The organism is Pseudomonas fluorescens (assembly GCF_902498195.1).
In the GTDB taxonomy this organism is placed as follows: Bacteria; Pseudomonadota; Gammaproteobacteria; order Pseudomonadales; family Pseudomonadaceae; genus Aquipseudomonas; species Aquipseudomonas fluorescens_BU.
This window is the reverse complement of record NZ_CABVIY010000004.1, coordinates 171380-397904: the sequence shown is the minus strand read 5'-3', so window position 1 is coordinate 397904 and position 226525 is coordinate 171380. Positions and strand designations below refer to the sequence as shown.

Sequence of the window (226525 nt, the reverse complement as noted above, 5' to 3'; positions counted from 1 at the left end):
GCCACGGCGACCACTTCGGCGTCGCTGTCGTCGGCCTGCTTGAAGTACTCGGGGAACCAGGTCAGCGCCGCGGCCACGCCGAGGAACGCCACCCAACCCACTGCGCGTTTGTTGTTCATCATGACCTCGACAGGTAAAGGGTCATGCGGATCCGCCCGGTCAGGTCGGTGTCGGCGATCTTCTTGCGCTGGAACTCCACGTCCTCCACCACCACCGCCGGCAACTGGCCGAGCAAGGCGTGCAGGAAACGCCGCAGTTGCGGGTAGCTGCCGCGCACCGGCAACAGAATCTGGTAGCGCGCCAGGTGCGTCTTCGGATCGATGCCCAGCGAGTACTCGCCCCGTGCCAGGGTGATGCGTTCCTGGGCGGCCAGCGCGTAGATCTTGTCGATGGCCACGGTGGCCTGGGGCTGGGACGGCAACTTGCTGCGGAAATCGTCGAGCTGACGCTGCGGCACCACCGGCGCCGCCACCGTGCCGTCTTCCACCTTGGCCAGGTACTCGCTGGCTTCGCGGGTCTGCTGGTGGAGGTTTTGCAGCGACTGCCAGTCGGGCAACAACCCGACCAGGCCCCAGCCCAGCGCCAGCACCAGCAGGGCCAACCCCGCCAGGCCAGGCACGCCCAGGCGTTGCAGGTATTCGTGGACGATCAATCTAGGGATTTGCATCGCCGATCTCCCAGGTAGCCGACAGGTTGAAGCGCACCGGTTGCTCCGGCACATTGGCGACGATTTCGTGGCTCAGCAGCGACACATCGGACAGCTCGTCGCTGGCTTCGAGGCGCCGGTGGAAGTCGAGCATGGCGTCCAGGTCCCGTGCCTCGGCGCTGATCCGCACCTGGCCCTTGCGGGCATCCGGCGTCAGGGTCAGCAAGGCAACGTTGTCGCGGGGCATGGCTTCGAGCGTGGCGAACAGGCGTTCCCAGGGGCGGCGCAGTTGCTGCGACACCTTGCGCATTTCGGCCAGGTTCTGTGCCTGCTCGCGGGTTTCCGCCGGGGTCAGGCTGACCTTGGTGCCGGTGTCGCCACTGAGCACGCGTTGGGTGGTTTGCAGATGACCTTGCTGTTGTTCGGCCTCCCCGTTGAAGTGCTGTTGAATCAGGGTGCAGCTCAGCGCCAGCACCACGCCCCCGGCCAGCAGGCTCCAGCCCAACGGGGTCGAGCGGCGGCGCGGTTGAAAGTCGAGCGTCAGGGCGCGCATGTCAGGCCACCGCCCGGGACATGACGTACAGGCAATCGTGTACGGCTGTCCGGTCCTCTTCGAGGGTCCGCAGGTGCACACCCGGTACGTCGGGGTGCGAGTCCATGCGCGCCGGGGCGTGCAGGTATACGTTCAGCGGCCGTTCACTGGTGGAAGCCTGCAATTGGCTTTCGCGGCCGATCAGTGCGGTCAGTGCGGCATCGCTGTCGCTGCTGCCCACCGAGCGCACTGAGGTCCAGCGCCCTTCACGGGCTACCAGCAGCACGCTGCGCACCGGCTCGGCGACCACGAACAGGAAGTCCCCGGCGTCGAAGCTTTTGTCGAAATGATTGAACGCCGCCATCAGGTACGGCTGCACCGAACGCAGGCGCAGGCCGCGACCGCTGACCAGGCTGCGCAGACGCTCCAGCAAGTCCTGGGGCAACGCGGTGGCGACCCGGTCGTAGCCGGCCGGTTCCGCCGACAGCACCAGGTTCCAGGGTTGGCTCGGCACCCCGTAGAGGTCTTCGAAGCACAGCTGGGCAAAACCTTGCAGTTCGTCGGGGCTGTTGATCTGGTCGCTCCAGGGCACCAGGCAAAAGCGGCTGAAGTGGCCCGAGACCACCACGGTCAACTCGGCACCAGCCCGGGCATGTTCGCCCAGCAGGCAGTCGAGGGTTTCCAGGGCCACGGCCCAGGCATGAAACCCTTCATCGATGAAGCCGACGCTGCCCAGCCACAGGGTTTGACTGCCCTGGCGCTGACCGAGGCCGACACCACTGGCGCCGATGACGGCGACATAACGCTCACGAGATAAAAGTGACACGATTGATCTCCTCGAGAGTGGTCCGGCCCTGTTGCACCAGCTCCAGCGCGGATTCGCGCAGCAGGCGCAAGCCACGTTTGCAGGCGTGGGCCTTGATTTTCGAAATCGGTTGGCGCTCGACGATCATCTGCCGCAGTTCGTCGTCCAGGTGCAGCAGCTCGGCAATCGCGCTGCGACCGCGGTAGCCGGTGCCACGGCAATGGCCACAGCCCTTGCCATGGACGAAGTGGTAGTGCGCGACCTGTTGCGGATCGAGGCCGGAAGCTTCCAGCTCTTCCTGGTCCGGGGTGTAGGCGGCGCTGCAGCTGGCGCACACCAGGCGGATCAGGCGCTGGGCCAGCACGGCGTTGAGCGCGCTGACCAGGCTGTAGGGGTCGATTTCCATCTGGGTGAAACGGCCGATCACGTCGAACACGTTGTTGGCGTGGATGGTGGTGAACACCAGGTGACCGGTGAGCGCCGACTGCACGGCGATCTGTGCGGTGTCCGGGTCGCGGATTTCACCGACCATGATTTTGTCCGGGTCGTGACGCAGGATCGAGCGCAGGCCACGGGCGAAGGTCAGGCCCTTTTTCTCGTTGACCGGGATTTGCAGCACGCCCGGCAGTTGATATTCCACCGGGTCTTCGATGGTGATGATCTTGTCCACGCCGTGGTTGATCTCGGTGATCATCGCGTACAGCGTGGTGGTCTTGCCGCTGCCGGTCGGGCCGGTGACCAGCACCATGCCGTAGGGTTCGGCGGCCAGGCGGCGCAGTTGGCGCAGGATTTCCTCTTCGAAGCCCAGGGCTTGCAGCTGCACGCCGCAGACCTTGTCGGCCAGGTCCTGTTTGTCCAGTACCCGCAGCACCGCGTCTTCACCGAAAATGCTCGGCATGATCGACACCCGGAAGTCGATCTGCCGGCCATTGATGCCGATCTTGAAGCGACCGTCCTGGGGCACGCGTTTTTCGCCGATGTCCAGTTCGGCCATGACCTTGACCCGGGAAATCACCTGTTCGGCGAACTCGCTGCCCTGGATCTTGCTGATGTTGTTGAGCACGCCATCGATCCGGTACTTGATCACCAGGCCGCTGCCGGTGGTGCCCAGGTGGATGTCGCTGGCGTGCATTTTCAAGGCGTCGTAGAGGGTCGAGTTGACCAGCTTTACCACCACGCTCGAATCTTCGCTGATGCTGGTCAGCGACAGGCTTTGCAGGGTATCGATTTCGGTATTGCCGTCGGCCTGGGCATTGAGCGATTCCACGGCGTGGAAGCTCTCTTCGTGGCGCGCCAGGTAGGCCTTGAGGTCGTCGGCGTGCACCAGGTACAGCGGCGCGCCGTGCAGGCAATCGTCGATCCAGGCCAGGCGCGCGGTGTCGAAGGGGTCGGCGAACACGCCGATGACCTGTTCGTTGTGACGCAGCAGGGTGAATTCGCGCTTGAGGCATTGGGCCAGGGTGACCCGGTCGAACACCGGGGTGGCTTGAAACAGGCTGTCGGTGTCGAGCACCGGGTAATGCAGGGTAGCGCCAAGGCATTGGATGAACGGCATGGGGGCCAGTTCGCACAGCTCGCCGAGGGCATTGAGGACACGTTCACCAGAACTGGTGGCCAGGGCTCGCGCCTGGGCCAATTGCTCACTGGAAAAGCGGGTGGGTACACACTCCAGCGGCACTGCATCGACGACAAGTGACAGACGGTCCATGGCTTGCTCTCCAACGCCCGGGGCTTTGAGCCCTGTCGGCGCGGCGAGCCATTGCGGCAGTTGCCGGAACGTCTTGTCGCGCCATTACTCCCCGGTGAGCAGTTGTTCGTCGTCTGGCGCTTTGGAGGCCGTACTTCGTCGGCGATCCGCCAGCACCCAACTACCGTCGTACAACTGCAGCGGGAAACTTTCGGTCCTGCTCTGGCGTCGTTCGACAAAGCCTTCGGAACTGCTCACGCCCGTGTTGGGTTCGCGCTGCATCCCCAGAAGATCAAGCACTGCACGGGCCAATTCCGCCAACGGAAAGGGTTTGAACAGGATGTGGCTGACTCCCAGTTGCCGGGCCCTTTCGCAAACTTCTGCGGTGGGGTGCCCTGTGATCAGCACAAAATGGCAATTCCTGTTCTGGCGGACGGCATCGAGCACCTCAAAACCTTCCATATCAGGCAAGCGGTAATCGAACACCATCACATCGGGTGAAAAACGTTCGGCTTCGCCGATGGCTGTTTCACCGTTGTGAGCTATCCGGACTTCCAGCGCTTGCGCCTGCAGGTAACCCTGGAGGTTTTCCGCTAGCAGCTGTTCGTCTTCAACAACCAGTACTTTGTTTAACAAGGTGGACTCCTTGAAACCGCAGGTCCGAATACCGAGCCTGGCGGAGTGCGCGCCTTGATAGGTCTAACGCACACTTCATGCCAGGCTGAGCGCCGGTCATTTTATGTCTTCATGTCCTTGAATTTACTGACAATGCCTTTTCGTCCACGTACCCCACCCCCCAATTGCGGGGAAAACCGGACGGGTGCGCCTTGAAGCTTTTCCCCACTTCTGGGGGACCGCTCAATCGTCGTCGATCCGTTCGATCCGATTGCTGGAACGCAGTTGTGCCAGCACCTGTAGACGGGCTTGAACCTGTTTCTGTCGGGCAAGATAAGCCCGAACCATGTCAAGTCCTTGCTCCTGTGTGACATCGCTGGCCTCCATTCGGTTCTCTAAATAAATCAGGTGCCATCCCACCGCCGTGCGCACCGGCTCGCCGATTTGCCCCGGTGACAGGGCGAACGCGGCCGCTTCGAATTCAGGCAGCATGCGCCCGCGCGGGAAAAAGCCCAGATCGCCGCCCTTGCTGGCAGATTCGTCCTCTGAACCGCTGCGGGCAACGCTGGCGAAATCCGTGCCCGGGCGACCCGCACCCTGATTGATAGTCGTACGCATTGCCTCCAAGCGTAGTCTCGCTGACGTTACAGTGGAAGCCTCCGCACCCTGAGGCACTTTGATCAGGATATGCCTGACCTGGATTTCCTCGGGCCGGCCCATCTCGGCGCGATGTTCTTCGAAAAACGCCCGCACCTGTTTTTCGTCCGGCGCGCCGACCTTCGTCAGTTCGGCGAACACCTGCTGGGCCGCCATATCGCGGCGGGTGTACTCGATATACGCAGCCTCATCGAAGCCGGCGTCTTCCAGGCGCCGGGCGAACACCTGCGCGCCGCCCATGCCCTGGCGCGTCTGTTCCACCTGGCTCTGCACCGTGGCATCGCTGATCACCACCCCGCGCTTGACGGCTTCCTGCCAGAGCAGTTCCTTGTCGATCAAGGCGTCCAGGGCGGCCTTGCGCAGCTGTTTGTACGCCGTGGGGTTGCGGATGCTGGCGACCGCCCGGCCCTGATCCTCCAGGTACTCGGCAAAATACCGCTCCAGGCGCATCTGGGAAATTTCCTCGCCATTGACCCGGGCCGCGACCGGACCATTGCTGCAGAACGCCGCAGGCACCCAGAAGGTCAACAGGATCAGCACAGTCTTGAGTTTCATCTTCGGCCTCCGGTCAGGGCATGGCGGTGATGGGTTTATAGGGGGCAACCAGGTAGAAGCGCTGGTCGGGCAGGTCCACGGTGACGACATGGGCGCCATTGAGGCCCAGCCGGCGGCCCGGTCCGAAGCTGATCAGCGGCGTCAGGCCGGTATCGAAGTCATGCAGGCCCTCCAGGGCGCTGACCAGTTTTTCGCGGCTGGCGTCGCGGCCGGCCTGCTTCATGCCCTCGCTGAGCAACATCATCGAACTCAGCGCGCCGACTTGCAGCACCGCATGTTCGCCGCCCAGGCGCTGGCGTTCGCGCAACTGGGTCAGGGCCAGGCGCCCGGCCAGCGTCCAGTCGCTGGGCACGAACGGGTACGCCAGGAACACCCGCCGGGAGAAACCGCTGGGCATTTGCAGCAAGTCACCGGCGACCTGATTCGACGCGGCGAACAGGTAAGGCACCTGCCCCGCCGTCTGCAAGCGCGCGGCCAGGCGACTGAAACCGCCGCCGTTGCCCAGGTAGAACACCGAGCGCGAACCCAGTGGCAATTCGTCCTGCGTCGACTGGTAGCTTTGCAGGCGCACTTTCTGCCACGCGTTGTCTTGCAGGTACTGGGCAAGTTTCTCCGCGGCCAAGCGTTGCCCGGGCTCGTCCGGGTAGGCGATCAGCGTCGGCCCTTGCAGCACCCGCAGGCTGGCGGCGGCGTAATTGGCCAGGGCAATCATCTGCTCGCGCAGCCCCGGCAGCGGTTCGAAGATTTGCCGGCTGGCCTGTGCTGTGCCTTGCAACGACAGCGTTCCGATCAGCGGCACGCCGGCCTTGTCCAGGCGCGGTGCCAACTCGGCATCCAGTGCCGGCGCCAGCGGGGCGACCAGGGCGAATACCTGTTCCTGCTCGATCAGTCGATTCAGCGCCCGTTCGGCGCTGGCACGGTCCGGGCCCGGGTCGAGGATGGTCAGGCGCAACTGCCGCCCGTGAATCCCGCCCGCTTCATTGATGCGCGCCACGCTGCCCTTGAGCACCGCCGCCACCGTGGCGCCCTCCTCGCCCAGCGCCCCGGTGCTTGGCAACAACGTGCCCAGGTGCAGGCTGTCGGGGCTCAAGCCCGGGTCGCGGTCATCGGCCAGGCGTTTGAGGTACGCCGTGAGGTTACGTTGATCGCCCATCGACAGCACGAAACGCGGCATCGCCGGGTCGAGCCGATTGTTGCCCGGGTCGCGCCCCTCCTGGATCGCCCGGGCCAGCGTGCGTTCGGAATACCCCGGGTAGGTGCGCCCGTTGATCTGCTGCTGGCCATAGCTGCTGCTGAGCCGCGTCCAGGTCAGTTCCGGCGGGCGTACCCCGCCCTCCGGGCGCCCCAGGCCGTCGGCACCGTGGCAGTTGGCGCACGGCAGGCTGGTGGCCGGCAGCAACATGCCCGACGCCCCGACCCGAGCCATGATCGGCTCACCGCTCGCCGACACCCCCTCGCGGTACAGCCGCTTGCCAGCGCTTTCGCTGGGGGTCAGCGGCAACGCCTGGGCATACATGCCAACGTTTGCGAGGAGGAGCAGACCGAGGATGAGGGCGCTTTTCATGGCGCAGACTCAACGACCGGCCACGGGCATTGCCAGCAACTGCAAGCGCTGGGCAATGGCGGCGGCCGGGGCATCGGGACGGATCTTGCTCCAGCGTTTGTTGGCCACATCACCCACGATCAACTGGGTTGAATGTTGCTCGGGCGTCGGCACGATCTGGCCGATACGGCTCAGCACCAGGTCCATTTGTGCCTTGTCGCCGGTAAGAAAAAGCCAGTGGGGCCCATCGACGCCCTGCTTCAAGGTGTAAGCCTTGAGCACCGCTGGCGTGTCCCGCAGCGGATCACTGGTAAGGGAAATAAAGGTGATGCCGTCGGCCTTGTCACCCAGCACTTCACGCACTTGCTTGAGCTTTTGGGTGATCAACGGGCAGGCATCGTTGCAACTGGTGAAAATCACATTGAGCAGCACCACGCGGTTCTGCAACGCATCGCTGTAGAAACGCAGGGTATTGCCGTTCTGGTCCAGCAGCGGCGTGTCGGTGAACCAGGTCTTGGCGTCACGGGTGCCGCCTGCCGGTTGCGCCGCGACCGCTTCGGGCGCCGCCGTTGCCGGTGCCGCCGCCGGTTGCCCATGCCCTTCGTGGGCCAGCGCCAGGAAGCTGATCACACAAGAACCCATCGTCAGGAGGATCGAAGCGAGCGCTTTCATGGCTGATGCTCCATGGCAATGGCTGTGTGCTTGGCGTGGGCGTTGCGCTGGCCGCTGAGCTTCTCGACCTCACGGGTGAGCACCGCCGGATCGGTGAAGCCGTAGTAACGCATCCAGTGGCGGCTGTTGCCGTCGCCCACCAGGATCAGGGGTTGATGATTCTTGAAGTCGCCGCTGAAGCTGCCCAGCCCCTTGAGGGTTTCGTTGACCGACTGCGGGGAACCGGTGATCCAGCTCCAGCCCGGACCGTTCTGGAATGTGCGGGCGTAGTCGTTCAGGCGTTTGGCGTCGTCGCGCTGCGGGTCAATGCTGATCGACACCAGTTGCACTTCGGTGCCCACCCGTGCGCCCAGCTGTTTCTGCACCTTGCCCATGATCGACGACACCACCGGGCAGACCGTGGTGCAACTGGTGTAGATGAAACTCATGACCACGATCTTGTTGCTGACCAGGTCTTTCTCCAGGCGCACGGTCTTGCCGTTCTGGTCCACCAGCGCCACGTCGGCGAATTTGACCTGGGCGCTTTCGGCGCTGGCGCTCTTGGGCGGCGTGTGACCGGCGTGTTCATCGGCCGAATGCGCCAGCGCCTGGCCGATTCCCACGGCCAACAGGCAGAGCGTCAGCAGTCCACGATGTGCAAATCGATTCATGTCCATGTCCTCTCAATGAGTTTCGCCGGGCAGCACCCGAACGCTGGCAAACGTCTGGTCGTCAAAGGTCGCGCCCAGGGAGGCCGCACGCACGTGCAGGTACCAGGCGCCTTTCTGGTCAAGCGTCACCGGGGCTTCATACACACCGTTGCCGACGTCCCGTGCCGCGACGAGTTGAGGCCGTGAGCTGGGCGCCAGGAAGTAGCGCACCTGAACGTCCTTGACGCCGCTGCGCTGGGCCTTCTGCTTGCCTTGCACGATGCGGAAACGCACCACGTAAGGGCTGCCCAGGGCCGCGGTGGATTGGTCGAGCATGAACTCCACTTTCGGCACGCCCGCGTGTTGCGCGATGCCCGGGTTCGCCTCCACCACGGTGCTGAAGCAATGGATGATGTTCGGTTGATTGAGCAGGAACGCCACGTCGAAACGCCCGGCGGCGGGCAGCTTGATCCGCGCGCTGTACAGCCCCGGCTCGACTTCGCGCAGGCTGCGGTCGATTACCATGGCCGCCCGCGCCACTTGCCCGCGGTTGGGGTAACCGGACATCGGCGCGTTCATGCCTTCGGCGTAGAAGTAAGTGGTGTTGTCCGACGGGTTGACCACGAACACCGAGTTTTCGTCCCGCGACACCGCCAGGCTCGACGCCAGCGGCAGGTCTCCGGCCAGGCGTGGCGGCTGGGTGCCCGCCTCGAAGCCCTGGCTGATCGGCTTGCGGCTTTCACCCAGCGACGACAGGTTGATCATCGTCACCTTGGGCGAGGCCAGTCCGCGCACGTAGGCATAGGCCTTGGTGAACACCACCTGATAGGGTTCGGCGGACACGTCCAGGTCATGGATCAGCGAATCGGTGGCGGCGTCGATCACCGAGGCCTGGTTCTCCAGGGTGTTGAGCACAATGCCGAAACGGCCGTCGGCGCTGAAGCCCATCGGGCCCAGGCCCTGCTTGAGCTTGATCACCCGCCGCACCGACTGGCTCGCGGCGTCGACCACGGTGACGGTGCCGTCCTTGCCGTCGGCCACATACGCGGCGCCGGACAGCGGCGAGTACACCACCGACAACGGGTGCGAACCGGTCTTGAGTTGTTTGACCAGGGTCAGGCTGGCGATATCGATGATGCTCAGGGTGCCGTCGTCGCGGTTGGTGACGAAGGCAAAACGGCTGTCCTTGCTGAAGGCGATTTCATGGTGCCCGCCGCCGGTGGCCAGGTGCTTGAGGGTTTTGTGGCTGGCGGTGTCGATCACCGTGACCCCGGATTGTTCGGCGGTCCTGGCATTGTTGCCCACCCACAGCAGGCGCTCGTCCGGTTGCAGGGCCACGCGCACCGGGTTGCTGCCGGCCGCCACCGAGTCGACGACCTTGAATTGTTCGCTGTCGATCACCGCGACCTCATTGGCGGTCGGCATCGACACGAAGACGCGTTTATTGTCCCGTGGCGTGACCCAGTCCATCGGTGGCTGCTTGATGTCGATCCGCGCCATGGTGCTGGTGATGCCGCCCACCGACACCGACGGATCGACCACCGAGACGCTGGCATCGCGGTTCATCACCAGCAGGAAGTAGCTGTTGAGGTCGAGCAGCGGCCGCGCGCCGATGCTTGATTTGAGGAACACCCCGACCCGGGCCTTGCAGCTTTTCTCGCGGCCCTGGGCCTGGTCGGCGGCCGTGGCTTCCGGGTCCAGCCAGGCGCCGGGCGCGACGCCGGCCAGCGGTTGGCCCGAGGCCTTGTCGGTGACGCGGAACTGCACGTCGGCAAACTCGCCTTCGCGCAGCACGCCGTCCTCGGCCAATGGCCGCACGTTGAGCGCCACCGACACGCCGTCACGCTCAAGGGTCTGTCCGGTCCAGGTGTTGGGCAGCGCGACATCGCTGAGCATGACCGGGGGCGACGTCCTCGCCACACCCATCCAGATCAGCGCGACCCCGATAACCAAGGCACCACTGGCGAATTTGATGGTCCTGTTCATTACAAAACTCCCCTTCAGATCTGTGTCTGCTTCACCACGACCCTGTGGGAGCGGCGGTGCGACGATTCGACTTGCTCGCGAAGAGGCCAGCACATACAACATTCATGTGTCTGACACTCCGCCTTCGCGAGCAAGCCCGCTCCCACAGGGATGGTGGTGTGTCCACCAACTCATCCCTACACCCACTACGGCACCGGCGCCGGTTCCGGCTCGTTGGTCACCCGCAGCAAGCCCCACAACCCGGCGGTATTGCCGAAGGAGGCGTTGTCGCGGTACAGGTAGTCCCCGGCGATCGCGTTGCTGCCCCCGGCGCTCGGGTGCATGAAGCTGAAGTGCGCCGCCGGCAGTACGCTTTCGCGGGCACCGATGTACATCGACATCGGGTTAAGCCCGAACTTCACCGACCCCACCCCCGGGGTGCCCATCGGATAGCCGCCGACATCGCTCTTCTCCGACTGGAACGGGTTGACCGACCAGACGTGGCCATCGAGCTGGAAGGTCGAACCGCGACTGCCACCGGACGGCATCAGGATGTGCGTACGGAACGGTTGCCCTGGCTTGACGTAGAACACCGGGGTTTGCGGATCGCCGTTCACCAGCGCGTTGCTGTACGCCATGTGCGCGTTCGGCACGTTGCCGTAGGTGCCAGGGCTGCCGGCGTGGCCGAACGGCGCATCCGGGGCCAGGCCGAAGCGGAACCACATCGGTTCGACCTTGTAGTTGATGGCCATGCTGGCGTTGTCCTTCGGATCGTTCGGCACACCGTTGCCTTCCGAGGCAATGCCTTCTACCGGCCGCCCATTGGCCCATCGGGTGTTCAGCGCGCGCTGCCAGACCATCGCGAAATCGCGGTAGGTGGTCTGCCCCGTGGCGGTGACCGTGGCCGAGGCGCGCTTGGCATCCTCGACCCAGGTCGAACCGATCGGCAGCACGCTCATCGCACCGCCCAGGCCTTTCTGCGGTTGCTTGATGACGTCCGCCGGGGTGAAGTTCAACCCGCCGAACTCCACCGCCGTGGCGTTGATGTTGTCGACATTGCGGCCCAGCTGGGTGATCGGTTTGCCTTCACGCTCCAGGTGCCCGGCGTAGTACTGGTAGGTACGGGTCGGGTACGCGCCGGTGTTGCCGACACGCGGTGGCACGGTCTGGATCGGGTTGGCGCCGACGTTGGCACCGTCCGACTTGGTGATGTCGTAGGACAGCAATTGCGCGTGCAGGCCGACATGGCTCGATGGCCGCAACAGGTTGTTGTTGAAGGTGGTCGAGCCCATGCCGTCGTTGCGGTCGCGCTTGGCGAGGCCTTGCAGGATCGCGGTCTGGGCCAGGTCCGGCATCACGCTTGGCAGACGGTTTTCCAGGGTGATGTTGATGCAGTCACCGGCCGCCGCGCGCAGGATCAGCGGTTCGACAGGCACACCGGGTTTGAGCTTGCCGGTAGTCGGGTCGAGGTCGCCCTTGCGCACATACAGGATCGCGGTCGGATCGTGCAGCGGCCCGCTTTGCCCGCCGATGGTGAAGGTCTCGCCATCTTCAGGGTCGGTGATGGTCACCTGCGGAATGCTCACGGTCCGCGAGTTCAGCACCAGGGTGCCCCCCGTCGGTTTCAGCGGCCCGCCGACATGTTGCCCGACACCCGCCGGGTCGCTGATGGACAGGCCCAATGGGTTGCTGAGGATGTCGTTGGCCAGTGCCGCGACCACTTCGTAATTGCGTTGCACGGTCGGCCGGGTGCCGATGCCATTGGGGTTGGCGCCGATCCGTGGGCAAATGCCGTCGAACGCCACGGTGTTGCGCATGCCGGTCGGCTTCGCGTTGTTCGGCAGCGGGAACAGATCGGTGCGCTGCGCGGTGTAGTTACGCATCACGCCCCAGATGCCGTTCCAGTAACCCTCGATGGAGGCGTCCATGGTGTACAGGTAGTCACCGGTGGTCGCCGCCGCGCTGGAGATCATCGACACCGGCGCATTGAAGCCCATCTGCTCGGAGATCCCGACCATCTGCGATGCGCGCCAGCCGGAGTTGGAGCTGTTGCCGAAGCCGGAGCCGCTTTGCAGCCATTTCACGCCGTGCAGGGTGACGTTGTGCTCCTCTTCGTGACCGCCGGCATGCACCCGCAGCCGCACGTTGTCACCGGTGTAGGTGCGCAGCATCGGGGTGAACGGGTCGCCCGGTTCCGCGCCGCCCTTGTTGATGTGAGGCGGGAAGCGGGTAGTACCGCCGGTGGGGCCGGTGGCCGAGGTGATCTGGTTCGGCGCCAGGTTCATCGCCGGGATCGCACGGTCGGTACGGCTTTGCATGGCATACGCCAGGTCGCCGCCGAGGCCGTCGGCCTGCATGCCGCGCTTGCCGTCCGGGCCGACCTTGTTCGGGTCGTACACCCGCAGGGCCAGCGGTTCGTTGCGGTAGTTGACGACGAACATGCCCGGGTCATCCACCGAGATCGCTTGCGGGCAAGGCCTGCTCGGGCAGCCCGGTTTCACGCCGCCGCGCAGTTCCACCACGGCTTCTAGCAACTGGCTGGTGTTGTCACGCACCGGCGGGTTGATCGCGTAGCGGAAGCTGTCGGCCGTGGCCGGGTACGCTTGCGGGTCAGGGATGCCATTGGGACCGGCGCCCACGTAGACACCAGCTTCATAGGCGTGCTGGAAGTCGCTGTATTCGAGGAAGAACTCACGGAAGCTGTCGTTCTTGCCGTCGTTGTCCAGGTCACCGGTGGAAATCACCGCCTGCCACGAGGTCGGCCCACCGTCCTGCCGCGCGCCGTTGTACAACAGCTCGCCGGTTTCGGCGTGGAACCAGGTGGAACCGGCAGGCTCGGCCAGCACGGTGGCATACAGGCCAATCTGTTGGTGAGTCGATGGGCCGAGGTGGTCGTGGGTGAAGATGGTGCCCAGGCCACGGTCGACGCCATAGGTGTTGACCACCGGATCGACGAACCAGCGTTGCATGGCCGTTCGCGCCCCGACCCAGTCGGACCGGCCGAACTGGCCGAAGTACGGGTGGTTCTTGGCTTTCGGACAGGCCGCGGTGCCGTCGCGCGAATCGGTGCCTTCGCACTGGTTGTACTCGCGGATGGCGTGGATGCGTTCTTGCACGGCACCCGGGGAGAGCACGCCGTCTTCATAGTTCCAGCCGTTGGACGAACCGTCCGCCGCGGTCAGGTCCCATTTCGGCAGGTGGATGTGCTGGCCGATCACGTCGGTCGGCGTGCGCACCTGATAGTCGTCCATCTCATAGGTGGCCGGCACCAGGTTGGTTTGCTGGTACTGCACGCAGTCGAAGGTGTTCATGCGCATCACCAGCGGCTCTGGCGGACGCTGCTTGGTGATCACCGGCCAGGCGTCTTCCCACAGGGCCAGGATGCGCGCTTGCGGGAAGTGGTAGCCGACCTTGTTGTATACCGCATCGAACTGGATATTCGCCGCCTTGTAGATCCGTGGACGGTCGGCGGTGAAGATCGAGGAACCGCTGAACGACATGCCGTCGAGGCGATCGCCGCTGGCAAATTCGCCGATACCGGCGCTGCTGGTCAGGCGTTTTTGCCGGTCATCCATGCAGGGTTCGTAGTACGGCGCACCGGCCACCGGCAAGGCGCCGTTGGTGCGGAAGTTGCGCGCCACGACCTGGCTGCCAGGCAGCACGGCGAAGCTGGGGTGATCCTTTTTCGCGTGGAAGGCCATGGCCGCCTGTTCGACTTCGGTGCCTTCTTCCGGCAGGTAGATCGGTTTGGCCCGGGTCACGGACTTGGAGAAGTCCAGCGAGGTGGTGATGGTCTCGGCTTCGCCGCCCTCGGAGACGCCGCCCAGGGCATGGCGCGGCAAGCCGCCGTCCCAGCCGCCCGACGAGGTCGGGTCGAGGTTGGCCCACAGGGCGTTGCCGCTGGCCTTCAGGGCTTGCGCGGTGGCCGCGTCGAGCATGTCCAGCGGTGGGGTCGGCGGGCGTTGGCCAACCGAGCTTTCCATGCCGCCGATCCAGAATGGATAGCCAGGGTTTTTCAGGGTGCCGTCGGCATTGCGGTTGGCATCACTGCGATCGATCAGCGCCAGGGAACCGATGGCCTTGGCACCACCGCCACCATGGTGCTCGCCGTCGTCGTCGCCTTCTTCCTGCTCCTCATCGTCATCGTCGTTGGCAGCCACCAGGGTTTCACCGACTTTCGGTACGACCGCGACTTTGCCCGGCATCGGTGCCATGGCTTTGCCAGGCAGTGGCACCACGGCGGGGATCGGTGTGCCGGCAACGATTTCGCCATCGGGCAAGGCCCGGGCGCCGGCCGCCGGTTTACCGTTGCGCAGGGCATAGGGTTCGGTGTGGAAGCCGTCGCTGCCTTGCTGCGAAACCTCCAGCTTGGTGCCTTCTTCAAACACATCGTGCACCCGCCACATGGCCCACATGCCTTGGGCGAAGTGCGGGTAGAAGTGGCAGTGATAGATCGCGTCGCCCGCTACCCGGTTACGGTTGCCCGAGCCGCCGTTGGCGATTTCGTAGGTGTAGCCGGCGCCCGGTCCAATGCCCTGGGCGTCCACGTAGTCGGAGTTGTCATCGTTGGGGTTGAACAGCCACTGATGGCCGTGCAAGTGGAAGATATGGTGCTCGTAGCCGTTGTGGGTGTTGCGGAATTTGACGAAGTCGCCGATGTAGCTGTGGGCAACGTTCGACGGCTCGGACGGAAACAGCGCCGCGGTCGCCTTGACGCCCACCTGGTCGGCGCGCGGTGCCTGGCCGGGGGCGATGCCCTCCAGGCCTGAGTTGGCCGGCACGTCCACCAGCATCGCCACGTCACCGACGGTGTGCGCACTGAGGAAAAACTCTTCGTAGGCGCAGGACAGGCAATCGTGCATCGGTCCCACGCCCAGGCGGTTGGCGACCACTTCGGCGCCCATGCCGCCAGAGCCGTAGTTGATCATGAACGAGTCGCGGGTCGGCTCCAGCACGTGGGCCATGACCGGGTCGGCAAAATACGCCGGGAAGGCCTGGGTCACTGCGGTTTCGTCCTGGAACTGCGCGGAGAAATCGCGGAACGGCTCCAGCCGGTTGGGGATCGCCGGGTTGCGTTTACCGACGCTTTCCAGTGGATAGGTCGAGGCCGGGAAACTGCCGTCGGCGTTGCTGCCCATGACGATCGCGTCGGCTTCGCTGGAGACGATTTCATTGCCGTCGACCATGTTGATGATCGGCTTGCCGGCCTTGCCTTCGCGAATCCACGGTTGGCGCTGCGGGTAACGGGCCTGGTAATCGACAATGGGGTGACCGGCGGGGGTGCGGCCGGTGCTGGCCAGGCGCATTTCTTCTTCGGTGATGGTGTTGCGGTAGCTGCGGCCACCCTTGGGCATGACCGCCACCTGGCCGAACAGGCCGTTGGCATTGTTGCCGGCCGCGCCCTCGCCACCAAACGTCGCGCCACGGCTGCTCACCGTGAACGCCCCTTCGCGTTCGGCGTACAGGGTGTAGGAGCGACTGGCGCCGGGGGCGACCAGGGTGTTGGCGTTGCGCCCGGTGTAGGACGCGATGTCATCGATGCTGTTGACCGCCTGCATGCCGTTGACCTGGAAACCGACATGCCGGTCAGCCACCTGCTCGTTGGCCTTGAACGCTTCACCACCGGCACCGATTTCGATGCCTTCTTCCTCCTCGCCCTCTTCACCTTCCTCCTCTTCACCGTCGCTGCCGGAGCCGGGGTTGGCCTGGTACGCCAGCAGGTTTTGCAGGTTGACGGTCAGGCAGTCACCGGCGGCGACCCGCAGCACCAGCGGACGCGGACGCTTGTCGGCACGCAACGACACCTTGCCCGGCACCGCGGCGCCGCCTTCGGCCAGGGAAATCTGATGGTCGTCGACCACGTCGCGGCGCAAGGCGAACATCATGCCGTTGATGTTCTGCGCCCCCAGGCGGTTGAACATCAGCGGCTGGTCCAGCGCCACGACGTTGGCCACCAGATTGCGCTCACATCGCGCAGCGGCCTCGGCGATTTCGATGCCCAGCATCGATACGGCCAACAATAGCCAGGGGAGAATGGATGGAGCGTGGTGTATGCCAGTCATGATCACGGGCCTCGCTGTGGGTAGCTCACAGGGAATAATTCTCGACAAGAGTCTTTCAGCAATCTGCATGCCATAAAAAATCTGTTTTATTTTCAATCAGTTGTGATTACCACTTCATTCATCGGGGGAAATTCCCCACTTATTCCCCAATTTTTCGCCGGGGCCACCCTCCCCCAATGTTGGGGAAAACCACCCCGACGTTTTCGCTCAGAGCGGGGCGTCCGCGGCCAGACCCTGCAAACGCCGGTACTGGTTCAACACGTTGGGCACATAGCGCTGGGTTTCGGCGAACGGCGGGATCACGCCGCCACGGCTGAGCACCGCCTGGGGACCGGCGTTGTAGGCGGCCACGGCGAGGGCGATGTCGTTGTCGAACATCGTCATCAGGCGTTTGAGGTAGCGGGCGCCCCCCTGGATGTTGGCCTTGGGGTCATAGACGTTGGTCACGCCCAGCTCGCGGGCGGTGTCGGGCATCAATTGCATCAACCCGCCCGCGCCCCTGGGCGACACCGCGCTGGCGTCATAACGGGACTCGGCCTGGATCACCGCGTGCAGCAACGCCGCGGGCAATTGATTGTCCGTGGCCGCCTTGGAGACCAGCTCGGCGTAGGGCCGCGCGGCAATCATTTGCGGCTGCTGGTCGAGGCTGACGGCCGCCACTTCGGCCTCGCGAATGACCCGATCGTAGTGGCGACCGGGGCGGTGGACGTTGGACAAAACGAAGTTGCCTTTGGCGTCCACCGAGACGAACACATCGGCCTGGGCGACGCCCGCCAATAGCGTCAAGCCGAGCAGTCCCGTGGTGAGAGTTTTCATTGTTCTACCTCCCCTGCCCGGCCCCGAAAAATGGGGGTAATGCCCCAATGGCCGGTCGTTTATCAGCCATACGCAAGCACTGTGCCGAAACCTGGGAGGGCCGTAGTACGGGGGGTTCAGAAGGTAGAAGAAAGCTTTGCCAGTCCTGTGCATGGCAATTGCATATGTCCCTGTCGCGACCCTTCTGCCGACTGTGTGAGGTCATCATGAAACAGCGACTGTATTGCGCCCCGCGTCATTCTTCCCCGAGCGCCCAGCGCGGGTTCACCCTGCTTGAACTGTTGGTGGTGCTGGTGGTGCTGGGGCTGTTGGCCGGCATCGTCGCGCCGAAATATTTCGCGCAACTGGGCCGATCCGAAGTGAAGGTGGCCAAGGCGCAGATAGAAGGCCTGGGCAAGGCCCTGGACTTGTACCGGCTGGAAGTCGGCCATTACCCGTCGACCGAACAGGGCTTGCAGGCACTGGTCACCGCGCCCAGCGATGAAACCCGCTGGACCGGTCCGTACCTGCAGAAAAAACTGCCGCAAGACCCATGGGGCCGGAACTACACCTACCGCTACCCCGGCGAAAACGGCGAGTACGACCTGCTGTCCATGGGCAAGGATGGCCAACCCGGTGGCGAAGGCGAAAACGCCGAAGTCACCAGCTGGCAATGACGGGAATGGCGACCATGCGTTTTCACCTCAAAGCAGTGGGCAAGGCCGGCGTGGTGTCGATGACCGTCGAGGCGCCGGGCCATAGCGAAGCCCGGCGCATCGCCGAGGACCAGGGCCTGCGGGTGGTCAGCCTGCACGCCGAGCGACACTGGCGGGCGCTGCGCCTCAAGCAACGGGAAACCTTCAACCTGGTGCTGTTCAGCCAGGAGCTGACCACGCTGCTCAATGCCGGCCTGCCGTTGATCGACGCGCTGGAAAGCCTGGCGGAAAAGGAAAACGCGCCCCAGGCCCGCAAAACCCTGAGCGAACTGGTGCGCCTGCTGTATGAAGGCAAATCGTTCTCCCAGGCCTTGGGCCAGTTGTCGGCGGTGTTCCCGCCCTTGTACGTGGCGTTGGTCCAGTCCAGTGAAAAGACCGGTGCCGTGGGCGACGCCCTGGGCCGCTACGTCAGCTATCGCCAGCGCATGGACGAGGTTCGGCAGAAGATCGTCAGCGCCTCGATCTACCCCATGCTGTTGCTGGTGGTAGGGGGTGGCGTGGTGCTGTTCCTGATGGGTTATGTCGTGCCGCGCTTCAGCCTGGTGTTCGAAGGGCTGGGGTCGAGCCTGCCGTGGCTGTCGCAGATCCTGATGAGCAGCGGCATGTTCCTGCATGCCCACCAGGGCGAGTTCTTCGGCGCCTTCGCGACCGTCGTGGTCGCCCTCGCCTTCCTTCAGCGCCAGCCCTCCTTTCGCCGGGGCCTGGACCGCCTGATCGAAAAACTCCCGGCCGTGCACCAGCGCATCTTCATGTACGAACTGGCGCGGTTCTACCGGTCCCTGGGCATTCTGCTACAGGGCGGCATTCCCCTCGTCACCGCCATGGGCATGGTGCGCAACCTGCTGACCGTGGCCTCCCGCGCGCGCCTGGACCAGGCCTGCGAACGGGTGCGCGAGGGGCAATCCCTGTCCACCGCGCTGGAACTCAACCACCTGGTGACCCCGGTGTCCCTGCGCCTGCTGCGTGCCGGCGAACAGTCCGGCAACCTGGGGCAAATGATGGAGCGCAGCGCCGACTTCTACGACGAAGAAATCAGCCGCTGGATCGAATGGTTCGTACGGCTGTTCGAACCCTTGCTCATGACTTTTATCGGCCTGTTGATCGGCGTGATCGTGATCCTGATGTACATCCCGATTTTCGAACTGGCCTCGAGCATTCACTGAGCCCTCTGGAATGGGCCTTGGCGGCCAATTGCAGAATTCATCAACGTTGTAACCGAATAAATCCGTACGCGCAGGTGTTTACCAACGTCCCTGCCGAATAAATGATCCCGGCAGTGCGTTGCAGTGTTCATCAACGTTCCAACCCGAAGAAGAAAACGGAGAACGACATGCACATCAACAAGCTTTTACTTGCAGTAGCTATTGGCGCGGTTTTGTCGGCGTCTACCGTATTGATTCCGGACAGCGTGTCCGATATGTCGAGTGCCCAGGCGAAAGAAGGCGGTAGTGGTGGGGGCGGCGGCGGAAACGGCGGTGGGGGCGGCGGCAATGGCGGTGGTCACGGCGGCGGTAATGGCGGTGGCAGTAGCGGCAGCGGTCACGGAGGCAGTAGCGCAGGCAACAGTGGCAGCGGCCATAGCGGAAGCGACCATGCTGGCAGCACAGCCTCGAACTCGGGACGCAGCAGCACCCATTCCGAACCGGGTGACGACCATGGGGTTCATCGTTCGGGCGATGACAATGGTGTCCACCGTTCGGGCGACGACAATGGCGTCCATCGTTCGGGCGACGACAACGGCGTGCACCGCTCCGGCGATGACAACGGCGTCCATCGTTCAGGCGAAATCGGTGATGACCACGGTATTCATCGGGCCGGCGAAATCGGCGATGACCGCGGTCTGCACGCCGCTGGCGAGCCAGGCGATGATAAACGCGTGAACTGACTTGCACTCACCCCTGTGGGAGCGAGCCTGCTCGCGAAAGCGGAGTGTCAGACAACAGATGTGTTGCCTGACACTCCGCTTTCGCGAGCAAGCCCGCTCCCACATTGGATGGGGTGAATTGACGATCTACAACCCACCCTCACACCGGTCCAACCGCTCACGCAAGAACTCGATCAACGCCTGCACCGGTCGCGATGATTGCCGGTGTTGCGGGTAGACCGCCGACAGCGTCAGCGGCTCGGGCCGAAATCCATCCAGCACCGCCACCAGCCTTCCCTCCTTCAATGCCGAACCGACGATGAACGTCGGCAGGTAGGTAATCCCCATTCCGGCAATCGCCGCGTCCTTGAGCAACTCGCCATTGTTGACCCGCATCCGCCCGGTGACGTTGACGGCCAGCGGCTTGCCCTGCCCCGCGAACCGCCATTGCACCTGGCGACCGTGGCCGTAAGGCAGGCAGTCATGGGCCAGTAGATCTTCCGGCTTGAGCGGCGTGCCCCGGTCGGCCAGGTACGCGGGGCTCGCGCAGTACACGCGCTCGATGGAAGCGATGCGCCGGGCAATCAACGTCGAGTCTTCGAGAACGCCGATGCGCAAGGCCAGGTCGTAGCCCTCACCGAGCAGGTCCACCGGGCGATCGCTCAAGTCCACTTCCACCGTGACGTCACGGTAGCGTTGCAGGAACAACGGCAGCAGACAGCCCAGGTGCGCCAGCGCAAACGACAGCGGCGCGCTGATGCGCACCGTGCCGCGTGGCTCGGTGGTTTGCCCGGCGATGCCCTGTTCCACTTGTTCGACCTCACCCAGCAGGCGCAGCGCCGATTCGTAGTAACTCTGGCCCAGGGGCGTGACGTCCAGGCGCCGCGTCGAGCGATTGAGCAGGCGCACCCCGAGGCGCTCTTCAAGCTGCATCAGGCGCCGGCTGACGAATTGCTTGGACAGGCCCAATTGATCGGCGGCGGCGGTGAAGCTGCCGGACTCCATGACCTGGCAAAAAATACGCATGTCTTCGAACGGGTTCATTGTCACTTCCTGGTTGACAGTTAAACGCTTTATAGCGGCTTTTTCCCTTTCCAGCACCCTATTAATCTGTGTCCACGGTGCAAATGAACTCCACCGACATCAAACCCGATATCTGTAGGAGCTGCCGAAGGCTGCGATCTTTTGCAGTTGATCCTTTCAAGATCGCTGAAGATCAAAAGATCGCAGCCTTCGGCAGCTCCTACGGGGACGGTAACCTCAAATTTAAAAGGAATTACCCCATGAACATCGTCCAGAAAACCCTGACCACCACCCTGCTCGCCCTCGCGGTCGGCAACGCTTTTGCCGCCGGCAGCCCTGGTGTCGAACACACCACCCAGGCCTTTCTCGAAGCCCTCGCCGCCGGCGGTGGCAAGCCCCTTGAACAACTGAGCCCGAAAGATGCCCGTGCGGTGCTGACCGGTGCCCAGGCGTCGGTGAAGGTGGACCTGTCCGGGGTCGAGGTGAGCGACCGGGCGATCAAGGTCGACGGCCAGGTGATCCAGCTGAAAATCGTCCGCCCGGCCAAGGTCAAGGGCGAGCTGCCAGTGTTCATGTTCTTCCACGGCGGCGGCTGGGTGCTGGGCGACTTCCCGACGCACCAACGGCTGATTCGCGACCTGGTGGTGGGCTCCGGTGCCGTCGCGGTGTACGTCGATTACACGCCGTCGCCGGAAGCGCAGTACCCGACCGCGATCAACCAGGCCTACGCCGCGACCCGCTGGGTGGCCGAGCATGGCCAGGACATCGGCGTCGATGGCAAGCGACTGGCGGTGGCCGGCAACAGCGTCGGCGGCAACATGGCGGCGGTCGTGGCGTTGATGGCCAAGGAACAGAAAACCCCGGCACTGCGCTTCCAGTTGCTGATGTGGCCGGTGACCCACGCCGGGTTCGACAATGGCTCGTACCAGCAATTTGCCGAGGGCCATTTCCTCACCAAGGGCATGATGCAGTGGTTCTGGGACAACTACACCACCGTCCCGGCCGAACGCGCTCAGATCCACGCCTCGCCGCTGAACGCCAGCGCCGAACAGCTCAAGGGCCTGCCCGCCGCGCTGGTGCAGACCGCCGAGTTCGACGTGCTGCGCGATGAAGGCGAAAGCTATGCCCGCCACCTGGATGCGGCCGGCGTCGCGGTGACCTCGGTGCGCTACAACGGGATGATCCATGACTTCGGCTTGCTCAATCCGCTGAGCGCAATTCCTGAGGTGCAAGCGGCGGTGCGTCAGGCGGCGCTGGAGCTCAAGGCTCACTTGAACTGAGCAAAGCCCTTCGCCACACAACCCTGTGTGGCGAAGGGCTTTTCTGTGGGAGCGGGCTTGCTCGCGAAGGTGGCATCACATTCAACATCACAGTGAGCTGATCCACCGCTTTCGCGAGCAAGCCCGCTCCCACAGAAAAGCCCCCCTCAGAAAAACCCATCAGTCAGCCCCTCCCGCCTTTCACCGGAGTTCTTCCATGTCCTTTGTCCTCGCCCACCTGCTGTCCTGGAGCGCCCTGTTGCTGGTGATCGACGCGCTGCTCTGGCACCTCGCGCCCGTCCAGCATCGCGTGGTGCGCATTGGTTTGCGCACGGGCCTGTTCCTGGTCTTCAGCACCCTGGTCATCAATGCCGGCATCAGTCCGTTGCAGGCGCCGTCGTTTGCCGATGACCGCGTGGCGCAACTCGGCGCCACCGCTTTGGGGATTGTCTGGTGGCTGTACGCCGCGCGCGTACTCACCGAAATCATCGGCCTGGTGTTGATGCGCCGCATCGGCCACAGCGGACGGCTGTTGCAGGACGTGATCGGCGCGCTGGTGTTCCTGGCCGCCATCGTCGCGGCGGCCGGTTATGTGCTGGAGTTGCCGGTCAAAGGGCTGCTGGCGACGTCCGGGGTGGTGGCGATCGTGGTCGGCCTGGCCTTGCAAAGTACCTTGAGCGACGTGTTCTCCGGCATCGTGCTCAACACCACCAAGCCCTATCAGGTGGATGACCTGGTGATGATCGACGGCGTCGAAGGCAAGGTGCTGGACATCAACTGGCGCGCCACCCACTTGCTCACCAGCGCCGGCACCACGGCGGTGGTGCCCAACTCGGTGGCAGCCAAGGCGAAGATCATCAACCTCAGTCGTCCGACCCACATGCACGGAGTCTCGATCAGCATCAAGGTGCCCAACCACATCCGCCCACGCCGGGTCCTCGACGCCCTCGATCGCACGCTGCGCGGCAGCAGCAGCCTGTTGCTGTCGCCAGCCCCCAAGGCCGTGCTCAAGGAAGCCGGGGACACCCTGTCCGAGTACGTGGCCAGCGGCTTCATCGCTGAACTGGGGAAAAAAAGCGAAGTGCGCAATCAACTGTTCGACCTCGCGCACCGTCATCTGGAAGCCGCCGGCATTTCCCGGCAACCGGACGGCGTGATCGAACCCTCGACCCGCGCCCGCGCCTTGCTTGACGAGGTGAAAGTCTTCCGCACGCTGAGCAACGAAGAACGCGATCGCCTCGCCGAGTCGATGGTGGCGCAGCAGTACGCGGCCGGTCAGGTGGTACTGGAGCTCGATGAAGTGCCGGACAGCCTGTACGTGATCGCCACCGGCGTGGTCAGCGCCGCCGTGCCCGACGGCACCGGCCGTACCGAAGCCGGACGCATGGGGCCTGGCGAAGTCATGGGCGAGCAAAGCATCCTCACCGACTCACCGTCCCATGCCTGCTTCACCGCCCTCACCTCGTGCATCATTTATCGGCTCGACAAAAACCTCACCCGCGCATGCATGGAGCAACGCAGCGAAGTCGGTCGGGCCTTGAACAAATTGCAAGCGGTGCGCCAGCAGAACAGCCGGTTGGCGTTGATGGCCAAGCCCGCGCCGATCAGGAAAGGGGGATTTCTGGGGTGGTTGCAAAACCGATGACCCCCTGTGGGAGCGGGCTTGCTCGCGAAAGCGGCGTGTCAGTCAGCGTTGATGTCGCCTGACACTCCGGTTTCGCGAGCAAGCCCGCTCCCACATTGGGTTATGTGTGTTGCCAAAGCACTGTTACTTGGCCGTAAACGTGGTGTAGCTGTTGATCAGGTTGCGGTAGTTCGGCAGGCGTTCGGACAGCAGGTTGGCCAGGCCTTCCATGTCGTTGCGCCAGTCGCCTTGCAGCTCGCACGCCACCGAGAACCAGTTCAGCAGGTGTGCACCGGCGGCCGACATGCGCGCCCAGGCGGCTTGTTGCACGGTGGTGTTGAAGGTGCCGGAAGCGTCGGTCACCACGAACACTTCAAACCCTTCGGCAATGGCCGAGAGGGTCGGGAACGCCACGCACACGTCGGTCACTACACCGGCGATGATCAGTTGCTTGCGACCGGTGGCCTTCACGGCCTTGACGAAGTCTTCGTTGTCCCAGGCGTTGATCTGGCCCGGGCGCGCAATGAACGGCGCGTCGGGGAATTGCGCCTTGAGTTCCGGCACGATCGGACCGTTCGGACCTTTGTCGAAACTGGTGGTGAGGATGGTCGGCAGCTTGAAGAACTTGGCGATGTCGCCCAGGGCCAGCACGTTGTTCTTGAATTCGTTGGGCGAGAAATCCTGCACCAGCGAGATCAGGCCGGTCTGGTGATCGACCAGCAGCACAACAGCGTCGTCTTTGTTCAGGCGAGAGTACGGAACGTTGCTCATGGAAAACTCCTTGGTGGATGGTTGTCGCTTGCGTGCCGGACCCGTAGGCCCGGCGCTGTTTAACGGGTATCAGAAGGCAAAGCACGAACAGCCGAAGGCGCCCCAGAAACCGGCGAAATCGCTGACCGGCGCATTCGACAGACGCGCCCGCTCATGGCTGTGGGAATGCACCTGGCACGGCCCGCTGCACACATGAACCTGCGCCTGCAACGGCGAGTCCGGCCGCCAGTGGCCCGGGACTTTCACCACCGGCGACCAGTCCGGCAGCACCGGCACGCTGGCAGGTCCGAGCTTCTCGAAATCGCCAGCGGCGTACACCACCTTGCCGCCGACCACGGTCAGTACCGACTCGATCCACTTGATCGCTTCTTCGTCGACACTGAAAAAATCCGCGCTCAACGCCGCCACGTCCGCCAGTTGCCCGACCTTGATCTGGCCTTTCTTGCCCTGCTCGGACGAGAACCAGGCGCTGCCGTGGGTGAACAGTTCCAGCGCGGTCTGGCGCGACAGGCCTTCGGCGTGCAGCGCCAGGCCGCCCACGGTGCGACCGCTGACCATCCAGTACAGCGAGGTCCAGGGGTTGTAGCTGGAGACCCGCGTCGCGTCGGTGCCGGCGCCAACGGGCACGCCTTCGGCGAGCATGCGCTGGATCGGCGGCGTGGCTTCGGCGGCCTTGGCGCCATAGCGCTCGACAAAATATTCGCCCTGGAACGCCATGCGGTCCTGAATCGCGATACCGCCACCCAGCGCCCGCACCCGCTCAATGTTCTGCGGGGTGATGGTTTCGGCATGGTCGAAGAACCACGGCAAACCGTTGAACGGGATATCACGGTTGACCTTCTCGAACACGTCGAGCATGCGGCTGATGGATTCGTTGTAGGTGGCGTGCAAACGGAACGGCCAGCGCTGCTCGACCAGGTGGCGCACCACCGGCTCCAGTTCGTCTTCCATGCTTTGCGGCAGGTCCGGGCGCGGTTCGAGGAAGTCCTCGAAGTCCGCCGCCGAGAACACCAGCATTTCCCCGGCGCCGTTGTGCCGCAGGTAATCGTCGCCCTGGTGCAACTTGACGCTGCCGGTCCAGTTCTGGAAGTCCGTCAGCTCTTCCTTGGGCTTCTGAGTGAAGAGGTTATAGGCGATGCGAATGGTCAGTTGCTGGTCCTTGGCCAACTGCTCGATCACTTGGTAGTCGTCCGGATAATTCTGGAAACCACCGCCGGCATCGATGGCGCTGGTCAGGCCCAGGCGATTGAGTTCGCGCATGAACTGGCGGGTCGAGTTGACCTGATACTCCAGCGGCAGCTTCGGCCCCTTGGCCAGGGTCGAGTAGAGAATCATCGCGTTGGGACGCGCCACCAGCATGCCGGTGGGGTTGCCGTTGGCATCGCGGACAATCTCGCCACCCGGCGGGTTAGGCGTATCGCGGGTGTAACCGGCCACGCGCAAGGCCGCGCGATTGAGCAAGGCGCGGTCGTACAGGTGCAGGACAAACACCGGGGTGTCCGGCGCCGCCTGGTTGAGTTCTTCCAGGGTCGGCATGCGCTTTTCGGCGAACTGGAATTCGTTCCAGCCGCCCACCACCCGCACCCACTGCGGTGTCGGCGTGCGGTCGGCCTGCTCCTTGAGCATGCGCAGCGCGTCGGCCAGCGACGGCACGCCTTCCCAGCGCAATTCAAGGTTGTAGTTCAAGCCGCCACGGATCAGGTGCAGGTGCGAATCGTTGAGACCGGGAATCACGCAACGGCCCTTGAGATCGATGACCTGTGTGCCCGAGCCGCGCAGCGCCATGGCCTCGGCATCGGTGCCGACCGCGACGAAGCGGCCCTCGCGGATGGCCACGGCGCTGGCGCGCGGGTTTTCCCGGTCAACGGTATGAAACTGGCCATTGAACAAAATCAGATCGGCGTTCATCGCGTTTCCTTAAGGCATGTTTGTAGAGGGCTAAGCGGAATGGGACTGGCCGGCTTCGAGCCACCGGGCGAACAGGCGCGTGGCCAGCGGCATGAAGACGTACACCACCGACAGCACGATGGTCAGGGTGATCAGGAACGTGGCGACCACGTAGCTGGACAGGAAGGCATTGAGTTGCAACAACGGCCCCCAGATCAGCGGCACCAGCAAGGTGTGCGGCAGGATCACCAGCAACGTCACCACGGCCTGCTTCCAGCGCGGCGGTGGCGAGGCGGCATCGGCCAGCGGGGCGAACCAGAATTCGTTGACCGGGTTGACTTCGGTCTGGTCGCCGTCGGCCAGCATCGGCGCGGCTTCGTCGACCAGCGCCTGGCGTTGCGGCGAATCGAGCCAGCGCTGCATGGCCTCGGTGGAACAGAAGCGCAGCACGCAGGTGAACATCTGCAAGCCGGCGTGCTTGCCACGGACCACGTCCACCCCCAGGTGCCCTTCGCTCTGTCCGGCCACCTTGACGATGTTGCGCAGCCAGGCCTCATAAGGCGCTTCAAAACCGGCCTTGATCCGGTGTTTGACGATCAGGGTCACGACTTCATCGAACCCCGGGGCTGGCGTGCTCTGGGAATGGGCTTGAGGCATGACAAAAGGCTCCGGCGAAACAGGTTGAGGGAAATAGTGCCGGTGCGGGGAAGGAAAAAATTGGATGTACGTGCTCTTTTTCGCCGGGCACGCGGATCTGAAACCGATCCGGTTTCCTGTAGGAGCGAGCCTGCTCGCGATGGAGGTTAAAGATGACGAGTGCTGTCTGGATGATCGCGGTGCCTGGACGCCCATCGCGAGCAGGCTCGCTCCTACAGGGGATCGAGTTCATCCGTGAAGACAGGTCGGCTGTCAGGCCGCCTTCGCGAGCAAGCCCGCTCCCACAAAAGCGGTGTGATGTACACCCGCGCTCACCACTCATCAGGCCGAGCGTTAGCTCGCCTGCAGCTTTTGATCTTGATCCACCCGCCCCTCGGGAGGCCTCGTTCCGGCGTTTATCCGGGGGGCAGGCGCGTAGCGCCGTGCGGCGAAACCGCCAGTGGCCGTTACCGCAGGAAATGGATATGTACACCACCAAGAAAATGGTCGGCTGTCAGGCCGCCATCGCAAGCAGGGGCATCCGTGACAATCAGGCAGTGACCGGAATATCCAGAGGCGCTGACATGAACTGACTGATCCGCGAACGCAACCACCGCTCCGCCGGGTCGTTGTCATGCACCCCGCTCCAGGCCATCGACAATTGCGCCGCCTCGATCGCAAACGGCGGATCCTCGGCCCGCAAGCCGCAACCCTCGACCAGCGCGCAAGCCGCATAGTCCGGCACGGTGGCAATCATCTCGGTCCCGGCCAGCAAGGCGCGCAGGCCACTGAACTGCGGCACGCCCAACACCACCTTGCGACAGCGGCCGATCTTCGCCAGGTCCAGGTCGATGTTGCCGCTCAAATCGCCGGAAAACGACACCATGGCGTGGGGCCGCGCGCAGTATTCATCCAGCGTCAACGTCCCCGGCCGGGTGTCGCCACGCAGCACCTTGCAGGGAATGTCGCGCAGTGTCTTGCGCTTGGCATTGGCCGGCAGATCGGTGGTGTAGCTCACGCCCACGGAGATTTCACCGGAGGCCAGCAACGCCGGCATCAACAGGTAATTGGCTCGGCGCACCACGACCACAATCCCCGGCGCCTCTTCCTGCAATTGGCGCAACAACGGCGGGAACAGGCCAAACTCGGCATCGTCCGACAGCCCGATGCGAAACACATCGCAACTGGTGGCCGGATCGAACTCCTTGGCCCGGCTGACCGCGCCGGAAATGGTGTCCATCGCCGGTTGCAGTTCCTTGAGAATCGCCAGCGCGCGGCCCGTCGGCTCCATGCCGCGACCGTTGCGCAACAGCAACGGGTCGTCGAACAGATCGCGCAACCGGCCAAGGGCGGCGCTCACCGCCGGCTGGCCCATGAACAGTTTTTCCGCGACGCGGGTCAGGTTCTTTTCGAACATCAGCGCTTCGAAGATCACCAGCAGGTTCATGTCGACGCGACGCAGATCGTTTCGGTTCATAGGCACGGGTTCCTTGTGTTCAGCCAGGCGCGAGGCAGTGATTGTGTCTGAATTTGCCCGGGACTGCCCGAAATCAACAAGGAATTAACAACGTTTAACTCGCAAGCCAGAGCCCTCGGGTTCAAGAATGAAGCCTACCGACACGGACATTCGCCATGGCTTACTCACAGCAAAACGCCGCCCGCGCGACAGTCACGCCAACGCCAAAGAAAAACGCCGGTGGCCTCAGCCCGCAACGCGAACGGTTAGTGAAACAACTGATCCTCGAACGCCTTGGCGAAACCCTGGAAGTGACCGAGCTGGCCAACGCCTGTTCGTTGTCGCGCAGTCATTTTTCCCGCGCTTTCAAATGCAGCACCGGCCTCTCGCCCCAGGAATGGATCCGCGAACAACGCATCAATCGAGCCAAGCTGTTGATCCAGCACACGGACCTGAGCCTCACGCAGATCAGCCTGGAATGCGGCTTCTGCGACCAGGCACATTTCTGCCACATGTTCACCCGCAGTGAAGGCATCAACCCGTTTGCGTGGCGTTGCCGGACGGTGCGTGCAATAAGCCACGCAACCCGGTAGGCCGGACAAAAAATCCCTCCTGTGAGCGAGCCTGCTCGCGAAGGCGGACTGGCGGGCAACATCGGTGTTGAATGTGCCGGCCTCTTCGCGAGCAGGCTCGCTCCCACAGGGGATCATGATGTCCTGTGGATTTGTATTAGCCCAACGGAACCAGCCGCTCCAATGCTTCGGCCACACCACGTCCATAGGCCGGATCAGCCTTGGTGCAGTTGTCGATATGCCGCTGGCAGATCAATTGCGGAACACCGTTCATGGCCCGCGCCGTGTTGTCGAACAACAGCTGCTGGCGTGCCGGGTCGAGCAGGCGGAACAGGTTGCCCGGCTGCTCGTAGTGGTCTTCTTCAAGCCGGTGATCATAGTGCTGGGCAAAGCCTTCCAGCGGCAGCGGCGGCTCGGACAATTCCTTGGAATCCTCCCACTCCCCCACGCTGTTCGGGAAATAACTGGCGGTGCCGCCCAGGTTGCCGTCAGTGCGCATGGCGCCGTCGCGGTGGTAGCTGTGATGCGGGCAGCGCGGGGCGTTGACCGGGATGTGGTTGAAGTTGACCCCGAGGCGATAGCGCTGGGCATCGCCGTAGGAAAACAGCCGCGCCTGGAGCATGCGATCCGGCGAGAAGCTGACGCCAGGCACCACGTTGGCCGGGGAAAACGCCGCCTGTTCGATTTCGGCGAAGTGGTTTTCGGCGTTGCGGTTGAGCTCCATGGTGCCGACCTCGATCAGCGGAAACTCGCCATGCGGCCAGACCTTGGTCAGGTCGAACGGGTTGTGCCGATAGGTGTTGGCCTGTTCCGGTGTCATCACCTGGATGCACAGTTTCCAGCGCGGAAAATGGCCCGCCTCGATGGTCTCGTACAAATCCCGCAGGTTGCTTTCGCGGTCCTTGCCGACCACTTCGGCCGCCTCGGCATCCGACAGGTTATCGATGCCTTGCTGGCAGACAAAGTGAAACTTCACCCACACCCGCTGGTTGTCGCGGTCGATCAGGCTGAAGGTGTGGCTGCCGAAACCGTGCATGTGGCGGAAGCTGGTGGGAATGCCGCGATCGCTCATGACGATCGTCACCTGGTGCAGCGCCTCGGGCAGCAGGGTCCAGAAATCCCAGTTGCTGGTGGCGTTGCGCAGGCCCGTGCGCGGGTCGCGCTTGACCACGTGGTTGAGGTCGGAAAAACGCAGCGGGTCGCGGAAGAAAAACACCGGGGTGTTGTTGCCGACGATGTCCCAGTTGCCTTCGTCGGTGTAGAACTTGACCGCGAAACCACGGATATCGCGCTCGGCATCGGCAGCGCCGCGCTCGCCGGCCACCGAGGAAAAACGCACGAACAGCGGTGTCTGCTTGCCCACCGAGCTGAAGATATCGGCTTTTGTGTAACGAGTAATGTCATTGGTCACGGTGAAGGTGCCGTAGGCGCCCGACCCCTTGGCGTGCATGCGGCGTTCGGGGATCAGTTCACGGTCGAAATGGGCGAGTTTTTCCAGCAACCAGATGTCTTGCAGGAGCGCCGGGCCACGTGGGCCGGCGGTCTGGATATTGAGGTTATCGGCTACCGGGGCGCCGGTGGCGTTGGTCAGCTTTTTCATGGACGGATTCTCAATGGACTGCTGCTCATCAGGAGCGAAAGCCGGCGCGGATCTACGCCCGCACCGGGGCAGACATTCAGCGTAGAAGCTTTCACCGATCCTGCCGCCTCGATGCCCGCGGCCTTGATCCCGGTCAATCGGCGGCGCGGCCCATCCGCTCGGCCAGCCGCGCCACCCGCTCGCCCAGATGGGCCGCGGTGCAGCGGTCTTCGGCGGGTGGTGCGTCGTTGGGCGACTGTTCGACATTCGACTGGGCCATGGCGCCCAGGGAACTGCCGAGCCGGTTCATTTGTCCGTCGAACACCCCGCTGGCGGAGCGCGCCGGCAGCAGGTCGAGACCGACCCAGAGCATCGAATGCTGGGCAGCGAACACCGCCATCTGCAGCAGGGTGTTGAGCTTGTCGCCGCACAGGCAACCGGAATTGGTGAAACCCGCCGCCAGTTTGTCGCGCCACGGTTGCGCCAGGTAGAACGCCGCCGTGGCTTCCATGAAGCCCTTGAAGGCCGCCGACGCGCTGCCCATGTAGGTCGGGGCGCCGAAGATGATGGCGTCGGCACGGTGCAGGTGGTCCCAGTGTTCGGCCACCTCCTCGACCGCGATCAGCCGGCAGGTGCTGCCCGGGTGACGCTCCACCCCCTGGGCCACGGCTTCGGCCATGACGCGGGTATGCCCGTAGCCACTGTGATAAACCACCACTACGTTGCTCATCCCGGTGTCCTTGTGAAGTGTCAAATCCCTGTAGGCGCTGGCGAAGGCTGCGATCTTTTGATCTTGCCGCTTCAAAAGATCGCAGCCTTCGCCAGCGCCTACAGTTTTGGGCGTGGAGCAGACGGTGGACGAGTTAAACGTTGTTAATTTTCCATAACGCCCCGCACGCCCCGCCACGGCTGCGGCGCCCAATAAAAACGCAGCTGCCTTGCGTACCTGGCAACCGGCGGTCGAAGCGAACACCCGACAGTCCGTCTGATCACCGATTGCGCTGATGAACAAACCTGCGGAATATGCTCCAAAACCGCGAATTAGACGGATGCAGCCAGGAGTGACCCGTTGACCCTTTCCCTCGAACAGGCTGTGCATTTCGGCCCCTACAGGATCTATCCCGGACAACGCCTGGTGCTGGAGGCCGACCAACCCCTGCGCCTGGGCCGACGGGCCATGGACATTCTGTTGATCCTGCTGGAGCACGCCGGGAACGTGGTCAGCAAACAACAGCTGATCGCCAGAGTCTGGCCCGACACGGTGGTGGAAGAGATCAACCTGCGGGTGCACATGGCGGCGCTGCGCAAGGCCCTCGGCGACGGGCAGGCCGGCCAGCGCTACATCATCACCGTGGCCCAGCGCGGCTACAGTTTCGTCGCACCCTACGCCGTGGAGCACATCGAGCCACGCCCGCCACGCGATGCGGCTGAGTCGATCGGGCACAACCTGCCCCTGCGCCGCACCCGCTTGATCGGTCGCCAGACCCTGGTCGACCACCTGGTGACCCAACTGCCGCGCCAGCGCTTCATCACCCTGGTCGGCCCCGGCGGCATCGGCAAGACCACCGTGGCCCTGCGCGTCGCCGAGCATCTGATCGGCCGCTATCGCGACGGTATTCGCCTGCTGGACCTGGCGCCGATCAATGACCCTTTGATGATCACCGGCCATCTGGCCGCGTTGCTCGACCTGTCCCTGCACGATGACGAACCGCTGAACAGCCTCGCCCTGTTCCTGCGCGAACGTCAGATGCTGCTGGTCATCGATAACTGCGAGCACCTGCTCGACCACGTCGCCCTGCTGTGTGAAAGCCTGCTGCGTGGCGCGCCGCTGGTGCATATCCTGGCCACCAGCCGCGAGAGCCTGCGGGCCGAGGGCGAGTTCGTCCAGCGCCTCGAATCCCTGGACTGCCCGCCGCCCATTGCCGTGCTCGACCGCGCCCAGGCCCTGAGTTTTTCCGCATTGCAGTTGTTCGTCGAGCGGGCCACGACCAGCCACGACAGCTTCGAACTGAGCGATGCCGAGTTACCGCTGTTGATCGACATCTGCCGACGCCTCGACGGCATTCCACTGGCCCTGGAACTGGCCGCCGCACAAGTCGCCAGCCTCGGCCTCGGCGGTTTGCTCGCGCAACTGCAAGACAGTTTTCGCCTGCTCCCCCACGGCAGCCACACGAACATGGGCCGGCACCAGACCCTGCGCGCCACGCTGGACTGGAGCTTCGAACTGCTCAGTGCCTGCGAACAGACCTGCCTGCGCCGACTCGGCGTGTTCCGCGGCGGTTTCACCCTGGCGTCGGCCGCGGCGGTGATCGTCGGCGAACACATCGAACCTCGCGAGGTGTTTGGCTCGATCACGCAACTGGTGGCCAAATCCCTGCTCAGCGTGGACGTCGGCGACGAAGAAGTGTTCTACCGTTTGCTCGACACCACCCGCTGCTATGCCCTGGAAAAACTCGACCAGGCCGCTGAATTGCCCGGCACCCGGGAACGCCATGCCGAGCGCTGCCTGGCCTTGATGCAACAGGCACAAAACGAGTGGGAGCAAACGCCGACCGCGTTATGGATCGAGCGTTATGCGCGCAGCCTGGAGGACATCCGCGCGGCCCTCGATTGGGGATTGAATGCCCAGGGCCCGCAGACGCTGGCGATCCGCTTGACGGCGGCGTCCGCGCCGCTTTGGCAGGAACTGTCGCTGCCCAGGGAGCACGGCGGTCATGTGCGCAAGGCCCTGGCCCTGCTCGATGCCACCGCCGAACCCTGCCCGCATTTGAAAATGACCCTGAAGCTCGCCCTCGGCAGCGCCTGCTACCACGCCCAGGGCGGAACGGCCGAGGCCATCGGCGCTTTCGTCACCGCCCGGACCCTGGCCAGGCAGTGCAATGACGTGGTGGGAGAACTGCGCGCCGTTTCCGGGTATCTGGCGGTCAACCTCCTCTGCGGCAAATATCAGATGGCGCTGGAACAAAGCCAGCAATTCGATCGGCTGGGCATGCGAGGCGACCCGGTGCTGTCCCTGAGCATGCATCGCTTGCGTGTGCTGGCGCTGCACTTTGCCGGCGACCAGTCACGGGCGCGAATCAATGCCGAAGAAGTGATCCAGCGCATGGCCCACAGCGGCCACCTCAATCGCTTCACCCATGGTTTTGGCGTGCAGTACGACCAGAGCGTCGCCGCCCTGACCATCCTGGCGCGCGTCCTCTGGATACAGGGTCAACCGGAGCAGGCCTGGCGCACCGCCCGACAAGCCCTGGACATTGGCCTGCAGATCAACCATGGCACGTCCATCTGCTACACCCTGGCGCTCGCGGGTATCCCGATCGCCCACTACAACGGCGATACCCATACCGCTCGCGAGCTGCTGCGCCTGCTGCTGGAACAGGCACAGAAAAACTCGGTACTGCTGTTCTACACCTGGGCCCGGCACTACGCGCAGGTCATCGACGCTGCGGATGCTCAGGTATCGCGGCGTTCGAGCATTGGCTTGATCAAGGAGATCATGGTCACCCTGGACACGGCGCTGGTCGATGACGACCTGCTGGCGCGCGCCGACAGCGGTGCGGCGGGCTGGAGCACGGCGGAGATTCTGCGAGCCCGCGCCGATGCGCTGCTGGCGGCCGATTGCCCGGTCAAAAATTGCACCGCCGAAACCGTGCTGCTCAAGGCGCTCAACGTGGCCAGATCCCAGGGGGCACTGGCCTGGGAACTGCGCAGTGCCACGACCCTGGCGCGACTTTGGCAGCGTCAGGGTCGCTACCTGCAAGCCCACGAACTGCTGACGCCGATCTTCCAGCGCTTCACCGAAGGGCATGCCACGCCCGACCTCGTCGCCGTGCAGCGCCTACTCGGCGAGTTGCAGGACCACCTGCCGCTCTGAGGGCCGATGCGCCTGGCTGATGTAACCGGCGTAGCGCCTTTCGAAAGTGCGCAAGGCGCCGCTGTGTTCGAGTTTTTCCAGCGCGTAACGGCGGGTGGTGTTGAGGAAGCGGTAGCGTTTCACGCCGTTGGCTTGTTCCTGCGACAGCAGCGACTTGAGCGCCAGGCTTTGCAGGACTTTGCTCAGGCTGGCGGGCAACAGCGTGGCGCAACTGACCACGCCCATCGCCGCGTCCAGGGTGAACGCCGACTTGAACACCGCCAGGCGCTGCAACACGGTCTGCTCCACCGGGCTCAGCCGTTCATAACTCCAGTCCAGCGCCGCCTTGAGGGTCTGGTGCCGGGGGACAGCAGTGCGCCGACCCTGGGTCAGCAGCTGGAAGCAGTTATCCAGTTGTGCCTGCAGGCCCACCAGCGCAAGCGCATCGATCTGCGCCGCCGCCAGTTCGATCGCCAGGGGCAAGCCATCGAGCCGCCGACAGATTTCGCGCACGGCCTTGAGGTCCTGTTCACGCAAGGCAAATCCTTGCTGACGGGCGCGGGCACGGCTGACGAACAACTGCACCGCCGAATACCCCATGACTTCATCGACACTGCGCAACGCCGAAGTCGGCGGCACCACCAGCGGTGGCAGCGGCAGCAGGGTTTCGCCGACGGCCAGCAGCGGTTCGCGGCTGGTGACCAGAATCGACAGGCGTGGCGCCGACGCCAGCAGCGTTTCGACCAGGGTGCGGCAGCGTTCCAGCAGGTGTTCGCCGTTATCGAGGATCAGCAACGCATGCCGTTGGCCGAGCGCCTCCAGGGTGGTGCCGATGTCCAGCGCCAGGGCCCGGGTCAGGTGATCGACCACCTGCGCCGGGTCATCGATCATCGCCAGGTCCACCCGCCACACGCCGTCGCGATAATGCTGCAACAGCAATTCGGCGACCCGCAGGGCCACGGTGGTCTTGCCGATACCGCAGGGGCCGACCAGTGTCATAAAGCGCCGCACCGGCAACAGCCGCACCAGGTTGCCCACCACCGCATCGCGGCCGATGACCGGCGTCAACCGTGCTGGCAGGTTGTGTTGGGGCTTGTGCAGGTTTTCGAAGGGGACCGGCGTGTGCTCCGATGCCTGATGCACCGGCGCGACAAAGCTGTAGCCGCGCTGGGGAATATTGACGATGTAGCACTGCCCGTCCTGCCCGTCACGAAAGGCCCGGCGCAGCGCGGCAATGTGCACCCGCAGGTTGATTTCCTCGACCACCGAGCGCGGCCACACCTGAGCGATGAGTGCCGCCTTGCTGACCACCGAACCCGCGTGTTCGAGCAGCACCTGCAGAATATCCAGGGCCCGCCCGCCCAGACGCAACGGCTGATCGCCTTCAAGGACCAGGCGCTGACCCAGGTGGAAGCTGTAGGCACCGAAGCGCAGCACCGTGTCGCTGGGTAAATCTCTAAGGCTATTCATGCACTTTCACCCGCCGGGAGCCTGCTCGGTACGCGAGTCCATCCAGGCCCCGTACCTTCCTTGCAATGAGTTCACGGCTATCTTGGCAGGACTCGGTGACGACACAACCGCCACGGGGGGAGCTTCACGGCCATTACGGTGCGCAAAACGGCCAACCAGATCCGCTAAACCGCAGGCTTGATGGCGCGACTGACGTTGAATCGGACCCATGCCGCGATCACCAGCAACACGATAATCGCCGCCGCCAGCACCGAAAAAACAGAGTTTTCAAAAGCCTGGTGTGCATTCATGACCAGTGAATCGCCAACCGCCCCTGGAAACTGTTCGGCCATCAATATCGCGCTGTCGATGCCGTCCCGGGCCGACTCGGCATTCAAGGTGTCCTCAGGGATGGACAATGTGCGGCTGTAAACGATCGACATCAAGCTGCCCATGATTGCAATTCCCAGTGCTCCACCCAGTTGAACGGTGAGGTCGTCGAAAGAGGCAGCCATCCCCTCACGCTCGGGCCCGGCTGCAGACATCATGGTATGGGACGCAGCGGTCATGCAGGCGCCAAAACAAACACCGAGCAGCAAGAGACAAACCATCTGCAGGAAAATGGGATAGGAGAAGCTCAACAGGAACATGGCGATACCCGCCGCATACAGGGTCAGTACAAAGGCCAGCAACCCTTCGTTCTTGAAACGCAGCAGGAACCAGCCACTCAACGGGCCGCCAACAAGGGCGCCTAATGACAACGGCAGGAAATAGAGCCCCGCCTGCAAAGGCGATAATCCCACTACCAGTTGCAGTCGCTGGCTGAGGACCAGGTTAATGGCCACCAGGCACCCGGCGCCCATCAACCCGGCCAGAAAAGCAGAGCAAAAGACGGGATTGCGAAAGAGCTGCCTATCGATCAGTGGGCTTTCGCTACGCTGGCGACGAGCGAACAGCAAGGCAACGGAAATACAGATCACCAGTGCCACGGCGACAGCTTCATAAGAAGGTACCTGTCGGGCAATTTCATTGATCGCAAACACCAGACTGATTAACGCCACCATGATCTGAAGTGAAGCGATCAGGTCCCAGGGTTGAGCCGAATCGTTCTTGATATTTTTGATCAGTCTTCCCGAGAGCCAGCACGCGATCAAAACGATTGGAACGTTGATCACAAACATCGCCCCCCACCAGAAATACTCAAGTAACAGTCCACCGATCAACGGGCCAACTGCCGCCCCGCCCGAAACAACAACTGCCCAGATAGCAACGGCGATCGATCGTTCGTTGTGATCTTCGAAGGTTGAACTGATGATCGCCAGTGTCGTGGGCATCATGGCGGCCGCCCCGACGCCCAGCAGCGCGCGGGCAAAAATCAACATGGGCGAAGAGGAAGAAAACGCCGCCAGTAACGACGCCACGCCGAAGATGAACAGGCCACTGATAAAAAGGCGCTTATGCCCGATTCGATTGCCTAAAGTGCCAGCCCCTAGCAGTAATCCAGCGATGACCAGTGGATACATGTTCACGATCCAGAGCTTTTCGGAGCTGGAGGCCTGTAACTCGCGGGTTAAAGCAGGTAAAGCGATATAGAGAACCGTCATGTCAATGGCAACTAACAAACACGCCATTGAAACAATGACCAACACCAGCCACCTGTGCCTTGTTGTATTCATGAACTGCTCATCCCCTGTGGCCAGCAACTGTCCAGTTTCGTGTGACATGGCGCTGAAGCGCGCCACGCCGGGCACGAGACCACAAACATCACTGCATGTTCAATCGATAGAAGTTGAGCGCCATTAAATAATAAAACAACAAGTAACTACTGTAGGAATATTCGCGACAACTTGTAGGACTTAAATAACACCCAGATTAAAAACCACGACTGAAACCTGATCCTGCGCATTGCCCGGATCACACAAAAAGGCCCATGGGTCAGCTGAATTGCTCACGGTACTGACTCGGGGTCAGGCCGAGTTTTTCACTGAACAGGAAACGCATGTGCCGCACGCTGCCGAAGCCGCTTTTGAAGGCCACGGTCTTGAGCGGCAAGTCGCTGGTTTCCAGCAGGTTGCGGGCACGATCGATCCTGGCGCTTTGCAGGAATTCCATGGGCGTCATGCCCACTTCACGGGCAAAGACCCGGGCGAAGTGGCGCGCGCTCATGGTCGCCAGGCCGGCCATGCGTTCGATGCTGAAGGTTTCGTCGAGGTGTTCGAGCACATGGTTCTGCACCCGGGTGATCGCCGTTTCCTGGGGCGCCACCGCCGCCATCAACGGACTGAACTGGGCCTGGCCGCCCTGGCGCTTCATCACCACCAGCAACACTTTGGCCACGTCCTGGGCGACTTTCTTGCCATGGTCCCTGGCGACCACCGCCAGTGCCAGGTCGATACCGGCGGTGACGCCACCGGAGGTCATGAGGTTGCGATCCTGGACGAAGATCTGGTCGGTTTCGACGGTGGACTTTGGAAAGGCCTTGATCAGGCGTTCGGTGTAGTGCCAGTGCGTCGTCACGCGGTAGCCGTCAATCAGGCCGGCATGTCCCAGCACGAACGCCCCGGTGCAGATCGAGCCGTAGGCCCTGGATCGGCTGACGTTGTGCCTGAGCCAGTCAAGCAGCGGCGGATGCTTCTCGTTGTAGGCACCGGGGCCGCCGGGCACCAGCAGCAAATCGAAACCGCTACACGCCTGATCGAGCTGCAGATCGGCGTGCACGCTGACGCCATTGGACGCCCGCAACGCGCCGGGCTCGGTGCCAATGGTCGTCAGCACATAGTGCTCGTCGGGCTTGAGGTAGCGGTTGGCAATGGAAAACACCTCCATGGGCCCGGCCATGTCGAGCAGGAGAAAGTCGGGGAACAGCACCATTGCCACGGTTTTCATGGGTTCAAATCACTACGTTCAAAAAAAGGGCTGCTGACCGCACACCGGCCCCTGTGGGAGCGGGCTTGCTCGCGAAGGCCGCGTGTCAGTCACCAACGATGATGAATGTGATATCGCATTCGCGAGCAAGCCCGCTCCCACAGGGTTATGGGTTCGGCATTGCCGTGCATTATGGCGAAGAAGGATGTCAGCGTCGTCTGTCCTTTACTGTCAACCTCAAAGAGACAGTATTTCAATTTCCATCTACTTATTGCACCAACCGATAAACATTAACCTTCTCCTCACTCGGACGAATTCACGTCCCCACAGGAGATTCCATCATGCTGACCCTTCGCAAAGCTACTGATCGCGGCATGGCCAATCACGGCTGGTTGAAGTCGTTCCACACCTTCTCCTTCGCCAACTACCGCAACCCGAAGGAGCAGGGTTTTTCCGACCTGCTGGTGATCAACGATGACCGCGTGGCGGCCGGCAAGGGTTTCGGCCAGCACCCGCACCGCGACATGGAAATTTTCTCCTACGTGCTCGACGGCGCGCTGGAACACAAGGACACCCTGGGCACCGGCTCGGTGATCCGCCCCGGCGACGTGCAGCTGATGAGCGCCGGCAGTGGCGTGGCGCACAGTGAATACAACCACTCGGACAAACGCCCGGTGCACTTCCTGCAAATCTGGATCGTGCCCGACGTCAGCGGCGCCAAGCCGCGCTATCAGCAAGAGCATTTCAGCCCGCAGAAGAAACGCGGCCGCCTGCAACTGATCATCTCGCCGGACGGCGCCAAGGGTTCGCTGAAGGTGCGCCAGGATGCACGCGTGTATGCCGGGCTGATCGACGGCCAGGAAAGCGCCGCCCTGGAACTGGCCGCTGACCGCTATGCCTACGTGCATGTGGCGCGTGGCAGTGTCGAACTCAACGGCATGCGCTTGCAGGAAGGTGACGGCGTGCGGGTCCGCGACGAACAGTTGCTGACCTTGGGCAACGGCGTGGATGCCGAGGTGCTGGTGTTTGATCTGCGGCCACAGGAATTGCCGGAAATGCCATAAACCCCTCTAGGAGCTGTCGAGTGCAACGAGGCTGCGATCTTTTGATTTTCACCAGCAAGATCAAAAGATCGCAGCCTCCGGCAGCTCCTACAGGAAAACCGCCCATTCATTCACCCGTCCCGGAAAACCCCTCGACAATCTCATCGATCACCGCCCGCACCCTGGCCGTGTGCCGCAAGTCGGCATGGGTCACCAGCCACACGTCGTAGGGCAATGGCCGGGTGCGCTCCGGCCACAGCCGGACCAGGCCATCCTTCTCCCCCATGTACACTGACATTTCGCCAATGCCGATCCCCGCCGCGATGGATCGGCGTACCAGCAGGCTGGAGCTCAGGCTGGAGACAATCCGCCCACGGCTCACCGGTTCACTGACCAGCGTCATGTCCTTGGTGCCCTGCAAATACGGCTGATACACCACCAGGTCATGCCCCTCGAACGCCGATCCCGGCGCCGGTACGCCGTGCGCATCCACGTACCCTTGCGAGGCGAACAGGCCTATCGGCCAACGGGCGATGCGCCGGGCGATCAGGTCGGGGTTGTCTGGCCGGGTGTTGCGCACGGCGATGTCGGCCTCGCGCTTGGCCAGGCTGAGGAATTGTGTCGAGGCATCCAGTTGCACCCGCACATCGGGGTGTCGCTGGTGCAGGCGGGCAATGGCCGGAATCAGGAAATCAATCGCCAGGGAATCGGTGGTGGTGACTCGCACGACGCCGGTCAACCGGTCGTCGAGGCCCTGGATCCGACGCTCCAGCTCCAGCGCCGAATGCTCCATTTTCTCCACGGCGCGCATGGCCGCTTCGCCCACGGCCGTCAGCGCATAGCCTTCGGAGGTGCGCAGAAACAGCGTCGCACTCAATGACTTTTCCAGGGCCGTGATCCGCCGGCCGACCGTTGCCTGATCCACACCCAGCACCCGCGCGGCACCGCGCAGGGTCGATTCGCGGCAAACCGCCAGGAATACCCGTGCGTCATCCCAATTCATGGCCTCTCCCAGGTGATGCATTCATGCATCACAGCAAAGTGTAATCGCAGCATTATTGCATCGATTAACCCCGTTATGCTGGACGTCATTGAAATCGCTCAGGACATCGCTCATGTCGCGCCCATCGTCTCCTCCCGGCAATTCGATCTGGCTGCCGATCTTCGCCGGCCTCTGCGCCAGCCTGGTCAGCATCGGCCTGGCGCGTTTTGCCTACACGCCGTTGATTCCCTCGCTGATCCAGGCCCACTGGTTTTCCGCCAGCGACGTGGTGTACCTGGGCGCCGCCAATCTGGTGGGTTACCTGATCGGCGCCCTGATCGGCCATCCGCTGGCTCGCCGCACCTCCAACCGCACCGCGCTGCGGCTGATGATGCTGGCGGTGACCCTGGCGTTTTTCGCCTGTGCCTTTCCGTTGTCGGTGAGCTGGTTCTTCGGCTGGCGCTTGCTGTCCGGTATCGCCGGTGGCGCGATCATGGTGCTGGTGGCGGCGACGGTGTTGCCCCATGTCCCGGCCTCGCGCAAAGGCCTGGCCAGCGGCGCGATCTTTCTCGGGATCGGCCTGGGCATTGCCGGCTCGGGAACAATCGTACCGCCGCTGCTGAGCCTGGGCTTGCAGCAGACCTGGCTCGGTCTCGGCGTACTGGCGCTGGTGCTGACGGCGGCCAGCTGGTTTGGCTGGCCGTCGGCCGCACCCGCGACAGCAACGACCCCCGTCAAGTCCACGCCGGCCCCGATGAATCCGGGGGTGTACCTGCTGTTCGCCCAATACGCATTCATGGCGGCCGGGTTGGTGCCGGCCATGGTCTTCCTGGTGGATTACGTCGCCCGCGGCCTCGGTGCCGGGCAACACGTCGGTGCGCTGGTCTGGGTGATGTACGGCCTGGGCGCGATTGTCGGGCCGGTGATCTACGGCTTCCTGGCCGACCAGCTGGGGGCGAAGCTGGGTATTCGGCTGGTCCTGGCGGTGCAGGCGATCGCGGTGGGCCTGCTGTCGGTGTCCAGCTCGTTCGCGGCACTGGCGTTGCTGGCGGTGATCATCGGCTCGTTCCCGCCGGGCATCGTGCCCCTGGCGCTTGCCCGGGTTCACGAACTGATCCCCGGGCATCATCAGCAACAGATCGCCTGGAGCCGCGCCACGGTTTCATTCGCTACGTTCCAGGCGGTTTCCGGGTTTGCCTACTCGGCGTTGTTCAACGCCAGTGGCGGGCATCATGCGCTGATGTTCGTGATGGCGGCGGGGGCGATTGTCGTGGCGTTATTGCTGGAGTTGGCTGTGCCTGCCCAACGACCGCATGAACAGCACAAATCCACTGTAGGAGCGAGCCTGCTCGCGAAAGCGTAGTGTCAGGCGCCAACAATGCTGGATGTGCCGGCGCCTTCGCGAGCAGGCTCGCTCCCACAATGGCTCAACATTCCGATCTGAAACCCTCGTACACAACAGGTATCCAACATGACACTCCCGCAAACCATGACCCACATCGAAATCACCCAACCCGGTGCCCCGGACGTCCTGCAACCGCGCCAGGTGCCCGTGCCCACGGCGGGCGCCGGCGAAGTGCTGGTCCGTGTGCACGCCGCCGGGGTCAATCGCCCCGATGTGCTGCAACGCGCCGGCCAATACCCGATGAAGCCCGGCATGAACCCCATCCCCGGCCTGGAAGTGGCCGGTGAAGTGGTCGCGGTTGGCGACGGCGTCAGCGAATTCAAGGTGGGCGACAAGGTCTGCGCGCTGACCAACGGCGGCGGCTATGCGCAGTATTGCGTCGTCCCGGCCAGCCAGGCGTTGCCGATTCCCGAAGGCCTGAATTGGGAACAGGCGGCGGCGATTCCGGAAACCTTCTTCACGGTGTGGGCCAACCTGTTCGAGATGGGCGGCGCGCGCCAGGGTCAACGGGCCTTGATCCATGGCGGCACCAGCGGCATCGGCACCACCGCGCTGATGCTCTGCCGCGAATTCGGCATCCAGGCTTTCGCCACGGCGGGCACGGATGAAAAGTGCGCGGTGATTCGTGAGTTGGGAGCCGAAGCGATCCACTATCGCGATCAGGATTTCGCCCAGGTGATCGCCGAGAAAACCGCCGGCCAGGGTGTTGATGTGGTGCTCGATATCATGGGCGGTTCGTACCTCAACAGTAACGTCGCGGCCCTGGCCCTCGAAGGCCGGCTGGTGATGCTCGGCTTCCTCGGCGGCGCGATCGCCAGGGACGTCGACTTGCTGGGCATCATGGCCAAACGCGCCACGGTCACCGGTTCGCTGTTGCGCTCACGCACCCGGGAAGAAAAAGCCGCCATCGCCCGACAACTGCGCGAGCACGTGTGGCCGGTGCTGGCCGCCGGTCGCTGCTTGCCGATGATCGACAAGGTCTACCCGCTCAACGAAGCATTCCGGGCGCATGCGCGGATGGAAGCCGGCGATCACGTGGGCAAGATTGTATTGAGCGTCGCTCAGTAACCCTCGCCCGCCGACTGCGCGCCACTGATGATGGCGATGCCCGAACTGGTGCCCAGGCGCGTGGCGCCGGCTTCGATCATCGCCAGAGCAGTAGGGTAATCGCGCACGCCGCCCGAGGCCTTCACCCCGATCCCCGCGCCGACCGTGCGACGCATCAGGGTGACGTCTTCCACGGTCGCGCCGCTGCGGCTGAAACCGGTGGAGGTCTTGACGAACGCGACTTTCAGTTCGCGACAGATCTCACAGGCCTTGATCTTTTCGGCATCGGTCAGCAGGCAGGTTTCGAGGATGACTTTCAGCGGCACGCCGGCGCAGGCCTGCTTGACCAGCGCGATGTCGGCCTGGACCTGGTCGTACAGGCCGTCCTTCAGCCAGCCGATGTTCAGCACCATGTCGATCTCCCCCGCCCCGGCGGCAATCGCCCGCCCGGCTTCGAACGCCTTGCTGTCGCTGAGCCCGGCGCCCAGGGGAAAGCCGACCACCGCACACACCTTGACCGGATGCCCGGCCAGGCACTGGGCCGCATGGGGCACTTGCCCGGAGTTCACGCACACTGAATAAAACCCGTGTTCCTGCGCCTCGCGGCACAGGGTAGCGATTTGTTCGCGCGAAGCGTCCGGCGCCAGCAAGGTATGATCGATGAACTGCGCCAGTGCCTGGGGTTCGAGGTGTGCCATGGCAAAAACTCCTGTTTGTGTATTCAAATGCCCCTGCGCCACAATCGAGGATCAATCGCGCAAAAACGTTACAAAACTCACATTTAATGTTACTTATTTAACATCAACAATCAACCCCCGGAATGCCTGTGGACAGTAAAAAAGCCGAGCGCCTCAAGCTTATTCAACAAGCCCTGCAAGACCAGAGCGCCATCCACCTGCGGGAAATGGCCGCCCTGCTCGACGTGTCGGAGATGACCCTGCGCCGCGACCTGAGCAAGTACACCGACCACTTGCGCCTGCTCGGCGGCTACATCACCCGCATCCACGATGGCAACGAACCGGGCGATTACCGCGTGGCCGAGCAAGACACCCGGCATGTCGAAGAGAAACGCCGGATCGGCAAACTGGCCGCCGGGTTCATTAAGCCGGGCGATACGGTGTTTTTCGACTGCGGCACCACCACGCCCTTCGTGGTCGATTTCATTCCCGACGAGCTGGCGTTCACCGCCGTGTGCAACTCCCTGAACGTGCTGCTCAAACTCTCGCAAAAACCCAACTGCCAGATCGTGGTGTGCGGCGGTACGTTCCACCGCACCAACCAGGTGTTCGAGAACTCGGCCGAAGCCGGCATCCTCGACAAGGTGCGCCTGACCTGGGCCTTCGTCTCGGCGGCCGGCATCAGCCAGGACTTCGGCGTGACCTGCTTCAACTTCAATGAAGTGGAGGTCAAGCAGAAAGTCCTGCGCCAGGCCCAGCAGCGCTTGCTGCTGGCCGACCACAGCAAGTTCGATACCGTGCGCACCGCGCATTTCGCCGACTTGCAGGACTTCCAGTACGTGGTCAGCGACAAGAAAATCCCCAAGGCCTACCGCGAGGCCATCGCCGCCAGTGGCGCGCAGTTGATCATCTGACCAGGGCCTGTTGCTCCGTGGCGCTGAGGTAGCCGGTGGTCACGCTGAACGCCGCTGTATCCCCTGCCGCCAGCGAGCGCACGTGACCCTTGGCGGACTCGGCGCGATAGCCTTCCGGCTCGCAGGTGGCCGGCAGCACGAAGGCGGCCACCTGTTGATCGGCATTGTGCAAGACCCAGCGCGCGGCATGCTCGAATTGCTCGGGGCGATAGCCGGTGTAGAACGCCGCGCCGTTGGGGTGGCTCAGCAGAAAATGCGCATGGCCGGCCGCGTCAGCCCGCACGCCGTCGAAGAAGAACACGATTTCCGGGTCGTAGAGCGCCGGCTGGTCCAGGCGCTGGAACTGTCCGGGCTCCAGCGCCAACTGCGCCGTGTATTCACTCCAGGCCGGTGTCGGCTTGACGTGGGCCGGCACGCTGCTGCGCAGGCGCACAGCCTCGAACCCCAGCGGCTCGATGAACCGGCCGCCGTCGACATAGGCGTAATTCATGTGCGCCATGTACATCAGGTCCATCGGCTTGGCCGCCAGGTTGGTCACCTGCATATCGATATCGAACAGGCCGGAATCGGCACGCAAGGTCACGCTCGGGCTCGCCAGGTAACGATCGCCGAAACCCTGCACGTATTCGTACTCGCCGCCCAGGCGCAGGAAACTGCCGGCGCTGTCTTCACCCACTTCCAGCCAGGCGCGATCCATGGCCGCGCACGGCATCTCGCCATGCAGCGGATGATCATCCCCGGGGCTCGGGCAGCCGTTGCGCAGCAGGCCGCTGTGAAACATGAAGCAGCCGTAGGTGCCGAGCACCGTCGGGCTGGGCCGGGGCTGGCTGAACAGGTTTTTCATGGTCAGGTCGCAACCGTCGAACACCGCGGACCAGATCATCTGGCCCTGATACGGCAGCACCACCAGATGGCCACGACGGTTGACCAATTCAACGGCCAGCACCCCACTGGGATAGACCCAGGCACTGACCTTGAAATCAACGGATTGGAGCAAGGTCTTGCGCGCTTCGCCGAACAGCGCGGGATAGAGGTGGATGTGCGTGCTCATGAAACCACCGCCGCCGCCACCGGTGCGCGCCCGCTTTGTGATTGACGCAGGCAACGCACCGCGTAGGCCACGATCACGATGAAGCACAGCAGCGGCACGCTGTAGGCCAGCTGCATGTTGCCGCCGCTGTAGTCGGACAGCAGGCCCTGGAAGATCGGGATCACTCCGCCACCGACGATGCTCATCACCAGCAGCGAACCGCCGACACCGGTGTCTTCGCCCAGTCCATCGATGGTCAGGCCGTAGATGGTCGGCCAGCACGGGCCGAGGAACACACTCACACCCACCGCCGCGTAGACCGCCGTGATGTTCGGCACCAGGATGGTGTAGGCCAGCAACACAATGCACAGCACGCCGTACACCGCGAGCACTTTGGCCGGGTGCAGCTTGCGCATCAGCACGTTGGCGATCAGCTTGCCGACGAAGTAGGCGGCGAAGGTGGTCAACAGGAACCACGAGGCACTGCGCTCGTTCATCCCGCCCAGTTGCATGGCCAGGCGAATGGTGAAACTCCACACGCCCACCTGGGCACCGACGTACAGGAACTGCGCCAGCACGCCAAAGGTGAAGCGCGGGTTGCGCCACAGCCGCGACAGGCTTTCACCCAGGCTGGCGGTCTTCTTGCTGACCGGCTGATTGCCCTTGCACGCCGGGAACCGGGTGATGGCGATCAGGATGAACATCAGCACCAGCACCGCGATCATCCATTTGTAAGGCAGCAAGGTGGACTGGATCATTTGCAGCTGCTGGATCGCCGCCTCCGAGGCGCTCATCTGCGTGAGCTGTTCGTGGGTCGCATCGGTGTCCTTGAACATCACGAAACTGCCGACGTAGACCCCGGCCATCGCACCGAACGGGTGGAACGTCTGGGAAATGTTCAGCCGACGGGTGCCGGTTTCCCGTGGGCCCATCAGGGTCGAATAGGTGTTGCAGGCCGTCTCCAGGAACGACAGGCCGGCGGCGATCACGAACAGCGCCAGCAGGAACATGCCGTATTTGGCGGTGGACGCTGCCGGGAAGAACAATAGGCAACCGAACATGTACAACATCAGGCCGATCAGGATGGTGGTCTTGTAGCTGAAGCGCCGGACCACCAGCGCGGCCGGAATCGCCACGAAAAAATAGCCCAGGTAAAACGCCGATTGCACGAACGCCGTCTGGAAATCGCTGAGCAGGAACGCCTTTTTGAAATGCGCGATGAGCACGTCATTCATGCTCGCGGCCGCCGCCCAGAGCGCGAAAATACTGCACAGCAGGATAAAGGCGAACCAGGGCGTGCGGTTCAGGTAGAAACCATCGGCTGTCTGTTGGAGCGGAGGCTTTGTCATTGTTGTTCTCCGAGTCAGGTGTGGGAAAGGTGCTGCGGTGGGATCAGTCCGACGCCTGGGCATCGAAGCTGCGCTGGAATTGCGCAAAGGTGGAAGCGTCCGGGTAGGAGGTCTGGGTGCCCAGGCCCGTGACCGAGCAGGCGGAGTACGCCACGGCCTGGGTCATGGCGGCACGGATATCGCGGTCGCGGCTCCAGTGCTGGACGAAGCAGCCGATGAACGCATCCCCTGCCCCCGTGGTATCGCGCGCGGCGACACGCAGGCCGGGAATCCGGAACTCGCCCTCTTCGCCGACATACAACGCACCCTGCTGGCCGAGGGTGACGATCACATGGCGAATGCCGCTGGCCACCAGGGTCCGCGCCGCCCTGGCGGCGGATTCCGGCGAGTCCACGGCCTGGCCGGTGATCAGCGCCAGTTCCGACTCGTTGGGCACCAGGAAATCCAGTTGCGCCAGGTGTTCACGACTGAGACCCGACAGGGCCGGTGCCGGGTTGAGCAGCACCGGGATCTTGTGCTCGCGACCGAACTCGATGGCGTGGTAGACGGTGTCGACATTGATTTCGAGCTGCAGCACGATCAGCGAACACGCGCGTAGCGCTTGGGCGGCGGCGTCGATATCGGCCGGGACGAGGTGAGCGTTGGCACCTTTGACGATCAGGATGCTGTTGTGGGAATCGGCCTGGACGAAAATCGGCGCCACGCCGCTGGACACGCCGGGGACGCGCTGCACATGGCGGGTGTCGATGCCAAAGCGCTGGAAGTTGGCCAGGGTGTTGTCGGCGAACATGTCATCGCCGACCTTGGTCAGCATCAGCACATCGGCCCCGAGCTTGGCTGCCGCCACGGCCTGATTGGCACCCTTGCCGCCGCAACCGAGGGCAAAGCCCGGCGCTTCCAGGGTTTCGCCCTGGGCCGGCATGCGGTCGATGTAGGTGATCAGGTCCACCATGTTGCTGCCAATGACTGCGATCTTGCTCATTGCTATTCCACCTTGATCCGGCTGACCGGGCGATCTTGTTTTGTTATTTAAATAACATTTTATGTGATTATTCAATCTTTTTTATTCTGCGTGACGGGCTGGCGGGACGAGCGGACTGGCGCTGCGTAACGCCAAACCCTTGTGGGAGCGAGCCTGCTCGCGAAAAACACCCGGACTCCGCGCTCATCCAGACAGGGCGCGTAATCGTTTACGACCATCGCGAGCAGGGCTCGCTTACAGGGGGGGAATGCGTTCGGCGTCAGCAAAGCGAGGCGGCCTGATAGACGACCTGCTTTCCCGGATTTACGCGCCCCCTGTAGGAGCGAGCCTGCTCGCGAAAAACACCCGGACATCGCGATCATCCAGACAGCCCGCGTCATCGTTGGCGTCCATCGCGAGCAGGGCTCGCTCCTACAGGGGGGAATGCGTTCGGCGTCAGCAAAGCGACGATGCTATTACAAGCTAGAGCAGCGCTTTATGAGGATGCCAGGAAAGCTAATCCGAGCCGCTGGAGCACCCGGACACGCAACTAGAAACTGGCTGATGCGGTGTATTTAAACCCAGAGCGCCCTGATGTTAAGGGCTCAACTGGCTAACAGCGGTTGGAGCAAGGCGACAGGTACGTTGACACGCACCGGCTTGTAAAAAAAGTGAGTCGCCGTAAGGGCGAAACCATAAGTGGCCGTTACCGCAGCAATGGATATGTACACCCTCAAAACATAATCCACCTGACAGTAAGCCTTCGCGAGCAAGCCCGCTCCCACAGGAGTACGCAAGAACGACTGTCGAAATTATTCCCGCCCCCGCCACGCATCTGTTAAAACGCGAACTTCATGCCCGTGCCCATGGACCACCCGATGCCCGCTCCCCTTTTCACCCGTCTGCGCCGACGCTGGCTGCCGCTGTTGTGCATGGCCGCGCTGGTCGTCGGCCTGCCGGCAGGTTGCGGCGCGCTCAAGTACAAGGAGCGCGAGCTGCTGTTCCGTATCGAGCCGGGCACCGCGGGCTGGTATCGCGGCTTGCCGCAGGACGTCCAGGAATTCGACATCCGGCCGGCCGGCTTCAAGGCCGGGCAAAACCTGCATGCCTGGTGGTGGCCGGCCGCGCGGCGCGATGCGCCGTCGATCCTCTACCTGCACGGTGTGCGCTGGAACCTCACCGGCCAGGCGTTCCGCATCGAGCAATTGCGCGCCATGGGCTATTCGGTGCTGGCCATCGACTACCGCGGGTTTGGCCAGAGCAAAGGCGATCTGCCGTCGGAAGCCAGCGTTTACGAAGACGCCCGGGTCGCCTGGGAGCGCTTCACGACGATGCAACCGGACCCCGGCAAACGCTTGATCTACGGCCATTCCCTCGGTGGTGCGGTGGCGATCGACCTTGCGGCCGACCTGGCCGCGCAGGCGAAAAAGGCGCAGGTCGCCGTGCCCGTGCGCGGGCTGGTGATCGAGTCCACCTTCACTTCGCTGGGCGATGCGGTGGCGGAAGTGGCCGGCAACAACCTGCCCGTCAACTGGCTGCCGGTGCGTTGGCTGCTGTCGCAGAAGTTCGATTCCATCGACAAGATCGTCGACATCGACATGCCCCTGCTGGTGGTCCATGGCCAGGCCGACGCCTTCATGCCCCCGCGCTTCAGCCAGCAATTGTTCAATGCCGCCAATGAGCCCAAGCGCCTGTTGCTGGTGCCCGGTGGCACCCATAACAATTCGATGAGCCTGGGGGGCAGCCAGTACCGTCAGGCCATCGACAATCTGATGAAGGCCAAGCCGCAGATCGCCGGCCCGACGGGCTCACGGAGCGCGCAGGATTCCTGAGGGTTATCGATAACCCCGGGCCTGCAAGTCGAACAGTTGCGCATAACGCCCGCCCGCCGCCACCAGGCTGTCGTGATCGCCGCGTTCAAGGATCGCGCCCTGATCGAGCACGATGATGTGATCGGCGTTGCGCACACTGGAAAAGCGGTGGGAAATCAGCAGGGTCATGCGGTCCCGGGTGTGCTGGCTGAAATGCTCGAACACCGCCGCTTCCGCCGCCGGGTCGAGTGCTGAAGTCGGCTCGTCCAGGATCAGGATGTCGGCGTCGCGACGCATGTAGGCACGGGACAACGCGATCTTCTGCCACTGCCCGCCGGACAGTTCCTGCCCACCGGCAAACCAGCGTCCCAGTTGCGTCGCATACCCGCGATCCAGGCGTTCGATGAAAGGCGCCGCCATGCCTTCGGCGGCCGCCTCGTGCCAGCGCTGTTCGTCGCTGAACGCCAGGGTGTCGCCCACGCCGATGTTCTCGCCGACGGAGAACTGGTAGCGGATGTAATCCTGGAAAATCACCCCGATGCGTCGACGCAACGCGTTCTCTTCCCAGGCCTGCAAGTCGCTGCCGTCCAGCAGGATGCGTCCCTGGTCGGGACGGTACAGGCGGGTCAGCAACTTGATCAGGGTGGTCTTGCCCGAACCATTCTCCCCCACCAGCGCCACGCTATGCCCCGGCACCAGGTGCAGATCGATGCCGTGCAGTGCAGCACGACTGGCGCCCGGATAACGGAAGCCGACGTTCTCGAATCGCAAACCGTCGCCCGGCACCGCGCCCTCGATGAGATGCCCGGTATCGACCACCACGGGCTCGGCCAGGTACTCATAGAGGGCGGACAGGTAGAGACCATCTTCGTACAGGCCACTGATGGCGCTGAGGCTGCTGCTCACGGCCGTCTGCCCCTGCTTGAACAGCACCAGGTACATGGTCATCTGGCCGAGGCTGATGTGGCCGTGGACCGCATCGACCACCACCCAGGCATAGGCCAGGTAAAAGGCCGCGGTGCCCAGCAGCCCGAGGACGAATCCCCAGCCATCGCGGCGCAGGGTCAGCCGTCGGTCCTCGGCATACAGGCGAGCGAACGTCTCGCGATAGCGCTGCAACAACAAAGGCGCAAAGCCGAACAGCTTGACCTCCTTGATATAGGCCTCGTGGGACAGCAGCGTCTCGACGTAGGTTTGCTGCCGGGTCTCCGGTGCGCGGCGGGTGAACAAGCGAAAGGCATCGCCGGAAAAATGCGCCTCGGCAAAAAATACCGGCAGCGCGCCGACCACCAGCAGCACCAGCGCCCACGGCGAAAAATGCACCAGCAGCACCGCAAAACTGATCAGCACGATCAGGTTCTGGATCAGCCCCAGCGACTTCATCACCAACGCCAGCGGCCGGGTTGAGGCCTCGCGCCGTACCCGCACCAGCTTGTCGTAGAACTCGGAATTCTCGAACTGCACCAGCGACAGCGTCTGGGCCTTCTCCAGAATCATCGTGTTGACCTTCTGCCCCAGCTGCACGCGCAACAGCGACTGCTGGACCGACAGCGCACGCTGGCTGGCGGACAGCAACGCCAGCACCCCCGCCTCCAGCAACACATAACGCACCACCGGCCACAACGGCGCACTGCCCTGCTGCGCATGCAACTGCATGGCGAACACCACGGCATCGACAATCCGCTGCCCCAGCCACGCCGCCAGCGCCGGCAGCATCCCGGCGACCAGAGTGGCCAGTACCAGGCCGAGGAACAACCCGCGCGACGTGCCCCAGACCAGCAGCAAGGCGCGGCGGGATTGGTCGAGTAGGGAGGAGAAGCGGTTAATTGCCGCAGGCATAGAGTGATGGGCTCGGCGAAGAATGGACGATGATGAGCCATGGTACTTCAGCCGGGCTTCGGCCGTGTTTGCAAGCTTCGCCTTCTTTAACGCCCATGCTGTTGAGGGCTGCAGGCGCATACTTGAATTGGATCAGGTGCATAGCCGTTTCTGCGGTGACGGCCGCTTAAGGTTTCGCCCTTACGGCGAGTCACCTGTAGGAGCGAGCCTGCTCGCGAATAAAGTCCAGACAACGCGGTCATTCAGACAGCATGCACTATCGTTGAAGTCCATCGCGAACAAGCTTGCTGATACAGGGGATTGGTGGCATCGGCCAAAGTCAGGTCAGCCGTCAAGCCGCCTCTATTTTGGTTTTAGCCAGACAGGTTTTGCGCAGCAGCTTGCCTGGCTGTTTTGCTGTCGATCGGGCATGCGTCAACCCCGTTCACGCTGGCGCGCGGTACAAATCGAACCCCTTTGGCATCTGTTTTCCAGGGACGTACTAAGTAGGTTCCGTCTGCCTCGGCCAGGACCCTCAGCGGGCGACTGAATCCAGGCCTGTCAGGGTCGAGGATCGCTTCGAGTCCTACGCTCTGCTGGTCAACACTCATGATCGTGCAATTGCGTGCACCGGAGGACGATAACTGCAACGCGAATCCGCCCAGTTTGGCGCCCGACGCGGGATGCAGGCCCAATGCAACGACCACAGCCATCACGGCGATTGCCAGGAATGCGGCCGGATGATCGTGTCCTTGCATTTTCACCACGAACAACGCACCAAGCAGCTGGATCATTCCCAAAAAAAACAATTCGGCCGGCACTAAAAGCAATAGCCACCAGAGACTGCTGACGTAACGTCCAGCAATGTCTATTGCCACAATCGTGACGTTCAGAATCACGACTATCTGCACAAACGCAGACATCAGACAGACCATACGAAACTCGGTAGATACCGGTCCTTCGACGCGGAGCGTCATGAGTCGGTCATAGGCGAAAAACGTCAGCCCGGCACCTAATACTGCGGCCGCCGTCCACCACAGGTTACTGGTGACTTGTGAGCCAACAACGCTGAATACCGTGCAAAAAATCCCGAGAATCAACAAGCCGCCAACCCAGCGCCCCAAAAGCCGGCGATGGCGTGCATTCTGTTCCGGGCTGCGCTGCTCGAAACTGAAGTCATCACTGAGACGTTTATCGGAAGCATTCAGTCGATGAAACAGCACGAAGATCGGCAGGAGAATAAACGCCACCAACACCGAAATGATGATCACGAGGATTGCCGACATCGCCGGCAGCGCAGTCAGGAACGCCGAGGACGTAATACTCAGCGGTATCTTTTCCTCAAGGATGTACTGGTACAAATACAAACCCGCAGTGACCAGAATGCCAACGGTCAATGGCCAGGCACGCTCGTTAAGCCACAACAGACTGTTGCTCAGTTGGGCATATCGGTTGGGTGAGGAGCGTGTGGATGCGGTTTCGATGCTTTCAAACTCGGTCACGTCAGCGAGCTCCAGTTCTTCCGTTAAATGGCGTTGCGACTTTACAACCTGCCACTGCGCGGAACATCAAACCGGGAAAAAATCAGTCAGATCTGACAGACCTTTCAACGGCTAGCCCTGAAACCGCGCCCGATACCGCCCCGGACTCTCCCCCGTCCACTTCTTGAAGGCCCGATGAAACGCACTCGGTTCCTGAAAGCCCAGGTGTTCGGCGATGTCGCTGATGCTGGCCCGGCTCTGGCGTAATTGCTCGAAGGCCACGGCGCGGCGGACTTCGTCCTTGATCTCCTGATAGGAACAGCCTTCGCGCTCCAGCTTGCGGCGGAAGGTGCTGGGGCTCAGGTGCTGTTCGAGGGCGAAGGCCTGCAGGGTTGGCCAGTCGCTGTAGTGGCTGTTGCGCAGGCGTTGATGCACTTGCGACGCCAGGCCGTGCTGGTTGCGGAAGCGGATCACCAGCCATTGCGGCGCCGTGCGCAAAAACACTTTCAGCGACGCCAGGTCCTGAACCACCGGCAGGCGCAGGTAGTGACTGGCGAACTCGATCTCGGTGCGTTCGGAGCCGAAGGTCAGGTTCGGCCCCCACAGCAAGGGGTCGTCACTGAGGGACACCCGCTTGTGGCGAAAGTCCGCGCGGTCGATGGGAATGCGCCGCCCGCCCAGCCAGCACAACAGGCTGATCATCAGCACCAGAAAGGTCTCTTCGCCGAAACGGCTGACGTCATCGTGCGTGCAATGGTTGTCCAGGCTGATGACCGCCCGTTTGCCGCGCACGGTGAGCGTGCCGCGAAAGTCGCGCAGGAACAGGGCGAAATTGGCCAGGCACTGACGCATGGCTTTGTGCAGGTCAGGCTCCTGGATCAAGGCACGGCAAATCAGCGCGAAAGCGCCCGGGGGCATGCCATGGGAATCGAGCCCGAAGAACTCGTCATTCAGCTCACGAATCTGAATCAGCCACAGGGCCGCAAAAGCATTGGCCGGCACCCTCGCGGTGGGCTGCCGCACCAGCGCCGGGTCGATACCGGCCTGTTCCAGTACTGCCTGCACCCGCTGCGGGTCGTCCCCCAGCCCGTGGATCATTGCCTGCACGAAGTAGGCGGCCACCGAGTCCTTTTCCCGCATCTGAACGTAACGCTCCCCACAGTTGAGATGGCAAAAAACATCAGTGCCGTTGAACAGTTTCGGCATAGGACAACCGCCCTGCCGACTCTAGACTCGCGGCAATAGTACGCCTTCGGCCGTCATCGCGGCCAAGGTATCGCAGGGGTTTGAACGAAGGACGGCAAGATGAATCTGCAAAACATTGGCGTGATCGGCGCCGGCACCATGGGCAACGGTATTGCGCAAGTCTGCGCCCTGGCCGGTTTCAACGTGACCTTGCTCGACATCAGCGAGAGCGCATTGCAAAAAGCGCTCGCGACGGTCGGCAAGAACCTCGACCGGCAGATCGCCAAGGACACTCTGACCCAGGAACAAAAACTCGCCGCCCTCGACAAAATCCGCACCAGCACCGACTACAGCAGCCTGCACGACGCGCAACTGGTGATCGAAGCCGCCACCGAAAACCTCGAACTGAAACTGCGGGTATTGCAGCAGATCGCGGCCCAGGTCGGCACCGACTGCGTGATCGCCTCCAACACCTCGTCGCTGTCGATCACCCAGCTCGCCGCCAGCGTCAGCCAGCCTGAACGTTTCATCGGCCTGCACTTCTTCAACCCGGTGCCGATGATGGGCCTGATCGAAGTCATCCGCGGCCTGCAAACCAGCGACGCCACCCACGCCCTGGCGCTGGACATGGCGACCGCGCTGGGCAAGACCGCGATCACCGCCGGCAACCGTCCGGGGTTTGTGGTCAACCGGATCCTGGTGCCGATGATCAACGAAGCGATCCTGGTGTTTCAGGAGGGCCTGGCCAGCGCCGAAGACATCGACGCCGGCATGCGCCTGGGCTGCAACCAGCCGATCGGGCCGCTGGCCCTGGCGGACCTGATCGGCCTGGACACCTTGCTGGCCATCATTGAAGCCTTCTACGAAGGTTTCAACGACAGCAAATACCGCCCGGCGCCGCTGCTCAAGGAGATGGTCGCCGCCGGCTACCTGGGACGCAAATCGGGGCGCGGCTTCCATGCCTATGCCTGAGCGTTGCTCACGTTTCGCCGAGTACCGGGACAAGGTGCTGGAGTTGTTCGCCAGCAAGGGTTTCGGTCAGGTCGGCATGCGTGAGCTCGCCACGTGCCTGGGGCTATCCCCAGGCTCGCTGTATCACCATTACCCGAGCAAACAGCACTTGCTGCTCGACCTGATCGAGGAGTTCTACGAAGAGCTGTTGGCCACCCTGGGTCGTATCGAACAAAAGGCCCCGGCCAAACGCGAACGGCTCAACCACCTGATCCGCGCGCACCTGAACCTGCACCGTGACATGCCGTGGCATTTTCGGCTGGTGGAGCGCGACAGCGGTTGCCTGAATGAAGAGCAGCAGGTTCGGGTCCAACACTGGCGCGAGCAGTACGAACGTCGCTTGCTGGTCATGCTTGTCGCCCGTTCGCGCCTCACCGAGCCGGGCCTGCTGGCCGCCGGTCATGCCATTGCCGCACTGCTCAATAATGCACCCAGCTGGCTGGCGTCCCATTCGCTGGACGAGCGCGAGCAAGACGAACTGCTGGAAAACATGCTCAGCGGCGCCATCGAACGCGTCCTCGCGCCACGCCGCGTGGTCGAGGCCATAAGCCTGGCCCGGCCTATCGAGAAAACGTCTAAAAAAACCCAGGCGGCCCCGCCGATCTGACGCTTTGCTTGCCCAGTCGATGTCATCGGAATTCGCCCCACAACCCGGCGTCCAATCCGATGTATCCCTTCAATGACCGGGAGCCGGACCATGAAAATCAACCCCTACCTTATCTTCAACGGCGACTGCAAAGCCGCGTTCACCTTCTATGCCGACAGCCTCGATGGCCAGATCGAGGCGATGATGACCTACGGCGAAACACCCGCGGGCGATCACGTCCCCAAAGACCTGCACAACCTGATCATCCACACGCGCCTGGTGGTAGGCGACCAGGCGATCATGGGCTCGGACACCACACCCGATCGCCCCACCGAAGAAATGAACGGCTGCTCGATTTCGCTGAATGTCGACAGCATTGCCCAAGCGCAGCGGGTGTTCACCGCACTGTCCGCCGGCGGCAATGTGCAGATGCCGCTGGAGACCACCTTCTGGGCCGCCCGCTTCGGCATGCTGGTCGATCGCTTTGGCGTGTCGTGGATGGTCAACTGCGAAAAGGATCAATGACACAAAAGCGGCAGGAGCGAGCCTGCTCGCGATGGACGTTAACGATGACGCGGGCATTCTGAATGCCCGTGTCGCGCCCAGAGTCATCGCGAGCGAGTTCGCTCCTGCATGGCAACTCCCCGGCCGTCTGCTACCGTCAATATGCCATCTCCCCGTCGCAGCGGACTGTCCGGAGGAAACCCGCCATGCCTGCGTCCTGGTCTACCCGTTTCAAACTGTCGCTACTGGCGGGCGGGCTCACCGCCACCCTCCTCGCGCTGAGCGGCTGCGCCACCGTCGATGCCCAGACCACCGCCTACGTCGGCGTCGAGCATCCCGCGCCGACACTGCCCAGCGAAGTCGTGGTGCTGCGTTCCGAACCCCTGCGCCCGCACATTCGCCTGGGTGAAGTGCTGATCGACGCCAGCGTCGACCCCGCGCCTCCGATTGCCGAGGTCGAACAAAAATTGCGCGAGGAATCCGCCAAGCTGGGTGGCGATGCCGTGGTGGTGGTCTTTGACCATATCGGCAGAGTGGGCACCTACGTCAACGGGCCGCTTTGGGCGCGTGACGCGAGAGCCATTGAGGGTCGCAAGCTCAAGGGGATTGTGATCAAGTATCGGTCGTAGCGGGCGATGTCTGGATTTGGATTGGGTGTACATATCCATTTCTGCGGTAACGGCCTCTAATGGTTCCGCTTTTACAGCGGGTTACTTGGAAGAGCGCCAAGTAACCAAGCGCTCTTGCCCCACCACTCGGTGCCTCGCTTAGGCTCGGCATGCCCGAACGAAGGCATTGCTCCGTGGGTCGCCGCGATGGGCCATCCCTGGCCCAGCGCGGCTAAACCGGCGTCCTGCCGGTTTCCCCACTGCGCAATGCCTGCGTTCGGCCAGCGTGGTTTAACGGGGCACCCAGATCAAAATCAAAAGCCGAAGCGAGGCGGCGTTCAAGCCGACCTGATTTTGGCTGGTGCCCCGATCCCCTGTAGGAGCGAGCCCTGCTCGCGATGGAGATCAACGATAACGCTGGCTGTCTGAATGAACGCGGTGTCTGGGCGTTTTTCGCGAGCAGGGCTCGCTCCTACAGGGGGATCGCGTACATCCGGGAAAGCAGGTCGGCTATCAGGCTGCCTCGCTTTGGCTTTTCGCGGGGTACTCCCCCTCAGATCCCCCCTACTTCGCCGTAATCACCGACAACTTGGTAATCCCCGCCCGCTCGATAGACGCCATCGCCCGCGCCACCTCGCCATAATTCACCCCGTTGTCAGCCTGCAACTGTACCCGCACATCCGGGTTTTTCGCCTTGGCCGCCTGCAGGTTGAACTCCAGCAAATCGGCCTGGATTTCATCCTTGTTGATGAACACCTTGCCCTTGTCGTCGATGCTCACCACCAGCGGATCCTTCTGTTCCACCGGCGCGACCGATTCGGTCTTGGGCAGGTTGATCGGGATGGCGTTGGTCAGCAGCGGCGCGGTGACGATGAACACCACCAGCAGCACCAGCATCACGTCCACCAGCGGCGTGACGTTGATTTCGCTCAGCACTTCATCGCTGTCTTGTGTGGAGAAGGCCATATCAGGACGCCTCCTTGACTTTCTGCCCGGCGACGCTGGCGCCGGACTTGCTCAGCACCGGATGCAGCAGCACGCGGAACGAATGTTTCTGCGCCAGGCTGTAGAAGTCGTGAGCGAAGTCGTCGAGGTCGGCGGCGGTCAGTTTCAGACGACGCAGGAAGTAGTTGTAGACCAGCACCGCCGGCACGGCGACGGCGATCCCGACACCTGTCGCAACCAGTGCCGCGCCGATCGGCCCGGCCACGGTTTCCAGGCTCGCCGAGCCCGCCGCGCTGATGCCTTTCAACGCCGACATGATGCCCCAGACGGTGCCGAACAGCCCGATAAAGGGCGAGGTGCTGCCGATACTGGCGAGGATCGCCAGGCCGGTTTCCAGTGAACGACGCTCACGCACGATCTGCTGGCGCAGGGCGCGTTCGAGGCGATCCTGGTGGTTGATCGACTGGCTCAGGTCCGTGGCTTGCGCACCCTCCAGGACCTGGATTGCCGCGTATCCGGCCAATGCCACGCGGGCTGCCGCGCCAGGCTGGTTGTGGGCAAGTTCGGCGGCCGAATCGAGACTGGAAGCGGCCCAGAATTGCTTGTGGAATTTGCGGTCCTGGTTCTTCAGCCGGGTGAACTGCACGCCCTTGAGCAACGCCAGGCCCCAGGTCGCGACGGAAAAAAGGATCAACAGCCAGATGACGGCGTGTTCGATGGATTCGAAGGGGGATGCAATCAGGTTCATGGTCAGGCTCTCCAGCAAGGCATTGGATCGGTTGTAGCGATGCGCCTTGTGTCAGGTAGCCCGCGTCGTGTTTCGATAGGTTTGAGAACTACTTGATCTTGAAGTCGATCGGCACGCTGACCCAGCCGTCCTGGGCGACATCGCCCTGCTTGGCCGGGACAAAACTCCAGCGCTTGACCGCCGCCAGCGCCGCGTCGTCGAGTTGATCGCGACCGCTGCTTTTCTGGATCTGGATTTCACCGGGCTTGCCGCTGGCCAACACATGCACCCGCAACAACACCGTGCCTTCCCAGCCGCGACGCATTGCCAGCGACGGGTATTCCGGCGCCGGGTTCTTCAGGTAACCGGCGCTGGCGGAGGCCGGTGTCACCGGTTTCGGCGCCGGCGGTGCGGGTGGCGCCGGGGCCGCGACCGGTTGTGGCGGCGCGGGCGGGGCCGGTGGTTGCTCCACCGGTTTGGCCACGGGCTTGGGCACCGGCTTGACCACGGGCTTGGGTTTTGGAATCGGTTTGGGCGGCGGTGGCTTCACGGCCAACTCGTCCTCCACCGGGGGTGGCGGTTCGACCACCGGCTGCGGTATCGGCTCGGGCGGTGGCGGCTGCACCACCGGGGGTGCCGGCTGTGAAAACTCGATGGTCATCGGCGGAATCTCCGGCGGCACCACCGGCAGTTGCGGCGGCGGTGCCTGGTTGACCCAGACAATCACCGCGCCATGCAGCACCAGTGCAAACACCCCCAGCAATACCACTTCGCGTCGACTCAGCACACGCTTGGGCGTGCTGTGCAATCGCGACAGCGCCAGGGGTTCGCGGAAGACCCGGCCAAGATCGAGCAACTCGCCGCCCGGGTGTCGAAACACCTCCAAGGCATGGGTGGCGCTCTGGACATTGCCCATTGATAGACTCCTGTACATCTTCAGATAGAACACCGCGCCCAAGGATTGGCAACAGCATCAGCCATGGGCGAAACGCCGGACCGTACCGTTGGCTGCGAGGCGTTCGGCGACCGCCGCGGGTTCCACTTCAACCCCCAGCAAATTCAACAGGCGCGCACGAATGGCCTGAAAACCTGCCTGCCCGGTGTCCCGGGCCCGCGGCAGATCAATGATGACTTGTTCGGCAATCTTGCCGTTTTCCAGCACGATGACCCGATCGGCCAACAGGATCGCTTCGTCCACGTCATGGGTGACCAGCAGCACGGCGGGCGTGTGCTTGCGCCACAACTCGATGATCAGCCGATGCATGCGAATCCGGGTCAGGGCATCCAGTGCGGCGAAGGGTTCGTCCAGCAATAACAGCTTGGGTTCGCGCACCAGGCCACGGGCCAGTGCCACGCGTTGCGCTTCGCCGCCGGAGAGCGTGGCCGGGTAGGCGTCGAGCCGATGGGCCAGCCCCACTTCGGTGAGGGCCTGCACCGCGCGCGCCTTGGCGTGCGGAATGCGCAGGCCGAGGATCACGTTTTTCCAGGCTCGCTTCCAGGGCATCAGGCGAGGCTCCTGGAACACCGCCGCCCGCGCCTTCGGCACCCGCAACTGGCCGCTGTCGATGCTGTCCAGGCCGGCCAGGCTGCGCAGCAAGGTGGTCTTGCCCGAACCGCTGGCCCCCAGCAAGGCGACAAACTCACCCGGCGCGATGTCCAGGTCCAGGCCATCGATGACCCGCTGCTGGCCGAACTGGCGCACCACATTGCGCAGTTGCACCGGCGCCACCGATGCGTCCAAAAGATCGATGCTCGACATATCAGTTCCTCACGAAAGTTGGGCGCCAGGCCAGGGCGAAACGCTCCAGCGTGCGGATCAGTCCATCGATCAGCAGGCCGAGGACGCTGTAGATCAGCAGGCAGATCACAATCACGTCGGTGCGCATGAAGTCCCGCGCATCACTGGCCAGGAAGCCGATGCCGGCGGTGGTGTTGATCTGCTCGACGAACACCAGTGCCAGCCAGGAAATCCCCAGGGAGTAGCGCAAGCCGACAAAGAAGGAGGGCAAGGAGCCCGGCAGGATCACGTGCCAGATCAGCTCGCGACGACTCAGGCCCAGGGTGTTGGCGGCCTCGATCAACTTGGGGTCGATGTTGCGGATCCCGGCGAACAGGTTCAGGTACACCGGGAAGGTCGTGCCGGTGACGATCAGCGCAATTTTGGTGAATTCGCCAATGCCGAACCAGAGGATGAACAGGGGCACCAGCGCCAGCGAAGGAATGGTGCGCAGCATTTGCAGCGGCGAATCGAGGATTACCTCGCCGCGCTTCGACAGCCCACTGATCAGCGCCGCGATCACTCCGATACTGACACCGATGCTCAAGCCCACCAGCGCCCGCTGCAACGACACCAGCAAGTGCTTGCCCAGTTCACCGGAAACGATCATGGCCCAGAGGGTGCCGCCGATCTGCGAAGGCGCCGCGATCACCCGTTGCGGAATCAGGCCCGCTTGAGACGCCAGCTCCCACAGCAGCAACAACGCGATCGGGCTGAGCAACCGCAGCAACACCTCGGGTGTGCGCCAGTTGCGCAGCCACTGCGGGATGAGCCGCGACGCACCCTGCAACTCGCCCGGGTGACGGGCAGCCTTATTGACGGAAAACGAGCTGCCGGGGCTCTGTGCATCCAGGGTCTTTTCAGTCATCAGGCGTCCTTCCTATAAAGAACATGGCGAGAGGGGCCATGGGGTCAGCTTCGGTTTTCATGCTATTCGCATAAAAAACCTCCGTGAAATTCTTTTTAGGAATAACCTAATATGATTAGAAGATTAGATATCAGATCATCCTGATAAATTATTTGCATAATACAAGCGTGATGCCGGTCATGCCGCAGCCCATTGGGATGAGGCGGATGAAAATGCAGTTACTTGATATCAATAAGCACACATCATTCTGTTTTTTTATAATTAACTTAGAACCAAACGGCATTTCACAGCCCGCCCCCGCTGCGCCTATTTTTGATGCCACAGACCGACCCCAATGCCAGGTGGAGGCTTGAATCGCGCCTATTCAACGACAAGGAACTCCCCATGAGTATTGAATTCATCGGCTACATCGGCGGCCACCATGCTTCGGAAATCCACCCTCGCAGCGGTCCCGTGCTGCAGCCCGACTATGTGGAAAAAGTCGCTCGCGCCCATGACGAAGCCGGGTTTGACCGGGCCCTGGTGGCCTTCCACTCCAACAGCCCGGACAGCACCCTGATTGCCTCGCACGCGGCCAGCGTGACCAAGCATCTCAAGTTCCTGATTGCCCACCGACCGGGCTTTGCCGCGCCGACCCTGGCCGCGCGACAGTTCACCACCCTCGACGTATTCAATGGCGGACGCACCGCCGTGCACATCATCACCGGTGGCGATGATCGCGAATTGCGCGCCGACGGCAGCTACATCGGCAAAGACGAGCGTTATGCCCGCACCGATGAATACCTCGACGTGCTGCGCCAGGAATGGACCAGCGAAAAACCCTTCGACTATGAAGGCCAGTACTACCAGTTCGAGGGCGCACACTCGGCGGTGAAGTCACCGCAGCAGCCGCACATCCCGCTGTATTTCGGCGGTTCGTCGACCGCAGCCATCGAAGTGGCCGGCAAGCATGCGGACGTGTATGCCTTGTGGGGCGAAACCTATGAACAGGTCCGCGAAGTGGTGAAACAGGTGCGCGCCGAAGCGGCCAGACATGGTCGCAGCATTCGCTTCAGCCTGTCGTTGCGGCCGATTCTGGCGGACACCGAAGCCCAGGCCTGGGAACGCGCCGAGCGCATCCTGGAACAGGCCACCGCACTGGCCGAACAGAACGGTTTCGTACGCCGCGAACCGCCGAACGAAGGCTCGCGTCGCCTGCTTGCCGCGGCCGCCCAGGGTTCGCGCCTGGACAAACGCCTGTGGACTGGCATCGCCGGCCTGCTGGGCGCACAAGGCAACTCGACCTCGCTGGTGGGCACGCCGGAACAAGTGGCCGAGGCGCTGCTCGATTACTACGACCTGGGCATCACCACCTTCCTGATCCGAGGCTTCGATCCGCTCAACGACGCCATCGACTACGGCAAACGGCTGATCCCGCTGACCCGCAAACTGGTGGCAGAGCGTGAGCGCCAGGCAGCGGAAAAAGTCGCCTGAAAACACTCCCTTGAACAAATGTGGGAGCGGGCTTGCTCGCGAAGACGGCAGCACATTCACCAACGATGGTGACTGACAGACCGCTTTCGCGAGCAAGCCCGCTCCCACATTTTTGGTCCGGGTGTTCTTGAGGGCTGTGCTCTAAAGCAATACGGGTGGGAGCGGGCTTGCTCGCGAAGACGGCAGTACATTCAACCTTGATGTGACTGACAGACCGCTTTCGCGAGCAGGCTCGCTCCCACATTTTTGGTCCGGGTGTTCTTGAGGTCTGTGCTCTAAAGCAATACGGGTGGGAGCGGGCTTGCTCGCGAAGACGGCAGTACATTCAACCTTAATGTGACTGACAGACCGCTTTCGCGAGCAGGCTCGCTCCCACATTTTTGGTCCGGGTGTTCTTGAGGGCTGTGCTCTAAAGCAATACGGGTGGGAGCGGGCTTGCTCGCGAAGACGGCAGTACATTCACCAACGATGGTGACTGACAGACCGCTTTCGCGAGCAAGCCCGCTCCCACATTTTGCCTCGCGGCGTTCCTGAATCATGTGTACGACACCTACCCCTGGAGGAGCGAGCCTGCTCGCGAAGACGGCAGCACATTCAACCTTGATGTGACTGACAGACCGCTTTCGCGAGCAGGCTCGCTCCCACATTTTGCCTCGCGGCGTTCCTGAATCATGTGTACGACACCTACCCCTGTAGGAGCGAGCCTGCTCGCGAAGACGGCAGCACATTCAACATTGATGTGACTGACAGACCGCTTTCGCGAGCAAGCCCGCTCCCACATTTTGCCTCGCGGCGTTCCTGAATCATGTGTACGACACCTACCCCTGTAGGAGCGAGCTTGCTCGCGAAGACGGCAGTACATTCAACCTTGATGTGACTGACAGACCGCTTTCGCGAGCAAGCCCGCTCCCACATTTTGCCTCGCGGCGTTCCTGAATCATGTGTACGACACCTACCCCTGTAGGAGCGAGCCTGCTCGCGAAGACGGCAGCACATTCAACATTGATGTGACTGACAGACCGCCTTCGCGAGCAAGCCCGCTCCCACATTTTGCCTCGCGGCGTTCCTGAATCATGTGTACGACACCTACCCCTGTAGGAGCGAGCCTGCTCGCGAAGACGGCAGCACATTCACCAACGATGGTGACTGACAGACCGCTTTCGCGAGCAAGCCCGCTCCCACATTTTGCCTCGCGGCGCTCCTGAATCATGTGTACGACACCTACCCCTGTGGGAGCGGGCTTGCTCGCGAAGACGGCAGTACATTCAACCTTGATGTGACTGACAGACCGCTTTCGCGAGCAAGCCCGCTCCCACATTTTCGGTCCGGGTGTTCTTGAGGGCTGTGCTCTAAAGCAATACGGGTGGGAGCGAGCCTGCTCGCGAAGACGGCAGTACATTCAACCTTGATGTAACTGACAGACCGCTTTCGCGAGCACGCCCGCTCCCACAGGGTGCTCAGTTCTTGTACTCGGTATCACTGCGCTCCAGTTGACGAATCAGCGCATTCCAGTGCCGCGCCACGCCCGGTCCGTCGCCGCTCTTGAACACCTCGGCCTGTTTCTCGACCTTGGCCACGACCTCGGCCGGCGGGAAGATCAGCTCGGCGTTGCCGGCGGCCTGGGCGGCGATCTGGATGTTGCAGGCCCGCTCCAGGCCGTGCAGTTGCTGGAAGGCATGTTCAACGCTGATGCCGGCCGTGAGCAAACCGTGGTTGCGCAGGATCAACACGCTCTTGTCGCCCAGGTCCGCCACCAGCCGTTCGCGCTCGTCGAGGTCCAGCGCCACGCCTTCGTAGCCGTGATAGGCCACGCGCCCGGAAAAACCGATGGAGTGCTGGGAAATCGGCAACAACCCGTCGCGCTGGGCGGACACCGCGATGCCGTCGCGGGTATGGGTGTGCAGCACCGCTTGCAGGTCGGGACGCGCACCGTGAATGGCGCTGTGGATCACATACCCGGCGTAGTTGATGCCCAGTCCGGTAGGGTCATCGACGATCGTGCCGTCGATGTCGACCTTGACCAGGTTGGAGGCGGTGATTTCGTCGAACAACAGACCGAAGGCATTGATCAGGAAATGCTCCTCCGGCCCCGGCACCCGGGCGGAAAAGTGCGTGTAGATGTGGTCGGTCCACTTGAACAGGGCCGCCAGCCGGTAGGCGGCGGCCAGTTTTACGCGCACTTCCCATTCTTCGGGCGTGACGCGCTGGCGAACATTTTTCGAGACACTGGATAGCGGACTGACGCTGCTCATGGCAAAACTTCCTGGATGGCCTTAAGGACTCCAGCAAGCCTATGGGAAGGCAAAAAATAATAAAAAGCACATTTTAATCTAAGCTAATTATTATTTTTTTTTATTATCTACCTGCCCGTTCATCACGCCGCGTGCTTGATCTTCTGCAGCGATCCGGCCACCAGTTTGCCAAAGGCGTCGACCGGCCCTTGCAGGTTGCCGAGGAAGTGCGGATAGATCAGCCACAGGTCCATGACCGGTTTGAAATCCTTGAGCGGCATCGCGGCCAACTGATCGACATGCGCGCTGCGCTCCAGCAACGGGCGCGGCACCAAGCCCAGCCCCAGACCGTCGGCGACCAGGCCCAGCTGCAACTCAGTACCGAAGGTTTCCAGATTGACCCGCAAGGCCAGGCCCTGGTCCGACAAGGTGCGCTGCAACCCGGCGCGGAAACCGCAGCCATCAGGGTTGAGAATCCAGCCGTTCTGGTAAACGTCCGCCAGCTTGCACGGACGCTTGGGCAATTGCGCCTTGGCACACACCACCACCAGCTCCATCTTGCCGATCGACTCGCCGATGATGTTGTCCGGGAAAATTTTCCCGGCTGGGAACAGCGCCGCCGCCGCATCCAGTTCACCGCGCTCGATCTTGCCGACCAATTGACTGCCCCAGCCGGTGGCGACCTGGGCGCGCAGGTCGGGGTATTCGACGCGCAGGTGCTTGAGGGCGTCGAGCAGCACCACATCGCCGATGGTTTGCGGAACGCCCAGGCGCAGCAACCCGGTCGGCGGCGCATCGGTGGCCACCAGTTCGCGCAGTGCATCCATCTCCCGCAGGATCACCCGGCATTGTTCATACACCCGCGTACCGATCAGCGTGGGCTTGAGGGGTTTGGTGTTGCGGTCGAACAGCTCCACGCCCAGTGCCTGCTCAAAGTTCTGCACGCGCCGCGTGATGGCCGGCTGAGTCAGTTGCAACGACTCGGCGGCGTGGCTGATGGACTGGCAACGAATCACTTCGACAAAGGCGTCGATATCATCAATTTTCATTTGGCCCGCACATAGAGAACAGTCAATAAGATGTCTGAAAAGCATAGTTCTATTGGCGGATTCTGGATAGCCCGCGCCCTGATATCCCACAGATCAATAGCGTCTGGCGCTAGTTGATGGCGTTATAAATTCCATTCAGCTATAACCTAATCATTAAACAATCGCATATTGATCTAAAACATTATGCTTAAATCAAAGGGTCAACATTCACAACGAACGATGGAATTGCCATGACCCAGGCCCGACACCCGGAGAGACTCAGAGCATTCATAGGCGCCCTGGCGGAATTGATCGACAGCCATCCTCGCGAGGGTGACCTGCTGCACCGTGGCGGCAAACTGCTCAGCCAATTGGTCAGCCATGACGACTGGCTGCCGGAAGACTTTGCCCGGCCAGACCCCGAGCGCTATCAGCAATACCTGTTGCACGCCGACTCACGGCAGCGTTTCAGTGTCGTCAGTTTTGTCTGGGGACCGGGGCAACGCACACCGATCCATGACCATCGCGTCTGGGGGCTGATCGGCATGTTGCGCGGCGCGGAATACTCGCAGGGCTTCCAGCGCCACACCGACGGCTCGCTGATCGCCGAAGGCGCGCGGGTGCAGCTGCGCCCCGGCCAGGTCGAGGCCGTATCGCCCAAGGTCGGCGACATCCATCAAGTCAGCAACGCCTTTGACGACCAGGTGTCGATCAGCATCCATGTCTATGGCGCCAACATCGGTGCCGTGCGCCGCGCGGTGTATCAGCCCGACGGCAGCGAGAAGCTGTTCATCTCCGGTTATTCCAATGTCCTTCTGCCCAATATCTGGGATCTGTCCAAAGATGCCCTGTCCAAAGATGCCCTGTCCAAAGATGCCCTGTCCAAAGATGCCCTGTCCAAAGAGAGCCAAGCCCTATGAGCACCGCCCTGACCCGCTCCTATGCCGAGATTCGCCAGGCCCTGCTGAACCGTGAAGAACTGGCGCTGGTGGATGTGCGCGAAGAAGCGCCCTTCGCCGAATCCCATCCGCTGTTCGCCGCCAACATCCCCCTGTCGAAACTTGAGCTTGAAGTGTTCTCGCGCATTCCACGGCGCAATACCCCGGTGACTGTCTACGACAACGGCGAAGGCCTGGCGAGCCTCGCCGCACAGCGCCTGCAAGCGCTGGGCTACCTCGATGTGCGCCTGCTCGAAGGTGGCCTGGACGGCTGGCGGCGCGCCGGTGGCGAACTGTTCATCGACGTCAATGTGCCGAGCAAAGCCTTTGGCGAACTGGTGGAAAGCCAGCGCCACACACCGTCCCTGGCCGCCGAAGAAGTCCAGGCGCTGCTCGACAGCGATGCCGATGTGGTGGTGCTCGATGCCCGGCGCTTCGATGAATACCAGACCATGAGCATTCCTACCGGCATCAGCGTGCCGGGGGCGGAGCTGGTGCTGCGTGCCCGGGAGCTGGCCCCCGACCCGGCCACACGAATCATCGTCAACTGCGCCGGTCGCACCCGCAGTATCATCGGCACCCAGTCGCTGATCAATGCCGGCATCGCCAACCCGGTTTCCGCCCTGCGCAACGGCACCATCGGCTGGACCCTGGCCGGCCAGACCCTGCAACACGGCCAGTCGCGCCGGTTCGCGCCGACCCGCGAAGAACATCGGCAAATTGCCGCCGGCGATGCCCGCCGCGTCGCCAACAAAGCGCTGGTAGGCCGCGCCACCCTGGCCGATCTGCAACGCTGGCAACAGGAGCCGGCCCGCAGCACTTATCTGTTCGACGTGCGTACCCCGGAGGAATTCGAAGCCGGGCACCTGCCTTCCGCCCGCTCGACACCCGGCGGGCAACTGGTGCAGGAAACCGACCACTTCGCCAGTGTGCGCGGTGCACGCCTGGTGCTGGTCGACGACGATGGCGTGCGCGCCAACATGTCGGCGTCCTGGCTGGCGCAACTGGGTTGGGAGGTGCACGTGCTGGATGACGCGCAACCGGCGCACTTCAGCGAACAGGGTGCATGGCAGGCGCCTGTCCCTGCCTCAAGACAGGCCGAGGAAATCAGCCCCGAGACCCTGGCGCAATGGCTGGCCCATGGCGACACGGCGTTGCTGGATTTCACCAGCAGCGCCAACTACGTCAAGCGCCACATCCCCGGCGCCTGGTGGGCCTTGCGCAGCCAACTGGCTGAAGCGTTGGCCAAGGTGCCGGTCGCCGAGCGTTATGTGCTGACCTGCGGCAGCAGTCAGTTGGCGCGCCTGGCGGTGGCCGAGGTCGAGGCGCTGACCGGCAAGGCGGTGTTTCTGCTCAAGGGCGGCACGGCCAGCTGGATCGCCGCACAGCTGCCGTTGGAGGAAGGCGAAACCCGCCTGGCTTCACCGCGCATCGATCGTTATCGCCGTCCTTATGAAGGCACCGACAACCCGCGCGAGGCGATGCAGGCCTACCTGGACTGGGAGTTCGGACTGGTCGATCAACTGGCCCGTGACGGCACCCATGGCTTCTTCGTGATTTAACCAGCGGCCTCTGTACCTGTAGGAGCGAGCCTGCTCGCGATGGTCGTGAACGATAACGCGAATAACCTGACACCCAGCGGCGTTCTCGGGTTTTTCGCGAGCAGGCTCGCTCCTACAGAAGGCTGTACATCCATCCCCACATCCGACCCCTCTCCAGGCGGAGGCTGAACCCACAAACGAGAGGAATTGCATCATGTCCGCCGTCTTGCACCCCACCGATCCGCAACCTGCCAAAACCCTGCACGTGACCCGCCTGGAACCCACCATCGGTGCGCAAATCAGCGGCATCGACCTGCGTCAGCCGCTGACCCCGGCGCTGCGCGATGAACTGCGCCGCCTGCTGCTCGAACACAAGGTGATTTTCTTCCGCGACCAGGCCATCAGCACCGAACAGCAAATTGCCTTCGCTCGCGAATTCGGTGAGCTGTACGTGCACCCGACCACCCGGCAAAACGACCCGACGCAACCCCAGGCGCACCTGATCCAGGCCCAGGATGAACGCAAGCTCTACGGCCCGAGGATCAGCGGCCGTTGGCACACCGACACCAGCTGGCTGCTGCGTCCCACCCTCGGCGCGGTGCTGCGCGCAATCGACCTGCCCCCCGTCGGTGGCGATACCCTGTGGGCCGACACGGCAGCGGTCTATCGCGCCCTGCCCGACGCGCTCCGCGAAGAAATCGATGACCTGCACGTGGTCCACGACTTCAAGTCGTCGCTGGACAAGGTCGGCTACGACTACCCGATTCTCGCCCACCCGCTGGTGCGCACCCACCCGGAAACCGGCGAGGACGGTCTGTTCATCAACTTCTCGCAAAACCCTTCGGTGATCGGCTGGCCACCGGAGAAGAGCAAACAACTGATCGATCGCCTGTTGCTGGAGTTCAACAAGCCGGAACATCAGGTGCGCTTCAAATGGCGTGAACACTCGGTGGCGTTCTGGGACAACCGCTCGACCCTGCACTACCCGGTCTACAACTACGGCGACTACCCACGGCGCATGGAACGGGTGCTGATCGCCTACGACGACATTCCGCATCGGGCAAGACGCGCCAGCGCGGCCTGATCACTCCCCACAAGCCCCAACCTTCTGCTCGACACAGCGAAGATCAACGGTGGGAGCGGGCTTGCTCGCGAAGAGGCCGTGTCAGTCGGCATTCATGTTGCCTGACACACCGCCTTCGCGAGCAAGCCCGCTCCCACCAGGGATGCGCGGTGTTTGTATGCTTTCAGGAATCCGTACCATGACGTCACCCCGCTTCCATTACTGTGCAGCCGCCCTGAGCCTGCTGGCCGTGAGCATCCCGGTCCAGGCCGAAGAACCCGACAAGACCCTGAACACGGTGGTGGTGACCGGTAACCGTGGCAGTCAGCCCCGCACCGTCACCGACAGTCCCTCGCCCATCGACGTGATCAGCGCCGAGCAATTGCAAGCCAGCGGCAAGGTCGGGCTCAAGGAATTGCTCGCCCGCCTGCTGCCCTCCTTCAACCTGCCGGCCATCAATGGCGGCGGCACGTCCTGGTCAGTGCGCGGCGTGACCATGCGCGGTCTGTCCGGGGATCAGGTGCTGGTGCTGGTCAACGGCAAGCGGCGGCACAATACTGCGCTGATCAACAACCTGGCGCGCATCGGCACGGCGGCGGTGCCGGTCAACCTCGACCTGATTCCGGTCTCGGCGATCGATCATATCGAGGTGCTGCGCGACGGTGCCTCCGCGCAATACGGCTCGGATGCGATCGCCGGGGTGATCAACATCATCCTCAAGGAAAACGACAGCGGCGGCAGCGTCGAAACCTCTTTCGGGCGATACGGCAGCGGCGACGGCGACACCGTGCACCAGACCGCCAACTACGGCCTGACATTGCCCAACGACGGTTTCGCCAACCTGGCGCTGGACGCCAAGGAGCAGGAACCCTTCGACCGCAGCGGCAGTGCCACGGGCAATCTGTACTCGCTACCCGGTTTCCCCGACAGCCGCGACCAGACCGTCAATCGCCACGGCTGGAACCCCAGCTATGGCCTGGGCCGGGAAAAGGTCACCAACGTCAGCTACAACCTGGAACTGCCGCTGCAGGACGATCTGAAGTTCTACTCGTTCTCCACCGCCAGCTACATGGAGACCACCAAGGTCACCGGCAACTATCGGCCGAACGAAATCACGTCGCTGGCCGGCGACCCCAACACGCCCTACCCCGACGGCATCCATGCCCAGCGACGCAACCGCACCAAGGACTTCCAGGTGGCGGGCGGCTTCAAGGGCGAGGTCGGTGGCTGGAACTATGACGCCAGTTCCACCTGGGGCGAGGACGACTCGACGCTCAACGCCAACAACACCCTCAACCCGTCCCTGGGCCCGACCAGCCCCACCTCGTTCAACCTGGCCTCGCAGATCTTCGATCAGTGGACCAACAACCTCGACTTCAACCGTGGCTTCGACATCGGCCTGAAAAACCCGCTGCAAACCGCCTTCGGCTTCGAGTATCGCTGGGAGAAATACCAGATCGAGCCCGGTGACTTCCTGTCCTATACCCCCGGCAACTACGTCATTCCCAGCGGGCCGTTTGCCGGCCGCACACCCTTGCCGGGGCTGGCCTCCTACAACGGCACCAGCACCGACGACGCCGGGGAAATCAGCCGCAGCAACGTCGCCAGCTACGTCGACCTGGGCCTGGATGTGACGGACAAATGGTACGTCGGTGCGGCGGCTCGCTATGAACGCTACACCCAGGACATCGGCAGCACCTGGAGCGGCAAGTTCTCGACCCGCTACGCCTTCACCGATGCCTTCGCCCTGCGCGGCACCCTCAACAACGGCTTCCGCGCACCGTCGCTGGCACAAACCATTTATGCCTCGTCGACCTTCACCTCCGGCGGTGTGGTCAACGGCCAGCAGGTCTCGGTGCCGGTCAAGGTGCTGCCGGTGGACACGCCCGAGGCCCAGGCCCTGGGCGCAGAGAAACTCAAGCCGGAAAAGTCCCTGAACTACAGCTTCGGCTTCACCTATGAGCCCACGCAAAACTACCGGCTGACCACCGACCTCTATCAGATCGACATCCGCGACCGCATCGTCTCCACCAGCCTGCTCGGCGGCGCGGCGGTGTCGCAGGTGCTGGTCGCCAACGGCTTGTCCCCGGGTCTGTTCGCCCAGTACTACACCAACGCGGTGGACACCCGGACCCGTGGCGTCGACATCATCAACGAGTACCGCCAGCCACTGGAGCAATACGGCCAGGTGCGCTGGAGCGCGGCCTACAACTGGAACCAGACCAAGATCGAGAAGATCCAGGACAACCCGCCGCAACTCAGTGGCTCGGGCCTGCAATTGTTCGACCGGCGCTTGCAGAAGGACCTGACCGTCGCCACGCCGCAATCGAAACTGATCCTGGCGGCCAACTGGAAGGTCACCGACTACAACCTCAACCTGGCGCTCACCCGTTTCGGCAGTTACATCGAAGGCGACAACAACCCGGCGAACGACCGCAAATTCAGCGCCAAGTGGATCACCGACCTCGATGCCGCCTACGACCTGACCAAGCACCTGACCGTGGCGCTGGGGGCGAACAACCTGTTCAACGTGTACCCGGATAAGAACGGCATCCAGGACTGGGCGGGCGGCTACAAGTACGGACAGTTCTCGCCGTTTGGTTTTGGCGGGGCGTACTACTACACGCGGGTGGCCTACAACTTCTGACGCTGCGCGAACCTGTGGGAGCGGGCTTGCTCGCGAAGACGCCGTGTCAGTCGACATCAATGTTGCCTGCCAGGGCGCTTTCGCGAGCAAGCCCGTTCCCACAGGCTTCAATCGCATTAAATGCATTATTTTTATAATTCAAACATAAATAATCAGATAACTTAATAATTAGCATATAACCAAAAAGAATTTCACAGCGAATTCTTATAGAGATAACGTCAATCCCACACCGACCCCTTCTCCAGGCGGAGGTTTTCGAAGCGCAACAATCTGCCTGGAGTTCCCCATGTCACCCAAATCCCTGTTGTTGAGCCTCTCTCTCACCCTGGGCTTCGCTGCCTGCGCTCACGCCGCCGACCTGCAGCCGCTGCTGGTGGCCAATCAGAAGTCGTCGATCAAGGTCTTGCTAGACGTGTCCGGCGAGCTGAAGAACGTGCCTTATGACATCCAGTTTTCCGAATTCCCCGCCGCCGCGCCGCTGGGCGAAGCGCTGAATGCCGGCGCCGTCGATATCGGCGCCCTGGGCGATGCCCCCTATGTGTTTGCCCTGGGCGCCGGCGCGCCGATCAAGGTGGTCAGCATCGTGCACGCCGAGGGGCGCTACACCACCGCGATCCTCGCGCCCAAGGAGTCGCCGCTGAACACCACCAGCGACCTGAAAGGCAAGAAGATCGTCACCACCCGCGGTTCCATCGGCCACTTCCTGGCGATCAAGGCCTTGCGCAGCGCCGGCCTGAGCACCAGCGACGTGCAGTTCATCTACCTGCTGCCGAGCGAGTCGCGCATCCTGCTGGACAACGGCAGCGCGGACGCCTGGTCGACCTGGGACCCCTACACCACCATTTCCACCACCCAGAACCAGGCCAAGGTGCTGGTCAGCGGCGAAAAGTTACTGACCAATCATCTGTACTTCGCCGCCACCAGCCAGGCCATCGCCAACAAACGCCAGCAGCTCGACGACTTCATCGCCCGGGTCGACCGCGCCTATCGCTGGACCAATGCCCATCCCGAGGAATACGCCGCCGCCCAGGCGCGCGTCACCGGCCTGCCGCTGGACGTGCACATCGCCGTGGCCAAGGGCACGCACATGGCACCGGTGGAGATCGACGACCAGGTCATCAGCGGCCTGCAAACCACCGCCGACATCTATCAGCAGGAAGGAATCCTGGGCAAACACATCGACGTTTCCCAAGGCTTCGACAAGAGCTTCAACGCCAAGCGTGCCCCACTCAACCAGGCATCTCGATAACGATGCGACGGATTCAGGAGTAAGACCATGAGCAAACAACGCCAACTGAAACTCGGTGCGATGGTCCACGGCGTCGGCCACGGATGGGGCGAATGGCGCCACCCGCAGGCCCGCCCGAACGCCAGCGTGAGCTTCGACTTCTACAAGCAACAGGCGCAACTGGCCGAGGCCGGCAAGTTCGATTTCGTGTTCATCGCCGACAGCCTGCACATCCATGAGAAGTCCAGCCCGCACTACCTCAACCGCTTCGAACCGCTGACCATTCTCTCGGCCCTGGCCGCCACCACGCAGCACATCGGGCTGGTGGCGACCGTCACCGTCAGCTACACCGAACCCTTCCAGGTCGCCCGCCAGTTCGCCTCGCTGGATCACATCAGCGGCGGTCGCGCCGGCTGGAATGTGGTGACGTCGTGGCTCAGCGGCACCGCCGATAACTTCGGCAAGAGCGAACACCCGCCCCATGCCGTGCGCTACCGCATCGCCAAGGAACACGTGAATGTGGTCAAGGGCCTGTGGGATTCCTGGGAAGACGACGCCTTTGCCTACGACAAGCAAAGCGGCGAGTTTTTTACCCCTGGCAAGTTGCACGCCCTGGACCACAAGGGTGAGTTTTTCTCGGTCAAGGGCCCGCTGAACATTTCCCGTTCGAAGCAAGGCCAGCCGGTGATTTTCCAGGCCGGCACCTCCGAGGATGGCCGCAACTTCGCCGCGCAGAACTCCGATGCGATTTTCGTCAGCCCGGAAAAATTCGAAGATGCCCAGGCCTATTATCTGGACCTGAAAACACGCGCCGCAGGCTTCGGTCGCGATCCGCAAAAACTGTCGATCCTGCCGGGTATCCGCCCGATCGTGGGCCGCGATGCCGCTGAAGTGGAAAGCCGTTATCAACAGGCCGTGGAACTGGTGTCCATCGAAGACGCCATCGTCGCCCTCGGCCGCCCCTTCAATGACCACGATTTCAGCCAGTATCCGCTGGACGCGCCGTTCCCCGAGCTGGGCGACCTGGGGTCCAACAGCCAGAAAGGCGGATCGGACCGGATCAAGCAGCTGGCCAAGGATGAAGGACTGACCTTGCGCCAGGTCGCCCTGCGCTTCTCACAGCCACGCCGTGATTTCGTCGGCACGCCCGAGCAAGTCGCCGACGCGATCCAGACGTGGTTTGAACACGGCGCGGCGGACGGTTTCATCATCAATTCGTTGCTGCCCGACGGCCTGCAATACTTCACCGAGCTGGTGGTGCCGGTGCTGCAACAGCGCGGCCTGTTCCGCGACGAATACCGCGGCAACACCCTGCGTGACCACCTTGACCTGCAAGTCCCGGTCAACCGTCACGCGCACACCGCCATCACCGAACAGCAAGAAAGCGAGGCCCTGGCATGAGCGAATCCCTCAACCGCCTGCTGGCGGACTTGCATGCCCAACGGGTGGCGACCTGGGAACCGGCGGCGTTGCAGGTCAACATCAATCAGCGCCAGCGCCTGGTGGATGAAGCCCGGACCGACGACTTCGTCAGGGCTGGCGACACCCTTGAGCCCTTCACCTTATTGAAGGTCGAGGGTGGCAGCCTGGACCGCGACGCGCTGCTCGCCAACGGCCCGGCGGTGCTGATTTTCTTCCGCTTCGCCGGGTGCCCGGCGTGCAACATCGCCCTGCCCTATTACCAGCGCCGGCTCTATCCGCGACTGCACGCCCTGGGCGTGCCGCTGGTAGCGGTCAGCCCGCAGGTGCCGGAGCGCCTGGTGGAGATCAAGACCCGCCACGACCTGGCGCTGCAAGTGGCCAGCGACCCGGACAACCGGCTCGGTCGCCGCCTGGGCATCCTCTACAGCTTCGATGAAGCCTCGCGCAACGCCGCACTGGCCAAGGGCACCAGCATCGGTGAAACCACCGGCACCGGCACCTGGGAACTGCCGCAACCCACCGTCGTAGTCATCGCCCGGGACGGCACCGTGGCCTTCGCCGAGGTCAGCCCGGACTGGCTGGTGCGTACCGAGGCCGACCCGGTGATCCGTGCCGTCGAACAGCTGCTGGGGCAAGCCCCGGTGCAAATCGCCATCTGATTCAAGAGCGTGACCATGAGCCTTTCTTCTCAACTGTCTCCACCGCTGCGCTCCATCGAAGTCGCCCATTTCGAAGCACTGCTTGAACGCCTCAGCGCACAACTGGCCGCCAGTGCGCACCTGTATGACGAAAGCGGCGCCTTCCCTGCGGACAACTTCAAGCTGTTGCATGAACACGGCCTCGTCGCGCTGACCGTGCCCAAAGCCCTGGGCGGTGGCGGCGCCAGCCTCGCACAAGCGCGCAAGGCCATCAGCGCTGTCGCCAAAGGCGAGCCATCGACGGCGTTGATCCTGGTGATGCAGTACATCCAGCATGCGCGCCTGCAGGACAGCCCCAACTGGCCCGAAGCCCTGCGCCTGCAAGTGGCGCAGGACGCCGTGCAAAACGGCGCGCTGATCAACGCCCTGCGCGTCGAACCGGACCTGGGCACTCCCGCGCGCGGCGGCCTGCCGGCGACCGTGGCCCGGCGTACCTCGGCCGGCTGGCGAATCAGCGGCCGCAAGATCTACTCCACCGGCAGCCATGGCCTGACCTGGTTCAGCGTCTGGGCGCGCAGCAGCGATGAGGATCCGCTGGTCGGCGCCTTCCTGGTGCACAAGGACACGCCGGGGATCAGCATCATTGAAGATTGGGATCACCTGGGCATGCGCGCCACGTGCAGCCATGAGGTGGTGTTCGACAACGTGCTGGTGCCACTGGATCACGCGGTCAGCGTCAGTCGCTGGAGCGCACCGCAACCGGAACTCGACGGCGATGGCTTCCTGTGGATGTCGGTGTTGCTGTCGTCGGTCTACGACGGTGTCGCCCAGGCCGCGCGCGACTGGCTGGTGGGTTGGCTGGAGACCCGCAAACCGTCCAACCTCGGCGCCTCGCTGTCGACCCTGCCACGCTTTCAGGAAACCCTCGGCCACATCGACACCCTGCTGTTCGCCAACCGCAGTCTGCTCGACGCCGCCTCCAGCGGGCACACACCGGCCAGCAACGCCGCGCAACTCAAATACCTGGTGACCGGCAACGCGATTCGCGCGGTCGAGCTGGCCATCGAAGCGTCGGGCAATCCCGGCCTGTCACGCCAAAACCCACTGCAACGGCACTATCGCGATGTGTTGTGCAGCCGCGTCCACACACCGCAAAACGACGCCATCCTGCAAGGCGTCGGCAAAGCCGTCTTCGCCCAGCGTCAGTCCGCATCCCAGTCCAAGGAACGCCCATGAGCCAACTCGTTATCGCCAGCCAACTGGATGAAGACTTCAATGAAGTGATCCGCCAGCGCCTTGCCACGACCCACCCCGAGGCCCGCGTGCTCGGCGTGCCTGCCGGGGTGCCCAGCGACTTGCCAGCCGACGTCGGCGTGCTGCTGGCCCGGCCGATCAATGTGCGCGGCTATCAGGCACCGGACACGCCGCCACCGGGTTGGCCGTATGGGCTGCAATGGATTCAGGTGGTGTCCTCGGGCATCGACTTCTACCCCAAATGGCTGTTCAGCGGTCCGCCGGTGAGCACCTCGCGCGGCAGCGCCGCCGAGAACATCGCCGAGTTCGCCCTGGCCGCGATCTTTGCCGCGGCCAAGCGCCTGCCGGACATCTGGGTGCATGACGCGCAATGGAGCTTCACCGCCTTGACGCCGCTCAAGGGCACCACCCTGGGCATCCTCGGCTTTGGCGCCATCGGCCGCAGCCTGGCCGCCAAGGCCCAGGCCCTGGGCATCAAGGTCGTGGCGCTGCGTGAGAGCCAGACGCCCTTCGACGTTGAAGGCGTGGAAGCGGCGCGGGATATCCATGAGCTGTTTTCCCGCGCCGATCATCTGGTGCTGGCCGCGCCCCTGACCGAGGCGACCCGGCACATCGTCGACAGCGCCGTGCTCGCCAGCGCCAAACCGGGCCTGCACCTGATCAACATCGCCCGGGGTGGCTTGCTTGACCATGGCGCGCTGCTGGAAGCCCTGGACAACGGCAGCATCGGCCTGGCCTCGCTCGACGTCACCGAGCCGGAGCCGTTGCCGGACGGGCATCCGCTCTACGCCCATCCACGGGTGCGCCTGTCGCCTCACACCTCGGCGATTTCGAGTAACAGTCGCCATGAGATTGCTGACAGTTTCCTGGCCAATCTCGAACGGTTCCTCAACGGCCTGGCGCTGGAGAATCAAGCGAACGTGCAACGCGGCTATTGAGCCAAACGCAATGCCAATGTGGGAGCGGGCTTGCTCGCGAAAGCGGTGTGTCAGACAGCATTCATGTCGACTGACACTGCCTCTTCGCGAGCAAGCCCGCTCCCACTTTGCGTTGTGCATGACCCTCGAATACAACATCAGACTTACGCATTTAATCGCTCAATGTAATGTCCATTTTTTATAATTACCTTATAACTAATCGGACTTTTACACCGATCGCTTATATAAATATTGTTACAACCATCACCGACCCCTGACCAGGTGGAGGCCCACGGAACCGCTCTTTTTCCGGCCGACACCACCCCACGGTCAAACGCATCACAGCCAAATCGACACCGGCCCAAGCCAATCCCGCCATGGCTTTCAAACCATGGCCACGGCCACGCTTTGCCCAAAAAAAACATAACGACGCCAACGCCGCACTTACGCACCTGGGGTTCACCATGCACAACACCTTTCGTTCAAACCGTCTGACCCTGGCCGTGTCCCTGGCGATCTTCGGCTTGTCGGCCCACGCCGAAGAAAGCACCCGCGAAGGTGCCCTTCCCGTCGTGACCGTCACCGCCGAACACCACAGCGAAGACCTGCAGAAGACGCCGCTGGCCATTTCCGCGTTCGACGAAAAGGCCCTCGAAGACAAGCAGATCAAGAGCATCCGCGACCTCTCCGGGCAGGTGCCGAACCTGACCCTCAGTCGCCAGTCGATTTCCTACAGCGCGCAAACCTACGGGATTCGCGGCATCGGTGAGACCGATCCGATCCAGGAGGCCGCCGTTGCGGTGTACGCCGATGACCTGTACATCCCGCGGGCCATTTCCTCGATGCTCGACTTCAACGACGTCGAGCGCGTCGAAGTCCTGCGCGGTCCCCAGGGCACGCTGTATGGACGTAACAGCAGCGCCGGCGCGATCCGCGTGATCACCCGCGATCCGACCCAGGAAACCCGGGGTTTCTTCGAACTCGCGGCCGGCGACTACAACGCGCAGAACGGCCGCCTGCTGATCAGCGGCCCGCTGGTGGACAACGCCTTGTTCGGCAGCTTCTCGGCGATTCGCCTGACCCGCGACGGCACCGTTTCCGACCCGACCCGCCACTCGGATGTGAACAACATCGACATCCAGTCCTACCGTGGCAAGTTGCGCTACAACCCGGACGATTCGCCGTGGGATGTGCAGCTGACCCTGGCCGGCACTTTCGACCGGGGCGACACCACCAGCTACACGCCGTTCGACGCCAACGGCCGCTTCGACAAGTTCAAGAGCTACAGCAGCCTCAACCCGAAAAACCGCCTGGACCAGGGCAGCTCGGTGCTGCGCGCGATCTATGCCATCGACGACCACCTGAACTTCAAATCGGTCACGGCCTACTCGGCCTTTCACCAGCCGGTCAACTATGACAACTCGGGCCAGGCGGCGCTGATCCAGAACAACCTGATCCTCTACAAGCAGGACTACGCCACCCAGGAACTGCAACTCAACGGCGACTACGACGATTTCAGCTTCAGCACCGGCCTGTACCTGTACCGCGAAACATTCGACGCCGACCGCGACAACCTCACCTATTCCGTCGCGCGCAACCGGGTGATCGGCCAGGGCCAGTACAGCACGACCAACACCGAGAGTTACGCGCTGTACGGCCAGGGCAGTTACAAAATCACGCCAAAGCTGTCGCTGATCGCCGGGCTGCGCTTTACCCGCGAGCACAAGAATTTCGACTACACCAACTATGCGATCACCACCAACCGGCAGATTACCGGGACCAACTTCAGCGCCGATTCGAGCAAGTCGTGGCAGTCCACCAGCCCGAAAATCGGCTTCGAATACGCCTGGACCCCGCACCTGAACCAGTACGCCTACGTGGCCAAGGGCTTCAAGGCCGGTGGCTATGACAACCGCGCACCCACCCGGGCCGCCGCCGAACAGGCGTTCTCGCCGGAAGACGTGACCACCTGGGAGACCGGCTTCAAGGGCGACTTCTTCGACCAGCGCCTGCGCGCCAACCTCGCGCTGTTCTACAACGACTATGAAGACTTGCAGACCAACGCCTACGACCCCGGGCTGGGTGTCAGCCTGCGGACCAACGTCGGCCAGGCCCACACCTACGGCGTGGAACTGGAAACCCTCACCGCCCTGACCCGCGACCTGCAACTGACCGCCAACGTCGGCTACCTGCAAAGCCAGTACGACGACTTCGAAAATGCCAGCGGTCCCGGTGTCGATGCCAACGGCAAACAGCTGGTGTTCTCGCCACGCTGGAACGCCAGCGTCGGCCTCAACTACACCATCCCGGCCGGGTTGCCCGGCACGTTGCTGGCGGGCACCGATGCGCAGTTCCAGACCAAGTCCTACGCCAACGCCTTGAACGACGACATCCAGGAAATCCCCAAGCAGACCTTCTGGAACGCCAACACCCGCTACATCTCCGGCGACGGCCACTGGACCACCACCCTGGCGGTGAAAAACCTGCTCGATCGCGCCTACCCGCAATCGGTCGGCTACGTGCCTTCCAGCGGCGCCCGCTACTACTCGATCAACGACCCGCGAACCGTCCTGCTGTCCGTGCGCTACGACCTCTAACCCTTAACGCAAACCCCGTAGGCGCTGCCGCAGGCTGCGATCTTTTGATCTTGTTTTTAAGGATCAAGATCAAAAGATCGCAGCCTTCGGCAGCGCCTACAGGGGGAATCGACAAGCAACAACCTCAAGGAGCGACATCATGGCTTTCACCCGCAGGGAACTGATTTCCCGCATTGCCGCTGTCGGCGGCTATTCCGCTGCTGTCGGCGCCCTCGGGGCGCTGGGCCTGACACCTCAGGCCGTGGCAGCGACGTTCAACCCGCTGCAGCTGGGCAGCAGTGGCAAAGGCAAGCATGTGGTGGTGGTCGGCGCCGGCATATCCGGGCTGGTCAGTGCCTATGAACTGCGCAAGGCCGGTTTTACCGTGACCATTCTCGAAGCCCGCGAGCGGGTGGGCGGACGCAACTGGACCCTGCGTCGCGGCAGCAAAATCGATTTCGACGACGGCGTCAGCCAGACCGTCGACTTCGATGACGGGCAGTTTTTCAACGCAGGTCCAGCGCGCATCCCCAGCCATCACCAGACCATTCTCGGGTACTGCCGCGAGCTGGGCGTGGAACTGCAAGTGCTGGTCAACAGCAGCCGCAACGCCCTGGCCCTGCCGGACCCGAAACAGCCGGCGTTCCAGCTGCGCCAGGCGGTCAACGACACCCGCGGGCAACTGTCCGAGCTGCTGGCGCGCACCGTCAGCCGCAAAGCCCTGGACCAGGATTTGAGCGCGGATGACCGCAAGGCGCTGCTGAGCTTCCTCAAGGTCTACGGCGACCTGAATGCCGACTTGCAGTACAAGGGCTCGGTGCGCTCGGGGTACAACCGCGTGCCTGGCGCCGGCGACCAGACCGGCATCACCCGCGCACCGCTGGAACTGCAGACCCTGCTCAACCCCAAGCTCTGGGGTGCGCTGGTGTTCGACGAAATCCCGGAGTTCTCCTCGACCATGTTCCAGCCGGTCGGTGGCATGGACCGCATCCCCTACGCGTTCTACGAGAAGCTCAAGGACGCGGTGCGCTTCAATGCCGAAGTCAGCGATATCCAGACCTCTGAACAAGGCAGCCGCATCAGCTACCGCGATCGCAAGACTGGCGCCACCCAGACCCTGAGCGCCGACTACGCCATCGTCACGGTGCCCCTGCCGTTGCTGGCCAAATTGCCGAGCAATTTCAGCCAGCCGTTCAAGCAGGCGATCGAGACGGCGCAAAGCGATCAGGCGAACAAGGTCGCCTGGCAGTCGCCGCGATTCTGGGAAACCGACTTCAACATCTATGGCGGCCTCTCTTACCTGGACCATGAAGTCAAAGGGTTGTGGTACCCCAGCGATCGCCTCAACAGTGCACAAGGGATTCTGGTGGCGGCCTACAACACCAGCGAATCGGCCCAGGCCTTCAGCCGCAAATCCCTCGCCGAACAGTTTGCCTCGTCCCGGCAGGCCGTGGAGCTGCTGCACCCCGGCCACAGCGCCAAGCTGCAAAAACCGGTGGCCATCAACTGGGCCAAGGTGCCGTTCAGCAAAGGCCCGTGGATCGTCAACGACGAGGTCGGCGAGAGCGCCTACCAGCTTCTCAACCAACCCCAGGGCCGCACCTACCTGGCCAGCGATGCCCTGGCCCATGGCGGCGTCGGCATCTGGCAGAACAGCGCGGCCGATTCGGCGCGACGCATCGTCTCGCTGATCGGCCGGCACGCCGAACGCAATCAATCGGGCGTCGCCGCCTGATCCCATGCCCCCTGTAGGAGCGAGCCTGCTCGCGATGGACTCATGAGCACCGCGGGGGTGTCAGGTTTCCCGCGTCATCGTTAACGCCCATCGCGAGCAGGCTCGCTCCTACAGGTAACCATTTCAAACACAAGGACTGAACGATGAAAGCCATTACCTTACTCACAGGGATCCTCATGACCGCCACCGCCCTCGCCAGCCACGCCGACGACATCAAGCGTATCGCCCTGCCCAACTCGAACTTCCCGATCTCGCTGGCGGTGTCGGTGCCGGCGCAAACCGAGTTGCTGTTCGTCAGCGGCCTGCTGGCCGACCTGCACGACCCCAAAGCCGAGAAGGACTGCTTTTCCGCTTATGGCAATACCGCCATCCAGACCACGTCGATCCTGAACAAGCTCAAGGGCGTATTGGAGGCCCAGGGCCTGGGCCTGGGCGATGTGGTGCAGCTGCGGGTGTTCCTGGTGGGTGATCCGGCCAAGGGCGGCAAGCTCGACTTCGCCGGACTGCAAGAAGGCTACACGCCGTTCTTCGGCAGCGCCGCGCAACCCAACAAACCGGCACGTACCGCCATTCAGGTCGTCGCCCTGCCGCTGCCCGGTGGCCTGGTCGAAATCGAGGCCGTTGCCGCTCGCAAGAAGTGACACGGAAATCACCCGTTATTCAGGAGCTTCACCTTCATGGTCAACTGCCCAGCGCGCCGCACGGCGCCTTCCTATCGCCCGTTGTTAGTACCGCTGTCCATCGCCTGCGGCCTCGCCTCGTTTCATCTCGAAGCCGCCGAAACCAGCTCGCCAACCCTCAACACCGTGGTCGTCACCGGCAACCGTGGCGCCGAGCAACGCACCGTCACCACCAGCCCGACACCGATCGACGTGGTGACGGGCGACCAGCTGCGCGCCGTGGGCAAACCGAGCCTGCTGGAGGCGCTGAGTAAATTCATTCCGTCGTTCAACCTGCCTGACCGCGCCGGTTGGGATGCCAGCGGCGTGGTGCGCTCGGCCACCCTGCGCGGCCTGACCGCGTCCCATGTGCTGGTGCTGGTCAACGGCAAGCGCCGGCACACCAGTGCGACGCTGAACATCAACGGCATCAACAGCGGCGCCGCGCCCAGCGACCTGGACCTGATCCCGGTGGCCGCCATCGATCACATCGAGGTGCTGCGCGATGGCGCGGCCGCGCAATACGGTTCGGACGCGATCTCCGGGGTGATCAACATTATCCTCAAGCAGACCACCGGCGGCAGTTCCGACACCACCCTGGGCCAGAACTACGACGGCAAGCGCGGCACCGCAACGGAGGCGCTCAATTATGGTTTCGAAGTGGGTGAGGCCGGTGTGCTCAACGTCTCGCTCGACACCCGCTATCAGGAGCGCGACAACAAGGCCGGCAGCAATGGCTACAGCTCGCATTACTATCCACTGGCGGACGGTTCGCCCGATCCGCGCGAGGCCACCGCCAGCCATCACACCTATAAAGGCTACGGCTTGCCCCGCAGCCAACTGGCGGATGTCGCGTACAACCTCGACCTGCCGCTGAACGACGCGGCCACCCTGTATTCGTTCTCGACCCTGGCCACCCGCGAAAACAATGATGGCCAGAACTTCCGCCTGCCCAGCGGCCGCAACACCATCACCACCGGTCCCAACGGCTTCCCCGACGGTTACAGCCCGTATTGGCTGATCAACGAAACCGATTTCCAGTCCGCCATCGGCGCCCGGGGCGATGACATCGGCATTGGCGGCTGGGCCTGGGATCTGAGCACCACCTACGGGCGCAACTACGCCAAGCAGCGCACCTACGACAACCAGAACCCGTCGCTGGGCGAAAACACGCCGAACAAATTCACCTCCGGCATCTACATCGCCGATCAACTGACCACCAACCTGGACCTGAAGAACAGCTACGAGATCGGCCTGGCCAAGCCCCTGGATGTCGCCTTCGGTTTCGAGCATCGACGCGATGGCTACGAGACAAAGGCCGGCTCTGAAGCCTCTTACATTAACGGCGGCTATGTGTTCCCGGCCGGCCATCCACGCGCCGGGCAACGTCCTGATCCGGGTGCGCAAGTCACCAACGGCATCACCCCGGACGACGCGCAGAAAGTCAGTCGCAACAACGTCGCCAGCTACATCGACCTGGGTTTCTACCCCGTCGAGCAGTGGTACCTGGGCGTCGCCGCGCGCTACGAGCATTACAACGAAGGCGTGGGCAGCACCCGCAGCGGCAAGATCAGCAGCCGCTACGAGTTCAACCCGGTGTTTTCGGTGCGCGGCACCATCAGCAACGGCTTTCGCGCACCGTCGTTGGCCAACGAGATTTTCACCGCGCGTTCGACCGGGTTCGACACCATCAATGGCGTCTACCAGTCCTACAACTACGTGATCCTGCCGGTGGATTCGGCGGGCGCCCAGGCGCTCGGGGCCGAGTCCCTGAAGCCTGAACGCTCGACCAACTTCAGCCTCGGATTCGCCCTGACCCCCAGCGAAGACTTGAGCCTGACCGTGGACGGCTACGTGATCAACCTGCGCGACCGCCTGGTGCTCAGCGAACGCTTCCAGGGCGCGGACGTCGCAGCCCTGCTCGACGGCATCGGCGTGCCCGCCACCGCCGGCGCGCAATACTTCACCAACGGCGCCAGCACGCGCACCTCAGGGGTCGATGTGGTGGGCAACTATCGGCAGAACCTCAATAGCTTCGGCTCGGTGCGATGGACCGCGGCGCTGAACTACAACCACACGCAAATCCTCAGCGTCAACGAAACGCCGGCGCAACTCACGGCGCTCAACAGCAGCTATCAGTTGCTCGGCCGCCAGGCTCGCGCACTGATCACCAAGACCTCACCCAGCAGCAAGGCGATTTTCTCCGCCAACTGGGCGATCCAGGACTTCGACGTCAATTTGCGCCTGACCCGCTATGGCACCTACACCGAGGTCAACAGCTCCAGCGACCCGAGCCTGGATCGCGACTACTCGGCCAAATGGATCACCGACCTGGACGTGGCCTATGCGCTTACCAGGCAACTGACCGTGGCCGTCGGCGCGCAGAACCTGTTCGACAAATACCCCGACCATATCGGCGTACCCAACTCCTCGTTCGGCGATAACTGGGGCAGCTACTCGCCGTTCGGTTTCACCGGTGGTTACTACTACACCCGGTTGCAGTACGCGTTTTGACGGACCTGTCTTCGACCTGACTGCAGGAGCGAGCCTGCTCGCGTAAATCGCTTGGGCAACGCGATCATTCAGAGAGGGCGCAACATCGTTGACGTCCATCGCGAGCAGGCTCGCTCCTGCAGACAAGGGAGCCCGCAAACCGGGGCACTAAGCTAATACCTAAACGATATTTATAAATTGTTTTTTATAACTCTATGCTCAGCACAAAGTGTCTTTCCATGTTGCTAAAAAGCGAGCGCGCCATGCCAACGTCCACCCGAAATGCTCAACCGAAATTCAACCGTCCACTGCTGACCGGCCTGGTCGTCGCCCTGGCTGCCCTGTCCTTTGCCCTGCCGTCCCAGGCCCGGGAAACGCTGCGGATCGGCTACCAGAAATCCTCGACCCTGATCACGCTACTCAAGACCCAGGGCACCCTGGACAAAACCCTGGCGCAACAGAACATCGACGTCAGCTGGCATGAGTTCCCCAGTGGCCTGCCACTGCTCGAAGCCCTGAACGTTGGCAACGTCGACATCAGTGCCGACGTGGCGGACACCGTGCCGATTTTTGCCCAGGCCGCCCAGGCCAGGTTGACCTATTTCGCCCAGGAAGCGGCTTCCCCGTCCGCCCAGGCCATCGTCGTGCATAAGGATTCGTCGCTGCAGCAATTGGCGGATTTGAAAGGCAAGACCGTCGCGGTAACCAAGGCGGCCGGCTCCCACTACCTGTTGATCGCCGCCCTGAACAAGGCCGGCCTGCAGTTCTCCGACATCAAGCCGGCTTACCTGTCGCCCGCCGATGGCCGCGCGGCCTTCGAGAACAACAAGGTCGACGCCTGGGTCACCTGGGAACCCTTCCTCACCAGCGCGCAGCGGCAACTGCCGACCCGCACCCTGGCGGACGGCGAAGGCCTGGCCAGCTACAAACGCTACTACCTGACCAGCGACAGCTACGCCAAGACGCACCCGCAGGTCCTCAAGGTGGTGTACGACCAGCTGCACAAAACCGGTGAATGGATCAAAACCAATCCCCGTGAAGCGGCCCAGGTGCTCAGCCCATTGTGGGGCAACCTTGGGGTGGAAACCGTCGAAAGCGCCAACACCCATCGCAGCTACCAGGTGCAGCCGGTAAAGCTCGATCAGTTGGGTGAACAGCAGAAAATCGCCGACGCCTTCTTTGCGGCCGGCTTGTTGCCCAAGACCGTGGATGCCAAGGACGTTGCGATCTGGAAGCCATAAGACGGACCGCACCACCTTTCGTCGCAAAGGCAAACCTGGGGCGCGATTGGCAGCCATGCTTGGCTTACGGCTTGCACAGGCGGTCGTAGCGGCCCCAGAACGACATAATTCTGACACGGCAGCACTTCAAACTAACGCTTAAGGACTCCAGCAGTACGCTTGGTCAGTCACCGGAGATGTAACGTGTCAACTCTTAATGAAATCGCAGCGAACCACGCGAGAATGGCCAGGGAAAAACAAGAGGAGGCGACCGGTTTGAGTGAGCGACAGCTTCAGATCGTGGGCGGTTTTGAAATCTCGTGTCCGGAAAACCCGCAGCAGGTGCCACTGCACCTGGTGGCTGGCGTGCAGGAAAACCTGGTCGGCCAGGCCGCCGGGTTTTGATCTGATCGTTTGGGGCGATGCGCGGTGAGGTCAGCTTATCGCGCTTTTTTGACGCGGCTTTCGCTGCCGGTCTCTCGTTTATCCTCTTTGATGAACAGCGAGAAGATAAACAGGTTGGAGGCCAGTACGTAAAAGAAGACGGGCGCGACCGGCCACTGAAAGTGGTCGGATGCCCACCAGCACACCAGGAACACCGCAGCCGCGATACGTCGCTGTCGATTGGTGATGCGCTTCGATACTTTCGCTGCCCACGCATTTGTAGCCGAGTACCACCCCATTGCATCCGTCCCTGGTGCCGATCGTTTTCGGGCGCCATTAATACGCTATTACGCGCGATCCTGCCATATGGGGAAGCGGGTCACTGTGCGTTGGGGCTGGAGGTGCGTGCTTGAATGGGCTGTAGATCCGTTGCTGCGTTAACGGATATACAGCCAATCCCAACCTCTCGGTTCGCGGTCAACCTCAGCGCTTGAGCTTGCGCTTGTTGCGGTATTGGTCGATGACCACCGCGACCACGATGATCAAGCCCTTGATGATGTCCTGGATGTAGGCATCGACCCCCACGAACGTGAACCCGCTGGCCATCACCCCGAGGATCAGCGCGCCGATGACCGTGCCGGTGATGCGCCCCACTCCTCCCGCCAGGCTGGTGCCGCCGATGACTGCGGCGGCAATCGCATCCAGCTCATAGGACATGCCCATCCCGGCCTGCCCGGTGGCGGCACGGGCCGAAGCCACCACACCCGCCAGGCCCGCCAGCAACCCGGCGATGCTGTAGACGATGACCAGATGGCGCTTGACGTTGATACCGGAGGTGCGCGCCGCCTGCATGTTGCCGCCGATGGCGTAGGTGTATTTACCGTACTTGGTGTAGCGCAGCGCGATGTGGAAGATCACCGCCACCACCAGGAAAATGATCACCGGCATCGCGCCGTGACCGATGGCCGTGTAGGAATCCGAGAGCATGCTCACCGGCTGGCCTTCGGTGTAGTAACGCGCCAGGCCACGGGCCGAGACCATCATGCCCAGGGTGGCAATGAACGGCGGAATCCCGGTGAGGGCAATGATGCTGCCGTTGATGGCCCCCGCCAGCAGCCCGACGCCAAGCCCGGCTATCACGGGAATCCACACCGGCAAGTCGGTCAGCGACGGGAATACCGCCCGGGCGAAATCCGAGGTCTGCGCCAGGCTGGCCGCGATCATCGCCGACAAGGCCAGCACCGAGCCCGATGACAGGTCGATGCCGGTGGTGATGATCACCTGGGTCACGCCAATCGCCAGCAGGCCGATGATCGACACTTGCAGGATCATCAACACCAGCCGCTGCGAGTTCATCAGGAAACTCTGGTCGCGCACGATCCAGCCAAACACTTCGAACACCAGGCCGATGCCGATCAGCACCAGGAAGATGCTCAGCTCGGTGGGAAAGCGCCGGCGACTCTTGACCGGTGCCGTGGCCGGTTTGTTTTCCAGTATCGCGTTCATAACCACTCACCCTTCTATCGCGTCATCGACGGCGGCCTTGGCCACCACCGGCATCCATTAATGAACCGAGGACATGCCCGAGGCCAGTTGCATCACCCGTTCCTGCGTCGCTTCGCTGCGGTCGAGGGTGCCCATCAGGTCGCCCTCGTGCATGACCATCACCCGGTCGCTCATGCCGAGCACTTCCGGCAGCTCCGAGGAAATCATGATCACCGCCATGCCTTCGCTGGCGAGGCAGGCGATCAGCCGGTAAATCTCGGCCTTGGCGCCGACGTCGATGCCGCGGGTCGGCTCGTCGAGGATCAGGATGCGCGGGTTGGTCATCAGCCAGCGCGCCAGCAGGGCCTTCTGTTGATTGCCGCCGGACAAGGTGTCGATGCATTGCTCCAGCGAAGGGGTTTTCACCCGCAGTTTCTTGCACATGTCTTCGCACAAAGCCCGCAAGGCTTTTTGCTGGATAAACCCGTGGCCGGCGTAGTGCGGCAGCACCGCCATCTCCATGTTCTCCAGGACCGAAAGGCACGGGAACAGGCCGCTGAGCTTGCGATCCTCGGTCAACAGGGCGAAACCCTTCTCGATCGCCATGTGCGGGTCGCTGATGCGCACCACCTCGCCGTCCAGACGCATCTCGCCACTGTCGCTGGGGGTAATGCCGAAAATCGCTTCGGCGACGTTGGTCCGGCCGGAACCCATCAACCCGGCAATGCCAAGGATTTCCCCGGCATGCAGGTCGAACGAAACGCCTTTGAAGATGCCATCGAGCTTGAGGTCGCGCACCGACAGCAGCAGATCGCCGATCGGCTGTTCGCGCACCGGAAACAGCTGGCTCAACTCGCGACCGACCATCATCGAAATCAGGCTGTCGCTGTCCATGCTGTCGGCCCGTTGCAGACCGATGTAGGCGCCATCGCGGAACACCGCGACTTCATCGGCGATGGCGAACACTTCATTCATTTTGTGGGTGATGTAAATGATCCCTTTGCCCTGGCTTTTCAGGTCGGCAATGATCGAGAACAGGTGGGCGACTTCCTTGTCGGTGATGGCTGACGTCGGTTCGTCCATGATCAGGATGTCGGAGTCGTAGGACACGGCCTTGGCAATCTCGACCATCTGCCGTTCGGCGATGCTCAGGTTGCCGACCTGCTCTTCGGGGTCGAGGTTGATGCGCAGGCGTTCCAGCAATCTGGCCGTGCAGCGGTGCATTTCCCGGTGGTCGATCATGTGGAAACCGTTGAGCTGCTCACGGCCGATCCAGATGTTTTCGGCGATGCTCATGTGCGGCATCAGGTTGAGTTCCTGGTGGATCATCGCGATCCCGGCCTGAAGCGCCGCCAGTGGCGTTTCGAATACCACCGGCTTGCCCCGCAGGCGCAGTTCGCCGGCGTCCGGCTGGTAGATGCCGGCGATGATTTTCATCAGGGTGGATTTGCCGGCGCCGTTTTCGCCCATCAGCGCCAGCACGGAACCGGGGCGTACCCGCAGCTGCACATCGGACAACGCCACGACACCGGGAAAACCCTTGCTGACGTTGATGATCTCCAGCAGGTACGGCTCATCGACAGGCGTTGCAGTGGGCTGGACACCCTGCAAGGGGGTGCTCGAAGCAGTCGCTGAAGCGAACATGATCAGGTACTCCATCAGCAAGGTCGCGCGCGCCACCTTGCGTGTTTATTGTTGTTATTGAATGGACGGACTATTTGAACTGGTCGACGTTTTGCGGCGTGATCAGGCGAAACGGCACCCAGACAGCCGACTGGACCGGCTCGTTCTTCGCCATCTTCACGGCGGTATCGATGGAGCCGTCAGCCTGACCCTTGGCGTCCTGGAACACCGAAGCGGCCATGGCGCCCTTCTTCACGGCGTTCAAGCCGTCTGGCGTACCGTCGACACCCGCAATCAACACACTGCCTTTTTCCACGCCCGCCTGTTGCAGGGCCATCGCGGCACCAATGGCCATTTCGTCGTTGTTGGAGACGATCGCGTCGAACTTGCGGCCCTGGGTCAGCCAGTCGTTGACCAGGGTCATGCCTTTATCCCGCAGCCAGACGCCGCTCTGCTCCTGTTCGATCTTGATGTTCGGGTATTTGGCCAGCACCTCCTTGACGCCCTTGGTGCGGTTGGTGGTGGAGTTGTTCGCCAGGTCACCGAGCAAAATCACGATATCGCCCTTGCCGCCCATCTTGTCGGCCAGGTACTGCATTTGCATTTCACCGGCCTCAAGGTCATTGGAGGCGACCGTCACCACGCCTTTGGGCAGGTTCAGGTCATCGGGGCGGCGGTTGACGTAGACCAGTGGAATGCCGGCCTTGACCGCCGCTTCGGTGATTTTTTTGGTGGCGGCGGTATCCACCGGGTTGACCACGATGGCATCGACTTTCTGGCTGATGAAGCTTTCGACCTGGCTCAGTTGCTTGACCACGTCGCTGCGGGCGTCTTCGAATTGCAGCTGGACGCCGTCGGGATAGGACTTGGCTTTCTTGTCCATGGATTCACGCAGGTAGGTCAGCCAGGTGTCATCGAACTGGGACATGCTGACACCGATCTTCACATCGGCCAGCGCAGCGCCGCTGGCGACCATCAGGGACAAGGCAAGTGAGGCAAAACGGATCTTGGTCTTCATGAAAGGTCTTTCTCCACATTTTTGTTGGTTTTATGGATGAGGCGTGACGATTTCAGTAAGCGGACAAGCAGGGAAAGCGTTTAAACGTTGTGCGAAGCAGTACGCTGGAAATGACTTTATTGGAAAATATTTTCCATATCAATCGATTTTAGAATTTTATTCTGATTTCATTCCATGGCTGGCGAAAGGGCTCACTTCCACCACTTGATGCCCCTCGGAACTCAGCCGCGCAGCGTCTAGCACGCGGGTGGTCGCCAGCGCATCACGGGCGTCCACAGGCAGTGGGCCACCGCTGTGCAATGCAGTTTGTAGCTGTAAATAGAACTGATTCCAGCAGCCACGCTCGGAGGGAACCCGTTCGCGCTCTTCGCCGTGCTCGAACCAGCCCCAGCGTCGGTGCTCCTCCACGCCCCAGCGTTCGCCTTCGGTTTTCGGCGAGCGCCCGGCAAGCGCGGACGCCTCCTGGCCATCCAGGCCGTCGACGCTGTAACAACCCTGGGTGCCGGTCACCCGAAAGCGCGGGCCGGGGGTGTTTTGCAGGCAACTGGCGCCCAGGTGCGAGGTCACACCGCTGGCGTGGGTCAGGGACATGAAGAAGCCGTTGTCGAAGGTTTGGTCTTTGTCCCGGTAATCCAGTTCGGCATAAACCCGCGTCACCGGACCGAACAGCAACAGCGCCTGATCCACCAGATGGCTGCCAAGATCGCGCAAGCAACCGCCGCCACTGCCGGTGTTCACCGCCGGTGGCGAGTAGCGCTCGATCCGCGACTCAAAACGGGTGACCTGGCCCAGCGCACCGGACTCGATGAGTTTGCGCACGGTGAGGAAGTCCGAGTCCCAGCGCCGGTTCTGATAAACGCTCAATGGCACACCCTGGCGCTCGGCCATGGTGATCAGGGTTTGCGCCTGTTGGGCATCGGCGGCGAACGGCTTGTCGCTGACCACGGCCACCCCGTGCTCGATGCCGTCGAGCACCAGTGCCGGGCGGCCCTTCAGCGGTGTCGACACCACCAGCACGTCGATCCCGGCTTCCACCAGCTGGCCGATGCTGTCGAAAGCCGGCACACCCGGATGTTCCGCCGCCAGCCGTTGCCGGCGCTCGGCGGAGCGGGTCACCACGCCCACGAACGTCGCCGCCGGCAGACTGCTGATCAGCGGAGCATGGAAAAACCGGCCGCCATGGCCGTAACCGACAAGTCCGATGCGCATAAATGTATTTCCCTAAATAGAACGCGGACCCTGTGGGAGCGGGCTTGCTCGCGAAAGCGGTGTGTCAGGCAACTTCAATGCTGAATGTGCCGTCGCCTTCGCGAGCAAGCCCGCTCCCACATTGGCTTTGTGGTTAACCGTAGAAACCTGGGCGGTCAGGGAGGGCGACTTTGACGATCGCCCCGCTGTTCTGCGCCTCGATGCAGGCATCGGCAGCAACGGCGGCGGCGAAGCCATCCCACGCTGATGGCCCGCCCACTTGCCCGGCCCGCACACCGTCGATGAACGCCTGCAACTCAACGTCGTACGCCGCAATGAAGCGATCCTTCCAGTCCATCAGAATCGCGTTGGACAGTTTCGCCCCGCTGCGCAACTGAACCTGCGACGGTTCCGGCAGTTTGGCGATGCCGGTCTCCCCCACCACTTCGCACTGGATGTCGTAGCCGTACTGGCAATTGACGAAGACTTCCACGTCGATGCGCGTGCCCCTGGCGGTTTCCAGCAGCACGATCTGCGGGTCTTTCAAATGCGCGAGGGCCTTGCTGCTCTTGCGCGGGAACACCACTTGCACCGACACGTAATCGTCGTCGAGCAACCAGCGCAACACGTCCAGTTCATGGATCAGGGTGTCGGTGATGGCCATGTCGGTCTTGTAGTTCTCGCCCACGGTGGGATTGCGGTGGGCGCAATGCAGCATCAGCGGTTCGCCGATCTGGCCGCTGTCGATCACCGATTTCAGCGCGCGATAACCTTCATCGTACGGACGCATGAAACCGACCTGCACCAGTCGCTTGCCATGGGCCACTTCGGCTTCGACGATTTTGCGGCAGCCCTCGGCGGTGACCGCCAGCGGCTTCTCGCAGAACACCGGCTTGCCCGCGGCAATCGCTGCCAGCACAAACTCTTCGTGGCTTGGGCCCCAGGAAGTGACGAGGATCGCGTCGACGTCCGGCGCCTGGATCAGCGCGTGGCCATCGGGGTAGACCTCGGCGGTCAGCTTCAGATCGGCCACGACCTTGGCCGCTTGCTGCAAGTTGATGTCGGTGACCGCCACCACCTGGCTGTTGAGCAAGGTCTGGCTGCAACGGCGGATGTGGTCCTGGCCGATGGCGCCGGTGCCGATGACGCCTAACCGCAACGCATTGGAAAGCAATGACATGTAAGGACTCCTTGTTGTTATTCGATTCAGGGCAATCAGTACTGACGGGCCTTGGCCAGTCGTTCGTTGAGGGTCTTGACCACCGCATCGGTGCGGGCGCTGGTGGAGGCTTGCGCCACGCCGACCCGCCACCACGACAGGTAGCCGTGAATCATGGTCTTGGGCAGCACCTTGATGTCGATCAGGGTGGATACCGTCTGCAAGCGCGCATCCGCCAACGCGATGTGCAGCTCCTCAACGGTGCTGACCTTGTAGGTCTTGCAGCCATAGGCCGCCGCGCTCATGGCGAAATCCACCGGCACGAAATCGCCGTCGAGCTTGCCGGTTTGCGGGTTGCGGAAACGGAATTCGGTGCCGAAGCTGTCCATGCCGTTGCCCATCTGCAAGTTGTTGATGCAGCCGAAGGTCATGTTGTCGAACAGCACCACGTTGATCTTGCGTCGTTCCTGGATCGAGGTCGCCAGCTCCGAGTGCAGCATCATGTAGGAGCCGTCACCCACCAGTGCGTAGACCTCGCGCCCGGGCTCGGCAAGCTTCACCCCCAGTGCGGCGTTGATCTCATAGCCCATGCACGAATAGCCGTACTCGACGTGATAGGTGTTCACCCCCTTGCTGCGCCAGCTGCGCTGCAAGTCGCCGGGCAAGCTGCCGGCGGCGGCGACGATCACTGCGTCATCGGCGAGGGTTTCATTGAGCACGCCGAGCACCCGGCTCTGGGTCAGGCAGGAACCCGTCAACTCGATGAATTCGCGCAGCACCGCCGGGTCGAGGTGGTCGTTGATTTCCGGGGTGAAGTCCTGGGTCTGGTACTCGACCCGATAGAGCCGGTCGACCTCCTGGTCCAATTGCGCCCTGGCTTCAGAGGGTTGATTGCCCCAGCCGGAGCGGTAATCACCCAAGGCATCGGCCAGCGCCTGCAACCCGGTTTTGGCGTCGGCCAGCAGTTGCACGCCATCGAGTTTCAAGGCATCGCACGGGCTGATATTGAGGTTGAGGAATTGCACGCCGGGGTGCTGGAACAAGGATTTCGACGCGGTCGTGAAGTCGCTGTAGCGGGTGCCGATACCGATGACCAGATCAGCCTCCCTGGCCAGCAGATTCGCCGCCAGGCAGCCGGTTTCACCGATGCCACCGACGTTCAGCGGGTGGCTGGAGATCACCGCGCTCTTGCCGGCCTGGGTTTCGGCAAAGGGAATATCGAAGCGCTCGGCAAAGGCCTGCAGCGCCGCGTTGGCCCCGGAGTACTTGACCCCGCCACCGCAAATGATCAGCGGTTTGCGCTTGCCTTTGAACAGCGCCAGCGCATCACCCAGCATGGCGTCGGTGGGCGGCCGGCGTTCAAGGCGGTGCACGCGTTTTTGCAGGAAGTAATCGGGATAGTCGTACGCCTCGGCCTGCACGTCTTGCGGCAAGGCCAGGGTCACGGCGCCGGTTTCGGCGGGGTCGGTGAGCACGCGCATGGCGTGGATCGCCGCCGTCATCAGTTGCTCGGGGCGGTTGATGCGGTCCCAGTATTTGCTCACGGCTTTGAAGGCATCGTTGGTGCTGATGCTCAGGTCGTGGAACTGCTCGATCTGTTGCAGCACCGGGTCGGGTTGACGGCAGGCGTAGACATCACCGGGCAACAGCAGCAAGGGAATGCGGTTGGCTGTCGCGGTGGCGGCAGCGGTCAGCATGTTCGCCGCGCCTGGCCCCACGGATGACGTGCAGGCGTAGATCTTGCGGCGCAGGTGCTGCTTGGCGAAACCGATGGCGGCGTGGGCCATGCCTTGCTCGTTGCGGCCCTGATGGACGATCAGGTCGCCGCTGTCCTGCTCCAGGGCCTGCCCCAGGCCCAGTACGTTGCCGTGGCCGAAAATGGTAAAGACCCCTGCCACGAATTTACTCTGGACCCCGTCGACCTCGATGTACTGGTTATCGAGGAATTTTACCAGGGCCTGGGCCATGGTCAGTCTTGTTGTGGTCATGCTTGCACCTTCCTTTGAAGCTGAATCCGGTATGTGCTGGGAACACTGATCAATGTGGGAGCGGGCTTGCTCGCGAAGGCGATGTGTCAGGCGATTTCATTGTTGAATATGCCGCCATCTTCGCGAGCAAGCCCGCTCCCACGGGGATCTCCATTAACCTTGGGATTTCTGCAGGTGATCCATGCTCGCGCCGATCGCCTGTTCGATATCCACCAGGCCATGGACGCTGTCGGCGAACGGTTCGAACGACAGGTAGCCGCTGTAGCCGCCGCCGAGCAAGGCGTCGATCTGCGCCGCGTTGCCCAGGATGTCGCCCGCGCCCACCAGCACCCGGTGACCGTCGCGAATGCTCGCCAGCGGCGCCTGCGCATCCTCGACACCCGAGATGTGCACCAGCCCGGTCAGCTCAGGGAAAAACGCCTGCTCACCGGCCAGGTGATGATGGAAGGTGTCGTGCACCAGGCGGAACACATCCAGCCCGCCGATGGCCTTGATCGCCTCGACCGCCGTGTGTTTGCGGCGCAACGAGCACTCTTCGAAACCCAGTGGTTCGATGAAACCGAAAATGCCGTGATCGCGCAGGATCGGCGCCAGCTCACTCAACGCCGTGCGCAGGCCTGACGCACGCTCGGCTTCGCTGCGCGGATCGCCACGGTCGTTCAACGGGCACATGACCAGGCCCCGGGCACCACAATCGCGGGCATAGGCGGCCAGCTTCAACGCCTGCGCACGACGCTCGTCATTCCAGACATCGAACGGATACAACGCGTTGATCGACAAGACGCTGATGCCTTTGGCCGCACACAACTCACGGACGTGCCCGGGCGCGGTGCCATCCTCGATCTCGACACCCTTGAGGTCGTTGCGGATCTCGATGGCGTCGGCCTTGAGGGCCGCCGCCAACTCGATGAACGCAGGCAGGGACAAACGGGGGGCGACCATACGGTTCAGGGCGAAACGCAGGGGTTTGCTCATTATTGTTGTTCTCCGCACAGAGGTTGCCATTCAGAGATCCAGCAGCCAGCTGTGCTGCGGATCGTTATGGAACTGCCAGACGCGTTTCGGGCCCGCCATCACGTTCAGGTAATACGACTCGTAGCCATACGGCACGCTGACCGGGTGATAGCCCTTGGGCACGACCACCAGGTCGCTGTTTTCCACGGCCATGGCCTGGTCGATGCTGCGGTCATCGGTGTAGACCCGCTGGAACACGAAGCCCTGGGGCGGGTTGATCTGGTGGTAATAGGTTTCTTCGAGAAAGCTCTGGTGCGGCAGGTCATCGGTGTCGTGCTTGTGGGGCGGGTAGCTCGACGAATGACCCGAGGGCGTGCGCACTTCCACCACCAGCAGCGAATGGGCCGGCTCGGTGTCCGGCAGGATGTCGCAGACGTAGCGGGTATTGGCGCCCTTGCCGCGCACGCTGCGTTTCATGGTCTCGGGTTTGATCAGGCGCGGGCCGTGGTGTGCGCTGGCCGAACCGGGCGCGGCGCAAACGGCCAATTGCACATCACTCAACGCCACCACCTGCGCCTGGCTGCCGGGGGGCAAGTACGCGGCGAACGGGGATTTGTCTTCGAACACCGATTGGCGATCCCCAAGGTTGTCCCACTCGAACACGCCCTGCCCCGGCGCTTCACCCTTGATGCTGACGCGACCGCTGAGCAGCACCAGGCACAGCTCCTTATCACCGGCTGACACCGGCAGGCTTTCGCCCAGACTCAATCGGTAAGCGGCGAAGCCTACATATTCAAGCTCGCCTTCACCCAACGCGACCATCGTCCGGCCACGGGCGTTGCTCTTGACCAGCAGGCTCATCGCGCAGTCCTCTCGTCGAGCAACGCACGCAAGGTGTCGAAGCCTTTTTTGGCATAGGCGTAGCTCGGGGCCACCGCCGGGTCCTGCTCGGCTTCCACCACCAGCCAGCCGTGGTAGTCGGCCGCCAGCAGCACGTCCAGCAGTTCGGCGAAGTCAATATCACCATCGCCGGGCACGGTGAAGGTGCCGTTGATGATGCAGTCCGGGAAGCTCCACAGGTGGTTGCGCGCCAGCTGCACCACCGGTTTGCGCACATCCTTGAAATGCACATGGCAGATGCGCGAGAGGTGTTTGCGCAGCACCTGCAAGGGTTCACCGCCCCCCATGTAGCAATGCCCCGAATCGAACAGCAGGCCGACTTCACTGCCGGTCAGCGCCATCAGTTTATCGATGTCCTCCGGGGACTCGACGTAGGCGCCCATATGATGGTGATAGGCCAGGCGAACGCCCTGTGACAGGGTGAAGCGCGCAAGTTCCGTGAGCTTGTCGGCGTAGGCCTGCCACGCCTGTTCGGTGTGAAATCGCGGGCGTTCGACCAACGCAATTCGCTGGCCTTGAATGGAATCAGCGACTTCACCGTAGACCAGTACCTTGGCGCCGTTTTTCGCCAGCAGCTCGACATGGCTGCCGATGGCGTCGATTTCCTCGGCCACGGAGCGCCGCGCCAGGCGACTGGAGTACCAGCCGGACACCAGCGCCAGGTCATAGGGCCGCAGCACATCGCCGACGCCTTTGGCATCCCTGGGGAACTTGCCGTTGAGTTCGAAACCTTCGTAGCCGATGTCCTTGCCTTCGGCGAGGGCAGTGCTCAGCGGCGTCTCGCCACCGAGGGACGGCAAGTCGTCGTTGCTCCAGGAGATCGGGTTGATGCCAATTCGGATAGCGGGCATGGCTGCACCTTTTTATTGTTTTACACACATCAGTAAGAACGACGTAGAACCCTGTGGGAGCGGGCTTGCTCGCGAAGGCGGTGTGTCAGGCGACACACAGGCTGAATGTGCCGACGACTTCGCGAGCAAGCCCGCTCCCACCTTGGCATTGCGTTAACTCATCAAGCGCGGGCCGCACGCCAGGCATCTATCAGCTCGACAAAGGTGCCTTGCACCTGGCGGATCAGCGCTTCATCGTCAATTTCACCCGCCAGCCAGGCACGGCTCGGTTCCTGGAAAATCGTCCGGCCCACGGCGAACCCGCGGCACGTGCGGCTCTGGCTGGCTTGTTGAAAGCCTTCGGCCAACGCGGATGCCGGGGCATTCAAGCCCAGCAGCACCACGCCCCGGCAATACGGATCGCGTTCCTGGATCAATTCGTCGAGCTGTTTCCACTCATCAAAGCTTTGCGCTTCGATCTTCCACCACGCCGGGTAGATACCCAGGTTGTAGAGGCGTTTGAGCGCGCGATATAGCACGTCCGGGTGGGGCGACGGATGATCCTTGGGCGGGATAATTTCCAGCAGCAGTTCATGACCGCTGACCTGCGATGCCTGGTACAACCCCTTGATCTGCGCTTCCTGTTCCAGGCGCAGCATCGGCTCGTCATCCGGGTGGAATTGCACCAGGCATTTGATGATTTGCTCTTGTGGCCAGGCGATCAGGTTGCTGCCGATCGAACGCCCGTGTTCGAAGGCCAGCGGACGGGAGTTCTGCACCTCGACCGGCCGCGCCACCCACCAGCCGCGACCGGTGGCGGCGCTCAGCGAGTCCTGGCCGAAACGCTGGTCCGCCAGCAACCCGACATCGGCCTCGATGCCCTGCTCGCGCAAGTCGCTTTCGACCCGCTCCACGGCCTTGATGAAGAGCTGTTTGAGTTCGCAGATAGCGCCGAGGTCGCGCCCGCCCTTCTGCGCCAGTTCCACCAGTTGCCAGCGATGGTCGAAGGCGAAGATGAACAGTTGCTTCCACTGTTTGCGCGGTACGCTGACCTGATGCAGGCGTTGCAGCGTGACATCCTGATCCGGCCGGGTAATCGGCACCGGACTGTTGAATAGATAGTCGAGTTCGGCACGGGTCGGCATCGCCGGGGCGCAAGCATGGCGCGACACCACCAGGCCGCCGCAGGCATTGGCCAGCTGGCAGCAACGCGCGTCGCTGGCGTCCTCCAGCCAACCGCTGAGAAAGCCCGACATGAAGGCATCGCCGGCGCCCAGCACGTTGAGCACTTCCACTTGCACCCCGGGATACATCGCGCCGTCTTCCAGGCGTGTCGGAATCTCTCCATGAATCACCGTGCAACCCTGCGGGCCAAGCTTGACCACCAGGGTCGCCGCGCTCAGCCGCCGGACATTGCGCAGCGCCGTGAGTAAATCCGCAGCGCCCCCGGCGATCAGGAACTCTTCTTCAGTGCCGACGATCAGGTCGAACAGCGGGAGGATTTTCTGTACATGCTGGCTGACGTTCTGATCGGCGACGAAACGGGTTTCACCGTCCGCCTTGCCCGCAAGCCCCCAGAGCACCGGGCGATAATCAATATCCAGAACCCGTTTGACGTCGTGCTTGCGGGCATATTCCAGGGCCTGGAGGCTCGCCTTGTAGACGCCGTCGGTGGAGAAATGAGTGCCGGTGATCAGCAAGGCTTTGCTGGACGCGACGAAGGCTTCGCTGATGTCTTCGGCCCGCAGCGCCATGTCGGCGCAGTTTTCGCGGTAGAAGACCAGGGGAAAGGTTTCGCGGTCCTTGAGACCGAGCAGCACCATGGCGGTCAGGCGCTCCGGATCAACCTTGATGCCACTGACATCGCAGCCTTCACGGGCCAGGGACTCGACCAGGAAGCGCCCCATATGGTCGTCTCCTACCCGGCTCAGCATCGCCGACTTGAACCCCAGCCGGGCAGTGCCGAAGGCGATGTTGGCGGACGAGCCACCGAGGTACTTGGCGAAGCTGCTCACATCTTCCAGCCGCGCCCCGACTTGCTGCGCATAGAGGTCGACGCCAAGGCGCCCCAGGCAAATCAGATCCAATTGACGCCCACTGGCAAAACGAGTCTGGCCCATGCTGGCTCCTGTTATTTTTATCAGCCTGCGTTCGGGGCGATGACCGCGCCGAACACTCTTGGTGGGGTGCAGACTAAAACGAGCGAGATCGAATAATCAATAATTATTCCAATAAATTTTTACGTGGAATATTTTTTCCAATAAGCTTGCGTACAGGCACTCCAGAGGCAGTGCATCGTTTCAGCAAGTCACGTACGGCTGCAAGCCCAAGATTTTGTCCGGGCCTAGCCTGTAGACTGCGCACAGCCAACCTATTGTCAGGGGATCAGGCGAACCTCGTCCCTATAAGAACAAGCCAGAAGGATTCCCTATGTCCCGCACCGATCAGCCGGCTACGACCGAGAGCACGCCCGAGAGCGATCTTGCCAGCCCCCCGATCAATGCCGAGCGCCTGCTGCAACTGATCACCAATGAATACGAAAGCCTGCCGCGCCAGCTCAAACGCATCGCCAGCTACATGAGCCAGCAAAGCGACCGGATCATGGTCGATCGCATCAGCGACATCGCCCGCGAGTGCGAAGTGCACCCGTCGGCCATCGTGCGGTTTTCCCAGCGTTTCGGCTTCAGCGGCTTCAGCGAAATGCAGGCGCTGTTCCGCGAGGCCTACACCCACAAAACGACCCCGGTGCAGAACTACCAGCAACGCATTCGCAGCATGATCGCCAACAAGTCGCAGAAAGCCAGCGGCGGCGACCTGGCGCGCGAGTGCATCGACGCGACCCTGTCGGGCATCGAGCGTCTGGGGCAGGATCTGGATGACCAGGCTTTCGAAAAGGCCGTGGACCTGGTGGTCAATGCCGACAATATCTACGTGGTCGGCGTACGCCGTTCGTTCGCCGTGGCCGACTACCTGGTCTACAACCTGCAACACACCAACAAGCGCATTCACCTGGTGTCGGGGCTCGGCGGCAGCTACCGCGAGCAGATGCGCAGCGTACGCGCCAATGACCTGGTGATCGCTATCAGCTTCACGCCGTACGGCAAGGAAACCCAACACTGCCTGCGCATCGCCCAGCATCACCAGGCAAAAACCCTGATCATCACCGACAGCAACCTCTCGCCCCTGGCCAAGCGCGCCAACACCCTGCTGCTGGTCAACGAAGGCAGTTCGTTTGCGTTCCGCTCACTGAGTGCAACCCTGTGCCTGTGCCAGGCGTTGTTTATCGCCGTGGCCTATCGACTGGAATTGAAGGTCGATGAGATTCACGAGCAGGTCGGGTTCGACGACTGATTCTGCGATTCCACGCGCATGAGAATTTTTATTCCAATAATTGATTGAAAGGAATATTTATTCTATACATTGGATCTCTGAAAACAAGAATCCAAAGGATCCTGTCATGCGCGAACTCGGAATCGGACTCATCGGCACGGGCTTCATGGGGCGTGCCCATGCCCTGGCCTTTCGCAACGTCAGCGCGGCATTCGAGCTGCCCTTCACCCTTCGCCTCGCTGCCCTGGCTGACGCCGATCCCGCTCGTGCGCAAGCCTGCGCCACGGCCTGGGGCTTTGCGCAGGCCTATGGCGACTGGCAGCCATTGATCGACGACCCCAGGGTCAACCTGATCGCCATCACCACACCCAACCACCTGCACTACCCGATGGCCATGGCTGCCTTGGCTGCGGGCAAACCGGTGTACTGCGAAAAACCGCTGGCGGTGAACCTTGAGCAGGCCAAGGCCATGCACTTGGCAGCCAGGCATGCAGGCGTCGTCACCCGTGTCGGCTACAACTACCAGCACAACCCGATCATCAGCCTGGCCCGCGAGCTGATCCAGAGCGGTCAACTCGGCGAGGTCATCAGCTTTCAAGGCGAGTTCAGCGAAGACTTCATGGCCGACCCGGCGTCACCCTGGTCGTGGCGCTGTGACACCGAACATGCCGGCGGCGCGCTGGCGGACCTGGGCAGCCACTTGCTTGCCATGGCGCGCCATCTGCTGGGCAACATCGACGCCGTGTGCGCCGATACCCAGACCGTACACGCCCAGCGCCCGGCCACGACCGGTAGCCAGGAACAACGCAGCATCGCGGTCGACGACCAGACCCATGCCTTGCTGCGCTTCGCCAGTGGCGCGCGGGGCACCTTCAGCAGCAGTTGGCTCAAGCACGGCTACAAGAATCATCTGAGCTTCGAAATCAGCGGCACGAAAGGCACCCTGACGTTCGATCAGGAGCGTTTGAACGAGCTGCGCCTGTGCCGCGCCGGGCAAGACGGCTTCCAGCGCTTGTTGGCCGGACCGAACTTGCCCGGCTACGCCGCGTTCAGCCCGGCCGCAGGGCATCAGCTGGGTTACAACGAGCTGAAGACCCTTGAAGTGCATGAGTTGATCATGGCCATGGCCGGACACGGACAGGCCGGCACCGATTTCGAGGCAGCCTTTGAAGTCGAGCGATTGGCAACAGCGATTCGATTGGCGGCGCGGGAACGACGGTGGGTCGATATCAGCGAGGTTTGAAGAGCGGCAGCTGAATTTCGCACGCTGCCCCTGACGCGCACCCAGGCGTAAACTGAACAGGGTGCAGCATGCGTTGAAAAGCGCTGCACCTGGAGGTGATGCCATGCGCCCATTAACCGCTTGCACCTCGATCGCACTGCTGGCGCTGCTCCTGCCGCCACTGGCCACCGCAGCGTCTTCGGTCGAAGTGCTCTTCAAGAATCCTGAAAAATTCAGCGATGCCAGCCTGGACAGTCCGGGCTACGAACGGGGTGCCGATCCCTATGTCATGAAAGAGCTGAGCAGTTATTTCCAGAAGCTTGGCGAGCGCTATCTGCCGCCCGGCCAACAGTTGCAGATTGAAATTCGCAACATCGACCTCGCCGGCCGCTACGAACCCTGGAGGCCAAACGCCTATGAGGTGCGCTTCATGCGCGACATCACGTGGCCGAGCATCGATCTACATTACGTGCTCAAGCAAAACAGCCAGATTGTCAGTCAAGCCGACGCCCGGGTCATGGATCAGTTCTATCTACAGCGTCCGGGGCGCGCCAGTCGAAGTGACAGACTCTACTCCGAGAAAGCGATGCTCTCGGACTGGTTCCGCAGACAATTCGCCGGGCAACACCGGACCGGATTGAATTGAACCCGCCTGTCCTCCACATCCCCTGTCCGAGTTAGAAACGAAGAGCCCGTTTCGTTGGCCGGGTTCTTCGTGAAGTTATTTTTATTGCTTGAAAATGCACCTCACCGGCAAGCGACTACAGCGCAGCTGAAACTTAAAGATCCCTGACTTGCAGCCGATCCTCTGGTGACTCCTAACGCATTCAATCCCCCATCGGGTTGATTGAATGCGGCCTGAAATCAAAGGCTGGCCGTATGGAGAATTGCCAGCTGCACTCTCTCAAGGATGCCTCATGTTTCGATTGTTTTTATCGTCCTGCCTGCTATCACTGTGCGCTGTCGCTCAGGCTGCCCAACCCGCAGCCCCTCTGGACATGGCGGCATCGCAGAGGATCGCGAACGCCTTCAAGGACTACTACGAAGACGACTTCAAGAGTGAAATGGCCCGGGTGCCACATTTTGCAATCCCCACCCCGGAACAATCCTATGTTTATGCCAAGTACATGAATAAAGCGTTCGCAAAGGCGGGTTATAGCCTGGATGAAACGCTGTATGACTTTTTCAAAACCGGCGGCATATCCGGAGGCGCTGCTGGCAGACCGAATGTATTATTTATGCAAAAGTTGAACCTTACACAATATGCCATTTCCCTGAAAAATGACGTTTTTGCCAATGCCTTTATTAAAGCCGATGCTGTTTCCGCAAGAACAATAGCGTATGCAAAGGATGTTGCAGTAGAGATTCCAATCAGCAACATTGATTATGTAATCGATGCAACCCCTGGCTATACGATACAAGGTCTTGAGGAATACAAGCGGGAGAACGGGAGATTCATAGGATACATCAAGCAAGGCGCCGGCCCCTGGAAAGACTGGCTGTACTTTGAATCGGAATCACTGAAGGGCGAGCAGTACGGAATCGGCCTGGAACCTATCGCTGTCATTGACCAGAATGAAATGAAAGTCTGGAAAGCCCTGGATGGAAAGAGAGTAAAACTTGAAGGTACATACTTTTTGGCCAAAGGGCAGCAGATGGGCGATCGAAATACCAGAAACATCGCCAGCGACCCACGTTTTTTTGATCTAAGCCATAAACTGGTATTCAAAGTACTCTAACAACACCGTCCAAGGCGCTGCTTTATGTTCACTTTAAGATTTCTTGCTGTTATTGCAATATCAAGCACTTCCACATTCGCATTCTCTCAACAATTTACCTACTTTTCATTCCAGGAAGGCGGGTATGCGGGAAGAATGCTTGTTGCCAACGAACTGGCGCATGGCAGCCCCGTGCAGCCTATCGCTGTTCATATTCAGACTGTAGATACCAGCACTCAACACGAATGCGATGTTTGGGCGATGGAAAACACTGTCGCCAGGATCCAGTCGAACGGAAAAATATCCACAACGATGCGGGTTGTAGATGAAAATAAAAAAGCTACGGGCGAGACGTTTGATGTTGTGCTCGGAACGTCAGCAGCAGTGATTACGACATCCACGCCAAGTGAGTACTGCGGCCTTTCGGCGACGTTTGCCGGTCATTGGGCTCGCTCTCAGGAGGAAGATGCCGGGGAAAATGAACCGGAAGCTGATCAAGACGCCTTGTGAATAATCCTCAGCCTGCAATCACAGGCCTCACACTTATTTACCTTGGCTAATCCGTAATACGCAAGGGGCCCCGCTCAGAGAAATCCAAAGCGGGGCCTTCTTCGTTCAAGACGCTGCCAGCATGTCTTTCACCGCTGTACATTGACCGCGACCCGGCGGGCCAATCTGTTGAATTAAGCCGCACACTGGCACTCGCCCTCCACCGTCGCCCTTGTCAGTTGATCGCTCATTAGAAACACGCGAGAACAGCACGGTTTTTTCAGATCGAATAGATTCGATTCAGCGGGATCTTAGGTGAAAATCTACTAACTCAACCGACCAACTAACTAAGCTTCAAGCAAAATTGCCGTCATACTCAGCAATCGCGTTGATCGGGCAAAATGCCCGCTAGCGATCAACTCGATTTATGCCAACAAGGTTGGAGGTATCCATTTGCGCGTACTAAATGCGCGGGCGGACAGGCGCAGCTCCGAAGTTGAACGCGGCCAACGTTCGCATGTGTCTTTTCCAGTAGCGCAACCATCAGGAAGAATGCAATTTATTCGGTAACCAGTGTACCGGTCACGTTACAACTCAATATAGATGCAATGGTAGAACAGCGCCAGTGCTTAACTTGCGCAGTTGCACGAGCGATCAGCAGTCGTCACGGTAATTACGGCCAGCTCGAATTGAGCGTCAACAATCGGACTGGACAGGAAGGGATTCGAGTTTAGCTGTCGCATGCATGATGTCGGTAAGTGAGCTTCCGGTTGACGGGCGGATAAGGGGGGCCTAATGCACCCTCCCCTGTAAGGGCATAGGCCTGCCGCCGCCCCACATAAAAACTGTACTCACGCACAGGAAGACGCTCATGCACACCATCCGCAACACCTTGGTGGTAGTGGATTCGCAGCAGTCCAACGACCTGACCCTGAATAGAGCCAAAATGATTGCCAGCGCTACCCAATCGCACCTGCACCTGCTGGCCTGCGATAAGGGGCAGCAGCATTGCTCCTACTTGAACGACATGCAAGGCATCCTGGTAGAGGAAGGTTATAGCGTCAGCGCCCAGCAGGCCTGGCATGGGAGTTCACACAAGACCATCATCGCCGCCCAGCAAGCAGAGGACTGCGGCCTGGTCATCAAGCAGCACCTGCCCGACACCCCGCTGATGAAGGCCCTGCTCACCCCAGAGGACTGGAAGCTACTGCGATACTGTCCCAGCCCCGTGCTTATAGTGAAATCCGCAAAGCCCTGGGCCGGTGGCACCATCCTCGCGGCAATAGATGCTGGCAGCAGTGATATGGAGCACCGTGTCCTGCATTCCGGCATCGTCAGCCACGGCTATGATATCGCCACACTGGCCGGCGGCACTCTGCACATGTTGAGCGCTCACCCCTATCCCATGCTGTCGGCGGCCGACTCCATATTCCAACTCAAAGAAAGCATTCAGGGGCTGTATCGTGAGCGGTGCAAGACATTCCAGGCCGAATTCGACGTCAGCGACGAACACCTGCACATTGAAGAAGGTCCTGCCGATGTGCTGATCCCGTACATCGCGCACAAGCTCGAAGCCGTGCTCACGGTGATCGGCAGCGTAGCGCGCACCGGATTGTCCGGCGCATTGATCGGCAACACCGCCGAGATGATTCTGGACACCTTGGACAGCGACGTACTGGTACTCAAGCCGGACAATATCATTACCCACCTGGAGGAACTGGCCGCCCCATCACACGGCACATTGGCAGATACCGCGACTTACTCTTGGCCGTATAGCCACCATAACCATCGGCCACATACTTAGCGTCAGTCTAATGCGGCCGACCACCTGGCATGGCATGGCACATCAGGTCAGCCATGCCTGTTGGATGAGTTGCCAGAGACTTCGTTGACACTGGTGATCTTCGGGCTTTTGGTTCGAATGAAGCCCTTCACGATATGCAATCATCGGCCAATTGTTGTCTGTCGCCACCGTCCGAGCGCTGTCGCCGCCCCCGTATAGGAAAGCCGGAAACGATGGGCAAAAAATTGCAGGCCGTGCAAGCGAGGGCACGACCCAAAACAATTAGTGCGACCACGCGGACGTTATCTGGTCAGCGGCAATTCCAGACCTGAATATCAACGAAATCACCGGGTCGTTTTGCGCCAGTTTTGCGCAGGTACAAAAAAGCCGATCTAGGTGATCGGCTTAGGTGTCTGATTTTATTCAGAAAATATGGTCGGGACGGAGTGATTCGAACACTCGACCCCTAGCACCCCATGCACGCAGAACCACAGCAAGACCCTCTGTATAGGCCGTAATCATTGGCGCTCGCTGCAATCGAATGCCTACAAGTGCTTATAAGTGCGTGAGAGAGTCACGCAAAAGTCACGCACGATAAGTGCCGTCCTCCCCGGCGTTCTGCCGACCTCACAATCCCCTGCACTGCTACGCTTCCCTCCATCCACGGAGGAAATTCCATGCCCCATTCAGACCTACTCCCTTCCCTGCTATTCAAGATCAACGAAAACCAACTCGCTCTCGAGGCGGCCATCATGGAACTGTCGAACTGGGTCGAGCAGCGTGGTGCTGCCGATGTCGCCGACAATGTACGTGGCGCCCTGGAGGCGATCGACCGGAATGAGGAATTCATCAAAATGACGTTGGCGGTGATGATGGCGCCAGACTGACTGCTTACGGCCATTAGCGGACATCTGCAACCGACCGCTACCAGAAAATTTAGTGACAGGGTCAAGCGCTGGTGTTGGCTGAGCGATTTGTTAGCGCTTGCGGCTGAGGGGGGCAGCGTCGGAGTGCTATGACTTATGCCCGAATACAAAACCTGGAAACTACGACAAAGAAGTCGATTTGCACACGGTTGGGTTGATCGTTAAGCGAGGTAAAAAAAGACCAACTTCACTCGAACGGATAGGGATTTGAAATCTTTAACGGGAAAATTGGCACATTTAGGAACTCAGCAAAAACCTAGGTAGCGTCGGTTCGAAAGCGCTCATGCGATTTAGAGTTGCTCATGATTCGCTATTTGACGATTGCTCTGAAGGCCTACAATGTTCTCCACTTGCCTATTGGTGACTACTTCTCCCTTGCGGAAGCTAGAGCCCATCCCTGGGCAAAAGTAGTAGCCAATCGCGTCAGCTGGAAATAAAATTCTTTCCTTCCATAACTTCCAACAGACAGCGCTTCAGATCTGCAAGACGTTCAAGCCTGCAATACTTCGCAAGTTTGAACATTAGGCTTTCTGTATTAACACTGGCACACCCTTTTGAACGTATAAAATGATCTAAAATGGGAAGCAAGAAATCTTTCCCTGATACTCCGTCGAGAGCATCGATTTGCGCGGACTTAAGTTCGACCTCGCCTCTAATTCTCCGCCATTCATTTTCACCAACTTGACCAATGCAGGCTTGTTTAATGGACTCTTCTAAAATTGCAATTTTTTCGACGTCTACGACTGGCGGTTTTTTTCGAACTTTTTGAGTTATAATCGAACTATGACCATGAGAAACAGTTTTTAACTCAGGATAAGCAACTCTTGCAGCAGCAAAAGTTACGAATAGGTTTTTCAAAGCATCCACAGAGGCTAGTGCTTCATGCCACTCGAGATCCGTTAGCGCCTGCTCGCGCAATACAGTGCCAGAAGATTCAACGATAAGCTCGACCGCAGCATCCTTACAAATTAAATAGTTCTCAATGCAGTATGCTCGATGCTGAAATAAATTAGTTTTCCCGACCTCTCTAACGCCCCAAAATAGATCAAGATCCCCATCAATGATAAAGAGTGCAGGAGTGCTATGATCAAAATCCTCACAGAAGTTTAAGACGTTTGTTCTTCCGTTTAGAGGGATAATTTTACGAATCTTCTTTTCACCCTCTATCATTCGATTTAATAGCTCGAAATAAAACGCTTCAGAATTACTATCCTCGACATACACTTCAATAGGCTGAAGCTGCCTATAAAGCAATCCTATACTTTTAGAGGCTGCGGACGACCAGGTCAATATTGATGCGCCAGACATTCATATGCCCCCGTTAAGCGGCACGTAAAAACTATTTCTACCTCCGATGATGGCCGGAGAATGCGTGGCCAATATTATTTGCAGATCTGGCCCTGCCGCCTGAACTGCTTCTAGGAACATGTCTTGCCAAGAAATATGTAATGATAGCTCTGGCTCATCCACAATAAATATACCACTTTGAGGGAGGAGGTCGTTTAAGCACAAATGAGTCAGCATGATCAGAATTTGCCGCTCCCCAGAAGACAAAATAGTTAGCGGTCGCTCAGCTCCTGAAATGCTAATAGAAACTTCGCCCCCGCTTGTGATTTCGATATGTTTACTAGTTTGCTTTAGGAATAAGTTTATTAAATGTTCAAGCTTTGCCAGATCACTACTAATTGCCGTTTTGGCCTGCTCATACTCCTCGATCATTTTTAGAAGCCGATCAATTCGAGCCATCTGATGGCTATTCGAGAACCATTTACCTAGGATCTTAGAAGACTCAAGTGATAATAAATCGAGTTTCGCTGTCGTAGGTATAGCGTTTACACCTTTCTTTCTTGATGTGGCGCTTGATTTTGCAGCATCTGAATTAGGCTTATCAAAAACTTCATAAACGCTTTTGGAGAGAGAGATTAAATTATCAAAGAAACTATCATACATTTGTTCAAAATCATCAGACTTGAACTCTAGTGCGAGCAGTGCCGCCTTGATTGTTTTCTGCTTGAGCTTAAGGTCTCGAGGCGTATTGCTCTTGGGTAGAGACGCTCCAGAACTCTCGCGAGCAACATGAAAGGAATCTAGAATAATTCGATCTCTAAGCTTCTTATCTTCTAATGCCTGACTATCTTTTACCTTTGAGCTTTTTTTGGCAATAAGTTGCAGCGCCTCTTCCATGCCACTATCTACATCTGATTTTTTTTGTTTTTCCTCCCCCCAAAAGTGAGAAAGCGTAACGAAGTCGCTAGGGGAGGCAGCTTTGATAAATCGTCGATCCAAGCTCAAAAACATTGGAGGAGGAAGAGAGCTAATAAAACCAAACACTTTATTACTTCTAAATTTTTGTGCGCTGACTCGATCTCGAGAACCTCGAAACTCCTGCAAACTGGTAATAAGCGTTTCGTTTGGTAGCGTAGAGACACTAAGTTCCAGCACGTCCCCAGCCTGCTTGGCAACAATATCAAAACTAAGACTCTCAGAGACTGTCAAAGTTAGCGTCGCCTCAGAAAAACTCAACTCAGCGAGTTCTTCAATCGATGGTTTAAGCATAGAAACCATCATGTTTAGGGCAGTAGTTTTTCCTGCACCATTAAGACCTGCTATAAAATTTACATCTTGATTGAACGATATATTGAAGTCTAAATGGTCGTGTACATTTTTTGCTTCGAATCGTAAAAGCTTCATGAATGCATCCATTTCACATGAGAACCCCATAATTTAACGTGATACATCACATAGCACAACGCCACCCCTCTCAAGACAGAAATTTTCCTTTCCTTTGGCTTGCTGAACCTCACAACCCGCACTTGGCGGTGCAGCTCCGTCATGCTAAGCGACGGTAGCTAAAGCGAGCGCGTTGCGAAAAGCGCGCTCCGTCTAGATCGAATTGGTCGGTCGAGTTGGAAAAGCTTATTTTTCTTAAGAAATTTGAAAACTGATCGGTCGGAACGCCTATCTGAAAAGGAAGCCCTCAGAGTTTTACCTCGATAGTTGATACACCATGCTATGGAGTACATTCTTTTGCGCATACATCTCCGCAACAGAAACATGATTCGGTATTGTCAAGGAATTGATTACTCACTGCCGTGACTTCTAATTTTTGCGACGACTCGCTCGCCTAGCAGTGTAAAGCTCCGCGGGGGGTGTGAGCCCGTCGCAGGTGCTCAATTGCCTTCGACATGAAATGCAGTTGCTGTGGCTTTGAGAAAGAGTAGGCGCCAACCCAATAAGCTCGCCGTTTCTCAGTGCTGAAGTCTGCCATCGAGTCCATTCACTATGATAATTTGATGTCCGCAGGGAATGGAAGGCTATGGCCCCTGTAGCCCACCTACGTCTTCTTCTAGCCTATGTCGAGCGTACACTTTTGGCCGATTTCCGCCCTTCACGAAGGGCGGCTTTGGGTCGGAAGCGGAAGTTTCGAGTAGGAAAATAAATCTGTCCCCTTTGTCTAGACAGGATTGATTGAGGATCAGTGTGATGACACGAAGGGCGACGGGGTTGTCGGTGCGGGCAACGCATAGGTTCGCTTCATCCACGCCACCTCCGCTATCGGTGTGCGACCGAAGAGGCGCTTGAAGTCGCGGCTGAATTGCGAAGCACTTTCATAGCCCACCAGAAATGCCGATTTGGCTGCTGTCAGGTCGTTACGCAACATCAGCAATCGCGCTTGATGCAACCGTGTCGATTTGAGGTACTGCATCGGCGAGGAATCGGTCACCTTGCGAAAATGCAGATGAAAATTGGGCACGCTCATCTGCGCTTCCCGAGCGAGGGCTTCGACATCCAAATGCTGGTGATAACAGCTGTGGATTTTGTGAATGGCGCGCGTCACCTTGCCGAACTGGCCCTGCTGGGCGATGGCCGCGCGTAAGGTGCCGCCTTGTTCGCCGGTAAGAATGCGGTAGTAGAGCTCGCGCAGCATTGCCGGGCCGAGGATTTGCGCGTCGGTGCAGTCGGCCATGACTTCCAGAAAACGCAGGGTCGACTGGCGCAGCGGTTCGTCCAAGGGCGAGGCGTACATGCCCATAGGCTGAGCTGCGCCGAAGTTCCAAATCTCATCCACCTGCTGAATCAGCTCGCCGGCCAGGGTGAAATCCAGACGCAGATACACCGCCAGCATTGGCTCCGCCTCGCTAGCTTCGGTCTCCATCGTAAAAGGCACCGGCACCGACACCACCAGATAATGCTGGGCGTCATAGACATACACTTCATCCCCCAGATAGCCGCGTTTGTGCCCCTGACAGAGGATGACGATGCCCGGTTCATACAACACCGGCGTGCGAGTCAGCGGCCGGTTGGAACGTAGAAAACGCACGTCATCCAGTGGGCTCAGGTTGTAACCCTCCAGCGGCGCAAGCTGGCCCATCAACTGCACCATACGCGCTGTACTCGGGTCCTTGGGTTTTAGCATCGACTGCACGACCTCCACGTTTTTTTCAGCCGTCCGTAGAACAGCTAAGCACCTCCCATTGCTCAATACTCTCCGCCGCCCGCTGCAGTTTGTCACGCACAAGGGCCAGGGCATCGCTGCCCAGCAGCAAGTGAGCCGGTGGCGTGGAGCTGTCGATAATCGTCAGCATGGCGCGTGCGGCTTTATGCGGGTCGCCCAGTTGAAGGCCGCTTTTTTCTTCACGGGCTTTGCGCACCGGGTCGAAGCTCGCATCGTAGTCACTGATACTGCGCGGCGTACGCTGCATCGAGCGGCCCGCCCAGTCCGTGCGAAACGACCCTGGGGCCACGGCCGTGACAAAAATATTGAAGGGGGCAAGCTCTTTGCTCAACGTGTCAGAGATGCCCTCCAGCGCAAATTTGCTACCGCAGTAATAGGCAATACCCGGCATGGTGATATAGCCGCCCATGGAGGTGATATTGAGAATATGCCCTGCCCGCCGCCGGCGAAAATACGGCACAAACGCCTTGGTCATCGCCACTGTGCCAAACACATTGACATCGAACTGGCGGCGCATTTCCTCCAACGACGACTCCTCGAAAATCCCCTCGTGGCCATAACCCGCGTTGTTTACCAGCACATCCACCGGGCCGTGCTGGTGCTCAACAGCGGCGACCACCGCGTCGATCGAATTGAAGTGGGTAACGTCCAGCACCACGCCATGGGCCCGCTCAGGCGAGAGCGCCTCGAAGGTAGCCAGAGAGGATTCGCTGCGAACAGTGCCGATCACTCGATGGCCATGGGCGAGAGCCTCCTTAGCCAGGGCCTGGCCAAAGCCACTGCTGACGCCGGTGATAAAAAGGGTTTTTTCTGAACTCATGGGGCGCACTCCTGAAGAAACAAGGTGAGGCCATGCTAGGGCTGGGAGTGGTGAGGGACTATGCCGGATTGGATTTGAGTATTGCCTAATCCTATCTTGCTAATCGGTGGGCAACCTTGAATCTGATGACAAAAACGAGGCCAAAGGAAGAAAGGGGCGGATTGATACGGCCTACTCTAAATGTCTGCCGTGGCCGAAATTGTCCGGTAACGAGCGTCTGAATTGGGGCGTTAGCCGTCTCGCACCAGGGGCAGCAATCGGCCAGAACCTGCCTTTCTAATCACCAGAGACACAGATTACTGGCAGCTGTCGTTTGTATCAGCGCATTTGATTGACGACTTCAATCTGCGTCACTCCAACCAACTCAGCTTGCTCTAAAATTTTCTCCGGCGTCGCGTCTGCTGTGGGCATGATCAGGCTGTTTTCTCCATCACCGAAATGCAGCTGTAGCAGGTGCAATGCCGCCTCATGCTCTAGTAACCGAAGTTGCTCGAGTTCGAGCACATATGTTCGGCACTCCCCGTCGAACAAGTACTCCAAGATGTATTTTCGCATGAGGGAATCCTCGTGTCGGAAAAGCGTGCTTTAGCTATCGAGGTGTGGTGTAAGCAGTCTTGCCTTCAGATCAAAGGCATTTGGGCACAAACCTTCACTTTGGCCGAGTTTAGAGGATGGGTTTTCCACCCGTAACGCCAAAACGCTCTCCTGAGATATAGCTACCCTCATCCGATGCCAACAGCACATAGATCGGTGCAACCTCGACTGGTTGCCCAGGGCGGCCCAATGGTGTATTGGCGCCAAAGTTTTTTACCGTATCTTCCGGCATCGTGGACGGAATCAATGGTGTCCAGATTGGCCCTGGCGCGACACTGTTAACCCGGATATTTCGCTTACCCAACATTTGCGCGAGACCTGCTGTGAAGTTCGCAATCGCGCCTTTAGTTGAGGCGTAAGGTATTAGCGTTGGATTTGGCGCATCGGAATTGACCGAGCTGGTGTTAATGATCGAACTTCCTTCTGCCATGTGAGGAAGCGAAGCCTTGCAAAGCCTGAACATCGCCGTAACGTTCACGTTGAACGTCCTCAGCCACTCCTCGTCAGGAATCTCCTCCAAAGTCTCATAGGTCATCTGAAAGGCCGCATTGTTAATGAGTACATCGATACGCCCGAACTTTGCCACAGTATCGGCCACAATCGCCGTACAGTGTGCAAGGTTGCCAATGTCTCCCGGCAAAAGCAGACACTGTCGCCCAGCGTCCTCCACCCAGCGCGCTGTCTCCTTCGCATCCTCGTGCTCATCTAGATAAGAGATCGCAACATCAGCTCCTTCCCGGGCAAAGGCTATGGCAACCGCACGCCCGATGCCGCTATCGCCACCGGTGATCAATGTGATTTTATTGGCAAGACGCCCCGATCCCTTGTAACTACTTTCACCGCAATCAGGGTACGGCTCCATTCTGCTTTGCTCGCCAGGTACAGATTGCTGCTGCGGTTTGAAAGGTGGTTTGGGATAGTTTTTCATTTCATTCGCCTTCCATCGACAAGAGAAGTTCGCCGACTCCGATCAAGCCGGCGAATGCGTAAGCATTGATGCCATTAGGCAGCAGGTTTGAGCACGACCTTTGTCCAGCCACTGTCCCGTGCGTCGAAGTGCTTGTAGGCGTCGGGGCCTTCGGCAAGATTCAGCCGATGAGAGATGATTTGCGCCGGATTGGCACGACCGTGGTGAATGAGTTCGGCCAGGCGACGGTTGTAGGCTTTGACGTTGGCTTGTCCGGTACGGATATGTTGTCCTTTGAACCAGAATGCACCGAAGTCGAAAGCCATCTTGCCTTCCTTCGCGAGTTCGTTTTTTGCACCCGGATCTTGCGGAACAAATACGCCAACGACCCCGATCCCGCCCGTAGCCTTCGTCGAAGCGACGAGATTGTTCATCGTCAGGTGATTAGCTTCATGGCCATGACTGTCGCAGCACTGATAACCCACGCACTCACAGCCGCGATCAGTGCCTTTGCCATGGGTCAGATTGAGAATCTGTTCCACTGCTTCCTTTTCCAGCGAATTGATTGGCGTGGCTCCCATTTGAGCAGCTAACTTCAAACGATCTGGATGGTTGTCGACCACGAACACCTGAGAGGCACCTTTGATCATGGCTGAGTGAGCCGCCATCAAACCGACCGGGCCGGCTCCGTAAATAGCAATGCTTTCGCCAGGCAGCAGGCCGGCCAATTCGGTGGCGTGCCATCCCGTAGGAAAGATGTCCGACAGCATCACGTAGTCATCTTCACGCTCTTGCGCGTCCTCGGGCAGTACCAGGCAATTGAAGTCCGCATAAGGCACGCGCAGCAGTTCAGCCTGCCCACCCTGATAAGGCCCCATTTCTGCAAACCCGTAAGCGGCACCTGCACTGCCGGGGTTTGCCGTCAGGCAAAAGCCAGTCAGGCCCTTCTCGCAATTCTCACAGAACCCGCAACCAATGTTGAATGGCAGACATACGCGATCACCGACTTTCACTCGGTCAACCCCTGTCCCTACCTCGATGACCTCACCAAGATTTTCATGGCCAAATACGCGACCGGTCTCCATTGAGGTGCGGCCTTCGTACATATGCAGGTCTGAACCACAGATATTGGTGGTGGTAATACGAACCAGAACGTCGGTTGGTTTTTCAATTTTGGCGTCGGGAACATTTTGCACGCTGACGTCGCGTGGGCCGTTGTAAACAATAGCTTTCATGGTGCTCTCCCATTAGCAGAACGAAAGGACATTTCGTTCGCTCAGACTTATCTGTCTGGATGGGAGGACGGGATGTTCAAAGAATAATGCCGAGGCCTGACGAGTGGTTAGAGATCAAGCCCAGTTTCTGAAATTGGGAATTTTCTGATTGATGCGATGTTCTCTATTTCGAGCGCACTTCGTTAGATCGGCCCAAGATGCACATCATTGATCCACTCTTCCATTATCATAATTTCAAGAGGTGAACGCCTTGGCCTATGTCGACTTGGTTCAATGGCCTGCCATGCTGGTCACAGTGCTCGCCGCATGGTTGATAGGGTCTCAGCGCCCATCTAGAAGAATGGCAGGATTTATCTGTTTTATCCTAAGCAACATTCTGTGGGTGATTTGGGGCTCCTACGCAGAGGCCTACGCTCTGATTGTGTTGCAGGTCTGCCTGTGCCTCATGAACTTGCGCGGATTCAAAAAAAATCATGAGGGTCATTAGTGGTTTAAGCCGACTCTACCTATTTCGAACGCAGGGCCTTCAGATGCACGGCATTGCCCAATGCTGAGCAGCTGGCAGTGTTGTCGAAAATGCACCACACCGTCGAGCGCTCTGCCGTTGTAATCCGGAGTTGTCTCGCGACCTTTTCCAGGTGCGATCAATTGTATCTGCATCTAGACCGGCATGGCGTAGCATGCAACGTGCCCTCCCAGCTCACCATTCTTCGCCATTCCCTCGACTGCATCAGCATAATGCCGGGTCGCCTCCATGATCAGATCGTTCCGCTCACCAACGCTTATCACGCCTTCACGCTGATATTTATCAGCCCTTCTCAGCAAGTCCTCATATTGTTCCGCGGCATCCCTCTTTGCTCCGCGGCATCCCTCTGTATTGCTGGCGTCACGAACAACAGACCAATAGCGCTGTGTTTCTATCATCGATGGACATGGCTTTTTCCACTAGGCGTTTCCTGGTAGATGCCTTGAAGTACAGGAAGGTTCAGGTGGATGTGGCCTGATTGGCTGGCGATCAGGCCCAAACTCCTCAGCGGCAATGGCCCCTAATTTTGTAAACACAAATGACTGGCAGCAATGGGCCGGGAGCGGCCCAATAAAGCCGAACGGACCAGGATTCAACGTGAGCTAGATGACCTAAATCGGAATTAGCAGCTTTAGCTGATCATCTCTCGCTTGATCCGCATCCAGTCACTGTAGGCTTCACTACGCTTCGCATCAGCGCTGGCTTTTGCTTCCATGAAGCGTGTCCACACGTTCGGTTCATCTATGCCGAGTTCAATGATTTTGTAGGCTTTCTCATCAAGCCTGTCCGCCTCACTGAACAGCTGAGTATTTTTCGCTATTTGCTCGTCCCAAAAATGCCCATCGTCGATGCTGAAGATAGGATTCGTCATTCCCCCTGGACCTCCTCCCAAGCAAGTGAAGCAGACTCTCGCCATTGTACTTCGGTGATGCCGTACCGCTCAGCTAAAGGCTTGCTGAAATGCTTCAAGTGAGGCTGTCCAGATTTCGGAATGGGAGCGATTCCAGCATCACAGCTTGCCCATTGCCATGCCTGTGCATTGTTCATTTCCATACTTCGTATCACGAATGACTTCCGATCCCCGTGAAGCCTGTACTCGACCACAAAAATTCCCGCTTGCTTCACCAGATTTTCTCCTTAAGCATTAAGCAGTGATCACCCGCGGCAAGGAAAATTCAGGCTGTTTTCTAATGCCTTGGTAGACGGCGCTCGCGGAATTCGCGAAAGCGCACCATGCTGATAGATACCGTAGCTCATATTTCCTGATGGCTTTTGAATCAGCCACCAGCTCGTCGCTCGACCCTAGCCCAGACGGCCCTAATCGATTACTGTATATCCAAACAGTATTATCAAGGTGTGACCGTGGCCCCGGACGAAATTGAAGACACCAGCGACTGGATGGGTTGCCCCACTGAGCTGGAGACCTGCCGCCATTTTCTGCGCATGTTCGAGAACGAGGTTCAGGAACTGACCTTGCAGCTACGTAGAGCCAGGGAAAACACCTTCAACCTGGTCAACCTACACGCCGATGTTTCCAACGAACGTGACACGCTACGCAGCGAATTGGCTAAGGTGAAAGCTGAGCTATCAGACGCAAAGCGAGCAGTCGTCGACATCGAGACCAAAAGTAATTGGCAGCTGATGGCTAAAGACAAGGCCATCAGCGAACTGACGGCCCGAGTCAAAATGCTGAGAGATCAAATCCCTACCGCCCCGTTGAGCTGAAGCAGCTGTGAGGAAATCATCATGTGCGGACGGCTTTCCCAATACAGCGGCATCCATGACTTCGTGGCGGCGCTGAGCATGCCCGACACCCTGGTGAACTCCACTGGCGATCAAGCGTTCGATCGCTACAACGCTGCTCCGTCGACACAGTTGGCCCTGTTCCATCAGGAAGGTAGCTATCTGCACGCCGACATGGTGCGCTGGGGCTGGCGACCGCACTGGGCCAAAGATCGCGCCGCCCCCATCAATGCCAGGGTCGAGAAAGTCGCGCACGGTCCCTTTTTCCGCGCGATCTGGCCGCACCGGGCGATCATCGCGATCAACAACTGGTTCGAATGGGTAGACGAAGGCGGACCAAAGAAGCAGCCCTACCTGATTCGACACAGGGACCAGTCGCCAATCCTCTGTGCAGCGATCGGCCAATACCCAAATGCCGAGCATGAACCGAGCGAACATGATGGTTTTGTAATCATCACCGCCGATAGCGCCGGCGGGATGGTGGACATCCATGACCGGCGGCCGGTGGCATTGTCACCGGAATTGGCCAGAGAATGGTTGGATCCGGCCACGCCCAAGGAGCGCGCCGAGCAGATGGTGTTGCTTCAGGGTGAGCCGACTGAGGTTTTCAAGTGGTTCAAGGTAGACCGGGCCATCGGCAATGTGCGGAACCAGGGTCATTACCTGATACAGCCGATCGAAGCGACGCCCGAGAGCGATGAGCTGTTTTAGGACGGTGCCAATGACTTGAGCCGCTCCTCCAACGCCGTTTCAAAAATGATGTACAACCGCTCCGCGTCACCCGCCCTTAACGCTCCGGCCGTCTCCATTCCAAGCACAAAGCCTTCGGCCCGGGCGCCCGCCTTCACCGCCACGATCATCGAGTCAGCACGGCCGATTTGAGCCAGCAAGCGCTCAGCTTCCCGCTTCATCTTGCCGCCAAGTACAACGTCTTCCAAGGCCGCGATCCTCTAACGTGAAAACCAATACATGACGGTCAAAACGACTGAAGCCCAGATGATCGTCATCAGGATTGAAAGGCCCGCCAGTTGTTTGTCCATTACGGAAGTCTTTCAATATGTGGCTGCTGATCATGGGCCAACCTGTCACAACCGACAAGAATAGCCCTAGGCCATCACCTGCAATCTCCCGCACGTAAACCTGGCACGCCGCCAGCGGAATCAGTCCTTGGTCGCCGGAGTTAATATTGGTGTTGGTGTTGGTGTTGGTGCTGAGGTCGGTGATGGTGATGGATCATCTTTTAGAAATTCAAATGCGGGCAACTCGCACTTAATGACTTGGTATTTTCCAAATTTGCTTTCAAGAACTCCAGTTAGAATTCCTACGCTTTTTGAGGGGCCAGTTTGTGAGGCACCAGGTGGTTCGTGAAAAACCCGTTTATCTAGGTCCCTCGACGAGGCGGTATCTGGGCTGGCCCATGCATTGATCCCCCAAGACCTATCTAGTGAGGCGCGCATAGCGTGAGCCAGTTCGAGCGATTTTTGCTCAAGATAATGCTTAGGGCACTTATCTTTGATCGCGTCGCCCATTTTTTTCATTGCAGCTTCGACGCTTTCGTTTTCGACAAGAGCAAGCTCCCCCCAATACAACGCCCAAAATCGCGATTGAATTTCCCCCGAAGTTTCAGCTGACTCCTGAGTCGCTATCTTCGCTGCGACTTGAGACACCTCAGTGTAGAGCTTGAGTTGCCTCTCAAGAAAAGGTTTAGTTGCTTCGAGCCGACGATTCTCTTCCGATTTTGTATATTCGTCTTTCCTCTGTTGACGATCCTTATCCTCCTTTACTGTCCACTGCCAAAGTCCGACACCAAAGCTCCCCACCGCTCCCACTAAAGCTAATATTTTGAGGAGGTTATCGAGGTTCTCAAGGGGCATTCTCTGGATCTTGCGCATGGCGAAACCATCGATTGAGGGGAAGGTATAAAAACTATAGTTGTACACTGAGATCCAGCCCTAAAAAACGCATGCTACGCCGTGGCGATGCGTCTTCGTTATGGGTATCCCCGTAACTGCACCGAGCACACGTCGCGCACATACGCCTGAAGCGCCCTCAAGGCTGTTTGGTCGACAATGATTCCGGCGCGGATATCGAAAACAGTTCGTCCAGCAGTTGCAGAGAGCTCGATGGCTCCGCCATCGTCCACGCCGGGGGCGCGGGCGGGATCGGGCACGTAGCCGCTATCGGCATGACAACTTCCCGCGATGCGCAGCCGACGAGCAGAGTCATCAGCAGCACGGCGCAGCCTTTCATTTTCAGCGAGGTCATGCGCTTTCTCCTTGGTGGCTTTGACATCAATATCGTCTCGGGCCTTTTCGGCGGTCAGCTGCTTCTCCAGTGCCGTTCGCGCGTGGGCAGCTGCCGCATTGCTGATGGTGGTCAAGTCAGTCTGGTACAGGCCAGATTGCTCTGCGAGCTGCTTGCCGTAGCGCCAGTCCTGCGCCTTCCAAGTGGCGCCCGCCGCCAGCAGCAATAGAGCCAGTACGCCGGGCACCGCCCACTTCAACGCCGCAAGGCTCATGGCACATCCTTGAAGAAAATGTGCCGGCCGAGCTTCAGCGTCTGTTTGGCGCCCTTCACCCAAATCGGCGGCTTGGGCATGGTGGTCGCGTAGTAGTGGGTGGCACCACCGGTTGGGTCGGGCACCTTGCCGTCGATCACCTGGTCAGCCACTACCCGGCACTGGGCCAGTTCCCGGAACGGGATCTCCCGGGCGCCACTCAGGGACGGATAATTAGGATCGGTCCGGTTCCAGCAGCTGAACTGGTACGGCTTCTGGCAGACGCCGGCATAGCCCTCGCCCCACCACGACTTGGCATTGCTGTCATTCACGCGGTTTCGAATCGTCCAGGCGACGGCGATCTTGCCGGCCAGACTTTCGCCTCGGGCTTCACCCCAGAGGGTCCGGGCAAGGATGTCGCGGTCATTCTCAGTTGCAGTCATACTTTTCTCCAGGCGAAAAAAAGCCCGCACTTGGCGGGCCGTTCCTAAAAACTAAAACTAACCAGTAATACTGAAGTCAATTGATTCACCTTGGCTCAAATAAACGCCGGACAAGTCAATCGTAACAACATCATCACTTACTGTAATATTGGTTTTGCCTAATGTCTTATATGGAGCGTGATCGGTAAATGTGGAAGAGTTAATAATTACACCCTTAAATGCTGCCAGCTCATTATTTACATCAGTGAATGTCACTTGAACCCCATCCCCATAAATCACGTCAAACCCATCAGACGTTAATACAAACCCGCCAGCATATACATCAATATTCATTACGCCGAAGCCTGTCAGTTCCACCCCATTGCCGACTGCAAACGCTTTATGCTCAATGGATGAAGACGCAAAGCCAAAATCAGCCTCGAGATTTTTACCCATTAGATCCAGATTCTTTGAAACAGGTGGTGTAACTGGCGACGGAGGATAATCCCAATAATTGTTGATCAAGTTGGCTGTCGCCACTGAACTGGTATCGCTGGTGACAAATGACAACAAGGACTTCGCATAGGTCAAATCATTGCCAGACAAGGACTTCGCAAAACTTAAGCCGGCGTCGACCTTGTTTTGAAGCAGTTGATGAGCTTCGCCCTTCCCATCCTGGATTGAAAAGATCATTTCCTTGATCAGGTCTTTTCGGTTGCCCAAATCCGAAAAACGATCCTGCCAGTAGGCGGCGCCTGCGGAATCTGGGCTGCGGTTAAGAACCGTGCTGTAAAAGTTAGTAAAGAAAGCGGCATCCGAGACATCGTCACCGTAGAGTGACTTCCCTTCATTGCTGTTAAGGAAGCTGGATACCAAACCATCAAACGACAGTCCATTTGTCAGCTGACCCGACCAGTAGGCCAACCCATCCTTATCAGGCGCCCGGCCGAAAGCAGCGACGTACATCACGGTTGCGAGTTTTTGCGATTCTACTTCGGTCATGGCGCCTTCCTTGTGGGGTATTGTCGAAAAATGTCATTTTGACATCATGACGCCAATAACTGGAAGTCCTAGCCTTGCTTCAGCAGGTGCCAAAGTGATGGGATTTTCCGCTTAGTGCGCAAAGGAATGCTGAATTTTGTAGTCGTCAACGCCCACAACCGCGATTGGCCGGCCTGTTCCCCGATGGTAGCATTGCGCCACGTTCTCCGCGTATGAAGGGATACAGGAGGAAATAGAAGCCCCGGCGGGCCAACCTCCGGGGCTTCGTCCTCTCAATTTCCAGGCACAAAAAAACCGCTCAAGGCGGCCGATTGCGTCGCGGACTCTTCAGGCGGGCACGGCCCCAAACCGCCCCATGTACCGGCAGGCATCCGCCAGCGTCCTCGGGCTGTAGGTCGAGGGGTTGGGCATGCCCAGGGCCGACGCACACCACTCGGAGCAGAACTGCGAGTCGCTGTCGGTCTGGTTGCGGTTGAATAGCTGGCTGCCGATCAGGGAAAACCAGCCGTAGGTGTTGCTTTTGGTCTTGGCGTAGTAATCCAAGACTGCCACGGAATCCGCCCAGGGCAGATCGATCACGTCCCACTTATCTGGCTCCAGATCGATCACCTTGACCCGAACTCCTTTGTCCATGATCGAGCTAGAACAGCAGACGCCACCCATCACCAATTCGCAGTGGCTATAGATTGAGCTGGTCCACCACTGGATAAACCGGGCACCGATACGGGTGTCATTCTTTCGCAATGCAAGCTGTACGGTCATATCACGCTCCCGGCAGGGTGTAATCGATCACGACGGCGGCCAATTCCTCAGCGGTCGTCGCGGCGCGGATCTGGTCGTCGATACCCTGACGCCGACCAGTCAGGTAGGCCGAAGCCATCGCGAAGGCATTGACCTTTGCCAAGGTTCGGGCCAGGTATTCGTCGCGATCCAGGCCGCGCGCCGTGGCGGCGATGTCGATCCATGGCGTCGGGGCGGTAGAGTCAGCACCCCAAGCCACTGCCTCGGCACGTTGACGCTCCCAAGTGGTGATCTCGGCGGCCGGGTAGTCGCAAGTCATCAGGGAAATGGCGGTGTCATATTGGGCGTTGTTGTCCGCCGTCAGGTCGGCGCGCCGGACATCAAGCTCGATGTCGGGGGCGGCAGGCGCCTCGGCCAACACCTCCCACCTGCTACCAGTCCAGCGGGCGACCTGTTCACCCTCAAGTTCTGGCGGTACGGTAAAAGTACAACGGTTAGGAAGCTCGCCATTCTCGTCTACTTCGCGCGAGGTAAAGTAAAAGTCGCTTTCGTTCCACAAATAAACTGTTTTCATCCAGCGCCTCAAAAATAAGTATCTGGCATGGCCAGCATGAAGTAATTGTTTGTGGTGGATGCGGCGAAGAAACCAATGTTCGGCGCCCAGGCAACTGAATCGAGCATATTGGTTTCGCCACCGACTTGAGTGAAATTAAGGCCGCCGTCAGTGCTGTAGGACCAGATTCCGCTGCTGAGATTTTTAGTCATGATGTAGTTGTTGGGACCTGCAACCACCTTGCCGCCGGGAGAGCTTGCGAGCGTGGAATAACTGGCACCAAAGTCCGCTGACCGAGCTCTAAATGCAGCGACGGTGTTGGTAAGTACAACGACGCCGTTCTTCTGCAGGACCAAGTAGGCCGGACTGCCACCGCCAAGCCCTGTAGAAACTCCGCTGCCCCATGTCGTTCCATTGTCCGAGCTTCTGTAGGAAGTACTGCCTGACGAAATGAGCCAGTTACTGGCGGCATCAGTTGCCACCATATAGCTGGCACTTGCCAGCGAGGAGATGCTTGCCCATGTGACGCCGCCATCAACAGATTTCTTAGGCAAAACACTGCTGCCGGTGGCGGTTGCAATCATGACGTCGTTAACGCCGATTGCGATGCGGTTGTAATTGGCAGAGCCGAAACCCGTATTTGCAGACGTAATCACAGCGAAGGTGGCGCCGTTATCGGTTGATCGGATCGCGACCCCTGACCCAACGGCCAACCACAACCCTTTTTTGTTCGTCACCAATGTAAACAGGATTGCCCCACTGGGATTGCTGACAGCTGCCCAGCTTTTACCGCCATCAGTACTTCTTCGAATAGTGGACGCAGAGACACCAACAATCACGCCGTTATCGTCGGTCGCCATTTCCAAAATCGACGCACCGATGGAGTTGCTATTGACCCTCGCAAATGAAGCACCCGACCCTTGATACACACTGCCTGCCTTGATATAGCCCTGAAGACCAGCTGGCACAGGGAAGTCTGGCAGTTTGAACAGGGAGTTCGCGTCATATCCATAGGTTGGGACCGAGCGCAGGGCAGATGTATTGACGGAACTGACGGCGTTGAAAATCCCTTTGCCAGAACTGGTGACCCGGCTCGCGCCGGCCAGAACGCCTGACGCCGGGAAAACAACCGTGACAGCATCAGCAGCGGCAGGCAGGTAACCGATCTGAGGTGAGACGGACCGAACGAACACGAACATCCCGGCCCAGCAGGCGATATCCGTCACAGCCGACGTAGCCATGGTGATCAGGTTCCATGTCAATCCGTTATCCGGAGACTTATAAGTCCCGCCCGATGCCGTCGCACCGGAAATCATCCAAATCCCTTGCTTATCAGTTGCTATTGCAGTCGGTGCAGCGCCAGCAGTAAAAACAAGTCCCCAGCTATTACCGTTGTCCATTGAGCGGCGCATTTGGGTCCCAGCAGCGATGATCCATGTGCCCTTGCCGTCGTTGGCGACAGCGGCATGCACAGCGGTCGCGCCCGTTGTTACTGCTGAAAAACCGGAACCATAAAACCCGGCTGGGGAAAGCCATACGGCGGTACTGGTAGCACTAGGCGTAGCGACAACCGCGCCGTCCGGAGAAGCGGAAACTCGGCTAATTGACCCGCTAGGGCCGCCAGCAACAATCCAGGTTACGCCATCATCGATGGATCGAATCACTGAGTTAGAGCTACCCGCGTACCAGTTGCCAGCTCCGTCACAGGTGATACAGGTCGCGGTAAGGCCGGACAACACGCCGATTGTGAAGGATGTCCAAGTGGCACCGTAATCCGTCGATTTCATCGCTGCACCGGTAGTGCCGGCAAGCAGAGCAATGACCACGCCCGTGTTCTGGTTGCTGGATACGTCAACGACCGTCCCGGAAATAGCGGGCGATGGCGTTACGCTCGCCCAAGTTTGCGCAACGTTTGGAGAAAGCAAACCCAGCGCGGCAAACAGCGTGGGCATGGATGATTGCGCACGAATACTGCCGTTGGCCGGGACCCACAAGTTGCCCGGTTGCTTCGCGGAAACCTTGATGTCGCCGACTTGATCGGTTGAGCCGAACGTCAAGCCGGTGCGTGCCGGGTTGACCACCAAAAAATCACCTGGATTGCCCAGCGGTCCAAGACCGGCGGACGCCCCCGCGAGCGCCGCGGCAGCAACCGCCGTCTGTGCAGCTATTTGCGCCTGGGTGCCAGCGGCCGAGGCTCCGTCGATGGCTGGGGCATAGGCATTGAGAGCTGCAATAAACGCGTTAGCCTCGGTCACCATGGGCGGCATCGCAGCGATGAACGGGTCCGACTTCTCATTAAAAGCGTCCTGACCATCCGCACGTTGAGGCGCTGGAGGAAGTGGCGTGAGAGGTGGTAAAGCCATTAGATAAGACCCTCAATTGATAGCTGGCAATCAGATACGCTCGGACCTGAATAGATCATGTCGAGTGATTTGAAAAACCCATAAATGATGGTTGCTTCGTAGGTCTCTTCGCCGATCCAAACAACTGGCTTAGCGCGGACGTCAATAAGCATTTTTCGGACTTTGGAAACTTGATCGGTATCGACGATTACCGGGAAGTCACCGGTATCTGAAAAAGCGCCCTCAACGACCACCAGGTTGCCGAACTTATCTCGCTCTTTTCGGCTGTAGTCATCCAGTCCAACTTTCGCGCCGTAGGTCGTAACGCCGACGGGAGCAAGCTTGCCTATGACTAAGGCGCCAATTGAGGCAATCGATCCGCTGGTAACCGTTACCGTAATGATTGCAGAGCCGTACGTGGGCATGTCGAGAATGACAAAGCTCGTCCTCGAGTCGACATCGGCAAAAAAGTAGTCATACCAACTGCCGACAGGCTCGATCAGCCGCACCGTGCGGGAGTAGATAAGGCCGTCGACGGGATCAGTCATGGTAATGGTTGCGGACTGACCCTGAACATTGAACAGCGCCAGTGAGTTCACGGCCGACCCGGGCTTGATCGTGACCGATACAGACTCGGGATTTGCAGTGGCTGTACCCACAATCTCGTCGAACATCTTCCATCGGTTGATTGCGCCGACATCCAGCCACTTCGCCGGATGGTCCTTGTCGACGATCTCCGCGCCCGGCTTGACGCCGGCAGCAATGGCTGCCAGCGCTTCGTAGTTGCGACGGTCGAGAGTCACCTTATTGCCGATGGCATATGTCGCGGTGGGCGACCAGGCTGGATTATCCGTTTCCGGCACGTTGGAGCTGATCAACTTGGCAGGAGTTACCACAATCGGTCGGATAAACTGCATCAGGTGGCACTCGCTGTAGTTGCTCGGGTAGGTGGCAAGCCTTCTTTATCGAACTTCTCGAAGATTTTTCTATTCTTGTTAAGGTCAACTTTCATCGGCCCCATGATCTGTTTAACCACGTCAATCAGCGTGTCGACCTTTTGCGCGAGCTGAGCGGTGGTGCTGCTACTGCTCGTCAATGCCGCCTGATTACCGCTGTAGATCCGGCTTGGCGCCATTACTTCCAGCTGAGGCGCTATCTCACCAACCCCGCCGCCCATGGCGAACGCCGGCAACTGCCCGGCATTCATCTGATCGAGCAGGCCGGTACCGAACATGCTCACCGCGGACGCTTTCATGACGTATTCGCCATTCGAGAGCCGGGCGAAAATGCTGTCGCTTGTTCCGGTGCCAGGGCCGGAGATCAGCCCTCCCATGGCGTGGCCGGCGATAGAGCCATTGGCCACCGCCGCGTTCTTGATGGCCTGTTCCAGCTGGCCAACAGTCAGCGCCCCCGAAGCGACCTGATCGGCCCAGTACTTGGCACCAGCTGCGTCTGCAGTTTTGCCGAGCACGGATTGATAGGCGTCTTTGATGGCGTTTTCAGCGGCTGCGTTTTTGATAGCCCCAGCGAGCTGGTCATAGCCGAGAGAGCCGTTGCTGACCTGGCCCTGCCAGTATGTTTTGCCTGGTGCATCGGCGTTGTGCCCGAGCAGATCCTGATAAACCGAGTCAATCAGCGTCCCGGCGTTGGTTGGGGTTGCTGACTTGATGCTTCCGAGCGCCGCAACAACTGCGGCATTCATTGCTTTCACGGCATCCGCGACACTTACAATCGAGTTGTCGATGCCGTTAAGGGCATCCATCTGCGCCTGAGCGAACTCAAGCTGCTGGTCGAACTGCGCCATCTGCAGGTCGTAGCTGTCTTTGGCTTGTTTGATCTGATCCTCAAGCCCTTTCAGCGACTTCTCGGCAGTGGTGAGCTGCTTGCCGTTGAGGCCATTCAACTCCGCTACCACGTTGGCCGTCCGCCCCTGATCCCGGGCAAAGTCCTCCATCGAGCTATACAGATCGGTGTTGTTGTTCCCGACGGTATCCAGTGCATCGCTCAAGCCGGTGAAACCCGACAGCGAGCCGCCCGCGCGTGCTGTTGCCAGCGCACTTTGCAGCGTGGCCTGCGCCTGAGTTCGCAGCATCTTCACGGCATCATCCGAGTCGCCGCGCAAAGCCTTGAGTGCCGCGCCCAGGTCGTTACCGACAGAAGTCAGTCCGCTGACGCTCTCCTTCGCGGTGCTGGCCATGTCGTTGAGCGAAGTGATCCGAGCGTTGTAGGCCTCGGTCGTCGCCTTTTGCTGTGCTGCGATGGCGCGCTGAACAGCGCTATGGGCACTGCTCGCTGCGCCCACCAATGAATCGGTCAGGGCTTGGGCCAAATCAAGCGCTGCTTGCTCAGCGGCAGACGCACGCTGTTCGAGGATGGTGTATGCGGAGGCGGCATTTTCATTGAGGCCGATGAGATTGATGTACATCGCACGACCGGCATCGGTCGTACTATCGATCCCCTCAACCAATGCCCTGAACCCTGCACGGGATGCCGGCAAGGTCACACCGAGCGCCGCGAACTGATCAGTGACCGATTTCAATACATCATCGGCCTTCTCTGTCTCGGTGAAGAAATTGCTGTAATAGCTTTTGGCGTTGGTGTTAAACGCCTCCATGCCACCCGACATCGCAACGAACTGCTCGGCGAGTTTCCCGCCCCATACCGATACAGGCAGCGCGTTGACGTTGAGTAACTTGAATGTGTCGTTGATGCTGAACAGGTTGCCGACAAATGTGCCGAGTTGATCCAGCGAATAGCCAGCCAGCCCCGAGTTTGTGGCATCAGATACCGCCGAAATGGCAGCATTTCCGAGTTCGCCAAACCAGGCTGTAACCTCCTCCTGAACCTGCTCGGCTGTTTTGTCCTTGGTGCTGATCTTCGTGTCGGCCATGTTAAGGCCATCCAGCACGCTGTCGCTGAGCTCGACGTTGAGGCTGTCGAAGAGCCCGAGGACGGTTCCCAAGGTGTTCGCGTAGGTGGTATCCAGCGCCGACTGCATCTCCGGATCGAGCGCGCTGAGACGAGTGCGTTTCTTGTTGCTGCTGAACAGGCCGCCCTTTTTCTTCTGGTACTCGAACGAAGATGCATCCAGCTCGCCGCCGGTGACACCCAGTTGGATACCTTGGTCTTTGGTGACCCAGTCGCCGCCGAACAGCGAAGACCCGAACATTCCACCAAGCACCGCACCAACGGCCGCACCGATGACGTTACCGATCACAGGAACAGCCGAGCCGATAGCTGCACCGGCATACGCGCCGGCGACCGCACCACCCGCGCCGGCAACCGCACCTTTGACGCCTGCCTTCAGGTAGCCGGCAATCGCTCCGCCGATACCGAAAGTGATGGCGCTGGTAGCACTAAGGCCGGCGGCCGCCGATGCCGCAGCGCCCGAGTAACTAGCTGCGCCAGCGCCCGCGTCGGCACCGATTCCCACAGCAATAGATCCGGCGCCCTGGCCCACCGCACCAGACAGCCCAGCGGCGGTAATTTCGCTAGCGGCAGTCGTTGCACCGCTGGCAAATGCACCAGAGATGGCGCTGCTGACGTAGCTTGCGCCATTTGTGAAGGCACCTTGAAGCCCGCCAATCAACCCTTCGCCGCCAGCCCAGCCCGCACCCACGGCACTACCAAACCCGGAGGTCGCTACGCTATAAGCACCGCTGACAGAATTCCAAGCGCTTTCTAAATTCAGCCCGCCACCGCCAGAACCGCCGAAAAGCCCAGATGATTGCGCTGACAGGCCGCCCACACCCAGCGAAGCGCCGATCTGCATAACGATCGGCTTGGTGATTGCCATGTGCGCCAGCTCGGCCAGCAACTGCTTGAAGCCATCCTTCAGGCTTGCTGCAAAGCCATCGAAGTCTTCATCGATGTTTTTCCAGGCATCAGCGAATGCATCATCTACCCGGTCCACTGCGCCTTCAGTGAATTGACCCCAAGCAGTAGCGGCGTTTCTGTTTTGTTCATATTCGAGGGCAAGCTTCGCCAGAGTTTCTTGGTATAACGCCGTATCCCCGCTGCCTGAGGCTATAGCGGCGTTGAGTGCCTCCTGCTCCTTCGTGTACTCGCGCAGCAGCTTTACCTGTGGATTCAGCCGGTCAACGATCCCTTCGATTGAGTTGGCCTGCTCCAGCGCCTTGTTAGCTGCCAGCTGAGCTTTGGTCTGTTCAAGAAGCTGCTCATATTCCTTGCTGCCGTACTCGATCTTCTTGCCCGAAAGCGCGATAGACATCGATTTCTGGATATTGAAGGTTTCGAGAGCGTCCGCCCCTTGAAGCGTTGCCGTGGCCTGGGCCAAGGTCTGCGTGGTTTCCGCACGCATGTTTGCGATGGACTGCGAAATGTCCAACCGGTCTTTGGCGTCGGCCTCACGATTGACTGCCGCGGTTACAGCGTCACGCGCGCCGGCGCCAGTCTTGAGCAGCTCCTCTTCGACTTTCTGCTGGATCGTCAGCTCGCGGACGTTGTCGGCGCCGGCCAGGTAGGCGTCGGCCATGGCGTTGGTGGAGTTTGTCGATATGGCGGATTGCGCGAGTAGGGAGTCGAGAGCTTTCTTCTCTTGATTGGCCGCCTTCTCTGCTGCCGATCCGTATTTTTTTACTACTGCCTCGGAGGCTGCCTTGGCATCCTTCTCTCTAGCGTACTTGAGCAGTAATTCTTCCTGCGCCGGAAGCAGCTTGCCGAGTTCGCCATGCTCGATTGCATAGCGAGTCTTGGCCACTTCAGTGTTATCGCCCTGAAGGGCGGCCATCTTTTGAAGGCTTTTAAGCTGTTTTTCGTACGCCTCGTTTACAGCGCTAGCCCCAGCAGCCTCGCCTTTCGGGGATTGCCCGCTGACCCCCGCGGCATCCTTCTTCATCTTTTCAATGGTGGAGCGGGCTTCATCAGCCCGTTTACTGAGCCCTGCGATCTCACGGTCTAGCTCGTCGCGATTGTAGAACTTGAAGTTGAAGAGAACAGTATCGCCGGCGTCGTTTGGGTTCAGCTTGGCACGAGCAGTGTTCAGATCACGCATACGCGAAAGCGTGGTGCCGATTTCGCTATTGAGCCCTGCTACCGTCTGCTTGTTGTCGCGAAAGAAGTCTGAGAACTCACCGGAGCTGAATCCGTCCAAGGCTAGCGACATTGAAAGAATGGCGCCCGCAAACTTGTTGCTAGCCCCTGCGGCCTCATCCAGCTTTCCAATGGCTTGAGTAAGCGAGTTGCCAAACGCCGTTAGCGCTTGGCTACCAGTCACTTGCATTGTCGTAGCAAGCTCATCCACCGCTGCTTTTTGACCGGTCAGTGCCTTGATGAGCTTCTCTGAAGTGAGCTCCCCTTCGGCACCCATGGCACGTAACTGGCCGACAGATACTCCAAGTCCGCGAGCAATGGTTTGAGCGAGAGCTGGCGTCTGCTCCATGATGGAGTTCAGTTCATCGCCACGTAGCGCACCTGATGCGAGCGCTTGGCCAAATTGCGTCAGCGCCGCCTCTGCCGCCTGAGCACTTGCGCCACTGAGGGCAACAGACTTAGCAATGGTTTCGGTAATGCTTGCTACGTCGGCAAAGCTCAGGCCTAGCTGCTTGCCGTTTTGGGCTACACGCTGATAAACGGACGCCGTTGTTTCCAGAGATTGACGCGACGCTTGAGCGGAGCTGAACACGGCTTCCTGAGCAGCAGCTAGCTGTACCGCCCCTTCAGTCACCAATCGCAGTCGGTTGGTCAGGTTAGCGTACTCATCAGCAGCAGCTGCCACTTCCCTTACGCTGAATGCTGCTCCAAGTAAGCCCGCAGTCGCCTTCAGCGCTTCACCCAAACCTGAGACGCTATTGGCGGCGCTTCGCCCTACTTCTTGGACCTTGCTGAGCTGAGTTACTGCCAGTCCGCCGCTAGAGGCGAGCCGCAACACCGCAGACTCTGTATTTTTTGATGAACGCTCAAGATTGCTCAGCTCAGCGGTTGCCGACTTTGCCTGTGTGCTGTCAACGGCGATAACAAGGCGCGCTGTCTCAGTCATGCCTTTCTCCAGGCGTAAAAAAACCGGCGCTTGGCCGGTTTACGGGTAATAAAAAACCCGCCGAGGCGGGTTCTATTTGTTCTATGTAGTCAGGCGCTTATCGCTGGCAGAGCTGCCTGGCAATGCTTGCATTTAACTGCCTCTCGCTGAACGAGTTCTGCGCATTCAGGGCATTTTCTGTATAGCGAGGACACGCCAAACTTGCGAGCAATTTCTTGGCTCTTGGCGTCATCAAATCCAACAGATGGGAGCACCCATAGAATAATCAGGGCGATAAACGAAAGGAGGAAGCCGATCACAAACCACCCCAAAGCGCTTCTCCCCTTTTGACTTGCGAAATATGCACAAGCCCCGGCAATTGCGAGCCAAACAATCAGGTATTCCATTTCACATCCTCCCTTAAGACAGCGGCACTCTACCGCAACCCAAGGGGAACGACCAAAACCCCGCCGGGGCGAGGTTGATTTGGATGAGTGTTTCTTACGCGGCGTCGAGCGCGAGTGTCAGTTGGAGCTGTTCACGCCAGTAATCAACATTGTGCTCCAGTCCGGGCTTGGACCAGCGCCAACTGGAAAGCCCTTTTCCACTCAGGCTCGCAAGCTGTTGCCCGCGCTCCAATGCCAGGCATGCAGAATCAAAACGCTTTCGAGCATCCACGTCGCCATGCAGAAGTGCGTCGATCTGCAAGTCGCACCACACAGAGAAGTCAGCAGATAGCCACCGAGCGAAAGCTACTGCCAGTTTTGGGTGCAGCCAAACCCCGCCATTGCGACCCATCTTCCTGCGAATCAATGTGTCGGATTTTCCGACACTTAATCTTTTGGCCAAAGCTTCGAGGTATTCGGCAGTGGTCGGCAGATCAAGCCAGTGGCTTGGGCGCTTCCCAAACCTCTTGGAGATTGCCGTGGCGTTCAGCCAGCCATCAGCACTGAGCTGAACAGGATGGCCTTCGTAATCGAACGGGATGACATTGCTCATGCGGACACCCTTCGGCCAATCACGTAGGACTGGGGGGCGACTGCTACTTCTTGCAGTCCGCGGATCATGCCAAGCAGTTGCTCTGTTTTATTCCGATAGGTGCGAAACTCCCACCATGCGCCCTCGACGCTGTAGCCGGCACGCGAAAGCTCAGAAAGAATTTTCTCGCAAGGCGAGGTGAAATTCTCCGCTAGATCGGAAAGTACGACGCCCAGATAGTCATGCTTTTCATCACGAGGTTTTCGCATCCCTTCACGACGATCAGTCAGGCAATCGACTGGAAAGTGGATATTGAGCGGAAGCATTGGCGCAGCAGTCTCTTTCCCCAGATATTCACCCTCGATCGAATATGCAGCGATGAAGTTGCAAGCCGAGTCGAACTGACTGGCCGGGATCAACTCGGTACGCGGCACGTTGAACCGGGTGTGCAAGCGGTTATGCATGACCAGCTGCAAGCCTTGCCGTTTCTCTGCAGGTGCAGCCTTGATCTTGTCGCGAATCACTCCCTTGATGGTATTGAACTGACTCAGGCTCAGCTGATCCATAAGCGCGGCCATCTTGCCCTGGTCTTCGTAGCGACCATGCTTACGGATTGCTGGAAGAACTTCAGCGGTGATCCACTTTTTGAAGCGCTTGGCTTCAGCCTTACGGCTGCGGAGAATCGCCGAGTAAAGACCGGACTCATTGATGACTAACATTTCCTGCTCGCCGCCAGGGGTACTCACAATCTGAGTACCCTTTTCATCGTCATCCAGGTTGCGACACATATTGAAAGAATCGCGGTACTCAAGAGCCAGCGAGACGTCGCCAGCAACGAACCAAGGCTGATCGCTGATTAGCAGCGTGCGGACCTGCTGCTTACCGAAGTTGAACGGGATGACACTGGATGCAGCTGTGCTATTATTGCTCATGACGATTTCTTCTCCGAAGTTGATCTCGTTTCCCGAAGCCTCAGTGTTCCCGCACTGGGGCTTCTTCGTTTTCAGGCTGCCGCCTGCTTGTTCTGCATTTCCCGCCATTTCAGCCCCTCCTCAATTAGCAGGCCAAGCTCGGCATTGAGGCTGCGACGGTTGATGCCAGCCTCCTGCATTGCCTTTTTTTTCAGTTCATCCGCGATCCGTAGGCTATACGCCGAGATCTGGTGTGCGCCTTTCATGGTGCTCCTCCTTTGCGTTGTGGATTCATATTGACGTCACTAGATTTTGACGTCAAGTGGATTCTTGAATCTTTTTGAATGCACGAACAGAATCTCTGTTTAATATCATTGCACCGTGGAAACCAATGACAGACCGGCATGTATTACCGCCCTACTCGCTTCGCATGACCGCAGAGCTTAGGGATCAGCTCGAAGCCTCTGCAGGGCAGGCAAAACGTAGCCTCAACGCAGAAATCGTCGCTCGCCTTGAGGAGAGCTTCGCGAGAGACACCGTCGCGCAGCCTCTATCCGAGCACGATGCGGCTATGCAGGTCTTGGCTAGGATGTATCAAGAAACCCTTGATAAGATTTCTGACCTTAAATCGATGTCTAACTTGAGTCACATGGATCAGGTCGAATTGCTGCATGAAGAGGCTACGGCGAAGTACCTTCGCCACGCTGCTGCCAGGGCGGCCATGCCTCCAGAAGAAAGGCCTCCTCAAAGGAAACAATCAATGCCGCTCGGAATTGACAGCGATGTTCATCTCGCAACTAGAGTTGCAGAGAATACCCATCCGCCAAGATCGAAAAAGTAACCCCGACCTAGCCCCCAAAGCCCAGCACCAGCCTGGGCTTTTGCACCTTCTCCCCACCACAACGCAAGGAGCGCTGAATGCCTCTTCAATCGAACATCGACAAAGCTGAGTTGCTGAGAACCTTTGCTGACAATGAAAGACTGAGCACTTCCCAAAAAAGGGTGCTGCGCACAAAGGTTAAAATCGCGCTAAAGAAAACAACATTTCCTTCCGGAGTGGTGAATCACTGGTGCGTCCCAATGCATCGCTCCGTAACTAAGGTCGACCGGGAAAACTTTCTAAACATCCTTGGTCACATAGAGCAATCCAACGAGCAAGACCTCGGGGATGTCAAATGGTTATTCGATGCAATGGTCATATAAGGTCCGGTGAGCCAAAGTTATCGCCACCAGATGCAAAAAGCCCAGCGCGGGGCTGGGCTCTAGGTTCCTGGTAGAAGGGCGTTTATTAACTCAAGCGGGCTCAAACCGAACTAGGCTAATTATTTTCACCTCGCGCCCAGTCCCGTGCACGATCTCGATTTTCTCTTGGCAATGAAATGTGTATCTGTTTCCGACCGTTATTCCCGCCAAGTTGAGATTCGACCCGTCTTTGATGCCGCCGCTATAAGCCACACCGTCAACATCGATCCTCCAAGTGCTTGTTGATACTTTTGCTGAGTCAACAATACCGGTCAACGCTATGTCCTCCACACCTAGATCTTCGCGATGTCGGCAGCGCTGGATGACATTTTGAGCACTGGCTACACGGATCTTGCTTTTACTTGAGCTCCGCATACCAGGGGTAGACCATGTGTTGGCGAACGGGCAATCGTTTTCAGCGATGAAATTCAGTAGGCTTATCAGTGACGAGGCAGCATGCCCCTTAATGCCCAGCAAAAATCTGACTGCCTCATCTGGCTTGTCGGCTAACGCCAAGAACTCGTTGAGCTTGGTAAAGGCGCTGATTAGCGCTTTATTCTCCCCTAGCATGTCGCAGGACTCTGCACTACGCACCTGGACTGTGAAAGAGCCAGGGCAAAATCCAAAAACGTCTGACTCGTAGGGTTCATCCCCCTTGGGTATCGCTTTACCATTCGACTTAGCAGCAACCCTCGCCAGATTGCGAAGTACGCCTTGATAAATAGCCAAAAACTCGGAAAGTTTGCGTGTGCGGATCCTTGCCTCGTGGGACGCCTCTGGAACTGCCAGAGATGCAAAAGCAACCGTAGCGTTCAGCTCTTGCGCCTTGATCAGGACCTCGTCGTCGTACTGAAAAACCAAGCCCGGATCTGGCAGCCAGTCTTGTGGAGCCACATTGAACCGCGTCAGCTCTATGCCAAATGGCTCGGTCAAGTCATCCGGCGAAGCTTGATAGAACTCGGAAAGCTCAGGGTTCTCATAAACATGCCTAAGATCGATTTTCCCGGTAAGTAGCTCCCTACAGCGGTAATCAGACACAGGAACGCAGAGAAATACTGGGCCATGCTCAACCTCCTCCGCCACCATGCAAACGTAACGAACACCGATAGCGTCACGCGCCACGAAAACCTGCGGATAGTCGTAGTCCAGCAGAACGTGCAGTAGCTGTATGGCTTTCATTCCCTGCCCCCTGCCGCACACGCTAAATCGAAGCGTTTTGATCGCCACCAAGAATAGTGACTGCCTTGCCCAGTCTTCATAACTGCCCCGTCATCCTGCCCCAAGGTGATCTTCACCTTGATCTTATGTTTATGGGCAGGGAGTTTCAGTACTGAATCCAAGTCCTCCGCTTCTTTGTAGACAGATATAGCTCGCGCTTGACACTCAGGAACACGGAACACTTTCTTCGGAAATAGCGTACGGTGGGATAGAAAATCCCCCTCCACTGGCTGGGCGCCTTCGCAAAGGCGATAGCAGACGAACTTCTCAAGATTTGACGCCTGGGCAGGCGGGCACTGATCAGGAAGCTCCTCAAACCACTCTTGTACTACATCCATGTTGCTGGCTCAGCTTTACGATGATGGCCGCATGCTATTCGGCACAACCCTGAGTGTCACTACCTTTTTCAGTTAAAGATAGTAGACACATCCAAAGCATAAAGACTGATTACTCCTGAGTCATCGCCTAGAAGCAGAGGGAGCGTGGCCCCCGTCCGCCTACCCAGCGTGTGAATGCTCAGCCCACGCCTTCACTCATAACCCGACAGTGAATGTGGTCCATCTTCATCAGCACCCGGGCCTCTTCCGGCTCGATCTGCCGATCCATCATCCGCGTCCAAGCGTCCATTTCCTGCCAAGTCAGGGGATCACTGGTGCGCTTGAGCTCCCAGTACAAACCGGCCAGATAGCCCATACCCTCAGGTACGGCCGGAATGTCCAGCTCCCGAGGCTTGTGCTTGGTCATCTCCCAGACCCGCGTTAGGTGCTCGCGGGTGGTGGCAGTCGATCCATTGACCGGTTTGTTGAGCTTGGCCTCCCCTTCCCAGTGGCTTAGGAGGCTGTCAACTCTGGAGCGAAAAAACGGGCGCGGTCGCTCGCCAGACGCTCAACATCATTTGCCAGGCCGGGGTTGTTGAGCAGCAGCTCGGTAACGGCTTCTTTCGAGTACGGGACAGGCAGCGACCAATCGAAAGCCAGCGCGGTGCGGTAATGCAGATTGGCACGCTGAGCGATGGCGTCCTCCTCTTCGGCCGTCATGCCTTCCTTACCCTTGTCACGCAGGATGCGGGTCGCTTCCAGCAGTGCCTTGCGCGCCGCCGGCGCATCTGCGCCCAGCACCACCAGGTGATATTCCGTGGCGGTGCCGTCCGGCAAGGTCAGTGGCAAATTCTTGCCCTTCTCCAGTGCGCCCAGAGTGAAGAAGTCGGACAGAGCGAATGGCTTGACGGTTTCGGCTGCTTTGGTTTTGGTGGTCATCTGTAGATCTCCAGAAACAAGAAAGCCCGCTCAGTGGCGGGCCTGGAAGTAAAAATAGGATTACACGCCGGTGCGCGTGATCATCATGGTGGTGGCCAGCACATCGTCGTAACCGGCGCTCACGGTGTATTGCGGGATGATTGCGCCGGGGCCGCTGGTTTGCTTCTGGCCCTGGGTGTAACGGACCTTCGGCAACTCCAGCGTGTAGCTGTCTGCGCCCTCGGTGAATTCGATCGCGTGCGAGGTGGAGGTCTCTTCGAGCACCTTGTCCCACAGCACCGCATCGACCAGGTAGGCCGACATCGAGCCGGTAACCACCGCCACACCGTTGGAGATGTCGTAGGCCTCGCGGCTACCCAGCGCAAACACCGCTTCCATGCCGTTATCCAGATCAACGCTCCATTCGGTCGCGTAAGCCACTGGAACACCACCCTCGGTCAGTGCCAGGTTGGTGGTGACCATGGTGTCGGTCGCTGTGGCCGCGACGTAAGTTGAGCCCACTGGAACGGTGTATTTCTCCGCCTTGGCGCCCATCATGCTGAAGGTGACGCCCACCTTTGCATTCAGTGGGGAGCTGATCGCCATCTTGCTGACGCGGCAGCCGTGATAGCAGTAGTCGACGCCAATATCCGTGTGACGCTCAAGGATCGCAAACGAACGCTCCACCTTGCCGATCTTCAGGACATTGGCCGTCCAGGTGCCTTGCATGGCGGCCTGAATCAGATCGTCGAAGCTGGAGAACGACAACTCGACAGCGATATCACCGGCAACGCTGTAAGTACCGCCGCGGCTCGGCGGACGCTGCCGGGACTGGTTCATTTCCGCGGTGTCGATTTGGTTGATGTTCGGGGTCAGGCCGGCGGTGACGAATCGAATCGGCTTCCAAGCCGGAGTGGCGGGCACAACGCCGGCCACTTCCTGGACGTAGTAATACTGAACGGCCGAGCCGTTGGCTAACTTGCCCATTTAGGGATCCTCTTAACGAAAAAACCCGCTCAATGGGCGGGGTATGGGGGTTGCTGCGGGAGGCGACTCAGACGCCGGGGAAGATCCAGGCCGTGTAATAAACGTGGATGCTTAAGCCAGTCCATACAGTTTCGGGGGTGATCTTGGAGCGCTCAGACTTACGGATGTGCACACGCTGCCCCTGATACTCGAGACCGAGTCCGGGCGCGTAGAAGTTGAGTGCCTTGTCGGCGTCAGCCAGGATCGGCCCGGCGCCCGTGTTGTTCGGGTGGTAGATATCGATCTGCAGGTAACCGGTACGCTCAACCGGGTTTACGCCACCGAATGCGGCGGGTTCACGACCGGTTGGCATGTCAGTCAGTCGAGCCCATGCCTGGCCAGTTACTGGCGTGAAGGCTTTCCCTTCCCAAGCCGTCCTGGCGGCCGGATAAAGGCTACTAGCCAAATAGGCAGCGACCAAGGCGCCGTTGATCTTGGTTTCAGACATGTGATCTACACTCAAATGGGGGTGTGGCTAGCTCGACGGGGCGAAAAAGCGGGCGAATTCCCTTCTCTGCCACACCTCCACCGTAGGGAGGGCAGATCAACTGCTCAGGAAAGCAGCTTTCAAACTCGATTTTTTCGCGCCTGCTCATCCACCAACTTTTGGAAGCGGTCCACATTGCGATGGACCATTCCCTGAGGCGCCTTATCGGATGATCCGTTTTCGATCTTCAGGCAGTAAGGCATGTTGTTGGTCAGCAGGGTTTCCTGACCAGCACCTGGCGGGGTATTGGCGACCACCTCGGCCATTGCCGCAGTGCCGGCTGTGTCAATCCGCCCGTTCTCATCAACAGCAGGCTGACCGACAGTTGTCTGCCAATCTCCGCGCAGCCGGCCTTCATCCACGGGCGTGTCCTCAATCACCGCATTGAACAGCGCGATGGTCGTACCGCGAGTGATTTCGTCATGCGCCTTTGAGGTCTTGGCGGCGAATCGCTTGATGTCATCTGCAAAGCTCATCAGCGCCTCCCGTGCAGTTCGTAGAGCAGCGGTGTGCCGGCCGGATTGGTCGTCTTGATGTTGATGATCGTCCACGTCAGACCGTCAGCAAGAATGGTCGTCGTCATCGTCGGCACCCAGGCCAAGCCTTTCGCGGCGAGCATGATCTTCTTGTCGCCCTGCTGAACCAGCGAGCCGGCAGCGTTGATGATGCCGGCCTCCTGCACTGTGTAGTCCAGCAGGATCGCCTGGCCAAGCTGAGTGACGGGCACGATGACGGGGCCCGTGCCGGTCACTGGGTCGTAGTCATCAGGGTCTGGCTCCGGCGTTTCGGAAAGCGTTGCGGTCTGACCAAATCGCGCTATCAACCGCAAAGCAGTGGCAGCCATACGGTCATAGAAAGCGCTCATGCTCAGGCCCTTATGGCGAACAGCCCTCGGCGGGCAAGATAGTCGGCGAACTGGGTTGCGCTGGGGCGATCTGGTGCGGCAGGGAGCAGATAGCCATTGTTGTTGCTGGCCTCTGCGTACTGCACGTCCACAGCACCTTCCACGCGCTCGCGAATCACGGCACCAGTTCGCTGTGATGGTGGGTCGATGTCGTCAGCGTGGATCTCAACCGCCAGCGCCATCTGCCCGTACTCGATGCGAGCCGGAATGTAGGTCGGCGATAGGATTTCACCGTCGACCTGAGCGCCGCGGCGAGGCCAGGGCAATGCCTGGGCCGCGTTCGACTTGTTGCCCTTCCAGGTGAGCGCCATCATCTGGACGGCAGCGCGGCGCAGCAATGCTTCCTGCTCCTGCTCGGCTGCTGGGATCGTGCGGCCGAACTTCACAGCGTACATCGCCAGGCTTTCGGCTGTTGCGAAGCTTTCGGCGTCTGGCTTGCCGGTGCCATCCTCGATGGTGAGTGTCATGGATCGACTCGCTGGATTGAGTTTTAAATGATTGGCCGACGTGTTGCCGACAGCCGGCAGTATCAAGCCCTGGGCAGATCGCCGACGAGCTTTTCCAAGGATTCTTTCGAGGCGTTGGCGCGGTACGTCACGCCGGCAGAATCGAGCTTAGCCTTCAGCGCTTCGACTTCCTGACCGTCGGCCTTGAGTGTCGCGAGCTCGGTACGCAATTTCTCGTTTTCCTCTGCCAGATCGTCACGCTGGCCGGTCAGTTCGATCATCTGTACACGAAAGGCATCCAGCCCTTGAAACAACCGGATTGCGAGCTCGCCGGCTTCCGGCTTTTCGATCTCACCGGCATCAAGACCATCGATCACCGCTCGAACCGTATCGCTTTCAGCCCGCAGCTTACCGATCAACGCTTCCAGTTCGGCCTTGTTATCTTCCGCACCAACAATCAGCACAAGGCGCTTCTCCGCCTCCTTCAGCGTCACTTCGACGCCGACACTCTCGTAGGCATCGACCACGTTAGGCCATTCGCCAACCACAACAACACCGGTCACACCCGCTTCCGGGCGATCAAAGTGCTCTGGGTTGCGATAGCGCTTATCTGGATCAAAGCCAGAGTTTTGAGTGGAATAAGTGAGTTCCATGGATATCTCCGTGGCGGCCATCGCTGGCCGCTTTCATGGGTGAGCGTTAAGGAGTGGTCGTCAGGGTGATCATCACGCCTGCGGTAACCTTGTTGCTGCCGGCATGCTTGATCCAGTTGGCAGCCGAACCCACAGCGGCCAAGGTTGGGTTGGAACCGCCAGTGGTGGCCTTCCAGCTGTAACCCAGTACATCGATGTTCACAGTGCCTTCAGCGCGGTAGCCAATGGCGAGGTTTTCCTCGTCGTTCACTTCGTACGAGCGGAAGCCCGGAGCCTGGGACTCGGTGATGGTCACAGCGTTCGGCAGCAAGCCGAAGATCACATCCGCCGGCGCGGTGTCGGTAACCAGCACTGGCTTGCCGAGCGTGCCTGGCAGGCCGCCGTAGATCACGACACCGGCTTCTTCGTAGATCTTGTTGGTGATCGCTTCGTCGACGATGTCAAAGTAAGCGCTGGAGTGCATGACCCACAACGCGATACGACCGAACTTGTCGCCGAACTTGCGCATACCGCGAGTCAGCGTTTTCTTGCCATCGGTTTCGATGTTGGCCGAAACCACCATGTCAGCGTTGGAGCCGATCGCTGCACGGAGACCAGCAGTGGCGTACTGGATGAAGCCTTCCAGAGTCGCATCTGCTACGTCGGCGCCGACGATCTGGGAGAACTCCTCGACCGGACGACCGCGACGCTTGAACGCCTCTTCCGTGGTCTGGTACGGGCCGTACTTCCATGGAGCCTTGACGCCAACAGCTTCGCCAGCGCTGATTTTCTTGGCAGTAACCTTGGTTTCGGAGTTGACGTCGCGGTGTTCCAGCGAGCCGTTTAGCTTGTACAGAGCACGCTTGCGGAAGTCGCCTTCGATCAGCTCGTTGTCGAGCACCATCGCGCCGTTGGACGAAGCATTGAACACATCGAGGTTGTCCTGGACGCGCTCCAGGTATGCAGTTTGCGCCTCATCGTTGTAGATGATCAGGTCGCTGTTAACGGTTGTAGCCATGGGTCAATCCCCTTATTTGGGCAATTGCAGATATGCGGTTTGGCCGTGCTTGCGCTGGAAATCGCGCTTCTGCTCGGAAGTCATTTCGGAGCGCTTGAATGCAGCCTTGCCGCCACCCCCGCCCGGGGCAAATGTTCCTGAAGCCCTTGGCCACAGATGAGGCGCGCTTTCGCGCAGAGACTCCGCCCATTCGAGCGGGGTCAGAGGGGTCTTGCCGTCTTTGCCAAGGATGGTCTGGCCCGACTCATCAGTGGCGACGGCTTCGCCATCTTCATTCAGGGTGAACACGCCTTTGGCGCGTAGGATGATGTCGTCGGTTGCTTCCGGCAGTGCGCCGGCCTTCAGTGCTGCACTGCGTACCGAGTCACCCAGAACTTTGCCCTGGAACTTGGCAGCGAAGGACTCGGCCTTCTCAGCGCGCTCACTGATAGTCTTCAACTGCTTGTCGTAGTCGCCGCGAAGGCGCTCGGTTCGGCGGTTGAAGACCTCGTCCACCTTGCCCTCAGTCAGCAGCTTGGTTTCTTCGTCCTGGCCGGCACGACTCAGTAGCCCTTTGACGGCGTCGATATCGATGCCTTCAAACTGGGTTTCGAATTGCGAGAGCTTGCTGGTGGTGTCTTTGAGCTTGCCGAGCAGCTCGGTGTTCTTGGTTTTCAGCCCGGAGACGGATGCTTCGACGGCAGTCGCGATAGCGGCCTTTACTGCCGGGTTTTCCAGGTCGATTTCGGTTTCTTCTGCCACGCTGATGCACCCCTTGGGTTTGGTCTGCCCGCTTTGCAGGCATAAAAAAACCGCCCGGAGGCGGCGTTATAAAAGCTTTTTCTTAGATCCCTGCCCGCTCGAACGCCAAGGGCTCGATAGCCTTCAGCTGTTCCAGCGTCAGAGGTTTGAATCGTCGATCGAGTTGCAGCGCTGTGAAGCGCTCAACCGAGAGACCGCCATCACGGAACAACTTGCCACGGGCCTTGCCGATAGCTTGATCCTGAAAGGAAGCAGGCTGCTTGGCGAGCCAGTCGTAATACGTCAGATCGGCATCGATATAGCCGTCCTTGCTCGATCGAGTGGCGCCCTTCTTCAAAAAGTCGAAACGCGCATCGAGTTCTGCGGCAGTCGTTGACCGACAGCGGATGTGCGCCGGCGGCATGGGCCCGTTACCCATGCTGAACACGCGACCATCAAGCGATCGGCATACCTGAGTCGTCCGGCTGTCGAGGGTTGAAACCCATCGGTAGCCGGTGACGACATCACGATTGGCGGCCCAGGTCTCAAAACGCGCCACGTTCGATACATGCTGAACAGCGGTTCGAACGATGGCATCGGCGTTTCTGGAGTTGATCGCCAGAATGCCGTCGCTGTAGTTCGCCGCTTTCGTTCCGCGAATCGATTGAATAATCTGGAAGTTGGTCAGCCCCTGACTGAAGCCGAGGCGAATTGCATTGATGATCCTGCTGCGCTCCGTGCTGGTCCAGTCCTCAACGAACGAATCCAGCAGCTTTCCACCACCAGCGCCCTGAACTTGCAAAGGCCTGGCCTTGATAGCCGCCCGCAATGCCGGCAACGTCGGAGCAACAGCGGAGTAGTTGACCAATACCTGATCCAGGCTGCGCGTCTCGAATGCCGCCTCGTACTCGGCGATATCCACCAAGTCGCTATTGAGCTGTCGCGCATACCGCGCGTAGATGGCAAGAATCTGCCCGTCGACCTCTGCGAGCATCTTCTCAAACCGATCCCTGCCCCATTCGGTGAGGTCGCCGCGACTCAACTGATCGCGGACTACTTTGTCGATTTCGCGCAGGTACTTGGCGATCTTCTCCGCCTCACCCGACTTCAACTGCTCAAGCATCACCTGGTGGCGAATGGTTGCCTCAATCAGTACCGGTGCTGTTGCCATTGTCGTCCACCTTGTCGAGGTTCAAACCCGTACCATCGCCGTCGATCTCTTCATCAATTTGCATGTCGGTGCGCTCAGGAGCGATCAGTCCCAGCTTGCGCAGATACATGCGCAGGTCCGCTTTCGCGAAACCGCCGTTCTGCCAGAGCCCAACAAGCGCGGTGATCATCTGCGGATCAGCCGTCAGCTCAACAAACTCTTGGTTGATCTGATAGGCAACCTTGTCGGTGATGCCCATGTACTGGCCACACCACATGATTGCCCGGGTATAAGCCTCGCTGACGTTTGCCACGCAGCCGGCCAGCACCGAAGTCGATGCAGATTGGTCGCCGCGGGATTCAGTTGCCGTCTTGGCAGCCAGTGATGCAACGACCATGCGGGCACCCAACTCGATCATCATTTGGTTTTTATCGGCCATGGCCTCCTTGACCAAGGTGTTCGGCAAAGGCTGCGCATAGGCGAAGGCGCCGCCGGCCGGAAGCAGCATCGGCGCGCGCGAGCCAACATAGACGCCGTTTTTCTCCATATGGTCGCGCCACTGGTCATCGAGCCCAGAGATGTACGGCTGCGCCTGGCCACACCAGAAGACGCTGTCTTCATAGTCAGCACTGTTCCGGTAATGACCCAGGTTGATCATGGCAATGTCATACAGCGGCGACTCATCAATGCTCGGATCGTTGTTCTGTGCACCGACAAAGGTGAATGGGATTTCCTTGAGGCGCCCGGTAATGCCCTCTGGTGCGAATGTGGCCGTGACCTCAAGTGGCCCGCCGCCTCTTGGGCCGGACCGGCGCCAAACCCGACAGACGAAACCGTCCGACTCAAGAGCGAGTTCACGGAATTGCTCGACCACCTTGAAACCGAAACCGTCTTCAATTTCTAGCATCTCGCGCAGCACAACCAGCGTCAGCACGGTGTGACCGTTAACCATGCCGGTGCGCCAGTTGATGATGTCCTCGGCGCAGTACGACAGGATCACGGAGTGACCGCCAACGCCATCGTCCTGGTGATAATCGACATATAGCCCGTGCCGCCCGGCCTCAAGAACCTTTTCGAGGGTGCCTTGTGAGTGCTGATAGATGCTCACACCAGAGCCATTGGCGTTGTCCTGCAAGTACTCCAGTTTCTTTGGGGCAGTTAGCGTCGGGTCCTTGTGGAAGGCCAGGCCCAGCAAACCATTGCGTGTATGGCCAGTGGCGTTTTTGAACACCGCACGCTCGCGGTACGCCTTGTTTCGGTCGGTATTCTCGGGCGATTTATCGTGTGCGTTGATATATGGGAGCCGAGAAACAACTCGATGCTGGCCGGCGCAGACATCGCGCACGGTCGCCCAGCGGTCCAGTACTTCTATGTAGTCCGCCCGTTTGTAGGAGACATCGTTGCTCATCGGGCGTATCCCATTTTGATGGAAGTGACGATTGTTTTGATCGGGAAGCGCTTGGCAATGAAGTAGCCCGGAGCATCAACCATGTGGTCATAACCGGCCTTCTTATCGGGCTCGCCCTTGTCGTTGTAAATCTGGCGCTCAAGGCTCTGCGTGTATTTCGGGCATTGATCAACGTTCACCAGGTAGCGCCGGTCGCCATAGGTGTTGGCGAACATCGCGCACATGGCGTTGACCCGATCCTTCACTGCCGGGTTGGTTGAATCGACGATCACCGTGAATCCCGCCTTCCTGAGCAATGACAGGTCCGACTCGCTCGCGCTTTTGCTGCTGGTGTTCTGGCCGCTGGCATCTGGGTAGACCGCGATGCTGTGATCTGGAAAGCGCAATTTGATCTTCTCGATCATCTCGGGCGTGTCTCGCACGTCCGCGAACTCGCTGAGCGCCAAGGGCAGATCATCACGAACGACATGCACCACCGCCGCCATATTCATGACGTTGAAGTCCATACCGATATGCAGGGCTTCGCCGCGCTTAATGGTTTCGCTAGTCCGGTTCGCCTCACGGTTGAACGTGTAGTAGACGACGCCGGCATAGTTTTCAAAGCTCGCCTCGTATTCCTGCCGGAACGTGCGGGGGTCCATCTTGCGACGGGCCGCATCCAACTCCTCTGCGGGGACGTTGCCGCCGTCGAGCGAGGTATAGAGCCAGCTCTTATGGTCAGGCTCATGCCCGGGTCTGCCATCCTGAAACGTGTCGTAGCAGTGGTTGAAGCCTTTTGGCGTGCCGATCCGCAGCGCATGACCGCCTTTTCGTTGCTGCCCACCTGGAAGCGTGTACTGACAGGTCGAGAGCATCGGTCGCAGAACTTCCTCCCACGCCTCCCACGGGCAGTCCGCCCATTCGTCTACTAGGACAAAGAAAAGACCAGAGCCCCGCAGGTTGTCGTAATTGTCCAGCCCGACCACGCGCATGACGTGACCGGACTTCAGGGTAATGGAGCACTCCGTCTCGTTCGGCCGAGTTGCGCGCCATGCCTCAGGGATCGCTTGCTTGAGACGACGCCAGAACACGCGTTTGGCCTGCTTGAACGTTGGCGCCCCGTACCAAATCTCGTCTTCAACGCTAACACCCCACTCTGCTGCCAGCCTGGCCGCGCGGCGCATCTCTGCCTTGCCGAGAAAGGTCTTGCCGAAACGGCGTCCACAGACCGCATCACGAAAGCGCGCCTCAGGCTGGAAGCCCCAGACATAGATGTTCGCCTGTTTCGGCGTGAGCTTTACCGGCGGGTCATAGGTACGGGGTAGTCGGGACATGCTCATCGGGCTCCAACGTGTACTCAGCAACCGCGTGCTGCTGGTCCGCTTGGGAGCCAAGGGGTTTCTCTGGTTCAAGGCGGCGATTCACGTAAACATCACCCACCTCTTTGGCCGCCTGCTCCAACAGCTGAGCGGTCAGCGCCATGTTCTTCATGTTCTCGGCCTTCTCCGCCATGCGACCCAGCGTGCGAAGTCGATACGCTCGATTGGCGATTGGGATGTCAGCAGTTTCTTCGCGGAACCGAGCGCGCGTGTCTTCGAACAGCGTCTTCCACCTCAGATGGAGATTGCGACCGACATACTTGGTTGGGTCGTATGCCTCGCACTGCTGGCGGGAAACATCCAGGCCAAACTCCGCTTTGACAGACGCCACCACCTGGGATGGCGTGTCAAAGCAGGCCAGCGCCTGTACTACAAAGGCTTTCACCTCGTCTCTGAGTGCGGCCATAGATGGGCATCCGTCAAAGTGCTGTCAAAGTCAGGCCGACTTGAGCAGACAGGTGCCGCAGGCCCTCGATATGTTCAATTTCCCCACCTCGGCAGGACTGTTTGCAGCATCCACCAGCGCCTGGACATCAGCGCTCGCGCCGTAGCGACGAACCACACCGACGAACTCTTCGACGTCGTGTCCACGCATCTCAAGCTTGGGCGCGCCTTCCTTGGTGAACTTGGGTGCACCGTACTGATCTTTGGCCTGGGCAATGTGGTAGAGCTCGTGCTCGACCAGTGCGCAGAAGTCAGCATCGGAACACTGAGCGCAGTAATCGGCAGCCAGAGTGATGATGTAGGTCGGCACATCGCCGAACCAATCAATCATCTGCTGCTCCATCCGAGCCTTCTGCCAGCCACCCGCACGGAACGCTACCTGCTCGGCTTGGCCCACTACGGTGCGACCCTTCTTGGCGAACGCAGCGGATGCCCACATCACGCGTATGTCGGCATCCAGCAGATGGGCATGGTCTTCGTTGTGGATGCTGCCGGTATCGGCAAGGATTTCGGACTGGAGCCACTCCCAGACCTCAGGTGCTGGAATCAGGCGTATACCGACGTCGGATAGCTCAAGAAGTGACAGAGGTGGTGTAGGTCTGTCCATCGGTTACCTGCTAGTCAAAGCGGAGTATGGCCTGTCCGAGTTACTTGGCTGGGCCCCACACGTGATCCAGGTCTCCCCTTCAATTCAACACCAAAAGCGACCTGAAAGCGCGACCTAATGGCTCAACGCGCAGGGAAAATGAGGACTCCAAATAAAGGAGCTACCTCATGAGCAACACACTGATCGCCATCCTAATCATCGTTTTCACGTGGCTTACTTGGCCCTACGTGAAAAAACTTTTTACCATCAACACTGTACTGATACTCATGCTGGGGGTGACCACCCTTAGGCTGGTGTTCAACTCTTAACTCCAAAGCAACCCGACGGGCAGGCTCATTCGATCGCCTCCCAGTCGGGTTGCTTAGTTGTCATAGGTAGTCTCAGGGCACATAAAGCTGAGATTGAAAGAGAGGTGATAGCAAGTGCATTGAGTTGAGATGCATCAAATCTCGAAATACCGGAAGGTGAAATTCAACTCACCTCAAGGCTTTGCCCATGCGTAATTACATTCGAGCAATCATCTTCATCACCCTGCTGCTGGTTCCCGATTCAACTCATCATGATGTTCGTCTGCAGCTGGGCGTGCCCGTGCAACACGGCAACGATTAGGCCTTGAGGCAGTCCGGCAGCCTTGGCAGCATCGATCGCCTTAGCGATGGTGGCGTCCAGTTCAGTGACCGCCTTGTTGATGGCGGGACTCAGAGGTAATGCGTGACGCAATCGAGTGATGTTGGTCATACCGCTCTCCAATTTCGCGACACAATTTGCTGATGCGCAAAACGTGTCGCGACCTACTGACCCGCACCATTCAGGTTCCGGCGAATCTCGGCCAGGTCCTGAGCGATCTCACCCAGATCCTTGTCCCGGCGCTTCTCGGCCCACTTGAACCAGGCGCGAACCAGCACCCAGGCCGGCAAGCCACACACGAAGATCACCCCGCCGATGGCGATCAGGCCTACGTCATCATTCGCCCAGTCACCAATCCCCAGCCAGCGCACCACGAAGGCACCGCCGCAGATACTGGAGACCGTGGTGCTGATCATGGCGACAACGAACTCGCGCACGGTCTTGGGCAGCGTCATCGCCATGACGACAACAGCAGCCAATACCGCGACGAAGCCAAAGGCCCCAAGTTTGTACAACGCAATCCCGCCAGCGGCGGTCAATGGGCCGGGCTCGGACATAGGTAGTGATCTCATGCGCGCCTCGGGGATCTCGGCGATGGAATAGGTCCGGCTCCCTATGCGATGCCATCCGCTCGAAGCAAGGAGGCAGGCATGGGAGCCGGAAACAGGAAGGCCCCGGCAGCCGCCGAGGCTCAATTCTACAAATACAGCAAATTTGCTATACACATACCAAATTTGCTGTATACTGAACTCACACAACAACGAGGCGAGGTGATGAAGTACAGCGAATTCAAACGGTGGTTAAAGGCCAGAGGAGTTAGGTTCGAATCGCTCAACGGAACGAGCCACTTCAAAATCTACTACGAAGGCAAACAGACGATCTTTCCGGATCACGGTGCAAAGGAAATGAAAGAAGGAACCCGGAGAGGAATCATCAAACAACTGGGGCTCAAGTGAGCCCCTACACCGTTTCGCGAGATTCATCACCTCGCCTTACAAACATCACTCACAAGGTCGCCCGAGGGAGGGCCAGAAATGTTTGACTACCCAGTAACAGTGCACACCGAAGACACTCCAGGGGTCGCGCTTACCTGCGACACCATCCCGGAGTTCAATGCCGCCGGTGATGACCTGGCCGAAGCTCTGACCGAGGCCGGTCTTTTGATGCCTGCTGCGCTGTCGATCTACGTCGATCAGCGTCGAGCCATCCCCCACGCCCCTGCACCAGCCGAAGGCCAACCCGTGGTGCGCCTCTCCGCTCTCACGGTGGCGAAGATCGAACTGTGGAACACCATGATGGAAAAAGGTCTGCGCAAGGCCGATCTGTGCCGCCTGCTGAGCGTCAGTCAGAGCCAAGGGGATCGCCTGGTCGATTTCATGCACGGCACCAAACTGGAAGCACTTGAGGCTGCATTGGCGGCTCTGGGTAAACGTCTTACCGTGTCGGTGGAAGCGGCATAGGCATCGAATAAAAGCGCCCGTTACGAGCGGGCAATGGATGTCGATCCGAAAAAGAAAAAACCCGCGCTAAGGCGGGCTTGTGGAATTTCTTGTGCTGGTTCAGGCGCCTGACTCAGGGTCACTCGCGGGTACACCGCGGGCCTCTTTAACATCGTCCTGATCGTTCAGCTGCGGGTCGGCGTCCGGATCATCGGCGTGACCGTTTGTTCCAGCTTCGGGATGCTCGCTCGATACCGAGTTGGTGGCAGCAACGTCCGCCATATCCTCATCGACGGGAGATTCGTCGTCCGACGGCAATAGAACCTCTGACTGATTCCGATTGGGATCGTGGCCAGTTTCATTGTCTGTCGTACGTGTTTCGGGCTGCTGCGATTTGTTGCCAGGTGCGTTCTCGTCAATGTCCATGGCGGCTCTCCAATCAGCTGCGCAGGATTTCTGCGCTTAAAATTGAGAGACACCAAAGCATTACGAGTGCCCCACCTTAGACGAACGGCGGACACAAAAAACCCGGCTTGCTGGCCGGGCTTTCTCTCCTATCGCATATCGTCTGATAGCGGCGTTTCTTCATCCGCCTCTGGCGTCACCCTTTCCCCGCGATCTTTCCAGTCATCTGGTTGATCATCGGCAGGTTTCTTTAAAGGGTCATATTTGCTGGGATCTTTGGGATCCAGCTCAGTCTCGTCCGAACCTGGCTCAGGCTTGGATGGAACAGAGCCTTGCGTTTGATCTTGGAAACTCGAATCGGTAGACATACCCACCTCGCTCCTGTGCTCCCAGATGATCTGGGGCTGTATTCGTTGGAAGCCATACGAATAGCTGAGTGCACTCGAGCAGATGAGCGGGCACAAAAAAACCCCGCTCGATGGCGGGGTTAGTGGAGCAAGTTGCCGTAGGCAAAATACTCAATATGGCGAAATGATGCCGCCAGCCGTGCGGGAAGTCAAGCGGCCTCTTTCATTTTGTAAATCACCCCACCAATCGGGCTCAGCGCCTTCGCATCAATGTCGTAGCAGGCATCGAAACAGAGCTGCACAAAGGGTTCCCAATCTCGACCCCAGGCGGCAGATGGAAGCTTGACCCCATACTCGGCATTCATCCACGAACGGAATACTTCGGGCTTGATCAGCGGATCTTCGTTGGAAGACTGCCCGCCCTGGTGCATGTAGCGATAGCGACGGAACACACCCTTGGCAACGTACTCGGCCCGCTCTCGCTTGTCGGCGGTCATGCGCGGCGCCCTAGTGCACGCCAGATTGAACACCGCCGCCTCTGCCTCCTCCCGATCATCATCGCTGGGCTCGGCCGCGTACATTGCATTACCGAATGCGCGAAGCTGATGATGCAGACGCGCGATTGCCGACTGGATCTGCCCGGCCAACGCACTGTGCATTGCGTGATTCGCCGATGGCCCGCGCTCGGTGCTCTGCACCATCACCCCGAGCACTGCGACATCGGAGGTCTGGCCCGGGGCCGGGTTGTAATTGCAGTCATGCCAAGCCTGTCGTGCGGAATTGATCTTCATGCTGCTCTCCCCTTCAGCTCTGTAGTCTTTGCCCGGTATTCGGCTGTCATCGCCTTAAGCTGGTCGACGGTGTACTTCTTGGCCTCGTGCGGGCCTTCCAGCCACTCGACCAACTCGGCGCCGATCCGCTTCACCAGCTCAATCCGGTAATTCACGATGTTCCCGGAAAGCCGGGTGTTGCACGGCGAGCACTGGCGGTGGCAGTTGAGCGGCTCGAAACGCAATGCGGGATTGCTCCCAACTGTCCGGTAGTGGCCTGCGTCGTACTTGCCTTGGTGGTGCCGGCCACAGCTGACGCACGGCAACTCGGCGTCACGGGCACGCACCCAAGCGTTGAAGGCGGTCTGCGTGTCTTTGAGGTGGTCCGCCCGGCTCTTGAGCTTATCCTTGCGGACCCGGATCTCTTTGCGCTCGATCTGGGCAAGCGCCTTGCGTGCCTGCGCCTGATTCACGTCCTTGATGGCCAGGCCGCATGCCCAGCTGCACACCTTTTGCGCCGTGGAAAATGACGGCTTAAAGCTCACCCCGCAGACCGGGTTCTTGCACTTCTTCGCTTTGGCTTCCTTGACGGCGACTCTCATGCATAACTCCCCAACTGATCAGCAGCAGAGAGCGCCTCTGCCTCACTCTCGAAATGCGCCGATAGCACCAACCGCCAGCAGGCGTTGAACACGTCGCGGTAAAGCGGCTCAAAGGCCGTGTCATCCATGTTCGCCCAGCTGATTGACTTGGCCTCTTTGCGAATGCCTTCCGGCGTGTGCACCAGGTGAAAGTGGCCGGCCTCGATCGTGACCCATTCACGGAATGCTTCACGACTCTTGTCTACCGCCGGGAAACGCTCGGCGCGGGCCGTCTCCAGACCGGCGACATAAGCCGCGACCGCATGAGACAACTGCCCTGGCTTGCCGCTCTGCGCCTCGAAGAACTTGGCCAATCCCTGAATGCCGCGCATCTCCTGGCGCGGGATGAGGCCGCCAATTGGCTCCCAGTAATCCCAGGCCAGATCAAGCATCGAGAAGAACTTGCCGTGGAACTTGCCATTTCGCATGCGGGTGAACTTGCCGTGAATGACCTGGCCAGCCTTCCATTTTTGAACCAGTTCGCGGTCAGCCTCGGTTGCTGGCACCAAGCCTTGGGCGGTGCGAATCAATGCGAGCTCAGCCATGGGTCACCATCAGACCGGCGGCTTCGACCGCTGCGCGCACGTCGTCGGCGTACATGACTGGACCGGCCATGGTTTTGATGTCAGCCGGCAGCTCAATCACCAGTGCCTCGCGGGAGGCCTTCCATCCATCCCGCGCCCCGTTAGCGTATGGGCTTTCGTAATACTCGGGATGAGTATCAGCGCGGGTGAAATCCATCCCCTTAAAACGCGGACTGCTCTCAAACTCTTCACGCATCTTGTCGTCACCCATGCACCTGCCCTCCCCGGCTCTTGCGTAGATCTGCCAATGCCTGATTGCCGATCGCAGCGGTGACGCGACCATCGACCCGCTCTGGCAATGCCAACGGGATGTTCCGCAGGCGCTCGCCGGCAAGCAGCATCCGGATAGTGATGTCGTAATTGCGGTCGAAAAGCTTGCGACTGGCCTCGGCCTTCATCGTATTCAGGGTGTGGAATCCGCATTGGCTTGCAGCGTGGTACACGGCCTGGTGCGACCACTCTCGGCTGCCGGCCATACTCGGGTGAGCATTAGCGACGGACTCGGCATAGGCGGCCTCATGGGATGGAATGCCGAGGACTTCCGGTGTCGGCTGGCACATCTGAATGAACTTGCCCACCGACGGCGCGAAGTCGCTGCCAAGCTTGCGGCAGTTCTGCAGGCCGAATCGGATCTGCTCAATCTGCTTGATGCCCTCAGCCATGAACGCCTTAACCCAGGTGCGCTTGGCAGTCATCAACGCGTCATCGGTTGGCCAGGCCTGCCGCCACGCCGGGAAGATCGCCTGCAATTCCTTGAACAGCGAATTCACGACGTCCGCGGTACCGGTGTCGACCTTGAGCGGAGCTGTCTCCACCGCAGGCAAGTTGCTTAGGGTCTGCATGAGTTCATTGGAAGTTTTCATCACAGCGCCCCCAGGTTGTCAGCCCATGTGGTGTCGTCAAAATCCGGCCCGACGTTGCGGCGTGGCGGAAACTGGCGGACGTTGGATGCGGCGGCCGAGGTGTTGTCACGTTTGATCCACTTCACCAGCAGGCTCACCCAGGCAGCCTGCGTCTCGGCCCGGCCACTGGCCGTGTAGTGGCAGACGAAGGCGCCGATGGCCTCGGTAGTGAACAGGGCAACAGGCAGCGCCATGCGCAGTGCGTAGTTCTTCAGCAGGTTCTCGTTGGGCGCCCAGTCAAGGGTCATCTCGGTCGGCAGGTTCGGATCGACGAATTCAGGCTCGCTCGCGGGAGGAGTGTTGTGTTGATCTTCTCTTCTCTTCTCTTCTTTAGGTAACGCAGAAGTAACGCTGCCAGCGTTACCTTTTGATTTGTGGTTGGAGACACGTTTTGCCGTCAAAGCCCTGTTTTTACCGGTCTTCCCGTTGTGGCGCTCGAAGTGAGGCAGGCTGATCATGCCGTCCGTTTCTTCCATCCAGCCCACCGATTTCATGTGTTCGCAAAAACCGGTAACGCCAACAGAACGATCGAGTAACTTTTTGCTAACGCTCGGAGCGTTACCTTTTTCAGTTTGTTGATCGAACCAAGCCCATACACGCATCAGCTTGCCGACGACGGCGTCCTGATCGATATCTGCAAGGTCGGCGATCTGGCAAACCTCAGGCTTGTCCATGGTTGCGAGTTCGAATTTAATCCAGTCTCCGGCCATTACTTGCTGCCTTTGCCGATCAAGTCGGCCAGTTCGAGGAAACGATCGACGTACCAGTGAGGCTGCGTCTCGCGAGGGGATTGAGGGTTGGTGAGGTTCTTGCCGTAGGTCATGCCCTTGTCGGTCACGCACCAAAACCAGACCAGTTCCTGCTTGGAGTTTTTCCGCTGCAGGTACTTCAGGTAGCCGTGCTTCTCCAAGAGCACATTGAAAGCAGCTGCGGTGCTGGCGATACCGTGGTCCTTGATGAGTGCGGTCAGAGACTTGGTCGGCATGGAGCTGCCACCGGTGGCGTCTGGTGCAGAGTCAACGGCGTAGCCTGGGAGAAACTTCGGATCAAGCCCGTTGTTCTGGGCGATCTTCGTGAGCATCAGCATTTGGCAAGACGCGGCCGGCTTCAGCAGGCGCGTGAAGCACTCCATGATTGCCAGTTCGCCGACGACCTTCGTGCCATTGAGCAAGACCTGCTCGCGAGCGCCCTGCTGCTGTTCAAGCTCACGCCAGCGGCGAATCACCTTCATGCGCATCGGAACGCTGTAGCCAGTGAGGAGGCAGTCGGTGTGTTCGCGGTCGAGCAGATACTGGACCTGTTCACGGTTGCGACCGTCGAGGTAGATGTCCTCAAAACTGAGTACATCTACTTTCAGGTCCTTGAGCATTGCCACGATGTCCCGCTTCACGTTGTCGTGGCGCTTGCCGGTGACGCTTGCGATTTCGCGAGAGGACATCATCGTGCGCGACACGTTTTCAGTATTAACAAAACGTGTCGCGACATTGGTCGGGGTATTGCCGGTGTTGAATTGTGTGTGCATACTGGACTCCTCAGATGTAGCAATCAGCCAGGCCGCGAACCTGGCTTTTTTGTGCCTGTAATTCAGGCGGCTTTAACGGATGCAGCCATCACGTCCAGGCTCTTGCGGACGTGATCGATCTCTTGGCGAATCAGTGATTTTTCGAAGGTGCTGACATGGTTGTCGTCCAGCGCCTGGTGCACGGCGATGGTCAGATCGGCCACTTCCTTGCCGACGTTGATCAGCGATGAGGTCAGCGCTTGAGGCTTGGGGGCTTCCCTCGACACCAGGTCAAAGCCGAACTCGTTTGCCAGCGCCATCAGCGGGCGCATGTCACCGGTGTGCAGCAGAATTCCGAACAGGTGCTCAATCGTCAGGTGATGAGCGTCGTTATCTGGGTTGGCACGCTGGAGCAGGCCGACATGCGGAACGCCCATCTTTGCCGCCAGTACCTTTGCCTCGTTGTCTAGAACAGCGCTCTGGCAGGCCCGCAGAAAATCTTCCATTCGTAAAACCCCGTTTCTGTTTCCGTGGTGGCGTAGTGCCAACAAGGCGATCATCTGGTCATCAACTGATCAGGGACGCATCCATGACCACTCATTCCGAACTTCAAGGCGAGATAGCCGCCCTTTGCTGCTTAGTGGTTGCCTTGGCATCCACCCTTCCCTTGTCATCGCAACTCAGGCTGTGGCCTGCGTTTGAGCGGATCGCCGATCCCCTGAGAGGTCGACTTGGCAGTGATGAGTTGCGCGGGTTTGAGCGCGCTACCGTCTCGCTTGCCTCGAAGCGGAATCACGGATAAACCCATGACCCTTTTTTCTCTGTGGCCCCGAAATAGGTGCCGGCCCTGCCTGGTCCAATCTCTGCTGTCGCGGCACCTAATAAGGGGCCGGACCGTTACCTCGAAGGGAAAATCGACACCACGTTTTCTGCCTGGGCTTCTTGTGCGCATTGGGCGGCGAGTCGGCTTCGCAAAATGGCGTTATCTGCTGCAAGGCGGGCGGCGCTGCGGCGCTCAACTCCAACCACGCGATCTGCCATCAGCAGAATTCGAACTTCCAGCTGATCCATGGGAATGCCAACCTCATCAGCCCACCGCTCGAGCGCGTCTTTCTCGTCCTGCTGGTACTGCCCTACTTCCGTTATTGCAGGCATTGGCGCCTCCTCCATGGCCTAGTCAGGCGGTGAGTTTTTTGTCGTTGATCTGGGGGTTAGCGTCCCGCTCCTGCTTGGCTTTCAGGGCGTCTCGGATGATCAGGCGGTGAAGCTCCTCGGGCTGCATTTTCAGCTCACGGGCCAGCTCGCCCAGCGCCGGAAAGTCATCCAGTTCGCTGTCATCAATCAGCGGGAAATAGCCGTAGCTCTCCTTGAACCGCAAAGCGGCCAGCGTGAGGTCGCGAACCAAGGCGCCCGGCTGGGTCTCACGCTTCAGCGCTTCCACCTGAATTGCGGCGTAGGCGTGGTCGTTCAGGCGCGACTTCAACTGGTGGGTGTTGCGATGCGTTTTGTTCTTGTAGGCCATGGGTTCGCTTCCGCAGTTGGGAGTGACGGGGTTAGGCGGCGGCTTTCTTTGGGTGGGCTTCCGCGAGCAACCAAGACGGCTCGAACGGCCTTCCATTGGCGGCAGCTAGAGCAGCAATGCGCTCGGCATAGCGCGTCTCACCGGTGTATTCGGTGCGCGGCAGGCAGTCAGCGGTAAGCCACTTGTAAACGGCCCTGGGCGACTTACCGCAGGCCAGCGCAACCACTGGCACGCCGCCAGCGTCATCTATCGATTTTTTGAGCGGCCGCATAAGGCCTCCAGATCAATTATGAACTTACAGTACATATTATGTCGGAACTGAAAGTACATGCAAGGGCATGCGATGCTGAACCAATGGTTCAGATAGAAGAAATCCGCACAGCCTTCGTGGCTCGTTTGAAGAAATCCTTGGCAGCTCACGGCATTGATCAGTGGGGAGCAGGCGCCCGCCTGGCTGAAATCGCCAAAGTCACCCCCAAAGCTTCGAGCAAATGGCTGAACGGCGAGTCGATGCCCGGTCCTGCGAAGATGCAAGCAATTGCGGACGCACTCGGCGTGAAGATTGAGTGGCTTCAGCACGGATCGGGGGAAGATCCGGCGCTCTCGCGCATGCCCGGCGCCGAGGACCCAGCTGGCACCGAAGTGAAGTCTGCCGCCGACATCGTGCGTCAGATGCTCACCAATCAGGGTAAAGGACTTTCTGAAGATGCCCGCCGACGGTTGCTTGCGGTCGCCGAAGCAGATGACAGCGGCGGTGCGATTGAGATCGACTACTACCGGCCAGGCGCCGTGGGCGACGAAGTGTGGATTGCGCATTACGACGTTCGTGCGGCAATGGGTGGCGGGCAGATACCACACGACTACCCCGAGATGTTTCAGGATGTCCGAGTCAGTCCGCAGCACTTACGCGAGATGGGCGTGGAATTCAAAGAACACTTTCACCTGAAGATGGTTACAGGTTGGGGGCAATCAATGGCGCCGACGATCAAGCACCGCGACCCGCTGCTCGTCGACGTCAGCGTTCGTGAGTTCGCCGGCGACGGGATCTATATGTTCTCTTGGGAGGGTCACCTCTACATCAAGCGCCTTCAGTGGCTAGGTGACGAACAAATCACCATGCTCTCGGACAACCCCCGTCATCCGCCGCAAGCAATCAGGGCGGAAGACACCTACATTCAAGCTCGCGTACTCCTGGTGTGGAATGCGAATTTGGTATAACAGCCATCCACCACACTCCCCCTCGCCAAGCCTACTAATGAGATTCTGAAGCGCCAGGAACGGCGCCGTAACATATTACAAGGAGGTTGTAATGGGACATTCGGCGCAATTTCAAGCCGAAGTCGTAGTCGGGAATCTGGAGATTCAGGCGGAGAGGATGCTTGAACAAGCATCGATTCTCAGAGGTGCTGGACAGTTGGAAATAGCCAACCAAGTTATGGCGCAGCACGAACGATTGCTCGCTGCCATTACCGCCTTACGCAATGCGCTTATCCGCGGCCAAGCGATGCACTAACGGTTACCTAATGAAGAAGCAGACGGACATTAAGGCTACGGCGACCGCTGCTGAAATTGAGCGCTCTATCCAAGCCCTGAATAAAATGGCTGAACGCCTATGGGGGGATGGCCGGGAAGCTGAGGCGAAAGCTCTCCTCGACGCCCTAGATGCATTGAACCGGGCGCTTGATCGGATCAGGATTGGAGAGAGTCGCAGGGTTCTGCATTGAGGTCTGATCGAGATGGCTCACTCACTTCAATACCACATAGTCGAGTCCGTCCGCGCCATTGAGATCGAGGCGGAGCGACTGCTGGACGTAGTGGATAGCCTCAAAGAAGCCGGAAATGAAGAGCTGGCGTCTGTCGTTTTGGCTCAAGTGCAGAAGCTCCTTGAGGCTGCAATAGCGCTGAGAATTGCTGCTGCAGAGCGAAGCTGTGGGATCGGATGACGGCTATCGCAGTGTGAAGACAGCTCCTTCGACATCCTTTCAGCCCGCGCTTTCCGCGCGGGCTTTTCTTTGGCGGTCAAAAAGGTGCCGGCTCCTCAAGGGGTTCGAACGCTTCTACCGGCCGGTCTTCATCGGAGCTAGCCTCCCACCTCAGCGTCACCGACTCGTCGTCGTTGAATGTCATGTCTATGCCGTCCGTTTCCGATAGCAGCCCCATAACCTCCTCCCACTCCCTCTCCCCGTCCGTGTCCAGGCGATGGATCGTCACCCAACGCTGAATCTGCGCAACCGGGTGATTAATCATTGAAGACACACGCAGACCTAAGCGCTCTATGCCGGACATCTCAACTCTTGCTGCTGGTTTCGCTTCGTTCTGCGCCATGCTCACAACCCCATCACTGTACATCCATCCAGTTATAACAAAGGATAGCGAACCATTGGTTCGCGGTAAATCCCCCTACAGCCATTCGCGCGCAATCCGACAAATATGAACCTCTTTCAAAAATATGTACTTTTGGTACTTGACCGACTGTGAACCGATAGTTCATATTTCACCCATCGCAACCCGGAACCCAATCAGGTGCCAGCTGCGAAGGGCCCCAAAGAGCCCGACCGCTCTTTAACAGTCAGGAATCTTCGCGGATCGATCCTCGGAAACGGGCACAGCGCGAAACACAAATTTCGATCTCCATGCAGGCTCTGGAACCTGCCGGACTCCCCAGATGGGAGGACGCCAAACCATGTAAGCCAGCCGGAAGATCATCGATCACGAAATGTGTGACGCCGGCCAGGTGGGGAAACCGCGGCGCCGAGCATGGGGCGGATAGCAACACGGAATTTTCACTGATGCATCTGGGCGACCGGGTGCATTGGGAAAACAGCCGGAGCAGTTTTATGTACCTGATGATTTTTGAAGACGGCGAGATTAAGAGCGCTCAGGAACTGAGTGAAGACGATGTCAGGGCTGCCGATGATGGCTGCTTGGACATCATCGACATCAGCGAACCACACACACCGACACGCAGGTTCAGTGATGGATGGGTCCTGATCGAAAGCATCGAAGACTGATTTCACTGGCTGGCCTTGGCGACAGGGCCAGACGGGAAATGAACGGGACACCAATGTAATAAGGAATCGACAATGACTGTGGACATCAGCAACTTCACCATCGCTACTCCGCTTCCCGTTTCCGAGACCAACCCGATTGCCCTTGAGCTGATTGGTTGGCGGGCTTTGATTGAATGTCCGAACGTCGTCTCAATGCTTGCAGACGGTTCGCTGCAAATGTCGGCGCCAACATTGGGTGCGTCGAGCAAGAGCACTCACCGGACGCGCTGCGAATGGAAAGAGCCAGGCTACTGGCTGTTCTCCAGCGCAGCTGACCACTGGAACCGGCAAGAAATGCGGCTGACGAAGGTCAACTCGTTGCAGAAAGTGGTAATCGCGCAGATTCATGTAAAGGGTTCAGAACGACCTCCGGTCAAGGTGTTCTGGAACAAGGGCAAAATCACGATGGGCTTTCGGTCGAGCTACCTGCAGGACGATCCGGTCAACTCGACGGTCTTGGAAAACGTGCCGCTCGGCGCACTCTTCAAGGTCAACATTCACGCCAATTCAAGCGGCGCAATTTCGGTTTCCGCGAGCTGCAACGGCGCCAAATCGACCTCTGCAATCATGCGCCTCGATAACACCTGGGACACGAAAACTCTCGCCTTTCATGGCGGCGTGTACAACCAGATCGACTATTCCGACACGACGGATCCTGAGGACGCTTCAGTCTGCATTATCAGCGACCTGTCGATTACTCACGCCTGACATTCCCCTCTTCGGACGAGCAAGGTCAATCAGCGCCACGACAGCCTGTCGCTAACTGCCCGATCCTCTCTATGAGAGCGCATCGGGGTGTGATCTGAATGCGCAGGCGATGCGCTAAGCGTGATGGGTGACCGGGTTCCTAGGCCGGGTGACCAGAGCGTGACCATGTAGCTCAGTTGGTAGAGCGGCCTCGCGAGGGCGCGTCGGTGGTTCAAGCCTACCCATGGATGCCGGTATCGCACCCGGCCAGATCACACCCCGATGCGGACGAATTCTGCACCGCGCAACGCGGCCCCCTGCATCAACCTTCCCCACCGACAAAGCTCGCATGCACTCCCCTCCGCGCCCAACGGCAACCAGCGGAATGGATGAGTGCAGCCGAGTTTTGTCCGAATGACACCTAAATGGATCGCGCCGAACAGGCCACGGTCAACCGTTAAAACCCCTCGCCACTGTGGAGGCGAACATGAACGCTTTACAGCTTGCTCAGTTGAAACTTGAAAGCCGCCAGCCTCCTCCAGTGAGCGAGAGCCCGCAGGACAACGCCAGGGCTGATTGGCTCTACACCGCTGCTGAAGAGTTGTTACGTGGCGGCGGCGTGTCATTCCAGCGCCGTATGCGCCCTCCGCAGGGGGTTACCGGTGAGCAGTTCGTCGTAGCGGTCGATGAGCATGTTAACAACCGCCTTGCCGACAGCGAGGTCGATACGCCGGCGCTCGGGACCCTGGTTATCTCCGCGGCGCGCGGCCACGTCGATAAGACGGCTATAGCCGAGCTCCTGGGCAACAGCGACCACCCGCTGGGCAAGCTTGGCGAAATTGCCGAGGGATTGCTGCAGCCTCTCGCAGATGACGCACTGATCGCCCAGGCCGAGGACGACGAACTGTGAGCCCGTACATCCTCATCGACGAGGCCCTGGCGAGCCTTGAGCATCCAGACACCCCACAGGGAAGCAGTCTTCTGGTGCAGCAGATCATCACCAACTTGATGGTCGATCAGTTGATCACCCTCGAAGAATTCAGCCACTACTGCAAGCGCCTGCTCAAGCACTGCCAGCAGCCCAGGGAGTTGCCATGAGTACCGCACCGGTTAAATCGCTGATCGATGAACAACTCGACGAGATCGAGCGCAGCTTGGCAATTGTAGGCGCTGGCCTCCCTCGCGAACTTCCAGTCTCTGCCCTGCCGCCGAAGCTTGTGGCGGCCATCAAGACCGGGCGAATTGGCGTGAGGCCACGGCCATGACCCCCTACCAACGAGCTCGCAGAATCTACGTCTGGCGCGGCTCGGCAATCGTCCTTCTCGGTACCGCCTTCGTCATGCTGGCCAGCTCTTACTGCGCCCAGCTCACCCAATAACCCATCACTTCAAACGCTGCGTGCATCGCGGCAAGGATTCTGTCGTGTCCGAATTAACCACAAAGCAAAGTTTCAGCCTGACGCCGTCGTCACTCACCGAGGCAATGGCCTTTGCCGACATCCTGGCCAAGTCGACGATCGTGCCGAAAGAGTTTCTCGGCAACCCCGGCAATATCCTCGTCGCAATCCAGTGGGGTTTGGAGTTGGGCCTGCAGCCACTACAAGCGATGCAGAACATCGCGGTCATTAACGGTCGCCCGGCGCTCTGGGGTGATGCAGTCATTGCCCTCGTGCGCGGCTCCCCTCTTTGCGAATACGTGTACGAGGAAGACGACGGCCACACCGCCACTTGCCGAGTGAAACGCCGCGGCGAGAACGAGCAGGTTCGCATCTACACGATGGATGACGCGAAGACGGCCGGTCTCGTTGGCAAGGCCGGACCCTGGACCCAGCATCCTAAGCGTATGCGCCAGATGCGCGCCCGGGCCTTCGCCCTGCGAGACGTGTTCCCTGACGTGCTGCGCGGTATGCCGGTAGCGGAAGAGCTGCAGGACATGCCGAAAGAGCGGGACAACAGCCAGCCGCTCGCCAGCGTTTCTAAGATCGAGGCTCCAGCGACTCTGCCGAATTATCCAGACGAGCTCCTGACCGAGAACATCATCAAATGGCAGCCTCTGATCGACTCGGGCCGCACCAGCCCGGAACACCTGATCTCGACCATCAGCAGCAAGTACACGCTGAGCCAAGCGCAGATCGAAACCATCACCAACCTCAAGGCTCTCGAAGGAGACGCAGCATGAAGATTCATAACGTGGCTCAAGGAAGCCCTGAGTGGCACGCGCTGCGGGCCCAGCACTTCACCGCATCAGAAGCGCCGGCAATGATGGGGGCGTCGAAGTATCAGACCCGTACCGAACTGCTGACGCTGAAGAAAACCGGCATTGCGCCGGACGTGACACCTTCACAGCAGTTCATCTTCGACAAGGGTCACGCAACTGAAGCGCTGGCCCGCCCGCTGGTTGAAGTGATGATCGGCGAAGAGCTGTACCCAGTTGTCGGCACATCCGGCAATCTGCTCGCCTCGATGGACGGCGCGACGATGCTCGGCGAGACACTGTTCGAGCACAAGCTATGGAATGAATCGCTGGTTGCCCAGGTGCGCGCAGAGGACTTGGGCCCGCACTATTACTGGCAGCTTGAGCAGCAGCTGCTGGTGAGCGGCGCCGAGCGCGTGATCTTCGTTTGTTCCGACGGCACCGCTGCGAATTTCGTCAGCATGGAATACCGCCCAGTCGCCGGCCGTGCCGAGCAACTGGTTGAAGGCTGGAAGCAGTTTGAGGCAGATCTTACCGGCCACGAAGTGGCGGACACCCCATCTATCGTTGTCGGCAAGGCGCCAGACGAGCTTCCAGCGCTGCGTATCGAGCTGACCGGCATGGTTACCGCCAGTAACCTGAAGGTGTTCGAGCAGTCGGCGCTGGCGGTCATCGACTCGGTGAAAACCGAACTGACCACCGATCAGGACTTCGCGGACGCCAAGAAGGCCGTTAAGTGGTGCGGCGATGTTGAGGATGCGGTCACCGCCGCGAAAAAACAGGCCCTCGCGCAAACCCAGACCATCGACGAGCTGTTCAGCTCGCTGGATCGGATCAGCAAGCACGCTCGAGAAACTCGCCTGAAGGTTGACAAGTTGGTCAAGGCTCAAGAACTGCTGGTGAAGACCAACATCAAGCAGAAAGCCGAGCAGTCACTCGCGGATCATGTTGCTACGATCAACAAGACACTGGGTAAAGTTGTTCTGCCGAACGTACATGCCGACTTTGCCGGCGCCATGAAGAACAAGCGCACCATTGCCAGCCTTCAAGATTCGGTTGATACCGAATTGGCCAGGGCGAAGATCGACGCTAGCCAGACAGCCGACGCAATTCGCCTCAACCTGGAAAGCCTGCGCACCCTCGCCGCCGATCATGCATTCCTGTTTGTCGACGCTCAGCAACTGGTCATGAAAGCCAATGACGACCTGGTCGCCTTGATCAAGGTTCGTATTTCAGAGCACGAGAAAGCCGAGGAAGAGAAAGCCGAAGCCCAGCGCGAGCAGATCCGGAAGGAAGAGCTGCAGCGGATCGAGAATGAAGCCAAGGCGCAACTGGTGGTTGAGCCTGTTGCTGCACCTACGCCGGTCTTGACGCCTGCGCCAGTTCGAGCTGCACCGGTTGCGGCATCGGCCTCGAAGCCAGTCGCAGCGCCGGTACAGCAGCCAGTAAATCTCCAGGCCGAGGTTTTCGATCTGGAAAACCTGGTCAAAGCCGTTGCTTATGGGCAAGCCCCTATCTCTGTGCTGACCGTCAACTGGGAAGCGCTCGATGCGATGGTTGCTGATCAAGGCCAAAACTTCAGCATGGCCGGCGTGAGGCTGGTCAAGGTGGCCGCATGATCAGCAACCTGAAATACGACATTGAGTTCCGGCGCGAAAAAGCGCTGGAGCTTTCCAGCCAGGTCGAAATGCATATGGCCGCCGGCGGGCGATTCACCCGAGCAGAGCCCGCGCCTATCAATCCAAATCCGGCAAAGCGATCCGAGACAATAGACCCGGACACCATCCTCAAGCGTCGTCGCCTTTCCGTGCCCCATGCGGAGCGGATCGCGCTCCGGCGAATGGCGGAGTCGCTATGAAATCGAAACGAAAGCCTAACAACGGTTTCGCCCGGGCCGAACGCAGTTGCCGGGCGTTGCTAAGCACCAACCACGTCGCCGTGGTGAACATCGACCCCAGTAGGGCGCAGATCATGGCGAACTGGAAGAACTGCCGGCAGATCCGGAGCCTTGCCATTGCCAACGCGCTGTTCGATTTCTCCTACCGCTGGACGATCTACATCAGCGCCATGTGTCGAGACGAGCGCGGCGTTGAGTACGTCAAGTCGGTGGAGATCTCACCGGAGGGCATCTACAAGGTCGAGCGCCTGACGGATGCCATCGAGCACTACTACCTGGAGCTGCGAGACAGCTGCAACCCAAACCACCTGGTAGCGTCTGGATGGATCGCCGTTCCCGCCGAGATCACGCTTGACGAGGCCCAGGCCGCCAAGCTGTTTTACGCCGCCGGCGCTTGGCATCAGGTGAAGGTCGCAGCGTGAGACGAACGATCAACCGGGCGCGCCAGCGCCGACGACAGACATGGCTGGATATACCGGCCCACGGAATTGAAGAGGCAGGCCATGGCCAAGAGCAACGCGGAATTGCAGAAGGACAAGCGCGCCAAGGAGAAAGCCTTACTGGAACGGATCGGCGCCGAGAAGCGCTCGCTGATTGTCTCGAAGGCATTGGATGATGCCCTTTATGTTCTCGGCGAGCGGCACGGTTTCGAGGAATGGCAGGAAACAGTGTCGACACTCCTGATCAATCTGGCCGCCGCACCCGCCGAAGACTCAAGCCAGTTCATCACCATGTCGCGACCTAAATTCGCTATCACGGAAAAGCAGTCGCGACAGCTTGAGTCTTTCGCAAAGACAGGTAACGAGGCGTGCATCCATTCAACCACACACTAATCAGAAAGAGCGATCACTAACTTTCTTAGATCCTCTAGCTTATTCATCTCCCCGAGGACCTTATCTATTTCAGCGTCCAGTTTATCCGGGCCTACTGAGCCTTTCAAACCCTCAACTATTTTTGGCCTAGCCAACAAGCGCGAAAACTCAATAATGGACATCCCGTTAACATTCTCCTTGTTAGAATCAAAATCAAGTAGAGGTGTGAACCAAGGCAACCTGTATTTCTCAAAAACCAGGTAATGATCGACGCATAAGAGAATCTCTGATTTCAAGGAGGGAAGTGAGTTTGATTGCTTTGCCAAGGAGATGACGCTCCAAAACTCTAGATTTCTCTCCCCTGTGGAATGATCGCCGACAATTCCACTGACGATCAGTTTCCGCAGACTACTACGCAAAAGTTCCACCCTCGTAAACTCAAGACTTTTAACCGCATTTATAACTTCTAGCTTCATTTCTTTTAATTTAACAACATTACCTGCGACAGAAAACTCTTGAACTTCTGGCGCAAACCCAACAACTGCGGAGATTATTGCGAAGGCAATGACGAACGAGACAAACTCCGCGCCCGACAACTTTGAGATACTCAGTAAATACAGCGCTAGACAAAGCATTGTAATAAACACCGCTGCGCCTACGAACACAAGCCCCCACCTACCTACCTCTTTCTCTATAGCCTTTTCCATTAACGAGCTCCTTTTTCGATCAGGCGACTATAGCCCGACGAGGACTACTTATGTCAGCACACCAGAAGAAACACCCCTTCGATTTCAAAACTCAATACGGACTCGGCTTCAGCACTCAGGACGATGAGATCGTTGTCGACTTCTTCTGTGGTGGCGGCGGCGCCGGTACCGGGCTGGAAATGGGCCTGGGTCGCGCTGTGAACGTGGCGAAAAACCACAGCCCTCAGGCAATCAGCATGCACACTATGAATCACCCGGGCGCCGTGCATTTCACCACCGATGTATTCGAAGGTGATCCCGATACGGAGTGTGAAGGCAAGGCCGTGGGCTGGTTCCACATGTCGCCGGACTGCACACACCACAGCCAGGCCGCCGGCGGCCAGCCGCGCAAACGCGAGATCCGCAACCTGTCGTGGATCGGCCTGAAGTGGGCTGGCAAGAAGAAGCCTCGCGTCATCAGCCTGGAAAACGTGAAACAGATCCTCCAGTGGGGGCCGCTGATCGCGAAGCGCTGCAAGGCCACCGGCCGCGTGGTAACTCTCGACCTGGTGCCACATCCGACCAAGCCAAAGAGCTTGATCAACCGCATCGCCGACCAGGGCGAGGTTGTTCCGGTGAACAACCAGTTCCTGGTACCCGATCCGAAACGCCGTGGGCATACCTGGGCTGTTTTCGTCGCCGATCTGCAGCACCTGGGCTACGTCGTTGAGTGGCGGGTGCTGAAGGCTTGCGACTACGGTGCACCGACCAGCCGGGAGCGCTTGTTCATGATCGCCCGTTGCGATGGTCAGCCAATCGTGTGGCCGGAACCGACCCACGCCAAGAACCCAGCCAAGGGCCAGAAGAAGTGGCGCACCGCCGCCGAGTGCATCGACTGGACGGAGCCGACCAAAAGCATCTTTAGTCGGGCCAAGCCTCTTGCGGATGCGACGCTACGCCGTATCGCTAAGGGCATGAAGAAGTTTGTCATTGATGCCGCTGAACCCTTCATCGTACCGATCGCGAACTGGTCTGGGGAAAGCGTCCAGTCAGCCAACGAGCCGTTGCGCACCGTGACCTCTTGGCCGCGAGGCGGATCGTTCGCCATGGCGAGCCCAATCATCGCACCAGCCACGCACCAGGGCAGTGACCGCATCAATGATCCACGCGCCCCGCTGCCGACGGTAACCTGCGCGAATCGCGGCGAGCTGACGCTGATCAGTCCGGTGATGGTCACCGCCGCACACGGCGAAGGAAAGCCGGGCGGCGTACAGCGCTGGGGAGATGGAAGCAGGTCAGCGGCAGATCCACTCGGCACGGTGACAGCAAGCGGCGGCCACTCGATGGCCGCTGCGTCCCTTGTCCAGCTTGGCAACGGTGATAAGCCCGGATCTGCTCCGCACAGCGCCGACCTTGCCCAGCCACTGGGAACAATAATGGCCTCGGGCGGAAAATACGGCGTGGCCACAGCATTCATGGCCCAAATGAATGGAGGTTTTTGCACCACGGCGGCCAAGAGCATCGAAGACCCCATGACCACGGTGACTAACACCGGCAGCCAGCAACAGCTGGTGACAGCGAATCTCGCGACACTTCGGAAACACTGCGTTGGCCGGGGAATGGATGAGCCCGTGCCAACAATGACCGCCGGAGCAGAACACCACACATTGGTCCAGTACACCCTGTCACCGGAGCATGAGGAAGGCGCCCTGCGTGTCGCGGCATTCCTGATCAGCTACTACGGCACCGAGAACGTGAGCGGTGCCGATGAGCAAGCGCCAACGATCACCACTAAGGACCGCTTGGGTTTGGTCACCGTCACCATCAAGGGGACGCCATACGTCATCGTCGACATCTGCCTGCGGATGCTGCAACCGGCCGAGTTGTACAAGGCTCAAGGCTTCCCCACCGATTACATCATCAGCCACGGAGCCGACGGCAAGCCGTTCACCAAGACCCAGCAGGTGCACATGTGCGGCAACAGCGTCAGTCCTCCGCCCATGGCGGCGCTGGCCCGGGCCAACGATCCTTGGCGGGGCGCGCAACTTGATGCAGTTGCTGCTTAATTGTTGCTGTCGGCAATGGCATGCAAGGCCGATTCAATCTTGCCTGACGCCTCCTGGACAGCAACCGCCAAACAGGCTGTGTTGAAATCCTGCCCGGCCACTTTGATAAACGCTGAGACAAGCTCTGGATTTTTGGCTGCGTACCCCTTTCCAAAAACCTTATCGATCTGCTCTTGAGCCTCCCATAAATACTTAGCTGCTGTATCTGATGCTTGTCGCACAAGAGCGTCATAAGTCGCGGTAATGGTCATAGCCTTGCCCTCCATCAATAGAGTCACAAACCCTAGTACCCAAACTTAAATCACGCCACCGTCCGGGCATGACCCGGCATAGGACGCCCCATGCCCACAGAAAACCGAATTACCGAACCTCGCACCGAGGTGAAGCGCTACCGATTTAGAGGCGCGGCCGGTGAGTACATCTATTCCGCCGACTTTGACCGAGTCACCGCCGAGCGTGACGCCCTGCAGCTGCACCTGAACGCAGCGGATCAGCGGATTGATGAGCTGGCCGTGCCTGCCGGCTACTGCCTCATGCCCACAAGGCTGACCGCCGAGAACGGCGCCAAGGCTCTGCTGCTTGGCGAGTTCAAATTGGACGTCACAACCGAATGCCCTGAATGCCGCGACCTTGAAGAGCCATTAGAAGGTTGTGAGGTCTGCGACGGCGAAGGGGAATACGGGCAGCAGCACATGATCCCGTGGGATCAAATCAAATTCATCTACAGCGAGGCCGTAAAGGGCCTGGCGAAAAAGCCGAACGCCCCGCAGTAATCTCCTCCCCCTTCAAAGTCAGCCGACATTTCGAGGAGCCGCTCGGGGATTACTTTCACCTCCAGCAGCAGCCAATTGCCGAGCCCGGCCAACACCCCAAGCCAAAACTCTGGTCATTGATTCGCGAGGGTGTGAGTCATCAGATTCTTCATGCAGCGCCAACCCATCGGGGCCATAAATCCCGATGAACATTTGAGTCTTGCCGACGCGCGATAGCCTGACCTGCACGTCGATGCAGGTCCCATCATTGAGAGTTTCATCATGTGTTCTGTTGTGAAGCTCGGGGTCTGCCCACTCCCAGAAGATGTCGCCTCGAAGTCTCATTGAGTCCTCCCGTCCGTTCCCTGTGATGGTCAGTAGAGCCCAACACTAGCCCCCTGCAATCGAAGTGCAACCTTGTAAATACGGTATCGGACAGCTGGTCGCGAGAGCTGTACGAATCAAAATTTTATGTACAACTTTCAGCCGCTATAGCGGCAAAGGAACAGTCATGCCTGAAGAAACTGCTGTAATCCAGCCGCTGCCAGTCGAGCGCGATGTCGACGGCTGGTGGTCGCACCCTGGCTACCTGTCGGAGTTCGACGATGAAATCACCGACGCACAGTTCCAAGAGTGGTGTTTGCGCCACCAGGTGGAAACAAAGATCACCTATATGGAAAGCGACGTTCCATTCGAAGTGTTCGATGCCTACATGGATGACGGCCAGTGCGATTGCTCGGCTTGGGAAATCCAGCACCCGGCCGAAGCTGGCTGGTTCATCCTGTCACTCCATGATGCCGAAGACGGTCCGGTCTGTGTGTGGGGGCGTCGCGCGTTGCCAGTGCCGAAACTGCCTGGTGCGCAGGTGACCCCATGATCGCCCTCGCCTGGTTCGCCTACGTGTACTGCTACAAGGGGTCGCGGTGATGAATACCTATCGACACACTTTCGCAGCCACCTGCCCGGCCGACAGCGAAATGATCATCTATCAACTCGAGATTCGGTCGACGGCCATGATCCACGTCGAGCACATCAAGGCCGCTACCGCGATCATCAAGAAAGGCTGGCACGAACAGATTGCCGATCGCCTGTCCGAAGCTTTGGGTGGCGATCAGAAGATCGTCGCCACGCACCAAGGCGTCGAAATCGAAACTGTGAGGCTCAGCGGATGATTCATTACCACGGATTGCCGATCACTCCGGAGACGGCAGCAGCCGCGGCAATCAGTGGCGGCCACGCCTTTGTCAGCTTCAGCGATCCACGGCAGCTCGCACTGGCGGCTCAAGTCTGTCAGTCATTTGCTATCGACAACGGGGCATTCTCCGCCTGGAAGCAGGGCAAACCGATCACCGACTGGCAGCCGTTCTACTGCTGGGCAGCAGATGCAAAGCTGATCCCGGCGTGCGACTTCGCCGTGATACCCGATGTAATTGATGGTGATGAAAAGGCGAACGATGCGCTGCTCGACGAGTGGCCCCTGCCTCGATGGTTTGGCGCCCCGGTTTGGCATATGCACGAAAGCCTTGATCGGCTTGAGCGTTTAGCCAGCGCCTGGCCCAGGGTCTGCATCGGCAGTTCGGGTGACTATTCACAGCCTGGCAGCCCCGCCTGGTGGGTGCAGATGGGCAAAGCAATGCGGGTAGTTTGCGACGATGACGGCCGGCCCATGTGCAAGCTTCACGGCTTGCGGATGCTGGATCCTGCAATCTTTGGCCACCTCCCGCTGTCGAGCGCTGACAGCACGAACATCGGGCGAAACATCGGCATTGACCAGGCCTGGCGCGGCACGTACTCCCCGCCGACCAAGGAAGCCCGGGCATCAGTGATGCGCAGCCGCATCGAGTCGCACAACTCGCCACCACGCTGGACCTACAGCATCCCGGAGATCGCGCCAACTCAAGGCGCGCTGCTCTAACCCCTACCCCACACAAGAGCCTGCCGGTGAACAGCTCAATACCGACCGCGATGCACGAGCAGAGTATCCAGTAGCAGAGAAAAGAAAATAGCCGGTAGCGCCACATGAGCCAGCACGGATAGGAGGCAGTCAGATACAGCCCCCGACATCACCAAACCAGTTCCTAAGGTGAGCAGCACCATCACTAGGCTGGTCAGCTGAAGCAGCCTGTTTAACGTCCGTAATACTTCTCGCATGAGCCACGCATCCTTGATCGGGGAGCGCCTATTTAAGCGCATGACCCGCCTCAAAAATCCTGCGTGTTTGATGCAGTAGGAGCATTCAGGACATTTCCTACGCAACTAAACGAAAGGCCTGCCGGAGAACGGCGGGCGAGGAATTCCTATGCTCGAAACAATCCAGGTGTCGCGCGTGAAGCGCTTCGCCGAAAACACGGCTGGCCGTGATTTCGCGGTTGGCGACATTCACGGACACTTCACCAGGCTACAGGCCGCGCTTGATGCAGCCGGCTTTGATCCGTCGGCGGATCGCCTGTTCAGTGTCGGAGATCTGGTCGACCGCGGGCCGGAGTGCCGCGACGTACTCGCCTGGTTCGACAAACCATGGTTCCACCCGGTACGCGGAAACCATGATGACTACGTGGTGCGCTTCGATACCTGCGACGCTGAAAACTGGGTTTACAACGGAGGCTCTTGGTTCGCCGGCTTGGCTTGGGACGAGCAGCGGGAGTTTGCAGCCCAGTTCGCAGAGCTGCCGATCGCCATTGAAGTCGAAACCACCCAGGGGCTGATCGGCATCGTGCACGCCGACTGCCCCCTCCCGTCGTGGGAGCAACTGCGGGCCGAGCTCGAATCACCCGAGAGCAACAAGCGGCTAAAGCTGGTGCAAAACAGCTGTATGTGGTCTCGAAGCCGAATTCAGGACGGCGAGACGCACGGAGTCGAAGGCCTGCGCGCCCTGGTTGTCGGCCACACCCCTCTGCGGCAGCCGGTCGTGCTCGGAAATGTCTACTACATCGACACCGCTGGATGGATGGACGGGCATTTCACCCTCCTGGATCTCGCAACGCTTCAGTGCATTCCACCAATCAATCCAGAGCTCAGTCACGACTGGGATTAACCACCTTCTGCCGCCACGCGCGGCACGACAACAATTAATTGGCCGTCCCCAATGAGGGGCAGAGGTAGACCAATGGGCGCACCACAACTGCTGCCACGCTTCATCCGGGCCAAGCAGGCCCCGGCGTATCTGGGCATGTGTCGCGCTGTTTTTGACGCCCAAGTCCGCCCGTACGTCCACGAATTCCCCATTGGGGAACGCGGCGTGGGGTTCGACCGACAAGAGCTGGACGACTGGGCAACAGCGCACGTCGAGGCAAAGGCGATTGATAAAAAAGGCGCGTCGGAGCAACAATTGCCCCGCAGCGAGCGCCAGAAAGGAGATAAATCATGGCGCGAAAATCGATCACAGGCCTTTCCCAAAGGAAAGGACTTTGGCACATCGACAAGAAGATCAACGGCGAAAGACTTTACGAATCTACTGGCACAGCTGACCGGCAAGAAGCAGAGCGCTACCTGATTTTCAGGCTAGAACAGATCAGGCAGCAGAAGGTTTATGGCGTTAGGGAAGTGAGGACCTGGCGGGATGCCGCGATGAAGTTCCTCGTTGAAATCAAGGACCAGCCCTCATTCAAGCTATCAGCACACCACCTTTCTCAGCTCGACCCGTTCATAGGCGACATACCGCTGACCCACATTGATGACCAAGCTCTGGCGCCTTTCATCAAGAACAGGTTGTCGAGCAAAACGCTTGAGAATGGCAAGGTGAAGGAAGGCGTCAGCAACCGTACGGTGAATATCTCGATCGAGCGGGTGGTTCGGGTTTTGTCGTTGTGTGCCAGGAAGTGGCGAGATGATGAGCGCAGGCCGTGGCTGGATAGCGTGCCGATGCTCACGAAACTGGAAGAGAAGAAGTCGAGCCGCAAGCCGTACCCGATGTCATGGCAGGAGCAGTCGATTCTGTTTGCGGAATTGCCGGCCCACCTGCAAACCATGGCGCTGTTCAAAGTGAACACCGGCACGCGGGAGCAGGAAGTCTGCAAGCTGAAATGGGATTGGGAAATTTCGGTGCCGGAACTCGGGACCAGCGTGTTTCTGATACCGGCTGACTTCGGCGGCAGACACGAACGATCTGGCGTGAAGAACGGTGATGAGCGACTGGTCGTGCTCAACAACGTAGCCAAGTCGATCATTGACCTGCAGCGGGGCCTGAGTAAGGAATGGGTTTTTCCTTACAACGGTACCGCGATGCATCGAATGAACGACTCGGCCTGGAAGAAGGCGCGGGTGAGAGCGGCGAAACTCTGGCAGGAGGAAAACCTTCGCCCCGCTCACCCAGGTTATGCATCCATAAGGATTCACGACCTCAAACACACATTTGGCCGCCGGCTACGTGCAGCAGGCGTTACCGAGGAAGACCGCAAGGCACTTCTGGGCCACAAGAACGGCAGCATCACCAGTCACTACTCGGGCGCTGAGCTCGGGCATCTGATTGAAGCTGCGAACATGGTATCAGCAACCGATTCGCGTGGGCCGGTCCTGACAATCTTGAAAAGGAAGCAGGCGTGAAAAATCGAGGAGTCACGCAAATCTCACGCACATGAAAAAGCCCAACCTGAAAAGATTGGGCTAAGTCATTGAAAAATATGGTCGGGACGGAGTGATTCGAACACTCGACCCCTAGCACCCCATGCTAGTGCGCTACCGGACTGCGCTACGCCCCGACTAGGCGTGAAACTTGTCCCTCTCTTCGAGGAACGCTCAAGAATATATCGCAAGCTTTTGAAAACTGGAAGTATTTAAAAGCAGAATTTATTTCTTGAGGACCACCAGAACATCTTCCAGCTCAGCGATCATCTGGCGAATCATTTGTTTGTATTGAGTGGTGTCATCTTTGGCTTCATCACCGGACAAACGCAGGCGCGCGCCGCCGATGGTGAACCCCTGATCGTAAAGGAGCGCGCGGATCTGCCGGATCATCAGCACATCCTGGCGCTGATAATACCGGCGGTTTCCGCGGCGTTTGACAGGGTTGAGTTGAGGAAACTCCTGCTCCCAATAGCGCAGCACGTGTGGTTTTACCGCACACAGCTCGCTGACTTCACCAATGGTGAAGTAGCGTTTGCCGGGGATGACGGGAAGCTCGTCGTTATGACTTGGTTCCAGCATAAGCCTCAACTCGGGCCTTCAACTTCTGCCCTGGACGAAAGGTGACGACACGGCGAGCCGTGATCGGGATTTCTTCACCGGTTTTCGGATTGCGGCCAGGCCGCTGGCGTTTGTCCCGAAGGTCGAAATTGCCGAAACCGGACAATTTGACCTGCTCGTTGTCTTCAAGAGCGTGCCTGATTTCCTCGAAAAACAGTTCGACCAATTCCTTGGCTTCCCGTTTGTTCAGGCCCAGCTCTTCATACAGACGTTCCGCCATCTCAGCTTTCGTCAAAGCCCCCATACGTCACTTCCTTAACGTGGCGTTCAACCTTTGTTCGAGCGAGGTGAGGATGTTTTGCGTCGTGGAATTCACCTCATCGTCATTAAGAGTGCGCGATGGATGCTGCCAGGTCAAGCCGACTGCAAGGCTTTTTCTATCAGGATCAATGCCTTTACCCTGATACACGTCAAATAGCCTGAGGTCTGTCAGCCATTCGCCTGCATTTTCACGGATTACGTCCAGTACAGCCGAGGCTGCAACGTCTTTGTGCGCAATCAGTGCCAGGTCACGACGCACTTCAGGGAAGCGCGATAACTCGTGGAATTTCGGCATTTTACCCGAAGCCACTTCCGCCAGAACCAGCTCGAACACGAAGACCGGACGATCCAGGCCCAGGTTTTTCGACAGCTCCGGGTGGATGGCGCCAACGAAGCCGACCAGGCGACCCTCGCGCTCGATGCGTGCGGTCTGCCCCGGATGCAATGCAGGGTGCTTGCCCGGCACGAAAGTGAAGGCATCCAGTGCACCTGCGAAGCCCAGCACCGCTTCCACGTCGGCCTTGACGTCGAAGAAGTCGACGACATCGCGACCTTGCGCCCAGCCTTCCGGCAGACGGCTACCGCAAACCACACCGGCCAGCATCGGCTCTTGCTTCAAGCCGTCGAGCTGACCGACGAAGCGCAGGCCGCTCTCGAACAGACGAACGCGATCCTGCTGACGGTTCAGGTTGTGCTGAAGCGCCTTGACCAGGCCCGGCCACAGCGACGAGCGCATGGCGGCCATGTCGTTGGAAATCGGGTTGGCCAGCAGCAGCGGTTCGACACCTGGATTGAACAGCTCGAACTGTTTCGGATCGATGAAGCTGTAAGTGATCGCTTCCTGATAACCACGGGCCACCAGCAGACGGCGCAGTTCAGGCAGATCGCTACGTGCTTCAGCCTTGGCTTGCGGCGCCAGACGCGCCTGCGGGTAACGAACCGGCAGGCGGTTGTAACCGTACAGACGGGCCAGCTCTTCGATCAGGTCGACTTCCAGGCTGATGTCGAAGCGATGGCTTGGCACTTCTACGCGCCACTGCCCTGCTCCATCCGCCGTAATGGTCAGGCCCAAAGCGCTGAGCAGACGCTCGACTTCGGCCGAATCCATTTCCATGCCCAGCATCTGGGTGATGCGCTGCGCACGCAACGTCACCGGAGCGATCGACGGCAAGTGCTGTTCGCTGACGGTTTCGATGATCGGACCCGCTTCACCGCCAGTGATCTCCAGCAGCAGGCCGGTGGCACGTTCCATGGCTTCACGGGCCAGCTGCCAGTCCACGCCACGCTCGTAGCGGTGCGATGCATCGGTGTGCAGGCCATAGGAACGGGCCTTGCCAGCGACGGCAATCTGATCGAAGAATGCGCTTTCCAGGAAGACATCGCGCGTGGTCGCGGTGTTGACGCCGCTGTGCTCGCCACCCATGACGCCGGCGATAGCCAGGGCACGGGTGTGATCGGCAATCACCAGCGTATCGCTACGCAGGCTGACTTCCTGACCGTCGAGCAGTACCAGTTTCTCGCCCTCTTCAGCCATGCGTACACGGATGCCGCCGTTGATTTCGGCAAGATCGAAGGCGTGCAGCGGCTGGCCCAGTTCGAGCATCACGTAGTTGGTGATGTCGACGGCTGCGTCGATGCTACGAACGTCAGCGCGACGCAGGCGCTCGACCATCCATAGCGGAGTAGGCTTGGAAAGATCGACGTTGCGGATTACACGACCCAGGTAGCGCGGGCAGGCGGCGGGTGCCAGTACTTCAACCGGACGCACTTCATCGTGCACGGCTGCAACGGCAGCAACGACCGGACGAGTCACTTCGGCGTCGTACAGCGCGCCGACTTCACGGGCCAGGCCCGCCAAGGACAAGCAGTCGCCACGGTTCGGGGTCAGGTCGACCTCGATGCTGGCATCGTCCAGGTTCAGGTATTCACGAATGTCCTGACCCACCGGCGCATCGGCCGGCAGCTCCATCAGGCCATCGTTGCCCTCACCCACTTGCAGCTCGGCTTGCGAGCACAGCATGCCGTTGGACTCAACGCCACGCAGCTTGGCTTTCTTGATCTTGAAGTCGCCCGGCAGCTCGGCACCGATGGTGGCGAACGGGATCTTCAGGCCCGGGCGCACGTTCGGTGCACCGCACACGACCTGGAACGTCTCCGAACCGTTGCTGACCTGGCAAACGCGCAGCTTGTCGGCGTCCGGGTGTTGTTCGGTGCTCAGCACCTCACCGACGATCACGCCACTGAATACACCGGCGGCCGGGGTAACGCTATCGACCTCAAGACCGGCCATCGACAGACGAGCAACCAGCTCATCGCGACTTACCTGCGGGCTAACCCAGCCACGCAGCCATTGTTCACTGAATTTCATCCTGCTCTCCTAAGAATTCGTTACGACTAGCGAAATTGCGCGAGGAACCGCAAGTCGTTGTCGAAGAACAGACGCAAGTCGTTCACGCCGTAACGCAGCATGGCCAGACGTTCAACGCCCATGCCGAAGGCAAAGCCCGAAAACTCTTCCGGGTCGATCCCGGACATGCGCAGCACGTTCGGGTGAACCATGCCGCAACCCATGACTTCCAGCCAGCCAGTCTGCTTGCAGACGCGGCAGCCTTTACCGCTGCACATCACGCATTCCATGTCGACTTCAGCGGATGGCTCGGTGAACGGGAAATACGAAGGGCGGAAACGCACGGCCAGTTCTTTTTCGAAGAACACGCGCAGGAATTCTTCGATCGTCCCTTTCAGGTCGGCGAAGTTGATGTCGCGGTCGACCAGCAGGCCTTCGACCTGGTGGAACATCGGCGAGTGGGTGATATCGGAGTCGCTGCGGTATACACGGCCTGGGCAGACGATGCGGATCGGCGGCTGTTTCGATTCCATGGTGCGGACCTGTACCGGCGAGGTATGGGTGCGCAACAACATGTTCGCATTGAAATAGAAGGTGTCATGCATCGACCGGGCCGGGTGATGGCCTGGGATGTTGAGCGCCTCGAAGTTATGGTAATCGTCTTCGACCTCGGGGCCTTCGGCGATGCCGTAGCCGATATGGGTGAAGAACTGCTCGATACGTTCCAGAGTCCGGGTAACCGGATGCAGACCGCCAGAGGTCTGGCCACGGCCAGGCAGGGTCACGTCAATGGATTCGGCGGCGAGCTTGGCCGCAAGATCGGCCTCCTCGAACAACGCCTTGCGCGCATTGAGAACCTCTGTGACACGCTCCTTGGCAACGTTGATCAGCGCACCGACTTGCGGACGCTCTTCGGCCGGCAAATTCCCCAGGGTCTTCATCACCTGAGTCAATTCACCTTTTTTGCCAAGGTAGTGAACCCGGATTTGCTCCAGGGCATTGATATCTTCAGCGCTTTGCACAGCCTCTAGTGCTTGAGAGACGAGCGCGTCCAGGTTTTCCATGTACAGACTCCAGATACAAAATAGGGGAAGAGCTTGAAGGCTCTTCCCCTATTTATGACGTTTAACACCTGGCCCCACAGAGGTGAGGCCGGGTGACTGTCGGGGGTACTTAAGCCAAGGTGGCTTTAGCTTTCTCGACAATCGCAGCAAACGCCGCTTTTTCGTTCACTGCCAGATCAGCCAGAACCTTACGGTCGATCTCGATGGACGCTTTTTTCAGGCCGGCGATGAAACGGCTGTAGGACAGACCGTTGATACGAGCACCAGCGTTGATACGGGCGATCCACAGAGCGCGGAACTGACGTTTTTTCTGACGACGGTCACGGTAGGCGTATTGGCCTGCCTTGATTACCGCTTGCTTGGCAACACGGAATACGCGCGAGCGAGCGCCGTAGTAGCCTTTAGCAAGTTTCAGAATTTTTTTGTGACGCTTACGGGCAATGACGCCACGCTTTACACGAGCCATGAGTTACTTCCTCTATTCTTGACTAAAATTAACGAAGGCGCAGCATGCGCTCGACTTTTGCCACGTCAGACGGATGCAGCAAGCTGCTACCGCGCAGTTGACGCTTACGCTTGGTCGACATTTTGGTCAGGATGTGGCTCTTGAAAGCGTGCTTGTGCTTGATACCGTTAGCAGTTTTCAGAAACCGCTTAGCAGCACCACTTTTGGTCTTCATTTTTGGCATGTTCGGATACTCCGCATTCAGTTGATAAACATAATCAGAAGGCCTGCCGTGCCCTGTTGATTACTTCTTCTTTTTCGGGGCGATGACCATGATCAGCTGGCGTCCTTCCATCTTAGGATGCTGTTCGACCGAACCGTACTCGAGCAAGTCACCTTCAACTCGCTTGAGGAGTTCCATCCCCAGCTCCTGGTGGGCCATCTCACGGCCGCGGAATCGCAAGGATACCTTGGCCCTGTCCCCGTCACTCAGGAAACGTACCAGGTTGCGCAGTTTTACCTGGTAATCCCCTTCCTCCGTCCCTGGACGAAACTTGATTTCTTTAACCTGAATCTGCTTCTGGTTTTTCTTGGCCGCGGCAATCTGCTTCTTCTTTTCGAAGATCGATTTGCCGTAGTCCATCAGTTTGCAAACAGGGGGTACTGCATCGGCGGAAATTTCCACCAAATCCAGTTTGGCCTCTTCAGCCTTAAGAAGCGCGTCTTCAATTGACACAATCCCAAGCTGTTCACCTTCAGCCCCAATTAACCGAACCTCGCGTGCCGAGATATTCTCGTTGATCGGGGCTTTCGGTGCAGCTCGTTTATCTTGTCTCATTTCACGCTTAATAATAATTACTCCGAATCTGGGCGACCACGCCGGGAAACCGCTTGCGCGAGGAACTCGGCGAACTGGGCGACGGGCATCGAGCCCAGGTCAGCACCTTCACGAGTACGCACAGCGACAGTCTGCATCTCGACTTCCTTATCCCCGATAACCAAGAGATACGGAACCTTGAGCAAAGTATGCTCGCGGATTTTAAAGCCGATCTTTTCATTTCTCAAGTCAGACTTGGCACGAAACCCGCTTTCGTTGAGAGTTTTTTCTACTTCGGCAACAAAATCTGCCTGTTTATCAGTGATATTCATGATCACTGCCTGGGTTGGCGCCAGCCACGCAGGGAAAGCACCTTCATAGTGCTCGATCAGGATTCCGACGAAACGCTCGAAGGAACCAAGGATCGCCCGGTGCAACATCACCGGATGCTTGCGGCTGTTGTCTTCGGAGACGTATTCGGCACCCAGACGGACAGGCAGGTTAAAATCGAGCTGCAGGGTACCACACTGCCAGACGCGACCGAGGCAATCTTTCAGCGAGAACTCGATCTTCGGACCGTAGAACGCGCCCTCGCCCGGCTGCAAATCGTACGGCAGGCCAGCGCTATCAAGGGCTGCAGCCAGTGCCGCCTCGGCGCGATCCCACAGCTCATCGGAACCGACGCGTTTTTCCGGACGAGTGGACAGCTTCATTTCGATGTCTTTGAAGCCGAAGTCGGCGTAGACATCCATGGTCAGCTTGATGAACGCAGCGGATTCGGCCTGCATCTGTTCTTCGGTGCAGAAGATGTGGGCGTCGTCCTGAGTGAACGCACGCACGCGCATGATGCCGTGCAACGCACCCGACGGCTCGTTACGGTGGCAAGCACCGAATTCGGCCAGACGCATCGGCAACTCGCGGTAGCTCTTCAGGCCTTGATTGAACACTTGCACGTGGCAAGGGCAGTTCATTGGCTTGATGGCGTAGTCGCGGCTTTCCGACTCGGTGGTGAACATGTTGTCGGCGTAGTTGGCCCAGTGCCCGGATTTCTCCCACAGGCTGCGATCGACGACCTGAGGGGTCTTGATCTCCAGGTAGCCGTTGTCGCGCTGAACCTTGCGCATGTACTGTTCGAGCACCTGGTACAGGGTCCAGCCGTTCGGGTGCCAGAACACCATGCCCGGCGCTTCTTCCTGGGTATGGAACAGGCCCAGGCGCTTGCCGATCTTGCGGTGATCGCGCTTTTCAGCTTCTTCGATACGCTGGATATAAGCCGCCAGCTGCTTCTTGTCAGCCCATGCGGTGCCGTAGACGCGCTGCAATTGCTCGTTCTTGGCATCACCGCGCCAGTAGGCGCCGGACAACTTGGTCAACTTGAAGGATTTCAGGAAGCGAGTGTTCGGCACGTGCGGACCGCGGCACATGTCGACGTATTCTTCGTGGTAGTACAGGCCCATGGCCTGTTCGTTCGGCATGTCCTCGACCAGGCGCAGCTTGTAGTCTTCGCCGCGAGCCTTGAACACTTCGATCACGTCGGCGCGCGCAGTGACCTTCTTGATGACGTCGTAGTCTTTCTCGATCAGCTGCTGCATGCGCTGTTCGATAGCCGCCAGGTCGTCCGGGGTAAAAGGACGCTCGTAGGCGATGTCGTAATAGAAGCCGTCGTCGATGACCGGACCGATGACCATTTTGGCGGTCGGGTACAGTTGCTTGACCGCATGGCCGACCAGGTGGGCACAAGAGTGGCGAATGATCTCCAGCCCCTCTTCATCCTTTGGCGTAATGATTTGCAGCGTAGCGTCGCTGTCGATGATGTCGCTGGCATCAGCCAGCTTGCCATTGACCTTGCCGGCCACGGTGGCCTTGGCCAGACCGGCACCGATGGATGCGGCGACCTCGGCGATGGAAACCGGGTGATCGAATGAACGTTGACTGCCGTCGGGAAGAGTAATAGTTGGCATGGCGCCTCCTCTCCTAGTGGTGACCCCTACCAAAGGTCACGTGGGTTGGGATGAGCCAGTACAAGATCCGATCCAGGCCATTCAATGACGAACGCCTGCCTTACAGCGGCAGGAGCCTTGCGGCCAACCGGAAACCGAACCAGAGTGACTGGGATTCAAATCAGGATTGTTCGGGGAATGCCGCAGCCGGGACGATAGGTCGACCGGCGCCTGCAAACGCCCGAGCGGGGCATGCTAGCACAGATGAACGGTCGTGGCGGCATGCAGGGCTTCTGACAGGGCAAATCCGCCGTTTTTATGCCAGAGTGCTGAACTTGATCCCCGCTTTCCCCCTCAGATAACAAGACATTGACCCACAAGGAGCATCCCGGCATGCGTCTGAATCGTTTGTTCGCCGTTGTCGCACCCATCGTATTGCTGCTGCCACTGGCCGCCCACGCCGACTGGCCCAAGGGTGAGCGCGAGAAGTACATGGCGCAGTGCACCCAGGCAGCCACGCCGCAGATCGGCGCTGCGGCCGCAAAAGCCCACTGCGCCTGCGGTGCCGATGCAATCAAGTCGTACCCGGCCAAGGACCTTCAGGCCTTGATGGACAATCAGGCCAGTGACGCCCTGAAGCAACAGGCACTGACCCAGATTTCCAAGTGCAAGGCCACTAATCCGGCGAAAAAATAAGCCCCATCGGGCGTCCTGAAAGCGCCTTGCGCCGGTAAAAGGCACCTCAAAACCGCCTTTTCCGACAAAATATGCAGGTTTTACAGCTTTTTTTATCGTCTTTACTTTCGGCTGGAAGCCTTTTAAAACGGGGCTTCCAGCCAGATCAGGTAACAAAGTGTGTGCGACTGTAGGGCAAACAGCACCTGCGGGGGGCTCCCAAAGCGAACATTTCGACTATGATACCCCGGTGTGCCCAGTTGGCCTGAGCAGCACAGTACTACTGAAAATATAAGTTTCTTGGAGATACACCATGTCTAATCGCCAAACCGGCACCGTTAAATGGTTCAACGATGAAAAAGGCTTCGGCTTCATCACTCCTCAAGGTGGCGGTGACGACCTGTTCGTACACTTCAAAGCTATCGAAAGCGACGGTTTCAAAAGCCTGAAAGAAGGCCAGACCGTTTCCTTCGTGGCTGAGAAAGGCCAAAAGGGTATGCAAGCTGCTCAAGTTCGCCCAGAGTAATTTCCAGGCGCGCTAAAAAAACCCCGTCCATGTGACGGGGTTTTTTATGGGTAACGCAAAAGCCCGAGCGATCAGCCGCAGTTGACGCGCGTGACGACCCGATTGGCATCGGTATTCAGGTTCAGACGGTCAGAGCGGTATTCCAGCGTCACCATGTCGTTAGGCTGAAGGAAGCGCGCATTCTGTGCGCCGGCACGTGTACGCGCCTGCTCCAGCAATTCGGGCGAAGCCTGTTTGCCAATGGTGAACTCGGCGGCTTTGGCCTCGCAACGGCTGTGACCTGTGTCAGTCGTCGTAACAGGGTCTGTTGTCGATTCGGTGTCGGCAGTGCTGCAACCGGACAGCATGGCAACGGCCAACAGAGTACCCAATGACGCGAACTTCCAAGGCATGAAGCCTCCTTTTTTCTAGAGTTGAGCTGAGATCGTGCGACCGCCATTGCGGCGTTTGGTTTCACAAGGAGAACTGACGACCTGTTCTCACGTTACAAAACAATCGGCCAGTTTGCCTGAGCATCGCCCGGCCCTTCATCACTCAATCGTGACTGAATATGAACAATGCTTAGTAGACGTCTATATAGTCGAAAGCCGGTTTTGGCCAGTTCTGCTTCAGAGCATTGAAGATCTGCATGACCCAGACCTCGTCACTGGCCGCGACCCGCCCGACATAACCGGACCCCTTGGCCCAGGTTTCCAGGCGAAACAGCAACCCGTCGATATCGGTGCCGCCCACGACTCCCGAAGAAATATAGGCGATGCCGCCGCGGGTCACACGCAATTGCGTGTGCTGATCGTCGCTGGCGGACGCCAGGAGCTGACGCACGGCTTCAAGGGTCAGGCCATCAGGGGTGTTCAGATCGATCTGCACAGCGCAGTCCTTGAAAAGTCCTCAAAGACCAAGTGTCGCATAGCCTTCCACTCATGCCTAAGTCGGAGTGCCAAAAGCGCGGCAAAATGGTTAACTCCTCGCTCGAACTCTCCGACTGCACGAGCGCCATCATGACCACCGTAAGCATTGACGCCGACATCAAAGCCAAGTGGCCAGAAGGTCACAGCTCCTACAGCCCCGGCAGCCCGGAAGAACTCGCAATCATCGGCATCGATCTGCTGGTCAAGGAACTGGGCACCGAGGCCGCTCAATCGTTCATCGAGCAGATTTTCGAAAAGTACCCGACGAACCACGGCGCCGGGCATCCGGAAACAGCGTAGCCGCCTACTTCAGCCGCGCCAATCGCTCGGTCAGCAGATCAAAGAAGCCCTGGGCATCACCGCTCTCAACCCAGAAGGCATTCTTCGGCGCCTTGAGGCCGTCGTACCAGTCGACAATGGTCTGGCCAAAGGTCGGGCCTTCGCCGCTGTCCACCACCACGTTCACCGCCCGTCCGCTGAACAGCTGCGGCTTGAGCAGATAGGCGATGACTGTCGCGTCATGCACCGGACCACCCGGGATCCCGTAGTGCTCCATGTCGGCCTTGATGTAGTCATTCAGAATATCGACCACCAGCTTGCTGGCGTTGTTGTTCAACGCGGCAATCTTGTGCAGGCGCGCGTCGCTGGTGAGGATCTTGTGAGTGACGTCCAGCGGCAGGTAGGTCAGTTTCACACCACTGTTGAGCACCACCTCGGCCGCGTGCGGATCGGCGAACAGGTTGAACTCTGCCACGGGCGTAATGTTGCCACCGTTGAAGTGCGCACCGCCCATGATCACCACTTCCTTGATGCCCTGGACGATGTCCGGCTCCTGGATCAACGCCAATGCCAGGTTGGTCTGCGGTCCCAGCATGGCGATGGTGATGCTGTGGGGCTTGGCCGCCATCAGGGTGTCGATCAGGTACTCGACCGCGTTGCCTTCGGCCAGGCCTGCCTTCGGCTCATGGACTGTGATGCCGGACAGCCCTTCCTTGCCATGGATGTCCTCGGCATAGATGGGTTTGCGCATCAGCGGCTTCTTCGCGCCGGCGTAGACCGGCACCTCCTCGCGCCCTGCCCACTCGCGAGCCAGTCGCGCATTACGCGACGTCTTGTCCAGGCGCACGTTGCCGGCGACGGTGGTCAACGCGCGGATGTTCAGCTCCTGCGGCGATGCCAGCGCAAACAGTAAGGCAACCACGTCGTCGGCACCGGGGTCGGTGTCGATGATCAAGTCGATTTTTTCCGCCCCATGGGCGCCGGTTGCAGTAATCACGGACACAAGCAGCAGGCTCCGAAGCAGATGAGGCAGTTGGCGGGCAACACGATACATGGCGCACTCCTTGTGCAAGGTCATGAATTGGAACGAGTCAGAACGTCACCCCGGCGACCAGCACGATATTGCAGTACGGCTGGCATTCACCGGTCCGCACAATCGCCCGGGCCGTGCGGCTGAGCACTTTGAATTGTTCATGGCTGAGCAACTCGCGCTGCCCCAGCACACCTTCGGCATTCAGCTCATCCAGCGCCAGCAGCGCCGACGGCTTTTTCTCCAGAATCTCCTGGGCCAGCACATGGCTTTCAACCTGCATTTCGCTCAGCACCACCTTCAACGTGCTGATGAAATCGGGAATGCCATGGGTCAGGGCCAGGTCGATCAGTTCGACGCCGGGCGGCACGGGCAGTCCCGCGTCGCCGATCACCACGGTATCGCCATGCCCCAGGGACGCGATCAGCCGCGACAGTGCAACGTTGAGCAAAGGGGTCTTTTTCATGGTCTGTTGAACGCCTGCACTTCGGACAAGGTAGGAATCGAGGGCTGTGCGCCGGCCCGGGTGACCGACAGGGCTGCGGCGACCTGTCCGAAACGGATCGCTTCGGCTTCGCTTTTACCGCCCGCCAATGCCGCGGCAAAACCACCGACGAACGTGTCACCCGCCGCCGTGGTGTCGACCGCCTTCACGGCCGAGGCGGGGAAGTGCTCGAAGCGTTGGCCATCGGCAAACAGCGAGCCCTCGGCACCGAGGGTAATGATCACCTTGCCGGCGCCCATTTCGATCAGGCGGCTCGCCGCGTCTTGCGCGCTTTGCCGGGAATCCACCGGCAACCCGGTCAGGGCCGACGCTTCACTTTCGTTGGGAATCAGGTAATCGATGTTCGCGTACCAGTCTGCTGGCAATGGACGGCTGGCGGGTGCCGGATTGAGGATCACGGTCTTGCCCAGCTCACGACCGCGCTGGAGCGCATGGCCCACCGTGGCATCCGGCACTTCCAGCTGGCAAATGATCACATCGGCGGATTGCAGGACCGCATCGACGCAGCCGATCAGCGCGGGCGTCAGTGCACCGTTGGCGCCGGCAACGATCACGATGGCGTTCTGGCTGTTGTCGTCGACCACAATCAACGCCACGCCGCTGGAACCGTCCACCGTGCTGACTGCCTGACAATCGATCCCCTCGGCCAACAAGGCCCCGCGCAACGCTTGGCCATAGGCATCGTCGCCCACACAACCGACCATCGACACCTGCGTCCCCAGACGCGCGGCGGCCACGGCCTGGTTGGCCCCCTTGCCACCGGAAACGGTGGCAAACGACTGGCCGATCAGGGTTTCACCACCCCGTGGCAGCCGCGGCGCGCGGGTCACCAGGTCCATGTTCAGACTGCCTATCACCACTACTTTTGCTGACATTCATTGCTACTCATTCATTCAATTTAGCGGTACTCGGCGAATACACCGGCCAGCGGTGCCGTCGATTCCCGCATGACGATGCTTGGCGTCACGATTCGTTGTTCGGTGGCCAGGTCCGGCGTGGCAATCCTGCGCAGCAACACTTCGGCGGCCATCTCGCCGAGTTGCAGGATCGACTGGCCGACGGTGGTCAATGCCGGGTAGACGTAGCGGCTCATCTGGATGTCGTCGAAGCCGATCACCGACAGCTCCGTCGGTACGCGCACGTTGCGCTCGGCGGCAGCGCGCAGCACGCCGATGCCGATCATGTCGTTGGCGGCGAAGATGGCGCTGGGCGGGTTGCGCTCTAGCAGGGTCGCGGCGGCGTTGTACCCGCCAGTGCTGGTGAAGTCGCTTTCCAGCATGCGCTCGACCGGCACCCGGACGCCTGCGTCTTTCAACGCTCGGCAAAAACCGGCCAGACGCATTTGCGCCACGCTGGTGGTCGCCGGGCCGCTGATGGTGGCGATATCCCGATGCCCGAGTTCCAGCAGATGCCGGGTCGCCAGGTAGGCCCCGTATTCGTGATCGATGCGCACCAGGTCCGCATCGACGCCTTCCAGCCCGCGGTCGACGATCACCATCGGCGTGCGCACACCCGACAAGCCCTGCGCCAACCCGCTGTCGCCGCCCGCCGACGCAACGATCAGCCCGTCGATGCGTTTTTCCAGCAGCACGCGCAAGTAGCTGCGTTGTTTGTCCGGGTTGTCGTCGGAGTTGCAGAGGATCACGCAATAACCGTTGCGCTCGCAGTAATCCTCGATGCCACGGGCCAGTTCGGCAAAGTAAGGGTTGAGGCTATTGGGCACCAGCAAACCGATGGTGGCCGTGGTCTTGGCCTTGAGCGAGCGGGCCACGGCGCTGGGCACGTAGTCCAGGGTCTTGATTGCCGCCTCGACCTTGATCCGCACTTCTTCACTGACCGGTCGGGTCTTGTTCACCACGTGGGAAACCGTGGTGTAGGAAATCCCCGCAAGGGCTGCCACATCTTTGATCGTTGCCATGATTCAGGTCCGCCGGCTTGCGCGTTGACTGCGGTAGGTGTCGAGCACCACCGCGACCACGATCACCGCGCCGGTGATGATGCGTTTGGTCGGCTCGGTGGCGCCGATCTGCGCCAGGCCGGCGGCCAATACGGAAATGATCAAGACGCCGAAGAACGTACTGATCACCGAGCCACGCCCGCCCATGAGGCTGGTGCCGCCGATGACCACCGCAGCGATCACTTGCAGCTCCAGCCCGGAGCCGGCGTTCGGGTCAGCCGCTTCCAGGCGTGAAATCTGAAACAGCGCGGCGATCCCGGCCAGCAACCCCATCAGGCTGAACACCAGGATTTTGTAAGGCTTGGGATTGATGCCGGCCAGTCGTACCGCTTCTTCGTTGGTGCCGATACCGATCAGGTAGCGACCGAACACGGTGCGGGTCAATACCGCCTGGGCGATGAAAATGATCAGCAAGGCAATGATGAACGACGGCGAAATCCCGAAGGCGATCGGGTTGGACAACCAGGCAAAGGCATCGCCGATGTAGGCCGTGCGCGAGCCGGTCATCTGATACGCCACGCCGCGGGCCATTTCCAGCACGCCCAGGGACACGATGAACGAGGGAATACGCCATGCCACGGTGATCGAGCCGGTGATGGTCCCCGCCAGCGCAGCCGCGGCCATGCCGAGCAACGCCGCCGGCAGGACGCTCCAGCCCCAGCCGAGAATCGCCACGCTGACCGTCGAAGCCGCGAGCGCCAGCACCGAGCCCACCGACAGGTCGATGCCACCGATGATCAACACGAACGTCATGCCGACCGCCAGCACCATCAGGTCCGGGATCTGGTTGGCCAACGTACTGAAGGTGTCGTAAGACAGAAAATGGCTGCTCAGGATCGAGAACAGCACGACCATTGCCAGCAAGGCGCCGGCCAGGCCCAGATAAGTGCCGAGGCCATAAAAGTTGCCGCTGCGTTTGCCGGCCAATGATGCGGTTTTCATGGAAGATCCCTAGGCGCCGCTTCGTTGAGCAGCGCATCACGTTTTTGGTAGCCGGCAAATGCGGCGGCAAGCAAATCATCCTGGGTCCAGCTGTCGCGTTCGAAGGTGTCGATCAGACGCCCCGCCGACAACACGCCGATGCGGTCGCAGATCAGCATCAATTCGCGCAGGTCGCTGGACACCACCACCAGCGCCTTGCCCTGTCGAGTCAGCTCACCGAGCAGCGCATAGATGTCGAACTTGGCGCCGACGTCGATGCCCCGGGTCGGCTCGTCGAACAACAGCACCGAGCAGTCGCGTTCCAGCCAACGACCGATCACCACTTTCTGCTGGTTACCGCCAGACAGTTCGGACACCAATTGTGTCGGGCCGGAGCTGCGGATGTGCATGGCATCGATCTGTCGCCGGGCCAGCGCCGCCTCGTCACCCTGATTGACGAAACCGCCGCTGGAAATGCCGGGCATGTTGCCCAGCGCAATATTGGCGCCGATCGATTGCGTCAGCAGCAAGCCTTCACCCTTGCGGTCTTCGGTGATCAGGGCGATGCCGTGACCGACCGCATCCACCGGTGAACGAATGCTGACGACCTGCGCGGGCGAACCCAGCGCCACCGTGCCGCTGTCCGCTGTATCGGCGCCGAAGATCAGGCGCAGCAGTTCGGTGCGCCCTGCCCCAATCAGCCCGGAAATGCCGAAAATCTCGCCGGCGCGCACTTCGAAGGACACGTCCCGGACCTTGTCGGCGCGGGTCAGGCCCTTGACCGTCAACGCCGGCGCGCCGATGTTGCGCAGCCCCATGTCGATGTGTTCGCCCAGCTCCCGGCCGACCATCAAGGTGACCAGTTGCTCGCTGTTGTAATTGGCCATCGGCTCGACGCACACCAGATTGCCGTCACGCAGCACCGCAATGCGCTGGGCGACCCGGGCCAGCTCTTCGAGGCGATGGGAGATATAGATGATCGACACACCACGGGCCTGCAGGCGAGTGATCTGCTCGAACAGCATTTCGACTTCACGGGACGTGAGCATCGCAGTCGGTTCGTCGAGGATCAGCACATGGCAATCGCCGATCAGGTTACGGGCGATCTCGACCATTTGCTGGTGACCGATGCCAAGCTCGCCGACCAGGGTGTCCGGATCGATCGCATCCAGCCCGACCTGCGCCATGGCTTCGATCGCAGCCTTGCGCAGCTGCTTGCGACTGATCCAGCCACCGTGGCTTGGCAGGTTATCGAGAAACAGGTTTTCCGCCACCGACAGGGTCGGCAGCAGGTTGAGTTCCTGCATGACCATGCGGATGCCCAGGTCTTCAGCCTGGGTCCGGCTGCCGGGGCGATAATCCTGCCCCTGGAACTGCATCTGGCCAGTGGTCGGCGTGACCAGCCCGCCAATGATCTTCGACAGCGTGCTCTTGCCGGCACCGTTCTCGCCGGTCAGCGCCAGCACTTCACCGCGCATGAGCGTCAGGTCGATGCCGGTCAGGACCGGTTGGGCGTAGGTCTTGCCGATACCGCTGACCGAGAGGACAGCGTTCGGAGCGCGAACGGACATAAAAACTCTCCATGCGCTCGCCCGGACAGGCGAGCACCGTTGTGTCGCCAGAGGATTACTGGGTAACCAGCTCTACCGGCGTCTCGATCACGCCGTTGGCGCTGTCGACTTTTTCGCCCTTGATGATTTTCAGCGCCGTCTCGATACCGAACACCGCCTGTTTGGCGGCGAACTGATCGGCGGTGGCCAGCACGCGGCCGTCCTTGAGCATCGGTTTGATGGCGTTGATGTTGTCGTAACCGACCACTTGCACCTTGCCAGCCTTGCCGGCGGCACGCACGGCAGACACGACACCCACCGCCATGCTGTCGTTACCGGCCAGCAGGGCTTTCACTTCTGGATACTCACTGAGTATCGAGGCAGCCACTTTGTTGCCTTTGTCGATCTCCCAGTCACCGGACTGCACGGACACCACCTTGATCTGCGCGGCTTCCATTGCATCCTTGAAACCCGCGGTGCGGGCTTGCGCGTTGGTGGTGGTCGACACGCCTTCGATGATGCCGACTTCGTCACCGGCCTTGAGCTGCTTGGCCAGATATTCGCCGACCATGCGCGCACCTTTGCGATTATCCGGGCCTACGAAGGGGACACTGATGTTTTTGCTTTTGACGACAGCAGGATCCAGCTGATTGTCGATGTTGATAACGGTAATACCGGCGTCCATGGCTTTCTTGATGACCGGTACCATGGCTTTGGAGTCAGCCGGCGCGATGACCAGCGCATTAACTTTGGCCAGGATCATTTGCTCGACGATGCGCGTCTGGCCAGCGGTGTCCGTTTCGTCCTTGATCCCGTTGGAAATCAATTCGAATTCGTCGGCGTGGTCTTTCTGGTAGGCCTTGGCGCCGTCTTCCATGGTCAGGAAAAATTCGTTGGCCAGGGATTTCATCACCAGTGCGACTTTGGGCTTTTCCGGGGACTCGGCGAAAGCCGACGAGACAGGCAGCGTGACGGATGCGGCCGCCAGCATAGCGACAGCGAGAAGACGTCCAGCGAATGGCAGCTTCATGGGTTCACTCCGATCTTATGATTATTGTGAGCAACGCTTGCGCAAGAATAAGCCGGGGGCGATCGACGATGGATTTTATCTACCGAAAATGCCACGCAAACGTTTGCGAGATCGAACTATGCGAACCTTGTCAAAATTTGTCAACGACCGGAAAGCGCCTTCCCAGAATCGAAGAGTGAACAAAACGGACGGTTTCAGTCACGCCGTCGTACTGATCACGTTACCAGTGGCGGCGGCGCTGGTCAGTTCCTTCGCCAGGGCGGCGGCTACTTGCGACAGGGCGGCTGAGGTACTGGCGATCTGACTTTGAATGGCCATGACCGCCGTCGCCTTGGCTTCCGGGGTCGGGAATTCCTTGGCTTGCGTGGCTGCCAGTTGCTGCTGCTGTTCGCGCAGAAGTTGTTGCAACTCCTGCATACGCTTGAGCAGCGTCTTCACCGTAATGCTCTGACCGCCACCGCTTTCGGTTTCAGAACCGCGAACGCCGCCAAGACTGACGGCCTTTTTCTCGCCCTCCTCCAGGCCCAGGCGCTGGCCGGCCGTGTCAGACGCCGCTTCATTCAATGCTTCGACAGCTGCCGGCGGTTTGCCGCCGATGTTGATCACGGATGCGCTTGGAAAACCGACAGCCGACATGTGAACTCCCTGAATTAAAGATTCCTCAGAAGAGATCGACCTGCGCACAGGTTTCTTTAGCGCCGATTCACGACACGGCTTTCGGCTAGCCGAACGCGAAAATGACAGACAGTCGGAAAGCCGGACACACCACACGGCACAACTTGTTTAAATATCTAAACAAATCAGCAGATTAAACGTTTTTCTCAACGCGCATCATGACTGGTACAGATCCTGCTCCTCTCTCCAGCACCCCATTCGTCCAGATTCGTTTGGGGCGCTTCTAGATGAACCTGCATCAGCACCGTTATCCCTAGAGAGAAAAATAATGACATCTGCTATCAAGACTTTCGTTCCGGGCGCCTTGGCCCTCCTGCTGCTCCTGCCCACTGCCCTCCAGGCAAAAGAAGTCGAAACCCGGCAAAAACTGGCAAACGTAGTCATCCTGGCCACCGGCGGCACCATTGCCGGCGCGGGTGCCAGCGCCGCCAACAGTGCGACCTATCAGGCGGCGAAAGTCGGCGTCGACAAATTGATCGCTGGCGTCCCGGAACTCAGCCAAGTGGCCAATGTTCGCGGCGAGCAAGTCATGCAGATCGCCTCCGAAAGCATGACTAATGACAACCTGCTGCAACTGGGCCGCCGGGTGGCCGAACTCGCCGATAGCGACGACGTCGATGGCATCGTGATCACCCACGGCACCGACACCCTGGAGGAAACCGCCTACTTCCTGAACCTGGTGGAAAAAACCGACAAGCCGATCATCGTTGTCGGCTCCATGCGTCCCGGCACGGCCATGTCGGCCGACGGCATGCTGAACCTGTATAACGCCGTGGCCGTGGCCGGTAGCCAGGAAGCCCGCGGCAAAGGCGTGCTGGTGACCATGAACGATGAAATCCAGTCGGGTCGCGACGTCAGCAAAATGATCAACATCAAGACCGAGGCGTTTAAAAGTGCCTGGGGCCCGCTCGGGATGGTGGTCGAAGGCAAATCCTACTGGTTCCGCCTGCCAGCCAAGCGCCACACCCTGGATTCGGAATTCGACATCAAGACCATCAAGAGCCTGCCAGACGTGGAAATCGCCTACTCCTATGGCAACGTCAGCGACACGGCTTACAAGGCGCTGGCACAAGCGGGCGCCAAAGCCATCATCCACGCCGGTACCGGCAACGGTTCGGTGTCCTCGCGGGTGGTTCCAAGCCTGCAGGCCTTGCGCAAGGACGGGGTGCAAATCATTCGTTCTTCCCACGTCAATGCCGGTGGCTTCGTACTGCGTAATGCCGAACAGCCTGACGATAAATACGACTGGGTCGTGGCGCATGACCTGAATCCGCAAAAAGCGCGCATCCTGGCCATGGTCGCGCTGACCAAGACCAACGACAGCAAAGAATTGCAGCGCATGTTCTGGGAATACTGATTCGCCTTCGCCCGAGCGATTCCGGTCGGGCATCGTTTTGACCACTCGCCAACCTTGGCGAGTGGTTCTCACACCCTCCCCGCCTGACAAAAAAAGGGGCCTCGTCCTACACCAAACAGCAAAAGTCGCTGTCAGAGGATTTTCTTGAATTTTAAGCAGTTGCGAAAAAGCCTACAGTTAAATACTGTATGCACGTACAGCTTAATAAGGATAATCCTGTGGACACCACCTCCGCCTCACTCGACGCCTATGTCCGCATGGGCCTGCGCGTTCAGAAAATCATCAACTCCCCCACCGCTCAAAAAGCCAAGGCCGCCCTGATTTTCCGTCTTCCGGACGAGCCCGTGGATGAATGGGAGCGATTGCTCGAAGAAATCGATGAAAACGACAACGTCACCCTCGCCTATCGCGACGATGGCGGCGTGCAGGTTTTCTGGGTTGTGCCGAAGGAAGACTGAGTCAATGAGTGTCCGTTGTTTTGCCTTGCTGTTTTTGTTGTTCGCCATGGGCGCCCAGGCCGACGCACCGCGCACGTTCAATGAAGCCAAGAAAGTTGCCTGGAAGCTGTACGCGCCCCAATCCACCGAGTTTTATTGCGGCTGCAAATACACCGGCAACCGGGTGAACCTCGCAGCCTGCGGGTATGTGCCGCGTAAAAATGCCAAGCGCGCTGCCCGTATCGAGTGGGAACACATTGTCCCGGCCTGGCAGATCGGCCATCAGCGTCAGTGCTGGCAGGAAGGCGGCCGCAAGCAGTGCACGCGCTACGACCCCGTTTACCAGACTGCCGAAGCCGATCTGCATAACCTGGTGCCCAGCATCGGTGAGGTGAATGGTGATCGCAGCAACTTCAGTTTCGGCTGGCTGCCCGAACAATCGGGTCAATATGGCTCGTGCCTGACCCAGGTCGACTTCAAGGCGAAGAAGGTGATGCCTCGCCCGTCCATTCGCGGCATGATCGCCCGGACTTATTTCTACATGAGCAAGCAGTACGGGTTGCGCTTGTCGAAACAGGACCGGCAACTGTATGAAGCCTGGGACAAAACCTACCCGGTGCAGGCCTGGGAACGTCAACGCAACCAGAGCGTGGCGTGCGTCATGGGGCGCGGCAACGAGTTTGTCGGCCCCGTCGACATGAAAACCTGCGGCTGAGCGACCGCTGCAAACACCAAGGCCTCGGGTTCATCCCCCGAGGCCTTGGCGTTTCTAGCCACTGACCGGACGTTCCAGCACCAGCAGCTCGATGTTCTGCTTCTTCGCCTTGATGATGGCCGCGCCCACTTCCGCCTGCTTGGCCTCGGCTTCGGCTTTCGAATTGAACGGCCCCATCAGTACGCGGACCTTGCCGTTTTCCCGGACGACACTGGACATGAAATTATGTTCGATCAACCAGCCGCTGAGGTCGCTGACGGCCTGGGGGGTTTCACCCCGCACTTCCAGATCCCATTGCGGCGCCGATGCCTGCGCAGGTGCGGCCACCGCTGCTGGCGCAGGCTTTGGCACCTCGACACGCTTGCCTTCACCGCATCCCGCCAGCGCCAGTACTGCCATTACCCAAACCATTTTGCGCACAACGATTCCCTCTGAAGGCTTAAAGTGCGGATTTTAACACTCATGAATACTTCCCGAGTGCCGCAAAATGGGCGCAAAACAACGAGAATGATGGTGACGGCCTCTGTATAGTTACGCCTTGGGAATTAATGCAGCATCTGCGCGTCAGAAAGAGGCACCCAAAACTTGAGACTTCGCACTAATCTATACATACCACCGACCTCTGCACTGTCCGAATCAGGTGCCCCACAAAGCAATCAAGGAGAAGACCATGCTGATACTCACCCGCAAAGTCGGTGAAAGCATAAACATTGGTGATGACATTACGATCACCATCCTCGGCGTAAGCGGCCAGCAAGTCAGGATCGGCATCAACGCTCCGAAAGACGTCGCGGTGCATCGCGAAGAGATTTATCAGCGCATTCAGGCAGGCCTCACCGCCCCGGCAAAACCGCAAACACCTGAATCCTGATGCAGTCAGTAGCCAGCCCGTTCGCTCCGGGACGAAGGCTGGCTAAAGATTCGTGCAACAACGCTCCCAGCTTCAGTCGCTCGCCCCACCGTCGGCCACCTCATCACCCTTGGCTGGTCACTCGCGACTAACCAAACGTCACCCCCCGCGCCATGCCCGTGGCCGCAACGACCATCAGCAGCATCAATAGCGCTTCGACATGACTGATCCGTGCAAACAGCGTCGCGCGCCCGGTATCGATCGCCTGGCCACGGGCGAGCGCCACCCGCCATTTGATCAGCGTGACCATCGGCGCCACCTCAAGCAGCAGGATCAGGACGAAAAACGTCATCTTGAGGTGGAACAGCGGCTGGTGCAGGTAGTACTCGGTTCCTTTTTCGTACCCGCCAAAGGCTCTCATTCCACCGGTAACCAGCAGGACAAGCGCACAAATGCCCCAAAGGTTATCCGCAACCAACACGTTGCGCGCCTCCCCAGTGCCGACGGCCAGGCGCCGCAAGTTCGTACCGCGCGCCAGAACCGCCCACAACCCGAGGCCAAAGGCCAATAGGTGAACCGCCGCCAGCAGCCAGTGAGTCAGCATCAAGAAACTCCAGTCAGGAAGAAATAAAAACAACCTGTCAGTAGTAGCCCAGGAATCAATGGTTTGCACCCGCCTCACGGCTCGTCACACACGGGATCGCGCGCCACCGAGCTGCTGCTGCAGCCAGCGCGAACCATAACCTTGCAGACCGACTAGACTATCTCGTTCCAGTGCCGCAGGTGCCTGCGGACACTCTCCCAATAGCTGTCATTCCCACCGAATTGAACTGAGTACACAACCATGTGTGAATCCTGCGATTCAAACTCTGTTTCAAAAATGAATGATCGTCGTCACTTTCTTCGTCTTGCCGGATTAGGAGCCGGCGCCCTTCTACTGGCGGGTGTATGGCCCGGCCGGCCTGTTCAGGCAGCGCAAACAGACTCCGCGCCGCCCAAACCGAAAAACGTCATCAGTCCGGATGAGGCACTCAAAAGGTTGATGGCCGGTAATGAGCGCTACGTCAGCGGCAACTCCGAGACGCACGACTTCAAGGACGAACGTGAAGCCCTGGTTTCCGGCCAGAACCCCTTCGTGGCGGTCCTGAGTTGTTCCGACTCGCGCATCGCCCCCGAGTACGCGTTCGATACCGCACGCGGCGATCTTTTCGCCATTCGCGTGGCTGGCAACTTCGTCACCGATGAAGGTTTGGCGAGTATCGAGTACGGAGTCGCCGTGCTGGGCGCGCCGCTCATCCTGGTATTGGGGCATGAAAGTTGCGGCGCCATCGAGGCCGGCATAAAAGCCGTGAAAGATCACACAGTGTTCCCCGGGAAGATCCCGAAACTGACTGACGCACTCAAGCCGGCTATCGAGAGCGTGATCAAGCAACCCGGGGACCTGGTAGAAAACGCGACTGTGCAAAACGTCAAAAACTCGGTCGACGTCCTCAAGAAAGCCACACCCTTGCTCACTGACGCGCTCGGCAAGGGCAAGCTGAAAATCGTAGGAGGTATCTACCGCCTGGCAACCGGTAAAGTCGAACTGATTGCCTGAGCCGAGTGAAAGAGCCGTATGCGAAGAGCCCAGCGCGATGGCTGGGCTCTGGTCATTTTCTGTTTTCCATCATTTTGTCGGCGAGAGCTTTGGCCCTCTCGATCAATAGATTTTGCCGGTCTTCATGCGTAGCGCCACCGACGACGGGCGCGGTCAAATTGCTTTCGGCAATCAATGCAGCGCAAAAATATTGATCCCAGACAGCCTTATTCTCGGACGCCTGCCTGCTCGTTTGCTCGGAGATCATGATCGACTCCTTCGGATGAGATAACACTGCCCATTCTACGCCTGCATGGCGGCGCGGCAGGGGTGGCGCGGCCTTTCCAGTCAGATCAAAGGATCCAGCGCAGCAGAACATGAGACGCAATCCACGGCGATGCCTCGACCACCGTCCATTGAAGCAGGAGGCATATGGACAGGTACGCCGCAAAGAATTTGATCATCGCTCGCCTCCCCACTCACCTTCTCCCGCTACAAAAGTCGACGAAATACTTGGTCACATGTTCAGGTTGGATACGATTCCAGGCTGACAGTTCAATATCAGATCGAATTGGTTTTCATTTGGACCCGAGCCATTACCCTGACATTAGCTGCAAATGATAATATTTCTCAAGAGAAATCAGTGCAGGGACGCTGTGGTCATGAGGGAACGTTACGAGATTCATTTTGTAGCCAGCGAATTCAAGAGGGTCATCATCATCGAACGCTCCAGCATGAGCGATCTGGACGCCTGGAAAGCCGCCCTGCTTCACCACGGAGAATGCGCCGGAGCCACCTTCAATATCCGTTTGATCACTGACGCCATGGCCGTCGCCACGGATCGCGGCATCAGACAAGTGCGCTGGAACAAGGCCAGCCACACCATCGCCTGGAGTGAGCGCGCGAAACTGGCACGCAATACGGTGGGGTTGAGAAATATTGAGTAGCGGCGCTTCCAATGCCCTGGCGATAGCGGCGCGGAATTCTCTTTCCAAGGTCCTCACAAGGTAATGGACGCACCCGGATAGAAGAGCGTATTGAGTACGAAAAGAATCATCCAGAAACCGATTTCCAACGTTTCAGTAATAGGCTGAATGCGTTTGAGCGCGCCATAAACATGCACTGCAAACATCAGTGCAAAGACCACAAAGAGCATATCGAAGGCATAACTGAAACTGGTACCGGTCGTCGCAGAACGCAACATCGCCACTTCTACCACCAGGATAAAAGCCCCCAGGCACCGGCCAAAGTAGATTGCCAGATGCTGATGCTCGGGAATCGTCCAGCGCATCGCCCGGGCCCATGCAATCGGCGCGATAAAAATGGGCAGGGCAAAAAACAACGTGGTGAAGATCATCAGCGTAGTGATGTAGTGCTGACTGTATTGAGCGTAGTAACCGAGCATCCTGAGACTCCTTATCCTTGAGGGCCGCTACCGAGAGGCAGAGGCTCAGGATTACAGCCACCCAGATGTGCGTCCAATGCAAAGAAGTCGATCGATACCAAAGAGAATCGGTTTGGGCAATTGGAATGAGTACGAAAGATGCACCTGAGAGAAGGAAATCGTGCGCGCCACTTAATGACCCGGCAAGGCTAAAGCGACGGATTCAGGGAGAATAGTCAGTACTGGCGCCAGGCCGACGAACAAGGCCCCAATCCAGCTCTAGAGAATCCAGGGCAACAAAAAAGGGCCCACCTTTCGGTGAGCCCTTCCAGACCGCCCAGCAGAGCGGATTTTGTTTGGTAGGCGCGATTGGACTCGAACCAACGACCCCCACCATGTCAAGGTGGTGCTCTAACCAACTGAGCTACGTGCCTGCTGTGAGGCGGCATTCTACGGAATTCCGGAGGGGTGTCAACACCTTTTTTCGAGCTAACCCTATGAATATGCAAAATATTTAATTTCGTGGCTGCAAAGAAGATTTTGCGGTGGCTGGCGGTCGATTTTTAACTCGGGTAGGATCGACGCACTCGTAAAATATATTAAACAGAGGCACCCGGATGGCGAACACCCCCTACCCAGAGTCCTACTATGCCGCGTCGGCCAATGCGGTTGCGCCGCGCCCGACTTTGCAGGATGACGTCGAGACTGATGTCTGCGTGATTGGCGCCGGTTACACCGGTTTGTCTTCAGCGCTGTTCCTGCTGGAGAACGGTTTCCGGGTGACAGTGCTGGAAGCGGCCAAGGTGGGTTTCGGCGCCTCGGGGCGTAACGGTGGCCAGATCGTTAACAGTTATAGCCGCGATATCGATGTGATCGAGCGCAGCGTCGGTCCCAAGCAGGCTCAGATGCTCGGGCAGATGGCGTTCGAGGGCGGGCGGATCATTCGCGAGCGGGTCGCCAAATACAATATCCAGTGCGATCTGAAGGACGGCGGGGTGTTCGCGGCCATCACGGCCAAGCAGATGGGTCACCTGGAGTCCCAGAAACGCCTGTGGGAGCGCTTCGGCCACACGCAGCTCGAGCTGCTGGATCAGCGCCGCATCCGTGAGGTGGTGGCCTGCGATCAATACGTCGGCGGCATGCTGGACATGAGCGGCGGGCACATCCACCCGCTCAATCTGGCGCTGGGCGAAGCGGCGGCCGTGGAGTCGCTGGGCGGCACGATTTACGAGCAATCGCCGGCGGTGCGCATCGAGCGTGGCGCCAGTCCGGTGGTGCACACGCTGCAGGGCAAGGTCCGGGCGAAATTCATTATCGTGGCGGGCAATGCCTACCTGGGTAACCTGGTGCCGGAACTGGCCGCCAAGTCGATGCCCTGTGGCACCCAGGTGATCACCACCGAACCCTTGGGTGATGCGCTTGCCAACAGCCTGCTGCCCCAGGATTACTGCGTCGAGGACTGCAACTATCTGCTCGACTACTACCGCCTGACAGGGGACAAGCGTCTGGTGTTCGGCGGCGGCGTGGTCTACGGCGCGCGGGATCCGGCGAACATCGAGGCGATCATCCGGCCAAAGATGCTCAAGGCTTTTCCGCAGCTCAAGGATGTGAAGATCGATTACGCCTGGACCGGCAATTTCCTGCTGACGCTGTCGCGCCTGCCGCAAGTCGGGCGGCTGGGCGATAACATTTACTATTCCCAGGGTTGCAGCGGCCACGGCGTGACCTACACGCACCTGGCGGGCAAGGTCCTGGCTGAAGCGCTGCGTGGCCAGGCCGAGCGTTTTGATGCCTTTGCCGACCTGCCGCACTACCCGTTCCCGGGTGGGCAATTGCTGCGCACGCCGTTTGCGGCATTGGGTGCCTGGTATTACGGATTGCGGGACAAGTTCGGGTACTGAGCAACACCGAAACACCTTGTGGGAGCGGGCTTGCTCGCGAAAGCGGCGTGTCAGACCTATCAATGCGACTGACACGATCTTTTCGCGAGCAAGCCCGCTCCCACACGGGAATGGCGTCAGAGGCGATCCCGCGGGATGCCGCTGCGAATCCGCAGGATGTCGGCGAGCACGGCCAGGGCAATTTCCGCCGGCGTCTTGCTGCCCAGGTTCAAGCCGATCGGCGCATGAATCCGCGCCAGGTCCGCCTCCCCCAGCCCCCCAATGCGTCGCAGGCGCTCGAAGCGTTTTTGCGAAGTTTGCAGGGAGCCCATCACCCCGATGTAGAACGCCTCGGTGCGCACCGCCTCCATCATCGCCAGATCGTCAATGCGCGGATCGTGGGTCAAGGCCACCACGGCGGTGTCGCTGTGGCAGCCGCCATCGGCGATGAACACCGAGGGCAGTTGACGGCGGATCTCAACATTGTCCAGCACGACGCCTTGCAGCACCTCGTCGCGCGGATCGCACAGAATCACCTCGAACCCCAGGCCCACGGCAAACTCCGCGCAAGCCTGCGCCACGCTGGAATACCCCGCCAACAACAAACGCTGAGCTGCGCCGATACGCAAGCGAACCCGGTCAAGTTCTCGCTCGACCCGCACGCCCTGTTCGCGATCATCGAACAAACCGCGCGCGCCGCTGACCAGGTCCACCTCGCGAATCAACCGGCGTCGACCCAGCAGTGCCGACTCCAGCTCGCGCAAATGGGCCTGCACGTCGCAATCAGGCTCAAGTTTCTCGACCAGCACATCCAGCACACCGCCACAGGGCAGGCTGACCCGCGAACGCGGATCATCCCCCTCACCGTAACGCACGACGCTGACCGGCTGCTCGAACGCACCTTCGGCGACGCGTTCGAGGAAGTCTTCCTCGACACAACCGCCGGACAGCGAACCGATCCACTGCCCCTCGGCATTCACCGCCAGCAACGAACCCGGCGCACGTGGCGCCGAGCCATAGGTCGCGAGCACGGAGCACAGCCAGACGCGCTGGCCCGCCGCCGACCATTCGAGCGCCCGGCGTACCACTTGCAGATCAAGATGCTGCATGTCAGTGCGCCTTGTGCTCGAGCGGCGGCGCATCGGCGCGCAGCGTCTGCACTTCGTTCACCGCCAGATCACCCGGCTGACCACCCCAACCCTGGCGCAGGTAGTTCAACAGATCCGTCAGCTGCTCGTGGCTGAGCTTCTCGGCGAAACCCGGCATCGGTTGCATGTGTTCGAACCCGGCAAACTTCTGCTCGCCGATGCCGTCGTCGATCACCCGCACCAGGTTGCGCGGGTCTTCCAGGCGCAGCGTAGTGTTGCCTTTCATGGCCACCGCGATGTGCGGTTTGCCTTCGCCGCCGACCGCGTGGCAACCGGCGCAGACGTTCAAATATTCCTGACGGCCGCGCTGGGCGCTGGCACTCAACTTGTCCAACGGTACTTCCGTCAGCACTTTCGCCGCCGGCGGCTGGTCACCGAGCAGGAACGTCGCCATGGCCGCCAGGTCCGGGTCATTCAGGCCCTGGGTGCTGTTATGGAACACCGGGAACATCTCGTTGAACATCGTGCCCTGGGCGCTCATGCCGTGCTTGAGGAACGCGCTCAGGTCCTGATGATTCCAGCCGCGAGCCGCCAGGTCAGTGGCCAGCAGGCTCGGCGCCAGGTAACCGTTGAGCAGGCCGCCGGTCATGCGTTTGTCCTGCTGCATCGCCCCCGGCAAACCGCGTGGCGTGTGGCATTCGCCGCAGTGGCCGAGCACGTCCACCATGTACTGGCCGCGCTTCCAGGCTTCGCTTTTGCCTTCGGTGGGCGCCAGCTTCACGTCCTTGCCGTAGAGCATGTTCCAGCCCATCAGGCCCAGGCGCACGTTGAACGGAAAGCTCAGGCTGGTCACCGGCGCGGCACGTTCGATCGGCTCGACGGTTTTCAGGTAGGCATGAATCGCGTCGGAATCTTCACGGGGCATCAGGTGATACGAGGTGTACGGCATCGCCGGGTACAGGTTGGCACCATCGCGGCGCTTGCCTTCGGTCAGCGCGGCAAAGAACTCGTCATCGTTGTACAGGCCGATGCCGTGCGCTTTGCTCGGGGTGATGTTGGTGCCGTAGATCGTGCCGAACGGCGAAACGATCGGCAAGCCACCCGCATAAGGCGCGCCGCCCGGTGCGGTGTGGCAGGCCATGCAGTCAGCCGCTTTAGCGAGATAAGCCCCGCGAGCCACCTGATCATCCGCCTGCGCCAGCAACACCGGCGCAGCCAGGCCAACCGCCAGCGCCAGGCGGGTCATTAGATGCGTCATGCTTAGCCCTCCTTGACCAGGCCGAGATCAGTCAGCACGTTGCGCGTCGCGTTGTAGTAACGCACGTACCCGGTGCACCGGCAGATGTGATGGCCGAGGCTGTCCTCGATGACTTTTTCCAGCTGGCTCTTGACGGTCGGCTGACGCTGCAGCTTTTCCACCAGCACCGTCGCGGCATTGACGAAACCAGGTGCGCAGTAGCTGCACTGGAAGGCGAATTCATCGACGAAACGCTGCTGGATCGGGTTCAGCTCGGTGACCTTGCCCTGCTCGTCGCGGGTCGCGTGGCCTTCGATGGTCCGTACCTTTTTGCCTTCGAAATAATGCGCGCCGGTGATGCAGGTGCGCACTTCTTCGCTGGTGCCGTCGGGGTTGTCGACGATCACCACGCAGGCATGACAAATACCCTGGCCACAGCCCAGGCGCGAGCCGGTGAGGTTTTTGTATTCGTGCAGGTAGTCGATCATCGGCAGGTCATCAGGGATGTCCACCGGGCCGACGGTTTGACCGTTGAGGGTCAGTTGAAGCGGACGGTTAGCCATTGAGGGCCTCCTTGATGCGTGCAGAAGTGATAGGCAGGTCGCGGACACGTTTGCCGATGGCATGGGCCACGGCGTTGCCGATGGCGCCGACCACCGGGATCATCACCACCTCGGCGATGCCCTTGGACGGGTCGCTCGGCGACAGTGGCGGGAGAATTTCCGCCGTCTGTTTCCACACCGCGACATGACGCGCCATCGGCAGGCGGTAACGGTTGAAGTTCCAGTCCCCCTCCCCCGGCCCGCCTTCGTACAGCGGCATTTCTTCCATCAGCGCATGGCCGATGCCCATGGCCGTGCCGCCTTCGATCTGGCCCTTGACCAGTTCCGGCACCAGCACCCGACCGCACTCGACCCACGAGTGATGGTTGAGCACCTGCACTTCGGCCGAACCCTTGTTGACTTTCAATTCCACCAGCGTCGCCACCGGGCTGTAGTAGGTCACGGCCGCGTTGTTCAACTGGGTTGGCGGGTAGGCGATGTTCTGCCGATCCAGCAGGTGGAAGCCACCGCTGGTCATTTGCGCCAGCTTCGCCTTTGGCGCACCGTCGCCGTACTTGACCGCCAGGCCATCGAGCGGCAAACGCTCGCGCACGCCGTCGATGCTGTACTCGGCCTCGGCCCAGCTCCAGCGGTTGAAACCGTGCACGGTGGCGCCGGTGACCAGACCGCGCTCGTGGGCACGCTTGGCCAGCATCGCGAACGGCAACGGCTCCATGCCGTTGGCGGTGAGCTTGCCGTCGACCCAATGGGCGTCTTCGCGGCGCACCACGTAAGGGTTGGCCTGGCCGCCGTACGGGCCTTGTCGCCAGATTTCCAGCGCCGCCGGCCACAGGCCGTGGTTGAACAGCACGCGCGCCGCTTCGCGGGTGGCGTGGCTGAAGTAGTAGGCGGAGTTGGTCGCCGACGACGCCGAGGCGATCTTGCCGACCCAGCGCGGGTTACGCAGGAAGCTGTCCTGCTCGGCCTGGCTCATGATGTAAGGGTTGCCGCCGGTGATCAGCTGCATCTCCTTCCAGTCGGTTTCACCGGTCTTCACTTCGTGCGCCGGCAGACCGAGGAAGTCGGCCACGACCATCGCTTGGGAGGTGGACATGCCGGTGCCGATCTCGATGCCGATATGACGCAGGTTGATGCGACCTTCGGCAGTAAATTCGATGCTGGCCATCGGCGCTTCGGAACCGGTGCCGAAGTCTTTCTGGCAGATGGCGAAACCGACGCCGTACCAATGATCCGGGTCCGCTGCTTCGCGCTGTTTCTTGATCGCGTCGCGGTTTTTCCAGACCTCGTGGACGGCGGCCTTGTCGAGGATTTCGTGCAGGCGCAACGCACCCGCCGGCACCGCGCCTTGCGTGTTTTTCATGCCCGAGCGCAGGGCGTTTTTCTTGCGCAGATCGATGGCATCGATCCCCAGGCGATCGGCGATTTCGTCGACCATCATTTCGGTGGACGCCATGCTCTGAAGCGTGCCGTAGCCACGCATCGACCCGGCTTCAACCGCGCGGGAATGATAGGCGGTGACCTGCAGATCGTTCTGCGGCATGTAGTAGATCGACTGCGCCGCCGTGGCACCCACCGCTGCCACCGACGGGCTGTAGTTGATCCGTCCGCCGCCGTCGACGCTCATTTCGGCGCGGAAAATCCTGAAGCTGTGATCGGTCTTGTCCACCGCCAGTTGATAGCGGATATCGAACGGGTGACGCTTGATGCCGCTCTGGAACTGCTCGTAGCGGTCGTTGGCCAGGCGCACCGGCACACCGGCGCCGTACAAGGCCGCCAGCGCCGCGTAGTAGACGAAAATGTTGTGGTCCTTGGAGCCGTAGCCGACGGTGTAGCCCGGGTGCATGTTCAGGTTGGCCAGGCCGAAACGCGACGGCGCGATCATCTTCGCGGTCTCGGTCGCGGTTTCCAGCGGGCACTGGGTGGCAACCACGAAATGCAGGGTCTTGGTCGCCGGGTCGTACCAGCCATTGCCGTTGTCCGGCTCCATGGCCGCCGGTTCGATCGACGGCGTCTTGTAGCGCTCGTCGAACACCAGCCAGTTATCGGGCGGCGTGTCGATCTGCTGCTTCATACGCTCGGCGTAGAACAACCCACGCTCGGTCAGGTTGCCGTGCAGGTTGGGTTGTGAGTTCCACACCGGACGACGGTTGCGCAGCATCGGGAACAGGATCGAATCCTTGAGGCTGGCAAATTCGTCTTCGTCCGCCGACGTCGCGCCGCCCACCCGCACGTAGCGGAAGCTGCCGTAGGGATCGCCCTCGTAGAACGGCACCTGGGCACCGTAACGAATCGCTTTGTCATTGAACTTGAGCAGGGCCTTGGCCTGACGGAAACGCTCGAAGTCGTTCCAGATCAGGATCGCCACCGGGTGACCGATGAACATTGGCACCTTGCCCGCCGGCAACAGTGGGTCGGGGGCGTGCTCTTCCGGAAAGACGATGCCGTCCTTGACCAGGTCTTCGGCGGTGACGATGCGGTCCGGCTGCAATTCGGCACCGAGCCACGACAGGTCGTACCCGTCGTAGATGCGATCCGCCTTGATGGTTTTCAGCAACATGGCGTGGCCCTGTTGCTGCGGCCAGCCCGGCATGTCCTTGGCGCGGATGTCGCGGGCAAAGACCTTGCTGCCGCAGACCTTGGACAAGGCATCGTTACGCGCGCGCGCCTTGCCATTGTTGCCGAGCCATTGCTCGGACGGCACGGTCACGCTGTTTTCCATCAGGGCTGCCAGCGCCTGGCTGCTCAGCGGTGTCAGCGTCACGCTCACACCCGCCACCAGCCCGCCCTGAAGGAACGAGCGCCGGGATATTTCACGGTTGGACATGGATCATCCTCTGGGCGGTCATGGGCGCCGCCCTTGTGGTTATGTACTGGAATTCTTGAGTCTAGCGGGAGCCCTTCTTGACGATTCAAAGGGCTGAAATGACGGTGCAAAGCTGACTGAAAGGTTAAGTTTATAGGCTTATGCGCTTGCCGCAAATAACCAGTTACAAAAAAACTGACCAACGAATCAAAATTTTCCGGCTTTGCTTCGCAACAGATCGATGAACAACCCCAACTCCCGACTGATGTGCTCCCCCTTGCGCAACAGCAGCCCGAACGGCGCCAGTTGCACATCCAGTTCCACCGGCAGCGCCACCACCAGCCCCATCTTCAGGTAGTCGCGCAGCGCGGTTTCCGAGAGCACCATGATCGCGTCGGTCAGTTGAATCAGCTGCTGCATGGAATACACCGAACTGCATTCGATGATGTCCGCCGGCAACGGCAACGCCAGGCGCTGCAAGGCTTGATCCAGGCCGATTCGCGCCGGGCTGGTTTCCGGTTGCAGGATCCACGGCCAGGCGCTGACCAGTTCCGCCAGTTCCAGTTTCTTGCGTTTGGCCAGCGGGTGACCGGCATGCACCACCACCAGCAAACGCTCGTTGCCCAGCTGCTCGAACGCGTAGTGCTCGCTGTCGGTGGCGGCATTGCGCCGGGCGATGGCGAGGTCAATGCGGCCCTGTTCCAGCAACTGGATCACCTGGTCGCTGGTGTCGCCCATGATGCGAATCCGCAGTTGCGGATTGAGCGCCTTGATCTCGGCAATCGAGTCCATCACCAGGTCTGGCGCTGCGCCCATGATGGTGCCGATGGACAGATAACCGTAGCCGCCCTGCTGCCGCGCCATCAGGTCCTCGGCGCAACGGTCGAGGCCGCTCAAGGCCGACTCGGCAAAGCGGATCAACTCCTGGCCCAGCGCCGTCGGGCGCATGCCGCGCGGTAGACGCTCGAACAGGTCGCAGCCAAACATGTCTTCAATCTCATGGAGCATGCGGGTGGCCGCCGGTTGCGACATGGCCAGGGTTTGCGAGGCGCGGTGCAGGTTCTGGCTGGTGCTGAGCGCCACCAGCATGTGCAGGTGCTTGTAGCGCAGGCGATTGAACAGGCTGCGGGAGAGGATTGGCGTGGTCATGGCAGGCCTTTTTTATCGATACCTTGAGGGTATCAGTTGTGAGCTAGATTCGATTTGTAACGCATCGATCAGCGGCCGTACAGTCCTTCCCATAAGAACAAATGCCCTACCAAAGGAAAACTGCGATGAAGACTCTACCCGCGCCTCTGCTCGCCAAAATTTCCTGGCGGCTGCTCCCGTTTCTCCTGTTGATGTACATCATGGCCTTCCTCGACCGCGCCAACGTCGGGTTCGCCAAGCAAGCCTTCCAGGCCGATACCCACATCAGTGACGCCGCCTTCGCCTTTGGCGCCGGGGTGTTCTTCGTCGGCTACGCGCTGCTCGAAGTGCCCAGCAACCTGATTCTGCACCGCGTCGGCGCACGCCTGTGGATGTGCCGCATCATGGTCACCTGGGGCCTGGTCTCCGCGGCCATGGTCTTCGCCCACAACGAAACCACCTTTTATGTCCTGCGTTTCCTGCTGGGCGTGGCCGAGGCAGGGTTCTTTCCCGGCGTGATTCTCTACCTCACCTACTGGTTCCCCAGCGCCGTGCGCGGCAAGGCCATGGGTTTCTTCTACTTCGGCGCGCCGCTGGCCTTCATCTTCGGCAGCCCGTTGTCCGGCCTGCTGCTGGAACTGGACGGCTTTGCCGGCTTCCACGGCTGGCAATGGCTGTTTGCAGTGGAAGGCTTGATGGCCTCTGTCGTCGGCGTCTGGGCCTACTTTTACCTGGACAATCGCCCGGCCGATGCGAAATGGCTGACCGCCGAGGAACGCCAGCAAGTGCAGACCCTGCTCGACCAGGAAGACAGCCATAAACAGAACCACGGCCGCAGCCTGCTCAACGTGTTGTGCCAACCGTCGGTGCTGTACCTGTGCCTGATTTATTTGCTGATCCAGGCCAGCGTCTACGGCGTGGTGTTCTACCTGCCGACCCAGGTTGGCGGGTTGCTGGGCACCAAGGTCGGGTTGATGGTCGGACTGGTCACGGCGATCCCCTGGATCTGCGCACTGGTGGCCGCGTACCTGATTCCCGGCTACAGCGACCGCACCGGCGAACGTCGCCGCACCGCGAGCCTGACCTTGCTGATGGCCGCTGCCGGGATCGCCTGCTCGGTGACCTTCAGCAGCCCGTTCCTGGGCATCGTCGCCCTGTGCTTCGCCGCTTCCGGTTTCATCGCCGTGCAACCGGTGTTCTGGACCTTTCCCTCCAGTTACCTCGCCGGCAGTGCCGCGGCGGCCGGCATCGCCCTGATCAACTCGTTCGGCGCCCTCGGCGGCTTCATCGCCCCGGTACTGAAAAACTGGGCCGAAGGCGCCTTCCATTCACCGGCCGCCGGTCTCTACGTCCTGTCCGCCACCACTGTCATCGCCGCGTTGCTGGTATTGGGCATCCGTTCGCCCGGCCATAAAGCCTCGAACAAACCGGCCACCGTTTAAACCTGAGGAGTCACACCATGGGCATTCCAACCATCAAACACGTCCGCGCTTTCACCCTGCGAGGCGGCGGCGCGGATTATCACGATCAGGCGGACGGCCACTGGATCGACGATCACATCGCCACGCCAATGAGCAAATACCCCGAATACCGCCAGAGCCGCCGCACCTTCGGCATCAACGTGCTCGGCACCCTGGTGGTGGAAATCGAAGCCAGCGACGGCACCGTCGGTTTCGCCGTGACCACCGGCGGCGAGCCGGCGGCCTATATCGTCGAGAAACATCTGGCGCGGTTCCTCGAAGGCGCAAAGGTCACCGACATCGAAAAAATCTGGGACCAGATGTACCAGTCGACCCTGTATTACGGACGCAAAGGCATCGTGATCAACACGATTTCCGGGGTCGACCTGGCGCTGTGGGACTTGCTCGGCAAGATCCGCCAGGAACCCGTGCACCAGTTGCTCGGCGGTGCCGTGCGCGACGAGTTGCAGTTCTACGCCACCGGCGCCCGCCCGGACCTGGCGCAGAAAATGGGTTTCATCGGCGGCAAGATGCCGCTGCACCACGGGCCGGCCGAAGGCGAGGAAGGCCTGCGCAAGAACCTCGAAGAACTGGCAACGATGCGCGAGCGCGTCGGCCCGGACTTCTGGTTGATGCTCGATTGCTGGATGAGCCTGGACCTCAACTACGCCACCAAGCTGGCCATCGGTGCCCACGAACACGGCTTGAAGTGGATCGAAGAAGCCCTGCCGCCTGATGATTACTGGGGCTACGCAGCCCTGCGCAACAACGTGCCCAAAGGCATGCTGGTGACCACCGGCGAACACGAAGCCACCCGCTGGGGCTTCCGCATGCTGCTGGAAATGGGCTGCTGCGACATCATCCAGCCCGACGTCGGCTGGTGCGGCGGCCTCACCGAGCTGGTGAAAATTTCCGCCCTGGCCGATGCCCACAACGCGCTGGTCATTCCCCACGGCTCGTCGGTCTACAGCTATCACTTCGTCGCCACCCGGCATAACAGCCCGTTCGCCGAATTCCTGATGATGGCGCCGAAGGCTGATGAAGTGGTGCCGATGTTCCATCCGCAATTACTCGGCGAACCGGTGCCGGTCAATGGCCGCATGCGTTTGTCGGAACTGGATCAGCCGGGCTTTGGCGTGACGCTCAATCCCGAATGCCAACTGCATCGGCCGTACAGCCGCTGAGCAAGGAGCCCAAGATGAACATGCCGCACAACGCTTTCAAGGCCGCACTGAAACAACCGGCGACCCAATATGGCATCTGGGCCGGGTTCGCCACCGGCTACGCCGCCGAGATCGTCGCCACCACCGGTTACGACTGGATGCTGATCGACGGTGAACACGCGCCGAACACCGTGCCCGGGGTGCTGGCGCAATTGCAGGCCGTCGCGCCCTATTCCACCGCACCGATCGTGCGCGCGGTGAACGGCGACGCCAACCTGATCAAGCAACTGCTCGACATCGGCGCACAGACGCTGATGATCCCGATGGTCGAAACCGCCGAGCAGGCCCGGGCGCTGGTGCGCGCCACGCGTTATCCGCCCCATGGCATTCGCGGCGTCGGTGGCGGCCTGACCCGCGCTACGCGCTGGGACGGCGTGCCGGACTACCTGAACACCGCCCATGAACAGCTGTGCCTGATCGTGCAGGTGGAATCGCGCCTCGGCGTGGAAAACGTCGAGGCGATTGCCGCCGTCGAAGGCGTCGACGCGGTGTTTATCGGCCCGGCGGACTTGTCCATTGGCCTGGGGCATTCCGGCAATCCGGGGCACCCGCAGGTCCAGGAGCGCATCCGCCACGCGGTGGATGCCACGCTGGCGGCCGGCAAGGCCTGCGGCATCCTCGCCCCGAATGAAGAGGACGCGCGGCGCTACCAGAGCTGGGGCTGCCAATTCATCGCGGTGGCCATCGACATCAGCCTGTTGCGCCACAGCGCCATGACCACCCTCGCCCGCTACCGCACACCGGCCACCGAACAAGCGCCGTCGCGTACCTACTGACCAGCCAAGGAGTCGCCCCCATGTCGTCCGTGCCTGTCTATGAAAACTTCATCAACGGCCAGTTTGTGGCCAGCGCCGCCCATCTGGATGTCATCAACCCGGCCACCGGCGCGGTGCTGTCGAAAGTCCCGGCCTCCACGGCTGAAGACGTCGAACGCGCCCTCGCCGCCGCCCGCGCCGCGCAAAAGGACTGGTCGCGCAAACCGGCCAATGACCGTGCCGGCTATTTGCGCCGGATCGCCGCCAAGCTGCGGGACAACGTTGCGCACCTGGCACGCACCATTACCCTGGAGCAAGGCAAGATCAGCAGCCTGGCCGAGGTCGAGGTGAATTTCACCGCCGACTACCTCGACTACATGGCCGAGTGGGCCCGACGCATCGAAGGGGAAATCATCACCAGCGACCGGCCGAACGAAAATATCTTCCTGTTCCGTAAACCCCTGGGCGTGGTGGCCGGGATTCTGCCGTGGAATTTTCCGTTCTTCCTGATCGCCCGCAAGATGGCCCCGGCGCTGCTGACCGGCAACACCATCGTCATCAAGCCCAGCGAAGAAACCCCGAACAACTGCTTTGAGTTCGCCCGACTGGTGGCCGAAACCGACCTGCCGCCCGGCGTGTTCAACGTGGTCTGCGGTGACGGCCGGGTAGGCGCGGCGCTGAGTGCGCACAAAGGCGTGGACATGATCAGCTTCACTGGCAGCGTCGACACCGGCTCGCGAATCATGGCCGCCGCCGCGCCGAACATCACCAAGCTCAACCTGGAACTGGGCGGCAAGGCGCCGGCCATCGTGCTGGCGGACGCTGATCTGGAGCTGGCGGTGAAGGCCATCCGCGACTCGCGGATCATCAACAGTGGCCAGGTGTGCAATTGCGCCGAACGGGTGTACGTCGAGCGCAAGGTGGCGGATCAATTCATCGAACGTATCGCTGCGGCGATGAACGCCACGCGCTACGGCGACCCGATAGCCCGACCGGACGTTGAAATGGGCCCGTTGATCAACCGCCAGGGCCTGGACAGCGTCAACTCCAAGGTCCGCACGGCGTTGAGCCAGGGTGCGAGCTTGATCAGTGGCGGGCAAATCGCCGACCTGCCGAATGGGTTCCACTTCCAGCCCACGGTATTGGCCGGTTGCCGCGCCGACATGGACATCATGCGCCAGGAGATTTTCGGCCCGGTGCTGCCGATCCAGATCATCGACGACCTGGACGAAGCCATCGCCCTGGCCAACGACTGCGAGTATGGCCTGACTTCATCGATCTACACCCGTGACCTGGGCAAAACCCTGCACGCCATGCGCGAGCTGGATTTTGGCGAAACCTATGTCAACCGCGAGAACTTCGAAGCCATGCAAGGCTTCCATGCCGGCGTGCGCAAATCCGGCATCGGCGGCGCGGATGGCAAGCACGGGTTGTATGAGTACACCCATACCCATGCGGTGTATTTGCAGGGCTGACATTGGGTGGCGCTGCCGATGCCGCCTGTCAGGTGAACCCAATGGCACCGGCTCGCCACACTCTTACTTGATACCGACTCCGTAGAACGAGCTGTAGCCGGACGGACTGATCTTGTACCCGTCCACCGAGTTGCGCAGCGGCTGGAATATCGTCGAGTGGGCAATCGGCGTGATGGGCACCGCGTCTTTGAGAATGTGCTGGGCCTGTTGATACAAGGCGACACGCTTGCCATGGTCGGCCGTGGATTTGGCTTCCTTGATCAAGGCGTCGTACTTCGGATCGCACCACTTCGCATAGTTGTTGCCATTCAAGGCATCGCAGCTGAACAGGGTGCCCAGCCAGTTATCCGGGTCCCCATTGTCGCCACTCCAGCCGATCAGGATCGCGCCGTTCTCACCCTGCTTGGCGCGCTTGTTGTACTCGCCCCATTCGTAACTGACGATCTTGGCCTTGATGCCGATTTTCGCCCAGTCGGCCTGGATCATTTCGGCCATGAGCTTGGCGTTCGGGTTGTAAGGACGCTGGACAGGCATCGCCCATAACGTGATTTCCGTGCCCTCCTTGATCCCCGCTTCCTTGAGCAACTGCCTGGCCCTGGCCACATCGTACGGTGCATCCTTGATGGTCGTGTCGTAGGACCATTGGGTCGGTGGCATGGCATTGACTGCCTTTTGCCCGGCACCTTCATACACCGCGTCGATGATGTTTTGCTTCTGTATCGCCATGTCCAGCGCCTGGCGAACCTTGAGTTGCGCCATCGGGTTCGGCTCATCAGAGCCCTTGATCTTGTCCATCACGTTATAGGCGAGGTAGCCGATGTTGAACCCGGCCTGACTGGGCAGGCTCAGGTGCTTGTCAGCCCTGAGCGCCGCCAGGTCGGCGGGACGCGGGTAATAGCTGACCTGGCATTCATTCTTTGCCAGCTTCTGGATCCGGACCGACGGGTTGGGCGTGATCGCGAAGATCAGGGTATCGAGCCGCACATCCTCGGGCTTCCAGTACTCCTTGTTACCGGCGAAACGAATATTGGAGTCTTTCTGATAACTCTTGAACACGAACGGGCCGGTACCGATCGGCTTCTGATTGAGGTCCGAGGGTTTGCCTTGCCGGAGCAGCTGTGCGGCGTATTCGGCGGACTGGATCGAGGCGAAACTCATCGCCATGTCCTGCGCGAACGCGGCGTCGACCGTTTTCAGGTGGAATTGAACGGTGTAGTCGTCGACTTTGTTGAGGCCGGTAATGTTAGTGTCCAGGCCCATGTCCGTGAAATAAGGGAACTCGGTCGGGTAGGCTTTACGGAATGGGTCGTCCCGGTTAAGCATTCTATTGAAGGTGAACAGCACATCATCGGCATTGAAGTCCCGGGATGGCTTGAAGTAAGGCGTCGTATGGAACTTGACCCCTTTGCGCAAATGGAAGGTATAGGTCAATACATCCTGCGACACATCCCAACTTGTGGCGAGCCCCTCAACCAGTGTCGTTCCTCCACGTTCGAACTGAGTCAGGCGATTGAATACTGTTTCCGCCGACGCATCAAAGTCAGTGCCCGTGGTGTATTGGCCTGGATCGAATCCCGCCGGACTTCCTTCGGAACAATAAACCAGTGTAGATGCCGCCTGGGCAAACGATGCGCAGCCGATCACCGCTGCGCCCAGCAGTAAAGGAACAACTTTTATCTTGAACATGACGACCTTTGTTATTGGGTTTTCAAGGACGAACTGACGAGGACCCTGCGCTCGAGTGCGCAGAGTCTTACCTGTGTCGGACAGTTGTCAGGATTGAAATCAGATGGAGCAGCTGGTCTTGCCGTGTTTTTCCAGATAGCGCTGCTGGTCTTCGTCGGCCAGTTCGAGCGCACCCAGGGCCAGTACATGGGTGACCACTGGCTTGCTCAAACGACCCGATACTTCGAGCAGTTGCTTGGCGCTGTTGGCCGACGCCTGCTGCTGCGCTGAGTGCGTGAAGATCGCCGAGCGGTATTTGACGCCGGCATCGGCGCCTTGCCTGTCCACCGAAGTCGGATCGTGCAAGGCCCAGAAATGTTCGATCAAATGCGAATAAGACAATTGGGCAGGGTCGAAATCCACTTGCACCACTTCGATTTTCAGGTGGGCATCATTCGCTGCAGAAGCGAACCCGACTCGAGTATCAACGACCCCTTCCAGCTCTCGAAAGGCGGCTTCGGCGCCCCAGAAACAACCTGCCCCGAAAGTGGCTTGTTCGATCTCGCTCATAGACAACTCCTCTTCTTATTAACAGAACACCGCGTTAATCGCTGACGGGTTTAGTTTCACCTGCACAGTCATTAATAAACGCGCTGAAGATAGTGAAGTATGGAGGAAGTCTGGCAGACGACAAAATAATCAATACAACTAACCTTATGCTTTCCAGGTAAAAAATCAGTTTATAAATCGATGCATGTATCACACTGTATCTAACGACCATCCAGATACAGTGTGATACTTAACCAAATAAATGCATTCAACAATAAGCCAACTTGAAGAACTGATTACTCAGCGGAAGTTTTAAAAGACAATAGGCACACTGAGTCCTCGCCTTCGCAAGGTCGAAGCGGGAACGAGAACAGGAAAAGAAGCAGAAAGCGGAAAAGCCGAATCGCAGAAACAAAAAACCCCGGTCTTTCGACCAGGGTCTTTGCTATCGACTCGAAATAAGCACTGATGGCTTTCTTCGTAGCGCCAAGGCGTTCAGTGGGCCTTGAGGCAGATATGGCGCAGCGGACGGGACTCGAACCCGCGACCCCCGGCGTGACAGGCCGGTATTCTAACCGACTGAACTACCGCTGCGTATCGCTTTGAGCTGACGCTCAAGTAACTCGTTTGATTGAAAGCTTCGGTGCTTTGCAATCGCGAACCGAACACATCCGATTCGTAAAATATGGCGCAGCGGACGGGACTCGAACCCGCGACCCCCGGCGTGACAGGCCGGTATTCTAACCGACTGAACTACCGCTGCGCGTCGGTGGAGGCATTTCAGCTTCCATCTTGCTTTCGCAAGACTCTCGGGAGTGGTGGGTGATGACGGGATCGAACCGCCGACATTCTGCTTGTAAGGCAGACGCTCTCCCAGCTGAGCTAATCACCCGTTTGCATCTCCGAGGCCGCGAAATTTACGCAGGTAGCGAACCTAAGTCAATAGCAGGATTGAAGTTTTTCTGAAAAAGACAAAATTCTTTCAACCGGTACGGAATCGACATCAGCCTGAACGCCTTCGCGAGCAAGCCCGCTCCCACATGGGAAACACAGCCCACTGTGGGAGCGGGCTTGCTCGCGAAGGCGCCGGCACATTCAACATCAATGTTTAAGGCCAAGCCCGATTACTCGCTGTAAATCATCTTCTTGGTCATCCCGCCATCCACCACGAACTCCTGGCCCGTGACGAAACCGGCATTCTTCGACAGCAGCCAGGCCACCATCGCCGCCACGTCCTCGACCGTCCCTACCCTGCCCGCCGGATGCTGGGCATGGTCGGCGTCGGTCAGTGGCTCGGCACGGCGCACGGAAGGGTCGCGCGCATCGATCCAGCCGGGGCTGACCGCATTGACGCGAATCTCCGGGCCCAGGCTGATGGCCAACGCGTGAGTCAGGGCCAACAAGCCGCCCTTGCTCGCCGCATAGGCCTCTGTATCCGGTTCCGACTGCCCGGCACGGGTCGAGGCCAGATTGACGATCGAACCGCTGTGGGCCCGCAGGTACGGCGCACAGTGCTTGGCCAACAACATCGGCCCACTGAGATTGACCGCCAGCACCCGATTCCAGTAATCCAGATCGAGACTTTCCAGCGTGATGTTGTGCGGATCGGCCACCGCCGCATTGCACACCAGTGCATCAAGGCGTCCGAACTGCCCCAGCACCTCGGCGACACCCAGCGCGACCTGCCCTTCGTTCGCGACGTCCATGGCGATGAACCAGGCATTTTCGCCCAGCACCTTCGCCACTTTCGAGCCGCGCACCCGGTCCAGATCCGTCAGCACCACTTGCCAGCCTTCGCTGATCAACCAGGCCGCGATGCCCAGCCCGATGCCCCGTGCAGCGCCGGTGACCAGCGCTACACGACCATTGGAACTACCCGGCGTGGACAATTCGATCACAACGCAGCCAGACCGCGCGCCAGGTCGGCTTGCAGGTCCGCCACGTCTTCCAGGCCGACCGCGATGCGGATCAGGCTGTCACGAATACCCGCGGCCTCACGCTCTTGCGGCGCCAGGCGGCCGTGGGAGGTGGTGCTCGGGTGGGTGATGGTGGTTTTGCTGTCGCCCAGGTTGGCGGTGATCGAAATCAGGCGGGTCGCATCGATAAAGCGCCAGGCGCCCTCTTTGCCGCCCTTGACCTCGAAACTCACCACGGCACCGAACCCCTTCTGCTGACGCTGGGCCAATTCGTGCTGTGGATGGCTCTTGAGGCCGGCGTAGTGGACCTTCTCGATGCCATCCTGCTGCTCCAGCCACTCGGCCAGTTGCTGGGCGTTGGCGCAATGCGCCTTCATCCGCAGGTTCAGGGTTTCCAGGCCCTTGAGGAAGATCCAGGCGTTGAACGGGCTCAGGGTCGGCCCGGCAGTGCGCAGGAAGCCGACCACTTCTTTCATTTGTTCGCTGCGACCGGCCACGACGCCGCCCATGCAACGACCCTGGCCGTCGATGAACTTGGTGGCCGAGTGCACGACAACGTCAGCGCCCATTTTCAGCGGTTGCTGCAAGGCCGGGGTGCAGAAGCAGTTATCGACCACCAGCATCGCGCCCTTGGCATGCGCGATGTTCGCCAGCTCGGCGATGTCCACCAGTTCTGCCAGCGGGTTGGAGGGCGATTCGACGAACAGCAGCTTGGTATTGGCCTTGATCGCCGCATCCCAGCCGGACAGGTCCGCCAGGGGCACGTAGTCGACTTCGACGCCGAAACGCTTGAAATACTTCTCGAACAGGCTGATGGTCGAACCGAATACGCTGCGCGACACCAGTACATGGTCGCCGGCGCTGCACAGGCTCATCACCACCGCCATGATCGCGGCCATGCCGGTGGCGGTGGCCACGGCTTGCTCGGCGCTTTCCAGGGCGGCAATGCGCTCTTCAAAGGCGCGCACGGTAGGGTTGGTGTAGCGCGAGTAGACGTTGCCCGGCACTTCCCCGGCAAAGCGCGCGGCCGCGTCGGCGGCGGTGCGGAACACATAGCTGGAAGTGAAGAACATCGGATCACCGTGTTCGCCTTCCGGCGTACGGTGCTGACCGGCGCGTACGGCCAGGGTATCGAACGCTACGCCTTCGAGGTCGCTGTCCAACCGACCGGCATCCCAATCCTGACTCATGCTGTCACTCCTTTCCCTATTCTCGAAAATTAAAAGCCAGATACAAAACCGGCCCCTCAGGGCCGGTAGTTACTCAGTTGTTGTACAGATCGATGATCGCGCTGACTGCCTGCGTCTTGACCTTGGAGGCATCGTTACGCGCCTGTTCGATCTTGTTCAGGTATGCCTCGTCGACATCGCCGGTGACGTACTGGCCGTCGAATACCGCGCAATCGAACTTGTCGATCTTGATCTTGCCGCCACCCACCGCTTCGATCAAGTCAGGCAGGTCCTGATAGATCAGCCAGTCGGCACCGATCAGGTCGGCCACGTCCTGGGTCGAACGGTTGTGGGCGATCAGCTCGTGGGCGCTCGGCATGTCGATGCCGTAGACGTTCGGGAAACGCACGGCCGGTGCGGCGGAGCAGAAGTAAACGTTCTTGGCGCCCGCTTCGCGTGCCATCTGGATGATCTGCTTGCAGGTGGTGCCGCGCACGATGGAGTCGTCCACCAGCATCACGTTCTTGCCGCGGAATTCCAGCTCGATCGCGTTGAGTTTCTGGCGTACGGATTTTTTCCGCGCAGCCTGGCCCGGCATGATGAAGGTCCGGCCGATGTAGCGGTTCTTCACGAAGCCTTCGCGGAATTTCACGCCCAGGTGGTTCGCCAGCTCCAGGGCCGCGGTGCGGCTGGTGTCCGGGATCGGGATGACCACGTCGATGTCGTGATCAGGGCGTTCGCGCAGGATCTTCTCGGCGAGCTTCTCACCCATGCGCAGGCGGGCCTTGTACACCGACACGCCGTCGATGATCGAGTCCGGACGCGCCAGGTAGACGTGTTCGAAGATGCACGGGGTCAGGGACGGGTTGGTCGCGCACTGACGGGTGTGCAGCTTGCCGTCTTCAGTGATGTAGACCGCTTCGCCCGGCGCCAGGTCGCGAATCAGGGTGAAGCCGAGCACGTCCAGGGACACGCTTTCGGAGGCGATCATGTACTCGACGCCTTCGTCGGTGTGACGCTGGCCGAACACGATCGGGCGGATGCCGTGCGGATCGCGGAAACCGACGATGCCGTAGCCGGTCACCATCGCCACCACGGCGTAGCCGCCGACGCAACGGTTGTGCACGTCAGTGACGGCAGCAAACACGTCTTCTTCGGTAGGCTGCAACTTGCCACGCTGGGCCAGTTCGTGCGCGAACACGTTGAGCAGCACTTCCGAGTCGGAGCTGGTGTTGACGTGGCGCAGGTCAGATTCGTAAATCTCCTTGGCCAGCTGTTCAACGTTGGTCAGGTTACCGTTGTGCGCCAGGGTGATGCCGTAAGGCGAGTTGACGTAAAACGGTTGAGCTTCGGCCGACGTCGAGCTGCCCGCGGTCGGGTAGCGCACATGGCCGATGCCCATGTGGCCGACCAGACGCTGCATGTGACGCTGATGGAACACGTCACGCACCAGGCCATTGTCCTTGCGCAGGAATAACCGGCCATCATGGCTGGTCACGATACCGGCAGCGTCCTGGCCGCGGTGCTGGAGGACGGTTAGCGCGTCATACAGCGCCTGATTGACGTTCGACTTACCGACGATACCGACGATGCCACACATGCGACGCAACCCCTACTTAATGGATCTGAACTGAACACAACTCACTGAGGCGTTTTGGCCATCGGCAAGAGGTGCTCCTTGAACGGCATATCAGCGGGTACGCTGATTCCGCTGGCAAGCCACTGACTGCTCCACCCGAGAATCAGGTTTTTGGACCAGTCGGCGACCAATAGAAATTTTGGCACGAGCTGGGACTGTTGCCACCACTCGTCGTGCTGTACCGGCCCCAGGCTCAACAGCCCGACCGCCACGACCACCAGCAACCCGCCACGCGTGGCGCCGAAGGCCATGCCGAGGAATCGATCGGTCCCGGACAGCCCGGTGACACGTACCAACTCGCCGATCAGATAATTGATCATTGCGCCTACCACCAGGGTGGCGACAAACATGATGGTGCAGCCCGCGATCACGCGAGCCGAAGGTGTTTCGATGTATCCGGCGAGGTACTCGGACAATGAGCCACCGAACATCCAGGCAACGACTCCTGCGATGATCCAGGTCACCAGCGACAGTGCTTCTTTGACGAAGCCGCGGCTCAGACTGATCAATGCGGAGATGGCGACGATAGCAACGATCGCCCAGTCAACCCAGGTAAATGGCACAGTGCAGCCTACAGACGGATAAGGCGGCGCATTTTAGCAGAGCCCATGCTTATCGGTAAGCTGCGATTGTCAGTGCATTTCAAATCGGGGCGATAGATTTAGCCGCGCTCCGGCTGAAAACGCACCACAAACCCCTTGAGGTTCTGCTGGCGGTTCAACAAGTCACGCAGGCGATCAGCCTCGGCGCGCTCGATCAACGGCCCGACAAACACCCGGTTCTTGCCGTCGGCCGAACGGATATAGGCGTTGTAACCCTGGCTGCGCAGGGTTTTCTGCAGTTTTTCCGCGCTTTCACGGCTGGACAGGCTCGCCAGCTGCACCGACCAGCTGACCGACAGGCCGTTGGCATCGACGCGGCTTTGCGTGGTGTCCGGCTTGCCCGGGGCTGCCGTGATGGGCTGGGCCGGGGCTGTCGCCGGTTTGGCGGCCAGCGCCGGGACCGGTGCGGGGGCAGGCGGCGGCGTAACCGGCTTGGCGGCGGGCGCCGGCGCCGATGCAACAGGCGCGCTCGGCGCGACCGGAGCCTGCTGGGCAATCTCGTCGTCGCTCGGCACCGGCTCCTGAGGCAAGGCTTGCGGCTCAGGCACCACCACCGGCTCGACCTGCACTTGCGGCATGGCCGGCGCTTGCGGCGCGGCCGGTGCCTCGACCGTCACCTGGCGCTGCTCATCCTGGCGGGAAAACAGCATCGGCAGGAAAATCACCGCCAGCGCCACCAGGACCAGTGCGCCAACCATGCGCTGTTTGTAGGCTTTATCCAGCAATGCCATTTGCCGCTTCCTCCGTGGAGTGCCGGGTCAGCCACTCAAGGGCCTCGGCGACACAATAAAATGATCCGAACAACAGAATTTCATCGTCGCTCGTCGCCAGCGCGCACTGCCCTTCCAGGGCGGCGGACACACTGTCATAAGACGTTACCGACGCACCGCGCTGTTGCAGCGCCGCGTGCAGTTCGGCAACCGGCCGTGCCCGCGGCGAATCCAGCGGCGCGACGGCCCAGTGCTCGACACTAGCACTCAACTCGTCAATCACACCATCCAGATCCTTGTCCGCCAGCAGTCCGAACACCGCCAGACGCTTGCCAACCGGCGCACGGCTGGCCAGGCGCCGGGCCAGGTACTCCGCCGCATGCGGGTTGTGCCCCACATCCAGCAACAGGTTCAGACGCTTGCCCTGCCAGTCGACCTGTCGGCGATCGAGACGACCGACCACACGCGTCGCCTGCAAGGCCTGGATGAGCTGCGCATCGACCCAAGGCAACCCGAGCAGCAGATAAGCCTGCAATGCCAGTGCTGCGTTTTCCATCGGCAGATCGAGTAATGGCAGGTCGCGCAACTCGACCACACGGCCCCGGGCGTCGACACCGCGCCATTGCCAGTGGTGATCGGTGATGCCGAGGTCGAAATCGCGTCCACGCAGGAAAAACGGGCAATTGAGCTCGCGCGCCTTGTCCAGCAGGGGTTGCGGAGGATTCAGGTCGCCACAGAGCGCAGCCGCGCCCTGGCGGAAGATGCCGGCCTTCTCGAAGGCCACGGACTCCCGGGTATCGCCCAGGTAATCCGCATGATCGACGCCAATGCTGGTGACCAGCGCCATGTCGGCGTCCACCACATTGACGGTATCAAGACGCCCGCCCAGACCCACTTCCAGCACCACGGCATCAAGCCCGGACTGTTGAAACAGCCAGAACGCCGCCAGGGTGCCCATTTCGAAATAGGTCAGGGATGTGTCGCCGCGCCCTGCCTCCACCGCAGCGAAGGCCTGGCACAGCTCGGCATCCGTGGCTTCGACGCCATTGACCTGCACCCGCTCGTTGTAACGCAGCAGGTGCGGGGAGCTGTAGACACCGACTTTCAGGCCCTGGGCGCGCAGCAACGAGGCCACGAACGCACAGGTGGAGCCCTTGCCGTTGGTGCCCGTGACCGTGATCACCCGAGGCGCCGGCTTGCCCAGTCCCATGCGGGACGCTACCTGTTGCGAGCGCTCAAGGCCCATGTCGATGGCCGAAGGGTGCAACTGCTCAAGGTAGGCGAGCCACTCGCCAAGGGTACGTTGGGTCATAGGTTGGCAGGCACCGGTGGAACGACGATCGGTTCGATTGGCGCGGCGACGAATTTCGGCGTCGGCAGGCCCATCATTTGCGCCAGCAGGTTGCCCAGGCGCGGACGCAGCTCCTGACGATGAATGATCATGTCGATGGCACCGTGCTCCAGCAGGAATTCGCTGCGCTGGAAGCCTTCCGGCAGTTTCTCGCGCACGGTCTGCTCGATGACGCGCGGACCGGCGAAACCGATCAGGGCCTTCGGCTCGCCGACGATCACGTCGCCCAGCATCGCCAGGCTGGCGGATACACCGCCGTAGACCGGGTCGGTCAGCACGGAGATGAACGGAATGCCTTCTTCACGCAGGCGCGCCAGGACCGCGGAGGTCTTGGCCATTTGCATCAGGGAAATCAACGCTTCCTGCATCCGCGCACCACCGGAGGCGGAGAAGCAGATCATCGGGCAGCGCTTTTCCAGCGCATAGTTGGCGGCGCGCACGAAGCGCTCGCCGACGATGGCCCCCATGGAACCGCCCATGAAGTTGAACTCGAACGCCGACACCACCACCGGCATGCCCAGCAGGGTACCGCTCATGGAGATCAGCGCGTCCTTTTCGCCGGTCTGCTTTTGCGCAGCGCTCAGGCGATCCTTGTACTTCTTGCCGTCACGGAATTTCAGACGGTCAACCGGCTCCAGGTCCGCGCCCAGTTCGGCACGGCCTTCGGCGTCGAGGAAAATGTCGATGCGGGCGCGTGCGCCGATACGCATGTGGTGATTGCACTTGGGGCAAACGTCCAGGGTCTTTTCCAGCTCCGGACGATACAACACAGCCTCGCAAGACGGGCACTTGTGCCAAAGACCTTCAGGCACCGAGCTCTTCTTGACCTCGGAACGCATGATCGAAGGGATCAGTTTGTCTACCAACCAGTTGCTCATGCTTTCTTTCTCCAGTACCGGCGGCCCGAACGCTCTGGTTCGCAGCCCCGCGTATGCCCTTGAGCTAAATTCATGTGTGCGGCGATGTTTGATGAGTGGCCGGGTCAGTGAAGCATGACCTGCGTACCGCCCATCAATCCTCAGCCGTTTTGTACAGTGCAGTGGACGGCGGCAGTGTGCCAGCCGTCACATCATCCGCGTGCCGCCTTGATGAACGCCTTGATCTTTGCGTGATCCTTGATGCCCTTGCTCGCCTCTACCCCGCCGCTGACATCCACCGCATAAGGCTGAACCCGCTTCACGGCCTCGGCGACGTTATCCGGGGTCAGGCCGCCCGCCAGGATGATCGGCTTGCTCAAGCCCTGCGGTATCAGTGACCAGTCGAACGCTTCGCCGGTTCCACCGGGAACACCTTCGACGTAGGCGTCCAGCAAAATACCGCTGGCGCCCGGATAGGCGGCACAGGCTGCGCCGATGTCATCACCGGCCTTGACCCGCAACGCCTTGATGTACGGACGATGCCAGCCTTCGCATTCCTCGGCGCTTTCGTCGCCATGGAACTGCAACAGGTCCAGCGGCACGGCGTCGAGGATTTCGCCCAACTCGCACCGACTGGCATTGACGAACAGCCCCACGGTGGTGACGAACGGCGGCAACGCCTGGATGATCGCGCGTGCCTGCTGGAACGTCACCGCCCGCGGGCTCTTGGCGTAGAAAACGAATCCGATGGCATCGGCCCCGGCTTCGACCGCCGCCAACGCATCCTCTATGCGGGTAATCCCGCAAATCTTGCTGCGAACGGCTGACATGTCGATAAAACCCCACGGCAAATCCGAGAAAGTCCCGGATGGTAACAAAAGCGTTCGAGGGCGTCAGCCGTCAAGTTCGGAGAAACCGGTGAGGAAGTGCGGCCCGATAAAACGCTCGGGCAATTGGAACTCGTCGCGGTACTCGACCTGCACCAGATACAGGCCAAACGGATGGGCGGTGACCCCGCCGGAACGACGGATACGGCTCTCCAGCACTTCCTTCATCCACTGCACCGGACGCTCGCCGGAACCGATGGTCATCAATACCCCGGCAATGTTACGCACCATGTGGTGCAAGAAGGCGCTGGCACGGATGTCCAGCACGATCATCTTGCCGTGGCGCGTCACGCGCAGGTGATGCAGCTCCTTGATCGGCGACTTGGCCTGGCACTGACCGGCGCGGAAGGCGCTGAAATCATGGGTGCCCACCAGGTATTGCGCCGCTTCGGCCATGCGCTCGACATCCAGCGGACGATGGTTCCAGGTGATTTCTTCGTTCAAGTGCGCCGGGCGGATCTGATCGTTGTAGATCACATAGCGGTAGCGACGGGCGATGGCCTTGAACCGGGCATGAAAATGCGCCGGCATGACCTTGGCCCAGCTGACACTGACGTCGTGGGGCAAGTTGATGTTGGCGCCCATGACCCAGGCTTTCATCGACCGCTCGACCCGGGTATCGAAATGCACCACTTGTCCGCAGGCATGCACGCCGGCATCGGTACGCCCGGCGCATAGCAGCGAAACCGGTGAATCGGCGACTTTGGACAAGGCGTTTTCGAGGGTTTCCTGCACGGTGAGCACGCCGGAGGCCTGGCGCTGCCAGCCGCGATAGCGCGAGCCCTTGTATTCAACGCCCAACGCGATCCGGAAAAATCCGTCGGCCGCCATTTCGGCGGCCGGGTTATCTATGTTTGCCAAGGGGTGACAGCCTGCTGATATTCGCTAAGGCGGGCATTATAAGGGTGTCGGACCGGGATGCCAGTGCAACAGACCGTACTGCGTCGAATGTGACGGCCTCTTCGCGAGCAAGCCCGCTCCCACATTGGATCTGTGTGCGCCGCCAATCACTTGTGGGAGCGGGCTTGCTCGCGAAGAGGACCTGACAAACACCACCCCAGCCACTGCCTGAACAAAAACGGCAGCCTTACCGGGCTGCCGTTTCGTCTACATCTGCTTCGATCACTCAAGCCAGGCGCGAAAGCATCTCCTTGGCTTCGCTCTTCTGGCCTTCGTCGCCTTCGGTCACCACCTCATTGAGGATGTCCCGGGCGCCGTCGCTGTCACCCATGTCGATGTAGGCCTGGGCCAGATCGAGCTTGGTGGCCACTTCGTCGGTGCCGGACAGGAAATCGAACTCCGGCTCGTCGTCCACGGTCGCCAGGGCGTCGTCAACGGTGAAGGTCGGTTCGCTGATGCTCTGGGACAGGCGATCCAGTTCGGCGTTGACGTCATCCAGCTCGGCGGCAAACGCATCCGGCGCCGCTGGCGCATCCATCTCATCGGCCAGGGACAGGTCGAAATCGGCCGGCAACTCCAGGTCGTCCAGCGCCACTTCCGGGGCCGCCGGTGCTTCTTCGGCAACGGGCAGGTCCTTGAGGTCGTCGTCCAGGCTCAGCAGGAAATCGTCTTCGGCCAGGGTCGCCGGCGAAGGCTCGCCACCGAGGTCCATGTCCAGGTCGAAATCCGAGAGATCGTCGAGGTTTTCCTTGATTTCAGTCTGCTGCTGCAGCACCGATTCAAAGCTCAGATCGTCGTCCAGCGGGAAATCTTCCAGCTCGTCCAGCGTCGCCGTTTCAGGTTCAGGCTCCACGGGCGGCGCCGGCGTAACGGCGACCGGCGTGATGGTGTCCAGATCATCCAGGCTCAGGTCGAACGCGCTGTCGAAATCGTCATCGACCAGGGTCGGTTCAGGTTCAGGTTCAGGCTCTGGCTCCGGCGCTTGCGGTTCGTCCAGCAGCAGGTCCTTCACATATTGCGCGTCCAGCTCGGCAGCGACGGCAGCGGCGGCGATACCACCGGCTGCGACCAGCGCCATCGCCGGAAAACGGCTTTTCAGTTTTTCGACCTGGGCAAAATTATCGCCGTTGGCCACCAACTGACGCTCCTGAGCCACGAATGCATCGCGGTCACCCTGCAGGCCGTAGACCTCCATCAATTTCAGGCGCACATCACTGCGCTGCGGCTCTTGCTTGACACCCTCTTCCAGCAGCGCGGCGGCCTGATTCAGGCGACCGGCGTCGATATGCGACCGGGCCTGGCCCAGGACGTCATCGGAACGTTCGGCGGCCGGCGACACCAGCGGTGCGGCGATCGGCGGCGTGACGATGACCGGCGCGATCACCGGGGCCGGTGCTGGAGCCGGGGCTGGAACGGGATCCGGCACGGTCGCGAGTTTCACGCTTGGCGGCGGCACTTCCAGGCCTTCGAAGCTGCTTTCCGGCAGGTCGAGATCGGCGGAAAACGGCTGATCCTCGGCCAGGGCGCGCGCCATGCGCAGGTGTTTCTCGGCTTCCTGCTGGGCTTTGCGGCGACGGGCCAGCAATAGCAACAACAGCAAGGCAACCACGGCCCCGCCACCGGCCAGGCCCAGCAGCCATGGATTGGTCAGCAACTCGTTGAATGTCTGGTCATCCGAGGCGACCGGTGCCGGCTCGACGACTGGCTCGGCCGGAACCGGGGCCACTTCAGGTGCCGCCGCGGCCGGAGCAGGCGTTGCAGGTGCAGGTGCAGGTGCAGGTGCAGGTTCGGCGGGTGCTGGCGCAGGGCTGGCCGCCAGTTCCGCGGTGATCGCCGGCGCGGCCGCGACAACAGCGTCGGCCGGCTTGCCCGCAGCACCTTCAGCCTGCAATTTGGCCAGCTGGTTATTCTTCAGCTCGATCAGCTTTTGCAGCTTGTCCATCTGACTTTGCAGATCGGTCATGCGGCTTCTGAGTTCCTCGTTGTCACGACGGGTCGTGTCGAGGCTTTCGCGGGTCACGGCGAGCTTGTTGCTCAACGCCTTGGCATCGCCAGCGGCACCTTTGCCGCGGGCCTTGCCGGACTCCGCCGACACCAGGCTCAGATTATCCTGGCCGGCCTGTGTCGAGACCGCTTCGCCACGGCCACGATTGGTCGCGTCGAGTTGCTGCTGCCCGGTTCCAGGCTTCGCCACATAGCGACGCCCCTGGCGCCAGGCGGTGTTCTGCGCCGCCACTTCGGCAATCGCCTTGGGTTGCGGCAGGCTGGTGCTTTGCGCCTGATCCGGCAGGCGCAGCACTTGCCCGGTTTTCAAGCGGTTGATGTTGCCGTCGATGAAGGCATCCGGGTTCATGGCCTGGATGGCCAGCATGGTTTGCTGGATCGACCCGCCATTACGCGCCTTCGCGGCGATTTCCCACAGGGTATCGCGCGGCGTGGTGGTGTACTGGGACGGTTTGGTCGCACCGGTAACGGGTGGCGTAACGCCCTGGGTCGGTGCTGGCTGCGCAGCCGCTTCAGCCGTCTGCGGGGAGAATTTGGACGGATCGAGCAGCACGCTGTAGTCGCGCAGCAGACGACCGTTGGGCCACATCACCTGAACCAGGAATTTCACCATCGGCTCGGAAAGCGGTTTGCTGGAGGTCACACGCAGGATGCTTTTACCGCTGGCGTTCAGCACCGGGGTAAAGGTCAGGTCATTGAGAAACGCCTGGCGGTCGACACCGGCCTTGGCGAACTCTTCAGGTGAAGCCAGGCTAGGCACCACTTCGGCAGCGGTGAGTTCCTTGACGTCGAGCAACTCGATTTCCGCCACCAACGGCTGGTTCAGCGTCGATTTCAGGGTCAATTCCCCGAGCCCGAGGGCATGCGCCATACCGGAGGACAGCGCCGAGGCGGCCGCTATTGCTAACACCAGTTTGCGAACTTGAACCATAGCTCATCCTTAGTTTGAACATTCCTCGGCCAGCGAGAAGGTATTGATTGCCGCTGCCGTAAGGCATGGCGCGCGGCGACGAAGGGTCGTCGCGCGCGATCGTTTCGTGCATGCCCCGGAAAGCCCCGCAGGGTGGCTTGCCATCAGCATTCCGGCCCAGCATGACGCTCGCCCGGAACCATTCGCAAATTTGTCGCCAAGTATCTTTTACAGCAGGTCTTTTATCAACAATTCAGCCAGCTGCACAGCATTGAGCGCCGAGCCCTTGCGTACGTTATCTGACGTCAGCCACATATTTAGTTCCGACAGGTCGTCGACACCCCGACGAACCCGACCCACGTAGACCACATCCTGGCCTACCGCATCGCCGACCGCTGTCGGGTAATCACCGGCTTCCACCAGCTCGATGCCGGGGGCATCTTCCAGCGCCGCGTTGACTTTCGCCAGGTCGATCTCGCTGGCTGACTGCAAGGTCACGCTATAGCTATCGCCAAAAAACACCGGGGCTTGAATGCAAGTGACAGAAATCTTCAAGGAAGGCAGCGCCATGACCTGGCGCAGCTCACGCACCAGGCGTTTTTCCAGCAGCGTATGACCCTGCTCGTCCGGCTTGCCGACCTGGGCCAGCAGGTTGAAGGCCATCTGCCGGTCGAAGAACTTCGGCTCCAGGGGACGTACATTGAGCAGTTCGGCGGTCTGCCGCGCCAGTTCAGTCACCGCTTCGCGGCCCTGGGCCGACACTGCCAGACTTGCGGTCAGGTTGATGCGTTGCAGGTCGAGCAAGCCCAGCAAGGGCGCCAGCACCACCGCCAACGTGGTGGCCGAGGGGCTCGGGCTGCTGATTTGAAACGGCTTTTTCAGGCCGCCCACTACCTGGGCATTGGCCTCAGGCACCACCTGCGGCGCCTCGTCAGCCGGCAAAGCGCCGGACAGGTCGATGATCGAGCAGCCCGCCGCCGTGGCACGCGCGGCGAAACTCAGGGTCACCGCCGGGCCTGCCGCAAAAAACACAAGCTGTACTTTGCTGAAGTCGAACTCATCGACTTCCCGCACCCGCACGTTCTTGCCGCGAAACGGCACCGAACTGCCGGCGGATTCGCTGCTGGCCAACAGATGGAGAGTACCGACCGGGAAGTCGCGCTCTTCGAGAATCTGCACAAGTGTTTCGCCAACAGTACCGGTGGCGCCGATCACGGCAATATCAAGGGACTGGGTCATGGTTTTACCTCTGGCGAAACGGGGGGAGCGGCACTTTACCGGGTGAGGGGCATGCAGGCAATTCGACAGGATCCGCGGTGCCTGTTCCGGCCTCTTCGC

General features: G+C 60.1%; 231 protein-coding genes and 5 tRNA genes (1 of these 236 only partly in view). 82 read left to right on the top strand and 154 right to left on the bottom strand.

Features of this window, described 5'->3' with window-relative positions; translation table 11 throughout:
- The 13 genes from F8N66_RS17020 to F8N66_RS16960 form a co-directional block, all read right to left on the bottom strand.
- Positions 1–119: the beginning of a hypothetical protein gene (locus tag F8N66_RS17020; RefSeq protein WP_150771280.1), read on the bottom strand. 400 nt of this gene lie to the left of the window's left edge; only the first 119 of its 519 coding nucleotides appear in the window; it begins with the start codon at positions 117–119; its stop codon lies off the left edge, out of view.
- Positions 119–667 (bottom strand): GspMb/PilO family protein, encoded by a 549-nt coding sequence (locus F8N66_RS17015; RefSeq protein WP_150771279.1) that lies wholly within the window; start codon positions 665–667, stop codon positions 119–121. The genes F8N66_RS17020 and F8N66_RS17015 overlap by 1 nt, the downstream gene beginning before the upstream one ends.
- Positions 654–1199, bottom strand: a complete 546-nt coding sequence (locus tag F8N66_RS17010; protein WP_150771278.1) for a PilN domain-containing protein — start codon at positions 1197–1199, stop codon at positions 654–656. The genes F8N66_RS17015 and F8N66_RS17010 overlap by 14 nt, the downstream gene beginning before the upstream one ends.
- 1 nt (position 1200) lies before the next feature.
- The gene (locus F8N66_RS17005) at positions 1201–2004 is read right to left on the bottom strand and encodes a hypothetical protein (protein ID WP_150771277.1); all 804 of its coding nucleotides are present in this window, start codon (positions 2002–2004) and stop codon (positions 1201–1203) included.
- On the bottom strand, positions 1985–3691 hold the full coding sequence (locus tag F8N66_RS17000; RefSeq protein ID WP_150771276.1) for a GspE/PulE family protein: 1707 nt from the start codon (positions 3689–3691) through the stop codon (positions 1985–1987). The genes F8N66_RS17005 and F8N66_RS17000 overlap by 20 nt, the downstream gene beginning before the upstream one ends.
- An 84-nt stretch (positions 3692–3775) precedes the next feature.
- On the bottom strand, positions 3776–4306 hold the full coding sequence (locus tag F8N66_RS16995) for a response regulator (protein ID WP_150771275.1): 531 nt from the start codon (positions 4304–4306) through the stop codon (positions 3776–3778).
- Positions 4307–4528: 222 nt separating this feature from the next.
- Entirely contained in the window at positions 4529–5497 is a 969-nt protein-coding gene (locus F8N66_RS16990; protein WP_150771274.1) for a peptidylprolyl isomerase, read from the bottom strand.
- Between the two features lie 13 nt (positions 5498–5510).
- Positions 5511–7061 (bottom strand): ABC transporter substrate-binding protein, encoded by a 1551-nt coding sequence (locus F8N66_RS16985; RefSeq protein WP_150771273.1) that lies wholly within the window; start codon positions 7059–7061, stop codon positions 5511–5513.
- Between the two features lie 9 nt (positions 7062–7070).
- Entirely contained in the window at positions 7071–7712 is a 642-nt protein-coding gene (locus tag F8N66_RS16980) for an SCO family protein (protein ID WP_150771272.1), read from the bottom strand.
- Complete coding sequence (locus F8N66_RS16975) at positions 7709–8362, bottom strand: SCO family protein (RefSeq protein WP_150771271.1); 654 nt, start codon at positions 8360–8362, stop codon at positions 7709–7711. The genes F8N66_RS16980 and F8N66_RS16975 overlap by 4 nt, the downstream gene beginning before the upstream one ends.
- Positions 8363–8374: 12 nt before the next feature.
- The gene (locus tag F8N66_RS16970; RefSeq protein ID WP_191623010.1) at positions 8375–10327 is read right to left on the bottom strand and encodes a YncE family protein; all 1953 of its coding nucleotides are present in this window, start codon (positions 10325–10327) and stop codon (positions 8375–8377) included.
- A gap of 185 nt (positions 10328–10512) precedes the next feature.
- Positions 10513–16368, bottom strand: coding sequence for a manganese-oxidizing multicopper oxidase MnxG (gene mnxG, locus F8N66_RS16965; protein ID WP_150771270.1), 5856 nt, complete (start codon positions 16366–16368; stop codon positions 10513–10515).
- A 207-nt stretch (positions 16369–16575) separates the two neighbouring features.
- Entirely contained in the window at positions 16576–17184 is a 609-nt protein-coding gene (locus F8N66_RS16960; RefSeq protein ID WP_150771269.1) for a lytic transglycosylase domain-containing protein, read from the bottom strand.
- A gap of 206 nt (positions 17185–17390) precedes the next feature.
- Between F8N66_RS16960 and gspG the strand changes: the two genes are divergently transcribed.
- From gspG to F8N66_RS31505, 3 genes are all read left to right on the top strand, one after another.
- Positions 17391–17840 carry a type II secretion system major pseudopilin GspG gene (gspG, locus tag F8N66_RS16955; RefSeq protein WP_150771268.1) on the top strand — a complete coding sequence of 150 codons (450 nt, stop codon included), beginning with the start codon at positions 17391–17393 and terminating at the stop codon, positions 17838–17840.
- Between the two features lie 14 nt (positions 17841–17854).
- Positions 17855–19042: a type II secretion system F family protein gene (locus F8N66_RS16950; protein WP_150771267.1), complete on the top strand. Its 1188-nt coding sequence runs from the start codon at positions 17855–17857 to the stop codon at positions 19040–19042.
- 167 nt (positions 19043–19209) lie between these two features.
- On the top strand, positions 19210–19764 hold the full coding sequence (locus tag F8N66_RS31505; protein ID WP_191623024.1) for a hypothetical protein: 555 nt from the start codon (positions 19210–19212) through the stop codon (positions 19762–19764).
- A gap of 126 nt (positions 19765–19890) precedes the next feature.
- Here F8N66_RS31505 and F8N66_RS16940 read toward each other — a convergent pair whose 3' ends face one another.
- On the bottom strand, positions 19891–20787 hold the full coding sequence (locus F8N66_RS16940; protein WP_150771266.1) for a LysR family transcriptional regulator: 897 nt from the start codon (positions 20785–20787) through the stop codon (positions 19891–19893).
- Positions 20788–21026: 239 nt separating this feature from the next.
- Between F8N66_RS16940 and F8N66_RS16935 the strand changes: the two genes are divergently transcribed.
- Both F8N66_RS16935 and F8N66_RS16925 read left to right on the top strand, forming a co-directional pair.
- Positions 21027–22046 carry an alpha/beta hydrolase gene (locus F8N66_RS16935; RefSeq protein ID WP_150771265.1) on the top strand — a complete coding sequence of 340 codons (1020 nt, stop codon included), beginning with the start codon at positions 21027–21029 and terminating at the stop codon, positions 22044–22046.
- Positions 22047–22242: 196 nt separating this feature from the next.
- Positions 22243–23670, top strand: a complete 1428-nt coding sequence (locus F8N66_RS16925; protein ID WP_150771263.1) for a mechanosensitive ion channel family protein — start codon at positions 22243–22245, stop codon at positions 23668–23670.
- Positions 23671–23793: 123 nt separating this feature from the next.
- Here the strand turns inward: F8N66_RS16925 and ycaC are convergent, their stop codons facing one another.
- The 4 genes from ycaC to F8N66_RS16900 form a co-directional block, all read right to left on the bottom strand.
- Positions 23794–24420 carry an isochorismate family cysteine hydrolase YcaC gene (gene ycaC / locus F8N66_RS16915; RefSeq protein ID WP_020796367.1) on the bottom strand — a complete coding sequence of 209 codons (627 nt, stop codon included), beginning with the start codon at positions 24418–24420 and terminating at the stop codon, positions 23794–23796.
- A 69-nt stretch (positions 24421–24489) separates the two neighbouring features.
- On the bottom strand, positions 24490–26328 hold the full coding sequence (locus F8N66_RS16910; RefSeq protein ID WP_150771262.1) for an amidohydrolase: 1839 nt from the start codon (positions 26326–26328) through the stop codon (positions 24490–24492).
- 30 nt (positions 26329–26358) lie between these two features.
- On the bottom strand, positions 26359–26964 hold the full coding sequence (locus tag F8N66_RS16905) for an antibiotic biosynthesis monooxygenase (protein ID WP_150771261.1): 606 nt from the start codon (positions 26962–26964) through the stop codon (positions 26359–26361).
- A 529-nt stretch (positions 26965–27493) separates the two neighbouring features.
- Positions 27494–28420, bottom strand: a complete 927-nt coding sequence (locus tag F8N66_RS16900; RefSeq protein ID WP_150771260.1) for a LysR family transcriptional regulator — start codon at positions 28418–28420, stop codon at positions 27494–27496.
- A 155-nt stretch (positions 28421–28575) separates the two neighbouring features.
- Here F8N66_RS16900 and F8N66_RS16895 point away from each other — a divergent pair, with 155 nt between their 5' ends.
- Complete coding sequence (locus F8N66_RS16895) at positions 28576–28992, top strand: helix-turn-helix domain-containing protein (protein WP_150771259.1); 417 nt, start codon at positions 28576–28578, stop codon at positions 28990–28992.
- A gap of 136 nt (positions 28993–29128) precedes the next feature.
- On the opposite strand, the gene F8N66_RS16890 is transcribed toward F8N66_RS16895, so the two are convergent.
- Entirely contained in the window at positions 29129–30571 is a 1443-nt protein-coding gene (locus tag F8N66_RS16890; protein WP_150771258.1) for a catalase, read from the bottom strand.
- A gap of 133 nt (positions 30572–30704) precedes the next feature.
- The gene (locus F8N66_RS16885) at positions 30705–31280 is read right to left on the bottom strand and encodes a flavodoxin family protein (RefSeq protein WP_150771257.1); all 576 of its coding nucleotides are present in this window, start codon (positions 31278–31280) and stop codon (positions 30705–30707) included.
- Between the two features lie 339 nt (positions 31281–31619).
- Here F8N66_RS16885 and F8N66_RS16880 point away from each other — a divergent pair, with 339 nt between their 5' ends.
- A complete protein-coding gene (locus tag F8N66_RS16880; protein WP_150771256.1) occupies positions 31620–34424 on the top strand; it encodes an ATP-binding protein in 2805 nt (934 codons plus the stop codon).
- Here the strand turns inward: F8N66_RS16880 and F8N66_RS16875 are convergent.
- From F8N66_RS16875 to F8N66_RS16865, 3 genes are all read right to left on the bottom strand, one after another.
- Positions 34389–35873: an ATP-binding protein gene (locus F8N66_RS16875; RefSeq protein WP_150771255.1), complete on the bottom strand. Its 1485-nt coding sequence runs from the start codon at positions 35871–35873 to the stop codon at positions 34389–34391. The two genes, F8N66_RS16880 and F8N66_RS16875, sit on opposite strands and share 36 nt — an antisense overlap.
- A 164-nt stretch (positions 35874–36037) precedes the next feature.
- Positions 36038–37594 (bottom strand): MFS transporter, encoded by a 1557-nt coding sequence (locus F8N66_RS16870; RefSeq protein WP_224790495.1) that lies wholly within the window; start codon positions 37592–37594, stop codon positions 36038–36040.
- Positions 37595–37787: 193 nt separating this feature from the next.
- Positions 37788–38738, bottom strand: coding sequence for a GlxA family transcriptional regulator (locus F8N66_RS16865; RefSeq protein WP_150771254.1), 951 nt, complete (start codon positions 38736–38738; stop codon positions 37788–37790).
- 320 nt (positions 38739–39058) lie between these two features.
- On the opposite strand from F8N66_RS16865, the gene F8N66_RS16860 reads away from it, so the two are divergent.
- Complete coding sequence (locus F8N66_RS16860) at positions 39059–39781, top strand: pirin family protein (protein ID WP_150771253.1); 723 nt, start codon at positions 39059–39061, stop codon at positions 39779–39781.
- A gap of 106 nt (positions 39782–39887) precedes the next feature.
- On the opposite strand, the gene F8N66_RS16855 is transcribed toward F8N66_RS16860, so the two are convergent.
- A complete protein-coding gene (locus tag F8N66_RS16855) occupies positions 39888–40763 on the bottom strand; it encodes a LysR family transcriptional regulator (RefSeq protein ID WP_150771252.1) in 876 nt (291 codons plus the stop codon).
- 112 nt (positions 40764–40875) lie between these two features.
- Here F8N66_RS16855 and F8N66_RS16850 point away from each other — a divergent pair, with 112 nt between their 5' ends.
- Both F8N66_RS16850 and F8N66_RS16845 read left to right on the top strand, forming a co-directional pair.
- The gene (locus F8N66_RS16850) at positions 40876–42105 is read left to right on the top strand and encodes a YbfB/YjiJ family MFS transporter (RefSeq protein ID WP_224790494.1); all 1230 of its coding nucleotides are present in this window, start codon (positions 40876–40878) and stop codon (positions 42103–42105) included.
- Positions 42106–42213: 108 nt separating this feature from the next.
- Entirely contained in the window at positions 42214–43215 is a 1002-nt protein-coding gene (locus tag F8N66_RS16845; RefSeq protein ID WP_150771251.1) for an NAD(P)H-quinone oxidoreductase, read from the top strand.
- Here F8N66_RS16845 and deoC read toward each other — a convergent pair.
- Entirely contained in the window at positions 43209–43892 is a 684-nt protein-coding gene (deoC, locus tag F8N66_RS16840) for a deoxyribose-phosphate aldolase (RefSeq protein WP_150771250.1), read from the bottom strand. The genes F8N66_RS16845 and deoC overlap by 7 nt on opposite strands.
- Before the next feature lie 122 nt (positions 43893–44014).
- On the opposite strand from deoC, the gene deoR reads away from it, so the two are divergent.
- Complete coding sequence (gene deoR / locus F8N66_RS16835; protein WP_191623009.1) at positions 44015–44785, top strand: DNA-binding transcriptional repressor DeoR; 771 nt, start codon at positions 44015–44017, stop codon at positions 44783–44785.
- Here deoR and F8N66_RS16830 read toward each other — a convergent pair.
- The 3 genes from F8N66_RS16830 to rbsK (F8N66_RS16820) are packed head-to-tail and all read right to left on the bottom strand — an operon-like array spanning position 44778 to position 48146.
- On the bottom strand, positions 44778–45836 hold the full coding sequence (locus F8N66_RS16830; RefSeq protein ID WP_150771248.1) for an aldose 1-epimerase family protein: 1059 nt from the start codon (positions 45834–45836) through the stop codon (positions 44778–44780). The genes deoR and F8N66_RS16830 overlap by 8 nt on opposite strands.
- Positions 45833–47164: an L-fucose:H+ symporter permease gene (gene fucP, locus F8N66_RS16825; protein WP_150771247.1), complete on the bottom strand. Its 1332-nt coding sequence runs from the start codon at positions 47162–47164 to the stop codon at positions 45833–45835. The genes F8N66_RS16830 and fucP overlap by 4 nt, the downstream gene beginning before the upstream one ends.
- A 43-nt stretch (positions 47165–47207) precedes the next feature.
- Positions 47208–48146 carry a ribokinase gene (gene rbsK / locus F8N66_RS16820; protein ID WP_150771246.1) on the bottom strand — a complete coding sequence of 313 codons (939 nt, stop codon included), beginning with the start codon at positions 48144–48146 and terminating at the stop codon, positions 47208–47210.
- An 857-nt stretch (positions 48147–49003) separates the two neighbouring features.
- On the opposite strand from rbsK (F8N66_RS16820), the gene F8N66_RS16810 reads away from it, so the two are divergent.
- Positions 49004–49957: an alpha/beta hydrolase gene (locus F8N66_RS16810; protein WP_150771244.1), complete on the top strand. Its 954-nt coding sequence runs from the start codon at positions 49004–49006 to the stop codon at positions 49955–49957.
- 3 nt (positions 49958–49960) lie between these two features.
- Here the strand turns inward: F8N66_RS16810 and F8N66_RS16805 are convergent, their stop codons facing one another.
- The 3 genes from F8N66_RS16805 to F8N66_RS16795 form a co-directional block, all read right to left on the bottom strand.
- A complete protein-coding gene (locus F8N66_RS16805; protein ID WP_150771243.1) occupies positions 49961–51775 on the bottom strand; it encodes an ABC transporter ATP-binding protein in 1815 nt (604 codons plus the stop codon).
- Positions 51776–52128: 353 nt separating this feature from the next.
- Positions 52129–53256: a hypothetical protein gene (locus F8N66_RS16800; RefSeq protein WP_150771242.1), complete on the bottom strand. Its 1128-nt coding sequence runs from the start codon at positions 53254–53256 to the stop codon at positions 52129–52131.
- A 111-nt stretch (positions 53257–53367) separates the two neighbouring features.
- Entirely contained in the window at positions 53368–54375 is a 1008-nt protein-coding gene (locus tag F8N66_RS16795; RefSeq protein WP_150771241.1) for an AraC family transcriptional regulator, read from the bottom strand.
- A 165-nt stretch (positions 54376–54540) separates the two neighbouring features.
- Here F8N66_RS16795 and F8N66_RS16790 point away from each other — a divergent pair, with 165 nt between their 5' ends.
- The 4 genes from F8N66_RS16790 (at position 54541) to F8N66_RS16775 (ending at position 57150) form a co-directional block, all read left to right on the top strand.
- On the top strand, positions 54541–55392 hold the full coding sequence (locus tag F8N66_RS16790; RefSeq protein WP_150771240.1) for a 3-hydroxybutyryl-CoA dehydrogenase: 852 nt from the start codon (positions 54541–54543) through the stop codon (positions 55390–55392).
- Positions 55379–56038: a TetR/AcrR family transcriptional regulator gene (locus F8N66_RS16785; protein WP_150771239.1), complete on the top strand. Its 660-nt coding sequence runs from the start codon at positions 55379–55381 to the stop codon at positions 56036–56038. Before F8N66_RS16790 ends, F8N66_RS16785 begins: the two co-directional genes overlap by 14 nt.
- A gap of 90 nt (positions 56039–56128) precedes the next feature.
- The gene (locus tag F8N66_RS16780; protein WP_150771238.1) at positions 56129–56542 is read left to right on the top strand and encodes a VOC family protein; all 414 of its coding nucleotides are present in this window, start codon (positions 56129–56131) and stop codon (positions 56540–56542) included.
- A gap of 185 nt (positions 56543–56727) precedes the next feature.
- Positions 56728–57150, top strand: a complete 423-nt coding sequence (locus tag F8N66_RS16775; RefSeq protein WP_150771237.1) for a hypothetical protein — start codon at positions 56728–56730, stop codon at positions 57148–57150.
- 543 nt (positions 57151–57693) lie between these two features.
- Here the strand turns inward: F8N66_RS16775 and F8N66_RS16760 are convergent.
- The 5 genes from F8N66_RS16760 to F8N66_RS16740 form a co-directional block, all read right to left on the bottom strand.
- Positions 57694–58095 (bottom strand): ExbD/TolR family protein, encoded by a 402-nt coding sequence (locus F8N66_RS16760; RefSeq protein ID WP_019578566.1) that lies wholly within the window; start codon positions 58093–58095, stop codon positions 57694–57696.
- 1 nt (position 58096) lies between these two features.
- Complete coding sequence (locus F8N66_RS16755; protein ID WP_150771235.1) at positions 58097–58822, bottom strand: MotA/TolQ/ExbB proton channel family protein; 726 nt, start codon at positions 58820–58822, stop codon at positions 58097–58099.
- Positions 58823–58910: 88 nt separating this feature from the next.
- Positions 58911–59717 carry an energy transducer TonB gene (locus F8N66_RS16750; protein ID WP_150771234.1) on the bottom strand — a complete coding sequence of 269 codons (807 nt, stop codon included), beginning with the start codon at positions 59715–59717 and terminating at the stop codon, positions 58911–58913.
- Between the two features lie 57 nt (positions 59718–59774).
- Positions 59775–60560, bottom strand: a complete 786-nt coding sequence (locus tag F8N66_RS16745; protein ID WP_150771233.1) for an ABC transporter ATP-binding protein — start codon at positions 60558–60560, stop codon at positions 59775–59777.
- Between the two features lies 1 nt (position 60561).
- Complete coding sequence (locus tag F8N66_RS16740) at positions 60562–61446, bottom strand: ABC transporter permease (protein WP_150771232.1); 885 nt, start codon at positions 61444–61446, stop codon at positions 60562–60564.
- 384 nt (positions 61447–61830) lie between these two features.
- On the opposite strand from F8N66_RS16740, the gene F8N66_RS16735 reads away from it, so the two are divergent.
- A complete protein-coding gene (locus tag F8N66_RS16735) occupies positions 61831–62919 on the top strand; it encodes an LLM class flavin-dependent oxidoreductase (RefSeq protein ID WP_150771231.1) in 1089 nt (362 codons plus the stop codon).
- A 1457-nt stretch (positions 62920–64376) separates the two neighbouring features.
- Here F8N66_RS16735 and F8N66_RS16720 read toward each other — a convergent pair.
- Together F8N66_RS16720 and F8N66_RS16715 are read right to left on the bottom strand one after the other, a co-directional pair.
- The gene (locus F8N66_RS16720) at positions 64377–65171 is read right to left on the bottom strand and encodes a class II aldolase/adducin family protein (protein WP_150771230.1); all 795 of its coding nucleotides are present in this window, start codon (positions 65169–65171) and stop codon (positions 64377–64379) included.
- 122 nt (positions 65172–65293) lie between these two features.
- Positions 65294–66199 carry a LysR family transcriptional regulator gene (locus F8N66_RS16715; protein ID WP_150771229.1) on the bottom strand — a complete coding sequence of 302 codons (906 nt, stop codon included), beginning with the start codon at positions 66197–66199 and terminating at the stop codon, positions 65294–65296.
- Positions 66200–66429: 230 nt separating this feature from the next.
- Between F8N66_RS16715 and F8N66_RS16710 the strand changes: the two genes are divergently transcribed.
- From F8N66_RS16710 to F8N66_RS16635, 15 genes are all read left to right on the top strand, one after another.
- Positions 66430–67098, top strand: coding sequence for a cysteine dioxygenase (locus F8N66_RS16710; protein WP_150771228.1), 669 nt, complete (start codon positions 66430–66432; stop codon positions 67096–67098).
- A complete protein-coding gene (locus F8N66_RS16705; protein WP_150771227.1) occupies positions 67095–68678 on the top strand; it encodes a rhodanese homology domain-containing protein in 1584 nt (527 codons plus the stop codon). The genes F8N66_RS16710 and F8N66_RS16705 overlap by 4 nt, the downstream gene beginning before the upstream one ends.
- 193 nt (positions 68679–68871) lie before the next feature.
- A complete protein-coding gene (locus F8N66_RS16700; protein ID WP_150771226.1) occupies positions 68872–69741 on the top strand; it encodes a TauD/TfdA dioxygenase family protein in 870 nt (289 codons plus the stop codon).
- Between the two features lie 178 nt (positions 69742–69919).
- On the top strand, positions 69920–72367 hold the full coding sequence (locus F8N66_RS16695; RefSeq protein WP_224790493.1) for a TonB-dependent receptor plug domain-containing protein: 2448 nt from the start codon (positions 69920–69922) through the stop codon (positions 72365–72367).
- 286 nt (positions 72368–72653) lie between these two features.
- Positions 72654–73616, top strand: a complete 963-nt coding sequence (locus F8N66_RS16685; RefSeq protein WP_150771224.1) for an ABC transporter substrate-binding protein — start codon at positions 72654–72656, stop codon at positions 73614–73616.
- A 27-nt stretch (positions 73617–73643) separates the two neighbouring features.
- The gene (locus tag F8N66_RS16680) at positions 73644–74996 is read left to right on the top strand and encodes an LLM class flavin-dependent oxidoreductase (protein ID WP_150771223.1); all 1353 of its coding nucleotides are present in this window, start codon (positions 73644–73646) and stop codon (positions 74994–74996) included.
- Positions 74993–75676 carry a peroxiredoxin-like family protein gene (locus F8N66_RS16675; RefSeq protein WP_150771222.1) on the top strand — a complete coding sequence of 228 codons (684 nt, stop codon included), beginning with the start codon at positions 74993–74995 and terminating at the stop codon, positions 75674–75676. The genes F8N66_RS16680 and F8N66_RS16675 overlap by 4 nt, the downstream gene beginning before the upstream one ends.
- Before the next feature lie 15 nt (positions 75677–75691).
- The gene (locus tag F8N66_RS16670; RefSeq protein ID WP_150771221.1) at positions 75692–76891 is read left to right on the top strand and encodes an acyl-CoA dehydrogenase family protein; all 1200 of its coding nucleotides are present in this window, start codon (positions 75692–75694) and stop codon (positions 76889–76891) included.
- Positions 76888–77847 carry a D-isomer specific 2-hydroxyacid dehydrogenase family protein gene (locus F8N66_RS16665; RefSeq protein ID WP_150771220.1) on the top strand — a complete coding sequence of 320 codons (960 nt, stop codon included), beginning with the start codon at positions 76888–76890 and terminating at the stop codon, positions 77845–77847. The genes F8N66_RS16670 and F8N66_RS16665 overlap by 4 nt, the downstream gene beginning before the upstream one ends.
- Positions 77848–78290: 443 nt before the next feature.
- The gene (locus F8N66_RS16660; protein WP_150771219.1) at positions 78291–80423 is read left to right on the top strand and encodes a TonB-dependent receptor; all 2133 of its coding nucleotides are present in this window, start codon (positions 78291–78293) and stop codon (positions 80421–80423) included.
- A gap of 139 nt (positions 80424–80562) precedes the next feature.
- Positions 80563–82137, top strand: a complete 1575-nt coding sequence (locus F8N66_RS16655) for a flavin monoamine oxidase family protein (RefSeq protein WP_150771218.1) — start codon at positions 80563–80565, stop codon at positions 82135–82137.
- A 143-nt stretch (positions 82138–82280) separates the two neighbouring features.
- Positions 82281–82778, top strand: a complete 498-nt coding sequence (locus F8N66_RS16650) for a RidA family protein (RefSeq protein ID WP_150771217.1) — start codon at positions 82281–82283, stop codon at positions 82776–82778.
- A 36-nt stretch (positions 82779–82814) separates the two neighbouring features.
- Positions 82815–85310, top strand: a complete 2496-nt coding sequence (locus F8N66_RS16645; protein WP_150771216.1) for a TonB-dependent receptor plug domain-containing protein — start codon at positions 82815–82817, stop codon at positions 85308–85310.
- A gap of 242 nt (positions 85311–85552) precedes the next feature.
- Positions 85553–86530 carry an aliphatic sulfonate ABC transporter substrate-binding protein gene (locus F8N66_RS16640; protein WP_150771215.1) on the top strand — a complete coding sequence of 326 codons (978 nt, stop codon included), beginning with the start codon at positions 85553–85555 and terminating at the stop codon, positions 86528–86530.
- A gap of 183 nt (positions 86531–86713) precedes the next feature.
- Entirely contained in the window at positions 86714–86914 is a 201-nt protein-coding gene (locus F8N66_RS16635) for a hypothetical protein (protein WP_150771214.1), read from the top strand.
- 35 nt (positions 86915–86949) lie between these two features.
- On the opposite strand, the gene F8N66_RS16630 is transcribed toward F8N66_RS16635, so the two are convergent.
- The 11 genes from F8N66_RS16630 to F8N66_RS16575 form a co-directional block, all read right to left on the bottom strand.
- Complete coding sequence (locus F8N66_RS16630; protein ID WP_150771213.1) at positions 86950–87192, bottom strand: hypothetical protein; 243 nt, start codon at positions 87190–87192, stop codon at positions 86950–86952.
- A 184-nt stretch (positions 87193–87376) separates the two neighbouring features.
- Positions 87377–88399 (bottom strand): ABC transporter permease, encoded by a 1023-nt coding sequence (locus tag F8N66_RS16625; RefSeq protein ID WP_150771212.1) that lies wholly within the window; start codon positions 88397–88399, stop codon positions 87377–87379.
- A 57-nt stretch (positions 88400–88456) separates the two neighbouring features.
- Complete coding sequence (locus tag F8N66_RS16620) at positions 88457–90022, bottom strand: sugar ABC transporter ATP-binding protein (RefSeq protein WP_150771211.1); 1566 nt, start codon at positions 90020–90022, stop codon at positions 88457–88459.
- 70 nt (positions 90023–90092) lie between these two features.
- A complete protein-coding gene (locus F8N66_RS16615) occupies positions 90093–91019 on the bottom strand; it encodes a sugar ABC transporter substrate-binding protein (RefSeq protein ID WP_150771210.1) in 927 nt (308 codons plus the stop codon).
- 156 nt (positions 91020–91175) lie between these two features.
- On the bottom strand, positions 91176–92228 hold the full coding sequence (locus tag F8N66_RS16610) for a Gfo/Idh/MocA family protein (RefSeq protein WP_150771209.1): 1053 nt from the start codon (positions 92226–92228) through the stop codon (positions 91176–91178).
- A gap of 133 nt (positions 92229–92361) precedes the next feature.
- Positions 92362–93387, bottom strand: a complete 1026-nt coding sequence (locus F8N66_RS16605) for a Gfo/Idh/MocA family protein (protein WP_150771208.1) — start codon at positions 93385–93387, stop codon at positions 92362–92364.
- A 35-nt stretch (positions 93388–93422) separates the two neighbouring features.
- Positions 93423–95354 (bottom strand): 3D-(3,5/4)-trihydroxycyclohexane-1,2-dione acylhydrolase (decyclizing), encoded by a 1932-nt coding sequence (iolD, locus tag F8N66_RS16600; protein WP_150771207.1) that lies wholly within the window; start codon positions 95352–95354, stop codon positions 93423–93425.
- Positions 95355–95507: 153 nt separating this feature from the next.
- Positions 95508–96329 carry a TIM barrel protein gene (locus tag F8N66_RS16590; protein ID WP_150771206.1) on the bottom strand — a complete coding sequence of 274 codons (822 nt, stop codon included), beginning with the start codon at positions 96327–96329 and terminating at the stop codon, positions 95508–95510.
- A 30-nt stretch (positions 96330–96359) separates the two neighbouring features.
- Positions 96360–97169: a 5-deoxy-glucuronate isomerase gene (iolB, locus tag F8N66_RS16585; protein WP_150771205.1), complete on the bottom strand. Its 810-nt coding sequence runs from the start codon at positions 97167–97169 to the stop codon at positions 96360–96362.
- Entirely contained in the window at positions 97166–98059 is an 894-nt protein-coding gene (gene iolE / locus F8N66_RS16580) for a myo-inosose-2 dehydratase (protein ID WP_150771204.1), read from the bottom strand. The genes iolB and iolE overlap by 4 nt, the downstream gene beginning before the upstream one ends.
- 161 nt (positions 98060–98220) lie before the next feature.
- A complete protein-coding gene (locus tag F8N66_RS16575) occupies positions 98221–100158 on the bottom strand; it encodes a bifunctional 5-dehydro-2-deoxygluconokinase/5-dehydro-2-deoxyphosphogluconate aldolase (protein WP_150771203.1) in 1938 nt (645 codons plus the stop codon).
- A 310-nt stretch (positions 100159–100468) separates the two neighbouring features.
- Here F8N66_RS16575 and F8N66_RS16570 point away from each other — a divergent pair, with 310 nt between their 5' ends.
- The 7 genes from F8N66_RS16570 to F8N66_RS16535 all read left to right on the top strand — a co-directional run bounded on the left by F8N66_RS16570 (position 100469) and on the right by F8N66_RS16535 (position 107467).
- Entirely contained in the window at positions 100469–101389 is a 921-nt protein-coding gene (locus F8N66_RS16570) for a MurR/RpiR family transcriptional regulator (RefSeq protein WP_150771202.1), read from the top strand.
- A gap of 106 nt (positions 101390–101495) precedes the next feature.
- Positions 101496–102611, top strand: coding sequence for a Gfo/Idh/MocA family protein (locus tag F8N66_RS16565; RefSeq protein ID WP_150771201.1), 1116 nt, complete (start codon positions 101496–101498; stop codon positions 102609–102611).
- Between the two features lie 103 nt (positions 102612–102714).
- Positions 102715–103236, top strand: a complete 522-nt coding sequence (locus F8N66_RS16560; RefSeq protein ID WP_150771200.1) for a DUF3016 domain-containing protein — start codon at positions 102715–102717, stop codon at positions 103234–103236.
- Between the two features lie 205 nt (positions 103237–103441).
- On the top strand, positions 103442–104329 hold the full coding sequence (locus tag F8N66_RS16555; RefSeq protein ID WP_150771199.1) for a hypothetical protein: 888 nt from the start codon (positions 103442–103444) through the stop codon (positions 104327–104329).
- A gap of 24 nt (positions 104330–104353) precedes the next feature.
- Positions 104354–104818, top strand: a complete 465-nt coding sequence (locus tag F8N66_RS16550; RefSeq protein ID WP_150771198.1) for a hypothetical protein — start codon at positions 104354–104356, stop codon at positions 104816–104818.
- An 850-nt stretch (positions 104819–105668) separates the two neighbouring features.
- On the top strand, positions 105669–106601 hold the full coding sequence (locus F8N66_RS16545; protein WP_150771197.1) for a universal stress protein: 933 nt from the start codon (positions 105669–105671) through the stop codon (positions 106599–106601).
- A gap of 656 nt (positions 106602–107257) precedes the next feature.
- The gene (locus F8N66_RS16535) at positions 107258–107467 is read left to right on the top strand and encodes a hypothetical protein (protein WP_150771196.1); all 210 of its coding nucleotides are present in this window, start codon (positions 107258–107260) and stop codon (positions 107465–107467) included.
- Between the two features lie 462 nt (positions 107468–107929).
- Here the strand turns inward: F8N66_RS16535 and F8N66_RS16530 are convergent, their stop codons facing one another.
- The 7 genes from F8N66_RS16530 to F8N66_RS16500 form a co-directional block, all read right to left on the bottom strand.
- Positions 107930–108814 carry a DUF4435 domain-containing protein gene (locus F8N66_RS16530; protein ID WP_150771195.1) on the bottom strand — a complete coding sequence of 295 codons (885 nt, stop codon included), beginning with the start codon at positions 108812–108814 and terminating at the stop codon, positions 107930–107932.
- On the bottom strand, positions 108815–110197 hold the full coding sequence (locus tag F8N66_RS16525; protein WP_191623008.1) for an AAA family ATPase: 1383 nt from the start codon (positions 110195–110197) through the stop codon (positions 108815–108817). It abuts the gene before it with no gap.
- 784 nt (positions 110198–110981) lie between these two features.
- On the bottom strand, positions 110982–111890 hold the full coding sequence (locus tag F8N66_RS16520; protein ID WP_224790492.1) for an AraC family transcriptional regulator: 909 nt from the start codon (positions 111888–111890) through the stop codon (positions 110982–110984).
- Positions 111891–111948: 58 nt separating this feature from the next.
- Positions 111949–112782 carry an oxidoreductase gene (locus F8N66_RS16515; RefSeq protein WP_150771193.1) on the bottom strand — a complete coding sequence of 278 codons (834 nt, stop codon included), beginning with the start codon at positions 112780–112782 and terminating at the stop codon, positions 111949–111951.
- Between the two features lie 318 nt (positions 112783–113100).
- A complete protein-coding gene (locus F8N66_RS16510) occupies positions 113101–113337 on the bottom strand; it encodes a hypothetical protein (RefSeq protein ID WP_150771192.1) in 237 nt (78 codons plus the stop codon).
- Between the two features lie 109 nt (positions 113338–113446).
- Entirely contained in the window at positions 113447–114304 is an 858-nt protein-coding gene (locus F8N66_RS16505; protein WP_150771191.1) for an SDR family oxidoreductase, read from the bottom strand.
- A 74-nt stretch (positions 114305–114378) separates the two neighbouring features.
- Positions 114379–115518, bottom strand: coding sequence for a glutathione-independent formaldehyde dehydrogenase (locus tag F8N66_RS16500; RefSeq protein ID WP_150771190.1), 1140 nt, complete (start codon positions 115516–115518; stop codon positions 114379–114381).
- Positions 115519–115801: 283 nt separating this feature from the next.
- Here F8N66_RS16500 and F8N66_RS31810 point away from each other — a divergent pair, with 283 nt between their 5' ends.
- On the top strand, positions 115802–116005 hold the full coding sequence (locus tag F8N66_RS31810) for a hypothetical protein (RefSeq protein WP_150771600.1): 204 nt from the start codon (positions 115802–115804) through the stop codon (positions 116003–116005).
- 670 nt (positions 116006–116675) lie between these two features.
- On the opposite strand, the gene F8N66_RS16490 is transcribed toward F8N66_RS31810, so the two are convergent.
- Positions 116676–116915 carry a hypothetical protein gene (locus F8N66_RS16490; protein ID WP_150771189.1) on the bottom strand — a complete coding sequence of 80 codons (240 nt, stop codon included), beginning with the start codon at positions 116913–116915 and terminating at the stop codon, positions 116676–116678.
- On the bottom strand, positions 116912–117169 hold the full coding sequence (locus F8N66_RS31805) for a DUF6555 family protein (RefSeq protein ID WP_150771188.1): 258 nt from the start codon (positions 117167–117169) through the stop codon (positions 116912–116914). The genes F8N66_RS16490 and F8N66_RS31805 overlap by 4 nt, the downstream gene beginning before the upstream one ends.
- Positions 117170–117406: 237 nt before the next feature.
- On the opposite strand from F8N66_RS31805, the gene F8N66_RS16480 reads away from it, so the two are divergent.
- Both F8N66_RS16480 and F8N66_RS16475 read left to right on the top strand, forming a co-directional pair.
- A complete protein-coding gene (locus F8N66_RS16480; protein WP_224790490.1) occupies positions 117407–117769 on the top strand; it encodes a hypothetical protein in 363 nt (120 codons plus the stop codon).
- 21 nt (positions 117770–117790) lie between these two features.
- Positions 117791–118498, top strand: a complete 708-nt coding sequence (locus tag F8N66_RS16475) for an SOS response-associated peptidase family protein (protein ID WP_150771186.1) — start codon at positions 117791–117793, stop codon at positions 118496–118498.
- Here F8N66_RS16475 and F8N66_RS16470 read toward each other — a convergent pair.
- From F8N66_RS16470 to F8N66_RS31500, 14 genes are all read right to left on the bottom strand, one after another.
- The gene (locus F8N66_RS16470) at positions 118495–118725 is read right to left on the bottom strand and encodes a hypothetical protein (RefSeq protein WP_150771185.1); all 231 of its coding nucleotides are present in this window, start codon (positions 118723–118725) and stop codon (positions 118495–118497) included. The genes F8N66_RS16475 and F8N66_RS16470 overlap by 4 nt on opposite strands.
- 222 nt (positions 118726–118947) lie before the next feature.
- Positions 118948–119679: a hypothetical protein gene (locus tag F8N66_RS16465; RefSeq protein WP_150771184.1), complete on the bottom strand. Its 732-nt coding sequence runs from the start codon at positions 119677–119679 to the stop codon at positions 118948–118950.
- A 98-nt stretch (positions 119680–119777) separates the two neighbouring features.
- On the bottom strand, positions 119778–120305 hold the full coding sequence (locus F8N66_RS16460; protein WP_150771183.1) for a lysis system i-spanin subunit Rz: 528 nt from the start codon (positions 120303–120305) through the stop codon (positions 119778–119780).
- The gene (locus F8N66_RS16455) at positions 120302–120727 is read right to left on the bottom strand and encodes a cell wall hydrolase (protein WP_150771182.1); all 426 of its coding nucleotides are present in this window, start codon (positions 120725–120727) and stop codon (positions 120302–120304) included. The genes F8N66_RS16460 and F8N66_RS16455 overlap by 4 nt, the downstream gene beginning before the upstream one ends.
- 57 nt (positions 120728–120784) lie before the next feature.
- Positions 120785–121708: a DUF4214 domain-containing protein gene (locus F8N66_RS16450; protein ID WP_150771181.1), complete on the bottom strand. Its 924-nt coding sequence runs from the start codon at positions 121706–121708 to the stop codon at positions 120785–120787.
- Between the two features lie 327 nt (positions 121709–122035).
- Entirely contained in the window at positions 122036–122470 is a 435-nt protein-coding gene (locus F8N66_RS16445; protein ID WP_150771180.1) for a hypothetical protein, read from the bottom strand.
- Between the two features lies 1 nt (position 122471).
- Positions 122472–123023 carry a hypothetical protein gene (locus tag F8N66_RS16440; protein ID WP_150771179.1) on the bottom strand — a complete coding sequence of 184 codons (552 nt, stop codon included), beginning with the start codon at positions 123021–123023 and terminating at the stop codon, positions 122472–122474.
- 8 nt (positions 123024–123031) lie between these two features.
- Positions 123032–125365, bottom strand: coding sequence for a hypothetical protein (locus F8N66_RS16435; RefSeq protein ID WP_150771178.1), 2334 nt, complete (start codon positions 125363–125365; stop codon positions 123032–123034).
- Positions 125365–126261: a hypothetical protein gene (locus F8N66_RS16430; RefSeq protein WP_150771177.1), complete on the bottom strand. Its 897-nt coding sequence runs from the start codon at positions 126259–126261 to the stop codon at positions 125365–125367. Before F8N66_RS16430 ends, F8N66_RS16435 begins: the two co-directional genes overlap by 1 nt.
- Positions 126261–131342, bottom strand: a complete 5082-nt coding sequence (locus tag F8N66_RS16425; protein WP_150771176.1) for a tape measure protein — start codon at positions 131340–131342, stop codon at positions 126261–126263. Before F8N66_RS16425 ends, F8N66_RS16430 begins: the two co-directional genes overlap by 1 nt.
- A gap of 89 nt (positions 131343–131431) precedes the next feature.
- Positions 131432–131728, bottom strand: coding sequence for a hypothetical protein (locus F8N66_RS16420; protein WP_150771175.1), 297 nt, complete (start codon positions 131726–131728; stop codon positions 131432–131434).
- 94 nt (positions 131729–131822) lie between these two features.
- Positions 131823–132320, bottom strand: coding sequence for a KilA-N domain-containing protein (locus F8N66_RS16415; protein ID WP_150771174.1), 498 nt, complete (start codon positions 132318–132320; stop codon positions 131823–131825).
- Positions 132317–133339 (bottom strand): Bro-N domain-containing protein, encoded by a 1023-nt coding sequence (locus tag F8N66_RS16410; protein WP_224790489.1) that lies wholly within the window; start codon positions 133337–133339, stop codon positions 132317–132319. Before F8N66_RS16410 ends, F8N66_RS16415 begins: the two co-directional genes overlap by 4 nt.
- A complete protein-coding gene (locus F8N66_RS31500) occupies positions 133303–133476 on the bottom strand; it encodes a hypothetical protein (protein ID WP_191623007.1) in 174 nt (57 codons plus the stop codon). Before F8N66_RS31500 ends, F8N66_RS16410 begins: the two co-directional genes overlap by 37 nt.
- A 74-nt stretch (positions 133477–133550) precedes the next feature.
- Between F8N66_RS31500 and F8N66_RS16405 the strand changes: the two genes are divergently transcribed.
- On the top strand, positions 133551–134051 hold the full coding sequence (locus F8N66_RS16405) for an Arc family DNA-binding protein (protein WP_224790488.1): 501 nt from the start codon (positions 133551–133553) through the stop codon (positions 134049–134051).
- A gap of 77 nt (positions 134052–134128) precedes the next feature.
- On the top strand, positions 134129–134413 hold the full coding sequence (locus F8N66_RS16400) for a hypothetical protein (protein ID WP_150771173.1): 285 nt from the start codon (positions 134129–134131) through the stop codon (positions 134411–134413).
- 90 nt (positions 134414–134503) lie between these two features.
- Here the strand turns inward: F8N66_RS16400 and F8N66_RS16395 are convergent, their stop codons facing one another.
- The 17 genes from F8N66_RS16395 to F8N66_RS16315 form a co-directional block, all read right to left on the bottom strand.
- Positions 134504–135631 (bottom strand): DUF6575 domain-containing protein, encoded by a 1128-nt coding sequence (locus F8N66_RS16395; RefSeq protein ID WP_150771172.1) that lies wholly within the window; start codon positions 135629–135631, stop codon positions 134504–134506.
- Positions 135628–136008, bottom strand: coding sequence for a hypothetical protein (locus F8N66_RS16390; RefSeq protein ID WP_150771171.1), 381 nt, complete (start codon positions 136006–136008; stop codon positions 135628–135630). Before F8N66_RS16390 ends, F8N66_RS16395 begins: the two co-directional genes overlap by 4 nt.
- 178 nt (positions 136009–136186) lie before the next feature.
- The gene (locus F8N66_RS16385) at positions 136187–136414 is read right to left on the bottom strand and encodes a hypothetical protein (RefSeq protein WP_150771170.1); all 228 of its coding nucleotides are present in this window, start codon (positions 136412–136414) and stop codon (positions 136187–136189) included.
- Between the two features lie 86 nt (positions 136415–136500).
- Complete coding sequence (locus F8N66_RS16380; protein WP_150771169.1) at positions 136501–136926, bottom strand: hypothetical protein; 426 nt, start codon at positions 136924–136926, stop codon at positions 136501–136503.
- A 60-nt stretch (positions 136927–136986) separates the two neighbouring features.
- Positions 136987–137892 carry a phage tail tube protein gene (locus F8N66_RS16375; RefSeq protein ID WP_150771168.1) on the bottom strand — a complete coding sequence of 302 codons (906 nt, stop codon included), beginning with the start codon at positions 137890–137892 and terminating at the stop codon, positions 136987–136989.
- Positions 137893–137959: 67 nt separating this feature from the next.
- Positions 137960–138379 (bottom strand): phage tail terminator-like protein, encoded by a 420-nt coding sequence (locus F8N66_RS16370; RefSeq protein ID WP_150771167.1) that lies wholly within the window; start codon positions 138377–138379, stop codon positions 137960–137962.
- A gap of 119 nt (positions 138380–138498) precedes the next feature.
- Positions 138499–138894 carry an HK97 gp10 family phage protein gene (locus F8N66_RS16365; protein WP_150771166.1) on the bottom strand — a complete coding sequence of 132 codons (396 nt, stop codon included), beginning with the start codon at positions 138892–138894 and terminating at the stop codon, positions 138499–138501.
- A complete protein-coding gene (locus F8N66_RS16360; protein ID WP_150771165.1) occupies positions 138894–139283 on the bottom strand; it encodes a hypothetical protein in 390 nt (129 codons plus the stop codon). Before F8N66_RS16360 ends, F8N66_RS16365 begins: the two co-directional genes overlap by 1 nt.
- Before the next feature lie 2 nt (positions 139284–139285).
- The gene (locus F8N66_RS16355) at positions 139286–139789 is read right to left on the bottom strand and encodes a DnaT-like ssDNA-binding protein (protein ID WP_150771164.1); all 504 of its coding nucleotides are present in this window, start codon (positions 139787–139789) and stop codon (positions 139286–139288) included.
- A 62-nt stretch (positions 139790–139851) separates the two neighbouring features.
- Complete coding sequence (locus tag F8N66_RS16350; protein ID WP_150771163.1) at positions 139852–140421, bottom strand: hypothetical protein; 570 nt, start codon at positions 140419–140421, stop codon at positions 139852–139854.
- A 46-nt stretch (positions 140422–140467) separates the two neighbouring features.
- Positions 140468–141418, bottom strand: coding sequence for a major capsid protein (locus tag F8N66_RS16345; protein WP_150771162.1), 951 nt, complete (start codon positions 141416–141418; stop codon positions 140468–140470).
- Between the two features lie 12 nt (positions 141419–141430).
- Positions 141431–142159, bottom strand: a complete 729-nt coding sequence (locus F8N66_RS16340) for a hypothetical protein (RefSeq protein WP_150771161.1) — start codon at positions 142157–142159, stop codon at positions 141431–141433.
- An 82-nt stretch (positions 142160–142241) separates the two neighbouring features.
- Positions 142242–143309: a minor capsid protein gene (locus F8N66_RS16335; protein WP_150771160.1), complete on the bottom strand. Its 1068-nt coding sequence runs from the start codon at positions 143307–143309 to the stop codon at positions 142242–142244.
- On the bottom strand, positions 143284–144696 hold the full coding sequence (locus F8N66_RS16330; protein ID WP_150771159.1) for a DUF4055 domain-containing protein: 1413 nt from the start codon (positions 144694–144696) through the stop codon (positions 143284–143286). The genes F8N66_RS16335 and F8N66_RS16330 overlap by 26 nt, the downstream gene beginning before the upstream one ends.
- The gene (locus F8N66_RS16325; RefSeq protein WP_150771158.1) at positions 144693–146009 is read right to left on the bottom strand and encodes a terminase large subunit domain-containing protein; all 1317 of its coding nucleotides are present in this window, start codon (positions 146007–146009) and stop codon (positions 144693–144695) included. Before F8N66_RS16325 ends, F8N66_RS16330 begins: the two co-directional genes overlap by 4 nt.
- Complete coding sequence (locus tag F8N66_RS16320; RefSeq protein ID WP_150771157.1) at positions 145984–146460, bottom strand: DUF2280 domain-containing protein; 477 nt, start codon at positions 146458–146460, stop codon at positions 145984–145986. Before F8N66_RS16320 ends, F8N66_RS16325 begins: the two co-directional genes overlap by 26 nt.
- A gap of 30 nt (positions 146461–146490) precedes the next feature.
- Positions 146491–147105 carry a putative metallopeptidase gene (locus tag F8N66_RS16315; protein WP_150771156.1) on the bottom strand — a complete coding sequence of 205 codons (615 nt, stop codon included), beginning with the start codon at positions 147103–147105 and terminating at the stop codon, positions 146491–146493.
- 167 nt (positions 147106–147272) lie between these two features.
- Between F8N66_RS16315 and F8N66_RS31800 the strand changes: the two genes are divergently transcribed.
- Positions 147273–147413 carry a hypothetical protein gene (locus tag F8N66_RS31800; protein WP_224790487.1) on the top strand — a complete coding sequence of 47 codons (141 nt, stop codon included), beginning with the start codon at positions 147273–147275 and terminating at the stop codon, positions 147411–147413.
- Positions 147414–147654: 241 nt separating this feature from the next.
- On the opposite strand, the gene F8N66_RS16310 is transcribed toward F8N66_RS31800, so the two are convergent.
- Both F8N66_RS16310 and F8N66_RS16305 read right to left on the bottom strand, forming a co-directional pair.
- Complete coding sequence (locus F8N66_RS16310) at positions 147655–147843, bottom strand: hypothetical protein (protein ID WP_150771155.1); 189 nt, start codon at positions 147841–147843, stop codon at positions 147655–147657.
- Positions 147844–147896: 53 nt separating this feature from the next.
- Complete coding sequence (locus F8N66_RS16305; protein WP_191623006.1) at positions 147897–148304, bottom strand: hypothetical protein; 408 nt, start codon at positions 148302–148304, stop codon at positions 147897–147899.
- 78 nt (positions 148305–148382) lie between these two features.
- On the opposite strand from F8N66_RS16305, the gene F8N66_RS32135 reads away from it, so the two are divergent.
- A complete protein-coding gene (locus F8N66_RS32135) occupies positions 148383–148688 on the top strand; it encodes a type II toxin-antitoxin system HicA family toxin (protein ID WP_412070736.1) in 306 nt (101 codons plus the stop codon).
- 78 nt (positions 148689–148766) lie between these two features.
- Complete coding sequence (locus F8N66_RS16295; protein WP_150771154.1) at positions 148767–149192, top strand: type II toxin-antitoxin system HicB family antitoxin; 426 nt, start codon at positions 148767–148769, stop codon at positions 149190–149192.
- A 99-nt stretch (positions 149193–149291) separates the two neighbouring features.
- On the opposite strand, the gene F8N66_RS16290 is transcribed toward F8N66_RS16295, so the two are convergent.
- From F8N66_RS16290 to F8N66_RS16230, 13 genes are all read right to left on the bottom strand, one after another.
- Positions 149292–149597 carry a hypothetical protein gene (locus tag F8N66_RS16290; protein WP_150771153.1) on the bottom strand — a complete coding sequence of 102 codons (306 nt, stop codon included), beginning with the start codon at positions 149595–149597 and terminating at the stop codon, positions 149292–149294.
- Between the two features lie 128 nt (positions 149598–149725).
- Positions 149726–149944 carry a hypothetical protein gene (locus F8N66_RS16285; RefSeq protein ID WP_150771152.1) on the bottom strand — a complete coding sequence of 73 codons (219 nt, stop codon included), beginning with the start codon at positions 149942–149944 and terminating at the stop codon, positions 149726–149728.
- 188 nt (positions 149945–150132) lie between these two features.
- Positions 150133–150714, bottom strand: coding sequence for a hypothetical protein (locus F8N66_RS16280; protein ID WP_150771151.1), 582 nt, complete (start codon positions 150712–150714; stop codon positions 150133–150135).
- Positions 150711–151295: a recombination protein NinG gene (locus tag F8N66_RS16275; RefSeq protein ID WP_150771150.1), complete on the bottom strand. Its 585-nt coding sequence runs from the start codon at positions 151293–151295 to the stop codon at positions 150711–150713. Before F8N66_RS16275 ends, F8N66_RS16280 begins: the two co-directional genes overlap by 4 nt.
- Complete coding sequence (locus F8N66_RS16270; RefSeq protein ID WP_150771149.1) at positions 151292–151879, bottom strand: DUF1367 family protein; 588 nt, start codon at positions 151877–151879, stop codon at positions 151292–151294. The genes F8N66_RS16275 and F8N66_RS16270 overlap by 4 nt, the downstream gene beginning before the upstream one ends.
- The gene (locus F8N66_RS16265) at positions 151872–152129 is read right to left on the bottom strand and encodes a hypothetical protein (RefSeq protein ID WP_150771148.1); all 258 of its coding nucleotides are present in this window, start codon (positions 152127–152129) and stop codon (positions 151872–151874) included. The genes F8N66_RS16270 and F8N66_RS16265 overlap by 8 nt, the downstream gene beginning before the upstream one ends.
- Positions 152122–152781, bottom strand: a complete 660-nt coding sequence (locus F8N66_RS16260) for a replication protein P (RefSeq protein WP_150771147.1) — start codon at positions 152779–152781, stop codon at positions 152122–152124. The genes F8N66_RS16265 and F8N66_RS16260 overlap by 8 nt, the downstream gene beginning before the upstream one ends.
- Complete coding sequence (locus F8N66_RS16255) at positions 152781–153530, bottom strand: DnaT-like ssDNA-binding domain-containing protein (protein ID WP_150771146.1); 750 nt, start codon at positions 153528–153530, stop codon at positions 152781–152783. The genes F8N66_RS16260 and F8N66_RS16255 overlap by 1 nt, the downstream gene beginning before the upstream one ends.
- A complete protein-coding gene (locus F8N66_RS16250) occupies positions 153530–154258 on the bottom strand; it encodes a Rha family transcriptional regulator (protein WP_150771596.1) in 729 nt (242 codons plus the stop codon). Before F8N66_RS16250 ends, F8N66_RS16255 begins: the two co-directional genes overlap by 1 nt.
- A gap of 146 nt (positions 154259–154404) precedes the next feature.
- The gene (locus F8N66_RS16245) at positions 154405–154827 is read right to left on the bottom strand and encodes a phage regulatory CII family protein (protein ID WP_150771145.1); all 423 of its coding nucleotides are present in this window, start codon (positions 154825–154827) and stop codon (positions 154405–154407) included.
- Positions 154828–155218: 391 nt separating this feature from the next.
- Complete coding sequence (locus F8N66_RS16240) at positions 155219–155476, bottom strand: hypothetical protein (RefSeq protein ID WP_150771144.1); 258 nt, start codon at positions 155474–155476, stop codon at positions 155219–155221.
- 22 nt (positions 155477–155498) lie between these two features.
- Complete coding sequence (locus F8N66_RS16235) at positions 155499–155843, bottom strand: hypothetical protein (RefSeq protein ID WP_150771143.1); 345 nt, start codon at positions 155841–155843, stop codon at positions 155499–155501.
- Positions 155844–155874: 31 nt separating this feature from the next.
- On the bottom strand, positions 155875–156114 hold the full coding sequence (locus tag F8N66_RS16230; RefSeq protein ID WP_150771142.1) for a helix-turn-helix domain-containing protein: 240 nt from the start codon (positions 156112–156114) through the stop codon (positions 155875–155877).
- Between the two features lie 83 nt (positions 156115–156197).
- Between F8N66_RS16230 and F8N66_RS16225 the strand changes: the two genes are divergently transcribed.
- From F8N66_RS16225 to F8N66_RS31795, 3 genes are all read left to right on the top strand, one after another.
- Positions 156198–157061 (top strand): S24 family peptidase, encoded by an 864-nt coding sequence (locus F8N66_RS16225; protein ID WP_150771595.1) that lies wholly within the window; start codon positions 156198–156200, stop codon positions 157059–157061.
- Between the two features lie 91 nt (positions 157062–157152).
- The gene (locus tag F8N66_RS16220) at positions 157153–157356 is read left to right on the top strand and encodes a hypothetical protein (protein WP_150771141.1); all 204 of its coding nucleotides are present in this window, start codon (positions 157153–157155) and stop codon (positions 157354–157356) included.
- Positions 157357–157366: 10 nt separating this feature from the next.
- Positions 157367–157567 carry a hypothetical protein gene (locus F8N66_RS31795; protein ID WP_150771140.1) on the top strand — a complete coding sequence of 67 codons (201 nt, stop codon included), beginning with the start codon at positions 157367–157369 and terminating at the stop codon, positions 157565–157567.
- Between the two features lie 21 nt (positions 157568–157588).
- Here F8N66_RS31795 and F8N66_RS31965 read toward each other — a convergent pair whose 3' ends face one another.
- Entirely contained in the window at positions 157589–157714 is a 126-nt protein-coding gene (locus tag F8N66_RS31965) for a hypothetical protein (RefSeq protein WP_263597738.1), read from the bottom strand.
- A gap of 148 nt (positions 157715–157862) precedes the next feature.
- Entirely contained in the window at positions 157863–158168 is a 306-nt protein-coding gene (locus tag F8N66_RS16205; RefSeq protein ID WP_150771138.1) for a DUF1654 domain-containing protein, read from the bottom strand.
- 464 nt (positions 158169–158632) lie between these two features.
- On the opposite strand from F8N66_RS16205, the gene F8N66_RS16200 reads away from it, so the two are divergent.
- The 10 genes from F8N66_RS16200 (at position 158633) to F8N66_RS16160 (ending at position 164503) form a co-directional block, all read left to right on the top strand.
- A complete protein-coding gene (locus F8N66_RS16200) occupies positions 158633–158854 on the top strand; it encodes a hypothetical protein (protein ID WP_150771137.1) in 222 nt (73 codons plus the stop codon).
- Positions 158855–158926: 72 nt separating this feature from the next.
- Positions 158927–159601, top strand: coding sequence for a polysaccharide lyase family 7 protein (locus tag F8N66_RS16195; RefSeq protein ID WP_150771136.1), 675 nt, complete (start codon positions 158927–158929; stop codon positions 159599–159601).
- Positions 159602–160067: 466 nt separating this feature from the next.
- The gene (locus F8N66_RS16190) at positions 160068–160490 is read left to right on the top strand and encodes a hypothetical protein (RefSeq protein WP_150771135.1); all 423 of its coding nucleotides are present in this window, start codon (positions 160068–160070) and stop codon (positions 160488–160490) included.
- Positions 160487–160678, top strand: a complete 192-nt coding sequence (locus tag F8N66_RS16185) for a hypothetical protein (protein WP_150771134.1) — start codon at positions 160487–160489, stop codon at positions 160676–160678. Before F8N66_RS16190 ends, F8N66_RS16185 begins: the two co-directional genes overlap by 4 nt.
- A complete protein-coding gene (locus F8N66_RS31495; protein WP_191623005.1) occupies positions 160675–160845 on the top strand; it encodes a hypothetical protein in 171 nt (56 codons plus the stop codon). Before F8N66_RS16185 ends, F8N66_RS31495 begins: the two co-directional genes overlap by 4 nt.
- A gap of 157 nt (positions 160846–161002) precedes the next feature.
- Positions 161003–161758, top strand: a complete 756-nt coding sequence (locus F8N66_RS16180; RefSeq protein WP_224790485.1) for a recombinase RecT — start codon at positions 161003–161005, stop codon at positions 161756–161758.
- Positions 161755–163392, top strand: coding sequence for a YqaJ viral recombinase family protein (locus F8N66_RS16175; RefSeq protein WP_150771133.1), 1638 nt, complete (start codon positions 161755–161757; stop codon positions 163390–163392). Before F8N66_RS16180 ends, F8N66_RS16175 begins: the two co-directional genes overlap by 4 nt.
- Entirely contained in the window at positions 163389–163631 is a 243-nt protein-coding gene (locus tag F8N66_RS16170) for a hypothetical protein (protein WP_150771132.1), read from the top strand. The genes F8N66_RS16175 and F8N66_RS16170 overlap by 4 nt, the downstream gene beginning before the upstream one ends.
- Entirely contained in the window at positions 163628–164092 is a 465-nt protein-coding gene (locus F8N66_RS16165) for a hypothetical protein (RefSeq protein ID WP_150771131.1), read from the top strand. Before F8N66_RS16170 ends, F8N66_RS16165 begins: the two co-directional genes overlap by 4 nt.
- Positions 164093–164173: 81 nt before the next feature.
- Complete coding sequence (locus tag F8N66_RS16160) at positions 164174–164503, top strand: hypothetical protein (RefSeq protein WP_150771130.1); 330 nt, start codon at positions 164174–164176, stop codon at positions 164501–164503.
- Here the strand turns inward: F8N66_RS16160 and F8N66_RS16155 are convergent.
- Positions 164500–165189, bottom strand: a complete 690-nt coding sequence (locus F8N66_RS16155) for a hypothetical protein (protein ID WP_150771129.1) — start codon at positions 165187–165189, stop codon at positions 164500–164502. The genes F8N66_RS16160 and F8N66_RS16155 overlap by 4 nt on opposite strands.
- Positions 165190–165239: 50 nt before the next feature.
- Here F8N66_RS16155 and F8N66_RS16150 point away from each other — a divergent pair, with 50 nt between their 5' ends.
- Complete coding sequence (locus F8N66_RS16150; protein ID WP_150771128.1) at positions 165240–167234, top strand: DNA cytosine methyltransferase; 1995 nt, start codon at positions 165240–165242, stop codon at positions 167232–167234.
- Here F8N66_RS16150 and F8N66_RS16145 read toward each other — a convergent pair.
- Positions 167231–167485 (bottom strand): hypothetical protein, encoded by a 255-nt coding sequence (locus F8N66_RS16145; RefSeq protein ID WP_150771127.1) that lies wholly within the window; start codon positions 167483–167485, stop codon positions 167231–167233. The genes F8N66_RS16150 and F8N66_RS16145 overlap by 4 nt on opposite strands.
- 90 nt (positions 167486–167575) lie before the next feature.
- On the opposite strand from F8N66_RS16145, the gene F8N66_RS16140 reads away from it, so the two are divergent.
- Entirely contained in the window at positions 167576–168007 is a 432-nt protein-coding gene (locus tag F8N66_RS16140) for a hypothetical protein (RefSeq protein WP_150771126.1), read from the top strand.
- Between the two features lie 18 nt (positions 168008–168025).
- On the opposite strand, the gene F8N66_RS31790 is transcribed toward F8N66_RS16140, so the two are convergent.
- Positions 168026–168331 (bottom strand): hypothetical protein, encoded by a 306-nt coding sequence (locus F8N66_RS31790; protein WP_150771125.1) that lies wholly within the window; start codon positions 168329–168331, stop codon positions 168026–168028.
- 166 nt (positions 168332–168497) lie between these two features.
- On the opposite strand from F8N66_RS31790, the gene F8N66_RS16130 reads away from it, so the two are divergent.
- From F8N66_RS16130 to F8N66_RS16110, 6 genes are all read left to right on the top strand, one after another.
- Positions 168498–168863, top strand: a complete 366-nt coding sequence (locus F8N66_RS16130) for a hypothetical protein (RefSeq protein ID WP_150771124.1) — start codon at positions 168498–168500, stop codon at positions 168861–168863.
- Positions 168864–168912: 49 nt separating this feature from the next.
- The gene (locus F8N66_RS16125) at positions 168913–169158 is read left to right on the top strand and encodes a hypothetical protein (RefSeq protein WP_150771123.1); all 246 of its coding nucleotides are present in this window, start codon (positions 168913–168915) and stop codon (positions 169156–169158) included.
- Positions 169155–169901, top strand: coding sequence for a hypothetical protein (locus tag F8N66_RS16120; RefSeq protein WP_150771122.1), 747 nt, complete (start codon positions 169155–169157; stop codon positions 169899–169901). Before F8N66_RS16125 ends, F8N66_RS16120 begins: the two co-directional genes overlap by 4 nt.
- A gap of 384 nt (positions 169902–170285) precedes the next feature.
- Complete coding sequence (locus tag F8N66_RS16115; RefSeq protein WP_150771121.1) at positions 170286–171020, top strand: metallophosphoesterase; 735 nt, start codon at positions 170286–170288, stop codon at positions 171018–171020.
- Positions 171021–171092: 72 nt separating this feature from the next.
- Positions 171093–171479 (top strand): helix-turn-helix transcriptional regulator, encoded by a 387-nt coding sequence (locus tag F8N66_RS31785; protein WP_224790484.1) that lies wholly within the window; start codon positions 171093–171095, stop codon positions 171477–171479.
- Positions 171365–172528 carry a tyrosine-type recombinase/integrase gene (locus F8N66_RS16110; RefSeq protein WP_224790502.1) on the top strand — a complete coding sequence of 388 codons (1164 nt, stop codon included), beginning with the start codon at positions 171365–171367 and terminating at the stop codon, positions 172526–172528. Before F8N66_RS31785 ends, F8N66_RS16110 begins: the two co-directional genes overlap by 115 nt.
- 78 nt (positions 172529–172606) lie before the next feature.
- Here the strand turns inward: F8N66_RS16110 and F8N66_RS16105 are convergent.
- The 9 genes from F8N66_RS16105 to thrS all read right to left on the bottom strand — a co-directional run bounded on the left by F8N66_RS16105 (position 172607) and on the right by thrS (position 180062).
- Positions 172607–172683 (bottom strand) — tRNA-Pro (locus F8N66_RS16105).
- 88 nt (positions 172684–172771) lie between these two features.
- On the bottom strand, positions 172772–173128 hold the full coding sequence (locus F8N66_RS16100) for a MerR family transcriptional regulator (RefSeq protein WP_003179985.1): 357 nt from the start codon (positions 173126–173128) through the stop codon (positions 172772–172774).
- Positions 173109–173411: an integration host factor subunit alpha gene (gene ihfA / locus F8N66_RS16095; RefSeq protein ID WP_002553164.1), complete on the bottom strand. Its 303-nt coding sequence runs from the start codon at positions 173409–173411 to the stop codon at positions 173109–173111. Before ihfA ends, F8N66_RS16100 begins: the two co-directional genes overlap by 20 nt.
- 3 nt (positions 173412–173414) lie before the next feature.
- Entirely contained in the window at positions 173415–175796 is a 2382-nt protein-coding gene (gene pheT / locus F8N66_RS16090) for a phenylalanine--tRNA ligase subunit beta (RefSeq protein ID WP_150771119.1), read from the bottom strand.
- A gap of 26 nt (positions 175797–175822) precedes the next feature.
- Positions 175823–176839 (bottom strand): phenylalanine--tRNA ligase subunit alpha, encoded by a 1017-nt coding sequence (pheS, locus tag F8N66_RS16085; RefSeq protein WP_007940232.1) that lies wholly within the window; start codon positions 176837–176839, stop codon positions 175823–175825.
- A gap of 109 nt (positions 176840–176948) precedes the next feature.
- Positions 176949–177305: a 50S ribosomal protein L20 gene (rplT, locus tag F8N66_RS16080; protein WP_007905879.1), complete on the bottom strand. Its 357-nt coding sequence runs from the start codon at positions 177303–177305 to the stop codon at positions 176949–176951.
- Between the two features lie 28 nt (positions 177306–177333).
- Positions 177334–177528 carry a 50S ribosomal protein L35 gene (gene rpmI / locus F8N66_RS16075; RefSeq protein WP_002553160.1) on the bottom strand — a complete coding sequence of 65 codons (195 nt, stop codon included), beginning with the start codon at positions 177526–177528 and terminating at the stop codon, positions 177334–177336.
- Between the two features lie 60 nt (positions 177529–177588).
- Complete coding sequence (gene infC, locus F8N66_RS16070) at positions 177589–178140, bottom strand: translation initiation factor IF-3 (protein ID WP_172435341.1); 552 nt, start codon at positions 178138–178140, stop codon at positions 177589–177591.
- Positions 178140–180062 carry a threonine--tRNA ligase gene (thrS, locus tag F8N66_RS16065; RefSeq protein ID WP_150771118.1) on the bottom strand — a complete coding sequence of 641 codons (1923 nt, stop codon included), beginning with the start codon at positions 180060–180062 and terminating at the stop codon, positions 178140–178142. The genes infC and thrS overlap by 1 nt, the downstream gene beginning before the upstream one ends.
- Positions 180063–180434: 372 nt before the next feature.
- On the opposite strand from thrS, the gene F8N66_RS16060 reads away from it, so the two are divergent.
- Both F8N66_RS16060 and F8N66_RS16055 read left to right on the top strand, forming a co-directional pair.
- Complete coding sequence (locus F8N66_RS16060) at positions 180435–180737, top strand: hypothetical protein (RefSeq protein WP_150771117.1); 303 nt, start codon at positions 180435–180437, stop codon at positions 180735–180737.
- A 292-nt stretch (positions 180738–181029) separates the two neighbouring features.
- Positions 181030–181242, top strand: a complete 213-nt coding sequence (locus tag F8N66_RS16055) for a cold-shock protein (RefSeq protein ID WP_003179963.1) — start codon at positions 181030–181032, stop codon at positions 181240–181242.
- A 71-nt stretch (positions 181243–181313) separates the two neighbouring features.
- Here F8N66_RS16055 and F8N66_RS16050 read toward each other — a convergent pair whose 3' ends face one another.
- Both F8N66_RS16050 and F8N66_RS16045 read right to left on the bottom strand, forming a co-directional pair.
- The gene (locus F8N66_RS16050) at positions 181314–181634 is read right to left on the bottom strand and encodes an I78 family peptidase inhibitor (RefSeq protein WP_150771116.1); all 321 of its coding nucleotides are present in this window, start codon (positions 181632–181634) and stop codon (positions 181314–181316) included.
- A gap of 169 nt (positions 181635–181803) precedes the next feature.
- A complete protein-coding gene (locus F8N66_RS16045; RefSeq protein ID WP_150771115.1) occupies positions 181804–182109 on the bottom strand; it encodes a hypothetical protein in 306 nt (101 codons plus the stop codon).
- A gap of 131 nt (positions 182110–182240) precedes the next feature.
- Here F8N66_RS16045 and F8N66_RS16040 point away from each other — a divergent pair, with 131 nt between their 5' ends.
- Complete coding sequence (locus F8N66_RS16040) at positions 182241–182450, top strand: hypothetical protein (RefSeq protein WP_150771114.1); 210 nt, start codon at positions 182241–182243, stop codon at positions 182448–182450.
- A 4-nt stretch (positions 182451–182454) separates the two neighbouring features.
- On the opposite strand, the gene F8N66_RS16035 is transcribed toward F8N66_RS16040, so the two are convergent.
- The 8 genes from F8N66_RS16035 to F8N66_RS16000 form a co-directional block, all read right to left on the bottom strand.
- Entirely contained in the window at positions 182455–183483 is a 1029-nt protein-coding gene (locus F8N66_RS16035; RefSeq protein WP_150771113.1) for a nucleoside hydrolase, read from the bottom strand.
- 37 nt (positions 183484–183520) lie between these two features.
- A complete protein-coding gene (gene rbsD, locus F8N66_RS16030) occupies positions 183521–183925 on the bottom strand; it encodes a D-ribose pyranase (RefSeq protein WP_150771112.1) in 405 nt (134 codons plus the stop codon).
- Positions 183922–184839, bottom strand: a complete 918-nt coding sequence (gene rbsK / locus F8N66_RS16025) for a ribokinase (protein ID WP_150771111.1) — start codon at positions 184837–184839, stop codon at positions 183922–183924. The genes rbsD and rbsK (F8N66_RS16025) overlap by 4 nt, the downstream gene beginning before the upstream one ends.
- Positions 184840–184862: 23 nt before the next feature.
- Positions 184863–185882: a LacI family DNA-binding transcriptional regulator gene (locus F8N66_RS16020; protein WP_150771110.1), complete on the bottom strand. Its 1020-nt coding sequence runs from the start codon at positions 185880–185882 to the stop codon at positions 184863–184865.
- A gap of 3 nt (positions 185883–185885) precedes the next feature.
- Positions 185886–186863, bottom strand: a complete 978-nt coding sequence (locus tag F8N66_RS16015; RefSeq protein WP_150771109.1) for an ABC transporter permease — start codon at positions 186861–186863, stop codon at positions 185886–185888.
- Complete coding sequence (locus tag F8N66_RS16010; RefSeq protein WP_150771108.1) at positions 186860–188413, bottom strand: sugar ABC transporter ATP-binding protein; 1554 nt, start codon at positions 188411–188413, stop codon at positions 186860–186862. Before F8N66_RS16010 ends, F8N66_RS16015 begins: the two co-directional genes overlap by 4 nt.
- Before the next feature lie 55 nt (positions 188414–188468).
- Positions 188469–189422 (bottom strand): sugar ABC transporter substrate-binding protein, encoded by a 954-nt coding sequence (locus tag F8N66_RS16005; RefSeq protein ID WP_150771107.1) that lies wholly within the window; start codon positions 189420–189422, stop codon positions 188469–188471.
- A 198-nt stretch (positions 189423–189620) separates the two neighbouring features.
- The gene (locus F8N66_RS16000; RefSeq protein ID WP_150771106.1) at positions 189621–190058 is read right to left on the bottom strand and encodes a hypothetical protein; all 438 of its coding nucleotides are present in this window, start codon (positions 190056–190058) and stop codon (positions 189621–189623) included.
- 307 nt (positions 190059–190365) lie between these two features.
- Between F8N66_RS16000 and F8N66_RS15995 the strand changes: the two genes are divergently transcribed.
- The 3 genes from F8N66_RS15995 (at position 190366) to F8N66_RS15985 (ending at position 192606) form a co-directional block, all read left to right on the top strand.
- Complete coding sequence (locus F8N66_RS15995; RefSeq protein ID WP_150771105.1) at positions 190366–191454, top strand: asparaginase; 1089 nt, start codon at positions 190366–190368, stop codon at positions 191452–191454.
- A 188-nt stretch (positions 191455–191642) separates the two neighbouring features.
- Entirely contained in the window at positions 191643–191912 is a 270-nt protein-coding gene (locus F8N66_RS15990) for a DUF1654 domain-containing protein (RefSeq protein ID WP_150771104.1), read from the top strand.
- 4 nt (positions 191913–191916) lie between these two features.
- Positions 191917–192606 carry an endonuclease gene (locus tag F8N66_RS15985; protein ID WP_150771103.1) on the top strand — a complete coding sequence of 230 codons (690 nt, stop codon included), beginning with the start codon at positions 191917–191919 and terminating at the stop codon, positions 192604–192606.
- A gap of 54 nt (positions 192607–192660) precedes the next feature.
- Here the strand turns inward: F8N66_RS15985 and F8N66_RS15980 are convergent, their stop codons facing one another.
- On the bottom strand, positions 192661–193026 hold the full coding sequence (locus F8N66_RS15980; RefSeq protein WP_150771102.1) for an SPOR domain-containing protein: 366 nt from the start codon (positions 193024–193026) through the stop codon (positions 192661–192663).
- 250 nt (positions 193027–193276) lie between these two features.
- Between F8N66_RS15980 and csrA the strand changes: the two genes are divergently transcribed.
- Complete coding sequence (gene csrA / locus F8N66_RS15975) at positions 193277–193477, top strand: carbon storage regulator CsrA (RefSeq protein ID WP_128608931.1); 201 nt, start codon at positions 193277–193279, stop codon at positions 193475–193477.
- Positions 193478–193604: 127 nt separating this feature from the next.
- Here the strand turns inward: csrA and F8N66_RS15970 are convergent, their stop codons facing one another.
- Positions 193605–194060, bottom strand: a complete 456-nt coding sequence (locus F8N66_RS15970; RefSeq protein WP_150771101.1) for a DUF2214 family protein — start codon at positions 194058–194060, stop codon at positions 193605–193607.
- 240 nt (positions 194061–194300) lie between these two features.
- On the opposite strand from F8N66_RS15970, the gene F8N66_RS15965 reads away from it, so the two are divergent.
- Positions 194301–195053: a carbonic anhydrase gene (locus tag F8N66_RS15965; protein ID WP_150771100.1), complete on the top strand. Its 753-nt coding sequence runs from the start codon at positions 194301–194303 to the stop codon at positions 195051–195053.
- Positions 195054–195105: 52 nt separating this feature from the next.
- Here the strand turns inward: F8N66_RS15965 and F8N66_RS15960 are convergent, their stop codons facing one another.
- A complete protein-coding gene (locus F8N66_RS15960) occupies positions 195106–195300 on the bottom strand; it encodes a hypothetical protein (RefSeq protein ID WP_150771099.1) in 195 nt (64 codons plus the stop codon).
- Between the two features lie 394 nt (positions 195301–195694).
- On the opposite strand from F8N66_RS15960, the gene F8N66_RS15955 reads away from it, so the two are divergent.
- Positions 195695–195979, top strand: a complete 285-nt coding sequence (locus tag F8N66_RS15955) for a hypothetical protein (protein ID WP_150771098.1) — start codon at positions 195695–195697, stop codon at positions 195977–195979.
- Positions 195980–196032: 53 nt separating this feature from the next.
- Here the strand turns inward: F8N66_RS15955 and F8N66_RS15950 are convergent, their stop codons facing one another.
- A complete protein-coding gene (locus tag F8N66_RS15950) occupies positions 196033–196437 on the bottom strand; it encodes a hypothetical protein (protein ID WP_150771097.1) in 405 nt (134 codons plus the stop codon).
- 336 nt (positions 196438–196773) lie between these two features.
- A tRNA-Val gene (locus tag F8N66_RS15945) sits at positions 196774–196850 on the bottom strand.
- Between the two features lie 183 nt (positions 196851–197033).
- Here F8N66_RS15945 and F8N66_RS15940 point away from each other — a divergent pair.
- Positions 197034–198317 carry an NAD(P)/FAD-dependent oxidoreductase gene (locus F8N66_RS15940; protein WP_150771096.1) on the top strand — a complete coding sequence of 428 codons (1284 nt, stop codon included), beginning with the start codon at positions 197034–197036 and terminating at the stop codon, positions 198315–198317.
- A gap of 116 nt (positions 198318–198433) precedes the next feature.
- Here F8N66_RS15940 and F8N66_RS15935 read toward each other — a convergent pair whose 3' ends face one another.
- The 5 genes from F8N66_RS15935 to F8N66_RS15915 all read right to left on the bottom strand — a co-directional run bounded on the left by F8N66_RS15935 (position 198434) and on the right by F8N66_RS15915 (position 205136).
- Positions 198434–199405, bottom strand: coding sequence for an XdhC family protein (locus F8N66_RS15935; protein ID WP_150771095.1), 972 nt, complete (start codon positions 199403–199405; stop codon positions 198434–198436).
- A 1-nt stretch (position 199406) separates the two neighbouring features.
- Positions 199407–200642 carry a cytochrome c gene (locus F8N66_RS15930; protein ID WP_150771094.1) on the bottom strand — a complete coding sequence of 412 codons (1236 nt, stop codon included), beginning with the start codon at positions 200640–200642 and terminating at the stop codon, positions 199407–199409.
- Between the two features lie 2 nt (positions 200643–200644).
- Positions 200645–201184, bottom strand: a complete 540-nt coding sequence (locus F8N66_RS15925) for a (2Fe-2S)-binding protein (protein WP_150771093.1) — start codon at positions 201182–201184, stop codon at positions 200645–200647.
- Positions 201177–204008: a xanthine dehydrogenase family protein molybdopterin-binding subunit gene (locus tag F8N66_RS15920; protein ID WP_150771092.1), complete on the bottom strand. Its 2832-nt coding sequence runs from the start codon at positions 204006–204008 to the stop codon at positions 201177–201179. Before F8N66_RS15920 ends, F8N66_RS15925 begins: the two co-directional genes overlap by 8 nt.
- 186 nt (positions 204009–204194) lie before the next feature.
- A complete protein-coding gene (locus tag F8N66_RS15915; RefSeq protein WP_150771091.1) occupies positions 204195–205136 on the bottom strand; it encodes a LysR family transcriptional regulator in 942 nt (313 codons plus the stop codon).
- Positions 205137–205261: 125 nt separating this feature from the next.
- On the opposite strand from F8N66_RS15915, the gene F8N66_RS15910 reads away from it, so the two are divergent.
- From F8N66_RS15910 to aldA, 4 genes are read left to right on the top strand one after another with little or no spacing between them, the layout of a single operon-like run.
- Positions 205262–206557 carry an MFS transporter gene (locus F8N66_RS15910; protein ID WP_150771090.1) on the top strand — a complete coding sequence of 432 codons (1296 nt, stop codon included), beginning with the start codon at positions 205262–205264 and terminating at the stop codon, positions 206555–206557.
- A 17-nt stretch (positions 206558–206574) separates the two neighbouring features.
- Entirely contained in the window at positions 206575–207759 is a 1185-nt protein-coding gene (gene rhmD / locus F8N66_RS15905; protein ID WP_150771089.1) for an L-rhamnonate dehydratase, read from the top strand.
- A 14-nt stretch (positions 207760–207773) separates the two neighbouring features.
- On the top strand, positions 207774–208574 hold the full coding sequence (locus F8N66_RS15900) for an aldolase/citrate lyase family protein (RefSeq protein WP_150771088.1): 801 nt from the start codon (positions 207774–207776) through the stop codon (positions 208572–208574).
- Between the two features lie 20 nt (positions 208575–208594).
- Positions 208595–210028 (top strand): aldehyde dehydrogenase, encoded by a 1434-nt coding sequence (gene aldA, locus F8N66_RS15895; RefSeq protein ID WP_150771087.1) that lies wholly within the window; start codon positions 208595–208597, stop codon positions 210026–210028.
- A 63-nt stretch (positions 210029–210091) separates the two neighbouring features.
- On the opposite strand, the gene F8N66_RS15890 is transcribed toward aldA, so the two are convergent.
- The 16 genes from F8N66_RS15890 to F8N66_RS15815 form a co-directional block, all read right to left on the bottom strand.
- On the bottom strand, positions 210092–211714 hold the full coding sequence (locus F8N66_RS15890; protein WP_150771086.1) for an ABC transporter substrate-binding protein: 1623 nt from the start codon (positions 211712–211714) through the stop codon (positions 210092–210094).
- A gap of 99 nt (positions 211715–211813) precedes the next feature.
- On the bottom strand, positions 211814–212263 hold the full coding sequence (msrA, locus tag F8N66_RS15885) for a peptide-methionine (S)-S-oxide reductase MsrA (RefSeq protein WP_150771085.1): 450 nt from the start codon (positions 212261–212263) through the stop codon (positions 211814–211816).
- Positions 212264–212759: 496 nt separating this feature from the next.
- Positions 212760–212836: transfer RNA gene (locus tag F8N66_RS15880), tRNA-Asp, on the bottom strand.
- 92 nt (positions 212837–212928) lie between these two features.
- Positions 212929–213005 (bottom strand) — tRNA-Asp (locus F8N66_RS15875).
- Positions 213006–213058: 53 nt separating this feature from the next.
- Positions 213059–213134 (bottom strand) — tRNA-Val (locus F8N66_RS15870).
- Positions 213135–213366: 232 nt separating this feature from the next.
- Positions 213367–214140, bottom strand: coding sequence for an SDR family oxidoreductase (locus F8N66_RS15865; protein WP_150771084.1), 774 nt, complete (start codon positions 214138–214140; stop codon positions 213367–213369).
- Positions 214137–215348, bottom strand: coding sequence for an O-succinylhomoserine sulfhydrylase (locus F8N66_RS15860; protein ID WP_150771083.1), 1212 nt, complete (start codon positions 215346–215348; stop codon positions 214137–214139). The genes F8N66_RS15865 and F8N66_RS15860 overlap by 4 nt, the downstream gene beginning before the upstream one ends.
- A gap of 73 nt (positions 215349–215421) precedes the next feature.
- Positions 215422–216927 carry an amidophosphoribosyltransferase gene (gene purF / locus F8N66_RS15855; RefSeq protein ID WP_020795479.1) on the bottom strand — a complete coding sequence of 502 codons (1506 nt, stop codon included), beginning with the start codon at positions 216925–216927 and terminating at the stop codon, positions 215422–215424.
- 41 nt (positions 216928–216968) lie between these two features.
- Complete coding sequence (locus F8N66_RS15850) at positions 216969–217529, bottom strand: CvpA family protein (protein ID WP_150771082.1); 561 nt, start codon at positions 217527–217529, stop codon at positions 216969–216971.
- A 98-nt stretch (positions 217530–217627) separates the two neighbouring features.
- A complete protein-coding gene (locus tag F8N66_RS15845; RefSeq protein ID WP_150771081.1) occupies positions 217628–218299 on the bottom strand; it encodes an SPOR domain-containing protein in 672 nt (223 codons plus the stop codon).
- The gene (gene folC, locus F8N66_RS15840) at positions 218283–219590 is read right to left on the bottom strand and encodes a bifunctional tetrahydrofolate synthase/dihydrofolate synthase (protein WP_150771080.1); all 1308 of its coding nucleotides are present in this window, start codon (positions 219588–219590) and stop codon (positions 218283–218285) included. The genes F8N66_RS15845 and folC overlap by 17 nt, the downstream gene beginning before the upstream one ends.
- The gene (accD, locus tag F8N66_RS15835) at positions 219587–220507 is read right to left on the bottom strand and encodes an acetyl-CoA carboxylase, carboxyltransferase subunit beta (RefSeq protein WP_150771079.1); all 921 of its coding nucleotides are present in this window, start codon (positions 220505–220507) and stop codon (positions 219587–219589) included. Before accD ends, folC begins: the two co-directional genes overlap by 4 nt.
- 191 nt (positions 220508–220698) lie before the next feature.
- Positions 220699–221316: a phosphoribosylanthranilate isomerase gene (locus F8N66_RS15830; protein WP_150771078.1), complete on the bottom strand. Its 618-nt coding sequence runs from the start codon at positions 221314–221316 to the stop codon at positions 220699–220701.
- A gap of 63 nt (positions 221317–221379) precedes the next feature.
- Positions 221380–222204 carry a tRNA pseudouridine(38-40) synthase TruA gene (gene truA / locus F8N66_RS15825; RefSeq protein WP_150771593.1) on the bottom strand — a complete coding sequence of 275 codons (825 nt, stop codon included), beginning with the start codon at positions 222202–222204 and terminating at the stop codon, positions 221380–221382.
- Positions 222205–222499: 295 nt separating this feature from the next.
- Positions 222500–225208, bottom strand: a complete 2709-nt coding sequence (locus F8N66_RS15820) for a FimV/HubP family polar landmark protein (protein ID WP_150771077.1) — start codon at positions 225206–225208, stop codon at positions 222500–222502.
- A 207-nt stretch (positions 225209–225415) separates the two neighbouring features.
- Positions 225416–226426, bottom strand: coding sequence for an aspartate-semialdehyde dehydrogenase (locus tag F8N66_RS15815; protein WP_150771076.1), 1011 nt, complete (start codon positions 226424–226426; stop codon positions 225416–225418).
- Positions 226427–226525 lie beyond the last annotated feature (99 nt).

Excerpts from the sequence above, each read along its gene's own strand:
- F8N66_RS17015 (WP_150771279.1), bottom strand. The coding sequence starts at position 667 with ATGCAAATCCCTAGATTGATCGTCCACGAATACCTGCAACGCCTGGGC.
- F8N66_RS17010 (WP_150771278.1), bottom strand. The coding sequence starts at position 1,199 with ATGCGCGCCCTGACGCTCGACTTTCAACCGCGCCGCCGCTCGACCCCG.
- F8N66_RS17000 (WP_150771276.1), bottom strand. The coding sequence starts at position 3,691 with ATGGACCGTCTGTCACTTGTCGTCGATGCAGTGCCGCTGGAGTGTGTA.
- F8N66_RS16990 (WP_150771274.1), bottom strand. The coding sequence starts at position 5,497 with ATGAAACTCAAGACTGTGCTGATCCTGTTGACCTTCTGGGTGCCTGCG.
- F8N66_RS16985 (WP_150771273.1), bottom strand. The coding sequence starts at position 7,061 with ATGAAAAGCGCCCTCATCCTCGGTCTGCTCCTCCTCGCAAACGTTGGC.
- F8N66_RS16980 (WP_150771272.1), bottom strand. The coding sequence starts at position 7,712 with ATGAAAGCGCTCGCTTCGATCCTCCTGACGATGGGTTCTTGTGTGATC.
- F8N66_RS16975 (WP_150771271.1), bottom strand. The coding sequence starts at position 8,362 with ATGAATCGATTTGCACATCGTGGACTGCTGACGCTCTGCCTGTTGGCC.
- F8N66_RS16970 (WP_191623010.1), bottom strand. The coding sequence starts at position 10,327 with ATGAACAGGACCATCAAATTCGCCAGTGGTGCCTTGGTTATCGGGGTC.
- mnxG (WP_150771270.1), bottom strand. The coding sequence starts at position 16,368 with ATGACTGGCATACACCACGCTCCATCCATTCTCCCCTGGCTATTGTTG.
- F8N66_RS16960 (WP_150771269.1), bottom strand. The coding sequence starts at position 17,184 with ATGAAAACTCTCACCACGGGACTGCTCGGCTTGACGCTATTGGCGGGC.
- gspG (WP_150771268.1), top strand. The coding sequence starts at position 17,391 with ATGAAACAGCGACTGTATTGCGCCCCGCGTCATTCTTCCCCGAGCGCC.
- F8N66_RS16950 (WP_150771267.1), top strand. The coding sequence starts at position 17,855 with ATGCGTTTTCACCTCAAAGCAGTGGGCAAGGCCGGCGTGGTGTCGATG.
- F8N66_RS31505 (WP_191623024.1), top strand. The coding sequence starts at position 19,210 with ATGCACATCAACAAGCTTTTACTTGCAGTAGCTATTGGCGCGGTTTTG.
- F8N66_RS16940 (WP_150771266.1), bottom strand. The coding sequence starts at position 20,787 with ATGAACCCGTTCGAAGACATGCGTATTTTTTGCCAGGTCATGGAGTCC.
- F8N66_RS16935 (WP_150771265.1), top strand. The coding sequence starts at position 21,027 with ATGAACATCGTCCAGAAAACCCTGACCACCACCCTGCTCGCCCTCGCG.
- F8N66_RS16925 (WP_150771263.1), top strand. The coding sequence starts at position 22,243 with ATGTCCTTTGTCCTCGCCCACCTGCTGTCCTGGAGCGCCCTGTTGCTG.
- ycaC (WP_020796367.1), bottom strand. The coding sequence starts at position 24,420 with ATGAGCAACGTTCCGTACTCTCGCCTGAACAAAGACGACGCTGTTGTG.
- F8N66_RS16910 (WP_150771262.1), bottom strand. The coding sequence starts at position 26,328 with ATGAACGCCGATCTGATTTTGTTCAATGGCCAGTTTCATACCGTTGAC.
- F8N66_RS16905 (WP_150771261.1), bottom strand. The coding sequence starts at position 26,964 with ATGCCTCAAGCCCATTCCCAGAGCACGCCAGCCCCGGGGTTCGATGAA.
- F8N66_RS16900 (WP_150771260.1), bottom strand. The coding sequence starts at position 28,420 with ATGAACCGAAACGATCTGCGTCGCGTCGACATGAACCTGCTGGTGATC.
- F8N66_RS16895 (WP_150771259.1), top strand. The coding sequence starts at position 28,576 with ATGGCTTACTCACAGCAAAACGCCGCCCGCGCGACAGTCACGCCAACG.
- F8N66_RS16890 (WP_150771258.1), bottom strand. The coding sequence starts at position 30,571 with ATGAAAAAGCTGACCAACGCCACCGGCGCCCCGGTAGCCGATAACCTC.
- F8N66_RS16885 (WP_150771257.1), bottom strand. The coding sequence starts at position 31,280 with ATGAGCAACGTAGTGGTGGTTTATCACAGTGGCTACGGGCATACCCGC.
- F8N66_RS16875 (WP_150771255.1), bottom strand. The coding sequence starts at position 35,873 with ATGAATAGCCTTAGAGATTTACCCAGCGACACGGTGCTGCGCTTCGGT.
- F8N66_RS16865 (WP_150771254.1), bottom strand. The coding sequence starts at position 38,738 with ATGAAAACCGTGGCAATGGTGCTGTTCCCCGACTTTCTCCTGCTCGAC.
- F8N66_RS16860 (WP_150771253.1), top strand. The coding sequence starts at position 39,059 with ATGCTGACCCTTCGCAAAGCTACTGATCGCGGCATGGCCAATCACGGC.
- F8N66_RS16855 (WP_150771252.1), bottom strand. The coding sequence starts at position 40,763 with ATGAATTGGGATGACGCACGGGTATTCCTGGCGGTTTGCCGCGAATCG.
- F8N66_RS16850 (WP_224790494.1), top strand. The coding sequence starts at position 40,876 with ATGTCGCGCCCATCGTCTCCTCCCGGCAATTCGATCTGGCTGCCGATC.
- F8N66_RS16845 (WP_150771251.1), top strand. The coding sequence starts at position 42,214 with ATGACACTCCCGCAAACCATGACCCACATCGAAATCACCCAACCCGGT.
- deoC (WP_150771250.1), bottom strand. The coding sequence starts at position 43,892 with ATGGCACACCTCGAACCCCAGGCACTGGCGCAGTTCATCGATCATACC.
- deoR (WP_191623009.1), top strand. The coding sequence starts at position 44,015 with ATGCCTGTGGACAGTAAAAAAGCCGAGCGCCTCAAGCTTATTCAACAA.
- F8N66_RS16830 (WP_150771248.1), bottom strand. The coding sequence starts at position 45,836 with ATGAGCACGCACATCCACCTCTATCCCGCGCTGTTCGGCGAAGCGCGC.
- fucP (WP_150771247.1), bottom strand. The coding sequence starts at position 47,164 with ATGACAAAGCCTCCGCTCCAACAGACAGCCGATGGTTTCTACCTGAAC.
- rbsK (WP_150771246.1), bottom strand. The coding sequence starts at position 48,146 with ATGAGCAAGATCGCAGTCATTGGCAGCAACATGGTGGACCTGATCACC.
- F8N66_RS16810 (WP_150771244.1), top strand. The coding sequence starts at position 49,004 with ATGCCCGCTCCCCTTTTCACCCGTCTGCGCCGACGCTGGCTGCCGCTG.
- F8N66_RS16805 (WP_150771243.1), bottom strand. The coding sequence starts at position 51,775 with ATGCCTGCGGCAATTAACCGCTTCTCCTCCCTACTCGACCAATCCCGC.
- F8N66_RS16795 (WP_150771241.1), bottom strand. The coding sequence starts at position 54,375 with ATGCGGGAAAAGGACTCGGTGGCCGCCTACTTCGTGCAGGCAATGATC.
- F8N66_RS16790 (WP_150771240.1), top strand. The coding sequence starts at position 54,541 with ATGAATCTGCAAAACATTGGCGTGATCGGCGCCGGCACCATGGGCAAC.
- F8N66_RS16785 (WP_150771239.1), top strand. The coding sequence starts at position 55,379 with ATGCCTATGCCTGAGCGTTGCTCACGTTTCGCCGAGTACCGGGACAAG.
- F8N66_RS16780 (WP_150771238.1), top strand. The coding sequence starts at position 56,129 with ATGAAAATCAACCCCTACCTTATCTTCAACGGCGACTGCAAAGCCGCG.
- F8N66_RS16775 (WP_150771237.1), top strand. The coding sequence starts at position 56,728 with ATGCCTGCGTCCTGGTCTACCCGTTTCAAACTGTCGCTACTGGCGGGC.
- F8N66_RS16760 (WP_019578566.1), bottom strand. The coding sequence starts at position 58,095 with ATGGCCTTCTCCACACAAGACAGCGATGAAGTGCTGAGCGAAATCAAC.
- F8N66_RS16755 (WP_150771235.1), bottom strand. The coding sequence starts at position 58,822 with ATGAACCTGATTGCATCCCCCTTCGAATCCATCGAACACGCCGTCATC.
- F8N66_RS16750 (WP_150771234.1), bottom strand. The coding sequence starts at position 59,717 with ATGGGCAATGTCCAGAGCGCCACCCATGCCTTGGAGGTGTTTCGACAC.
- F8N66_RS16745 (WP_150771233.1), bottom strand. The coding sequence starts at position 60,560 with ATGTCGAGCATCGATCTTTTGGACGCATCGGTGGCGCCGGTGCAACTG.
- F8N66_RS16740 (WP_150771232.1), bottom strand. The coding sequence starts at position 61,446 with ATGACTGAAAAGACCCTGGATGCACAGAGCCCCGGCAGCTCGTTTTCC.
- F8N66_RS16735 (WP_150771231.1), top strand. The coding sequence starts at position 61,831 with ATGAGTATTGAATTCATCGGCTACATCGGCGGCCACCATGCTTCGGAA.
- F8N66_RS16720 (WP_150771230.1), bottom strand. The coding sequence starts at position 65,171 with ATGAGCAGCGTCAGTCCGCTATCCAGTGTCTCGAAAAATGTTCGCCAG.
- F8N66_RS16715 (WP_150771229.1), bottom strand. The coding sequence starts at position 66,199 with ATGAAAATTGATGATATCGACGCCTTTGTCGAAGTGATTCGTTGCCAG.
- F8N66_RS16710 (WP_150771228.1), top strand. The coding sequence starts at position 66,430 with ATGACCCAGGCCCGACACCCGGAGAGACTCAGAGCATTCATAGGCGCC.
- F8N66_RS16705 (WP_150771227.1), top strand. The coding sequence starts at position 67,095 with ATGAGCACCGCCCTGACCCGCTCCTATGCCGAGATTCGCCAGGCCCTG.
- F8N66_RS16700 (WP_150771226.1), top strand. The coding sequence starts at position 68,872 with ATGTCCGCCGTCTTGCACCCCACCGATCCGCAACCTGCCAAAACCCTG.
- F8N66_RS16695 (WP_224790493.1), top strand. The coding sequence starts at position 69,920 with ATGACGTCACCCCGCTTCCATTACTGTGCAGCCGCCCTGAGCCTGCTG.
- F8N66_RS16685 (WP_150771224.1), top strand. The coding sequence starts at position 72,654 with ATGTCACCCAAATCCCTGTTGTTGAGCCTCTCTCTCACCCTGGGCTTC.
- F8N66_RS16680 (WP_150771223.1), top strand. The coding sequence starts at position 73,644 with ATGAGCAAACAACGCCAACTGAAACTCGGTGCGATGGTCCACGGCGTC.
- F8N66_RS16675 (WP_150771222.1), top strand. The coding sequence starts at position 74,993 with ATGAGCGAATCCCTCAACCGCCTGCTGGCGGACTTGCATGCCCAACGG.
- F8N66_RS16670 (WP_150771221.1), top strand. The coding sequence starts at position 75,692 with ATGAGCCTTTCTTCTCAACTGTCTCCACCGCTGCGCTCCATCGAAGTC.
- F8N66_RS16665 (WP_150771220.1), top strand. The coding sequence starts at position 76,888 with ATGAGCCAACTCGTTATCGCCAGCCAACTGGATGAAGACTTCAATGAA.
- F8N66_RS16660 (WP_150771219.1), top strand. The coding sequence starts at position 78,291 with ATGCACAACACCTTTCGTTCAAACCGTCTGACCCTGGCCGTGTCCCTG.
- F8N66_RS16655 (WP_150771218.1), top strand. The coding sequence starts at position 80,563 with ATGGCTTTCACCCGCAGGGAACTGATTTCCCGCATTGCCGCTGTCGGC.
- F8N66_RS16650 (WP_150771217.1), top strand. The coding sequence starts at position 82,281 with ATGAAAGCCATTACCTTACTCACAGGGATCCTCATGACCGCCACCGCC.
- F8N66_RS16645 (WP_150771216.1), top strand. The coding sequence starts at position 82,815 with ATGGTCAACTGCCCAGCGCGCCGCACGGCGCCTTCCTATCGCCCGTTG.
- F8N66_RS16640 (WP_150771215.1), top strand. The coding sequence starts at position 85,553 with ATGCCAACGTCCACCCGAAATGCTCAACCGAAATTCAACCGTCCACTG.
- F8N66_RS16630 (WP_150771213.1), bottom strand. The coding sequence starts at position 87,192 with ATGGGGTGGTACTCGGCTACAAATGCGTGGGCAGCGAAAGTATCGAAG.
- F8N66_RS16625 (WP_150771212.1), bottom strand. The coding sequence starts at position 88,399 with ATGAACGCGATACTGGAAAACAAACCGGCCACGGCACCGGTCAAGAGT.
- F8N66_RS16620 (WP_150771211.1), bottom strand. The coding sequence starts at position 90,022 with ATGTTCGCTTCAGCGACTGCTTCGAGCACCCCCTTGCAGGGTGTCCAG.
- F8N66_RS16615 (WP_150771210.1), bottom strand. The coding sequence starts at position 91,019 with ATGAAGACCAAGATCCGTTTTGCCTCACTTGCCTTGTCCCTGATGGTC.
- F8N66_RS16610 (WP_150771209.1), bottom strand. The coding sequence starts at position 92,228 with ATGCGCATCGGACTTGTCGGTTACGGCCATGGCGGCCGGTTTTTCCAT.
- F8N66_RS16605 (WP_150771208.1), bottom strand. The coding sequence starts at position 93,387 with ATGTCATTGCTTTCCAATGCGTTGCGGTTAGGCGTCATCGGCACCGGC.
- iolD (WP_150771207.1), bottom strand. The coding sequence starts at position 95,354 with ATGACCACAACAAGACTGACCATGGCCCAGGCCCTGGTAAAATTCCTC.
- F8N66_RS16590 (WP_150771206.1), bottom strand. The coding sequence starts at position 96,329 with ATGAGCAAACCCCTGCGTTTCGCCCTGAACCGTATGGTCGCCCCCCGT.
- iolB (WP_150771205.1), bottom strand. The coding sequence starts at position 97,169 with ATGAGCCTGCTGGTCAAGAGCAACGCCCGTGGCCGGACGATGGTCGCG.
- iolE (WP_150771204.1), bottom strand. The coding sequence starts at position 98,059 with ATGCCCGCTATCCGAATTGGCATCAACCCGATCTCCTGGAGCAACGAC.
- F8N66_RS16575 (WP_150771203.1), bottom strand. The coding sequence starts at position 100,158 with ATGGGCCAGACTCGTTTTGCCAGTGGGCGTCAATTGGATCTGATTTGC.
- F8N66_RS16570 (WP_150771202.1), top strand. The coding sequence starts at position 100,469 with ATGTCCCGCACCGATCAGCCGGCTACGACCGAGAGCACGCCCGAGAGC.
- F8N66_RS16565 (WP_150771201.1), top strand. The coding sequence starts at position 101,496 with ATGCGCGAACTCGGAATCGGACTCATCGGCACGGGCTTCATGGGGCGT.
- F8N66_RS16560 (WP_150771200.1), top strand. The coding sequence starts at position 102,715 with ATGCGCCCATTAACCGCTTGCACCTCGATCGCACTGCTGGCGCTGCTC.
- F8N66_RS16555 (WP_150771199.1), top strand. The coding sequence starts at position 103,442 with ATGCGGCCTGAAATCAAAGGCTGGCCGTATGGAGAATTGCCAGCTGCA.
- F8N66_RS16550 (WP_150771198.1), top strand. The coding sequence starts at position 104,354 with ATGTTCACTTTAAGATTTCTTGCTGTTATTGCAATATCAAGCACTTCC.
- F8N66_RS16545 (WP_150771197.1), top strand. The coding sequence starts at position 105,669 with ATGCACACCATCCGCAACACCTTGGTGGTAGTGGATTCGCAGCAGTCC.
- F8N66_RS16535 (WP_150771196.1), top strand. The coding sequence starts at position 107,258 with ATGCCCCATTCAGACCTACTCCCTTCCCTGCTATTCAAGATCAACGAA.
- F8N66_RS16530 (WP_150771195.1), bottom strand. The coding sequence starts at position 108,814 with ATGTCTGGCGCATCAATATTGACCTGGTCGTCCGCAGCCTCTAAAAGT.
- F8N66_RS16525 (WP_191623008.1), bottom strand. The coding sequence starts at position 110,197 with ATGAAGCTTTTACGATTCGAAGCAAAAAATGTACACGACCATTTAGAC.
- F8N66_RS16520 (WP_224790492.1), bottom strand. The coding sequence starts at position 111,890 with ATGGTGCAGTTGATGGGCCAGCTTGCGCCGCTGGAGGGTTACAACCTG.
- F8N66_RS16515 (WP_150771193.1), bottom strand. The coding sequence starts at position 112,782 with ATGAGTTCAGAAAAAACCCTTTTTATCACCGGCGTCAGCAGTGGCTTT.
- F8N66_RS16510 (WP_150771192.1), bottom strand. The coding sequence starts at position 113,337 with ATGCGAAAATACATCTTGGAGTACTTGTTCGACGGGGAGTGCCGAACA.
- F8N66_RS16505 (WP_150771191.1), bottom strand. The coding sequence starts at position 114,304 with ATGAAAAACTATCCCAAACCACCTTTCAAACCGCAGCAGCAATCTGTA.
- F8N66_RS16500 (WP_150771190.1), bottom strand. The coding sequence starts at position 115,518 with ATGAAAGCTATTGTTTACAACGGCCCACGCGACGTCAGCGTGCAAAAT.
- F8N66_RS31810 (WP_150771600.1), top strand. The coding sequence starts at position 115,802 with ATGCTGGTCACAGTGCTCGCCGCATGGTTGATAGGGTCTCAGCGCCCA.
- F8N66_RS16490 (WP_150771189.1), bottom strand. The coding sequence starts at position 116,915 with ATGACGAATCCTATCTTCAGCATCGACGATGGGCATTTTTGGGACGAG.
- F8N66_RS16475 (WP_150771186.1), top strand. The coding sequence starts at position 117,791 with ATGTGCGGACGGCTTTCCCAATACAGCGGCATCCATGACTTCGTGGCG.
- F8N66_RS16465 (WP_150771184.1), bottom strand. The coding sequence starts at position 119,679 with ATGCGCAAGATCCAGAGAATGCCCCTTGAGAACCTCGATAACCTCCTC.
- F8N66_RS16460 (WP_150771183.1), bottom strand. The coding sequence starts at position 120,305 with ATGAGCCTTGCGGCGTTGAAGTGGGCGGTGCCCGGCGTACTGGCTCTA.
- F8N66_RS16455 (WP_150771182.1), bottom strand. The coding sequence starts at position 120,727 with ATGACTGCAACTGAGAATGACCGCGACATCCTTGCCCGGACCCTCTGG.
- F8N66_RS16450 (WP_150771181.1), bottom strand. The coding sequence starts at position 121,708 with ATGACCGAAGTAGAATCGCAAAAACTCGCAACCGTGATGTACGTCGCT.
- F8N66_RS16445 (WP_150771180.1), bottom strand. The coding sequence starts at position 122,470 with ATGACCGTACAGCTTGCATTGCGAAAGAATGACACCCGTATCGGTGCC.
- F8N66_RS16440 (WP_150771179.1), bottom strand. The coding sequence starts at position 123,023 with ATGAAAACAGTTTATTTGTGGAACGAAAGCGACTTTTACTTTACCTCG.
- F8N66_RS16435 (WP_150771178.1), bottom strand. The coding sequence starts at position 125,365 with ATGGCTTTACCACCTCTCACGCCACTTCCTCCAGCGCCTCAACGTGCG.
- F8N66_RS16430 (WP_150771177.1), bottom strand. The coding sequence starts at position 126,261 with ATGCAGTTTATCCGACCGATTGTGGTAACTCCTGCCAAGTTGATCAGC.
- F8N66_RS16425 (WP_150771176.1), bottom strand. The coding sequence starts at position 131,342 with ATGACTGAGACAGCGCGCCTTGTTATCGCCGTTGACAGCACACAGGCA.
- F8N66_RS16420 (WP_150771175.1), bottom strand. The coding sequence starts at position 131,728 with ATGGAATACCTGATTGTTTGGCTCGCAATTGCCGGGGCTTGTGCATAT.
- F8N66_RS16415 (WP_150771174.1), bottom strand. The coding sequence starts at position 132,320 with ATGAGCAATGTCATCCCGTTCGATTACGAAGGCCATCCTGTTCAGCTC.
- F8N66_RS16410 (WP_224790489.1), bottom strand. The coding sequence starts at position 133,339 with ATGGCGGGAAATGCAGAACAAGCAGGCGGCAGCCTGAAAACGAAGAAG.
- F8N66_RS31500 (WP_191623007.1), bottom strand. The coding sequence starts at position 133,476 with ATGAAAGGCGCACACCAGATCTCGGCGTATAGCCTACGGATCGCGGAT.
- F8N66_RS16400 (WP_150771173.1), top strand. The coding sequence starts at position 134,129 with ATGCCTCTTCAATCGAACATCGACAAAGCTGAGTTGCTGAGAACCTTT.
- F8N66_RS16395 (WP_150771172.1), bottom strand. The coding sequence starts at position 135,631 with ATGAAAGCCATACAGCTACTGCACGTTCTGCTGGACTACGACTATCCG.
- F8N66_RS16390 (WP_150771171.1), bottom strand. The coding sequence starts at position 136,008 with ATGGATGTAGTACAAGAGTGGTTTGAGGAGCTTCCTGATCAGTGCCCG.
- F8N66_RS16385 (WP_150771170.1), bottom strand. The coding sequence starts at position 136,414 with ATGACCAAGCACAAGCCTCGGGAGCTGGACATTCCGGCCGTACCTGAG.
- F8N66_RS16380 (WP_150771169.1), bottom strand. The coding sequence starts at position 136,926 with ATGACCACCAAAACCAAAGCAGCCGAAACCGTCAAGCCATTCGCTCTG.
- F8N66_RS16375 (WP_150771168.1), bottom strand. The coding sequence starts at position 137,892 with ATGGGCAAGTTAGCCAACGGCTCGGCCGTTCAGTATTACTACGTCCAG.
- F8N66_RS16370 (WP_150771167.1), bottom strand. The coding sequence starts at position 138,379 with ATGTCTGAAACCAAGATCAACGGCGCCTTGGTCGCTGCCTATTTGGCT.
- F8N66_RS16365 (WP_150771166.1), bottom strand. The coding sequence starts at position 138,894 with ATGAGCTTTGCAGATGACATCAAGCGATTCGCCGCCAAGACCTCAAAG.
- F8N66_RS16360 (WP_150771165.1), bottom strand. The coding sequence starts at position 139,283 with ATGAGCGCTTTCTATGACCGTATGGCTGCCACTGCTTTGCGGTTGATA.
- F8N66_RS16355 (WP_150771164.1), bottom strand. The coding sequence starts at position 139,789 with ATGACACTCACCATCGAGGATGGCACCGGCAAGCCAGACGCCGAAAGC.
- F8N66_RS16350 (WP_150771163.1), bottom strand. The coding sequence starts at position 140,421 with ATGGAACTCACTTATTCCACTCAAAACTCTGGCTTTGATCCAGATAAG.
- F8N66_RS16345 (WP_150771162.1), bottom strand. The coding sequence starts at position 141,418 with ATGGCTACAACCGTTAACAGCGACCTGATCATCTACAACGATGAGGCG.
- F8N66_RS16335 (WP_150771160.1), bottom strand. The coding sequence starts at position 143,309 with ATGGCAACAGCACCGGTACTGATTGAGGCAACCATTCGCCACCAGGTG.
- F8N66_RS16330 (WP_150771159.1), bottom strand. The coding sequence starts at position 144,696 with ATGAGCAACGATGTCTCCTACAAACGGGCGGACTACATAGAAGTACTG.
- F8N66_RS16325 (WP_150771158.1), bottom strand. The coding sequence starts at position 146,009 with ATGTCCCGACTACCCCGTACCTATGACCCGCCGGTAAAGCTCACGCCG.
- F8N66_RS16320 (WP_150771157.1), bottom strand. The coding sequence starts at position 146,460 with ATGGCCGCACTCAGAGACGAGGTGAAAGCCTTTGTAGTACAGGCGCTG.
- F8N66_RS16315 (WP_150771156.1), bottom strand. The coding sequence starts at position 147,105 with ATGGACAGACCTACACCACCTCTGTCACTTCTTGAGCTATCCGACGTC.
- F8N66_RS31800 (WP_224790487.1), top strand. The coding sequence starts at position 147,273 with ATGAGCAACACACTGATCGCCATCCTAATCATCGTTTTCACGTGGCTT.
- F8N66_RS16310 (WP_150771155.1), bottom strand. The coding sequence starts at position 147,843 with ATGACCAACATCACTCGATTGCGTCACGCATTACCTCTGAGTCCCGCC.
- F8N66_RS16305 (WP_191623006.1), bottom strand. The coding sequence starts at position 148,304 with ATGAGATCACTACCTATGTCCGAGCCCGGCCCATTGACCGCCGCTGGC.
- F8N66_RS32135 (WP_412070736.1), top strand. The coding sequence starts at position 148,383 with ATGGGAGCCGGAAACAGGAAGGCCCCGGCAGCCGCCGAGGCTCAATTC.
- F8N66_RS16295 (WP_150771154.1), top strand. The coding sequence starts at position 148,767 with ATGTTTGACTACCCAGTAACAGTGCACACCGAAGACACTCCAGGGGTC.
- F8N66_RS16290 (WP_150771153.1), bottom strand. The coding sequence starts at position 149,597 with ATGGACATTGACGAGAACGCACCTGGCAACAAATCGCAGCAGCCCGAA.
- F8N66_RS16285 (WP_150771152.1), bottom strand. The coding sequence starts at position 149,944 with ATGTCTACCGATTCGAGTTTCCAAGATCAAACGCAAGGCTCTGTTCCA.
- F8N66_RS16280 (WP_150771151.1), bottom strand. The coding sequence starts at position 150,714 with ATGAAGATCAATTCCGCACGACAGGCTTGGCATGACTGCAATTACAAC.
- F8N66_RS16275 (WP_150771150.1), bottom strand. The coding sequence starts at position 151,295 with ATGAGAGTCGCCGTCAAGGAAGCCAAAGCGAAGAAGTGCAAGAACCCG.
- F8N66_RS16270 (WP_150771149.1), bottom strand. The coding sequence starts at position 151,879 with ATGGCTGAGCTCGCATTGATTCGCACCGCCCAAGGCTTGGTGCCAGCA.
- F8N66_RS16265 (WP_150771148.1), bottom strand. The coding sequence starts at position 152,129 with ATGGGTGACGACAAGATGCGTGAAGAGTTTGAGAGCAGTCCGCGTTTT.
- F8N66_RS16260 (WP_150771147.1), bottom strand. The coding sequence starts at position 152,781 with ATGAAAACTTCCAATGAACTCATGCAGACCCTAAGCAACTTGCCTGCG.
- F8N66_RS16255 (WP_150771146.1), bottom strand. The coding sequence starts at position 153,530 with ATGGCCGGAGACTGGATTAAATTCGAACTCGCAACCATGGACAAGCCT.
- F8N66_RS16250 (WP_150771596.1), bottom strand. The coding sequence starts at position 154,258 with ATGTCCTCTCGCGAAATCGCAAGCGTCACCGGCAAGCGCCACGACAAC.
- F8N66_RS16245 (WP_150771145.1), bottom strand. The coding sequence starts at position 154,827 with ATGGAAGATTTTCTGCGGGCCTGCCAGAGCGCTGTTCTAGACAACGAG.
- F8N66_RS16240 (WP_150771144.1), bottom strand. The coding sequence starts at position 155,476 with ATGCCTGCAATAACGGAAGTAGGGCAGTACCAGCAGGACGAGAAAGAC.
- F8N66_RS16235 (WP_150771143.1), bottom strand. The coding sequence starts at position 155,843 with ATGGCCTACAAGAACAAAACGCATCGCAACACCCACCAGTTGAAGTCG.
- F8N66_RS16230 (WP_150771142.1), bottom strand. The coding sequence starts at position 156,114 with ATGCGGCCGCTCAAAAAATCGATAGATGACGCTGGCGGCGTGCCAGTG.
- F8N66_RS16225 (WP_150771595.1), top strand. The coding sequence starts at position 156,198 with ATGGTTCAGATAGAAGAAATCCGCACAGCCTTCGTGGCTCGTTTGAAG.
- F8N66_RS16220 (WP_150771141.1), top strand. The coding sequence starts at position 157,153 with ATGGGACATTCGGCGCAATTTCAAGCCGAAGTCGTAGTCGGGAATCTG.
- F8N66_RS31795 (WP_150771140.1), top strand. The coding sequence starts at position 157,367 with ATGAAGAAGCAGACGGACATTAAGGCTACGGCGACCGCTGCTGAAATT.
- F8N66_RS16205 (WP_150771138.1), bottom strand. The coding sequence starts at position 158,168 with ATGGCGCAGAACGAAGCGAAACCAGCAGCAAGAGTTGAGATGTCCGGC.
- F8N66_RS16200 (WP_150771137.1), top strand. The coding sequence starts at position 158,633 with ATGCATCTGGGCGACCGGGTGCATTGGGAAAACAGCCGGAGCAGTTTT.
- F8N66_RS16195 (WP_150771136.1), top strand. The coding sequence starts at position 158,927 with ATGACTGTGGACATCAGCAACTTCACCATCGCTACTCCGCTTCCCGTT.
- F8N66_RS16190 (WP_150771135.1), top strand. The coding sequence starts at position 160,068 with ATGAACGCTTTACAGCTTGCTCAGTTGAAACTTGAAAGCCGCCAGCCT.
- F8N66_RS31495 (WP_191623005.1), top strand. The coding sequence starts at position 160,675 with ATGAGTACCGCACCGGTTAAATCGCTGATCGATGAACAACTCGACGAG.
- F8N66_RS16175 (WP_150771133.1), top strand. The coding sequence starts at position 161,755 with ATGAAGATTCATAACGTGGCTCAAGGAAGCCCTGAGTGGCACGCGCTG.
- F8N66_RS16170 (WP_150771132.1), top strand. The coding sequence starts at position 163,389 with ATGATCAGCAACCTGAAATACGACATTGAGTTCCGGCGCGAAAAAGCG.
- F8N66_RS16165 (WP_150771131.1), top strand. The coding sequence starts at position 163,628 with ATGAAATCGAAACGAAAGCCTAACAACGGTTTCGCCCGGGCCGAACGC.
- F8N66_RS16160 (WP_150771130.1), top strand. The coding sequence starts at position 164,174 with ATGGCCAAGAGCAACGCGGAATTGCAGAAGGACAAGCGCGCCAAGGAG.
- F8N66_RS16155 (WP_150771129.1), bottom strand. The coding sequence starts at position 165,189 with ATGGAAAAGGCTATAGAGAAAGAGGTAGGTAGGTGGGGGCTTGTGTTC.
- F8N66_RS16150 (WP_150771128.1), top strand. The coding sequence starts at position 165,240 with ATGTCAGCACACCAGAAGAAACACCCCTTCGATTTCAAAACTCAATAC.
- F8N66_RS16145 (WP_150771127.1), bottom strand. The coding sequence starts at position 167,485 with ATGACCATTACCGCGACTTATGACGCTCTTGTGCGACAAGCATCAGAT.
- F8N66_RS16140 (WP_150771126.1), top strand. The coding sequence starts at position 167,576 with ATGCCCACAGAAAACCGAATTACCGAACCTCGCACCGAGGTGAAGCGC.
- F8N66_RS31790 (WP_150771125.1), bottom strand. The coding sequence starts at position 168,331 with ATGAGACTTCGAGGCGACATCTTCTGGGAGTGGGCAGACCCCGAGCTT.
- F8N66_RS16130 (WP_150771124.1), top strand. The coding sequence starts at position 168,498 with ATGCCTGAAGAAACTGCTGTAATCCAGCCGCTGCCAGTCGAGCGCGAT.
- F8N66_RS16125 (WP_150771123.1), top strand. The coding sequence starts at position 168,913 with ATGAATACCTATCGACACACTTTCGCAGCCACCTGCCCGGCCGACAGC.
- F8N66_RS16120 (WP_150771122.1), top strand. The coding sequence starts at position 169,155 with ATGATTCATTACCACGGATTGCCGATCACTCCGGAGACGGCAGCAGCC.
- F8N66_RS16115 (WP_150771121.1), top strand. The coding sequence starts at position 170,286 with ATGCTCGAAACAATCCAGGTGTCGCGCGTGAAGCGCTTCGCCGAAAAC.
- F8N66_RS31785 (WP_224790484.1), top strand. The coding sequence starts at position 171,093 with ATGGGCGCACCACAACTGCTGCCACGCTTCATCCGGGCCAAGCAGGCC.
- F8N66_RS16100 (WP_003179985.1), bottom strand. The coding sequence starts at position 173,128 with ATGCTGGAACCAAGTCATAACGACGAGCTTCCCGTCATCCCCGGCAAA.
- ihfA (WP_002553164.1), bottom strand. The coding sequence starts at position 173,411 with ATGGGGGCTTTGACGAAAGCTGAGATGGCGGAACGTCTGTATGAAGAG.
- pheT (WP_150771119.1), bottom strand. The coding sequence starts at position 175,796 with ATGAAATTCAGTGAACAATGGCTGCGTGGCTGGGTTAGCCCGCAGGTA.
- pheS (WP_007940232.1), bottom strand. The coding sequence starts at position 176,839 with ATGGAAAACCTGGACGCGCTCGTCTCTCAAGCACTAGAGGCTGTGCAA.
- rplT (WP_007905879.1), bottom strand. The coding sequence starts at position 177,305 with ATGGCTCGTGTAAAGCGTGGCGTCATTGCCCGTAAGCGTCACAAAAAA.
- rpmI (WP_002553160.1), bottom strand. The coding sequence starts at position 177,528 with ATGCCAAAAATGAAGACCAAAAGTGGTGCTGCTAAGCGGTTTCTGAAA.
- thrS (WP_150771118.1), bottom strand. The coding sequence starts at position 180,062 with ATGCCAACTATTACTCTTCCCGACGGCAGTCAACGTTCATTCGATCAC.
- F8N66_RS16060 (WP_150771117.1), top strand. The coding sequence starts at position 180,435 with ATGCGTCTGAATCGTTTGTTCGCCGTTGTCGCACCCATCGTATTGCTG.
- F8N66_RS16055 (WP_003179963.1), top strand. The coding sequence starts at position 181,030 with ATGTCTAATCGCCAAACCGGCACCGTTAAATGGTTCAACGATGAAAAA.
- F8N66_RS16050 (WP_150771116.1), bottom strand. The coding sequence starts at position 181,634 with ATGCCTTGGAAGTTCGCGTCATTGGGTACTCTGTTGGCCGTTGCCATG.
- F8N66_RS16040 (WP_150771114.1), top strand. The coding sequence starts at position 182,241 with ATGACCACCGTAAGCATTGACGCCGACATCAAAGCCAAGTGGCCAGAA.
- F8N66_RS16035 (WP_150771113.1), bottom strand. The coding sequence starts at position 183,483 with ATGTATCGTGTTGCCCGCCAACTGCCTCATCTGCTTCGGAGCCTGCTG.
- rbsD (WP_150771112.1), bottom strand. The coding sequence starts at position 183,925 with ATGAAAAAGACCCCTTTGCTCAACGTTGCACTGTCGCGGCTGATCGCG.
- rbsK (WP_150771111.1), bottom strand. The coding sequence starts at position 184,839 with ATGTCAGCAAAAGTAGTGGTGATAGGCAGTCTGAACATGGACCTGGTG.
- F8N66_RS16020 (WP_150771110.1), bottom strand. The coding sequence starts at position 185,882 with ATGGCAACGATCAAAGATGTGGCAGCCCTTGCGGGGATTTCCTACACC.
- F8N66_RS16015 (WP_150771109.1), bottom strand. The coding sequence starts at position 186,863 with ATGAAAACCGCATCATTGGCCGGCAAACGCAGCGGCAACTTTTATGGC.
- F8N66_RS16010 (WP_150771108.1), bottom strand. The coding sequence starts at position 188,413 with ATGTCCGTTCGCGCTCCGAACGCTGTCCTCTCGGTCAGCGGTATCGGC.
- F8N66_RS16005 (WP_150771107.1), bottom strand. The coding sequence starts at position 189,422 with ATGAAGCTGCCATTCGCTGGACGTCTTCTCGCTGTCGCTATGCTGGCG.
- F8N66_RS16000 (WP_150771106.1), bottom strand. The coding sequence starts at position 190,058 with ATGTCGGCTGTCGGTTTTCCAAGCGCATCCGTGATCAACATCGGCGGC.
- F8N66_RS15995 (WP_150771105.1), top strand. The coding sequence starts at position 190,366 with ATGACATCTGCTATCAAGACTTTCGTTCCGGGCGCCTTGGCCCTCCTG.
- F8N66_RS15990 (WP_150771104.1), top strand. The coding sequence starts at position 191,643 with ATGCACGTACAGCTTAATAAGGATAATCCTGTGGACACCACCTCCGCC.
- F8N66_RS15985 (WP_150771103.1), top strand. The coding sequence starts at position 191,917 with ATGAGTGTCCGTTGTTTTGCCTTGCTGTTTTTGTTGTTCGCCATGGGC.
- csrA (WP_128608931.1), top strand. The coding sequence starts at position 193,277 with ATGCTGATACTCACCCGCAAAGTCGGTGAAAGCATAAACATTGGTGAT.
- F8N66_RS15970 (WP_150771101.1), bottom strand. The coding sequence starts at position 194,060 with ATGCTGACTCACTGGCTGCTGGCGGCGGTTCACCTATTGGCCTTTGGC.
- F8N66_RS15965 (WP_150771100.1), top strand. The coding sequence starts at position 194,301 with ATGTGTGAATCCTGCGATTCAAACTCTGTTTCAAAAATGAATGATCGT.
- F8N66_RS15960 (WP_150771099.1), bottom strand. The coding sequence starts at position 195,300 with ATGATCTCCGAGCAAACGAGCAGGCAGGCGTCCGAGAATAAGGCTGTC.
- F8N66_RS15955 (WP_150771098.1), top strand. The coding sequence starts at position 195,695 with ATGAGGGAACGTTACGAGATTCATTTTGTAGCCAGCGAATTCAAGAGG.
- F8N66_RS15950 (WP_150771097.1), bottom strand. The coding sequence starts at position 196,437 with ATGCTCGGTTACTACGCTCAATACAGTCAGCACTACATCACTACGCTG.
- F8N66_RS15940 (WP_150771096.1), top strand. The coding sequence starts at position 197,034 with ATGGCGAACACCCCCTACCCAGAGTCCTACTATGCCGCGTCGGCCAAT.
- F8N66_RS15935 (WP_150771095.1), bottom strand. The coding sequence starts at position 199,405 with ATGCAGCATCTTGATCTGCAAGTGGTACGCCGGGCGCTCGAATGGTCG.
- F8N66_RS15930 (WP_150771094.1), bottom strand. The coding sequence starts at position 200,642 with ATGACGCATCTAATGACCCGCCTGGCGCTGGCGGTTGGCCTGGCTGCG.
- F8N66_RS15925 (WP_150771093.1), bottom strand. The coding sequence starts at position 201,184 with ATGGCTAACCGTCCGCTTCAACTGACCCTCAACGGTCAAACCGTCGGC.
- F8N66_RS15920 (WP_150771092.1), bottom strand. The coding sequence starts at position 204,008 with ATGTCCAACCGTGAAATATCCCGGCGCTCGTTCCTTCAGGGCGGGCTG.
- F8N66_RS15915 (WP_150771091.1), bottom strand. The coding sequence starts at position 205,136 with ATGACCACGCCAATCCTCTCCCGCAGCCTGTTCAATCGCCTGCGCTAC.
- F8N66_RS15910 (WP_150771090.1), top strand. The coding sequence starts at position 205,262 with ATGAAGACTCTACCCGCGCCTCTGCTCGCCAAAATTTCCTGGCGGCTG.
- rhmD (WP_150771089.1), top strand. The coding sequence starts at position 206,575 with ATGGGCATTCCAACCATCAAACACGTCCGCGCTTTCACCCTGCGAGGC.
- F8N66_RS15900 (WP_150771088.1), top strand. The coding sequence starts at position 207,774 with ATGAACATGCCGCACAACGCTTTCAAGGCCGCACTGAAACAACCGGCG.
- aldA (WP_150771087.1), top strand. The coding sequence starts at position 208,595 with ATGTCGTCCGTGCCTGTCTATGAAAACTTCATCAACGGCCAGTTTGTG.
- F8N66_RS15890 (WP_150771086.1), bottom strand. The coding sequence starts at position 211,714 with ATGTTCAAGATAAAAGTTGTTCCTTTACTGCTGGGCGCAGCGGTGATC.
- msrA (WP_150771085.1), bottom strand. The coding sequence starts at position 212,263 with ATGAGCGAGATCGAACAAGCCACTTTCGGGGCAGGTTGTTTCTGGGGC.
- F8N66_RS15860 (WP_150771083.1), bottom strand. The coding sequence starts at position 215,348 with ATGAGTCAGGATTGGGATGCCGGTCGGTTGGACAGCGACCTCGAAGGC.
- purF (WP_020795479.1), bottom strand. The coding sequence starts at position 216,927 with ATGTGTGGCATCGTCGGTATCGTCGGTAAGTCGAACGTCAATCAGGCG.
- F8N66_RS15845 (WP_150771081.1), bottom strand. The coding sequence starts at position 218,299 with ATGGCATTGCTGGATAAAGCCTACAAACAGCGCATGGTTGGCGCACTG.
- folC (WP_150771080.1), bottom strand. The coding sequence starts at position 219,590 with ATGACCCAACGTACCCTTGGCGAGTGGCTCGCCTACCTTGAGCAGTTG.
- accD (WP_150771079.1), bottom strand. The coding sequence starts at position 220,507 with ATGAGCAACTGGTTGGTAGACAAACTGATCCCTTCGATCATGCGTTCC.
- F8N66_RS15830 (WP_150771078.1), bottom strand. The coding sequence starts at position 221,316 with ATGTCAGCCGTTCGCAGCAAGATTTGCGGGATTACCCGCATAGAGGAT.
- truA (WP_150771593.1), bottom strand. The coding sequence starts at position 222,204 with ATGGCGGCCGACGGATTTTTCCGGATCGCGTTGGGCGTTGAATACAAG.
- F8N66_RS15820 (WP_150771077.1), bottom strand. The coding sequence starts at position 225,208 with ATGGTTCAAGTTCGCAAACTGGTGTTAGCAATAGCGGCCGCCTCGGCG.
- F8N66_RS15815 (WP_150771076.1), bottom strand. The coding sequence starts at position 226,426 with ATGACCCAGTCCCTTGATATTGCCGTGATCGGCGCCACCGGTACTGTT.